221 protein-coding genes and 1 riboswitch (2 of these 222 running past the window's edge) are annotated in these 228,481 nt (G+C 56.1%); of the genes, 126 read left to right on the plus strand and 95 right to left on the minus strand.

Annotation, left to right across the window (positions count from 1 at the left end):
• A protein-coding gene (locus PH7735_RS05010; protein ID WP_058310191.1) for a hypothetical protein crosses the window boundary here: on the plus strand, window positions 1-308 show its 3' portion. Its footprint begins 241 nt before the window's first position; only the last 308 of its 549 coding nucleotides appear in the window; its start codon lies beyond the left edge, outside the window; its stop codon occupies window positions 306-308.
• A complete protein-coding gene (locus tag PH7735_RS05015; RefSeq protein WP_058310192.1) occupies window positions 298-2,343 on the plus strand; it encodes an acetyl-CoA carboxylase biotin carboxylase subunit in 2,046 nt (681 codons plus the stop codon). Before PH7735_RS05010 ends, PH7735_RS05015 begins: the two co-directional genes overlap by 11 nt.
• Window positions 2,344-2,418: 75 nt before the next feature.
• Here the strand turns inward: PH7735_RS05015 and PH7735_RS05020 are convergent, their stop codons facing one another.
• A complete protein-coding gene (locus tag PH7735_RS05020) occupies window positions 2,419-2,865 on the minus strand; it encodes a DUF4174 domain-containing protein (protein WP_058310193.1) in 447 nt (148 codons plus the stop codon).
• Between the two features lie 104 nt (window positions 2,866-2,969).
• On the opposite strand from PH7735_RS05020, the gene scpA reads away from it, so the two are divergent.
• Entirely contained in the window at window positions 2,970-5,096 is a 2,127-nt protein-coding gene (gene scpA, locus PH7735_RS05025; protein WP_058310194.1) for a methylmalonyl-CoA mutase, read from the plus strand.
• Between the two features lie 87 nt (window positions 5,097-5,183).
• On the opposite strand, the gene nhaA is transcribed toward scpA, so the two are convergent.
• On the minus strand, window positions 5,184-6,377 hold the full coding sequence (gene nhaA / locus PH7735_RS05030; protein WP_058310195.1) for a Na+/H+ antiporter NhaA: 1,194 nt from the start codon (window positions 6,375-6,377) through the stop codon (window positions 5,184-5,186).
• A gap of 81 nt (window positions 6,378-6,458) precedes the next feature.
• Here nhaA and PH7735_RS05035 point away from each other — a divergent pair, with 81 nt between their 5' ends.
• From PH7735_RS05035 to PH7735_RS05060, 6 genes are all read left to right on the plus strand, one after another.
• Window positions 6,459-7,064, plus strand: a complete 606-nt coding sequence (locus PH7735_RS05035) for a VOC family protein (protein ID WP_058310196.1) — start codon at window positions 6,459-6,461, stop codon at window positions 7,062-7,064.
• Complete coding sequence (locus tag PH7735_RS05040) at window positions 7,061-7,543, plus strand: GNAT family N-acetyltransferase (RefSeq protein ID WP_058310197.1); 483 nt, start codon at window positions 7,061-7,063, stop codon at window positions 7,541-7,543. Before PH7735_RS05035 ends, PH7735_RS05040 begins: the two co-directional genes overlap by 4 nt.
• Before the next feature lie 42 nt (window positions 7,544-7,585).
• Window positions 7,586-8,266, plus strand: a complete 681-nt coding sequence (locus PH7735_RS05045) for a molecular chaperone DjiA (protein WP_058310198.1) — start codon at window positions 7,586-7,588, stop codon at window positions 8,264-8,266.
• Window positions 8,266-9,291 (plus strand): endonuclease/exonuclease/phosphatase family protein, encoded by a 1,026-nt coding sequence (locus tag PH7735_RS05050; RefSeq protein WP_058310199.1) that lies wholly within the window; start codon window positions 8,266-8,268, stop codon window positions 9,289-9,291. Before PH7735_RS05045 ends, PH7735_RS05050 begins: the two co-directional genes overlap by 1 nt.
• Before the next feature lie 40 nt (window positions 9,292-9,331).
• Entirely contained in the window at window positions 9,332-9,703 is a 372-nt protein-coding gene (locus tag PH7735_RS05055) for a hypothetical protein (RefSeq protein ID WP_058311151.1), read from the plus strand.
• Between the two features lie 384 nt (window positions 9,704-10,087).
• Window positions 10,088-11,722, plus strand: a complete 1,635-nt coding sequence (locus PH7735_RS05060) for a BspA family leucine-rich repeat surface protein (protein ID WP_058310200.1) — start codon at window positions 10,088-10,090, stop codon at window positions 11,720-11,722.
• Window positions 11,723-11,949: 227 nt separating this feature from the next.
• On the opposite strand, the gene PH7735_RS05065 is transcribed toward PH7735_RS05060, so the two are convergent.
• From PH7735_RS05065 to PH7735_RS05080, 4 genes are all read right to left on the minus strand, one after another.
• Window positions 11,950-13,491, minus strand: coding sequence for a Ppx/GppA family phosphatase (locus PH7735_RS05065; protein WP_058310201.1), 1,542 nt, complete (start codon window positions 13,489-13,491; stop codon window positions 11,950-11,952).
• 51 nt (window positions 13,492-13,542) lie between these two features.
• Window positions 13,543-15,717: an RNA degradosome polyphosphate kinase gene (locus PH7735_RS05070; RefSeq protein WP_058310202.1), complete on the minus strand. Its 2,175-nt coding sequence runs from the start codon at window positions 15,715-15,717 to the stop codon at window positions 13,543-13,545.
• 79 nt (window positions 15,718-15,796) lie between these two features.
• On the minus strand, window positions 15,797-16,468 hold the full coding sequence (locus PH7735_RS05075; protein WP_058310203.1) for a P-loop NTPase family protein: 672 nt from the start codon (window positions 16,466-16,468) through the stop codon (window positions 15,797-15,799).
• A 7-nt stretch (window positions 16,469-16,475) separates the two neighbouring features.
• Window positions 16,476-17,540, minus strand: coding sequence for an AI-2E family transporter (locus PH7735_RS05080; protein WP_058310204.1), 1,065 nt, complete (start codon window positions 17,538-17,540; stop codon window positions 16,476-16,478).
• Window positions 17,541-17,684: 144 nt separating this feature from the next.
• On the opposite strand from PH7735_RS05080, the gene PH7735_RS05085 reads away from it, so the two are divergent.
• Window positions 17,685-18,218, plus strand: coding sequence for a cysteine dioxygenase family protein (locus PH7735_RS05085; protein ID WP_058310205.1), 534 nt, complete (start codon window positions 17,685-17,687; stop codon window positions 18,216-18,218).
• Window positions 18,219-18,318: 100 nt separating this feature from the next.
• Window positions 18,319-19,671, plus strand: coding sequence for a proline--tRNA ligase (gene proS / locus PH7735_RS05090; protein ID WP_058310206.1), 1,353 nt, complete (start codon window positions 18,319-18,321; stop codon window positions 19,669-19,671).
• A 76-nt stretch (window positions 19,672-19,747) separates the two neighbouring features.
• On the opposite strand, the gene PH7735_RS05095 is transcribed toward proS, so the two are convergent.
• Window positions 19,748-21,568, minus strand: coding sequence for a fasciclin domain-containing protein (locus tag PH7735_RS05095; RefSeq protein WP_058310207.1), 1,821 nt, complete (start codon window positions 21,566-21,568; stop codon window positions 19,748-19,750).
• Window positions 21,569-21,735: 167 nt separating this feature from the next.
• Here PH7735_RS05095 and PH7735_RS05100 point away from each other — a divergent pair, with 167 nt between their 5' ends.
• Together PH7735_RS05100 and PH7735_RS05105 are read left to right on the plus strand one after the other, a co-directional pair.
• Entirely contained in the window at window positions 21,736-23,022 is a 1,287-nt protein-coding gene (locus PH7735_RS05100; protein WP_058310208.1) for a lipoprotein-releasing ABC transporter permease subunit, read from the plus strand.
• Window positions 23,015-23,701 (plus strand): ABC transporter ATP-binding protein, encoded by a 687-nt coding sequence (locus tag PH7735_RS05105; RefSeq protein WP_058310209.1) that lies wholly within the window; start codon window positions 23,015-23,017, stop codon window positions 23,699-23,701. The genes PH7735_RS05100 and PH7735_RS05105 overlap by 8 nt, the downstream gene beginning before the upstream one ends.
• Before the next feature lie 114 nt (window positions 23,702-23,815).
• Here the strand turns inward: PH7735_RS05105 and PH7735_RS05110 are convergent, their stop codons facing one another.
• Window positions 23,816-24,262: a DMT family transporter gene (locus tag PH7735_RS05110; protein WP_058310210.1), complete on the minus strand. Its 447-nt coding sequence runs from the start codon at window positions 24,260-24,262 to the stop codon at window positions 23,816-23,818.
• Between the two features lie 10 nt (window positions 24,263-24,272).
• Window positions 24,273-24,683, minus strand: a complete 411-nt coding sequence (locus tag PH7735_RS05115) for a PaaI family thioesterase (protein ID WP_199534970.1) — start codon at window positions 24,681-24,683, stop codon at window positions 24,273-24,275.
• A gap of 131 nt (window positions 24,684-24,814) precedes the next feature.
• Here PH7735_RS05115 and PH7735_RS05120 point away from each other — a divergent pair, with 131 nt between their 5' ends.
• Entirely contained in the window at window positions 24,815-25,186 is a 372-nt protein-coding gene (locus PH7735_RS05120; RefSeq protein WP_158503184.1) for a c-type cytochrome, read from the plus strand.
• A 19-nt stretch (window positions 25,187-25,205) separates the two neighbouring features.
• A complete protein-coding gene (locus PH7735_RS05125; protein ID WP_058310212.1) occupies window positions 25,206-25,604 on the plus strand; it encodes a c-type cytochrome in 399 nt (132 codons plus the stop codon).
• Between the two features lie 3 nt (window positions 25,605-25,607).
• On the opposite strand, the gene PH7735_RS05130 is transcribed toward PH7735_RS05125, so the two are convergent.
• The 4 genes from PH7735_RS05130 to PH7735_RS05145 form a co-directional block, all read right to left on the minus strand.
• Window positions 25,608-26,264 (minus strand): DNA-3-methyladenine glycosylase I, encoded by a 657-nt coding sequence (locus tag PH7735_RS05130; RefSeq protein WP_058310213.1) that lies wholly within the window; start codon window positions 26,262-26,264, stop codon window positions 25,608-25,610.
• Between the two features lie 47 nt (window positions 26,265-26,311).
• The gene (locus PH7735_RS05135) at window positions 26,312-27,391 is read right to left on the minus strand and encodes a YeeE/YedE family protein (protein ID WP_145865263.1); all 1,080 of its coding nucleotides are present in this window, start codon (window positions 27,389-27,391) and stop codon (window positions 26,312-26,314) included.
• 66 nt (window positions 27,392-27,457) lie between these two features.
• A complete protein-coding gene (locus tag PH7735_RS05140; protein WP_058310214.1) occupies window positions 27,458-27,799 on the minus strand; it encodes an ArsR/SmtB family transcription factor in 342 nt (113 codons plus the stop codon).
• 190 nt (window positions 27,800-27,989) lie between these two features.
• Complete coding sequence (locus PH7735_RS05145) at window positions 27,990-28,358, minus strand: thioredoxin family protein (RefSeq protein ID WP_058310215.1); 369 nt, start codon at window positions 28,356-28,358, stop codon at window positions 27,990-27,992.
• A 71-nt stretch (window positions 28,359-28,429) separates the two neighbouring features.
• On the opposite strand from PH7735_RS05145, the gene PH7735_RS05150 reads away from it, so the two are divergent.
• From PH7735_RS05150 to PH7735_RS05225, 16 genes are all read left to right on the plus strand, one after another.
• Window positions 28,430-29,167 carry a cytochrome c biogenesis CcdA family protein gene (locus PH7735_RS05150; RefSeq protein WP_058310216.1) on the plus strand — a complete coding sequence of 246 codons (738 nt, stop codon included), beginning with the start codon at window positions 28,430-28,432 and terminating at the stop codon, window positions 29,165-29,167.
• Between the two features lie 29 nt (window positions 29,168-29,196).
• Window positions 29,197-29,775: a thioredoxin family protein gene (locus PH7735_RS05155; protein WP_058310217.1), complete on the plus strand. Its 579-nt coding sequence runs from the start codon at window positions 29,197-29,199 to the stop codon at window positions 29,773-29,775.
• A gap of 193 nt (window positions 29,776-29,968) precedes the next feature.
• Complete coding sequence (gene soxX / locus PH7735_RS05160; protein WP_058310218.1) at window positions 29,969-30,442, plus strand: sulfur oxidation c-type cytochrome SoxX; 474 nt, start codon at window positions 29,969-29,971, stop codon at window positions 30,440-30,442.
• Window positions 30,443-30,479: 37 nt separating this feature from the next.
• Window positions 30,480-30,896 (plus strand): thiosulfate oxidation carrier protein SoxY, encoded by a 417-nt coding sequence (gene soxY / locus PH7735_RS05165; RefSeq protein WP_058310219.1) that lies wholly within the window; start codon window positions 30,480-30,482, stop codon window positions 30,894-30,896.
• Between the two features lie 18 nt (window positions 30,897-30,914).
• Window positions 30,915-31,244 carry a thiosulfate oxidation carrier complex protein SoxZ gene (gene soxZ / locus PH7735_RS05170; RefSeq protein ID WP_058310220.1) on the plus strand — a complete coding sequence of 110 codons (330 nt, stop codon included), beginning with the start codon at window positions 30,915-30,917 and terminating at the stop codon, window positions 31,242-31,244.
• A 74-nt stretch (window positions 31,245-31,318) separates the two neighbouring features.
• Window positions 31,319-32,173 (plus strand): sulfur oxidation c-type cytochrome SoxA, encoded by an 855-nt coding sequence (soxA, locus tag PH7735_RS05175; protein WP_058310221.1) that lies wholly within the window; start codon window positions 31,319-31,321, stop codon window positions 32,171-32,173.
• 112 nt (window positions 32,174-32,285) lie between these two features.
• A complete protein-coding gene (soxB, locus tag PH7735_RS05180) occupies window positions 32,286-33,983 on the plus strand; it encodes a thiosulfohydrolase SoxB (protein WP_058310222.1) in 1,698 nt (565 codons plus the stop codon).
• A gap of 80 nt (window positions 33,984-34,063) precedes the next feature.
• A complete protein-coding gene (soxC, locus tag PH7735_RS05185) occupies window positions 34,064-35,341 on the plus strand; it encodes a sulfite dehydrogenase (protein WP_370737384.1) in 1,278 nt (425 codons plus the stop codon).
• The gene (locus PH7735_RS05190) at window positions 35,325-36,401 is read left to right on the plus strand and encodes a c-type cytochrome (protein WP_058310223.1); all 1,077 of its coding nucleotides are present in this window, start codon (window positions 35,325-35,327) and stop codon (window positions 36,399-36,401) included. Before soxC ends, PH7735_RS05190 begins: the two co-directional genes overlap by 17 nt.
• A gap of 3 nt (window positions 36,402-36,404) precedes the next feature.
• A complete protein-coding gene (locus PH7735_RS05195; protein ID WP_058310224.1) occupies window positions 36,405-37,115 on the plus strand; it encodes a c-type cytochrome in 711 nt (236 codons plus the stop codon).
• 32 nt (window positions 37,116-37,147) lie between these two features.
• Window positions 37,148-38,410: an NAD(P)/FAD-dependent oxidoreductase gene (locus tag PH7735_RS05200; RefSeq protein ID WP_058310225.1), complete on the plus strand. Its 1,263-nt coding sequence runs from the start codon at window positions 37,148-37,150 to the stop codon at window positions 38,408-38,410.
• Window positions 38,411-38,721: 311 nt separating this feature from the next.
• Entirely contained in the window at window positions 38,722-39,354 is a 633-nt protein-coding gene (locus PH7735_RS05205) for an ATP-dependent Clp protease proteolytic subunit (RefSeq protein ID WP_058310226.1), read from the plus strand.
• Window positions 39,355-39,493: 139 nt separating this feature from the next.
• A complete protein-coding gene (gene clpX, locus PH7735_RS05210; protein ID WP_058310227.1) occupies window positions 39,494-40,756 on the plus strand; it encodes an ATP-dependent Clp protease ATP-binding subunit ClpX in 1,263 nt (420 codons plus the stop codon).
• A 183-nt stretch (window positions 40,757-40,939) separates the two neighbouring features.
• Window positions 40,940-41,323, plus strand: coding sequence for an NADH:ubiquinone oxidoreductase subunit NDUFA12 (locus tag PH7735_RS05215; protein WP_058310228.1), 384 nt, complete (start codon window positions 40,940-40,942; stop codon window positions 41,321-41,323).
• Between the two features lie 15 nt (window positions 41,324-41,338).
• The gene (gene mlaD, locus PH7735_RS05220) at window positions 41,339-41,788 is read left to right on the plus strand and encodes an outer membrane lipid asymmetry maintenance protein MlaD (protein WP_058310229.1); all 450 of its coding nucleotides are present in this window, start codon (window positions 41,339-41,341) and stop codon (window positions 41,786-41,788) included.
• Window positions 41,785-42,288 (plus strand): DUF2155 domain-containing protein, encoded by a 504-nt coding sequence (locus PH7735_RS05225; RefSeq protein WP_082645133.1) that lies wholly within the window; start codon window positions 41,785-41,787, stop codon window positions 42,286-42,288. The genes mlaD and PH7735_RS05225 overlap by 4 nt, the downstream gene beginning before the upstream one ends.
• Here PH7735_RS05225 and aat read toward each other — a convergent pair.
• From aat to PH7735_RS05245, 4 genes are all read right to left on the minus strand, one after another.
• Window positions 42,234-42,896: a leucyl/phenylalanyl-tRNA--protein transferase gene (gene aat / locus PH7735_RS05230; protein ID WP_058310230.1), complete on the minus strand. Its 663-nt coding sequence runs from the start codon at window positions 42,894-42,896 to the stop codon at window positions 42,234-42,236. The genes PH7735_RS05225 and aat overlap by 55 nt on opposite strands.
• A complete protein-coding gene (gene accC / locus PH7735_RS05235; protein WP_058310231.1) occupies window positions 42,896-44,248 on the minus strand; it encodes an acetyl-CoA carboxylase biotin carboxylase subunit in 1,353 nt (450 codons plus the stop codon). Before accC ends, aat begins: the two co-directional genes overlap by 1 nt.
• Window positions 44,249-44,257: 9 nt before the next feature.
• Window positions 44,258-44,752, minus strand: coding sequence for an acetyl-CoA carboxylase biotin carboxyl carrier protein (gene accB / locus PH7735_RS05240; RefSeq protein ID WP_058310232.1), 495 nt, complete (start codon window positions 44,750-44,752; stop codon window positions 44,258-44,260).
• A 170-nt stretch (window positions 44,753-44,922) separates the two neighbouring features.
• Complete coding sequence (locus tag PH7735_RS05245; protein WP_058310233.1) at window positions 44,923-45,465, minus strand: helix-turn-helix domain-containing protein; 543 nt, start codon at window positions 45,463-45,465, stop codon at window positions 44,923-44,925.
• 113 nt (window positions 45,466-45,578) lie between these two features.
• Between PH7735_RS05245 and PH7735_RS05250 the strand changes: the two genes are divergently transcribed.
• Both PH7735_RS05250 and PH7735_RS05255 read left to right on the plus strand, forming a co-directional pair.
• On the plus strand, window positions 45,579-47,093 hold the full coding sequence (locus PH7735_RS05250) for a class I adenylate-forming enzyme family protein (RefSeq protein ID WP_058310234.1): 1,515 nt from the start codon (window positions 45,579-45,581) through the stop codon (window positions 47,091-47,093).
• The gene (locus tag PH7735_RS05255) at window positions 47,086-47,889 is read left to right on the plus strand and encodes a 3-hydroxybutyrate dehydrogenase (RefSeq protein ID WP_058310235.1); all 804 of its coding nucleotides are present in this window, start codon (window positions 47,086-47,088) and stop codon (window positions 47,887-47,889) included. The genes PH7735_RS05250 and PH7735_RS05255 overlap by 8 nt, the downstream gene beginning before the upstream one ends.
• A 72-nt stretch (window positions 47,890-47,961) precedes the next feature.
• Here PH7735_RS05255 and PH7735_RS05260 read toward each other — a convergent pair whose 3' ends face one another.
• The 5 genes from PH7735_RS05260 to tldD form a co-directional block, all read right to left on the minus strand.
• Window positions 47,962-48,591: a CoA transferase subunit B gene (locus PH7735_RS05260; RefSeq protein ID WP_058310236.1), complete on the minus strand. Its 630-nt coding sequence runs from the start codon at window positions 48,589-48,591 to the stop codon at window positions 47,962-47,964.
• Window positions 48,591-49,313: a CoA transferase subunit A gene (locus tag PH7735_RS05265; protein ID WP_058310237.1), complete on the minus strand. Its 723-nt coding sequence runs from the start codon at window positions 49,311-49,313 to the stop codon at window positions 48,591-48,593. Before PH7735_RS05265 ends, PH7735_RS05260 begins: the two co-directional genes overlap by 1 nt.
• Window positions 49,314-49,464: 151 nt before the next feature.
• Window positions 49,465-52,068 (minus strand): type I DNA topoisomerase, encoded by a 2,604-nt coding sequence (gene topA, locus PH7735_RS05270; RefSeq protein ID WP_058310238.1) that lies wholly within the window; start codon window positions 52,066-52,068, stop codon window positions 49,465-49,467.
• Window positions 52,069-52,332: 264 nt separating this feature from the next.
• On the minus strand, window positions 52,333-53,472 hold the full coding sequence (dprA, locus tag PH7735_RS05275; RefSeq protein ID WP_058310239.1) for a DNA-processing protein DprA: 1,140 nt from the start codon (window positions 53,470-53,472) through the stop codon (window positions 52,333-52,335).
• Between the two features lie 175 nt (window positions 53,473-53,647).
• Window positions 53,648-55,069: a metalloprotease TldD gene (tldD, locus tag PH7735_RS05280; RefSeq protein WP_058310240.1), complete on the minus strand. Its 1,422-nt coding sequence runs from the start codon at window positions 55,067-55,069 to the stop codon at window positions 53,648-53,650.
• A 181-nt stretch (window positions 55,070-55,250) separates the two neighbouring features.
• Here tldD and coxB point away from each other — a divergent pair, with 181 nt between their 5' ends.
• The 11 genes from coxB to PH7735_RS05330 all read left to right on the plus strand — a co-directional run bounded on the left by coxB (window position 55,251) and on the right by PH7735_RS05330 (window position 65,031).
• Window positions 55,251-56,102 (plus strand): cytochrome c oxidase subunit II, encoded by an 852-nt coding sequence (coxB, locus tag PH7735_RS05285; RefSeq protein ID WP_058310241.1) that lies wholly within the window; start codon window positions 55,251-55,253, stop codon window positions 56,100-56,102.
• Between the two features lie 51 nt (window positions 56,103-56,153).
• On the plus strand, window positions 56,154-57,092 hold the full coding sequence (gene cyoE / locus PH7735_RS05290) for a heme o synthase (RefSeq protein ID WP_058310242.1): 939 nt from the start codon (window positions 56,154-56,156) through the stop codon (window positions 57,090-57,092).
• Between the two features lies 1 nt (window position 57,093).
• Window positions 57,094-57,255, plus strand: coding sequence for a cytochrome c oxidase system small membrane protein (locus PH7735_RS20800; protein ID WP_199534971.1), 162 nt, complete (start codon window positions 57,094-57,096; stop codon window positions 57,253-57,255).
• Entirely contained in the window at window positions 57,255-57,830 is a 576-nt protein-coding gene (locus tag PH7735_RS05295; protein WP_058310243.1) for a cytochrome c oxidase assembly protein, read from the plus strand. The genes PH7735_RS20800 and PH7735_RS05295 overlap by 1 nt, the downstream gene beginning before the upstream one ends.
• A gap of 31 nt (window positions 57,831-57,861) precedes the next feature.
• Entirely contained in the window at window positions 57,862-58,665 is an 804-nt protein-coding gene (locus PH7735_RS05300; protein WP_058310244.1) for a cytochrome c oxidase subunit 3, read from the plus strand.
• A gap of 94 nt (window positions 58,666-58,759) precedes the next feature.
• Window positions 58,760-59,437 (plus strand): SURF1 family protein, encoded by a 678-nt coding sequence (locus PH7735_RS05305; RefSeq protein ID WP_058311156.1) that lies wholly within the window; start codon window positions 58,760-58,762, stop codon window positions 59,435-59,437.
• A 4-nt stretch (window positions 59,438-59,441) separates the two neighbouring features.
• Window positions 59,442-60,830 (plus strand): threonine synthase, encoded by a 1,389-nt coding sequence (gene thrC, locus PH7735_RS05310; RefSeq protein ID WP_058310245.1) that lies wholly within the window; start codon window positions 59,442-59,444, stop codon window positions 60,828-60,830.
• A complete protein-coding gene (locus tag PH7735_RS05315) occupies window positions 60,827-62,089 on the plus strand; it encodes a M16 family metallopeptidase (protein ID WP_058310246.1) in 1,263 nt (420 codons plus the stop codon). Before thrC ends, PH7735_RS05315 begins: the two co-directional genes overlap by 4 nt.
• The gene (locus PH7735_RS05320; RefSeq protein WP_058310247.1) at window positions 62,089-62,679 is read left to right on the plus strand and encodes a GNAT family N-acetyltransferase; all 591 of its coding nucleotides are present in this window, start codon (window positions 62,089-62,091) and stop codon (window positions 62,677-62,679) included. Before PH7735_RS05315 ends, PH7735_RS05320 begins: the two co-directional genes overlap by 1 nt.
• Window positions 62,680-62,763: 84 nt before the next feature.
• On the plus strand, window positions 62,764-63,576 hold the full coding sequence (locus tag PH7735_RS05325) for an MBL fold metallo-hydrolase (protein WP_058310248.1): 813 nt from the start codon (window positions 62,764-62,766) through the stop codon (window positions 63,574-63,576).
• A gap of 42 nt (window positions 63,577-63,618) precedes the next feature.
• Window positions 63,619-65,031 (plus strand): FAD-binding oxidoreductase, encoded by a 1,413-nt coding sequence (locus tag PH7735_RS05330; protein ID WP_058310249.1) that lies wholly within the window; start codon window positions 63,619-63,621, stop codon window positions 65,029-65,031.
• Between the two features lie 179 nt (window positions 65,032-65,210).
• Here the strand turns inward: PH7735_RS05330 and PH7735_RS05335 are convergent, their stop codons facing one another.
• A complete protein-coding gene (locus tag PH7735_RS05335) occupies window positions 65,211-65,750 on the minus strand; it encodes an adenine phosphoribosyltransferase (protein WP_058310250.1) in 540 nt (179 codons plus the stop codon).
• 32 nt (window positions 65,751-65,782) lie between these two features.
• Between PH7735_RS05335 and PH7735_RS05340 the strand changes: the two genes are divergently transcribed.
• Window positions 65,783-66,229: a hypothetical protein gene (locus PH7735_RS05340; protein ID WP_145865264.1), complete on the plus strand. Its 447-nt coding sequence runs from the start codon at window positions 65,783-65,785 to the stop codon at window positions 66,227-66,229.
• A gap of 41 nt (window positions 66,230-66,270) precedes the next feature.
• Here PH7735_RS05340 and PH7735_RS05345 read toward each other — a convergent pair whose 3' ends face one another.
• Together PH7735_RS05345 and PH7735_RS05350 are read right to left on the minus strand one after the other, a co-directional pair.
• A complete protein-coding gene (locus PH7735_RS05345; RefSeq protein ID WP_058310252.1) occupies window positions 66,271-66,900 on the minus strand; it encodes a LysE family translocator in 630 nt (209 codons plus the stop codon).
• A complete protein-coding gene (locus PH7735_RS05350) occupies window positions 66,897-67,772 on the minus strand; it encodes an S-methyl-5'-thioadenosine phosphorylase (RefSeq protein ID WP_058310253.1) in 876 nt (291 codons plus the stop codon). Before PH7735_RS05350 ends, PH7735_RS05345 begins: the two co-directional genes overlap by 4 nt.
• 275 nt (window positions 67,773-68,047) lie before the next feature.
• On the opposite strand from PH7735_RS05350, the gene PH7735_RS05355 reads away from it, so the two are divergent.
• The gene (locus PH7735_RS05355) at window positions 68,048-69,691 is read left to right on the plus strand and encodes a SulP family inorganic anion transporter (RefSeq protein WP_058310254.1); all 1,644 of its coding nucleotides are present in this window, start codon (window positions 68,048-68,050) and stop codon (window positions 69,689-69,691) included.
• Window positions 69,692-69,748: 57 nt separating this feature from the next.
• On the opposite strand, the gene PH7735_RS05360 is transcribed toward PH7735_RS05355, so the two are convergent.
• Both PH7735_RS05360 and PH7735_RS05365 read right to left on the minus strand, forming a co-directional pair.
• On the minus strand, window positions 69,749-70,525 hold the full coding sequence (locus PH7735_RS05360) for an EcsC family protein (protein ID WP_058310255.1): 777 nt from the start codon (window positions 70,523-70,525) through the stop codon (window positions 69,749-69,751).
• Between the two features lie 31 nt (window positions 70,526-70,556).
• Window positions 70,557-71,048 carry a GNAT family N-acetyltransferase gene (locus PH7735_RS05365; RefSeq protein WP_058310256.1) on the minus strand — a complete coding sequence of 164 codons (492 nt, stop codon included), beginning with the start codon at window positions 71,046-71,048 and terminating at the stop codon, window positions 70,557-70,559.
• Window positions 71,049-71,127: 79 nt separating this feature from the next.
• On the opposite strand from PH7735_RS05365, the gene PH7735_RS05370 reads away from it, so the two are divergent.
• Complete coding sequence (locus PH7735_RS05370) at window positions 71,128-71,733, plus strand: flavin reductase family protein (RefSeq protein WP_058310257.1); 606 nt, start codon at window positions 71,128-71,130, stop codon at window positions 71,731-71,733.
• Between the two features lie 140 nt (window positions 71,734-71,873).
• Entirely contained in the window at window positions 71,874-73,031 is a 1,158-nt protein-coding gene (locus tag PH7735_RS05375; RefSeq protein WP_058310258.1) for a polysaccharide pyruvyl transferase family protein, read from the plus strand.
• 7 nt (window positions 73,032-73,038) lie between these two features.
• On the opposite strand, the gene PH7735_RS05380 is transcribed toward PH7735_RS05375, so the two are convergent.
• The 8 genes from PH7735_RS05380 to PH7735_RS05415 all read right to left on the minus strand — a co-directional run bounded on the left by PH7735_RS05380 (window position 73,039) and on the right by PH7735_RS05415 (window position 81,860).
• Window positions 73,039-74,166, minus strand: a complete 1,128-nt coding sequence (locus PH7735_RS05380) for a glycosyltransferase family 61 protein (protein ID WP_058310259.1) — start codon at window positions 74,164-74,166, stop codon at window positions 73,039-73,041.
• A 139-nt stretch (window positions 74,167-74,305) separates the two neighbouring features.
• A complete protein-coding gene (ptsP, locus tag PH7735_RS05385; RefSeq protein WP_058310260.1) occupies window positions 74,306-76,552 on the minus strand; it encodes a phosphoenolpyruvate--protein phosphotransferase in 2,247 nt (748 codons plus the stop codon).
• A gap of 356 nt (window positions 76,553-76,908) precedes the next feature.
• Window positions 76,909-78,147: an aspartate kinase gene (locus PH7735_RS05390; RefSeq protein ID WP_058310261.1), complete on the minus strand. Its 1,239-nt coding sequence runs from the start codon at window positions 78,145-78,147 to the stop codon at window positions 76,909-76,911.
• Window positions 78,148-78,288: 141 nt separating this feature from the next.
• Window positions 78,289-78,933 carry an SDR family NAD(P)-dependent oxidoreductase gene (locus tag PH7735_RS05395; RefSeq protein WP_058310262.1) on the minus strand — a complete coding sequence of 215 codons (645 nt, stop codon included), beginning with the start codon at window positions 78,931-78,933 and terminating at the stop codon, window positions 78,289-78,291.
• A 25-nt stretch (window positions 78,934-78,958) separates the two neighbouring features.
• Complete coding sequence (locus tag PH7735_RS05400) at window positions 78,959-79,414, minus strand: DUF1178 family protein (RefSeq protein WP_058310263.1); 456 nt, start codon at window positions 79,412-79,414, stop codon at window positions 78,959-78,961.
• An 81-nt stretch (window positions 79,415-79,495) separates the two neighbouring features.
• The gene (locus PH7735_RS05405) at window positions 79,496-79,978 is read right to left on the minus strand and encodes an NUDIX hydrolase (protein ID WP_058310264.1); all 483 of its coding nucleotides are present in this window, start codon (window positions 79,976-79,978) and stop codon (window positions 79,496-79,498) included.
• A 179-nt stretch (window positions 79,979-80,157) separates the two neighbouring features.
• A complete protein-coding gene (locus PH7735_RS05410; protein ID WP_058310265.1) occupies window positions 80,158-81,279 on the minus strand; it encodes a mandelate racemase/muconate lactonizing enzyme family protein in 1,122 nt (373 codons plus the stop codon).
• Window positions 81,276-81,860 (minus strand): dimethylsulfonioproprionate lyase family protein, encoded by a 585-nt coding sequence (locus tag PH7735_RS05415; protein WP_058310266.1) that lies wholly within the window; start codon window positions 81,858-81,860, stop codon window positions 81,276-81,278. Before PH7735_RS05415 ends, PH7735_RS05410 begins: the two co-directional genes overlap by 4 nt.
• Before the next feature lie 282 nt (window positions 81,861-82,142).
• Between PH7735_RS05415 and PH7735_RS05420 the strand changes: the two genes are divergently transcribed.
• The 12 genes from PH7735_RS05420 (at window position 82,143) to PH7735_RS05475 (ending at window position 94,736) form a co-directional block, all read left to right on the plus strand.
• Complete coding sequence (locus PH7735_RS05420; RefSeq protein WP_058311157.1) at window positions 82,143-83,192, plus strand: alcohol dehydrogenase catalytic domain-containing protein; 1,050 nt, start codon at window positions 82,143-82,145, stop codon at window positions 83,190-83,192.
• Window positions 83,192-83,596: a GFA family protein gene (locus PH7735_RS05425; RefSeq protein ID WP_082645134.1), complete on the plus strand. Its 405-nt coding sequence runs from the start codon at window positions 83,192-83,194 to the stop codon at window positions 83,594-83,596. The genes PH7735_RS05420 and PH7735_RS05425 overlap by 1 nt, the downstream gene beginning before the upstream one ends.
• 151 nt (window positions 83,597-83,747) lie before the next feature.
• Window positions 83,748-84,137, plus strand: a complete 390-nt coding sequence (locus PH7735_RS05430; RefSeq protein ID WP_058310268.1) for a carboxymuconolactone decarboxylase family protein — start codon at window positions 83,748-83,750, stop codon at window positions 84,135-84,137.
• A 707-nt stretch (window positions 84,138-84,844) separates the two neighbouring features.
• Complete coding sequence (gene mraZ / locus PH7735_RS05435) at window positions 84,845-85,342, plus strand: division/cell wall cluster transcriptional repressor MraZ (protein ID WP_199534972.1); 498 nt, start codon at window positions 84,845-84,847, stop codon at window positions 85,340-85,342.
• Between the two features lie 3 nt (window positions 85,343-85,345).
• On the plus strand, window positions 85,346-86,338 hold the full coding sequence (rsmH, locus tag PH7735_RS05440) for a 16S rRNA (cytosine(1402)-N(4))-methyltransferase RsmH (RefSeq protein WP_058310270.1): 993 nt from the start codon (window positions 85,346-85,348) through the stop codon (window positions 86,336-86,338).
• Window positions 86,338-86,685, plus strand: a complete 348-nt coding sequence (gene ftsL / locus PH7735_RS05445; RefSeq protein ID WP_058310271.1) for a cell division protein FtsL — start codon at window positions 86,338-86,340, stop codon at window positions 86,683-86,685. Before rsmH ends, ftsL begins: the two co-directional genes overlap by 1 nt.
• On the plus strand, window positions 86,682-88,466 hold the full coding sequence (locus PH7735_RS05450; RefSeq protein ID WP_058310272.1) for a peptidoglycan D,D-transpeptidase FtsI family protein: 1,785 nt from the start codon (window positions 86,682-86,684) through the stop codon (window positions 88,464-88,466). The genes ftsL and PH7735_RS05450 overlap by 4 nt, the downstream gene beginning before the upstream one ends.
• 21 nt (window positions 88,467-88,487) lie before the next feature.
• The gene (locus PH7735_RS05455; protein WP_058310273.1) at window positions 88,488-89,969 is read left to right on the plus strand and encodes a UDP-N-acetylmuramoyl-L-alanyl-D-glutamate--2,6-diaminopimelate ligase; all 1,482 of its coding nucleotides are present in this window, start codon (window positions 88,488-88,490) and stop codon (window positions 89,967-89,969) included.
• Entirely contained in the window at window positions 89,966-91,408 is a 1,443-nt protein-coding gene (locus PH7735_RS05460) for a UDP-N-acetylmuramoyl-tripeptide--D-alanyl-D-alanine ligase (protein ID WP_058310274.1), read from the plus strand. The genes PH7735_RS05455 and PH7735_RS05460 overlap by 4 nt, the downstream gene beginning before the upstream one ends.
• Window positions 91,409-92,491 carry a phospho-N-acetylmuramoyl-pentapeptide-transferase gene (gene mraY / locus PH7735_RS05465; RefSeq protein ID WP_058310275.1) on the plus strand — a complete coding sequence of 361 codons (1,083 nt, stop codon included), beginning with the start codon at window positions 91,409-91,411 and terminating at the stop codon, window positions 92,489-92,491.
• Between the two features lie 169 nt (window positions 92,492-92,660).
• Complete coding sequence (murD, locus tag PH7735_RS05470; protein ID WP_058310276.1) at window positions 92,661-94,064, plus strand: UDP-N-acetylmuramoyl-L-alanine--D-glutamate ligase; 1,404 nt, start codon at window positions 92,661-92,663, stop codon at window positions 94,062-94,064.
• A gap of 255 nt (window positions 94,065-94,319) precedes the next feature.
• The gene (locus tag PH7735_RS05475; protein WP_145865265.1) at window positions 94,320-94,736 is read left to right on the plus strand and encodes a hypothetical protein; all 417 of its coding nucleotides are present in this window, start codon (window positions 94,320-94,322) and stop codon (window positions 94,734-94,736) included.
• Window positions 94,737-94,783: 47 nt separating this feature from the next.
• On the opposite strand, the gene PH7735_RS05480 is transcribed toward PH7735_RS05475, so the two are convergent.
• Window positions 94,784-95,965, minus strand: a complete 1,182-nt coding sequence (locus tag PH7735_RS05480) for a BaiN/RdsA family NAD(P)/FAD-dependent oxidoreductase (protein WP_058311158.1) — start codon at window positions 95,963-95,965, stop codon at window positions 94,784-94,786.
• A gap of 186 nt (window positions 95,966-96,151) precedes the next feature.
• Window positions 96,152-97,486 (minus strand): tetratricopeptide repeat protein, encoded by a 1,335-nt coding sequence (locus PH7735_RS05485; RefSeq protein ID WP_058310278.1) that lies wholly within the window; start codon window positions 97,484-97,486, stop codon window positions 96,152-96,154.
• Window positions 97,487-97,587: 101 nt separating this feature from the next.
• Here PH7735_RS05485 and PH7735_RS05490 point away from each other — a divergent pair, with 101 nt between their 5' ends.
• The 18 genes from PH7735_RS05490 (at window position 97,588) to PH7735_RS05575 (ending at window position 117,514) form a co-directional block, all read left to right on the plus strand.
• Window positions 97,588-97,809 carry a hypothetical protein gene (locus PH7735_RS05490; protein ID WP_058310279.1) on the plus strand — a complete coding sequence of 74 codons (222 nt, stop codon included), beginning with the start codon at window positions 97,588-97,590 and terminating at the stop codon, window positions 97,807-97,809.
• A gap of 11 nt (window positions 97,810-97,820) precedes the next feature.
• On the plus strand, window positions 97,821-98,510 hold the full coding sequence (locus tag PH7735_RS05495) for a DUF3299 domain-containing protein (protein WP_058310280.1): 690 nt from the start codon (window positions 97,821-97,823) through the stop codon (window positions 98,508-98,510).
• 51 nt (window positions 98,511-98,561) lie between these two features.
• The gene (gntH, locus tag PH7735_RS05500) at window positions 98,562-100,001 is read left to right on the plus strand and encodes a guanitoxin biosynthesis MBL fold metallo-hydrolase GntH (RefSeq protein ID WP_082645136.1); all 1,440 of its coding nucleotides are present in this window, start codon (window positions 98,562-98,564) and stop codon (window positions 99,999-100,001) included.
• Window positions 100,002-100,331: 330 nt separating this feature from the next.
• Window positions 100,332-101,498: a peptidoglycan glycosyltransferase FtsW gene (locus PH7735_RS05505; RefSeq protein WP_058310281.1), complete on the plus strand. Its 1,167-nt coding sequence runs from the start codon at window positions 100,332-100,334 to the stop codon at window positions 101,496-101,498.
• Window positions 101,495-102,592 carry a UDP-N-acetylglucosamine--N-acetylmuramyl-(pentapeptide) pyrophosphoryl-undecaprenol N-acetylglucosamine transferase gene (locus PH7735_RS05510; RefSeq protein WP_058310282.1) on the plus strand — a complete coding sequence of 366 codons (1,098 nt, stop codon included), beginning with the start codon at window positions 101,495-101,497 and terminating at the stop codon, window positions 102,590-102,592. Before PH7735_RS05505 ends, PH7735_RS05510 begins: the two co-directional genes overlap by 4 nt.
• Window positions 102,593-102,604: 12 nt before the next feature.
• Window positions 102,605-103,999, plus strand: coding sequence for a UDP-N-acetylmuramate--L-alanine ligase (gene murC / locus PH7735_RS05515; RefSeq protein WP_058310283.1), 1,395 nt, complete (start codon window positions 102,605-102,607; stop codon window positions 103,997-103,999).
• Between the two features lie 23 nt (window positions 104,000-104,022).
• Complete coding sequence (locus PH7735_RS05520) at window positions 104,023-105,210, plus strand: APC family permease (protein ID WP_058310284.1); 1,188 nt, start codon at window positions 104,023-104,025, stop codon at window positions 105,208-105,210.
• Complete coding sequence (locus PH7735_RS05525) at window positions 105,207-105,461, plus strand: DUF2484 family protein (protein ID WP_199534973.1); 255 nt, start codon at window positions 105,207-105,209, stop codon at window positions 105,459-105,461. Before PH7735_RS05520 ends, PH7735_RS05525 begins: the two co-directional genes overlap by 4 nt.
• A complete protein-coding gene (locus tag PH7735_RS05530; RefSeq protein WP_058310285.1) occupies window positions 105,458-105,715 on the plus strand; it encodes a DUF2484 family protein in 258 nt (85 codons plus the stop codon). Before PH7735_RS05525 ends, PH7735_RS05530 begins: the two co-directional genes overlap by 4 nt.
• 74 nt (window positions 105,716-105,789) lie before the next feature.
• Entirely contained in the window at window positions 105,790-106,716 is a 927-nt protein-coding gene (gene murB, locus PH7735_RS05535) for a UDP-N-acetylmuramate dehydrogenase (protein ID WP_058311161.1), read from the plus strand.
• An 85-nt stretch (window positions 106,717-106,801) separates the two neighbouring features.
• Window positions 106,802-107,716, plus strand: a complete 915-nt coding sequence (locus PH7735_RS05540) for a D-alanine--D-alanine ligase (protein ID WP_199534974.1) — start codon at window positions 106,802-106,804, stop codon at window positions 107,714-107,716.
• Window positions 107,704-108,582 carry a cell division protein FtsQ/DivIB gene (locus PH7735_RS05545; protein ID WP_233488268.1) on the plus strand — a complete coding sequence of 293 codons (879 nt, stop codon included), beginning with the start codon at window positions 107,704-107,706 and terminating at the stop codon, window positions 108,580-108,582. The genes PH7735_RS05540 and PH7735_RS05545 overlap by 13 nt, the downstream gene beginning before the upstream one ends.
• Window positions 108,579-109,913 carry a cell division protein FtsA gene (gene ftsA / locus PH7735_RS05550; RefSeq protein ID WP_058310288.1) on the plus strand — a complete coding sequence of 445 codons (1,335 nt, stop codon included), beginning with the start codon at window positions 108,579-108,581 and terminating at the stop codon, window positions 109,911-109,913. The genes PH7735_RS05545 and ftsA overlap by 4 nt, the downstream gene beginning before the upstream one ends.
• A 354-nt stretch (window positions 109,914-110,267) precedes the next feature.
• A complete protein-coding gene (gene ftsZ, locus PH7735_RS05555; protein ID WP_058310289.1) occupies window positions 110,268-111,920 on the plus strand; it encodes a cell division protein FtsZ in 1,653 nt (550 codons plus the stop codon).
• Window positions 111,921-112,125: 205 nt separating this feature from the next.
• On the plus strand, window positions 112,126-113,046 hold the full coding sequence (gene lpxC / locus PH7735_RS05560) for a UDP-3-O-acyl-N-acetylglucosamine deacetylase (protein WP_058310290.1): 921 nt from the start codon (window positions 112,126-112,128) through the stop codon (window positions 113,044-113,046).
• A gap of 110 nt (window positions 113,047-113,156) precedes the next feature.
• Window positions 113,157-114,011 (plus strand): outer membrane protein assembly factor BamD, encoded by an 855-nt coding sequence (locus tag PH7735_RS05565; protein ID WP_058310291.1) that lies wholly within the window; start codon window positions 113,157-113,159, stop codon window positions 114,009-114,011.
• Window positions 114,012-114,046: 35 nt separating this feature from the next.
• Complete coding sequence (gene recN, locus PH7735_RS05570) at window positions 114,047-115,693, plus strand: DNA repair protein RecN (protein WP_058310292.1); 1,647 nt, start codon at window positions 114,047-114,049, stop codon at window positions 115,691-115,693.
• A gap of 132 nt (window positions 115,694-115,825) precedes the next feature.
• Window positions 115,826-117,514 carry a chloride channel protein gene (locus PH7735_RS05575; protein ID WP_058310293.1) on the plus strand — a complete coding sequence of 563 codons (1,689 nt, stop codon included), beginning with the start codon at window positions 115,826-115,828 and terminating at the stop codon, window positions 117,512-117,514.
• A gap of 54 nt (window positions 117,515-117,568) precedes the next feature.
• On the opposite strand, the gene PH7735_RS05580 is transcribed toward PH7735_RS05575, so the two are convergent.
• The 5 genes from PH7735_RS05580 to cobS form a co-directional block, all read right to left on the minus strand.
• Window positions 117,569-117,913 carry a DUF427 domain-containing protein gene (locus tag PH7735_RS05580; RefSeq protein ID WP_058310294.1) on the minus strand — a complete coding sequence of 115 codons (345 nt, stop codon included), beginning with the start codon at window positions 117,911-117,913 and terminating at the stop codon, window positions 117,569-117,571.
• Window positions 117,914-117,997: 84 nt separating this feature from the next.
• A complete protein-coding gene (locus PH7735_RS05585) occupies window positions 117,998-119,800 on the minus strand; it encodes an aminopeptidase P family protein (protein ID WP_058310295.1) in 1,803 nt (600 codons plus the stop codon).
• 53 nt (window positions 119,801-119,853) lie between these two features.
• A complete protein-coding gene (cobT, locus tag PH7735_RS05590) occupies window positions 119,854-121,728 on the minus strand; it encodes a cobaltochelatase subunit CobT (protein ID WP_058310296.1) in 1,875 nt (624 codons plus the stop codon).
• Window positions 121,728-122,060 carry a hypothetical protein gene (locus PH7735_RS05595; RefSeq protein WP_145865266.1) on the minus strand — a complete coding sequence of 111 codons (333 nt, stop codon included), beginning with the start codon at window positions 122,058-122,060 and terminating at the stop codon, window positions 121,728-121,730. The genes cobT and PH7735_RS05595 overlap by 1 nt, the downstream gene beginning before the upstream one ends.
• A 67-nt stretch (window positions 122,061-122,127) precedes the next feature.
• Complete coding sequence (gene cobS, locus PH7735_RS05600; protein WP_058310298.1) at window positions 122,128-123,114, minus strand: cobaltochelatase subunit CobS; 987 nt, start codon at window positions 123,112-123,114, stop codon at window positions 122,128-122,130.
• A gap of 199 nt (window positions 123,115-123,313) precedes the next feature.
• Between cobS and msrB the strand changes: the two genes are divergently transcribed.
• On the plus strand, window positions 123,314-123,790 hold the full coding sequence (gene msrB / locus PH7735_RS05605; RefSeq protein WP_058310299.1) for a peptide-methionine (R)-S-oxide reductase MsrB: 477 nt from the start codon (window positions 123,314-123,316) through the stop codon (window positions 123,788-123,790).
• Window positions 123,791-124,239: 449 nt separating this feature from the next.
• Window positions 124,240-124,503, plus strand: a complete 264-nt coding sequence (locus PH7735_RS05610) for a hypothetical protein (RefSeq protein ID WP_058310300.1) — start codon at window positions 124,240-124,242, stop codon at window positions 124,501-124,503.
• Window positions 124,504-124,588: 85 nt separating this feature from the next.
• On the opposite strand, the gene PH7735_RS05615 is transcribed toward PH7735_RS05610, so the two are convergent.
• Window positions 124,589-125,236 carry a L,D-transpeptidase gene (locus PH7735_RS05615; protein ID WP_058310301.1) on the minus strand — a complete coding sequence of 216 codons (648 nt, stop codon included), beginning with the start codon at window positions 125,234-125,236 and terminating at the stop codon, window positions 124,589-124,591.
• A gap of 248 nt (window positions 125,237-125,484) precedes the next feature.
• On the minus strand, window positions 125,485-126,108 hold the full coding sequence (locus tag PH7735_RS05620; protein ID WP_058310302.1) for a DnaJ domain-containing protein: 624 nt from the start codon (window positions 126,106-126,108) through the stop codon (window positions 125,485-125,487).
• 74 nt (window positions 126,109-126,182) lie between these two features.
• On the opposite strand from PH7735_RS05620, the gene PH7735_RS05625 reads away from it, so the two are divergent.
• Complete coding sequence (locus tag PH7735_RS05625) at window positions 126,183-126,440, plus strand: BolA family protein (protein WP_058310303.1); 258 nt, start codon at window positions 126,183-126,185, stop codon at window positions 126,438-126,440.
• A 55-nt stretch (window positions 126,441-126,495) separates the two neighbouring features.
• On the opposite strand, the gene PH7735_RS05630 is transcribed toward PH7735_RS05625, so the two are convergent.
• The 3 genes from PH7735_RS05630 to PH7735_RS05640 all read right to left on the minus strand — a co-directional run bounded on the left by PH7735_RS05630 (window position 126,496) and on the right by PH7735_RS05640 (window position 128,281).
• Window positions 126,496-127,065, minus strand: a complete 570-nt coding sequence (locus PH7735_RS05630) for a DUF4177 domain-containing protein (RefSeq protein WP_058310304.1) — start codon at window positions 127,063-127,065, stop codon at window positions 126,496-126,498.
• Window positions 127,066-127,101: 36 nt separating this feature from the next.
• On the minus strand, window positions 127,102-127,695 hold the full coding sequence (locus tag PH7735_RS05635; protein ID WP_058310305.1) for a class I SAM-dependent methyltransferase: 594 nt from the start codon (window positions 127,693-127,695) through the stop codon (window positions 127,102-127,104).
• Window positions 127,696-127,792: 97 nt separating this feature from the next.
• Window positions 127,793-128,281, minus strand: a complete 489-nt coding sequence (locus tag PH7735_RS05640; RefSeq protein WP_058310306.1) for a thioesterase family protein — start codon at window positions 128,279-128,281, stop codon at window positions 127,793-127,795.
• A 109-nt stretch (window positions 128,282-128,390) separates the two neighbouring features.
• Here PH7735_RS05640 and PH7735_RS05645 point away from each other — a divergent pair, with 109 nt between their 5' ends.
• Window positions 128,391-128,966: an NAD(P)H-dependent oxidoreductase gene (locus PH7735_RS05645; RefSeq protein WP_058310307.1), complete on the plus strand. Its 576-nt coding sequence runs from the start codon at window positions 128,391-128,393 to the stop codon at window positions 128,964-128,966.
• Here PH7735_RS05645 and gatB read toward each other — a convergent pair.
• The 4 genes from gatB to pepN form a co-directional block, all read right to left on the minus strand.
• Window positions 128,963-130,474 carry an Asp-tRNA(Asn)/Glu-tRNA(Gln) amidotransferase subunit GatB gene (gene gatB / locus PH7735_RS05650; RefSeq protein WP_058310308.1) on the minus strand — a complete coding sequence of 504 codons (1,512 nt, stop codon included), beginning with the start codon at window positions 130,472-130,474 and terminating at the stop codon, window positions 128,963-128,965. The genes PH7735_RS05645 and gatB overlap by 4 nt on opposite strands.
• Before the next feature lie 75 nt (window positions 130,475-130,549).
• Window positions 130,550-131,860, minus strand: a complete 1,311-nt coding sequence (locus tag PH7735_RS05655; protein WP_058310309.1) for a hypothetical protein — start codon at window positions 131,858-131,860, stop codon at window positions 130,550-130,552.
• Window positions 131,861-131,968: 108 nt separating this feature from the next.
• Complete coding sequence (locus PH7735_RS05660; RefSeq protein ID WP_145865267.1) at window positions 131,969-132,385, minus strand: hypothetical protein; 417 nt, start codon at window positions 132,383-132,385, stop codon at window positions 131,969-131,971.
• Between the two features lie 18 nt (window positions 132,386-132,403).
• Window positions 132,404-134,956 (minus strand): aminopeptidase N, encoded by a 2,553-nt coding sequence (gene pepN, locus PH7735_RS05665; RefSeq protein WP_058310311.1) that lies wholly within the window; start codon window positions 134,954-134,956, stop codon window positions 132,404-132,406.
• Window positions 134,957-135,181: 225 nt separating this feature from the next.
• Between pepN and PH7735_RS05670 the strand changes: the two genes are divergently transcribed.
• The 3 genes from PH7735_RS05670 to PH7735_RS05680 all read left to right on the plus strand — a co-directional run bounded on the left by PH7735_RS05670 (window position 135,182) and on the right by PH7735_RS05680 (window position 138,792).
• On the plus strand, window positions 135,182-137,314 hold the full coding sequence (locus PH7735_RS05670) for a malate synthase G (protein ID WP_058310312.1): 2,133 nt from the start codon (window positions 135,182-135,184) through the stop codon (window positions 137,312-137,314).
• A 79-nt stretch (window positions 137,315-137,393) separates the two neighbouring features.
• Window positions 137,394-137,819 carry a GlcG/HbpS family heme-binding protein gene (locus PH7735_RS05675; RefSeq protein WP_058310313.1) on the plus strand — a complete coding sequence of 142 codons (426 nt, stop codon included), beginning with the start codon at window positions 137,394-137,396 and terminating at the stop codon, window positions 137,817-137,819.
• Between the two features lie 193 nt (window positions 137,820-138,012).
• Window positions 138,013-138,792, plus strand: coding sequence for a gamma-glutamyl-gamma-aminobutyrate hydrolase family protein (locus tag PH7735_RS05680; RefSeq protein WP_058310314.1), 780 nt, complete (start codon window positions 138,013-138,015; stop codon window positions 138,790-138,792).
• A gap of 22 nt (window positions 138,793-138,814) precedes the next feature.
• Here the strand turns inward: PH7735_RS05680 and PH7735_RS05685 are convergent, their stop codons facing one another.
• The 3 genes from PH7735_RS05685 to PH7735_RS05695 form a co-directional block, all read right to left on the minus strand.
• Window positions 138,815-140,992, minus strand: a complete 2,178-nt coding sequence (locus tag PH7735_RS05685) for a Hint domain-containing protein (protein WP_058310315.1) — start codon at window positions 140,990-140,992, stop codon at window positions 138,815-138,817.
• 372 nt (window positions 140,993-141,364) lie between these two features.
• A complete protein-coding gene (locus PH7735_RS05690; RefSeq protein WP_058310316.1) occupies window positions 141,365-141,736 on the minus strand; it encodes an MmcQ/YjbR family DNA-binding protein in 372 nt (123 codons plus the stop codon).
• A gap of 9 nt (window positions 141,737-141,745) precedes the next feature.
• Complete coding sequence (locus tag PH7735_RS05695; RefSeq protein WP_058310317.1) at window positions 141,746-142,498, minus strand: SDR family NAD(P)-dependent oxidoreductase; 753 nt, start codon at window positions 142,496-142,498, stop codon at window positions 141,746-141,748.
• Between the two features lie 139 nt (window positions 142,499-142,637).
• On the opposite strand from PH7735_RS05695, the gene PH7735_RS05700 reads away from it, so the two are divergent.
• From PH7735_RS05700 to PH7735_RS05720, 5 genes are all read left to right on the plus strand, one after another.
• A complete protein-coding gene (locus tag PH7735_RS05700) occupies window positions 142,638-143,594 on the plus strand; it encodes an MBL fold metallo-hydrolase (RefSeq protein ID WP_058310318.1) in 957 nt (318 codons plus the stop codon).
• A gap of 113 nt (window positions 143,595-143,707) precedes the next feature.
• Complete coding sequence (locus PH7735_RS05705) at window positions 143,708-144,124, plus strand: rhodanese-like domain-containing protein (protein ID WP_058310319.1); 417 nt, start codon at window positions 143,708-143,710, stop codon at window positions 144,122-144,124.
• Window positions 144,121-144,570, plus strand: coding sequence for a methyltransferase family protein (locus tag PH7735_RS05710; protein WP_058310320.1), 450 nt, complete (start codon window positions 144,121-144,123; stop codon window positions 144,568-144,570). The genes PH7735_RS05705 and PH7735_RS05710 overlap by 4 nt, the downstream gene beginning before the upstream one ends.
• 137 nt (window positions 144,571-144,707) lie before the next feature.
• The gene (locus tag PH7735_RS05715) at window positions 144,708-146,279 is read left to right on the plus strand and encodes a Re/Si-specific NAD(P)(+) transhydrogenase subunit alpha (protein WP_058310321.1); all 1,572 of its coding nucleotides are present in this window, start codon (window positions 144,708-144,710) and stop codon (window positions 146,277-146,279) included.
• A gap of 13 nt (window positions 146,280-146,292) precedes the next feature.
• Window positions 146,293-147,753, plus strand: coding sequence for an NAD(P)(+) transhydrogenase (Re/Si-specific) subunit beta (locus tag PH7735_RS05720; protein ID WP_058310322.1), 1,461 nt, complete (start codon window positions 146,293-146,295; stop codon window positions 147,751-147,753).
• Between the two features lie 52 nt (window positions 147,754-147,805).
• On the opposite strand, the gene PH7735_RS05725 is transcribed toward PH7735_RS05720, so the two are convergent.
• Window positions 147,806-149,335, minus strand: coding sequence for a calcium-binding protein (locus PH7735_RS05725; protein WP_082645137.1), 1,530 nt, complete (start codon window positions 149,333-149,335; stop codon window positions 147,806-147,808).
• A gap of 198 nt (window positions 149,336-149,533) precedes the next feature.
• Between PH7735_RS05725 and PH7735_RS05730 the strand changes: the two genes are divergently transcribed.
• The gene (locus PH7735_RS05730) at window positions 149,534-150,814 is read left to right on the plus strand and encodes a DUF3422 family protein (protein ID WP_058310324.1); all 1,281 of its coding nucleotides are present in this window, start codon (window positions 149,534-149,536) and stop codon (window positions 150,812-150,814) included.
• On the opposite strand, the gene PH7735_RS05735 is transcribed toward PH7735_RS05730, so the two are convergent.
• From PH7735_RS05735 to PH7735_RS05750, 4 genes are all read right to left on the minus strand, one after another.
• On the minus strand, window positions 150,750-151,811 hold the full coding sequence (locus tag PH7735_RS05735; protein WP_058310325.1) for a YeeE/YedE family protein: 1,062 nt from the start codon (window positions 151,809-151,811) through the stop codon (window positions 150,750-150,752). The two genes, PH7735_RS05730 and PH7735_RS05735, sit on opposite strands and share 65 nt — an antisense overlap.
• Before the next feature lie 205 nt (window positions 151,812-152,016).
• The gene (locus PH7735_RS05740; protein WP_058310326.1) at window positions 152,017-152,985 is read right to left on the minus strand and encodes an ABC transporter permease; all 969 of its coding nucleotides are present in this window, start codon (window positions 152,983-152,985) and stop codon (window positions 152,017-152,019) included.
• Entirely contained in the window at window positions 152,978-153,985 is a 1,008-nt protein-coding gene (locus PH7735_RS05745; RefSeq protein ID WP_058310327.1) for an ABC transporter permease, read from the minus strand. The genes PH7735_RS05740 and PH7735_RS05745 overlap by 8 nt, the downstream gene beginning before the upstream one ends.
• 127 nt (window positions 153,986-154,112) lie before the next feature.
• On the minus strand, window positions 154,113-155,813 hold the full coding sequence (locus PH7735_RS05750) for a peptide ABC transporter substrate-binding protein (protein WP_058310328.1): 1,701 nt from the start codon (window positions 155,811-155,813) through the stop codon (window positions 154,113-154,115).
• 293 nt (window positions 155,814-156,106) lie between these two features.
• On the opposite strand from PH7735_RS05750, the gene PH7735_RS05755 reads away from it, so the two are divergent.
• The 5 genes from PH7735_RS05755 to PH7735_RS05775 are packed head-to-tail and all read left to right on the plus strand — an operon-like array spanning window position 156,107 to window position 162,824.
• A complete protein-coding gene (locus PH7735_RS05755) occupies window positions 156,107-157,927 on the plus strand; it encodes an ABC transporter ATP-binding protein (RefSeq protein ID WP_058310329.1) in 1,821 nt (606 codons plus the stop codon).
• Window position 157,928: 1 nt separating this feature from the next.
• Window positions 157,929-159,092 carry an acetylornithine deacetylase gene (argE, locus tag PH7735_RS05760; protein WP_058310330.1) on the plus strand — a complete coding sequence of 388 codons (1,164 nt, stop codon included), beginning with the start codon at window positions 157,929-157,931 and terminating at the stop codon, window positions 159,090-159,092.
• 6 nt (window positions 159,093-159,098) lie between these two features.
• Entirely contained in the window at window positions 159,099-160,442 is a 1,344-nt protein-coding gene (locus tag PH7735_RS05765) for an NAD(P)/FAD-dependent oxidoreductase (RefSeq protein WP_058310331.1), read from the plus strand.
• A gap of 23 nt (window positions 160,443-160,465) precedes the next feature.
• Window positions 160,466-161,638 (plus strand): M20 aminoacylase family protein, encoded by a 1,173-nt coding sequence (locus PH7735_RS05770; RefSeq protein WP_058310332.1) that lies wholly within the window; start codon window positions 160,466-160,468, stop codon window positions 161,636-161,638.
• A 22-nt stretch (window positions 161,639-161,660) separates the two neighbouring features.
• On the plus strand, window positions 161,661-162,824 hold the full coding sequence (locus PH7735_RS05775; protein WP_058310333.1) for a M20 aminoacylase family protein: 1,164 nt from the start codon (window positions 161,661-161,663) through the stop codon (window positions 162,822-162,824).
• A gap of 60 nt (window positions 162,825-162,884) precedes the next feature.
• Here PH7735_RS05775 and arsC read toward each other — a convergent pair whose 3' ends face one another.
• The 3 genes from arsC to PH7735_RS05790 are packed head-to-tail and all read right to left on the minus strand — an operon-like array spanning window position 162,885 to window position 164,616.
• On the minus strand, window positions 162,885-163,223 hold the full coding sequence (gene arsC / locus PH7735_RS05780; RefSeq protein ID WP_058310334.1) for an arsenate reductase (glutaredoxin): 339 nt from the start codon (window positions 163,221-163,223) through the stop codon (window positions 162,885-162,887).
• The gene (locus tag PH7735_RS05785) at window positions 163,220-164,278 is read right to left on the minus strand and encodes a quinone-dependent dihydroorotate dehydrogenase (protein WP_058310335.1); all 1,059 of its coding nucleotides are present in this window, start codon (window positions 164,276-164,278) and stop codon (window positions 163,220-163,222) included. The genes arsC and PH7735_RS05785 overlap by 4 nt, the downstream gene beginning before the upstream one ends.
• Window positions 164,275-164,616 carry a DUF952 domain-containing protein gene (locus PH7735_RS05790; RefSeq protein WP_058311162.1) on the minus strand — a complete coding sequence of 114 codons (342 nt, stop codon included), beginning with the start codon at window positions 164,614-164,616 and terminating at the stop codon, window positions 164,275-164,277. Before PH7735_RS05790 ends, PH7735_RS05785 begins: the two co-directional genes overlap by 4 nt.
• 109 nt (window positions 164,617-164,725) lie before the next feature.
• On the opposite strand from PH7735_RS05790, the gene PH7735_RS05795 reads away from it, so the two are divergent.
• Window positions 164,726-166,300, plus strand: coding sequence for a bifunctional metallophosphatase/5'-nucleotidase (locus tag PH7735_RS05795; protein WP_058310336.1), 1,575 nt, complete (start codon window positions 164,726-164,728; stop codon window positions 166,298-166,300).
• Between the two features lie 61 nt (window positions 166,301-166,361).
• Window positions 166,362-166,667: a DnaJ family domain-containing protein gene (locus tag PH7735_RS05800; protein ID WP_058310337.1), complete on the plus strand. Its 306-nt coding sequence runs from the start codon at window positions 166,362-166,364 to the stop codon at window positions 166,665-166,667.
• A gap of 3 nt (window positions 166,668-166,670) precedes the next feature.
• Here PH7735_RS05800 and PH7735_RS05805 read toward each other — a convergent pair whose 3' ends face one another.
• Window positions 166,671-168,410: a tetratricopeptide repeat-containing sulfotransferase family protein gene (locus tag PH7735_RS05805; protein WP_058310338.1), complete on the minus strand. Its 1,740-nt coding sequence runs from the start codon at window positions 168,408-168,410 to the stop codon at window positions 166,671-166,673.
• A 4-nt stretch (window positions 168,411-168,414) separates the two neighbouring features.
• The gene (locus tag PH7735_RS05810; protein ID WP_058310339.1) at window positions 168,415-170,169 is read right to left on the minus strand and encodes a tetratricopeptide repeat-containing sulfotransferase family protein; all 1,755 of its coding nucleotides are present in this window, start codon (window positions 170,167-170,169) and stop codon (window positions 168,415-168,417) included.
• Window positions 170,170-170,250: 81 nt separating this feature from the next.
• Between PH7735_RS05810 and PH7735_RS05815 the strand changes: the two genes are divergently transcribed.
• The 3 genes from PH7735_RS05815 to PH7735_RS05825 all read left to right on the plus strand — a co-directional run bounded on the left by PH7735_RS05815 (window position 170,251) and on the right by PH7735_RS05825 (window position 172,963).
• On the plus strand, window positions 170,251-170,913 hold the full coding sequence (locus PH7735_RS05815) for an SOS response-associated peptidase (protein WP_058310340.1): 663 nt from the start codon (window positions 170,251-170,253) through the stop codon (window positions 170,911-170,913).
• Between the two features lie 109 nt (window positions 170,914-171,022).
• Complete coding sequence (locus PH7735_RS05820; protein WP_058310341.1) at window positions 171,023-171,844, plus strand: bifunctional allantoicase/(S)-ureidoglycine aminohydrolase; 822 nt, start codon at window positions 171,023-171,025, stop codon at window positions 171,842-171,844.
• A 120-nt stretch (window positions 171,845-171,964) separates the two neighbouring features.
• The gene (locus PH7735_RS05825; RefSeq protein ID WP_058310342.1) at window positions 171,965-172,963 is read left to right on the plus strand and encodes a type I glyceraldehyde-3-phosphate dehydrogenase; all 999 of its coding nucleotides are present in this window, start codon (window positions 171,965-171,967) and stop codon (window positions 172,961-172,963) included.
• Here PH7735_RS05825 and PH7735_RS05830 read toward each other — a convergent pair.
• Window positions 172,960-174,732, minus strand: a complete 1,773-nt coding sequence (locus PH7735_RS05830) for an SLC13 family permease (RefSeq protein ID WP_058310343.1) — start codon at window positions 174,730-174,732, stop codon at window positions 172,960-172,962. The genes PH7735_RS05825 and PH7735_RS05830 overlap by 4 nt on opposite strands.
• Before the next feature lie 196 nt (window positions 174,733-174,928).
• Here PH7735_RS05830 and PH7735_RS05835 point away from each other — a divergent pair, with 196 nt between their 5' ends.
• Window positions 174,929-175,669: a YebC/PmpR family DNA-binding transcriptional regulator gene (locus PH7735_RS05835; protein WP_058310344.1), complete on the plus strand. Its 741-nt coding sequence runs from the start codon at window positions 174,929-174,931 to the stop codon at window positions 175,667-175,669.
• A 53-nt stretch (window positions 175,670-175,722) separates the two neighbouring features.
• Here the strand turns inward: PH7735_RS05835 and PH7735_RS05840 are convergent, their stop codons facing one another.
• Entirely contained in the window at window positions 175,723-176,586 is an 864-nt protein-coding gene (locus PH7735_RS05840) for a COG3904 family protein (protein ID WP_145865268.1), read from the minus strand.
• 21 nt (window positions 176,587-176,607) lie between these two features.
• Window positions 176,608-177,492, minus strand: a complete 885-nt coding sequence (locus PH7735_RS05845; protein ID WP_058310346.1) for a LysR family transcriptional regulator ArgP — start codon at window positions 177,490-177,492, stop codon at window positions 176,608-176,610.
• Window positions 177,493-177,587: 95 nt separating this feature from the next.
• On the opposite strand from PH7735_RS05845, the gene PH7735_RS05850 reads away from it, so the two are divergent.
• The 4 genes from PH7735_RS05850 (at window position 177,588) to betC (ending at window position 181,414) form a co-directional block, all read left to right on the plus strand.
• Window positions 177,588-178,187, plus strand: coding sequence for a LysE/ArgO family amino acid transporter (locus PH7735_RS05850; RefSeq protein WP_058310347.1), 600 nt, complete (start codon window positions 177,588-177,590; stop codon window positions 178,185-178,187).
• Between the two features lie 131 nt (window positions 178,188-178,318).
• Complete coding sequence (locus PH7735_RS05855) at window positions 178,319-179,224, plus strand: DMT family transporter (RefSeq protein WP_058310348.1); 906 nt, start codon at window positions 178,319-178,321, stop codon at window positions 179,222-179,224.
• Between the two features lie 109 nt (window positions 179,225-179,333).
• Complete coding sequence (gene betI / locus PH7735_RS05860; protein ID WP_058310349.1) at window positions 179,334-179,909, plus strand: choline-binding transcriptional repressor BetI; 576 nt, start codon at window positions 179,334-179,336, stop codon at window positions 179,907-179,909.
• Window positions 179,906-181,414, plus strand: coding sequence for a choline-sulfatase (gene betC / locus PH7735_RS05865; RefSeq protein ID WP_058310350.1), 1,509 nt, complete (start codon window positions 179,906-179,908; stop codon window positions 181,412-181,414). Before betI ends, betC begins: the two co-directional genes overlap by 4 nt.
• Window positions 181,415-181,417: 3 nt before the next feature.
• On the opposite strand, the gene PH7735_RS05870 is transcribed toward betC, so the two are convergent.
• From PH7735_RS05870 to PH7735_RS05900, 7 genes are read right to left on the minus strand one after another with little or no spacing between them, the layout of a single operon-like run.
• The gene (locus PH7735_RS05870; protein WP_058310351.1) at window positions 181,418-182,149 is read right to left on the minus strand and encodes an SDR family NAD(P)-dependent oxidoreductase; all 732 of its coding nucleotides are present in this window, start codon (window positions 182,147-182,149) and stop codon (window positions 181,418-181,420) included.
• Window position 182,150: 1 nt separating this feature from the next.
• On the minus strand, window positions 182,151-182,699 hold the full coding sequence (locus PH7735_RS05875; protein WP_058310352.1) for a DUF3833 domain-containing protein: 549 nt from the start codon (window positions 182,697-182,699) through the stop codon (window positions 182,151-182,153).
• Window positions 182,696-183,910 carry an MFS transporter gene (locus tag PH7735_RS05880; RefSeq protein WP_058310353.1) on the minus strand — a complete coding sequence of 405 codons (1,215 nt, stop codon included), beginning with the start codon at window positions 183,908-183,910 and terminating at the stop codon, window positions 182,696-182,698. Before PH7735_RS05880 ends, PH7735_RS05875 begins: the two co-directional genes overlap by 4 nt.
• On the minus strand, window positions 183,910-184,425 hold the full coding sequence (locus PH7735_RS05885; RefSeq protein WP_058310354.1) for a hypothetical protein: 516 nt from the start codon (window positions 184,423-184,425) through the stop codon (window positions 183,910-183,912). The genes PH7735_RS05880 and PH7735_RS05885 overlap by 1 nt, the downstream gene beginning before the upstream one ends.
• Window positions 184,418-185,575, minus strand: coding sequence for an SAM-dependent methyltransferase (locus PH7735_RS05890; protein WP_058310355.1), 1,158 nt, complete (start codon window positions 185,573-185,575; stop codon window positions 184,418-184,420). The genes PH7735_RS05885 and PH7735_RS05890 overlap by 8 nt, the downstream gene beginning before the upstream one ends.
• A complete protein-coding gene (locus tag PH7735_RS05895) occupies window positions 185,572-186,330 on the minus strand; it encodes a DUF1365 domain-containing protein (protein ID WP_058310356.1) in 759 nt (252 codons plus the stop codon). Before PH7735_RS05895 ends, PH7735_RS05890 begins: the two co-directional genes overlap by 4 nt.
• Complete coding sequence (locus PH7735_RS05900) at window positions 186,327-187,616, minus strand: NAD(P)/FAD-dependent oxidoreductase (protein ID WP_058310357.1); 1,290 nt, start codon at window positions 187,614-187,616, stop codon at window positions 186,327-186,329. Before PH7735_RS05900 ends, PH7735_RS05895 begins: the two co-directional genes overlap by 4 nt.
• Before the next feature lie 159 nt (window positions 187,617-187,775).
• Between PH7735_RS05900 and PH7735_RS05905 the strand changes: the two genes are divergently transcribed.
• Both PH7735_RS05905 and PH7735_RS05910 read left to right on the plus strand, forming a co-directional pair.
• A complete protein-coding gene (locus tag PH7735_RS05905) occupies window positions 187,776-188,408 on the plus strand; it encodes a sigma-70 family RNA polymerase sigma factor (protein WP_058311163.1) in 633 nt (210 codons plus the stop codon).
• Window positions 188,405-189,040: a ChrR family anti-sigma-E factor gene (locus PH7735_RS05910; protein WP_058310358.1), complete on the plus strand. Its 636-nt coding sequence runs from the start codon at window positions 188,405-188,407 to the stop codon at window positions 189,038-189,040. The genes PH7735_RS05905 and PH7735_RS05910 overlap by 4 nt, the downstream gene beginning before the upstream one ends.
• On the opposite strand, the gene PH7735_RS05915 is transcribed toward PH7735_RS05910, so the two are convergent.
• On the minus strand, window positions 189,037-189,927 hold the full coding sequence (locus PH7735_RS05915) for a LysR family transcriptional regulator (RefSeq protein WP_058310359.1): 891 nt from the start codon (window positions 189,925-189,927) through the stop codon (window positions 189,037-189,039). The two genes, PH7735_RS05910 and PH7735_RS05915, sit on opposite strands and share 4 nt — an antisense overlap.
• Before the next feature lie 111 nt (window positions 189,928-190,038).
• On the opposite strand from PH7735_RS05915, the gene PH7735_RS05920 reads away from it, so the two are divergent.
• Window positions 190,039-191,004 (plus strand): NAD(P)-dependent oxidoreductase, encoded by a 966-nt coding sequence (locus PH7735_RS05920; RefSeq protein ID WP_058310360.1) that lies wholly within the window; start codon window positions 190,039-190,041, stop codon window positions 191,002-191,004.
• Here PH7735_RS05920 and PH7735_RS05925 read toward each other — a convergent pair.
• Window positions 190,974-191,891 carry a LysR family transcriptional regulator gene (locus tag PH7735_RS05925; protein ID WP_058310361.1) on the minus strand — a complete coding sequence of 306 codons (918 nt, stop codon included), beginning with the start codon at window positions 191,889-191,891 and terminating at the stop codon, window positions 190,974-190,976. The genes PH7735_RS05920 and PH7735_RS05925 overlap by 31 nt on opposite strands.
• Before the next feature lie 96 nt (window positions 191,892-191,987).
• Here PH7735_RS05925 and tmpA point away from each other — a divergent pair, with 96 nt between their 5' ends.
• Entirely contained in the window at window positions 191,988-193,136 is a 1,149-nt protein-coding gene (gene tmpA, locus PH7735_RS05930; RefSeq protein WP_058310362.1) for a 2-trimethylaminoethylphosphonate dioxygenase, read from the plus strand.
• Window positions 193,133-193,729: a (R)-1-hydroxy-2-trimethylaminoethylphosphonate oxygenase gene (gene tmpB / locus PH7735_RS05935; protein ID WP_058310363.1), complete on the plus strand. Its 597-nt coding sequence runs from the start codon at window positions 193,133-193,135 to the stop codon at window positions 193,727-193,729. Before tmpA ends, tmpB begins: the two co-directional genes overlap by 4 nt.
• Window positions 193,730-193,732: 3 nt before the next feature.
• Here tmpB and PH7735_RS05940 read toward each other — a convergent pair whose 3' ends face one another.
• Both PH7735_RS05940 and PH7735_RS05945 read right to left on the minus strand, forming a co-directional pair.
• Window positions 193,733-194,296, minus strand: coding sequence for a DUF4202 domain-containing protein (locus PH7735_RS05940; protein WP_058310364.1), 564 nt, complete (start codon window positions 194,294-194,296; stop codon window positions 193,733-193,735).
• Between the two features lie 114 nt (window positions 194,297-194,410).
• Complete coding sequence (locus PH7735_RS05945; RefSeq protein WP_145865269.1) at window positions 194,411-196,744, minus strand: Tex family protein; 2,334 nt, start codon at window positions 196,742-196,744, stop codon at window positions 194,411-194,413.
• A gap of 181 nt (window positions 196,745-196,925) precedes the next feature.
• Between PH7735_RS05945 and PH7735_RS05950 the strand changes: the two genes are divergently transcribed.
• On the plus strand, window positions 196,926-197,402 hold the full coding sequence (locus PH7735_RS05950) for a MarR family winged helix-turn-helix transcriptional regulator (RefSeq protein WP_058310366.1): 477 nt from the start codon (window positions 196,926-196,928) through the stop codon (window positions 197,400-197,402).
• On the plus strand, window positions 197,399-198,292 hold the full coding sequence (locus PH7735_RS05955; protein ID WP_058310367.1) for an alpha/beta hydrolase family protein: 894 nt from the start codon (window positions 197,399-197,401) through the stop codon (window positions 198,290-198,292). The genes PH7735_RS05950 and PH7735_RS05955 overlap by 4 nt, the downstream gene beginning before the upstream one ends.
• Window positions 198,293-198,368: 76 nt before the next feature.
• On the opposite strand, the gene PH7735_RS05960 is transcribed toward PH7735_RS05955, so the two are convergent.
• Complete coding sequence (locus PH7735_RS05960) at window positions 198,369-199,013, minus strand: helix-turn-helix domain-containing protein (protein ID WP_058310368.1); 645 nt, start codon at window positions 199,011-199,013, stop codon at window positions 198,369-198,371.
• Between PH7735_RS05960 and modA the strand changes: the two genes are divergently transcribed.
• From modA to PH7735_RS05990, 6 genes are all read left to right on the plus strand, one after another.
• Window positions 198,955-200,061: a molybdate ABC transporter substrate-binding protein gene (gene modA, locus PH7735_RS05965; RefSeq protein ID WP_233488269.1), complete on the plus strand. Its 1,107-nt coding sequence runs from the start codon at window positions 198,955-198,957 to the stop codon at window positions 200,059-200,061. The two genes, PH7735_RS05960 and modA, sit on opposite strands and share 59 nt — an antisense overlap.
• Window positions 200,054-200,749, plus strand: a complete 696-nt coding sequence (modB, locus tag PH7735_RS05970; protein ID WP_058311165.1) for a molybdate ABC transporter permease subunit — start codon at window positions 200,054-200,056, stop codon at window positions 200,747-200,749. Before modA ends, modB begins: the two co-directional genes overlap by 8 nt.
• Window positions 200,746-201,837 (plus strand): molybdenum ABC transporter ATP-binding protein, encoded by a 1,092-nt coding sequence (modC, locus tag PH7735_RS05975; protein ID WP_058310369.1) that lies wholly within the window; start codon window positions 200,746-200,748, stop codon window positions 201,835-201,837. The genes modB and modC overlap by 4 nt, the downstream gene beginning before the upstream one ends.
• 138 nt (window positions 201,838-201,975) lie before the next feature.
• Entirely contained in the window at window positions 201,976-202,470 is a 495-nt protein-coding gene (locus PH7735_RS05980; protein ID WP_099274701.1) for a MarR family winged helix-turn-helix transcriptional regulator, read from the plus strand.
• Window positions 202,457-203,497, plus strand: coding sequence for an efflux RND transporter periplasmic adaptor subunit (locus PH7735_RS05985; protein ID WP_306341224.1), 1,041 nt, complete (start codon window positions 202,457-202,459; stop codon window positions 203,495-203,497). Before PH7735_RS05980 ends, PH7735_RS05985 begins: the two co-directional genes overlap by 14 nt.
• 10 nt (window positions 203,498-203,507) lie before the next feature.
• Complete coding sequence (locus PH7735_RS05990) at window positions 203,508-206,573, plus strand: efflux RND transporter permease subunit (RefSeq protein ID WP_058310371.1); 3,066 nt, start codon at window positions 203,508-203,510, stop codon at window positions 206,571-206,573.
• Window positions 206,574-206,678: 105 nt separating this feature from the next.
• On the opposite strand, the gene PH7735_RS05995 is transcribed toward PH7735_RS05990, so the two are convergent.
• On the minus strand, window positions 206,679-206,981 hold the full coding sequence (locus PH7735_RS05995) for a hypothetical protein (RefSeq protein WP_058310372.1): 303 nt from the start codon (window positions 206,979-206,981) through the stop codon (window positions 206,679-206,681).
• A gap of 100 nt (window positions 206,982-207,081) precedes the next feature.
• Window positions 207,082-207,285: riboswitch (cobalamin riboswitch) on the minus strand.
• Window positions 207,286-207,509: 224 nt separating this feature from the next.
• Between PH7735_RS05995 and PH7735_RS06005 the strand changes: the two genes are divergently transcribed.
• Entirely contained in the window at window positions 207,510-209,486 is a 1,977-nt protein-coding gene (locus PH7735_RS06005) for a sensor histidine kinase (RefSeq protein WP_233488270.1), read from the plus strand.
• Between the two features lie 3 nt (window positions 209,487-209,489).
• On the opposite strand, the gene PH7735_RS06010 is transcribed toward PH7735_RS06005, so the two are convergent.
• The 10 genes from PH7735_RS06010 to PH7735_RS06050 form a co-directional block, all read right to left on the minus strand.
• Window positions 209,490-210,839 (minus strand): sigma-54-dependent transcriptional regulator, encoded by a 1,350-nt coding sequence (locus PH7735_RS06010; protein WP_058310374.1) that lies wholly within the window; start codon window positions 210,837-210,839, stop codon window positions 209,490-209,492.
• Entirely contained in the window at window positions 210,839-210,973 is a 135-nt protein-coding gene (locus PH7735_RS21140; RefSeq protein WP_267885800.1) for a hypothetical protein, read from the minus strand. The genes PH7735_RS06010 and PH7735_RS21140 overlap by 1 nt, the downstream gene beginning before the upstream one ends.
• A gap of 3 nt (window positions 210,974-210,976) precedes the next feature.
• Window positions 210,977-212,263 carry a c-type cytochrome gene (locus tag PH7735_RS06015; protein WP_082645139.1) on the minus strand — a complete coding sequence of 429 codons (1,287 nt, stop codon included), beginning with the start codon at window positions 212,261-212,263 and terminating at the stop codon, window positions 210,977-210,979.
• Window positions 212,264-212,271: 8 nt separating this feature from the next.
• On the minus strand, window positions 212,272-213,471 hold the full coding sequence (locus PH7735_RS06020; protein ID WP_058310376.1) for a formate dehydrogenase subunit gamma: 1,200 nt from the start codon (window positions 213,469-213,471) through the stop codon (window positions 212,272-212,274).
• 84 nt (window positions 213,472-213,555) lie between these two features.
• Window positions 213,556-214,149 (minus strand): formate dehydrogenase FDH3 subunit beta, encoded by a 594-nt coding sequence (gene fdh3B, locus PH7735_RS06025; RefSeq protein WP_058310377.1) that lies wholly within the window; start codon window positions 214,147-214,149, stop codon window positions 213,556-213,558.
• A gap of 12 nt (window positions 214,150-214,161) precedes the next feature.
• Window positions 214,162-217,059 (minus strand): formate dehydrogenase subunit alpha, encoded by a 2,898-nt coding sequence (locus PH7735_RS06030; RefSeq protein ID WP_058310378.1) that lies wholly within the window; start codon window positions 217,057-217,059, stop codon window positions 214,162-214,164.
• Between the two features lie 106 nt (window positions 217,060-217,165).
• On the minus strand, window positions 217,166-217,357 hold the full coding sequence (locus PH7735_RS06035) for a twin-arginine translocation signal domain-containing protein (RefSeq protein WP_058310379.1): 192 nt from the start codon (window positions 217,355-217,357) through the stop codon (window positions 217,166-217,168).
• A 49-nt stretch (window positions 217,358-217,406) separates the two neighbouring features.
• Complete coding sequence (locus PH7735_RS06040; RefSeq protein WP_058310380.1) at window positions 217,407-218,033, minus strand: TorD/DmsD family molecular chaperone; 627 nt, start codon at window positions 218,031-218,033, stop codon at window positions 217,407-217,409.
• On the minus strand, window positions 218,030-218,653 hold the full coding sequence (locus tag PH7735_RS06045) for a DUF3306 domain-containing protein (protein WP_058310381.1): 624 nt from the start codon (window positions 218,651-218,653) through the stop codon (window positions 218,030-218,032). The genes PH7735_RS06040 and PH7735_RS06045 overlap by 4 nt, the downstream gene beginning before the upstream one ends.
• Complete coding sequence (locus PH7735_RS06050; RefSeq protein ID WP_058311168.1) at window positions 218,650-219,240, minus strand: DUF3305 domain-containing protein; 591 nt, start codon at window positions 219,238-219,240, stop codon at window positions 218,650-218,652. Before PH7735_RS06050 ends, PH7735_RS06045 begins: the two co-directional genes overlap by 4 nt.
• Before the next feature lie 295 nt (window positions 219,241-219,535).
• Between PH7735_RS06050 and PH7735_RS06055 the strand changes: the two genes are divergently transcribed.
• Window positions 219,536-221,509, plus strand: coding sequence for a 4Fe-4S binding protein (locus tag PH7735_RS06055; RefSeq protein ID WP_058310382.1), 1,974 nt, complete (start codon window positions 219,536-219,538; stop codon window positions 221,507-221,509).
• Here PH7735_RS06055 and PH7735_RS06060 read toward each other — a convergent pair.
• Window positions 221,503-222,249, minus strand: a complete 747-nt coding sequence (locus PH7735_RS06060; protein WP_058311169.1) for a hypothetical protein — start codon at window positions 222,247-222,249, stop codon at window positions 221,503-221,505. The genes PH7735_RS06055 and PH7735_RS06060 overlap by 7 nt on opposite strands.
• 57 nt (window positions 222,250-222,306) lie before the next feature.
• Here PH7735_RS06060 and PH7735_RS06065 point away from each other — a divergent pair, with 57 nt between their 5' ends.
• Genes PH7735_RS06065 through PH7735_RS06080 form a run of 4 tightly spaced genes read left to right on the plus strand, consistent with a single transcriptional unit; the run spans window position 222,307 to window position 224,753 of the window.
• Window positions 222,307-222,498, plus strand: coding sequence for a DUF6494 family protein (locus PH7735_RS06065; protein ID WP_058310383.1), 192 nt, complete (start codon window positions 222,307-222,309; stop codon window positions 222,496-222,498).
• A 4-nt stretch (window positions 222,499-222,502) separates the two neighbouring features.
• Window positions 222,503-223,576, plus strand: coding sequence for an Mrp/NBP35 family ATP-binding protein (locus tag PH7735_RS06070; RefSeq protein WP_058310384.1), 1,074 nt, complete (start codon window positions 222,503-222,505; stop codon window positions 223,574-223,576).
• Entirely contained in the window at window positions 223,573-224,280 is a 708-nt protein-coding gene (locus PH7735_RS06075) for a biotin/lipoate--protein ligase family protein (protein ID WP_058310385.1), read from the plus strand. The genes PH7735_RS06070 and PH7735_RS06075 overlap by 4 nt, the downstream gene beginning before the upstream one ends.
• The gene (locus tag PH7735_RS06080; RefSeq protein WP_058310386.1) at window positions 224,277-224,753 is read left to right on the plus strand and encodes a DUF6505 family protein; all 477 of its coding nucleotides are present in this window, start codon (window positions 224,277-224,279) and stop codon (window positions 224,751-224,753) included. Before PH7735_RS06075 ends, PH7735_RS06080 begins: the two co-directional genes overlap by 4 nt.
• A 57-nt stretch (window positions 224,754-224,810) precedes the next feature.
• Here the strand turns inward: PH7735_RS06080 and PH7735_RS06085 are convergent, their stop codons facing one another.
• The 4 genes from PH7735_RS06085 to PH7735_RS06100 all read right to left on the minus strand — a co-directional run bounded on the left by PH7735_RS06085 (window position 224,811) and on the right by PH7735_RS06100 (window position 228,338).
• Window positions 224,811-225,614, minus strand: coding sequence for an ABC transporter substrate-binding protein (locus PH7735_RS06085; RefSeq protein WP_058310387.1), 804 nt, complete (start codon window positions 225,612-225,614; stop codon window positions 224,811-224,813).
• Window positions 225,611-226,321, minus strand: a complete 711-nt coding sequence (locus tag PH7735_RS06090; RefSeq protein WP_058310388.1) for an ATP-binding cassette domain-containing protein — start codon at window positions 226,319-226,321, stop codon at window positions 225,611-225,613. The genes PH7735_RS06085 and PH7735_RS06090 overlap by 4 nt, the downstream gene beginning before the upstream one ends.
• Window positions 226,321-227,025 (minus strand): ABC transporter permease, encoded by a 705-nt coding sequence (locus PH7735_RS06095; RefSeq protein ID WP_058310389.1) that lies wholly within the window; start codon window positions 227,023-227,025, stop codon window positions 226,321-226,323. Before PH7735_RS06095 ends, PH7735_RS06090 begins: the two co-directional genes overlap by 1 nt.
• A 194-nt stretch (window positions 227,026-227,219) precedes the next feature.
• On the minus strand, window positions 227,220-228,338 hold the full coding sequence (locus PH7735_RS06100; RefSeq protein WP_058310390.1) for a THUMP domain-containing class I SAM-dependent RNA methyltransferase: 1,119 nt from the start codon (window positions 228,336-228,338) through the stop codon (window positions 227,220-227,222).
• A 113-nt stretch (window positions 228,339-228,451) separates the two neighbouring features.
• Here PH7735_RS06100 and PH7735_RS06105 point away from each other — a divergent pair, with 113 nt between their 5' ends.
• Window positions 228,452-228,481, plus strand: the beginning of a protein-coding gene (locus PH7735_RS06105) for an efflux RND transporter periplasmic adaptor subunit (protein ID WP_158503186.1). The gene runs 801 nt beyond the window's last position; the window shows 30 of its 831 coding nt (coding positions 1-30); it begins with the start codon at window positions 228,452-228,454; its stop codon lies off the right edge, out of view.

The raw sequence follows: 228,481 nt of genomic DNA on the forward strand, positions 1-228,481 counted from the left end.
GGACCTGTGGTTCTCCGGATACATTGAAATCAGCGCGGACGGCCTTTGGTCCTGTGCCGCGTGGCACCTGCGCCGTGCCGTCCCCGGACGATTTCAAACTGGCCCGCTCGGTGCCGCCTTGTTTTGTGACCTACAGAACAGGTGCTGCCCGACCCGCCACCCCCCCAATTGCAGCGGACGCCCTGTTGGGCCCGCTCAGTCAAACAAGTGCTCGCCGCGCCCCCACGGCGTCTGCGGCGCTTTTCGTATCCACAGCCACGCGGGGCACCGCGGGCCAAGAACCAGAAGGGACATCCAATGTTCGATAAGATCCTGATTGCCAACCGTGGCGAGATTGCCTGCCGTGTGATCAAGACGGCCCGTAAAATGGGTATCAAAACTGTCGCTATCTATTCAGATGCCGACAAACAGGCGCTGCATGTGCAAATGGCAGACGAAGCTGTGCACATTGGACCGCCCCCTGCGAACCAGTCTTATATCGTCATCGACAAGGTGATGGACGCGATCCGTAAGACCGGCGCACAAGCCGTGCACCCCGGATATGGTTTCTTGTCCGAAAACTCGAAATTTGCCGAGGCTTTGGCCGCTGAAGGCGTTGCGTTTGTTGGCCCACCAGTAGGCGCAATCGAGAAAATGGGCGACAAAATCACGTCCAAGAAGATCGCAAAAGAAGCAGGCGTTTCGACTGTTCCGGGATACATGGGTCTGATCGAAGACGCAGACGAAGCCGTGAAGATTTCGAACGAAGTCGGATACCCCGTGATGCTGAAAGCCTCTGCCGGTGGCGGTGGTAAAGGGATGCGGATTGCGTGGAATGACGAAGAAGCCCGCGAAGGGTTCCAGTCTTCCAAAAACGAAGCAGCAAGCTCGTTTGGTGATGACCGTATCTTCATCGAGAAATTCGTGACCCAGCCGCGCCACATTGAAATTCAGGTTCTGTGCGACAGCCACGGCAACGGCATTTATCTGGGCGAGCGCGAATGTTCGATCCAGCGTCGCCAGCAAAAGGTTGTTGAAGAAGCCCCGTCGCCCTTCCTTGATGAAGCGACACGCAAAGCGATGGGTGAACAGGCTGTAGCCCTTGCCAAAGCGGTGGATTACTCGAGTGCAGGCACCGTGGAGTTCATCGTCGATGGCGATCGCAATTTCTATTTCCTCGAGATGAACACGCGTTTGCAGGTGGAACACCCTGTAACCGAGTTGATCACGGGCGTTGACCTTGTTGAGCAGATGATCCGCGTTGCCAATGGCGAGCCGCTTTCGATCTCGCAAGACGACATCAAGTTGAACGGCTGGGCGATTGAAAACCGTCTCTATGCCGAAGATCCATATCGTAACTTCCTGCCTTCGATCGGCCGTTTGACACGCTATCGTCCGCCAATGGAAACCGCTGCCGGTCCTCTGTTGGAAAACGACAAGTGGCAAGGTGATGCGCCCGCAGGTGCAATGGCCGTCCGCAATGATACCGGCGTCTATGAAGGCGGCGAAATCTCGATGTATTACGATCCGATGATTGCCAAGCTTTGCACATGGGCACCGACCCGTGATGAAGCCATCGAAGCAATGCGCAATGCGCTGGACGGTTTCGAAGTAGAAGGCATCGGCCACAACCTGCCTTTCCTTGCGGCCGTGATGGATCATCCGATCTTTATCTCGGGCGATATGACCACTGCCTTTATCGAAGAACAGTATCCAGAAGGCTTTGAAGGTGTTGAACTGCCCGAGGCAACACTGCGCAAGATCGCAGCCTCTGCCGCCGCAATGCACCGCGTCGCGGAAATCCGTCGTACCCGTGTTTCGGGTCGCATGGACAACCACGAACGCCGCGTCGGAAGCAAATGGGTTGTGTCGCTTCAGGGCGTCGACTTTGAAATGAAGGTCAAAGCCGACAAGAAGGGATCAACAGTCAAATTCGCAGATGGCACGAAAGTGCGCATCGCTTCCGACTGGACCCCGGGTGACAAGCTGGCCACTATTTCTGTGGACAAGGAAACTCTTGTTTTGAAGGTCGGCAAGATCTCGGGCGGGTTCCGCATCCGCAGCCGTGGCGCAGATCTCAACGTGCATGTGCGCACCCCGCGTCAGGCCGAGCTGGCAAAACTGATGCCGGAAAAAGTTGCCCCTGATACATCGAAGCTTTTGCTGTGCCCAATGCCCGGTTTGATCGTCAAGGTAGACGTCGAAGTAGGCGACACAGTTCAAGAAGGTCAGGCGCTGTGCAGTGTCGAGGCGATGAAAATGGAGAACATTTTGCGCGCCGAGAAAACAACAGTTGTGACCAAGATCAATGCCGCAGCGGGCGATAGCCTTGCCGTGGACGACGTGATCATGGAATTCGAATAAGCCAATGACTGCGCGCACCCATATGTCTTCGGATCCAAAAGGGCTTTGCCCTCGGACCGAAGGGGTGCGCGTATCCTACCGGATCGGATCAGACCGGCGGTCGCGTTCTTCTTGCTGTCGCAGGGGCATCTTGTCGATGGAACGCGTGATTTCACGCACGTTCCAAGGCGCGGGTTTGCGCAAATACACGATGCCGTCTTTGCCCACCAACACCATCATGAACCCGCGCGGGCGCAGCTTTTCGCGCAACGCGCTTTGGCCAGAGGGGTCCGTGTCCGTGAGAACCACGACATCCCGGTCCCTGAGCATGTCGGGCTCTGCTTCGAGCAAAGCCAACTGCTGTTGGAAACGCGGGTCATCGGAACTGTCGGCAAAAACGACAATTGGACGTTTAAGCCAATGGAACTGGTCCAATGTGACTGTCGTGCCATCAATGAACAAAGCATCCTCGGGCGCTTTGGCATCGGTTGCCATGGCGCCGCTTCCGAGAAAAGCAATCAAAACAAACACTAGACGGTGCATCGGGGTCACTCCTGTTACAGCTCAATATAGGGCTGCACCGCACAATTCATAGGAAAAACCGGATCTTTCCCCTTCAGGACAGATCACGATAAGAGGACAACGATATGACCAAGAAAGAGGACTGGTCGGAACTTGCGGAAAAAGAACTCCGTGGCCGCCCGCTAGAGGATCTGACCTGGAACACGCTCGAAGGCATTCCGGTCAAACCGCTTTATACCGCTGAAGACACTGATGGTCTTGACCACATGAACACGATGCCGGGATTTGGCCCGTTCACCCGTGGCGTCAAAGCGACCATGTATGCAGGCCGCCCTTGGACCATTCGTCAGTACGCAGGTTTCTCGACCGCCGAAGAATCCAACGCCTTTTACCGTCGCAACCTCGCTGCGGGTCAGCAGGGTGTGTCGGTGGCCTTCGACCTTGCCACTCACCGCGGATATGACTCGGATCACCCGCGCGTCGTCGGCGATGTCGGCAAGGCCGGTGTCGCCATCGACAGCGTCGAGGACATGAAAATCCTGTTCGATGGTATTCCGCTGGACAAGGTGTCTGTGTCGATGACCATGAACGGCGCCGTTGTGCCGATCCTCGCCAGCTTTATCGTTGCCGGTGAAGAGCAGGGGCATGACAAATCGGTGTTGGCCGGAACCATTCAGAACGACATTCTGAAAGAGTTCATGGTGCGTAACACCTATATCTATCCGCCCGAGCCTTCGATGAAGATCATCTCGGACATCATCGAATACACATCGAACGAGATGCCGAAATTCAACTCGATCTCGATTTCCGGCTATCACATGCAAGAGGCAGGCGCGAACCTCGTGCAGGAACTGGCCTACACGCTGGCCGATGGTCGTGAATACGTGCGTGCTGCTATGAATGCAGGCATGGACGTGGACAAGTTTGCTGGCCGTCTGTCGTTCTTCTTTGCGATTGGCATGAACTTCTTCATGGAAGCCTCCAAGCTGCGTGCCGCACGTACGCTCTGGCACCGCGTGATGACAGAATTCGGCGCCCAGAACGAGCGTTCGAAAATGCTGCGCACCCACTGTCAGACATCGGGTGTCTCGCTGCAGGAACAAGACCCCTATAACAACGTGATCCGTACAGCATACGAAGCCATGTCGGCTGTTCTGGGCGGGACACAATCGCTGCACACCAACGCATTGGACGAAGCGATTGCCCTGCCGACCGACTTCTCGGCCCGTATCGCGCGAAACACACAGTTGGTTCTGCAGGAAGAAACCGGCGTGACCAACGTGGTCGATCCATTGGCTGGCTCTTACTATGTCGAAAGCCTGACCAATGACCTCATCGAAAAAGCATGGGCTTTGATGGAAGAGGTCGAGGAAATGGGCGGCATGACCAAGGCGGTTGCCTCGGGGATGCCTAAACTGCGCATCGAAGAAAGTGCCGCAACCCGTCAGGCGATGATCGACAAAGGCGACGAAGTCATCGTTGGCGTCAACAAGTACCGCAAGGAAAAAGAAGACGTCATCGACATTCTGGATGTGGACAACGTTGCCGTGCGCGAAAGCCAGATTGCACGTCTCGAGAAGATCCGCGCAGAACGTGACAGCGCAGCTTGCGATGCGGCATTGGCAGAATTGACCCGTGTGGCCAAAGAAGGTGGCAACCTGTTGGCCGCCGCTGTTGAAGCTGCCCGTGCCCGTGCATCTGTTGGAGAAATCAGCATGGCAATGGAAGAAGAATTCGGACGTCACCGCGCCGAAGTTAAAACGCTGGCAGGTGTCTATGGCGCTGCTTACGAAGGTGACGAAGGCTTTGCCGCGATCCAGAAGTCGGTTGAAGACTTTGCCGAAGCCGAAGGGCGTCGTCCCCGGATGCTGGTTGTGAAAATGGGGCAGGACGGTCATGACCGTGGCGCCAAAGTAATCGCAACAGCCTTTGCCGATATCGGCTTTGACGTGGATGTGGGTCCTTTGTTCCAGACACCGGACGAGGCCGCGCAGGATGCCGTTGACAACGACGTACACGTTGTAGGCATCTCGTCACAAGCTGCCGGCCACAAGACATTGGCGCCTCAGCTGATCGAAGCGTTGAAGAACAAAGATGCCGAAGACATCATCGTGATCTGTGGCGGTGTGATCCCGCAGCAGGATTACGACTTCCTGAAAAACGCAGGCGTTAAGGCGATTTTTGGACCCGGGACAAACATTCCCGAGGCGGCGCAGGATATCCTGAATATTATCCGCGAAACACGCTCCTAAAACAAAAGCGCCGGAGGAAACCTCCGGCGCGTGATCGTTGTATCATCGCTTTGATGGAAACGCGGCCCTGAAAGGGGCCGCGTTTTCTTATGCCGCGGCTTCGGCTTTTTCGTCTTCTTCCTCTTGGGCATTGCCCGCCATGCGCAGCAAAACATACCCAAGGATGCCGGACACCGCAGATCCGCCCAGCACACCCAGACGTACCTGATTCATCAGCTCAGGGCTGGCAAAGCTCAGACCGCCGATAAAGAGCGACATCGTAAACCCGATCCCGGCAAGACAGGCGACGCCATAAATGTGCATCCAGTTGGCGCCATGCGGCAAACGGGCTGCGCCCACTTTCACCATGATCCAAGTCAGGCCAAACACACCGATCTGTTTGCCGAGGATCAGGCCAAGCATAATACCAAGCGGCAAAGGCTGGCTTAGCGCTTCGAGAGAAATATCCCCCAGAACAACCCCCGCGTTTGCAAAAGCAAAGACCGGCACGATGAAGAAGTAAACGTAAGGTTCAAGCCCGTGTTCGATCCGGTGCAAGGGCGATTTGCCCCAACGGTCATACAAGGGAATGAAGAACGCCAGAACAACGCCCGCAAGTGTGGCATGAACGCCGGACTTCAACACCAGCACCCAAAGCACAATACCGACAAGCACAAACGGCGCCGTGCGGTGGATGCGTGCGCGATTCATAAGGAACAAGATAATCAGCGGAACAATCGCCATGACCAGAAAGTTAACCTTCAGGTCTGCCGTATAGAACAGGGCGATGATGATGATGGCACCGATGTCATCCAGAATGGCCAGCGTCAGCAGGAAGACCTTGAGCGAAGCAGGGGCCCGCGTGCCAACAAGGGCAAGGATACCCAGCGCAAAAGCGATATCCGTCGCTGCGGGAATAGCCCAGCCAGACAGGGTTTCTGGGCTGTCCCAGTTGAGATAGGCAAAGATCATGGCCGGCACTGCCATGCCGCCAATGGCCGCTGCACCGGGCAAGATGACATCGCGCGGGTTCTTTAGCTTGCCCTCAAGAAACTCGCGCTTCAATTCGAGACCGATCAGGAAGAAAAACACGGCCATCAGACCGTCGTTGATCCAAAGCACCATTGGCTTTTCGATGCCTTTGCCATTCATGGTAATGGCACCCATCGTGTCGAGGATGAAATTGTAGGTCGAAGACATGGGAGAGTTGGCGACAATCATGGCCAACGCCGCGGCCAGCATCAACATGATGCCCCCCGCTGCTTCGTGTTTGAAAAATCGATCTATGGCGGCGCTGAGCATTTCAATTCCTGTAAACTAAGGTCATCATATGCAAGATGGGGTTCTTGCTCTGACTGACAATACCAATAATTGGGGATTTGTATGCAATTTGATCACCTTGCTGTGGCTGGCGAGACACTTCAGGCCGCAGTGTCACATGTTGAGGACGCACTTGGGGTCAAAATGGCCCCCGGAGGGGTGCATGACCACTTTGGCACGCATAATCAATTGATCGGTTTGGCGGATGGATTGTACCTTGAGGCCATCGCGATCAACCCGAGTGTGCCCGCGCTGTCGTATCCGCGGTGGTTCGATCTGGATCGATTCCATGGTCAGCCGCGTATTTCGAACTGGATTTGCCGCGTGCCCGACATGATTGCCGCACTTGCGGACCTTCCCGACGGGGCAGGGACACCTGTTTCCCTGAAGCGCGGGGATTTGCGTTGGCAGATGGCCGTGCCCGCCAGTGGTATCCTGCCCTGCGACGGGGCCTTTCCAGCAATCATCGAATGGCAGGTGCCGACACCCCCCGGAGAAACTCTCGCGGCCTCGGGATGCAGTCTGACCCGTCTGGAGATTTCGCATCCGGAGGCCCGTTGGCTCGAAAAGGTCGTGCCCCTAAAAGACGATCGCGTTGTCTTTGCTTCGGGTGATCCTGACATGCGCGCGACTTTTGATACCCCGCACGGGCGCAGGGAATTGTCATGATCACCGTACGCCCGGGCAGTCGCGACGATGCTGTGGCGGTGTCCGATATCTGGAACCGGGAAATTCGCGAAGGCGTCAGCACCTTCAATTCCATCGAGAAATCTCGTGCGGAAGTCGAAGACCTGATCGAGGCGGCAGGAGATACCTTTCTGGTCGCCTTTGAAGAGGACAGGCTTCTTGGATTTGTCACCTATGGCCAGTTTCGCGGCGGGGTTGGATATGCTCATAGCATGGAACACACCATCCATCTTGCTGGGGTGGCCCGTGGCAAAGGCGTGGGGCGCCTGCTGATGGAGCGTATAGAAGACGTTGCCCGCAAAAAGAATGTGCACAGCTTGATTGCCGGAATCGCGGGTGAGAACGAAGCCGGGGTCGCCTTTCATGGTGCGTTGGGTTTTGTTCACGTGGCACGGGTGCCCGAAGTCGGGCGAAAATTCGGGCGGTGGATGGATTTGATCCTGATGCAGAAAATTCTGTGATGCAGCACTGACATTGCTGCGGTTGCGCGATAGGATACCTTCATGTCGATCTGGACCCGTATAAGTGATGCTGTTTCCGCACTCGCCAGTGGCGAGAGCCTTGCAACCGTTTTCGATAAACTGCGCACGCCACCCGAGCGTTCCGTGGCCTTTGCCATCGCGGTGGTTGCTTTGGGTGCGAAAATGGCCAAGGCCGATGGTCTTGTGACTCGTGACGAGGTCACGGCATTTCGCGAAGTCTTTCAGATTGCGCGCGCTGACGAAGAAGGCGCCGCGCGTGTCTTTAACCTTGCCCGACAGGACGTTGCCGGATTTGAAGAATATGCGTGGCGCATCAAAGGTCTGTTTCAACAGGACCACATCAGCTTTTGTGATTTGATGGAAGGTCTGTTCCACATCGCACTGGCCGATGGAGAGTATCACGAAAACGAAGACGTTTTCCTTGCGCGTGTGGCCGAAATCTTCGGCATGACAGATATTGAGTTTAAAGCGCTGCGGTCTCGATTTGTGCCCGAGGCAGAGCATGATCCCTATACTATTCTGGGGGTCACACCGGACATGTCCATCGCTGAAATCCGCAAGGTCTGGCGCCGTCTGGTGCGCGAAACCCACCCCGACAGCATGATGGCACGGGGCGTGCCCGAGGAAGCCATCCGTCTTGCCGAAAAACGGCTGATCGACATCAATCAGGCGTGGGATGAAATCAACGAGGCCGCCGCCTGATGCGCATCGCCACGTATAACGTGGAGTGGTTTACAAACCTGTTTGACGAGCAAGATCATCTATTGATGGATGACGGATGGTCCGGCCGGCAGGATGTGACCCGCGCCCAACAGATCGAGGCCTTGGGCATCGTTTTCACGTCTCTCGATGCGGATGCGATCATGGTGATCGAGGCGCCGGATCAAAACAAGAAACGCTCTACCGTCAAGGCGCTCGAGGCGTTTGCCGCTGCATTTCGGTTGCGCACGCGAAAAGCGGTCATCGGTTTTGCCAATGACACGCAGCAGGAAATTGCGTTCCTTTACGACCCTGATGTGATGACCGTCGAGCATGATCCGCTTGGACACGAAACCGGCAAAAAGGGGGCGGGGGACTCTCCGCGCTTTGACGGTGTGTTCCGGATAGATCTGGACGTGGACGCGACCGAAGACATGGTGCGGTTTTCAAAACCTCCGCTAGAGCTTTCGGTGACGACATCTGATGGCAAGAAGCTGCGGTTGATCGGGGTACACCTGAAATCAAAGGCACCGCACGGGGCCCGCAACCGAGACGAAGTCATGCGCCTGTCGATTGCCAACCGCCGCAAGCAGTTGGCTCAGGCAATTTGGTTGCGACAGCGCATAGAAACACATCTTGAATCGGGTGATTCAGTTATCGTGCTTGGGGATTTGAACGACGGTCCCGGTCTTGATGAATACGAAAACCTGTTTGGGCGGTCTTCTGTGGAAATCGTGATGGGCGAGGACGGCGTCAATTGTCTTTATGACCCGCATGCCAGACGGGCCCTGCAAACTCGGTTGGGGGCCACGGTCACAACCTCGCGGTTTTTTCTGGCCTCCAAAAAACGGTACCTGCAGGCGCTTCTTGACTATGTGATGGTGTCTTCCGACCTGCGCCCCAAGGCCGATAGTTGGCGGATTTGGCATCCGTTCGACGATGTGGATTGCTGGTCGGTCCCTGAATTGCGCGAAGCTTTGCTCACCGCGTCCGATCATTTTCCGGTCTCTTTGGATATCGACCTTTAAATGTGGGTCAGGCCTTCCTAGATGAGGGGGCATGAAGAACATGAAGAACATATCCGTCCTACAGACATTCGCCCTTTTCGCTGCGTTGATCGTGGCCCTGTTTGCCGTGCCTGTGCGCGCCGAAGAGACCACGGAAGACGATGGCCTGAGCCTGATGGAAGAGGGCATGCTCTTGTTTTTCGAGGGGCTTCAACAAGAGATGGAGCCGGCAATGGATGGCCTGCGCAGCTGGATGGACGAGGCAGAGCCCGCATTGCGCGATTTTGCGTTGCAAATGGGGCCAGCTCTGAATGATCTGATGGATCAGGTCGACGATTGGAGCGCGTATCACCCTCCAGAAGTTCTTCCGAATGGCGACATCATTATCCGTCGCAAGGCTGATGAACCCGCCGCTGGTGAAACAGACATTTGATCCTGCACGAAAATGCATTGCATGCCTCTTTGCAGAGGTTTGCAGATCCAGTGTGTTGAGCAATGTTTGTTTTGAGCTCAAACTGACCAATGCTGCAATCAGCACGAACTGGTGGTAGGGGCGGAGAGCGGACCTTCGCTGCTGATAGCGGCAAGGGCGACTATGCGAGGCAAAGCTACCACTGGGTCATCGATACTAAAGTAGACCTTTCAGCCAATACCAGACATTGGTCCAAGCTGCATTTAGTGATCGTTTACAGGCATTTATGAATGCCTTTCAGGCTTGCAAAAGCCCATACTGGCAACTTTTGCTTCCCGTCAGGGGTGAATTTGATACTTTGGTGCATATTACATGTCTATTTTCGTTTTAGAGATTCGAGTGTCCATGCCCACAGCCCCTTCAACTGACCTGAGCTACTATTTTGGTACCACTGGCTACCAGAGTGTCTCTTTCAACATTCCTTCTGACCTGGGAGATTGGGATACCAGCAGCGTCACGACGCTGCAGGGATTTGCCAGATACAACCCTACATTCAACCATGATATCAGCAATTGGGATACGGGCAGCGTCACGGATATGAGCTTGATGTTCTATCGCACTGATGCCTTCAACCAGGATATCGGCGGGTGGGATACGGGCAGCGTCACGGATATGAGCAGGATGTTCTATCTCACTGAAGCCTTCAACCAGGATATCGGCGGTTGGGACACGGGCAGCGTCACGCATATGAATAGTATGTTCGCCCGCACTGATGCTTTCAACCAGGATATCGGCGGGTGGGATACGGGCAGCGTTACAGTTATGCGTGGTATGTTCTATCTTGCTGAAGCCTTCAACCAGGATATCGGCGGGTGGGACACGGGCAGCGTTACGGACATGAGTGAGATGTTCATTGGCGCAGATGCCTTCAACCAGGACATTGGCGCATGGGACACGGGTAACGTCACGGGGATGAGAGCAATGTTCCAATACACCCTTGCCTTCGATCAGGATTTGGGTGGATGGGATATCTCGGCATTGCAGGTTGCAAACTCGATGTTTGCAAATTCTGGCATGAGCATCGCCAATTTTGACGCAACGCTTGCGGGGTGGGCGCGGCTGGAGTCAGGTGAGACCGCCATTCCAACCGACATTTCTCTTGGCGACGCGCAAGGCATCTTTTACAGCAACGTAGAGGCCTATTCGACCCTGACCGAGACATATGGCTGGACGATCAATGCCACGCGCGTGGCCCCTGTGACCTCTCTGAGCGAAGGGGCTGATGTGGTCGATCTGTCCGCCGAAACCAGAAGTACACGCACCGCAGGAATGTCTGGTAACGACGACATAATTGGCAGCGCTCACGCGGATGCAGTCTTTGGCGAAACCGGCCACGACACGATCCAGGGTGGGCTGGGTAACGACACACTCAATGGCGGTTATGGCGACGACAATCTGTTCGGCGCGTTGAACGGCACTGATATTGAGGGAGACTTGGCAGATTTGATCTTTTCCGGGCGGGGCGACGATTATGTCGACGGCGGCCACGGTAATGACGAACTGCGAGGGGACGCAGGTCATGACACCATCCTGGGCGGTTTTGGTGCGGATACGCTCATTGGTGGTGAAGGCGTTGATGTCCTGGGCGGTGAGGCTTTGGGCGACTTGCTTTTCGGCGGGGCTGGCGCAGATTTCATTAATGGCGGCTTTGGTCATGACCGCATGAATGGTGGTGAGGGGGCGGATAGGTTCTTCCACCTTGGGATCGCTGACCATGGCTCTGATTGGGTTCAGGATTACAACGCAACCCAAGGCGATGTACTTCAGTTCGGCATTGCAATGGCAACAGCCAGCCAGTTCCAAGTGAACACCACCCACACCGCCAACGCATCTGGTGAGCGATCCGGTGACGACGACATAGAAGAAGCTTTCGTGATCTACCGCCCCACGGGCCAGATACTCTGGGCGCTTGTAGATGGCGCAGGGCAGTCCGAAATCACCTTGCAAATCGCAGGCGTGAATTACGACCTATTGGCCTGATTTATTCGGCGAAACTCGGAGGAGAGTTGGTGGATCTCTAAGCTTTGCAAAGCCTACTTCTATCGCTTTTCTGCCGTTTGTGGTCTTTACGGCGAAGGTCCGGTTTGGGCCGTTAGGTGAAAGGTCCGCAATGTCCGCATAGCCGCCGTTGAGAAACAAAACGTCTGTTACGCCGCGTGATGTGTTTTACTTTAAAACACTTCCGGCAAGAGGCTTGGTGGCGGTGCCTAGCCTTTTATTTTGACCATGACTTTGGCGTCCAGAGATCCTGCGAGGGACTGAAGCCGGGCTTGCGAGACTTCGCCAAACAAAGCATCTGCCGAGGTCGGAAGCGTCAGCGTGAGATGACGTTTCTTGGGGCGCCAGTCCAGTTTGCCCATTTCGGCACTTTTATCCATCCAAAGCATCGCACCGAACCGCATGGCCTTGCCAAGGATTTCGGCTTGTAGCTGGGTTTTGTCGTCGATCAGATCATAGAGGTTTTCAAACCGCGTGCCTTCGCGTTTGTTGCGATACCGGTGCAACAGGGCAAGGCCCAGAAACACCCGTTCTGAATGGCGCAAGCCCCCCAGATTGGCACGTGTGGCGTTGTCAAAGCAGACTTCGGCGCGATAGTCGGGATGCGCACGCCAACTCACGTCATGCAAAAGGCAGGCGGCCTTGACCAGCCGAAGACGATCTTCTTTCCAGCCGGAAAACAAAGGCAGGATAAACCCGTAGAGGGATTTCCCAAATCCGGGAAGGCGCGCGTCTTTGCTTTCCGCGAACCGCGCGGCCTCGATCAGAGGATCGCGTTTGCGCAGGGCATCGGGCATCTGTTCATACAAAAGCCCTTCGCGGATACCATAAGAGCTGACCGCGATATCATGAGGTTTAAAGCGGCGGATCACCCCTTTGAGAACATCGATCGCATAAGGCACCAAAGACATCCGGTTGGCGGATACGCCACAACGCTGGCGCAGCTCTTCAAGATCGTTGTCGGCAATGTATTTGGCGGTGGCCGTGATCGAACGGGCGGTCATGCGATATTCGTGCAAAACGTGCAGCGGATAGCCGCGGCGCTCCATGTCGATCCGCGCAATGGCACGCCATGATCCACCCACAAGAAACAGGCGGTTTCTCTGTCTGCCCATGGTTTCCTTCAACTCGTCCAGAACCGAGTTGATATAGGCCCGCCGGCCTTTTTTGCCGCCCTTGATGTCACGAAGCTTGAGCGGCCCCAGTGCAGACGTCACCCGTTTTCCCACGGTATCATTGTCGATCTCGGCCAGTTCCATCGAAGACCCACCGATGTCGCAGACAAGACCGTAAGAGCCCGGCCATCCCAACAAAACACCCTGTGCCGATAGGCGCGCCTCTTCCGCGCCATCGATCACGTGGATTTTTAAACCGGTTTCGCGCAGAACCTCTTCGCAGAAATCTGGCCCGTCATCGGCTTCGCGCACGGCAGCAGTGGCCACCGCGCTTAGCTCGGCATGACAAATCTGGCGGGCGATTTCCTGAAAGCGCCGGATGGCGTCCAGTGCGCGCGCACGACCTTCGGGGTTCAGGCGCCCCGTCTCGGAAAGACCGGCCCCCAGAGCGCACATGATTTTTTCGTTGTAGAAATACGCCGGACTGCGTGCGGCGCCATCAAACACCACAAGGCGAACCGAGTTCGACCCCACATCCACAACGCCAACACGTGACAAATCACGTGTGGAAGGATCTTCAAAAAGAGGCCGTTGAAACGGCCCCCAGTCCTGTGCGGGGTCAGTGTTCCCGTCCATGTCTCTTCCCAAGCTGATCTTGTCCCAATGTGCGACAGAGCGCAGTCCGGGTCAATCTTCGGTATGGGTCAGTTTCGGCACATCCGACGCGCCCGCCGATCCACGGCCAGACAGGGAAGGGTTCTCCATAAAGAACCTGTGGCAATTGAACGCAAATTCTCCTTCGGGAATCTGCGACCGGTCAAAGCTGCCATCTGCGTTCATCACCCAACTTTGTGCCACATCGGCAAGATTCGCGGCCATGACCTGACTGACGATCTGGGCTTTGACGGTCGGGTTTTTGATTTCGACCAGAGTTTCAACACGGCGATTGAGGTTGCGCCCCATCCAGTCCGCAGAAGAAATATAGACTTTGGCCTTTTTCGAGGGCAGCCCCTCTCCGTTGCCAAAGCAGACAATTCGCGAGTGCTCGAGGAAGCGGCCTACAATCGATTTGACACGAATATTCTCGGAGAAACCCTTGATCCCCGGCCGCAATCCGCAGATGCCCCGCACCACGAGGCTGATCTTCACGCCAGCCTGGCTGGCCGCATAAAGGGCATCGATGACCTCGGGTTCGACCAGAGAATTCATCTTGGCCCATATTTCCGCGGGCTTGCCCTCTTTGGCAAAGGCGATTTCTTTGTCGATCATCTCGATCAGACGCGCCTTGAGCGAATGCGGAGAGATCGCGAGGTTATCCAGTTTTTCAGGTTCGACATATCCGGACAGGTAATTGAACACCTTGGTGGCGTCGCGTCCAAGATTGGTGTCACAGGTGAAAAAGCTCAGATCGGTATAAATCTTTGCCGTGATCGGGTGATAGTTGCCTGTGCCATAGTGGGTATAGGTCACAAGCTGGTCACCTTCGCGGCGCACAACAGTAGAAATCTTGGCGTGGGTTTTCCAATCGGTAAACCCGTACACGACATGAGCGCCCGAACGCTCTAGACGACGCGATTGCTGGATGTTGGCGGCTTCGTCAAAACGGGCCTTCAGTTCAACCAGTGCGGTAACGGATTTCCCGTCTTCAGCCGCCTCGCAAAGCGCGTCGACAATCGGAGAGTTTTTCGACGTCCGGTAGAGGGTCTGCTTGATGGCCACGACATTTGGGTCCCGAGCAGCCTGATGCAGGAAGCGAACCACCATGTCGAAAGTTTCATAAGGATGGTGCAGCAACATGTCTTTCTGGCGAATGGCCGCGAACATGTCCCCGTCAAAATCCTGTACCCGTTCGGGAATACGCGGGGTAAAAGACGGCCAAAGCAAATCGGGTCGCTCATCCAGAACCAGTTCGCTCAGATCGGCGAGACCGATCATGCCCTCAATTTCCACGATTTCGTCGTCTGCTACGTGAAGTTCTTCAACGATCAGCTTCTTGAGCGCCTTTGGGGCACCAGCCGAGATTTTCATGCGCACAACTTCACCGCGTCGCCGGCGTTTGAGGGCAACTTCGAATTCCCGAACCAGATCTTCGGCTTCGTCTTCCACTTCGAGATCGCTGTCGCGCAACACACGGAAGGAACAATGCCCTTTGGCCTTGTACCCCGGGAACAGGCTGTCGAGATGCAACAAAAGCAGTTCTTCCAAAGGCAACACGCGGATCGTGCCGCTTTCCGAAGGCAGGAAGGTGAACCGGTCAATCTGATGCGGGATTGGCAGCAACGCCTTCAGTGTTGATTTGGTTTTGTTGCGTTCCAACTCAAGCGCGAGCGAATACCCAAGGTTCGGAATGAACGGGAAAGGGTGCGCCGGATCAATCGCCAACGGGGAAAGAACCGGAAAAACCTTGTTGAGGAAGACTTCTGACAGGAATTCCTTGTCCGCATCGGTAAGCGATTTGTGGTCAAGGATTACAATGCTGGCTTTTTCCATTTCCGCGCGCAAAGCACCAAACATTTGCTGTTGCTTTTGCAGAAGAGAGCGAGCGTCTTCGTTGATAAGGACAAGTTGTTCGGCAGGTGTCAGCCCGTCTTGGGCGGGGGATGTGATCCCCTCACGGACCAGTTCGCGCAGACCGGCAACCCGAACGGTATAAAACTCATCAAGGTTTGTCGCCGAGATGGACAGGAACCGCAGACGTTCAAGCAGCGGAACACGGGGGTTCTCGGTTTCTTCCAGAACACGCCAGTTGAAACCCAGCCAGCTGAGTTCGCGGTTAAAGAAACGGCCCGGACCTGTCAGATCAACAGTATCGAGTTCAACAGCGGCCGGGAAATCGGATTTGAGAAAGTCTGCGTAAGTCATTAAATGCACATGCCAGCCTGTAGTAACAGAAGAATGACAGTATCCGCCTGTTTTGGACGGAAGTCCAGAACGGCACCCGTCAAACGGTCGCGTCCAGAACCCGTTTGGCCAATGCCCGTGTTATGGGTCTTTGTTCCGCCAGCGACAGGCGATCCAGAGCTTCCACAAGACGACGCGCCCCTTCAAAAGACCGATCCATGTTTTTCACAAGATAAGGGATCGTATCTGGGTGCGGTGTAAGCTGACGGTCGGCAAATTGTTTGGCCATGATGACGCTCAAAAGGATGTCGTCTGGTTGCTCCAATGCCGCAACCGTTGTGCCCTGCATTCTGCTCAGCAGATCAGGCAGTTCCAACTGCCAGTGGTTCGGCTCGCCTGCGCCCGTCAAAAGCAGCGTGTTGCCTTCTGCCAAGGTCAGGTTGTGCAGATGGAACAGGGCCTTTTGCGCCGCGACATCGCCGGCGATGTCTGGCACGTTTTCCACTGCAACAGGACCTTTGGCAAGGTCAGGAATACGGTCTTCCGACAGGTCCCGCGCGTTCAGGATCACCGCGTTGCTCTGGGTTGCCCACACATGTGTCAGATGGGTTTTGCCCGACCCCTTGGGGCCAACAAGCAACAGCTTGCTGCCGGGCCAGTTCGGCCACATATCAATCAGGCCAAGCGCCATCACATTCGCAGGGCTGACAAAAAAGTCGTCACGCCCCAACGCAGGACGCACAGGCAGGGTCAGGCTCAATTGTTCGGGCATGGATGCGTCAGTCTTCTTGCGCTTCGATAGCTTTACCAGTGTAGAGGTAAGAGTTGGTGTATTGCCCGATGAAGAAACGTGCAAGTACCCCGATCACCGCGGCAATCGGAACGGCGACCAACATGCCAACAAATCCGAACAGTGCCCCGAAAACCGAAAGCGCAAACAAAAGCCAAACAGGATGAAGGCCCACGGATTTACCAACCAGTTTCGGTGTCAGGAAGTTGCCTTCGACAATCTGGCCAGCCACGAAAATTGCGCCGACAAGACCAAGAGAGAACCAGTCGCCCCAGAATTGGAAAAGACCCAAACCAATGGCCAACGTCCCGCCCAAAAGCGAACCGATATAAGGAATAAAGGTGATCGCACCGGCAAAGAAGCCCACCGCAAGACCAAAATTCAGGCCGACCAGCATCAGGGCAATTGCGTAATACGTCCCGAGGATCAGGCAGACAGACCCCATTCCGCGCACAAAGGACGCAAGCGTGTTGTCGATCTGTGAGGCAAGCGACCGGATCACGGTGATATGTTCACGCGGCAAGAGGTCATCCACCCGCGCCACCATCTTGTCCCAGTCCAGCAGCAAATAAAACGTCACGACCGGAACAACTACCATCAGCATAACCAGATTCACCACCGACGCGGCCGAGCTGAGCACACCTTGCAAGACCGCACCGCCCTTTTCCTTGATGACGTCGCCAATGGAAGACAGAGTTTGGTGCATGACCGAGTTTTCGTTCAGCAGTTCGGGGAAACGCTGAGAGATAAACAGGCGCAGGTCGCGCACCAGTTCGGGCATGGTTTCAAACAATGCAATCGTCTGTTCCACAAGAACCGGTAAAACGGCCAGAACCCCGACGAGGAAAATCAACACCCCGACGAGGGTGATGATCACGGTTGACACAACACGCGACAGGCCAAGCGCCTCTAGACGGTCGGCAACAGGGTCCAGAAAATAGGCGATTGCGCCCCCTAAAACATAAGGCAGCATGATATCGCCCAGAAACCACAGGGACAAAACGAAGACCAATGCGAAAATTCCCCAGTATTTCATCTGGTTGTTAATGGTCATGTCGAATGTCCTGTTTCGTTCCTGAAAATGATCGCCCAAGTCTTTGCCTATGGCGCGCGCGCTTGCAAGGGGAATGGACAGCCTATTGGATGCGTGATCTTCTGTTTGTTATGATTTCAGCCGGATTGCACGGGAAGACTGGAAATGAACGAACAATTTGATCTTGATGCCTTTGTTGACGATCTGCGCGACGCCGCAAAGACACCCGAGCGGACAAAAGCCGTGCGCCGTCTGATAGAAGTCGCGATGTCCGACAGCGATTTACTGGCCGCCAGCATTCCTGATTTCGGGGATGATGTCGTGTTGTTCGAAGATGAAACCGTCTCGATCTGGTATTGTCATTTCCACCCCGGCATGTCCGTACCGCCGCACGACCATCAAATGTCTGCGGTGATCGGTGTCTTTCGCGGCCAAGAACGGAATGACTTCTTTGAAAAAGACCCGGGCGGAACGCTGCGCAAAAGCTCGGAAGTTGTGCTTGGTGCAGGGGATGTTCTGTCGATTGGCCCCAGCGCCGTTCACTCCGTGTCGTGCATCAGTGCAACGCCCTGCAACGGGATACATGTCTATCTTGGTGAGCTGACACAGGTCGAACGCAGTTTGTTCGATCCTGAAACGGGTCAAAGGCTGCCTTTCGATGATGACAATTACAACGCCTTGATGCGGCCCGCCCCCTAATTCGTTAACTTTGGCTAAAACGACGTGCGCCCTTGTCTGGGGCGGCACAAAGCCATAAACGGAAGGCAAACCAAGACAATTTTCGCCAAAGAGAGCCAATATGCGCCTGTCCCGTTATTTCCTGCCCGTTCTGAAAGAAACGCCTGCCGAGGCGCAGATCGTGAGCCACCGCTATATGCTGCGTGCTGGTATGATCAAACAGCAATCCGCCGGAATCTATTCCTGGCTGCCGCTGGGTTTCAAAGTGCTGCGCAAAATCGAAAACATCGTGCACGAAGAACAGGCGCGTGCCGGTCACGTGCCAATCCAGATGCCCATCATGCAGGGCGCAGACCTGTGGCGCGAATCCGGTCGCTATGATGACTATGGCGCCGAGATGCTGCGGATGCAGGACCGCCATGGGCGTGACCTGTTGTTCACACCTACCGCCGAAGAAATGGTTACGGACATTTTCCGTAGCCATGTATCGTCTTACAAAGACCTTCCGCTGACGCTTTATCAGATCCAGTGGAAATTCCGCGACGAAATCCGCCCTCGGTTCGGGGTGATGCGGGGCCGCGAATTCTATATGAAAGACGGCTATAACTTTGACCTGACCAAAGAAGACGCGCTGCACGCCTATAACCGCCATCTGGTCAGCTATTTGCGCACATACGAACGTATGGGCCTTCAGGCGATCCCGATGCGCGCGGATTCCGGCCCGATTGGCGGTGATGACACGCACGAATTCCTCGTGTTGGCCGATACCGGCGAGTCCGAAGTGTTCTATGATAGCGCCGTGACCGATCTGACCTTCGGCGATCGCGAAATCGACTATGACAGCCATGACCAATGCAAAGCGATCCTTGAAGAGTTTACTTCAAAATACGCGCGCACTGACGAAACCCATGACGAAGCGTTGTTTAACGACGTTCCCGATGAACGTCGCCGTACCGCGCGCGGGATCGAAGTTGGCCAGATCTTCTATTTCGGCACCAAGTATTCTGAACCTCTGGGCGCAACAGTGCAGGGGCCCGATGGCAAACCTGTGCCGGTCCATATGGGCTCGCATGGTATTGGCGTGTCACGTCTTTTGGGCGCGATTATCGAAGCCAGTCATGATGACAAGGGCATTATCTGGCCCGAAGGCGTCACCCCGTTCCACTGCGGTATTGTCAACCTCAAGCAAGGTGATGAAGAGGCGGATGCGGCTTGTGAAGCTTTGTATAAATCGCTGTCTGCGCTGGGCCTTGAGCCGCTTTATGATGATCGCAAAGAACGCGCAGGCGGTAAGTTCGCGACGATGGACCTGATTGGTCTGCCTTGGCGCATCACCGTCGGGCCACGTGGTCTGAAAAATGGCGTTGTCGAAGTCACCTCGCGTCGGACCGGCGAAAGCGAAGAAATGACGCCGGAACTGGCCGTTGCCAAGATCGCAGGGATTTACGAAGGCCATATGGTGCGTGGTCTGTAATACCGACTACGCTTCGTTGATTTCAAAAGGAGCAGTGGAAACGCTGCTCCTTTTCCTTTTTTAGGGGCCCTTACAATCAGGCCATCAGGTCAAACATTCCGTCCATGGTGCGTACCATGATCGAGTCATTGCCCGCGCCGTCCACCAGAGCAAAGAGGATGTGGCCGTTGTAATCCACAAAGGCTTCTTGGACAGTATCATCCCCGGCAGTTTGGCCCGACATCGATACCGCATCATTGAAGTGAAGTACGAAATCGTCCGCCGTCACGCCTGACAACTGGAACTGCAGATAGTCCCCTTCGGCGTGGGAGAAATCCTGAATCCAGTCGGTTGCGTGATCCGCATGGGCCGTATGGTAAAACCGGTCTGCACCGTCGCCGCCATTCAGGCGGTCATAGCCCCAAGCACCATGGATAAAGTCTTCACCTGCGCCACCAAAGATCGCATCCGACAAAGCGCCACCGCTAAGGAAGTCATTTCCTGCTTGGCCGACCAATTGGTCTGACCCTGCGCCGCCGTTAAGGGTGTCATGCCCTGCTTCTCCGTAGACAAGATCATTACCTGCACCTGCGTCAACAAAGTCATTGCCCGAACCAGCATAGATGACATCCCTCACGTCTGCATCTGTTGCACCGGCATAGATCATATCGTCTTCGTCACCGCCTGCGATTGTGTCCGAGCCATCGCCTGAGCGTAACGTGTCCATGCCCTCGCGACCCAGTAGCAGGTCGTCACCATCGCCAGTCACACCGACATCGTTGCCTGCTCCGGCAAGCAGCGTGTTGTTGCCATTGCCCAGATCGGCCAGATCATTATCTTCGCCAAGGTTCAGCGCATTGTCTTCGTCTCCGCCGAAGACCAGGTCCACATCGTTTGATCCGTCGGACCCCAGAAGATCAGCCGGGATAAGAACACCGTCAATTACATGGACAACGCCATTATTTGCCTGAATATCGGTGGCGATGATGTTTGGATCTTGGAGATCTGGATCGGCATCTCCGAGAGATGCGCCATCCACCGACAATATGCCGGATTGCAAGGTTGTAATCATATCCGAGGACAGGACCTGGCTCGCCTGCAATGACTCTCCTGCAACGTGATACAGCAGGACTTGCGAAAGCAGGGGAAGCGGGTCACTTCCGCCACTGAACAGGGACAGGGCGCGCAGTATCACGTCTGTTGCGCCAGCCTCGTCCATTGCTTCGTTGCCAAGTGTCTGGGCCAGTGACAGGAAAGCATCATCATTGGGTGCAAATACGGTCAAATCGGCGTTTGTATCTGCCAATGCTGTTCCAAGACCTGCTGCATCTACAGCTGCGTGCAGGATGTCGAAATCGCCACCATTGTCATCGAAGCTGCCGGCTTCACCTGAGGCAGCAACGATCTCGACAATTGAAGGGGCATCATTGCCAGCTAGGTCGCTTGGAAGCAGAACACGGTCAATAACATGGATTGTGCCATTATCTGCGGAGATATCGGTCGCGATCAGTGAAGGATCGATCAGATCGGGTTCAGCATCTACCAAGGTTGGGTTGTCAAATGCGATGCTTCCCCCCCCAAGCGGGTTAACTGTTCCAGCCGAGGCGATGGCGGCGGCATCAAGAGACCCGGCAGCGACGTGATAAAGCAAAACGTCACGAATTGTTTCGGCGGGTAGGGCGCCCACGATGAAGCCTGTGACTGCATCCGCGTTTGCCGGATCGCCCTCAAAGCCAAGGCCCGACGCAAGTTGGCCAAAGGCCGCGTTTGTAGGGGCAAAAACCGTAAACGACCCTGTCTCGTCCGCAAGCGTGGTAACAAGGTTGGAGCCCGGAAGCTGCGTATCGACATATTGCAGGGCTGAGACCAGTATTGAGAAATTGCTATCGCCCACGGCGATGTCGGTGATGGTTTGCATAGGGGTACTCCTCCAATTGAACACGGTGGTTACGCTCCAGAGCGGAAATTGGTTCATCACGACAATTTCAACTTGCTGTGAACCTGTTGTGACCTCATACCGGAAGCCCGCTTGACGCTTTCAAGCCCGCCCAATAGGTTTGGCCAAAGCAACAAGCCGGAGCAGGCATGTCAGGCACACCTCCCCCCTTTGCCCCTTTTGAATGGATGATTGCGTGGCGATATCTGCGTGCGCGTCGGGCAGAAGGCGGCGTCAGCGTTATGACGTGGATCAGCTTGATCGGCATCACGCTCGCCGTTTTTGCGTTGATTGCGACCCTCGCGGTGCGATCCGGGTTTCGCGCGGAATTTGTCGATACCATTCTCGGAGCAAACGCCCACGTCACCGTTTATCAATCCGGTGTCGTCGACAGTGATGGTCGCCTAGATCGCACTATCCAGGATTATGATGCGATGGCCGCTGCTTTGCGGTCGGTCCCAAGCGTGACACGTGCCGCGCCGTTGATCAAAGGGCAGGTGATGTCCAACCTGCGCAGCCGCAATGCAGGGGTGCAGGTTTTTGGCATGAAGGCAGAAAACCTGAAAGAGCTTCCGCGCATTGCCGATCCGCAGAGCGGGCGAGGGGACATCGAGCGTTTCAACGAAGGCATCGCCATTGGATCGGGGGTGGCACAGTCTTTGGGGGCGACGGTCGGAGACAAAATCAAGATTATCTCTCCCAACGGGGTGCGCACGGCGTTCGGGACTTCCCCCCGAGTGAGCGCGTACGAGGTGGTCTACATCTTTTCTGCGGGTCGCTATGACATCGACAACACGCGGGTCTATCTGCCCTTCAAAGAGGCGCAGAACTTTTTCGATCGTGACGGTGTCGCCGATGAAATTGAGGTGATGGTGGAAGAGCCCGAAGCGGTAGAAGACATCGTGCTTGATTTGATCCGTGCCGCAGGCGAGCGGACATTGGTCTGGACATGGAGAGATGCCTCGGGCGGATTTTTGCGGGCGCTTGAGGTCGAGGACAACGTGATGTTCATCATCATGTCCATATTGGTTCTGATCGCCGCGATGAACATTGTGTCGGGTTTGATCATGCTGGTCAAAAACAAGGGCCGTGATATCGGTATTTTGCGCACGATGGGGCTGACCGAGGGCACCGTGTTGCGGGTCTTCTTTATTTGCGGTGCCTTTACGGGTTTGATTGGCACTGTCTTGGGCGTCACGCTGGGGTGTTTGTTTGCGATCTATATTGATCCGATTTTTTCGTTTGTGAATATGGCGATGGGCGGCGGAGTTTGGGATCCCTCCATTCGGGGTATCTATCATTTGCCAGCCAAGCTTGAGCCGGCAGATGTGCTGAGTGCGGTGGTCCTGTCTCTTGGATTGTCCTTTGTCGTGACAATTTTTCCGGCCCGCCGTGCGGCCCGTATGAATCCGGTCGAGGCTTTGCGTTATGAATGATGTCGTGTTGCGCCTGAGCGGGATTGAAAAATTATATAACAAGGGGTTAGCGGGAGAAGTTAACGTCTTGCGCGGGGCGGACCTGACCCTGCGAGCGGGAGAGGTCGTCGCTTTGGTGGCCCCTTCGGGCGCAGGAAAGTCGACGCTTTTGCACATCGCCGGACTTCTGGATGCGCCAGACACAGGATTGGTTGAAATCGGCGGTGAACGCATGGACACCAAATCGGACCGGCGCCGCACAATTGCGCGCCGTCAGGATATCGGTTTTGTCTATCAATTCCATCACTTGCTGCCCGAGTTTGATGCGCTTGAGAACATCGTCCTGCCACAACTGGCCAATGGCGTGTCCAAGTCCGACGCAAGGCATCATGCCCTCGAGTTGATGACCCGTGTCGGTGTCGCAGAGCGTGCAAAGCACCGTCCGGCCGCCTTGTCAGGCGGAGAACAGCAACGTGTGGCCTTCTGTCGGGCCTTGGCCAACAGTCCGCGCGTTCTTTTGGCCGACGAGCCCACGGGAAACCTTGATCCGGCCACATCGGATCAGGTTTTTGGCGCCTTGATGGACCTTGTCAGAGGGACGGGGCTTGCCGCATTGGTCGCCACCCATAACCTCGAGCTGGCCTCGCGAATGGATCGTGTGCTGCGCATGGAAAATGGGCTTCTGACCGACGTGAGTTGACGCGGTATCAACGAGCTTTCTGATTTTTAGTTGTCAAAAGCGAACCTAAATCCGCCCGGCATCTCCAAATCTCTGACGCAACTTGCCGTATGAAAACATTTCGTGGATTTCCCACTAGGCCTGCTGCGTCAACCATACGCCTGCAGCCATAAGACCTATTCCACCCGCGCGTGTCAGGGACAATGGGGATATCTGGGCACCGAAAAGCCCGAAATGATCAATGGCTGCGGCAGAAATCAATTGTCCCAGCAGCACAAAAAACACCGCGTTGCCCACGCCGAACTTTGGCGCCACGAAAGTGATCGACAGGACATAGAACGCCACAAGGAATCCCGCGAGGAACAAGTGCTTTGGTGCGTCCGCAGCCTTGGACAAATGCCCGACGCCGCCTGTTACAAACAACGCGATGACGGTTGTGCCGAGGGCCACACAAAACAGAATGGTTCCCGCAGCGATCGGGGCGCCAAGACGTTGTCCCAGCGCGGCATTCAGGGCAGCAAGCACAGGAATGCCGATGCCTGCAGCCAACATGATGGTTGCATAGGTGGTCGTGGGGCTCATGAACAAATCCTTAGGGTATGAAAAACGTTGCGGTGGCCGTCGCGGTGACTTTTTCCGACGGCAGCGCGGTGAGCGTTGCTTTGCAAAAGATCAGGGATTTTCCGGCACGCACGATTTCCGCCTCGCATCTGATGCTGTCCCCAAGGCCTGGGCGCAGGAATTGCGTGTCCAGATTTGTGGTCGCCACGGGCCGTGCCTCTTGCATTTGGCCGAATGTTGCGAAAACCATACTTGTGTCGGCAAGCGCTGCCAGTGCCTGTCCCGAGACGATACCACCAACGCGGGCAAGATCAGGGGTGATTGGCATGGTCAGCGTGGCGCCCGAGGGTGAAATTGCCTCGACCGTCAGATCCAGAGACTGAACCCAAGGGGCAAAAAGGTCTTTCAGAAACTGCTGAGCATCCTGTGGTGTCAGGCTCATGTGATCCTCCCTCAACGATCCATTTCGACAATGCCGTGCCGCTGCGGGAAAGTCATCACAATATGACCGAGGTCAAAGAGATACTCCGAGATTTTTGGCATGGTCGTTGGTATCAGGAGCGAGGGGGAAATATGCGTCTGATCTGGGGAACTGCGATTGTAGCTGTGGCATGCCTGTTGGTGGCATGTACGCAAATGAGTTTTACGGGCCGGTCTGTCTACGATCATCACTGCGCGTCGTGTCATGGAGCGACCGGAAAAGGGGACGGCGATTTTGCAGACATGCTGTTGATGTTGCCCCCTGACCTGACTGTTCTTGCCGCGCAAAACGGAGGGGAGTTTCCCCGCCTGCGTGTGACCGAGGCCATTCAGGGGAAGGGGCGCGAGGATCACTTTAGCGGGGCCATGCCCGAGTTTGCCGACGTTGCGGGAACCGGCGTTCTGGCGGACCAGCAGCTTGAAATACTGGTGGACTATCTCGAGTCGCTTCAAGTGGAAAACTGATGATCGGAAGGAGACCGACATGAAATGGGTATCCATCGGAATGGGTATCGCGGCGGGCATGGCAACAATGGCCCATGCAGCCGACGCAACGCATGGGCGTGATCTTTATCAAGAGCATTGTGCAACATGCCATGGCATTGATCTGGATGGTAACGGGCCGATGTCGGGTGTCATGATCATCAAACCTTCATCCTTGAACGATCTGACAACGCAGAACAGCGGCGTTTTTCCGGCGGAACGCGTGTCAAAGCGGATTGATGGCCGTGATCCACTTGTCGCGCATGGCAGCCCGATGCCTGTTTATGGCCACTTTTTCGAAGGGCCGAATGTCCGCTACAAAACGGGCTCTGGGGAAAAGCTCAAGTTAAGCCGGCCAGTGGCCGATTTGATGGCCTATCTTGAATCGGTTCAAAAGTGACGCTTAAACTGTGAAAGCGAGCACGCGGCTCACTTCGGTCAGGCCGCGCCCCGATTGCTGCATCCATGTGTTGAAGGCGCTCTGAATCGCCTTCATGGCTGTTTTGGATGTGGCCGGTTTATCAATGACACCTTCCGCGATTAGCCGCGCCGAAACATCCCTGCTCAGGATAAAGGCATCGCGTCCCGCAAAGCGCATGGCATATTGGCCGGTCATTCCGCCCAACCGCGATCCGTTTTTCTTGAGCATCTCGAGCAACCCGATGAAATCCTCGGACGGCCAGCCTCCGATGACCTTTCCCGCGCCGCCGTCCGCACGCAAGCCTTGAAGAAAGTGGGCGTTTTCGATCACTGTCCGGATTTTGGGGCCGTTTCGTACAATTGCGGCATTCGACATAAGCCGGTCCATGTCTTCGTCATGAAGAAAGGCGCAGCGGTCGACATCAAAGCCGTGAAAGGCCTCTTCAAAGCCCTCCCATTTGGCCTCGATGACTTTCCAGCTGAATCCGGCTTGAAAGACGCCTTTGGTAAAAAGGGAAAGCCAACGGTCTTCGGGCAATTGAGACACATTCGGATCCGGCTTCGGGATCATCGCCTCGAGCGCTTCAGGGTCGCCTTTGCGGTCGGCAGCGATATCATAGAGGTCTTGAAAAGAGCGCATGGGTTACCCTTTGAATGTTCAGGCTGAAAGCGGTGTGCGGTGATCGTTCACTCTGCGGGTTGAAAGCCTTCGATCAATTGACGCAGACCCAGTGCCGCGCCTGCAAATATGGAAAGAAAGGTCACAGGGGCGGAAATGGCCAGCAAGGAAAACGCCGTGATCCCCTGGCCAACGGTGCAGCCAATCGCAAGGATGGCACCCGCGCCCATGATGATGGCGCCCACAATCTGGCGTCGCAATTCGCGCGGATCTTCGCAGGCTTCCCAGCGGAAATGGCCCTTGAACATTGATCCGGCAAATGCCCCCAACCAGACGCCCGCAACCGACCCGACCGCAAAGGACAGCGGCCGTACAGATCCGTTCATGGCAAACAGAATGGTTTCGCCAACCGGTGCAGAGAAGCTGTGGGAAACCACCTGCAACCCGTCAAATCCGTTTGTGGCAACCCATTGGCTTCCTGCCCAGCCGGAAATCACGGCCACGGCAACCATGAGGGACCAGAACAAAGCGCCTTTGTCTTGTCGCAATTCCGACGACCAAAGCGCGCCGATCATCATCAAGACACCGATTGTGATGCCGATTGGCGCGACGGACATGCCTGTCCAGTTGCCAATATAGTGGGCAATCCCGGGGGGGACGGGGCTGGTGACGTCAATCTGGGGGAATATCCAGTTGCGAAAGGGGGCGAGGGGCCCAGCGAGGACCACATATGCGGACACGCCCATAACGAGAACGATCACAAAACTGCGCAGATCACCGCCACCAAGACGCGCAATCGCGCCATATCCACAGTTTCCCGAAAGGGCCATGCCATAGCCAAACATCAATCCGCCAAGGATTGATGCGACGGGCATCCACCGGATCGAGAAATAGAAAGAGGTCTCTGCCTCGAGCGCGCCGCCGCCAATCAGCGCAAAACTTCCGACGATGGAGGCGCCAATTGCCAAAATCCACATGCGCATGCGCAAATCGCTGCCGCCATACAAAAGATCTTCGATGGCTCCCAAGGTACAGAATCGTCCCACCCTTGCTGCCAGACCAAGGATGATTCCCCCCAGCAAACCGAAAAGGGCGACCAGATTGCTGTCGCCTAAAGAGTCCAAAAGTGTTTCTAGCAATGCCAGCATGGACCGGAGCCTCCCTCAATGCTCAACCGGTGCTGGTCACGACGTTCTGAGAGTCAGGAAGCGAAGTTATGCGTCTGTATCATTGCAGAAGAGGTCGTAGACCACTTCCAGTATACGCCGCGGACGGTGATCCGCCAATCGGTAATAAATGGTCTTGCCATCACGTCGCGGTACAACAAGCCCTTCAAGACGCAATCGGGAAAGCTGTTGAGAAACAGCGGCTTGGCGCGCTGACAGCAAATCTTCGAGTTCCGTCACGGATTTTTCGCCACTGACAAGGTGGCAAAGGATCATCAATCGACCTTCATGGCTGATTGCTTTCAGGAAATTGGAAGCATTTGTGGCGTTCACCACCATGCGGTCCATTTCTTCATCACTTATGTCATCCGAGAATACCGGAAGCGCCATGGTCTTTCCCCTCGTTAGTCTTCTCGCCTTTTGTTCACGTTAAGGCGTTGCCCACGGATCGCGCTGGCGAAAGGACCAAGCGGAACCGCGTTCCCTGTCCCGGCACATACGTCGATATTGACAGGTTCGGGGCCGGATACACCAAACCCTGCCGTATTGAAACCTGTTCAGGCTTCAAAAGGACGAAGCGTTACCTTGTTGCACCTTCAAAGCCTGCTTTTTCAGCAAGCAATGTTTCGAGGTGCCACCAGAAGAAATCTTCGCCGGGATATCCTTCGAGGCGGGCAATTTCCTTGCCTTCGTCAATCAGGATAAATGTCGGCGTATAGTTTACACGCCGCGCATAAGTCAGATCTTCAGGGGGATGACGCAGTTCTTCTCGCCGCAAGGGTGCGAACTGGCCCGCTTCGGTGTTTGGATACACCGGTGCAATCTCTTCGTTCCACTGCTTGCAGGTATAGCACCCGGTTTGTTCGACCATGACCAGCTCAACCGCCCAAACGGGCAGGGCGGTCGCAGAAGCGAGTGCGATTGCAGAAAGAAAAGAGCGAACTTGCATGAAGCACCTGAATGATGACAGTATTACAAACAACGTAATATGAATATGTGCATAAATCAAGGAAGCCACTGATGCTTGAGATTTCTTTTGCTGGCGCTGCGCTGGCCGGGCTGCTTTCTTTTTTGACACCCTGTGTCCTTCCTATGGTGCCCTTTTACCTATGCTATATGGCGGGAATTTCCATGTCCGAATTGCAGGGCGAAGGTGATATCGCGCCGGGGGCACAGCGCAGGCTGGTGTATTCCTCGGTGTTTTTTGCATTGGGCGTGACCACGATTTTTGTCCTTTTGGGGATGGGCGCCACGGCCCTTGGACAAGCGTTCGCGCAATGGCGCGACCCGTTGTCTTATGTGGCGGCTGCTCTTTTGGCGTTGTTTGGATTGCATTTCCTCGGGGTTTTGAAAATTCCGCTTTTGTACCGTGAAGCAAAACTGGAGAGCACGGCCGAGCCGACAACGATCATCGGGGCTTATGTCATGGGGCTGGCTTTCGGGTTCGGATGGACACCTTGCGTCGGCCCCGCCTTGGCCTCTATCCTGATGGTGGCAAGTGGGATGGGCGACATCTGGCGCGGGGCGTTGTTGTTGTTGGTCTATGGTTTGGGCATGACCGCGCCGTTTGTTTTGGCAGCTTTGTTCGCAAAACCGTTCCTGCGCTGGATGCAGCGGAACCGTAAATACATGTCCCATGTCGAAAAGATCATGGGGGCGATGTTGCTCATCTTTGCTCTTTTGATTGCGACAAACAGCGTGAACCGAATTGCGGACCTGATGCTGCGCTACGTGCCGGGCATGAGCGGCTTGGGATAGACGAATACTTTGAGAGGGAGGACGAACTTATGAAGAAAATGATTACAGCGCTCTGCGCAGTGTTTATAGCAGTCCCCGTTTGGGCGGCCGAGCTTGGGGATGACGGGCTGCACAAGACCGAATGGTTTCGAGACACGTTCAAGGATCTTCAGGAAGACTACGAAGAAGCCAAATCAGAGGGCAAACGTCTGCTGATCATCGTCGAGCAGCGTGGATGCATCTATTGCAAGGACATGCACGAACGCGCGTTTATGGACCCGCGCGTTCAAAAACACCTGACGGAGACCTACTATCCGGTCCAGCTCGATTTGCATGGCGCAAACGAGATGGTCGACACGGATGGAGAGACGCTGGAAGAGCGCGAAGCGGCCCGCAAATGGGGCGTCATGTTCACCCCGACCATGATCTTCATGCCGCCGGAAATCGACTTTGAAAAACCCGCCACCCGACAGGCCGTCGCGGTGATGCCGGGGGCGTTTATGTCTGGTACAACTTACGACATTATGACATGGGTTTCGGAGGAGCGGTATCTGGATCAGTCCGAAGAAGACTTTCAACGCTACCATGGTCGTATGATTCGAGAGCGTAACGATGGAAAGACCGACTAAAGGCTTCCTTCGACCCCTTTGAACAATTATTGCGTGTGGCTTTTCACTTGGAAAATAAGTGAAAAGCCTTTTCTTCTGCGGCAAAACATACTCAATCATTCATGAAAGTGAATTTGATGTTGCGTTCTTACCCAGCGGTAGCCTACGGTATACCGAGCTTACCTAAAAAAGATGGTAGCCTAAGGGAGGAAACATGAAGCTTTCGATACTGACACTGGCGGTTACGCTCACCGCTGGCGCCGCAATGGCAGGGCCCGTAGCGCCTGCGGATGTAGCTTATACCGAAGATGGAGCTGTAGAAGCTTCGCTGTCCGGAATGGCTGGAAACGTAGAAAATGGCTCCAAGGTCATGACGACCAAATCGCTTGGCAACTGCGTTGCTTGTCATCAGATATCGGCGCTGAGCCACGCACCGTTTCACGGTACCGTGGGTCCGTCCCTTGATGGCGTCGCTGACCGTTGGACCGAAGCCGAACTGCGTGGCATTCTGACCAATTCAAAGCTCACCTATGAGGGCACCGTGATGCCGGCATACTATGTTGTGGACGGGTTCACCCGCCCCGGCAACGGCTATACGGGCAAAGCCGCAGAGGGACCGCTTGATCCCCTGCTGAGCGCACAGCAAATCGAAGATGTGATCGCATTTCTGGCTACTCTGAAAGAGTAACAGGCGCGATTTAGGACAATACCCAAGGAGAACAGAGATGGACTTCACGAGACGTGAAACTCTGGCACTCGGTGCAGGGGCAGCGGTGATGACCGTACTTCCCTTCCGTGTGCTCGCTGCGGCCGACGAGGCAATTGCAGCATTTACCGGTGGTGCAGACGTCGCCGAAGGTGGCATCGAGCTGACCGCACCGGAAATCGCCGAGAACGGCAACACCGTTCCTGTGGGCGTTTCTGCGCCGGGCGCAGTATCGATCCTGCTGCTGGCAGCCGGCAACCCGACACCTGGCGTAGCACAGTTCAACTTCGGTGAACTGGCCGCAAGCCAGTCTGCGTCGACCCGTATTCGTCTGGCCGGCACGCAAGACGTTGTCGCTATCGCCCAAATGGCTGATGGCTCTTTCGCAAAAGCATCGTCGACGGTCAAAGTGACCATCGGCGGATGTGGCGGCTAATCAGAGGAGAACGATAACATGGCATCTGGTGTAAAACCCCGCGTCAAAGTCCCCAAAACAGCTGCTGCTGGCGAGGCGATCGTCATCAAAACACTGATTTCACACAAAATGGAGTCAGGTCAGCGCAAGGACAAACAAGGCAACGTTATCCCGCGTTCGATCATCAACCGCTTTACATGCGAATTTAACGGCAAGTCCGTTGTTGATGTGAAACTGGAAGCGGCGATTTCGACAAACCCGTATTTCGAGTTTGAAGCAACCGTTCCTGAAGCAGGTGAATTCAAGTTCACTTGGTATGACGATGATGGCTCGGTCTACGATACGGCCAAAAAAGTCGCGATCGGCTAATGAAGGTCGAATGACCAAGGCACACTCGCCTTGCCCCACCAATGGGGCAGGGCGGTTCCAAGGGAGGAAATGCGATGAAATTCAAGGCAATGACTGCAATTGCCGCTCTGGCGGTTTCGATGCCCGCTCTGGCATTTGCCGATGCGGATGACGATACTCTGGTCGTCAATGGCGAGATCGAGATGATCACCAAGGCGGCCGCACCGGCGCACTTGGCCGATACCCTCGACGAAGTCATTTCGGGATGGCACATGCGGTCGGATGAAACACAGATCATGCAAGCGGATGATTTTGACAATCCGGGTATGATTTTTGTTGAACAGGCAATGGACGACTGGAACACGGTTAACGGCGAAAAAGGCAAGTCCTGCGCGTCGTGTCACGGTGACGTCGAAGAAAGCATGACGGGCGTACGCGCTGTCTATCCAAAATGGAATGACAGCAAAGAAACCGTTTATACCATGGAGATGCAGATCAACGACTGTCTCACCGATGGTATGGGGGCTGAGGCTTGGAAAAAATCCGGCGCAAAAATGGCGCGCATGGAAGCTCTGATCTCGGTTCAGTCGCGCGGCATGCCGATGAACGTTGCGATTGACGGGCCAGCAGAAGCCACTTGGGAGTTGGGCAAAGAGCTCTACTACACCCGGACTGGTCAGCTTGATCTGAGCTGCGCGTCCTGTCACGAAGAAAACTATGGCAACCACATCCGTTCTGACCACCTTAGCCAAGGTCAAACCAACGGTTTCCCTGTTTACCGTTTGAAAAATGCCAAACTGACAACGGCCCATGGGCGTTTCAAAGGCTGCGTACGGGATACCCGTGCCGAAACCTACAAGCCCGGTTCGGACGAGTTTATTGCGCTCGAACTGTATGTCGCCTCACGCGGCAATGGTCTGTCGGTCGAAGCACCTTCGGTCCGCAACTAAACCAACAAGGCCTGCCTCGGAGCACCGGGGTGGGCCTTTGTTACATTCTACAAATTCACACATGCGAATATAATGCATTTGTGAGAAACATCTTTAGAAAGGCGCTTCGTCTATGATCTCTCGTCGCGATTTCCTCCAGGTCTCTATGGCGGCATCCGCCATGGTGGGCGCTTCGGGTTTCGGCAATTGGGCCCGTCTGGCTGCACAGCAGTCATTGACACAGGACGACTTGCTGCAATTTGATACCTTCGGAAATGTCTCGCTGATCCACGTCACGGACATTCACGCACAGCTCAAGCCGATCTATTTCCGCGAGCCAGAGATCAACCTTGGCGTCGGCGAAGCCTATGGTCAGGTACCACATGTAACCGGTGCGGACTTTCGCAAAATGTACGGTATCGCAGACGGGTCACCCAGCCATTATGCGTTGACTTACAATGACTTCACCTCACTAGCGCAGACCTATGGCAAGGTCGGCGGTATGGACCGCGTTTCGACAGTGATCAATGCGATCCGCGCCGACCGTCCGGATGCCCTGTTGCTGGATGGCGGGGATACATGGCACGGGTCGTACACATGTTATCACACCGAAGGCCAGGACATGGTCAACGTGATGAACGCCCTGAAACCCGATGCGATGACTTTCCACTGGGAATTTACGCTGGGCAGCGAGCGGGTCAATGAAATCGTCGAAGGGTTGCCTTTTGCCGCACTGGGTCAGAACATTTTTGACGCCGAGTGGGACGAACCTGCCGAACTGTTTAAGCCGTATAAGTTTTTTGAGCGGGGCGGCGTCAAAATCGCTGTGATCGGTCAGGCCTTCCCATACATGCCAATCGCCAACCCGCGCTGGATGTTCCCCGAGTATTCGTTCGGTATCCGTGACGAAAACATGCAGGCTATGGTCGATGAAGTGCGCGGCATGGGCGCAGAATGCGTTGTTCTGTTGTCTCACAACGGTTTCGACGTCGACAAGAAAATGGCAGGCCGCGTCAAAGGCATTGATGTCATCCTGTCAGGCCACACGCACGATGCTTTGCCAGAGCCGGTTCTGGTTGGTGAAACAATTGTTGTTGCTTCGGGGTCGAACGGAAAATTTGTCAGCCGTGTTGATCTCGACATTCGCGATGGCCGCATGATGGGCTTCCGTCACAAACTGATCCCGATTTTCGCAGATGTCATCACGCCGGACGCGACCATCACCAAGCTGATCGACGAGCAGCGCGCGCCTTACATCAACGAATTGACAGAAGTCATCGGACAGACAGACAGTCTGTTGTATCGCCGCGGCAACTTTAACGGCACGTGGGACGACCTGATCTGTCAGGCGCTGATTGAAGAGCGTGAAGCGGATATTTCTATGTCACCTGGCGTGCGTTGGGGCCCCTCGATCTTGCCGGGTCAGGACATCACACGTGAAGACATCTGGAATGCAACGTCTATGAGCTATGGCGAAGCGTATCGGACCGAAATGACGGGTGAATTCATCCATGTCATTCTGGAAGACGTTGCGGACAACCTGTTCAATGTCGATCCCTATTATCAGCAGGGCGGCGACATGGTGCGCATCGGTGGTATGGGTTACCGCATTGATGTGTCCAAACCACAGGGTGAACGCATCAGCGATATGACATTGCTGAAAACGGGCGAACAGATCGACCCGTCAAAAACCTATCAGGTTGCAGGCTGGGCATCGGTCAACGAAGGCACAGAAGGTCCACAAATCTGGGATGTAGTCGAAAGCTATATCCGTCGGAAAGGCACTGTGCATGTTGAACCTCACGATAACGTAAAAGTCGACGGCGTTTAAACTAACGCTTTGTAATTTAACAAAATACCGGCTGGCAATTGCGCCAGCCGAACAGAGAAATTAAGAGGAGGCATAGCCAGATGACAATGAGCTTCAAAGGCAAACCCTCGCGCCGCGCGTTCCTGAAGGGCGCTGCTGCCGCCGGAGGAACGCTTGCCAGTGCTAGCGTCGCAAAAGCAGCGGGAGATCCGCTGATTACCGAGGTTCAGGAATGGGCCTCTGCAACGGGCGAAGGGGTCGACGCGACCCCTTACGGTCTGCCGATCGAGTATGAATCGGACGTGGTGCGTCGCAACGTGGAATGGCTGACGGCGGACACAATTTCGTCGATCAACTTTACACCGATCCATGCGCTGGACGGGACCATCACGCCACAGGGCTGTGCGTTCGAACGTCACCACTCGGGTGCGATCGAGTTGAAAAAAGAAGACTATCGTCTGATGATCAACGGTCTGGTCGATCAGCCGCTGGTTTTCACTTACGAAGATCTCGAGCGGTTTCCACGCGAAAACCGTGTCTATTTCTGTGAATGTGCGGCCAACACCGGTATGGAATGGGCGGGCGCTCAGCTGAACGGTGCACAGTTCACCCATGGCATGATCCACAACATGGAATACTCGGGTATTTCGCTGCGTTCCCTGTTGGAAGAAGCAGGTCTTGGTGCCGCCGGTGATCTCAAGGACAAATGGGTCTATGTCGAAGGCGCCGATGCGTCATCGAACGGCCGTTCAATCCCGATGGAAAAAGCACTGGATGACGTTCTGGTTGCGTTCAAGGCCAACGGTGAAGCCCTGCGCAAAGAGCACGGATACCCCGTCCGTCTTGTCGTTCCGGGGTGGGAAGGCAACATGTGGATCAAATGGCTGCGTCGCATCGAAGTGACGGACCAAGCCATTGAAAGCCGAGAAGAAACGTCGAAGTACACAGATACGCTTGAAGACGGCACCAGCCGCAAATGGACATGGGTCATGGACGCCAAATCGGTTGTCACGTCGCCCAGCCCGCAATCGCCCATCAAACACGGCAAAGGCCCCTTGGTCATTACCGGTCTGGCATGGTCGGGGCGTGGCGCAATCACCGGCGTGGATGTGTCGGTTGATGGCGGCAAAAACTGGATGCCTGCGCGTCTTGGCGCACCGGGCACAGACAAGGCGCTGACCCGCTTCTATCTGGACTACAACTGGCAGGGCGAAGAGATGTTCCTGCAGGCGCGTGCCAAAGACTCGAGCGGCTATGTCCAGCCCTCCAAATCCGAACTGCGCGAAGTCCGTGGTTTGAACTCGATCTATCACAACAACTGCATCCAGACCTGGTGGGTCAAAGCAAACGGGGAGGCGGAAAATGTCGAAGTTTCTTAAGCTTATTGCGGGAACCGCTCTGGCGTCTTCACTGATCGCCGCACCTGCGCTGGCCGAAAAAATGGGCCTTGGCCGTACGGCGCTGCCTGAAGAGGTCGCAGCATGGGATCTGGATGTTGCCCCTGACGGAACCGGTCTTCCCGTTGGATCGGGTGATGCGCTGGTCGGTGAAGAAGTGTTCGCCGAAGCCTGTGCCATTTGCCACGGCGACTTTGCCGAAGGTGTGGACAACTGGCCCAAACTGGCTGGCGGTGCAGACACGTTGGATCATGACGATCCGTTGAAGACGGTTGGGTCTTATTGGCCCTATTTGTCGACCACTTGGGACTATGTAAACCGCTCGATGCCCTTCGGGAATGCCCAGTCGCTAACACCGGATGAAGTCTACGCAATTGTGGCTTACATCCTGTATTCCAATGACTTGATCGAAGATGATTTTGTTCTGTCGAATGAAACCTTCCTTGATGTGGAAATGCCGAATGCAGGCGGGTTTATCCTTGATGATCGTGAAACATCCGAGGCGCATTTCTGGAAAGCCGAGCCTTGCATGGCGGATTGTAAAGACACCGTTGAAATCACAATGCGTGCGGCGGTTCTTGATGTGACACCTGACGAAGAAGGGGCAGAAGAAGCCGCTGCTCCAGCAGCCGCAGAGGCTGCTGTGGTTGCAGAAGCTGCTGCTCCTGCTGAGGAAGCTGCTCCGGTCGTGGAAGAGCCTGTCGCTGTTGCAGCAATTGATGCGGATCTTGCCAAAAAGGGTGAAAAGGTCTTTAAAAAGTGCAAAGCCTGTCACCAGGTGGGCGAGAAGGCCAAAAACAAAACTGGTCCGGTATTGAATGGCATTATCAACCGCAACATCGCTTCGGTCGACGGGTTCAAATATTCCAAGCCCATGAAAGCGCTTGGGGAAGAGGGCAAAACTTGGACGCCAGAAGAAATGGCGGCGTTCCTGACCAAGCCCAAGAAATATTTGAAAGGCACCAAAATGTCCTTTGCCGGTCTGAAAAAGGAAAAGGACATTGCTGCCGTCACTGAATACCTGAAGACGTTTCAGGAATAAGTGATGCGGCTGGGAGGAGTTGTAATCGCGGTTTGGGCGGCACTTTCGGGTGCCGCCTTTGCCGAAGAAAGTGCCACCGCCATCGGGGACCCCGAGCGCGGTGCAAAAATGTTCAAACGCTGCCAGTCCTGCCATCAGGTGGGGCTGGGTGGTAAGCACAAAGTCGGTCCACATCTGAACGGAATCTTTTTTCGTCCAGCCGCCGCATTTGATGACTATAAGTATTCCAAGGGCATGTACGCTGCGAGAGAAGCAGGTCTTGTGTGGGATGTGGATGGTCTCGGCAATTTCCTTGAGGCCCCGAAAGCAACAGTGCCCGGCACGAAGATGAGCTTTCGCGGGATGAAAAAGGAACAGGATCGCAATGATCTTCTGGCCTATCTGCGGACCTTCTCGGACAATCCACAGGATATTCCGGAAGCGGCACCAACCGCCCGCAAGGTTGAGGTCGAGCTTGCGCCCGAGATTCTCGCGATTGTGGGGGATCCGGACTATGGCGAATACCTGTCGACGGAATGCACAACCTGTCACCAGACCGATGGTGCGTATGATGGTATTCCATCGATTGTGCAGTGGCCCACAGAAGATTTTGTGATCGCCATGCATGCTTATAAAATCAAGCAACGGGAGCATCCCGTAATGCAGATGATGGCCGGGCGTCTCTCTGATGAAGAGATTGCAGCGCTCGCGGCCTATTTTGGAAATTTGGAGTGAGGTCGGTAATTTAGATCAAGGGAGGAAGATCTATGAAATTGAACAGACGTGGATTTATTGGCGCAGGAGCCGCAGTTGCGGCCTCGTTGTCAGCGCCTATGGTGATGGGGGCTGGAAAGCCTCGTGTCGTTGTCATCGGTGGCGGTGCAGGAGGCGCGACCGCCGCGCGTTATATTGCAAAAGGGTCGAAAGGGGCCATTGATGTGACTTTGGTAGAGCCAAGTCGCACCTACTATACCTGTTTCTTCTCAAACCTTTACATTGCCGGGTTCCGGGAGCTGTCTTCGATTGCACACAGCTATGGCACACTGGCGTCGAAATACGGCGTGAATGTCGTGCATGACTGGGCCGTAGGCATCGATCGTGACGCAAAAACCGTATCGTTGGCAGGGGGGGCAAAGCTGTCTTATGACCGGTTGGTCCTGTCACCCGGCATCGATTTTGTCGACGGGGCGGTTCCGGGATGGGACGTGACCAGTCAAAACAAAATGCCCCATGCCTATAAGGCGGGTTCTCAAAGCGAGCTGTTGAAAGCCCAGATTGAGGCCATGCCTCAGGGGGGGACATTTGCTATGGTGGCCCCACCAAATCCCTATCGCTGTCCGCCCGGACCATACGAGCGGGTTTCGATGGTGGCGCATGTTCTGAAAGAGAAGAACCCGACTGCGAAAATCATCATCGCCGACCCCAAGCCGAAATTCTCGAAAATGGCGCTTTTCCAGGAAGGTTGGGGCAATCACTATGACGGGATGATCGACTGGGTCGGATCCGACTTTGGCGGTGACAACGTCGAGGTGAATCCGGATGAAATGACGGTGTCGATTGATGGCGAAGTGACCAAGGTCGATGTGTGTAACGTTATCCCCGCGATGAAGGCCGGCAAAATCTGCGAGATGGCCGGTATCACCGAAGGCAATTGGGCCCCTGTTTCGGGTCATACAATGCAGTCACGTATTGACGAGAACATTCATGTTCTGGGAGATGCCACCAATCAGGGCGACATGCCGAAGTCCGGTTTCTCGGCCAACAGCCAGGCCAAAGTTGCGGCTATGGCCATTCGCGGTGCATTGACCGGATCAAAAGTGTTCCCGGCGAAATTCTCGAACACCTGCTGGTCTCTGATCGATACCGAAGACGGCGTGAAAGTGGGCGCGACCTATGAAGCGACCGACGAAAAGATTGCCAAGGTTGACGGGTTTATCTCGAAAACCGGCGAGGGGGCTGAGCTTCGCAAAGCCACCTATGAAGAATCGGTGGGTTGGTATGCCGGAATTACGTCAGACATGTTCGGCTGACTAAGGCGTGATCTGAAAAAAAATGCGGGCGGCCCTTGTGTGGGGCTGCCCGTTTTCGTTCCGGACGTTGAATTGAACGCGCTAGCGTCCTTTGTGTCAGCTTCAGCGGGGGCGCTGCCCCCGGGACCCCCGGGATATTTCGGGCCAGAAGAAGAATTTGACGGGGCATTTGGGGGAAAGGCCTCGCAGAAGGTTTATCATCTGTTTCCCTGAAATTTGCCTGCTGCCCTTGCAGCCCCCTGAGGGCGACACTAAGACTCTGTAGGTGGGCTTTGGGCACACTTACGGATGCGAACAACAGGCAGGCGGATATGAACGACCCTTTAGAGACATATATGAATACTCTGGTGCCAATGGTGGTCGAACAGACCAGCCGTGGCGAACGCGCTTATGACATTTTCTCGCGCCTGTTGAAGGAGCGGATCATTTTCCTGAATGGACCTGTCCATGACGGCATGTCGAGCTTGATTGTCGCACAGTTGCTGCACCTTGAGGCGGAAAACCCGTCGAAAGAGATTTCGATGTATATCAACAGCCCCGGTGGCGTGGTGACGTCCGGTTTGTCGATTTACGACACCATGCAGTACATCCGTCCAAAGGTATCGACCCTTGTGATCGGGCAGGCTGCTTCGATGGGGTCGCTTTTGTTGACCGCTGGCGAAGCCGGAATGCGCTTTTCGCTGCCGAACAGCCGCGTGATGGTGCACCAGCCCTCGGGCGGGTATCAGGGGCAGGCGACGGATATCATGATCCACGCTGAAGAGACCTTGAAGCTGAAGCGTCGCTTGAACGAGATTTATGTCAAGCACACCGGCCGGACCTATGAAGAGGTCGAGCAGGGGCTTGAGCGGGACAACTTTATGTCACCGGAAGAAGCAAAAGATTGGGGTTTGATCGACGAGATCGTCGAAGCCCGGTCCAAAACGGACGAAGAAGACAGCTAAGACAAAGCGCCCCTGAGCCACGAACTTTGGGGCGCTTTGCACATTGTACTCGGATTGAGGCTGGCCTAAGCTGGATCAAATACGGGGCTTTGACGGACATTTTTCCCCCGGAATCACATTCGGGCCTGAAAGGTAGAATATGGCGAGTAACTCTAGCGACAGCAAAAACACCCTTTACTGCAGCTTCTGCGGCAAAAGCCAACATGAGGTGCGTAAACTGATTGCTGGTCCAACCGTGTTCATCTGTGATGAATGCGTCGAACTTTGCATGGACATTATTCGCGAAGAAACCAAAGCGTCGGGTTTGAAGGCCTCTGAAGGTGTGCCGACACCGTTGGAAATCTGCAATGTCCTTGACGATTACGTGATTGGTCAGGCTTTGGCCAAGCGGGTGCTGTCAGTGGCTGTGCACAACCACTACAAGCGCCTGAACCACGCTCAGAAGTCTGGCGATATCGAGTTGGCGAAGTCGAATATTCTTCTGATTGGGCCAACCGGTTGCGGTAAAACGCTTTTGGCACAGACACTTGCGCGTATTCTGGATGTGCCGTTCACAATGGCCGACGCGACGACGCTGACCGAGGCCGGTTATGTCGGGGAAGATGTTGAGAACATCATCCTGAAGCTGTTGCAGGCCTCTGAATACAATGTCGAGCGCGCGCAGCGTGGCATCGTCTATATCGATGAAGTCGACAAGATTACGCGTAAATCCGAAAACCCGTCGATCACGCGGGACGTGTCGGGCGAAGGTGTTCAGCAAGCGCTGCTAAAACTGATGGAAGGCACGGTTGCTTCGGTGCCGCCGCAAGGCGGACGCAAGCACCCGCAGCAGGAATTCCTGCAAGTGGACACAACCAATATCCTGTTCATTTGTGGCGGCGCCTTTGCGGGTCTGGACCGGATCATTGCGCAGCGTGGCAAAGGCTCTGCTATGGGCTTTGGCGCGGACGTGCGTGACAACGACAGCCGCGGTGTTGGCGAGATCTTTAAGGATCTCGAGCCGGAAGACCTGCTGAAGTTCGGTCTGATTCCCGAATTTGTCGGACGTTTGCCGGTTCTGGCGACCCTCGAAGATCTTGATGAAGACGCTCTGGTGACCATCCTCACACAGCCGAAAAACGCATTGATCAAGCAGTATCAACGCCTGTTCGAACTGGAAGACACCAAGCTGTCCTTTACCGATGACGCATTGAGTGCAATTGCCAAGCGCGCCATTGAACGCAAGACAGGGGCGCGTGGTCTGCGGTCTATTCTTGAGGATATCCTGTTGAACACGATGTTCGAACTTCCCGGTATGGACAGCGTGACCGAGGTGGTCGTGAACGAAGAGGCCGTGAATTCGGATGCGAATCCCCTGATGATTCACGGAGAAGCGGAAAAAGAGCCTGCAAACGTCGGCTAAACCGTTGTTCAAATCCTAAAAATTTGAGTGCCCATGGCTTTATGCTGTGGGCATTTTCTTTGCACATGTGCGTTTTGATACAGCAGAGGCTGGATTCCGCTGCGGGGATGGATGCGGCCAATGCGCCACTGGACCTTTGGTGCGGGGTAGGGCATACACACAGAAGCAATTGCGGAGGCATCCATGGGCATTCTGAGCGGTATCAACAGCTTGTTCACTTGGTGGAACGGCGGAACCCTGAACACACGGCTTTATACGAACCGTAAGGGGATCAAGGTCGGTGAAGATGACCAGGGCAACACCTATTATCACAACAAAGACGACAGCAAACGCTGGGTGATGTTCAACGGTGAAGCCGAGGCAAGCCGCGTGTCTGCAGACTGGCATGGCTGGCTGCACCGCACGTTTGACGAAATTCCCTCTGAAAAGCCGCTGGCCCACAAACCGTGGGAAAAGCCGCATCAGGAGAATCTGACCGGAACGGCATTGGCATATGCGCCGGCTGGTTCGTTGCGTCAGGCAGGTACAAAAGAACGCCAGGACTACGAAGCCTGGGTGCCTGAATAAAAGCGGAGTTCCATCATGTCGGCCGTTAAAACGGAAGTCGCCGTTGGCGCAGGCGTTGTCGCCATTGCTGTTGGTTTTCTCATTTATGCCGGACAGGTCACGGGTCTGTCCGCAAGCACCGCTGGATACCCTTTGACGGCCTCTTTCAGGTCGTTGGAAGGGGTGTCTGTCGGCACGGACGTCCGCTTGGCAGGTGTGAAAATCGGATCTGTGACGGGCATTTCCTTGAACCCGCAGACCTTTCGTGCCGATACTGAATTCACGGTTTTGTCCGGGATCGAGTTGCCAGATGACAGCGCAATCGTGGTGTCCTCTGAGGGGCTGTTGGGCGGGAATTTCGTAGAAATCCTGCCGGGTGGCTCTCCTTTCAATCTCGAGGCGGGCGCGGAAATTGAAGATACGCAAAGTTCGGTGAGCCTTGTTGGTTTGTTGATGAAGTTTGTCGCCGGCGGAGACAGCGAATGATCCGCGTTGCGCTGGCGCTTTGTTTGACAGCTTCGGTCGCCTTTGGGCAAACCATCACAGTCGAAACCTTGGATCCCGACTCGGCCCCTCAAATCGTCATCATGCAGCCTGATCCGGAACTTGAACTGTTTTCCCTTCAGCGGGAGCTGGGTACGGTTCAGTCTGAAGTGTTTGTGCCCGCCGTCAAAGGCACAGGGGCGATGCTGCGTGGATTGGACAAGCTGAACGGCGAAGTGGTCGATTTCGAACTCGACAACGGCTTTAGCATTATGTTCGGCGGCCTGCGTGTCGACCTTGGACAGTGCCGTCACCCCGAAGACAATTCAACCGGCGAGGCCTATGCCTTTCTGACGATCCAGGAAGGGCGTGAGAGCTCTGTTGATCCTGCATTCCAGGGGTGGATGATTGCCTCGTCCCCAGCGCTGAATGCGCTGGATCACGCGCGTTATGACGTTTGGGTCCTGCGTTGCAAAACGGCGTCTTCTGCCGAAGGCAACTGAATTCCTGTAATATTTGCAGTGCCACGCACAGCGTCTGCAAGCAGGGCGTGATACGACGCACGGCTGATCTCGATTGCCCCTAGCGAGGCAAGATGCGGCGTTATGAATTGCGTATCAAAAAGCGTGAACCCACAGTTACGCAGATGCGCACAGAGATAGGCCAGCGCGATTTTGGACGCATTGGTGCGCTTTGAGAACATGCTTTCCCCAAAGAACGCAGACCCGAGTGTGACGCCGTACACGCCTCCGACCAAGATTGTGTCTTCCCAAACCTCGAGGGAATGGGCGCAGCCGAGTTGATGCAGGCTTTGATAGAGGTCTCGGATTTCTGCGTTGATCCAAGTTTCTTCGCGATCCGCGCACCCGTCAACCACCTCCAGAAAGTTCTCGTTTAGCGAAATACGGAAGGGGCTTTTGCGCAGAGCTTTGGACAGCGATTTGGAAACATGAAACGCGTCTAGCGGGAAGACGCCACGCTGGTGCGGGTCGACCCAGAAGATTTCCGGATCGTCCCTGTGTTCCGACATGGGGAAGACCCCCACGGAATAGGCGTGCATCAACAGCGCGGGTGTAAGCCCTTCGTCATTGGGTTGCACGCCGTGGGGCATTAGCCCTCGGCCAGATTGGTTTCCAGCCAGTGCTCTAGCCAGTGAATGTTGTAATCCCCTGTCAGGACATCGTCCTCGGCCAGAAGCGCGTGGAACAGTGGTACCGTGGTATCCACGCCATCCACGATCAACTCACCCAAGGCACGGTTCAGCCGTGCCAGAGCCTCTGGGCGGTCCCGACCATGTACGATCAGTTTGCCAATCAGAGAATCATAGAAGGGCGGGATGGAGTACCCGTTATAAAGCGCCGAATCCATGCGCACGCCCAATCCGCCAGGGGCGTGATAGGCTGTGATCTTGCCGGGGCAGGGAGAGAAGTTCGGCAAGCGCTCTGCGTTGATCCGCACTTCAATCGCGTGTCCGTTGATTTCAAGGTCGTCTTGCCCGAATGACATCGGTTGACCCGCTGCGACAAGGATTTGTTCGCGGACAAGATCGACACCAAAGATGGCCTCGGTAACGGGGTGCTCAACCTGCAAACGTGTGTTCATTTCGATGAAATAGAACTCGCCGTTTTCGTAGAGGAATTCGATTGTTCCGGCGCCGATATAATTGATCGCAGCAACCGCATCGGAACAGACTTTTCCGATTTGGGCGCGCTCTTCGGGAGAAATACAGGGGCCTGGGGCTTCTTCAAAGACTTTCTGGTGACGGCGCTGCAACGAGCAGTCGCGTTCGCCCAGATGTACGGCATTGCCTTTGCCGTCGCCAAACACCTGAATCTCGATGTGCCGTGGCGTGGTCAGATACTTTTCAATATAGACCTCGTCATTGCCAAAGTTGGATTTCCCCTCGGCACGGGCGGTCATAAAGGCGCTTTCCATGTCGGCGGCTGTGGCGGCAACTTTCATGCCGCGCCCACCGCCACCGGCAGTGGCTTTGACGATGACAGGATAGCCCATCTCGTCACCCAGCCGCTTGGCCGCCTCAAGATCGGGAACCCCACCGTCAGATCCGGGCACACAAGGCACACCCAGTTTAATCATCGTATCTTTGGCGGTGATTTTATCACCCATCACCCGAATATGTTCGGCTGTAGGGCCAATAAAGGTCAGGCCGTGATCCTCGATGATCTGAACAAAGTTGGCATTTTCCGACAAAAATCCATAACCGGGATGGATCGCCTGGGCGCCAGTGATTTCACAAGCGGCAATGATTGCGGCCATGTTGAGATAGCTGTCCGTACCCGGAGGGGGGCCGATACAAACTGCTTCGTCTGCCATGCGGACGTGCATCGCATCTGCGTCGGCGGTCGAATGAACCGCGACAGACTTGATGCCCATTTCGCGACACGCGCGGATCACGCGCAGGGCGATTTCTCCACGGTTTGCGATGAGAATTTTATCAAACATGTCTGCGCCTTACTCGATGATGACCAGCGGTGCACCAAATTCTACCGTGTCGCCATCACCCACAAGAATGCGTTTCACCGTTCCCGATTTGGGCGCGGGAATGTGGTTCATGGTTTTCATGGCTTCCACGATCAACAGGGTGTCCCCTTCCGAGATGGATGCTCCAACGCTCACAAAAGATGGCGCGCCGGGTTCGGGCTGCAAATAGATTGTACCAACCATCGGGGATGTAACCGCACCGGGGTGGCTGGCGGGATCATCCGTTGCAGGTGCTTCAAAAGCCGAGGGTGTCGCAGCTTCTGGTGCAGCCACGGCAACAGGTGCGGCAGCAGCGGGGGCCATGACAGCGGCGGCAACTTGCGTCTGGCGGCTGACACGAACATTCAGGCTGTCGTCGTCACCATATTCACGCTTGACCTGAAGTTCGGTCAGGTCGTTTTCCCGCAGAAGTTCTGCCAATGCCTTGATGAAGGCAACATCGTTGTCGTGGTTCGTATTGCTCATGTGTTTTGTCCCCTGCAGCGCATCCCATGCGCGGTTGAGTCTTTTTGGGTTTCCCTTGCGTCGCCTTATAGGTCAAAGCGACGCCAGAGAAAAGCGCGTGCGCACCGGTTCATTTGGACATGACTAGTACAAATTACGAGGGGAATTTGTACAATTTGGTCACTTAATGCTTACAAAGGCATTCCGGACAGCTTTGCAACCAGTTCTGCCAATTTTCGTGCGCCGAATTTACGAAGTAGTCGCGCGCGATACTCTTCGACGGTCCGGTAAGACAGTTTCAGCTCTAGACCGATTTCCTTGCTGGTCAATCCGCGACAGGTCAATATTGCGACCTCGCGTTCACGTTGGGTCAGCTCGACAATCGGGCGTTCTTCCGAAAGATCCGCAAATGACCAGATGCCTCTTTGAAAAGGGTTTTCAGGGGTAAGGGACTGGCCTCGGACACGGCACCAGAACAGGGTGTCGTCCTTGCGTTTCATCACGCGTTCGTCGTTATAGCGTCCTGTTGCGCGCATGGCGGTCAATCCACGTTCCCCGATCGAATGAAAATCCTCTTCCGAGGCATAGAATTCGCCGAGCGACACCCCAACACATTTGGCAGGTTCCTGGTGAAACATATCGCCAAACGCATTGTTGCATCGTCGAATGATCCGGTTTTCAAGTACAGCCAGCCCGACAGGCGCAAATTCAAAGGCAATCGCATCAAGTTCCATGCGCACACCATGCACGTAAGCCGACCAAAGGCCAAGGCCGCAGTATTACTACGAATTGCCAGTGACAAAGACCCTAGATTACCTCTGCTACAAGTGAGTGAGGAGGGGACGCAATGAATTTGGCACTTTGGCTGGAACGCGTTGCGCAGGTGGCGCTAGAGCGGCCTGCAATTTTTCTGGGGCAAACCTGTACCGAGACGTATGGGTCTTTCTTTGAAAAGGCGTTGCGTGTGGCGGGGTGGCTGCACACCCAAGGGATCAAACCCGGAGATCGGGTTGGTTTGTTCATGAAAAATGTCCCTGAATACCTGATTGCCCAATATGGGGTTTGGGCCGCAGGGGGCGTGGTTGTTCCGATCAACGCCAAACTTCATGCCAGAGAAGCCGCCTGGATTCTTGAGAATGCCGAAGCGCATTTTTGCTTTACGTCCAAAGGGCTGCACGCCGCACTTGCCAAGGTCACAACGCTTTCCTGTCTGGATGTCACATCATCTGACTGGCGAAACGTCATTGCGCCCGCGCCGGTATTCGCACCTGTCCCCCGACAGGCAGATGACCTCAGCTGGTTGTTCTACACATCCGGCACAACCGGACGCCCCAAGGGGGTTATGATTACCAACCGCATGTTGCACGCGATGGCACTCAGCTATTTCGCGGATGTGGACGAGGTGACGGGCGAAGATACGGCCCTTTATGCCGCGCCAATGAGCCATGGTGCAGGCATCTACAATCTCATGCACGTCATGAAGGGCGCCCGCCATGTCCTGCCCGCGTCGGGTGGGTTTGACGAAGCCGAGATCTTTGCGCTGGCGCGTTATCACAAGCGCGTCCACATGTTTTGCGCACCGACCATGGTGAAACGCATGACCGAAGTCGCCAAGGAAACGGGTGAAACCGGAGAGGGGTTACGCACTATCGTTTATGGCGGTGGACCCATGTATGTGGCTGATATCGTTGAGGCCGTGGATCATTTTGGCCCGATCTTTGTTCAAATCTATGGGCAAGGCGAGTGTCCGATGTGCATTTCGGCGCTGTCGCGTTCTGACGTTTCGGATCGTTCACATGTAGATTGGCAAGCCCGCCTTGCGTCGGTGGGGCGGGCCCAAAGTGTTGTCGAACTTGCCATCGGAGACGAACAGGGCCGTCCGCTGCCAGCCGGAACCGTCGGCGAAATCATGGCCCGCGGGGATGCGGTGATGCCGGGGTATTGGAATAATCCGGAAGCCTCGGCCAAAACCATCGTCAATGGATGGTTGATGACCGGTGACATGGGCACCTTGAGCGACGACGGCTACCTGACCCTGAAAGATCGTTCAAAGGACCTGATCATTTCAGGGGGCACCAATATTTACCCGCGCGAAGTAGAAGAGGCGCTTCTTTTGCATCCGGACGTGGTCGAGGTCTCGGTGGTCGGGCGGCCCCATCCGGAATGGGGTGAAGACGTGGTTGCATTTGTCGTGTGTCGCGGGGCGCTCGACGAAGACCGACTTGACGCCCACTGCCTTGACCAGATCGCCCGTTTCAAGCGGCCCAAGGCGTACTATGAAATTCGTGAACTGCCCAAGAACAACTATGGCAAGGTTCTGAAAACCGAATTGCGCAAGCAACTGGAGACTTCAAATGACTGATTTGCATGGGAAAACTGCTTTTGTCACCGGCTCGGTTCAGGGGATCGGACTTGCCATCGCACAAGAGCTTGCCAAGGCGGGCGCGCGCATCGGTGTGCATGGTCTGGCAACCCGGGAAGAGGCCGAGGCGACCTGTGAGCTGTTGGAAAAGGCAGGTGCCCCCGAGGCCAGGTTTTTTGAGGGAGACCTGCGCGATGCCAACGCGATTGAGGCCATGATGCAGGGCGTCTCAGATTGGGGAGGCGCGGATATTCTGGTGAATAACGCGGGCATTCAACACACGGCACCGCTTGCCGAGATGCCCGCCGAAAAATGGGATGCGATCCTTGCAATCAACCTGTCGGCGGCGTTTCACACGATGCAAAAGGCGATGCCTTCGATGGCGCAACGGGGGTATGGCCGGGTGATTAACATCGCTTCGGTTCATGGCGTGGCGGCTTCAAAAGAAAAGGCGCCTTATTGCGCGGCAAAATTCGGGTTAGTAGGGCTCAGCAAAGTGGCCGCTCTGGAATACGCGAACGCCGGAAGTAAGGCCGCTGGCGGGATTACGGTGAACTGTATCTGTCCGGGATGGACGGAAACCGCGATCATCGAACCCCAGATCCAAGCCCGTGCCGCGGCCCATAATGGCGATAGGAACGCAGGTATCGCGGAATTGCGCTCGGAAAAACAGCCGTCGCAACGCACATCCGATCCATCTGAGATCGGCGCTTTGGCGCTTTGGCTTTGTAATCCGGTGGCGCACAACATCACGGGCACATCCATCCCTGTCGATGGGGGATGGACGGCGCAGTAAGTGCGTTAAGGACATTGCAAAAGCAAAAAGCCCGGCTTTTGAGCCGGGCTTTTCATCATTAATAACGGTCGTTTAGTTGACCAGAGTTGCCTCGGTTGCGGCGCGGAACTCTTCATCGGTAACGCCATCAGCCAATTCAACCAGCTTCAGACCGCCTTCGACCACGTCCATCACGCCAAGGTTGGTGATGATGCGGTCAACAACGCCTCTGCCAGTCAGAGGCAACGTGCATTCTTTGAGAACTTTGGAAACGCCGTGCTTGTTGGCATGATCCATGACCACAACAACACGGCCAACACCAGCCACAAGATCCATCGCGCCGCCCATGCCTTTGACCAGCTTGCCGGGGATCATCCAGTTGGCGAGATCACCGTTTTCGGCCACTTCCATCGCGCCAAGGATCGCCATAGCGATTTTGCCGCCACGGATCATGGCAAACGACGTTGCGCTGTCAAAATACGCGGTCTGCGGCAGCTCAGTGATGGTCTGTTTACCAGCGTTGATTAGGTCGGGGTCTTCTTCGCCTTCATAAGGGAAGGGGCCCATGCCCAACATACCGTTTTCCGATTGCAGGGTGACTTCGACGCCTTCGGGGATGTAATTGGACACCAGCGTTGGAATGCCGATTCCAAGGTTCACATACCAACCGTCTTGCAGTTCCTGAGCCGCGCGTGCAGCCATTTGGTTACGATCCCAAGGCATTATGCTTCCTCCCGCTTGCGTACGGTGCGCTGTTCGATGCGCTTTTCTGCGTCGCTTTTGATAATCCGGTTCACATAGATGCCCGGCAAGTGGATCATGTCCGGGTCAAGCGAGCCGGTCTCGACGATCTCTTCCACTTCGGCCACGCAAACCTTGCCACATGTCGCGGCAGGCAGGTTGAAGTTGCGTGCAGTCTTGCGGAACACGAGGTTGCCCGTTGCATCCGCTTTCCATGCTTTCACGATGGCGAGATCGGCAAAAATACCTTCTTCCATGATGTAGTCTTCCATGGCGGAGTCTTCGCCGGTGGGAAACTGCTTTTCGAACTTGCCGTCTGCAATCACGGTGCCAACGCCGGTCTTGGTAAAGAACCCGGGGATGCCTGCGCCACCGGCGCGCATACGCTCGGCCAGCGTGCCTTGAGGCGTGAACTCCAGCTCAAGCTCGCCCGACAGATACTGGCGCATGAATTCTGCGTTTTCGCCCACATAGGACGAGATCATTTTGCGCACCTGCTTGGTTTCCAACAGGATGCCGATGCCTGCGCCGTCAACGCCCGCGTTGTTGGAAGCAAAGGTCAGGTCCTTGACGCCCGAGTCCTTGATCGCGTTCAGCAACAGTTCGGGGATGCCGCAGAGACCGAAACCGCCAGACGCGATCAACATGTCATCCTTGAGCAGCCCGTCGAGTGCCTCGGTGGCATTCGCATAGACTTTATTCATGGAATTCTCCCTCTTATCCGGAATTGCCACCGTTTTGACGGGACGTCACTGCGGAGTCAATGAACAGGGAGCGGGGGTCGTATTACTACGGGCGGTTATACGTATTAAGGCCCTGCCGTCGGGCAGGGCCTTTTAGAAATCATGTCACCCGTCAGGCTTTTTTGGCTGCAGTCTTTTTTGCAGCTGGCTTTTTGGCGGCTGTCTTCTTCGCGGGGGCCTTTTTCTTGGCAGGCGCTTTTCGTTTTGTCCCCGACTTGCCGGCCTTCTCGGCGATCCATTCGACCGCCTGTTCCATCGTCACGTCTTCGGCCTTGACCTCTTTGGGGATGGTGGCGTTCACCTTTTCCCATTTGACATAAGGACCATAGCGGCCGTCCATGACATTGACCGCACCACCGCTTTCGGGATGTTCTCCCAACTCTTTCAACGCTTTTGCGGCCGCGCGTCGACCACGGCCCGGGTTGTTGCGCTTCTCGGTGATCATTTCCATCGCACGGTTCATGCCGATCTCGAACACATCGAGTGTCTCTTTGAGGTTGGCATAGACCGGTTTTTCCTCGTCCGGCAATTGGTGCATGACATAGGGGCCAAACCGCCCGAGGTTCGAGGAAATAACGCCACCATCAGGGTGAACGCCAATTTCACGAGGCAGGGTCAAAAGTGTCAGCGCCTGTTCCAGAGTGACGTCATTCGGACCCCAGCCGGGCAGGAATTCCTTGCCTTGTTTCGGCAAAGAAGAGCGTGGCGGTTTTTTGTTTTCAGGCGTGGGCTCACCGCGTTGGACGTAAGGGCCAAAGCGACCGGACTTCAGGTGGATTTCGTCACCGTCATCTTCGCCCAAGACACGCTCATAGCCTTCTGCACCTTCGCCGGAAATCGGGCGGGTATAGTTGCATTCGGGGTAGTTGCCACAGCCGACAAAGCCGCCGGTGCGCGAAGTTTTCAGGTGAAGCTGGCCAGCACCGCATTTCGGACAGACGCGGGGATCCGTGCCGTCTTCACGCGGTGGATACAGTTGCGGGGCAAGTGCATCGTCCAGCACATCCAGAACCTCGGTGATGCGCAGTTCCGAGGTTTCGGCGATCGCCACCGAGAAGTCTTTCCAGAAGCGGCCCAACACGGCCTTATAGTCGCGCTCGCCGGCGGAAACATCATCCAGTTCCTCTTCCAGATTGGCCGTGAACTCATACCCGACGTACTGGCGGAAAAAGTTCAGCAGGAAGATCGTGACGATCCGGCCTTTGTCCTCTGGGAACAGGCGGTTCTTGTCCTTGCGGACATATTCACGGTCCTGAATCGTGGTGATCACACTGGCGTAGGTCGACGGGCGGCCAATGCCCAATTCTTCCATACGCTTGACCAAAGTCGCTTCGGTATAACGCGGGGGGGGCTGGGTGAAGTGCTGTTCGGGCGAGATCGAGCGTTTCTCGGTTTTGTCGCCCTGCGAGATTTGTGGCAGGCGCTTGTCATCATCATCGACAACATCGTCTCGGCCTTCTTCGTAAACCCGCATAAATCCATCAAACAGAACGACTTGGCCGGTCGCACGCAGGCCGACCTGACCATCGTCGCTTGCAATGTCGACTGTGGTGCGCTCCATGCGGGCGCCTTCCATCTGACAGGCCAGTGTCCGCTTCCAGATCAGGTCATAGAGCTTGCGCTGGTCCTGTTCGGTGACTTTCAACGCGTCCGCGCTCAGCTTCATATCCGTGGGGCGGATACATTCGTGGGCTTCCTGCGCATTTTTGGCTTTGTTCTTGTAGATGCGCGGCTTGGACGGGACATATTCCGCGCCATAGCGTTCAGCAATGGCGTCACGCGCAGCAGCGACCGCTTCGGGCGCCATGTCGATGCCGTCTGTACGCATATAGGTGATGTATCCGGCCTCGTACAAACGCTGGGCGGTGCTCATACACTGGCGCGCACCCATGCCGAATTTACGGCTGGCTTCCTGTTGCAGAGTCGAGGTCATAAACGGTGCAGAAGGGTTGCGGCTTGCGGGCTTGGCTTCGACCTTGGCCACTTTGAGATCGCGCGAATTGATTGCCTGAACGGCCAATTCTGCGGCGGTGCTGTTCTCAAGATCGAATTTGTCGAGCTTTTGACCACCCATGATGGTCATGCGTGCTTCGAACTCCTGTCCGCGCGGTGTCGCAAGCAGGGCTTTGACACTCCAGTATTCGCGTGGATTGAAGGCTTCGATCTCCATTTCGCGTTCGACAATCAGGCGCAGGCACACAGATTGCACACGACCGGCCGATCGTGCGCCCGGCAGTTTGCGCCACAAAACGGGCGAAAGGTTAAAGCCGACAAGATAGTCCAGCGCGCGACGAGCCAGATAGGCATCCACAAGAGGCTGGTCCACCTGGCGCGGGTTTTGCATCGCTTCGGTCACGGCGGATTTCGTGATCGCGTTGAACACGACGCGGCTGACGGGCGTATCCTTTTTGATGGCACGACGTTTGCGTAGCGCTTCTTCAAGGTGCCAGCTGATGGCCTCTCCCTCGCGGTCGGGGTCGGTTGCGAGGATCAGGTTGTTGTCGTCTTTTAACGCGTCCGCAATGGCTTTGACATGCTTTCGAGAGTCGGCACCGATCTGCCAAGTCATGTCAAAATCGTGTTCGGTGTCCACGCTGCCGTCTTTCGCAGGCAGATCGCGCACGTGGCCATAGGAAGCCAGAACCGTGTAATCCGGCCCCAGATATTTATTGATCGTTTTGGCTTTTGCTGGAGACTCGACAACAACGACTGGCATTAAACTTCCTCTCGACTCGCTGGGCCGTATATGGCGGCGAAAAATGTGGTTTGGAAGGGGGCAATGTCAATGCGTGCCGTTTGGTCTCTTTAAATCCACAGCAAATTGATATGCGCAAAGTTGAATTGGTCGGGGTTTCCATTACGGTTTGGCCGCTTTCGCCAAGCGCCATGTTTTGTTGGGGATTGAAGGGGCAAACCGGGGCTTTTGCCGCTGTCAGCGGGGCAGGGCATACATTTCGCATCTGACCCGATAACGATTGGGTCAGATTTTTGACAACAAACCACCTGCCTGCCGCTGAATACGACCATCCAACTCCAAATCGATCAAAACCGGAGTGACACGATTCGCAGGCGCAGAAAGGTCACGGATCAATTGATCTTCGGCCAAAGGCGCCGGTCCCAAACGGTTGAGAATTTGCATGTGCAGATCCGAAGTGTCTCGCAGGCTGCGCTGTTGGGGCGAGGTCTGTGGCGGCGTGTCGGACGGGCCGGAAACATCTGACGTGCGCGGCGCGCCGACCATCTCGATCACATCCTTGGCGCCTCTGACAAGAGTGGCACCGTCACGGATCAACATGTTGCAACCAGAAGCGCGCGCATCAAACGGATGGCCCGGCACAGCAAGAACCTCTCGGCCCTGATCCAGCGCTTCACGTGCCGTGATCAGGCTGCCGGATCGTGCCGCGGCTTCGACCACGACAACCGCTTGGGACATTCCCGAAATAATGCGGTTGCGGGCAGGGAAGTGACGGGCCTGCGGGACGGTGCCCATAGGTTGTTCAGAAACGATCAGGCCGTTGTCCGCGATCTTTCGGGCCAATTCCCTGTTGTCTGCGGGATAGATCACATCCACACCGCCGCCAAATACGGCGATTGTGCCTGTTTTTAGCGATGCAGCATGGGCCGCCGTATCGACCCCGCGCGCCAGACCGGACGCCACGACAAAACCCGCTTCACCCAGCTCTCTGGCCAAGCCGCGCGCCATGCGCGTACCAAGAGAGGACGCATTTCGTGCCCCGACCAAAGCCAATGCCGGACGGGTGGCCAAAGTCACGTCGCCAAGTGTCCATAATAGAGGAGGGGCGTCGGCAGTGTCTTTGAGCGGCTGAGGATAGTCTTCATCCGAAATGGCCACCAAACGCGCGCCGGCCTTTCGACCTGCGGCCATCTCGCTTTCGATGACACCTGCCGGACACACAGAATAATTGTCGACACCTGCAGCCTGCGCCACAGAGGGCAAGGCCTCAAGTACGCGTTCGGCACAGCCATGTTCGGCCATCAGTTTATAGAAGGTAGATACCCCGACCCGACGCGAGCGCAAAAGACGGAGCCACGAATAACGGTGTTCTTCCGTGGTGGGTGGGAGTTGGGGGTGAGTGGAAGAAATGTTGTCCTCGGTCATCCGTAGCTCCGCCTGCTTGCAAAGTCAGGTTTAGCGTTCAAAGAGTTAACAGCAGGTGAATTGCCTCAAATCTTTTTCAACATTCTCTAAAATGCAATCTGGGGCGTCTCCGAAAGGAAACGCCCCAGAAGGTGTGTTCGTAGTGCAAAGCGGGTTTTGCTGCTGGCCTATTGGCTTAAGTGGCAGACCCACCGACGGTAAGACCATCCATGAGAACATGCGGCTGGCCTACGCCGACGGGCACCCATTGACCGGCTTTGCCGCAATTGCCCATGCCCGGATCGAGTTGCATGTCATTGCCCAGCCCCTTGATCTGTTTCATTGCGGTGGCCCCGTCACCGATCAGGGTGGCGCCATTGACGGGCGCGCCGATTTTGCCGTTTTCGACGCGATAGGCCTCGGTGCAAGAGAAGACAAACTTGCCGTTGGTGATATCTACCTGACCGCCGCCGAACCCGACGGCATAAATTCCGTCTTTCAAAGATGCGATCAGATCGGCCGGAGTGGCGTCTCCGCCCTGCATATAGGTGTTTGTCATGCGTGGCATCGGCGGATGGGCATAGCTTTCCCGCCGCCCGTTCCCTGTTGGATCCACCCCCATCAGACGGGCGTTTTGGCGATCCTGCATGTATCCGACCAGAACGCCATCTTCGATCAGGACATTGCGCCCGGAAGGAGTGCCTTCGTCGTCCACCGTGATGGAACCGCGGCGGTCAGGGATCGTGCCATCGTCCACAACAGTAACGCCTTTTGAGGCAACCTGCTGGCCGATGTGTCCGGCAAACTTCGAGCTGCCTTTGCGGTTGAAATCGCCTTCCAGCCCATGACCAACGGCTTCGTGCAACAAGATGCCAGGCCATCCGGGCCCCAGGACAACTTCCATGGCGCCTGCAGGGGCGGGGACCGCCTCGAGGTTGACCAAGGCCACGCGCAGTGCCTCGCGCGTTTTTGCCTGCCAGTCAGCCGGATCCATCAACCCGTCAAGCCCGATCCGACCGCCGCCTCCGGCGCTGCCGGTTTCTCGGCGGCCATTTTGCTCAACTATGACGGATACGTTCACGCGGGTCATGGGGCGCGTGTCAGAAACCTGAACACCATCGGGCCGCAAGATGATGACTTCCTGATGAGAGGCCGCCAGCGTTGCCGAGACCTGAACAACGCGCGAATCAAGATCGCGGGCAAAGCTGTCGATCTCGCGAAGTGTGTCGATTTTGACGGGGAATTCGGCACCGGCAATCGGGTCGGCATCGGTATACAGCCGTTTGTTTGTGGGAATCGGCGCCGCCGCAAGAGCACCGCCGCCTGCGCCCACCGCCAAACGCGCGGTTTCCACGGCACGCCGCAGCGCTGATTCTGAGATTTCAGAGGAATGGGCGTATCCGGACACCTCGCCACGCACGGCCCTTAATCCAAAGCCTTCAGAGGCATCATAAGACGCCGTTTTGAGTCGCCCGTCATCAAAGACCAAGGCCTCGGACCGACGTCTTTCGAGGAACAACTCGCCATCGTCAGCCCCATCGGTGGCCTGGCGCAACAGGTTCAGTGCCACTTCGGGATCGAGAGATGTCTCGAAGGGGCAGAATTTGATGTGAGTCATATGGATTTTCCCTTCGGAATTTGATCTAAGTCAAAAAAAGCGTCCGTTTGACGCGGGCTGGCTTCTTTATTTGGCAGATAGAATATGCATTCTAGCCGGAGCACAACAGCGGGATTCCGGGCACTGCCCGGTTTTTCGCGTAGAATTGAGACACGAACAACGCAACCTATCAGGGTGAACTATGAGAATTCTTTCGAAAGTCCTGGCACTCATGGCCGCATTCACAGCCCTTCCGGCGCTGGCTCAAGAGGTCGAGACAGTGGGCAAGCCCGTTGATGGCTTGATGGGCTTCCAACCACCAGCAACCGAATTGGCACGTCAGCTCCAGAGCTTGGATCACATGCTGCTGGTTATCATCACGATCATCGTTCTGTTTGTGGTGGCCCTTACGGCAGTCATCATCGTGCGCTACAACCGTCGCGCCAATCCAGAGCCTGCAACATTTACACACAACACGCCGATCGAGATCGCTTGGACACTGATCCCGATTTTGATCCTTGTTTTCATTGGTGCGTTTTCGCTTCCGGTTCTGTTCAACCAACAGGAAATCCCGGAAGGTGACATTCACATCAAAGTCACAGGATACCAGTGGTACTGGGGTTATGAGTATTCGGACCACGAGTTCGAATTCGACAGCTTCCTGCTTGGCAAAGACGAACTGGCTGACTATGGCTATGCGGATGATGAATATCTGCTGGCAACCGACACTCAGGTTGTTGTCCCTATCGGCAAGACCGTTGTGATGAACGTAACCGCAGCAGACGTGATCCACTCTTGGACCATCCCTGCATTTGGTGTGAAGCAAGATGCTGTTCCCGGTCGTATCGCCCAGCTTTGGTTCAACGCCGAGCGTGAAGGCATCTACTTTGGCCAGTGTTCCGAGCTTTGCGGCAAAGACCACGCCTATATGCCGATCACCGTCAAAGTGGTGTCGCAAGAGGCTTATGATGTTTGGCTGAAAGGCGCGATCGAAGAGTATGCGGGCGATCCGTCCACTCTGACGTCGCAACAGCAGCTGGCTTTGGCTGAATAAAAGACTGATGGTCAGGGGCGCCATACCGGTGCCCCGTCCAAGGGGAAGACTATGAGCGACGCAAGTATCAACACGCAGGTCCAGACGCAGGAAGCCGGTTTCGGCGACTATTTCGCATTGCTCAAGCCACGCGTCATGTCGCTGGTTGTGTTCACTGCGATGGTGGGCCTTCTGGCGGCCCCCGTAGATGTGCATCCGATGGTGGCTTTTGCCTCGATCCTGTTCATCGCAGTCGGTGGCGGAGCGTCAGGCGCATTGAATATGTGGTTTGACTCGGACATCGACGCCGTGATGAAGCGCACGCAAGGCCGTCCGATTCCTGCTGGCAAGGTCACGCGGGAAGAGGCGTTTGCAATCGGCATCACCCTGTCGGTGTTCTCTTGCGTGATGCTGGCTCTGGCGGCGAATATCTTTGCCGGTCTGCTGCTGGCTTTCACAATCTTCTTCTACGTGGTGATCTACACCATGTGGCTGAAGCGCTGGACGCCGCAGAACATCGTTATCGGTGGTGCCGCAGGTGCGTTCCCTCCGATGATTGGTTGGGCCGTGGCCACCGGGGGCGTTTCGATTGAATCGATCCTGATGTTCACCTTGACGTTTATGTGGACCCCACCTCATTTCTGGGCTTTGTGCCTGTTTATGAAGTCGGACTACAAAGACGCTGGCGTGCCCATGTTGCATGTCACCAACGGGCGTCGCTCGACGCGCAACCATATCCTTGTCTACACCCTGCTTCTGGCAGCCGTTGCAATCGGCATGGCCTTTACGGGTGTGGGTGGTCCGATCTACCTGACGGTTGCTCTGGTTCTGAATGGCCTGTTCGTAGCGGGTGCCATTTCTATCTGGCGTCGCGATGAAGAAACCTCCGAGGCGGATGGGTACAAGCGCGAGAAATCGTTCTTTGCCCTGTCTTTGATGTACCTCTTCCTGCACTACGGTGCGATCCTGGCAGAAGCCACTTTGGCACCATTTGGTTGGGGAGGTTGGTAATATGAGCTTTCGCGACGATCACGAACTTCACGGCCGCCGCTTTGGACGCAACCTTGGCGTTGCCCTGGTTCTGCTGGCCTTTATCGCCATCGTGTTTGGTTTGACTGTGGCCAAAGTAACCCGTGGCGACTACGAGCCCGAAAATGCAAGGATCCAGGACTGATGGCGATGGACCCGAAAACCAAGACAGTGGGACAAACCGTGGGCGTTGTTGTGCTCATGGGGGCTCTGGCTTGGGCGTCTGTGCCTTTTTATGACTGGTTCTGCCGTGTCACCGGATTTAGCGGTATCACCGGCGTTGCCGAGTCCGGCTCTGACGTCATTCTGGAAAAAACCATCAAAGTTCGTTTCGATGCGAGCAAAGAACGTGACTTCCCTTGGGAATTCAAACCTTTGCAGCGCGAGATGGAACTTCGCATCGGTGAGACAGGTTTGGCTTTCTATGAAGCCTACAATCCCACTGATCGCCCTGTAGCCGGTTCGGCCAGCTACAACGTCGCCCCTTACGAGGCGGGTGGGTTCTTTTCGAAAATCGACTGTTTCTGCTTTGAAGAGCAGATCCTGCAACCGGGGGAGCGGGCGTCGATGCCTGTAACCTTCTATGTAGACCCCGAGATCGTGTCAGACCGTGATGCCAAATATGTAAAGGTGATCACATTGTCTTACACGTTCCACGAAATCGACCTGCCCGAGGCAACCGCCTCACTGGTGCAGGAAACAGAAACTGATGTGAACTAAAGTAGCGTTCCAACGAGGGAAAAAGCAAAAAATGGCGCACGCTAAAAACCACGACTACCACATTCTGCCGCCCTCCCTATGGCCCTTGCTGGGCTCGGTCGGCGCATTCGTCATGCTGTTTGGAGCAGTTTTGTGGATGCACGAAAGCGGCCCTTGGGTCTTTTTGATCGGCCTTGTCGCTGTTCTTTATGTAATGTTTGGCTGGTGGGCTGAAGTTGTTGCCGAAGGCAACGGCGGCGTAGACCACACACCTGTTGTTCAGATTGGCCTGCGTTACGGCTTTATTCTGTTCATCATGTCAGAAGTCATGTTCTTCTCGGCATGGTTCTGGAGCTTCTTCAAGCACGCTATGTATCCAATGGGCCCTGAAAGCCCGATGGTTGACGGTGTTTGGCCTCCTGTAGGCATTGAAACGTTTGACCCTTGGCACCTGCCACTGATCAACACGCTGATCCTGCTGTGTTCGGGTATGGCCGCAACTTGGGCGCACCACGCTCTGGCACATGAAAACAACCGCGAAGACATGAAATGGGGTCTTGTGATCTCGATTGCTCTCGGCGTTCTGTTCACCGTTTTCCAGGTGTACGAATACAGCCACGCGGCCTTTGGTTTCTCGGGCAACATCTATGGCGCGAACTTCTTCATGGCGACCGGTTTCCACGGTTTCCACGTTGTTGTCGGCACCATCTTCCTGTTTGTTTGCTTGCTGCGCCTGATGCGCGGTCACTTCACACAGGAACAGCACGTCGGTTTTGAAGCCGCTGCTTGGTACTGGCACTTTGTGGACGTTGTCTGGTTGTTCCTGTTCGCAGCGGTCTACATTTGGGGCCAATAACCGATTAACGGTTGAACCCCGAACTATCAGACGCATAAAACAAGTCGCGGTGGGCAAAGCCTTCCGCGACTTTTCTTTGCAAGGACACTGTGCATTGCCCCGTTATCTTCTGCCCCTGATTTTCGGCATCGTTGGTACCGCGATACTGGTGTCTCTGGGCAATTGGCAGGTGCGCCGTCTGGCCGAGAAAGAAGCCTATCTTTCGGCGATAGACGCGCGGATTGCGGACGCCCCTGTTGAAGTGCCCGCCATTCCAGACCCTGTAGAAGATCGCTTTTTGCCGGTTTCAGCGACGGGTGTGCTGACAGCGGACGAGTTGCACGTTCTGGTCTCGGTCAAAAAGGTAGGGCCGGGATATCGCATCGTTTCGGCTTTCGAGATGGAAGATGGCCGTCGCATCATGGTGGACCGCGGCTTTGTGCGCACGCCCCAGAAAGAGGCGACGCGCTATACCGGTCCGGCAACCGTGATCGGGAACCTGCACTGGCCAGAGGAAATCGACAGCTTCACCCCCGAGAATGACATCACCGGCAATATCTGGTTTGCGCGTGATGTGCCTGCCATGGCGGCGGCTCTGGATACCGAACCCGTGCTGGTGATTTTGCGCGAGACGTCGGAAAACGACACAACCGTGACGCCCTTGCCCGTCGACTCATCCGGAATTCCAAACGACCATCTCCAATATATTGTCACTTGGTACGGACTAGCGATTGTCTGGGCGGCCATGACGCTTTATTACCTGCGCCGAATGCGCAAAACCAAAAAGGCCTGAGACCGTGAAATACATCTCGACCCGTGGCAACGCCCCGGAACTCACCTTTGAAGAAGCCATGTTGACTGGCCTCGCTCGTGATGGCGGACTCTACGTCCCCGAGACCATCCCCACCCTGTCAAAAGACGAGATCGCGGCGATGGCCGGATTGTCTTATGAAGAGGTGGCTTTTCGCGTGATGAAGCCCTTCATTGGCGACACATTCACGGATGAAGAGTTCAAAGGCATCATCGCACGCGCCTATGCAAATTTCCGCCATGATGCACGCGCCCCATTGGTGCAACTGGGGCCCAATCATTTCCTGATGGAGCTGTTCCACGGGCCGACCTTGGCGTTCAAGGACTTTGCGATGCAGCTGATTGGCCAGTTGTTCCAGTTCTCTTTGGCACGCCGCAACGAGCGTGTGACCATCGTTGGGGCCACATCCGGCGATACAGGCTCGGCTGCGATCGAAGCCTTCCGCGGGCTTGATAATGTCGATGTGTTTATTCTGTTTCCCGATGGCCGTGTATCGGACATCCAGCGTAAACAGATGACCACGCCAGCGGATGCCAACGTGCACGCCCTGGCGATGGAGGGCGACTTTGACGATTGTCAGGCCAAGCTTAAAGATATGTTCAACGATTTTGAATTCCGCGACGGGGTTAAACTCGCTGGCGTGAATTCAATCAACTGGGCCCGCGTTCTTGCCCAGGTCGTATACTATTTCACAACGGCGGTTTCGTTGGGTGCGCCTGCGCGCAACATCAGCTTTACCGTCCCGACCGGAAACTTTGGCGACATTTTTGCAGGCTATATCGCCAAGAAAATGGGGCTGCCCATTGACCGTCTGGTGATCGCCACCAACCAGAACGACATCTTGCACCGCACTATGGAAACGGCGGCCTATACCAAAGAAGGCGTAACGCCTTCGATCAGTCCGTCCATGGATATTCAGGTGTCGTCCAACTTTGAGCGTGCCTTGTTTTATGCCTATGGCGGCGACGGCAATGCCGTGGCGCAATTGATGGAAGAACTCAAAGAAGGGTCCTTCTCGATCAGCCAGGGCGCGATGGAGAGTTTGCGCGACCATTTCGATTCCGGCCGCACGTCCGAGGCTGAGACTGTCGAGACCATAAAGTGGGGTTTCACCCACACTGGAGAAGTGCTTTGCCCTCACTCCGCTTGTGGGGTAAAGGTTGCCAATCAACACCTGAATGAAACACCCATGATCACTTTGGCCACTGCCCATCCGGCAAAATTCCCTGACGCTGTAGAAAACGCCATTGGCGTGCGTCCGGCGTTGCCCCCGCACATGCAGGACATGATGGACAAACCCGAGCGTGTCACAAAGGTGCCCAATGAATTGGAGCATCTCAAAACCTTGATAAAAGATCGGATCGCTGCCCGTTGACCACTAAACTGCACACGCTGTCTAACGGCTTTCGTGTCGTAACCGAGCATATGCCCGGTCTCGAATCCGCAGCCCTTGGTATCTGGGTCGATGCCGGAGGGCGCCATGAGCGCTCTGCCCAAAACGGCATCGCCCACTTTCTCGAGCACATGGCCTTTAAAGGCACAACCCGTCGCAGCGCGCTGCAGATTGCCGAGGCGATTGAAGATGTGGGTGGGTATATCAATGCCTATACCAGCCGCGAAGTCACCGCGTTCTATGCGCGTGTCCTGAAGGGGGACGTGCCTCTGGCCATGGATGTGATCTCGGATATCGTTCTGAACCCCGTGTTTGATCCCGCCGAGATCGAGGTCGAGCGCGGCGTGATCCTGCAGGAAATCGGTCAGGCTCTGGACACACCGGATGACGTGATCTTTGACTGGTTGCAGGAACGTGCCTATCCGGATCAACCGATTGGCCGGACAATCCTTGGCGCAGAAGAGCGCGTCAAAGGCTTCAGCCGTGATGATCTTGCCGGATTTGTGTCCGAACATTACCGCCCCGACCAGATGGTTCTGTCTGCGGCAGGCGGGATCGACCACGATGAAATCGTGCGTTTGGCGGAAGACCTGTTTGGGCACATGTCACCGGGACAGGATACCGGCTACGAGCCTGCCAAGTTTCAGGGTGGTGAATACCGGACCGTCAAAAAGCTCGAACAGGCGCATTTTGCCCTTGGGTTCGAAGGCCCGTCCTATAGCGATCCGGATATCTATACCGCGCAGATTTACACGTCTGCCCTTGGAGGCGGAATGTCGTCGCGCCTGTTTCAGGAAGTCCGCGAAAAGCGTGGTCTGTGCTATACGATTTACGCACAGGCCGGGGCCTATGCCGATACCGGGATGACCACGATTTATGCGGGCACATCCGGTAGCCAGATTGGCGAGTTGGCCGAGATCACGATTGATGAGTTGAAGCGTGCCGCCGAAGACATGACATCCGAAGAAATCGCACGTGCTCGCATGCAGATGAAAGCCGGCCTTTTGATGGGGCTGGAAAGCCCGTCGAACCGCGCCGAACGTCAGGCGCGCATGTTGTCGATCTGGAAGCGTATCCCCGATTTGCATGAAACCGTCGAACGGATTCATGCCGTTTCCGACGCCGATGTGCGCGGATTTGCAGAACAAATGGCCTCGGTCGCACGATCTGCTTTGGCGCTTTACGGACCCGTGAGCGATGCACCGACCTTGGACGCACTGCAAGAGCGGCGCGCTGCTTGATGTTACTGGCGCGGCGGAAGGTTCGGATCGAGACCGAGCGTCTCACGCTGAGGCCGCCGGTCCACTCCGATTTTCGGGAATGGTCTGAGCTGCGCAATGACAGTGCGGATTTCCTCATTCCATGGGAGCCCGCGTGGTCTGCGGACCATCTGACGCGCAAAAGCTTTACCAATCGTGTGTATTGGGCGCAGCGCTCGATATCCGGCGGCACAGCGGTGCCGTTGTTTCTGATCCGGCGTCACGACAATGCCCTGCTCGGGGCGATCACGCTCGACAATATTCGCAGGGGCCCATCGCAATCGGGGACGCTGGGATATTGGATCGGAAAACAGCATACGCGCCACGGCTATATGCGCGAAACCATCGAAGCGGTTGTGCATCACGCCTTTAACCAGATGGATCTGAGCCGGATTGAGGCGGCATGCCTGCCCGAGAATATCGCGTCGCGGGGCGTCTTGGAAAAATCGGGTTTCAAGTACGAAGGGGTGGCGCAAAGCTATCTTCAGATCAACGGGCGCTGGCGGACGCATGTGCTCTATTCTGCGTTGCGCCATGACCGTCGCGGGCGCACGCTCGCGGGGCAAGTCTGAACCCGTTCAGCCCTATTTTATGGAAGATTTGGAGGAGACGCCTTTTGGCGGCTATAGTGCGTTCCATAACGATGGGAGACGCACATGTTCCGCTGGATTTTGGTTTTGCTCTTTCTGGCCTCGCCGGCCTTGTCCGAAGACAGGCGCCCCAGCCATTGTATTGCCTTGGCGCAGGCACCGGGTCTGGAATACCTGCACAAAGCGTCTTTTCGTGATCCGGTCGAACGTCACCATGTCAGGATCAGCTATATCGCGCATGCCTCGTTTCTGATCCAGTCAGATGACGGGACCTCGGCGATTACCGATTTTACCGGATTTTTCGGGAACGTTGCTTTTCTACCCGACGCGGTAACGATGAATCATGCACATGACACGCATTGGACCGCTTTCCCTGATCCGGCGATCCCGCATGTATTGCGTGGATGGGATGAATTGGGCGGTATTGCGGATCACCATCTTGATCTTGGCTCGATGCTGATCCGGAATGTGCCAACCGACATTCGCCGTTTTGACGGAGTTGAAGAAAACGGAAACTCGATCTTTGTGTTCGAGGTGGGCGGGTTGTGTGTGGCACATTTGGGGCACCTGCATCATGAACCCAATGCTGCGCAATATGCCGCTTTGGGGCGCATGGATGTGGTTATGGCCGCTGTTGACGGCGGGATGAGCCTTGATACCCCGACCATGATGCGTGTTCTGCGCAAGGTGAAAGCCCGTATCGTGATCCCGATGCACTGGTTCGAGGGATGGACGTTGAACGCGTTCCTCACCGGAATGTCCGACACCTATGATGTCATCAACACCGGAGAAAGCGCCTTGGAGGTGTCGTTGCGCAGTTTGCCCGCGCGCCCAACGATCCACGTCTTGGCGCCGCGCTATTTGCGTGAGGATCGCTAGACCCCACTGGACAGCCTCGTCCCGGATGGTAGGACTGGGATCATGACATTGAATCCTGCTTCCGACGCTTTTATCGCCGCCCTTCAGGCACAACTGCCCGAGGGCACAGTGCGCCCCGCCGACCCAAGGTTTCTCGAAGAGCCAAGAGGCCGTTTTTTCGGATCGCCGGACCAGCACGTTGCCTTGCCTCATACCACCGAACAGGTGTCGACGATTGTCAAAGCCTGCAATGCTGCGCGCGTTGGCATTGTGCCTTTTGGCGGTGGCACGGGGCTTGTTGGCGGGCAGGTGATGCAGGACGGTCCTACGCCGCTTATTCTGTCGCTGGAGCGTATGAACCGCATCCTTGGTGTCTATCCTTTGGAAAACGTGATCGAGGTTCAGGCCGGCGTTATTCTTTCCGAAGTGCAGGCCGCGTCAGAAGAGGTGGATCGTCTGTTTCCATTGTCGTTGGCATCCGAAGGATCTGCACGTATCGGAGGCAATCTTGCGTCAAACGCGGGTGGGGTGAATGTCTTGCGATATGGCAACACACGCGATCTGTGCCTCGGGATCGAAGCCGTTTTGCCAACCGGCGATATTTTGCAGGGGATGACCCGCCTGCGCAAAGACAACACAGGGTATGACTTGCGCGGGCTTATGGTGGGGTCCGAGGGCACATTGGGGATTATCACCGGTGCCGCATTGAAATTGTCGCCGCGTCCGTCCTCGGTCGGAACCGCCTTGATGGTTGTCGAAAACCCGGCCGCTGCCTTGCGTCTTTTGGCTCTTGCGCGTTCCCATGTGGGGGAGGCGGTCAGCGCCTTTGAACTGCTGCACCGTCAGGGGCTTGAGTTTGTCGCAGAGACCCTGCCAGACATTCGCCAGCCCTTTTCCGCGCCGTCCGATTGGACCGTCCTGATCGAATTGGGGATGGTCGCGCGCGCCGACGAAACGCTGGAAGAGATTTTTGTGCATGCTCTTGAAGAAGGTCTTGTCACCGATGGGGTGGTCGCCCAAAGCGCCCAGCAACGTACCGATTTCTGGTCATTGCGGGAACATATTCCCGTTGCCAACAAACGCATCGGTTCTGTCAGCAGCCATGATATTTCACTGCCACTTGAAACGCTGCCAGACTTTATTGCGCGGGCAGGGCAGGTGATTGCGTCACTGGGTGACTTCCGGATCAACTGCTTCGGGCACCTTGGGGACGGCAACCTGCACTATAACGTCTTTCCGGCCCAAGGGCGGGATCGGTCCGAATATGAAAACATGCGCGATCAGGTGAAATTCGCGGTGCATGATCTGGTGGCCGAGTATTCCGGATCGTTCAGCGCCGAGCACGGTGTCGGACGTCTGAAAACCGGTGATCTTATGCGCTATGGCGACCCTGCCAAGGTGGTTGCGATGAAGGCCATAAAGCAGGCTCTTGATCCTCTTGGTATCATGAACCCAGGGGTGGTTCTTCCGGCCTGATCAATGGGCGGTATCAGCGGGCAGGTCCCGTAGGGTAAATCTCAATGAAAACCGCCTCGCACCGAGAAAGTACGAGGCGGTGATCTTGAAGATCATGCAAGCGGCGTCGGCACCCAACCGACAGCATCTCAATTGCACGATTAGGTTACCAAAGCCTTTAGAGCTTTAAAAAGTCGGCTTTACAGCCCTTCGAATTCGCACAGGAGAGAGACATTCATCCCCATTTTTTCCAGTTTGGCGCGACCGCCAAGCTCGGGCAGGTCCACAATGAACGAACACGCCACGATTTCGCCACCCAGACGTTCGATCAGCTTGATACCGGCCTCGGCCGTGCCACCGGTCGCCAGAAGATCATCTACAACCAGAACTTTTTCACCCGGTTGGATGGCGTCGTCGTGGATTTCCACAATCGCTTCGCCGTATTCCAGTTTGTATTCTTCCGAGATCGTCGTGCCGGGCAGCTTGCCCTTTTTGCGGATGGGAACAAAACCCAACGACAGTTGGTGGGCAATGGCGCCACCGAGGATAAATCCGCGAGCTTCAAGGCCGACAACCTTGTCGATCCGCTCACCTGCAAAAGGGTGCAGCATCTGGTCAATCGCCATCCGAAATCCGCGTGGATCAGCAAACAAAGTTGTCACATCCCGAAACAGAATGCCTTCGTGCGGGAAGTCGACAATCGTGCGGATATAGTCTTTGACGTCTGTGCTTCTTTTCATGGCGAGGCCCTCTTGAAATCAACGGGTCTCATTTGGCGGGTATTCGCAAGCAGTGCAAGTGGCGGATTGGCACAGGATTATTGGCTTCGGTGGCGCAAAAACCGATAAACCTTGTTCGACATCCAGTTCAGGTGTGGTTTGTGCCAGTCCATGCGGTCCCGGACGAGTATGGTTTTTGCCGTCAACAAATTCATTTTGTCATTCCTTTCCCAGAATTTCTCGTTTATGTTTGTGCATCAAATGTATATTTTATGTATATACGTTTGGTGCACATTGCAACCTCTTATGAATGGTGCCGGGGCAGAATGACGAAATCGGACAAAAAGAAGTCCTCAAAGAAAGACAGTCAACTTGTCTTGCGGCTTGATAAAGCGGAGCGTGATGCGTTCGTCGACCTGTGCAAGGATCTTGATACAAGTGCAGCGCGCGAAATTCGCCGCTTTATCCGGAACTTTATGAAAGAAAACAGCGCCGAATGACCGGCGCTGTGTCTTGAGAATTTACCGTCGTCTTCTTTTGCCTAGCCAGCACGACGTAGAGTTGCCGTTAGAACACCCATCCCGATCAGAGTAATCCCCCCCAATTGCGTCAGGCCCTTAATGACCTGGGGCCTCGAAATCTGTGCGCGCAGCTTGTCTGCAGCCAGAGCAAAAATCATCGCATTTGTTGCCGCCAGACCCACAAAGGTCGCGATCAAAATGGCAAATTGGGGAAGCATCGCATGAGATGGATCGATGAACTGGGGCACAAAGGCAATGAAAAATCCGATGCTTTTGGGGTTCAGCGCGGTCACGGCTGCGGCATGGCCAAACACGCCGCGTGAGGGAAGATCACGCGTCTCGACCAACTCGGGCGTGTCGGTGCGTCCGGCACTGCGGAACATCCGAATGCCCAACCAGACCAGATAGAGCGCGCCAATCCACTTAAGCGCGGTAAACGCAGTCGCCGATGCCAGTACCACGGCACCCAACCCCATCAGTGAGGCGGACATGGCAATGAAATCCCCGACCGCCACGCCTGCGGCGGTGGCCACGGCCACCTTGCGCCCCTGTGACAGGGCATATGACAACACCAGCAAAATGGTCGGGCCCGGCAACATCAACAAAGCGGTGGAGGCTGCGACAAAGGCCAGCCAAATATCGAGGCTCATGTCAAAACCCGTCCGGCGACGACGGACAGTTTCTCGACCATCGCAGGGTCACGTTTTTCGGGCGCAGTAAGGATGGCAAACTCTAGTGCATGATCACACCCATGCGGACAGTCCTTGTGCTCGTTCCCCAAAAGCGCAGGCAGCCGTCGGACAAGATTGCGGCCTTTGTCGGCGTTGCCCATCAAAACGCGAATAATCTCAGAAACGTCGACCTCGCCGTGATCGGGGTGCCAGCTGTCATAGTCGGTAATCATCGCGACCGAGGCATAGCACAGCTCGGCCTCACGGGCGAGTTTCGCCTCGGGCATGTTTGTCATACCGATGACGTCACAGCCCCAGCTTTCACGGTACATTTTGGACTCGGCCAGTGTCGAAAACTGTGGCCCTTCCATTGCAAGGTACGTGCCGCCACGATGCACATTGATGCCTGCGGCCTTGGCGGCTGTTTCACACGCTTCGGACAGGTGACCGCATGTCGGATGCGCAACGCTGACGTGCGCGACAAGACCGGGACCAAAGAACGATTTCTCGCGTGCAAAGGTACGGTCGATGAACTGGTCCACAATCACAAAGTCTCCGGGAGCCATCTCTTCGCGAAAAGACCCCGTGGCCGAAACCGAAATCACATCCGTAACGCCGATCTGTTTGAGCGCGGCGATATTGGCCTGATAGGGGACGGTGCTGGGTGTGTGCACATGTCCACGACCATGACGCGGCAGAAAGGCCATTTTCACACCGTCGAGCGTTCCGGTGAGAATTTGGTCAGACGGCGCGCCCCAAGGGGTCTCGACGTCTATCCATTCGGCATTTTCCAAGCCGTCGATATCGTAAATGCCCGAGCCGCCGATCACGGCGATCATGGTTTCAGTCATGGGAGAGCTCCTGAAATGTGTTGTTCCTGCATTTTTGGCGTGTCGGTTGGTGCATTGCAATCGGTGTACCTGAAAACATGCAAAGAATTCTGAAGATCGGGTGGCTTGGTCTGCATCCTATTAAGGGTCGCATACCTGCGGCACATCTTTGAAACGCGTATTTATGCAGCATTCGGAGTGTTCAAGACACGCGCGATCCGCGCAGGCTTGCGATAAAGGCACAAACCGGATAGGGCCAGAGCAAGCAAAATCTCCTCCAAACTCGGGTTCTATCCATGAAACGCGCAGCATTGGCCTTGCTGGCCAAAAACATGTCCCCGCCCAACCTGTCCTTGATGCAGGATGAGGGCTTCTCGGTGGGACGTCTCAAAACCGAAATCCTTTCTGGATTGACCGTCGCTTTGGCCTTGGTGCCAGAAGCGGTCGCCTTTGCCTTTGTGGCTGGGGTGCATCCTTTGGTTGGTCTTTATGCCGCCTTTATGGTGGGCCTGATTACTGCGCTGATCGGGGGCCGTCCCGGCATGATCTCCGGGGCAACCGGCGCTCTGGCGGTGGTGATGGTGGCGCTTGTTGCAGAACACGGCGTTGAATACCTCTTTGCAACAGTGATCCTGATGGGGGTTCTTCAAATCATCGCAGGGGTCATGCATTGGGGGAAATTCATCCGTCTGGTGCCGCACCCCGTTATGCTCGGGTTTGTGAACGGTCTGGCGATCGTGATCTTTCTTGCCCAACTGACCCAGTTCAAGGATCCCACCGATCCCGAAGCGTGGCTGTCTGGCACACAGCTTTATGCCATGTTGGGCCTTGTGGGGCTAACGATGCTGACCATCTGGGGCCTGCCCAAGCTGACCAAAGCCATTCCTGCGCCCTTGGCCGGGATCGGGATCACGGCCTTTGTGGTCATCGCCTTTGGCATCAACGTGCCGACAGTGGGCGATATGGCCTCGATCAAAGGCGGGCTGCCCTCGTTCCACGTCCCGTTCGGTGAAGGAGAGGGGCTGTACCCACCGGCATTGCTGGCGCCTTTCAACCTCGAGACCTTCTATATCATTCTCCCGTATGCCGTCATTCTGGCTGCGATTGGTTTGATTGAATCGCTGCTGACGCTGAACCTTGTTGGTGAAATGACGGGCAAACGTGGCGGCGCATCTCAGGAGTGTATCGCGCAGGGCACCGCCAATGTTGTGACCGGTTTCTTCGGTGGCATGGGCGGTTGCGCGATGATTGGTCAGTCCATGATCAACGTCAAATCCGGTGGCCGTACACGTATCGCAGGTATCGCTGCGGCGGTGTTTTTGTTGCTCTTTATCGTCGCTGCGTCCCCCTTGATCGAGCGTATCCCGCTGGCCGCGCTTGTAGGGGTGATGTTCATGGTGGTGATCGGCACATTTGCATGGAATTCTTTTAAAATCATGCGCCGTGTGCCGCGTCTGGACGCCTTTGTGATTGTGCTGGTCACCGTGGTCACCGTCATGGAAGACCTTGCCGTAGCTGTTGTTGTTGGTGTGATCGTTTCGGCGCTGGCCTATGCATGGCAGAACGCCCGCCGTATTCACGCCGTGACACGCGAATCCGAAAGCGATCCGGGTGCCAAGGTTTACGAAATCGAAGGCCCGTTGTTCTTTGGTTCCGCAGAAGGCTTTACCGAGTTGTTCGACATCGCGCATGATCCCGATCACGTCATCGTGGATTTCCAGCGCAGCCGTGTTGCCGATCAATCAGCGTTGCAAGCCATCGAGGCGGTTGCCTCGAAATATGAAGCAGCCGGTAAAACCCTGATCCTGCGCCACCTGAGCCGTGATTGCCACGGTTTGCTGAGCCGTGCGGGACACCTTATCGTCGATAGTGATGATGATCCCGACTATGAAATTGCCGTGGATTATTCTGTTCGAACCGGCATTCTGGGCGGACACTAAACACAAAAGGGCCTTCCCAAACGGGAAGGCCCTTTTTGTATCGCCGGTCAAATACCTTCAGCGGCTTTTGATGTATTCCACGCGGTTTTTCAGATCAGCAACCAGAGTGTTATGGTCGGTGCCGCTGTCGATCGCCAGCTTTCGCAATCCGAAGTGCACATGCGAGATTTCACGGTAATAGGTGATATAGGCATAATTCACCGCCGCTCCGGCGACGGCGCCAAACACGGGAACAGCCTGAACCGCCAGTTTCTTGCCGAGAATGACAGACAGCTTGGGCACAACTTTACCCACGAGGGCCTGCATCGAACCACTGGTCAGGGCCATGCGGGCGCCTACAAAGGCCATGTCTGCCCCGTCATCCCGAGCGAGTGGACCGGCGGCGCCAAAAACCTGAACACAATCAAATTGCACGTTTTCCGAAGCCGGATCAAAGCCAAGCCGCGCGGCCTCGCTCTGGATCTCGCGCAGCAGGATCATAGTTGTGACGGGCAGTTCGGCCAGCGCCGTCGGCGTACCTCCGAAACCACCGGCGGCGCCCAAGGCGCCCGCGACAGCCGTATTCAGCCAGCCAACCCGATCACCGACAACCGAACGCGAACTCTGCGCGACTTTCATCGCCTGTCTCAGAGATTGGTCGGTGGCCCCTTCGATGTGCATCCGAACCTGTTCGGGCAACTTTTCAAAAAGACCTTCGGCGTGGCTTCCAAGAAGCCCAAGCAGTTCAATTCCGGCGCCGCCCGCAGCTTCATAGCGCAGGGCCAAGCGCATCAATTCTGCATCCACGTCGCGGGGCAAGTGGTCTTGCGACCAGATCAGTTCAGCATGTGACATGCCTAAGACATTGGGGTTCTTGGCGCTTGGATCAAGTCCCTGCTACAGAAACGACGTCACCTGTGACTCCGCTCCATGCATCTTTGGTCAGGTTATAGCCCAACACACGATCAGGGTTCGTGGGCGGGGGCATGCGCACGCCGTCTAGCTTGGAAAACCCGAAACGCGAATAGTAGGGCGCGTCCCCCACCAACAAAACACGTTCCCAGCCCAAGGGCGCAGCAACGGCAAGGCTTTCGCGGATCAAATATCCGCCCAGCCCTTCGCCCTGACGGGTCGGGTGCACCGCAACAGGTCCCAACAATAGAACATCATGGCCACCAACACGCACGGGCCAATACCGTATAGCACCAGCCAGAATATTGTCGCCGTCACGCGCTACAAGTGACAGGCCAGCCACCGACGGCACGCCATCGCGCAGCCGGTATGAGGACAACGCTTCGCGGCCCGGTGCAAAACACAGGTCGTAAAGTGCCTCGACTTCCCACCAGTCGTCGTCTGTTTCTGCTGAAAGTTGGAGCACCTGCGCGCCTCATTCATCTTTTTCGTGGAAACCGCCCTAACACGGCGTTACCTCTGGGGCAAACCTATAGGAGAACAGGATGTTTTATCGTCCAGAAGACGGGCACGGCCTTCCGCACAACCCGTTCAATGCGCTGATCACGCCGCGCCCCATCGCTTGGGTTTCGACCAAAGATGAGAAGGGTGTCGCAAACCTTGCCCCGTATTCCTTTTTCAATGGAACGGCCTATGTACCGCCGCAGGTGATGTTTGCCTCGACCGGGATCAAGGCGGATCAGGACGGCACCAAAGACACGGTTGCCAACATCAGAGCCTCTGGGGTCTTCTGTATCAACGTGGTCGAGGCGGCAATGATGGACGCCATGAATGTTTCGACGACCGGATTTGACAAGGGCGTTGATGAATTCGAGCGCGCAGGCCTTACAGCGGCAGAGTGTGAAACGATTGATTGCCCCCGCCTTGAGAACGCGCCTGCCAGCATGGAGTGCATAGTCACCCAGATCGTCCAGATCGAAGGAGAGGCGAATTTCGTTGTGCATGGGCGCGTAACCGGCATCCACATGCGCGAGGATTGCCTTAAGGACGGTATTTTCGACGTCACGACCTTCCGGCCATTGGCACGGCTGGGGTATCGCGATTATTCAATCGTGGACAACACCTTTACGCTGGCGCGGCCTGACGATTGATCCGGCATTCACCATCAGGAAACAGTTCTGCGCAAAGATAAAGACTGTACCCAGATTGGGGATTATGTTCTAGACTGACAAAAAAGAAAAAAGGGGGGGAATGCCCCCTCATCACGAGCAGTATTTGTTGAGGGTATCTCATGGCCAAGCTTATTCTTTTCGGCGCCTATGATCGGTTTAACTATGGCGACATGTTGATGCCGATGGTGATCCATCGCTATTTTGAACGCTATCACGACGATATGCTTGCCAAATACGATGTCCGGTTTGCCAGTCTGACAAAATCCGACATGCGCGACCGCGACTGCCTGCCGTCTGAAGCGATCATGGATATCGTCCCGCAAGAAGGCGATGACTCTGCTGTTATCGTTTGTGGAGGCGAGGTGATTGCCACCTCCGAGTCCGCACTGTTTCTGCATAACGCCTCAAGCCGGGAAGAGGCGATTGACATGCGGGCACAGGTCAAATCCGATCCGGATGCTTTTGCCAGCCATGCGCGCAAAGAACTGGGCGGCATCTGGTCTTGCCCCTATGTGCCGCCGCCCGAAATGTTCGGCAATGGCGTCTATTTTGTTGCTGCAGGCGGCAAGATTCCAAAGCGTGGTGAAGAAATGACACGCCGCCTTGCCGGAGCCACACATGTTTCCATTCGTGACCGACGCGCGCTTGAGCCGATCAGGGCCACAGGGCAGGACGTGCGCCTTGCGCCATGTGCCGTGTCGTTGATCGCGGATGGTCTGTTTTCCGATCTGGAAAACCACGATGTTGGCTGTGATGCGCCTTATTTCGTTTTCCAATGCGTGAACGACGACAACATGTCGCCCGAGGCCGTTGCCGCCCAACTGCGCCGGATTTGCCAGACCAGCGGCTGCAAGGTGTATCTGACGCCTTTGGGATATGCGGCGGATCATGACGACCAGCTTATTCTGGGCAAAATTGCTGACGAGTTGGGGGATCTGGCCCTGATTGACAAAGTTGGCAGCCTGTCCAGCATCCTGTCGATCTTTAAGGGCGCGAGTTTCTATATCGGTACAAGCCTGCATGGCACGATCACGTCGATGGCCTATGGCATCCCGTATTTCAACTTCAAGCAACGCATTGGCAAGCTGGGTGCCTATCTGAACAGCTGGACCAATGATCCGTTTTTTGAGCGGGTGTATACGCCAACAAATATGGGCAAAACCCCTTGGCCACAAGGATTGGCTCGCCGCCGGTCATTGTCGGCGAATGCGCCGCGTTTGGCCAAGAGGGCCGCTGAAAACCTCGATGTGATTGCTGCGAAATTGCGAGACCGCTAGGCGGGCCTTACCAGGCCTTGCCGTCGCGCGCCTTTCGCAGTGCGCGCAACCAGTCGCGCCGCTCTTGCCGGTTCAGCAGTTTTTCACCGGGCTCGAGCCCTGCCACCATGGATTTTTTCTCGGCGTCAAAGCTTGGGGCCTGCCATGGGGCGTCGAGATCAACCAGGTTCGCCGCGGCAAGCTGATCATGGACTTTTTTGAAATCGAGCAGTGAGATTGACAGGTGGTCGCTGCGCAGCGGTGGCCAAAAAATCCGCCGCAGGGCGTGAATTTCGGCAACGTCTGTTCCTGCGCGATCATTCATCTGGGTGCGGATCAGGACGGGCAACTCTTCCCGTCTTTTGATGACTGCGGCCGTCTGACCGGGGCGGCGGACCATACCATAAAGGTGCAGGGCGGAACTCTCCGAGAAAATCAGATGCTCTGCGTCTTGGTACAGTGCAATCTGCGGTAGCAACCCCAACTTTTCAGGGGCGACGATTTCGTATCCTTGCGCAGCCAGTTGTTTTTCAAGGTGATCTTCACAGGCAAAACGACCGATCTTGTCGCCAAGTCCGGTACGCGTCAGATACACTTTGCGCCCCTTGGTAACCGGCCCCGCCGCAGGAAGCCGCTGGTCCAGCCAGTCGAAAAACGGGACCGAGCCGCGCCCAAGATAGCGCTCTCCGAACAGGTCACTTGCCGTATAAAGCGTTTTGAAATGCATCGGCCCTTTGGTGATGATGAAATCGTTCGAAATTCCGAACATGTCTAAAATCATGCGCAAAAAGGGATAGTTCCGTGCCGCAGGGCGTCTTTTGGGAACGAACACCAAAGTCACATCCGATGGCAGCTTGTCCAGCGCCCAAAGTCGCCCCAGCGAATTCATAAGGACATGCCCGAATTGTTCCAGAACAAGACCTGCGAACAAGGCAGGGCCCTCGAATTCAGGAACATCTGTCGGGATGTCTGGATTTTCTGCGGGAAACGAGCTGAGCTCTTGTCCGCCAATATCACTATCAGGAAGCGCCACGCCGTCGACGCCGTAAATGCCAAACTCGCGCAGGAAGCGGGTTTTGTTCCCACCGGTTAGCAATGTCCCTTCAAAAGGGCCCTGAAGCCTTGGGGCGGCAAATTCTGGAGTGGTTTCGCTCATGGGGCCATCCGAATGGTCTTGTTACCTGCGCGCTATTTTGGGCACTTGGACCAAGGATTGCCAGAACAAAGGCATCTCGTACAACCGCTTCTTGCGAAAAAACAAACCCTTGAGTGGACGATGGCCCGCACGTGACGCGTCACCCTCCGTTTTTGCGCAGGAACTCCATCACGGCAGGGCGGACGGATTGATCGCCACGTTCGCGCGAGTCTACGATGATCTGGCGCAGCTGTGTCAGGTTTGTCCGTCTTATCAAGCTTTTAACAGGTCCGATCGAGGCGGGGCGCATCGACAAGGTGCGCAGACCCATGGCTGCAAGACACAAGGCTTCGATAGGACGCCCTGCATCCTCACCACAAAAGCTCAGCGGTGTTTTTGTGGTGTTACAGCGGTTGACGATGCCCTCTAGGAAGGACAGGAAACTGATGTTCAGCGTGTCATAGCGCCGGCGGACACGTTCGTTTTCGCGATCTGCCGCAAAGAAGAATTGCTTCAAATCGTTGCCGCCAATCGAGAGAAACCCAACTTCCTCGAAGAACTTCTGCGGTGCGAACCCGAGACTCGGCGTTTCGAGCATGGCACCAATCTCAATCCGCTCTGGCAGGGGGTGCCCCAAGATGCGTTCCCGTTCCTTGGCTTTTTCCAACTCTTCCGCGGCGCGGGTGTATTCTTCGTATTGCGCCACAAAAGGGAACATCACAGCCAGCGGACGGCCGTTCGCGCCACGCAAAAGCGCCTGCAACTGCATCCGCATGACACCGGGTTTATCAAGACCAACCCGAATGGCCCGCCAGCCCAATGCCGGGTTTGGCTCGTCTTCAGGGGTCATGTAGGGCAGAACTTTGTCCGAGCCGATATCGAGGGTTCTGAAGACCACGCGCTTGCCTTGGGCTGCGTCCATGACGCGGCTGTAAAGCGCAGAAAGCTCAGAACGTTTGGGCATCTGGTTGCGCACAAGGAACTGTAGTTCTGTCCGAAACAACCCCACACCTTCCGCGCCGGAATTTTCGAGGCTTGGCAGGTCAGCCATAAGGCCGGCATTCATTTGCAGCGATATGGTGATGCCATCAAGTGTTGTGGCGGTCTTGTCGCGGATCGAGGCATAGCGTTGTTGCGCCTGCGCCTGCATCGCGATCTTATCGCGAAATGCCGTGACGACGCTTTCGTCGGGGCGCAGATGGACCACGCCCTGATCCCCGTCGACCATGATGTGATCGCCGTTCAAGGCTTCTGTGGTGATGCGATCCGAATGGATCACCAAAGGAATGGCAAGGGCGCGGGCAACAATTGTCGCGTGGGATCCAACGGATCCTTCCTCGAGCACGATCCCTTTAAGGCCGCGACCGTATTCCAGCAATTCCGCAGGGCCGATGTTGCGCGCAATCAGGATCGGGTCCGGCGGCATTTCTGCGCCTGTTTGCGAACCTTGTCCCGTCAGGATGCGCAACAACCGGTTCGACAGATCGTCCAGATCATGCAAACGCTCGCGCAAGTATTGGTCGGTGACCTGCTCCATGCGGGTGCGTGCGGTGTTCTGTTCTTTTTCAACCGAGGCTTCGGCTGACAGGCCCTGTGCGATGTCCTGTTCCATCCGTCGCATCCAGCCTTTGGAATTGGCAAACATGCGATAGGCTTCGAGAACCTGAAGCTGTTCCTTGTCGCCGCCTGCCGCACCGTCCAGCATTTTGTCCACGCCAACGCGCAGCTGATCAACCGCATCATGCAGGCGTTTCAACTCAATATCGGGATCGTCGGCAATCGGGTTGGTGACGACAACGCGCGGTTCGTGCAGCCATACGCGGCCTTCTGCGGCACCCTCTTGGGCGCAGGCCCCACGGATGAGTACAGATTGGCGGTGGCGCGCCTGCATGGCGTCATTGTCGCCGATAAACGCGCCCAGCTCGGTCATTTCCGCAAGGACCATCGCCACAACTTCCAGCGCATAGATTTCGTCGGCAGAAAAATTGCGTGCTTCTTTGGATTGCACCACAAGCACACCGAGGTTTTCACCCAGCCGTTGAATGGGCACGCCGCTGAAGGAAGAATAAATTTCCTCACCGGTTTCCGGCATATAGCGGAAACCCTGTTCAGAAGGGGCATCAGGCGTATTCACAGTGCGCGACGTTTTTGCGACGCGGCCGACAAGCCCCTCACCAATGCGCAGGCGGGTCTGGTGGACCGCTTCCGGCTTAAGACCTTCGGTGGCGCACAGCTCGAGCGTTTCCTCGTCGCGGAACAGGTAGATCGAGCACACTTCGGTGCCCATGGAAGACGCGATCAGATGTGTGATCCGGTCAAGACGTTCCTGACCCGCCGAGTCCTCGGCGAGTGTGTCACGCAAGCGGCCAAGCAGCTTGCGACTTTCGAATTGCGGGTCTTGTGCCATCTTAAAGGGCATCCTTCACAGGGTCTTAGCTCTTGGAATAGAACACACCACGGGAGAAATCAAAACTCAAATCACACACACGCATTAGTTGAGTGGCGAAAAATGGCACATATGCAGGCGGAGTGATGGGGCGTAGGGGGCGTTTCAAGTCTTGGTAGCGTATTTATTGGTGATGTTCGCGCCGATCAGGCGCAGCAGAAATGGTACGAAATTGCCAAGCATACGCCGGCGCATAGTGTTTAAAGAAACAGAAATTAGTTGGAGTATCAGGGAGCGCCTTCAAAACGGGCGCCATGCTAACAAATGTCGTCAAATAAGAAAAAAAGGGCGACCCGTCAGGCCGCCCCCAATTAGTATCAGGCTGTCTTTTCAAGCTCGAATGCATCGTGCAGGGCTTGAACCGCCAGTTCCATATACTTCCGGTCGATCAGAACCGAGATCTTGATCTCGGAAGTCGTGATCACCTTGATGTTGATGCCGTCATCCGACAGCACTTTGAACATCTTCGCGGCCACGCCGGATTGCGAGCGCATGCCGATACCTACGACGGAAACCTTGGCGACATCGCCATCCACATCAAGTTCACCGAAGTTCAAACCGCCGGTGTCCTTCAGGGCGTCCAGCGCTTTTTCCGCGCGGCTGACCTGATCGGTTGGCAGTGAGAAGGTCATGTCGGTGCGACCTTCCTCGGAGATGTTTTGCACGATCATGTCGACGTTTACGCCTGCATCGGACAGGCAGCCAAAAATGATCGACGCGATGCCCGGACGGTCAGCAACCGAGATAAGGGTCATCTTGGCTTCGTCACGGCTGAAGGCGACACCGGCAACAACATTGGATTCCATGATTTCCTCCTCATCACAAACGAGCGTTCCTGCATCGTCGGATTGTTCTTCAAAAGAGCTAAGCACCCGCAGGCGCACTTTGTAGCGCATGGCCAGTTCGACCGAGCGGGTTTGTAGAACCTTGGCCCCAAGAGATGCCAGTTCCAGCATCTCTTCAAAGGCGATTTTATCCAGCTTGCGGGCCTTTTCAGACACGCGTGGATCTGTCGTGTAAACACCGTCGACATCCGTATAGATGTCGCAGCGTTCCGCATCGAATGCCGCGGCAAACGCCACCGCAGTCGTGTCAGACCCACCTCGGCCCAGTGTCGTGATGCGACCTTCGGGGCTGACGCCCTGGAAACCGGCAACCACCGCAACTTTCATGCCTTCGGCAAATTTGGCGGTGATGTTTTCGCTTGGAATTTCTTCGATGCGTGCCTGGCTGTGTGCAGAGGTGGTTTTGACCGGCACTTGCCAGCCTTGCCAGCTGCGCGCGGGAATGTTCATTTCCTGCAACGTCAGCGCCATCAAACCGGCGGTCACGTTTTCACCGGACGACACCACAGCATCGTATTCGCGCGCATCACACAGGGGTGACGTTTCGTTGACCCAGCCAACCAATTCGTTGGTTTTACCAGACATGGCCGAGACAATGACGATGACGTCATAGCCCTTTGCCACTTCAACGCCGATCCGCTTGGCGGCGCGTTTGATGCGATCCAGGTTGGCGACGGATGTGCCGCCGAATTTCATCACGAGAACGGGCATTGATCTTCCCTTGGCCTTAGATTGAAAGGCGGTTTACGCGGATGTGGGGCAGGAGGCAAGCACGGTTGGCTTGAAACGACACCGGATTGTGCGAAATGTCGCGGTAAATCTGTGTGCCGCCTTGTAGGCCTTGCTCTGGGATCAATACGGGTGGGGGCGTCCGTCCCAAGTGCGAAAACACCCGGTGTCGTCCATGCTCAGGTCCGCAAAACACGTAACAAGACCGTCTGCGCTTTGGTCGACGGTGATTTCTGCAGCATCTGTTCCCATGTCTGTCTTGACCCATCCGGGGTGATAAATGCCAACGGCGATACCGATATGGGCCAGATCCTTGGACAGGTTGCGGCCGAGATTGAGAACAGCGGCCTTGGAGGCGCGATAGATATAAGAACCGCCAGGCGCGCGTTCTTGCGACGCCATCTGGGACGAAATAATCGCGATCTTGGGATTTTGCGCCATTTGAAGGTTCGGCAGCAAGTTCTGGGTAGTCAAAAATACGCCGGTAACATTTGCGGACATCGTATCGGCCCACATTTGGGCGGGGTAGCCATCTGCAAGGTTTTCGTGTTTGTCCAAATACACTCCGGCATTACAAATCAACAGGTCAACGGGGCGGCTGTCCAGCGTTGTTGCCATGGCTTGATGGTCTTCCGGGCGTGTGACGTCCAGGCGCAAAAACTCGCCTCCGGCGCGTGACGTTCCGGACACATCGTGACCCGCTGCTTTATAACGGGCATCAAGAGCCTGTCCTATTCCTCGGTTTGCGCCGGTGATGACCACGTGCATGGAATGTATCCTGTCTGGGGAAGTCTCAGTTTGATTTACGTCCGGGACGGAAAGGCAACGGCGCCACCGATATACCTTCGTCAATCAGGGCCTTGGCCTCGTCCAGCTTGGCTTCTCCATAAATCGACCGCTCGGGGGTTTCGCCCGTGTGCATAGCGCGCGCTTCTTTGGCAAAGTCCTTGCCGACGTAATCCGAATTGGCCTCGATCTGTTTTTTCAGATCCGACACCGCTTTTTCCATCTCGTTTGCAGGCGCGCTCAGGGACGGGGCCGCCGGTTGTTCGGCTTGCGAGGCAGGGGCCGCCGCCGCATTTCGCGCAGGTCTCACGCGGGGGGCCATGATCGCTTTTTCGACATGCGGGTCACCACACACGGCACACGAGACCATGCCTGCAGATTTGAGCTTGTCAAAAGCATCAGCAGATTGAAACCAGCTATCGAACCGGTGGTCTTGTGCGCATTTCAAAGTGTATTGGATCATGACGTTCGATCTAAAAGTTTGCGTTGGGCCAGTCGTACAAAGATAGGCGCGCGCGCCAAAGCGATCAAGCTGGATGATAGACTAACGCAAAAGGCGTGCGTCGAATTTGCGCAAGATCTGTGCCAGTTCCGGTTCTTTCACGCGCAAGGCCGCCTTTTTGGGGCTCAACCATTTACGCCGCCGCTGTCCGGCTTCGGGGTATTTCGAGGCCAGCTTTCGGGCCTGCATGGGATAAACGATCGTCATCACGGGCATCGGCATGGGGCCGCCACGTGTCTTGATCGTTTTGGAATAGAAATAACTGCCCAAGGGCGCATCGTGTGTGATGCCTTTGACGCCTGCTTCTTCCCATGCTTCCTGAGCCGCGGCTTCAGAAGGTGTCAGGCCGGACATCGGCCATCCTTTTGGAATGATCCAGCGTCGCGTCTTGCGGCTGGTGATCAAAAGAACCTGCGTTTTGTCATTCTGGACGCGATACACAAGTGCAGCAAATTGTGCTCGTAAATCGGTCTTACGGGCGCTGTGCATCATGATCGGACGCGGTTTCGCGATATGCAGTGTCATCCGCCACTCCGGTCTTCGTGAAGTGCCATGCTAGGCTACTACTTTACACATAATGTACCTTGTGAGCCGCGCAAACGGGTTTTTTGAAAAATCGCAAAATATTGTAGAGCAGGCCGCCATTGCTACAACTGAGTGCGTTTTTGCAATCCCGCAGGTGCCTTTAATTTGCGCGAAGAATGCTATTGCCAGACCGCAACGGGATCGCCCATGACCTCCAAATCGGGGGTAATTCCCAAACCGGGCAAATTGGGGGCTTCTGCGCCGCCATTCACAAGCGGCGCCTCAAAGGTCGCGGTTGAACATGTCACCATCGCGCGAGGGTCCAATGCGTGTCGCAGCATATGGCGCGGTGTGGATTGTGCCATGTGGAGGATCGCAGCAAACGCAATCTCTGATCCGGTGGTGTCCTGGACCGAGGTCACCAGACCGCCCGCCCGTGCAATCTCGCGTTGGCGGCGGGTGCGCGTCAGCCCGCCTTGTTTGGTGATTTTGAGGCCAACCCCATCACAGGCATCCGTTTGGATCGCATGAACAAGATCCTCTTCCGTCTGTATCAACTCGTCCAGAAGCAAAGGCACAGAGCAACGTTGGCGCAGCGAAAGGGTTTCGCGCCATGACGGGCAGGGGGCTTCCAGCACAAAATCGAGCCCGTCCGGCAACAATGCCAGAAGGCGCAGCGCCTGTTCGGGGCTCATTCCGTTGTTGGCATCTGCCAGAAACCATTCGCCGGCCTGGCGGTCGGCCAGACATGCCCGAATACGTTCTGCATCGATCATTGGCCCGCCTTCTGCTTCGGTCGCACCAACCTTGATCGAATGCCCCATAAACCCAAGCGCACGATGGCGCGCCACGCTCGCGCGCATCGCCTCTGGCGTGTCGCTGCCGATGGACGAAATCACCGGTACGGGTCCGGCAATACGTCCGCCCAACAGATCACACACCGGCAGGCCCGTCGATTTGCCGAAAATATCCCAGCAGGCAATATCCAGAGGGGCCTTGGTATGATGGTGCCCTAAAAGGGCGAAATCCATCTGATCGTTGATCCGGTCACAAAGGCGCGGATCTGCCCCCAAAAGGGCTGGCACCAAATCCTCAAGACCGGCGCGAACGCCGCGGGCATGTGCGGCGATGTAATTGTTACCAAAAGGTGTGCTTTCGCCCCAGCCATCCAATCCGCAATCTGTCACGACGCGCACAAAGGTGGCATCAAACGATTGATATGTGCGTCCACCGGACAAACGATAGGTGCCTCCGGAATAAGGAAGGTCGACTTGATAGGCCTCGATACGAACGATTTTCATGCGTTATCCATTCTTGGCAAGCCAGCCAGCCCTGCGCCGCGCCATAATACAAGGGTCAGGATGGGCTGGTCAGTGGTCATCATGGCATGGCTTTGGTGGGATGCGTGAAACACGGCCTTTCCGGGGGACACCTTAACAGGGGCGCGGCCGTCTGCATAAAACGTCGCGCCCCCTGCAAGGCAAAGATAGATCTCTTCAGCTTCGTGATGGTGCCAGTCATACTTCAACCCAGCGCCCCAATAGGCCACGAAGGCACGCAAGTGGTTGCTGTGAAAATGACCCTTTGGACCAACCAGTTCAAAGTAGCCGTAATTGGCCAGAAAGTGCCGCCCGACCTGCTCTTCGGTATAGGTCTGGATCCAGTGACCCTCGTTTGCGGCCGCTTTTATACTTTGTACCAAAGGGCGGGTCAGTTCAGCGTCGGAGCAGGACAGTGTCTCGACCTGTGAAACAGCAGGAACCTTCAGGGGCGGGGTATCTGTCTCGGGTACTTCAACGGGCCATTCGGTAAAGGCCCGCATGTCTGGATGCCAGTTGCATACTGACCGTGCAGAGGCCAATGCGGAATGCATACAGGTCATGTCGTCACCATGACGTGCGAGTGTGGCTGAAACATGCGCGTGCCTCCTGTGCTGAATAGAGTGTCCCAATAGCAAAACCGTCTCATCGAAAACTGTGCTGTTCTGCATCAACAGCGACACGTGCAATGTCGGCTTTGGTCTTTGCGTATGAGAGCGGATGCTTGGTGTGATTGCCGCACGTTTTCCTTTGAAAGGGCGGGCAAGACGGGTCAAACTGGCCTTGGTGCAGATGACGTCGCGCCGGTTCCAGTCCTTCTTTCTATCCTGAATGCGAGTGTGTTGATGAAAGCTGCCCTTCTCGAAACCTATAGAGCAGAGCCGAAACTGGCGAATGTGCCTGATCCGGCATGTCCGCGTGACGGGGTGATTGTTGGCGTGCGCGCCTGTGGTGTGTGCAGGTCCGACCATCATGCCTGGCAAGGTGCGGATCCTGATGTGGAACTGCCGCATGTCATGGGGCATGAATTTTCAGGAGAAGTGATAGAAGTCGGGGCCGACTGTCATCGTTTTCAGGTGGGGGATCGCGTGACGGCCCCGTTTATTCTGGGCTGCGGGCATTGCCCTGATTGCCAAACGGGGCAGCCAACGGTGTGCAACAAACAGCAGGTCATCGGGTTTTCGTTTTGGGGGGCCTTTGCCGAGGCCGTGGCAATCCCGCATGCAGATTACAATCTTGTGCGGCTTCCCGAAGCTGTCAGCTTTGAAGATGCAGCCGGCATGGGCTGTCGTGTCACAACTGCGTGGCGTGCGCTGACGGATCGCGCGGGTTTGAAACCCGGCGAATGGGTGGTCGTGCATGGATGTGGCGGAGTCGGGCTTTCTGCGATTTTGATCGCGGCTGCCTTGGGCGCGCGTATTCTTGCCGTCGATGTGAGCGAGGACGCATTGACCCAAGCGCGGCTTATGGGGGCAAATGAAACGCTCAATGCCTCCGGAATTGGGGATGTCGGCGCGGTCGTGCGCGATATGACGGAGGGTGGCGCGCATGTTTCGTTAGACGCGCTGGGCGTGAGCGCCACGTTTGACAATACATTACGCTCCCTTCGAAAGCTTGGGCGACACATACAAGTTGGAATGCCCGTCGGAGATCACGCCGCTGTCACGCTTCCGCTTTTAGAGCTGGTTTATGCGCGACAGCTGAGTTTGCACGGAATGCGCGGTCTGGGCGCGACGGGGTTTCCGGCCTTGTTTGATATGATCTCGGCAGGGCGGCTGAACCTCGGTGGTTTGGTGACGCGCAGCTTGTCTTTGTCGCAATTGGGAAATGCGCTGCGGGAGATGGATGGGACGCAACCCGCTGGTGTTACGGTGATCAACAGGATGACAGTCTAATGGAAGAGTTAAACGGCCGCTGCCTGTGCGGGCAGGTCACATGGACCAGCGAGGGAACGGTGCTTTGGTCCGGTATCTGTCATTGTGAAAGTTGCAGACGCGCCAACGCGGCGCCAATGGTGCCGTTTTTCGGCGTGCCCCGCGCGGAATTGCGCATCAATGGACGCCTGTCGACATATGCCTCTTCCGTCGGGGTCGAGCGCGGGTTTTGCGCTGAGTGTGGTGCGCCGGTCTACTACAAAAATGAAAAATGGCCGGAAGAGACACATCTGATGTCTTTGACGCTGGATGATCCGAACCGTGTTCCACCGCGCGAGCATTATCATTGGGCCGAGCGTGTGGTCTGGGAAGGCGGCGCGGCGTTTCTTCCTAAACATGATGCTTCGGCCGAAACCACGAAATAACGTCCATTTTTCTGTAGGGGGGGGGCTGTAGATCAAATGGCGGTGCTCTCTTGCGTATGGTGCGTTTGCCAATCGACATTCACTCAAATCTACATTCATTTGTGAACGCCACACTGTGCTGCGCGCACGTTCAAAACCGGAGACAATATTAATGAGCCTTTTTGACGAAGACCTGTTCCTGCAGGGGCTAGAGCAACGCAAATCCACCTTGGGTGCAGAATATGTGGAAAAGAACCTTGCTGCGGCGGATGATTTTTCCCGCCCCTTCCAAGAGGCGATGACCGCGTGGTGCTGGGGGTTTGGATGGGGCGATGATGTCATCGATGCCAAAACCCGCAGCATGATGAACCTCGCCATGATTGGCGCGCTGGGCAAAATGCACGAGTGGGAGCTTCATTGTAAGGGTGCGCTGAACAACGGTGTCAGCAAAGAAGAGATCCGCGCGATCATTCATGTTGTCGCGATCTATTGCGGTGTGCCGCAAGCGCTTGAATGTTTCCGCGCCGCCCGCAAGGTTCTGGACGAGCGCGGGATGCTCTAGTTCAAGCCATCCAATGTACGAGTAATCCAAGGGGCGTCTCTGTTTGAGCGCCCCTTTGTCGTAGGGCCGGTATGGGAGAACGTCCCGCTTGTGGGAATTTATGGGATCAGGCGTCCATTTTGCTGTGATCTCTCCGAATCAAATCGCCGACTAGGACAGATTTCCAGCGAAAACAGCCGGTTTTCCCTGTGATCCCAAAGAGGCCATGTCCAAAAAAAAGGCATTGGCATGAAAAAATTGGGAAATTGCGGGAATTGCTTGTTTTGAGTGGTTGGTGGCATATGTCGTGTATCTTGGTCACGTGTCTGCATATATGTGGGGTGTTGTGGTTCGAATGGGACCCCATTATCTTGATTTCAGTGAATCTCAGAATCGATTTACAACGATAATTCCCAAAAATTTCTGTTGCTTCCCATGAATTCCCATGTCATTCCTTGATTACACGATGAGGACGGGAAATAAAAAAGGGGCGACTAAAGACCCCAAGAAAATCCCAAGTCAGGTTTCATACAGGCCCCGCTTTCATCGAACCAAGAGATCCGGCGCGCGGGCGAGCAGACATCCCCCCAGGTGGCGCGCGCAGCTGGACACCCCGCTAGACGGGACGAGGGCGGCGGTTTGATCAGTGGCAGCAGATCAAACCGCCGTTTCCCGTCTAAGGGACCATGAAACAGACACGGGGACAGGAGAGAAGGACCGGGCAGGCAGTGGCACGCAGGTTCAGAGGTGAAAGCCACCATAAGGTGGATGCTAAGGGTAGGGTCTCGATTCCTGCCTCATTTCGCCGTGTGCTCGAATCTGGTGATCCGAATTGGGAAAGTGGCGAAGCGCCAACCCTTGTGATCGTCTATGGCGGTCATACCCGTAATTATCTCGAATGCTTTACAATTAACGCGATGGACGAAGTCGAAGACCGCATCCTGAAAATGGGCCGCGGCGACAAACGCCGTCTCGCGTTGTCCCGCCTTTACCTTCAGCAATCGCTTGAAACCAACGTTGATGGCACCGGGCGGCTTGTGCTGCCCAAAGAGTTGCGCGACAAAATCGGTTTGGACGGCACTGCCTTCTTTGCTGGTAAGGGCGATACGTTCGAAGTCTGGAACCCCGAGACTTACGAAGAGAACTTTGCGGCTCAGCTTGAGCCTGATGATGATTTTGACCCGGATCTAGACCCTGCGGTCTATCTGGATGGATTTGGAGGGTAAGGCATGTCGGACCTGCCAACACCTTCTGACGATGCTCCTCATATTCCTGTACTGCTTGGCCCAATCCTTAAAACGTGCGGCCCGATTGCGGGAACATGGCTGGATGGCACATTTGGCGCGGGTGGGTATACACGTGGATTGTTGGATGCCGGCGCGGATCAGGTGATCGGCGTTGATCGCGATCCGCTGGCTTTTAAAATGGCAGAAAGCTGGCTTGGGGACTATGGCAATCGCATCCGCATGGTGCAGGGTGTCTTTTCCCGCATGGACGAATTCGCACAGGATCTGGACGGTGTGGTTCTGGACCTTGGCGTGAGCTCGATGCAGCTGGATCTTGCGGAGCGCGGCTTTTCCTTCTTGCGTGACGGTCCTTTGGACATGCGCATGTCACAGGACGGCATGAGCGCCGCAGACATCGTGAACACCGCATCGGAAACCGAGATCGCAGATATCCTGTTTCACTACGGAGAAGAACGTGCCAGTCGGCGCATCGCACGCGCGATCTTGCGGGAGCGCGAGATTGAGCCGATTACCTCTACGTTAAAATTGGCCGAAGTGGTCGAAGGGTGCCTTCCGCGTGCCAAACCGGGGCGTTCGCATCCCGCAACCCGCAGCTTTCAGGCCTTGCGCATTGCAGTGAACGACGAATATGGCGAATTGTTCCGTGGCCTTCAGGCCGCCGAACGCGCGTTAAAGCCGGGCGGATTGCTTGCGGTTGTGACGTTCCATTCGATCGAAGATCGCATGGTAAAGCGTTTCATGCAGACACGCGCTGGCAAGACCGGAAGCGTCAACCGGTACGCCCCCGAAATCGAACAGGAAAAACCCGCCTTTGAACTGGTGACGCGCAAAGCCGTCGGGCCGGATGATGATGAATTGGCCGTTAACCCGCGTTCGCGCTCGGCAAAGCTGCGCGTGGCGCGACGCACGGATGCGCCGTCAGGCGAGGTGGAAGGCAAGCAATTGGGAATGCCCATGGCTGGAGGTCGTCGCTGATGCGAAGCATTGTTTTGTTGATGACTGCTTTGGCCGTGATCGGGTTGGCTGTTTGGGCTTATCGTGAAAATTACCGCACACAAAACATGATCGGCCAAACCGCCCAAGTGCAACGCGAGATCGGCGCAGCCCGTGAAAGGTTGTCTGTTTTGCGTGCCGAATGGGCCTATCTCAACCGTCCGGATCGCTTGCGGGATCTGGCCGAGCTGAATTTTGACAGCCTGCAATTGCTGCCATTGCGCCCCGACCAGTTTGGCAAGGTGGATCAGGTGACCTATCCGCCTCTTGAATCCGATCTTGAAATTGATGGCATCGTAGATGTCTCGAGCGCGGAGTCTTACCCATGATCCGCACGCCACTGCGCCCGTTGGCCCGCATTTTGCCCGCACGTGACACCGGTGAAAATCCGGATGTGATCGAACGCGAAAATATCCGCCAGCGTCACGAGGACATGCGCGACAAGGCACGCGCTCGTGCAGAAAGCCGCCTGTTCTTTATGGCAGTGGTCTTTTTGGGCCTGTTTGTCACCGTTGGGGCAAGAATGGCCCTGCTGGCCGTTTCGGAACCGATGGAGCCCCGTGCCGCAACCAGTGGATCGTCCATCACGACCCAGCGTGCGGATATTGTGGATCGCAAGGGCCGCATTCTGGCGACCAACCTCGAAACGCATTCCTTGTATGCCCAGCCACAAGCGATGATCGATAAAGAACGGGTCGCGCAAGAGTTGGTTGCGATTTTCCCCGATCTTGATGAAGACCGTTTGGTGCGGGACTTTACCGGCAAGCGTAAGTTCCTTTGGGTGAAGAAGAAAATTAGCCCTGAGCAACGTCAGGCGGTCCATGATATTGGTGACCCCGGTTTGCTTTTCGGGCCACGCGAAATGCGTCTTTATCCCAATGGCCGCCTTGCGGCGCATGTTATGGGGGGTGCCAGCTTTGGCAAAGAAGACGTCCACGCAGCCGAGGTTATCGGTGTTGCTGGTGTAGAAAGCTATTTCGACGACGTGCTGCGCGATCCCGCAAATGGCGGTAAGGCGCTGACGCTTTCGTTGGATTTGACGGTGCAGGACGCGACAGAGCGGGTGCTCTATGGCGGTATGAAGCTGTTGAATGCCAAAGGGGCCGCCGCGGTTCTGATGGATGTGCACACCGGCGAGATCCTCGCGCTGGCCAGCTTGCCAGACTTTGACCCCAATGATCGTCCACGTCCGCCAACCGAAGGCAATCCGTCAGACAGCCCGCTGTTCAACCGTGCGGTTCAGGGCCTGTACGAGCTTGGCTCGACCTTTAAAATCTTTACGGCAGCTCAGGCAATGGAGCTTGGGCTTGCCAGTCCTTCAACCCTGATCAAAACGGCTGGCCCCTTGCGCTGGGGCAAGTTCAAGATTCGGGACTTTCACAACTATGGTCCGCAGTTGACGTTGACCAAGGTGATCGTGAAATCATCCAACATCGGCACCGCCCGTATGGCACAGGTGATTGGCGCAAAACGCCAGCAGGATTTCCTGCGTGATCTAGGCTTCTTTGATCCCACACCAGTCGAGATCGTCGAAGCCAAAGGTGCACAGCCGTTGTTGCCGAAAAACTGGTCGGAATTGTCTGCAATGACAGTGTCTTATGGCCATGGCTTGTCAAGCAGCCCGCTGCATCTGGCTGCGGGCTATGCCGCTGTTGCCAATGGCGGCAAGCGTGTGATCCCGACTTTGCTGAAGCGCGACACCCCCCAAGAAGGGCCGCGCGTCATGTCCGAGGCTTCGTCACGCGAAGCCCGGCAAATGCTGCGCAAGGTCGTGACCGAAGGCACCGCGAGTTTCGGTGAGGTGCCCGGCTATGCTGTGGGCGGTAAAACCGGCACGGCAGACAAGCCCAAAGAGCGCGGGGGCGGATATTACGAAGACAAGGTTATCGCGACCTTCGCGTCGATCTTTCCGGCCCATGATCCCAAATACGTTTTGATCGTTACACTCGACGAACCTGTCGAAACATCCGGTGCCAAGCCGCGCCGTACTGCGGGCTGGACTGCGGTGCCGGTTGCGGCAGAAATGATCGGACGTGTGGCACCGCTTCTTGGGCTGCGTCCAGAAGTTGAACCCGGCCGGCTTGCTGATATAACGCTGACCTCAAACTAACGCCAAAAAAGGGCAGGGCAGATGTCAGCACCAACACGACCTCTTCACGAACTGGGACTGACGGCAGCCGGAGGGAAAGATCCAGAGATCACGGGTCTCGCCGTAGACAGCCGACTGGTAAAAGACGGCTTCCTCTTCGTCGCCCTTCCCGGAACGCGGGTGCATGGTGGCGAATTCATCCAGTATGCCTTGCGTATGGGCGCATCTGCGATCCTCACGGATGCAGAAGGCGCAGACATTGCCAAAGCAGAACTGGCCACATCCGACGCGGCCCTGGTTATTGCAGAAGACCCGCGCCAGACCCTTGCCTATTCGGCGGCTCTTTGGTTCGGTGAACAGCCCGGCGTCATGGCAGCCGTGACCGGCACAAACGGCAAAACGTCGGTTTCGACCTTTTTGCGGATGATCTGGCAAGAGTTGGGTTTGTCGGCGATAAATCTTGGCACAACAGGTGTCGAAGGTGATTTTCAGGCGCCTTTGAACCACACCACCCCCGAACCCATCACATTGCACCGAACCTTGGCCGATGCTGCACAGGCGGGCGTCGAATGTGCGGCGATGGAAGCATCCTCCCATGGATTGGCACAGCGCCGTCTGGACGGGGTACAGCTGCGGGCGGCGGGGTTTACCAACTTCACCCAAGACCATCTTGATTATCACGAAACCTTTGAAGATTATTTTGACGCCAAAGCAGGCTTGTTTGCCCGTGTTTTGCCCGAAGACGGGGTTGCCGTGATCAATATTGATGATCCACGCGGCGTTGACATGGCCGCTATTGCCCGCGCCAGAGGTCAAGAGTTGATCACCGTCGGACGTGACGGGGCGGATTTGCTTCTGGAGGCACAGCGTTTTGATGCAACCGGTCAGGACATCCGGTTCTCCTTTCGCGGCAAGACCTACATGACGCGGTTGAACCTGATTGGCGGTTTTCAGGCGGAAAACGTGCTTTTGGCAGCTGGTCTGGCCATCGCCTGTGGCGCAGAACCTGAACGGGTGTTCGAAGTTTTACACGAACTGCAAACCGTGCGTGGACGGATGCAACTGGCTGCGACACGTGAAAACGGCGCTGCCGTGTTTGTGGACTATGCCCACACGCCTGACGCCGTCGAAACCGCGTTGCAGGCCATGCGTCCACACGTGATGGGGCGCCTGATTGCGATTGTCGGCGCTGGCGGCGACCGGGATGCGGGCAAGCGCCCCTTGATGGGACAGGCCGCCGCGCAAAATGCGGATGTCGTGTTTGTGACCGATGACAATCCGCGTAGCGAAGATCCGGCCGTGATCCGGCGTGCCGTGATGAACGGTGCCCCGGATGCGACCGAAGTCGGAGACCGCGCCGAGGCGATCTTGCGAGCGGTGGATGCGCTTCAGCCGGGGGATGCGTTGATGATTGCCGGAAAAGGCCATGAGACGGGGCAGATCGTCGGTGACGATATCCTGCCTTTCGATGATTGCGAGCAGGCCAGCGTTGCTGTTGCCGCACTGGACGGAGGAATGGCATGACCCTTTGGACCGCGGATGAGGCCAGCAAGGCCACAGGAGGGCGGGCAACGTCGGATTGGGCCGTTACCGGCGTCAGCATCGACACCCGCACCTTGCAACCGGGTGATTTGTTTGTCGCCCTGTCTGTGGCACGCGACGGGCATGATTTTGTGGCGCAGGCTTTGGCAAACGGTGCAAGCGCCGCGCTGGTGTCTCGTGTTCCCGACGATGTGGCACCGGATGCGCCTTTGTTGATTGTCGAGGATGTTCTGACAGCACTGGAAAACTTGGGCCGCGCGGCCCGTGCCCGCACAGATGCGCGTGTGGTTGCCGTCACAGGGTCGGTCGGCAAAACCTCCACCAAAGAAATGCTGCGGGCGATGCTCGAGACGCAAGGCAAAACCCACGCCAGTGTTGCAAGCTATAACAACCATTGGGGGGTACCCCTGACTCTCGCACGTATGCCGGCGGATACGGACTTTGCGGTGATCGAAATCGGGATGAACCATCCGGGTGAAATCGCCCCACTGGCAAAATTCGCGCGTCCGCATGTGGCCCTGATCACAACCGTAGCCGCCGTTCATCTCGAAGCTTTCGAGAATGTGGAAGGCATTGCCGAAGAGAAAGCTGCAATTCTGGAAGGTCTGGAGCCAAATGGCGTGGCCATCTTGCCCGCTGACATCAAGACCGCAGACATCTTGGCGCAAAAGGCAACCGCTCTGGGGGCTCGGATCGTTTCCTTTGGCGCCTCGGCCCCGGATTGGGTGCTTGGCAACGTCAATCTTGTCGAGGACACCACCGTCGCGCAGGCAAAAGCGGGCGGCGAGCCACTGTTGTTCAAGATCAACAGCGCGGGCCGCCACTTTGCGATGAATGCGCTCGGGGCGCTCGCAGCAGTCGAAGCGCTTGGGGCAAACCTTGCCATAGCCACCGGAGACCTCGGTCGCTGGGTGCCCTTCACCGGGCGAGGTGCGCGCGAAGTGATCTACCTTGATCCGGTCGAGGTCGAAATGACACTTGATCTGATTGACGACGCTTATAACGCAAATCCCACTTCTCTTGAGGCGGCGCTGGATGTTCTGGCGGCTGCACATCCCACTGACGGAATAGGGCGCATCGGCAAGGGCCGTCGGATTGCCTTTGTCGGTGACATGAAAGAACTCGGCCCAAATGAAGCAGAGATGCATGCCGCAATCGCCGATCTGGACGCGATGCATCATATCGATGTGGTGCATTGTGTGGGACCATTGATGCAGAATCTCTACCAAGCCCTGCCGCTGGAAAAGCGTGGTCTCTGGGCGGACACCAGCGCAGAAATCGTTCCGCAGGTGCACGGATTGATCGATGCAGGCGATTCTGTGCTCGCAAAGGGCTCATTGTCGATGGGATTGGCAAAGATTGTTGACGCCATCCGCAAACTGGGTCATCCCCCCCCGCAATCAAATGACGAGGACGCATAGATGTTCTACTGGCTGACCGCATTGTCGGATGGCGGGGACTTTTTCAACCTGTTCCGCTATATCACCTTCCGGGCCGGTGGGGCCTTTATGACCGCGCTGATTTTCGGCTTTTTGTTCGGGCGTCCCCTGATCAATGTGCTGCGCCGCAAACAGGGCAAGGGCCAACCGATCCGTGAAGACGGCCCCGAAGGCCACTTTGTCAAAGCGGGCACCCCAACCATGGGTGGCCTGCTGATCGTGGGCGCTTTGGGCACCTCAACCTTGTTGTGGGCGCGACTTGATAACGGCTTTGTCTGGCTGGTGCTGTTTGTAACGCTGTCTTACGGGCTGATCGGTTTTGCAGACGACTATGCCAAAGTGTCGAAACAGAACACCGCCGGTGTTTCGGGCAAGGTCCGTTTGGGCCTCGGCTTTCTGATCGCGGCCATTGCGGCGTGGTGGGCCACCTACCTCCAACCCGAAAGCATGCAACTGCAACTCGCACTGCCCTTTTTCAAAGACGCGCTGGTCAACCTCGGCTTTGTCTTTGTGCCCTTCGCGATGATTGTCATTGTTGGCGCCGCCAACGCGGTGAACCTGACCGATGGTCTGGATGGTCTCGCCATTATGCCGGTGATGATTGCAGCAGGCACGTTGGGCATCATCGCCTATGCTGTCGGACGGGTCGACTTTACCAACTATCTGGATCTGCACTATGTGCCCGGAACCGGCGAAATTCTGGTTTTTACCGCAGGGATTGCGGGCGGGGGGCTTGGTTTTTTGTGGTATAATGCGCCACCCGCTGCGGTCTTCATGGGTGACACTGGGTCTTTGGCTTTGGGTGGTGCGCTTGGTGCTATCGCCGTGTCGACCAAACACGAACTGGTCCTTGGCATCGTCGGTGGCTTGTTTGTGGTCGAAGCTATGTCGGTGATCATTCAGGTGCTCTATTTCAAACGCACCGGCAAACGCGTCTTCCTGATGGCACCTATCCATCACCACTACGAGAAAAAAGGCTGGTCCGAACCCCAGATTGTCATCCGGTTCTGGATCATATCGCTCATTCTCGCGATGATCGGTCTCGCCACTCTCAAAATTCGCTAAATCAAGGCGCGCCAGACATGGCGCGCTTTCTCCCCCAAAAGGGCTTCTTCTGGCCCGAAATATCCTGGGGTGAATTGGCCTGCACAGGCCAAGAGGGGCGAAGCCCCCGCTTGCACCGCCGCCATCGGGCAGGCAATCTCTCGATAATAGCATAGCAAAGGACGCGCGGATGATTCCGGTACTGGGGCTTACAGGGCAGAAAATTGCAGTTCTTGGATTGGGGCGTTCCGGTCTTGCGACGGCGCGTGCGCTGCGTGCGGGCGGGGCCGAGGCCATCTGTTGGGATGACAACGCCGCTGCGCGTGAACGGGCCGAGGAAGAAGGTTTCACCTGCCTCAAGCTTACCCGCCAAGGCGCCTTTGATGATATTGCGACGTTGATCGTCTCGCCCGGAATTCCGCATCTTTATCCGGCGCCAAACCCTGTTGTCGCCGCCGCCTTGAGCGCGGGCGTGCCTGTGGACAATGACATCAGCCTGTTTTTCCGGTCCTTCGCAACCCGCGATTGGGACAACTTCGAAACCATGCCAAAGGTGGTGGCGGTGACTGGGTCCAACGGAAAATCCACCACATCGGCCCTGATCCATCATGTTCTTGATCACTCGGGACGCCGCACGCAGCTGGCGGGGAACATCGGGCGCGGTGTTTTGGATATCGATCCGGCCGAAGACGGGGATGTTGTGGTTCTGGAACTGTCCAGCTATCAAACCGAACTTGCCCGAAGCCTGACTCCGGATATCGCGGTTTTCACCAATCTCTCGCCGGATCATCTGGATCGGCACGGCGGTCTTGGGGGCTATTTTGCGGCCAAGCGCCGGTTGTTTGCGGAAGGGGGGCCTGATCGCGCCGTAATTGGCGTGGACGAGGCCGAAGGGTCCTTTCTGGCCAATCAATTGTCGATGGGGCCATCGGATGACCGCGTCCTGAGGATTTCAGTAGATCAAAAGCTGTCTGGCCCGGGGTGGAATGTCTTCGCAAAGAAAGGATTCCTGTCAGAGTATCGCAAGGGGCGACAGGCAGGATCGATTGACCTGCGTAATATCAAGGGCCTGCCCGGTGCGCATAATCACCAAAACGCCTGTGCGGCCTATGCGGTATGCCGCTCACTTGGTCTTGCGCCACGTGTTATCGAGCAGGCCTTCCACAGTTTTGGCGGATTGCCGCATCGCTCTCAGATCATTGCGGAAACGGGCGGCGTCACTTTTGTGAATGACAGCAAAGCCACCAACGTGGACGCGGCGCAAAAGGCGCTTGGCGCTTTTAAACGCATTCGCTGGATCTGCGGTGGGTTAGAGAAAGAAGGCGGTCTCGGCGATCTCGCCAACCACGCAGGTGAAGTGGTTAAGGCTTATGTCATCGGTCGCGAAGCCGCCAATTTCGCAATGCAGCTCACTGGCGTCGACGCCGAAGTCTGTTCCACAATGGATGTGGCCGTGGCCAAGGCGGTGCAGGACGCCCAGGACGGAGAGGTTGTCCTTTTGGCGCCAGCTGCGGCAAGCTTTGATCAATATGACAGTTTTGAAAAGCGGGGCGAGGACTTCATTCAGCTGGTCCAAAACCACACCAAAAGGTAACGCGTGCACGGGGGCTGATCCATGTGTCTGCTTTTTCTCGCATAAAGAAGCATTTTTGATTAATGTTTTTCGCAGGCGTTTCCTTCCAAGCGTTGGAAGGGCCGTGTTTCGCCCTCTCTCTGGCGAACGCTGCAATGGAAAGGGCGAAAAATGCGTAACCTGTTATGTGCAATATTCGTACTGGTTTTTAGTTTTCAATTCACGGTCGTTCAGGCCCAACAATTTTCTGTGCCTGAAAAGCCAAACAAACAGGCGATGTTCAAAAAGAATGGGAAAATCAACAAACGAAGTCTCAAGGGATATCTTGGCATTCAATCTGTGATCCTCGCGCCGCTAGGTGATGACAGCTATGCGGTACTTTATGGAAGCTTGGCCGGCAAAAGAAACGGAGACTCGTTTCACTATTTTGAAAACGCGGATCTCGGGTTTGTGTGTGTCGGAACTGGTAAGCCAACACAGCAGGGAGGCGTTGTCTCGAATGAGTGCTTTCTAAACGGCGGATCAACCGGAAAGGAAAGCATAGTTGTTCCGGACTTTGGAAAGCTCTCGGGCAAAATGGTATTTGATGTTTACGACAACGGTCATTTGATTGGTCCCGCCGCGATGCAATGGGGCCTGACGTATCCGAGCCACAAGAAAATGTACAAATACCTCAAGAAAAACGGTGGGTAATCTGTGACACAGGCAGCACGTGGCATCCGAAACGGCGCCACGCCGCCCTATGATTTCTGTGAAATAGCGGTGCCCGCCGCCCATCCGGATGACCAAGCCCACTGGAAGTTGAACCCCCCAAGCCAGCCGGTCACATCAACGGCTTCTCCGATTGCATAAAGGCCGGGAACGGATTTCGCCTCCATGGTTTTCGAAGACAGGGCGTCTGTATCAATCCCGCCCAATGTGACCTCGGCCGTGCGATACCCTTCTGTACCCGAAGGCGTCAGCTCCCAATGGGTCAACCGGTCCGCCAGCTGTTGTAGCGCCTTGTCGGACTGATCCGCGAGATTACCCGTCAACGCCCACTCGTCCGCCAGAAAATCGGCCAATCGCCCCGGTAAGAGTTGCCTCAGAACGGTTGCCGTATTGCGCCGCCCTTCAGTCTTTCGCTTGTCTCTGAGCGCGGTAAACGGATCGGCGTCCGGCAACAGGTTTATTTGTATCGGCTGGCCTTCATTCCAATAAGAACTGATCTGAAGAATGGAAGGACCGGACAAACCGCGATGGGTAAATAGCATGGCTTCTTCAAACCGTGTTCCGTTCGCTGTCGCGTGAACGGGCAGGGCCGTGCCGGCAAGAGGTTTGAAACGTTCATCACGAAAGGTAAAGGGCACCAGTCCCGCGCGTGTGGGCAGGATATTCAGGCCAAAGTTTCGGGCAATGTCATAAGACAACCCCGTTGCGCCCATTTTGGGGATCGATTTGCCACCTGTCGCCAGAACCAGATTTTGGCTCTTCAGGGTTTGATGTTTGCCGTACTGTTCGGTTTCAACGACAAAACGCGCGCCATCATGTGACACCTTCTGGATCGATGTTTCCAGACGCAGCTCTGCACCGGCCTTTTGCATCTCTGACCGCAGCATAGAGATGATGTCTTTTGCGCTGTTGTCACAGAACAATTGGCCCAGTGTTTTTTCGTGATAGGCGATGCTATGGCGAGACACGAGATCGATAAAATCCCACTGTGTGTAACGGGACAACGCGGATTTGCAGAAATGCGGGTTTTCGGACAGGAAGTTTTCCGGCCCGGCATACATATTGGTAAAGTTGCAGCGCCCACCGCCGGAAATCCGTATTTTTTCACCGGGGGCTTTCGCATGGTCCAGCACCACCGTGCGCCCGCCCGTACGGGTCGCGCACATCATGCCAGCGGCACCCGCGCCAAGAATGATCGTCTCAAATTGCATAATGTCGGGGTGCCCGATGTCACAGGTCGGGTCAAGGGCGAAGCGGCGGCAAGGGGCGGGGTCAGGCATTGGTTGACACAATCACCTGATGCCATGCGATTGCCGTTGGTAAGGGCGCGAGATCAGGCGTAGGCAAAAATCCCAAAAGAGAATGATGTCAGACAGGCGCAATTATCCAGGGCATGTTCAAAAGTCCGTATTCCGCAGCAAGCTCATGACAGCTTGCTCGATTTCAGAGTCGTCTGCGAACATAGCGTCTACGATGAACGCGGCGGGAAAGCTTGGCCAGGTTTTTTTCAGCTCGGACATCAAAGTGTGCGCTTGTTCGGTTTCGGACATCTGATCCAGTGCGACCGCCTGAAACAAAAGAGAGGGCGCGCTTACTGGCGCACCTGCTGCGGCTGCGCCCTTAAAGGCCTCGACGGTCTCGAGGTAGTTTCCCAGCATAAGCTGCGAGACAGCCCAAATGTTGCGGGACCCAAATCTTCCAGAGCCTTCCCGAAGCGAGGCGGGATCACTGGCCTGCGCCGCAAGCATTGGTTCGTTTGCCAGTATCGCCGCCATTCCGACCAAGTCCAGCACATGACCATCTTGAGGTGATAGGTCCCACGCAATTTGCGCATGGGTAATCGCGGTTTCATGGTCTTCCAGCGCGGCCAGAACGAAAGCCATGGCACCATGTGCCCAAGGATCGGCAGGTGCGATTTCCAAGGCCCGGTTCGCTGACGCAAGCGCGTTTTGAAGACGCTCACGCGCCAACTCGTGATCTGGCGTAAACATCCCGATCACGGTCATTGTTTGTGCCGCGCCTGCGTGTCCGTCGGGCAGGGACTCGTCCAGATCGATGGCATGCTGGAACATCCCAAGCGCAAGCTCTTGGCGCTTGAGGTCAAAGATGGGGAACAGCATGCCGCGCGCCTGATCTGCGATGTTTTTGGCCTGTAAGGACAGGACAGAGTGCTCTCTCAACGCGACGCGTGCCGGATCATGTTGCAATGATGCCGGGGGCGGGGCAGGCTTTGGTTGCAACAGGAAAACCGACCCCGCAATCAGGGCCACGAGACCTCCGGCGGCGATCAACATGGTGGGCGTTGTCAATCGAAGTGGTTGTTTTGACGGCGCAGGGGGCTGATCCCTGACCGGTTCCGGCGCGACCCGAAAATCAAAGCGCGGACAGTACCCGCCGGGATCGATCACAATCATTACCGGATCGTCTTTGCCATCCGCTTCATAATGCTCGGTTAACAAGCGACGTAGGCGGCGGGCCTCAACGCGAACCAGATTCAGACCTGCATCGCCCTCAAGTTTGCGACTGTAGACATCAACCGCCACCGACTTGCCGCGAATGTCGTCACCACGACCCTCAAGGGTTTCCCCGACAACATAGCTGAGAAAAGCTTTCAGGCGTGGCGAACCGGCAAAAGGCGCGCTGGCGAGAACCCTTTGCAGGGCATCTTGGATTGCAGCTTTATGATCAGGACTAAATATCTGTTCAGCAACGCTTTTTGGGTCTTGTTTCACGCTCAACTCACCCTGAACTCACGGTGACTTACTTTCCGGATGGTTTGGTTTCACGCACGCTATGGGTGTTTTTGATGCTATTTCCTTACGGTGCAAAGTCAATGCCTAGTCTCGAAGAGGACTTGCCAGATCACGCTGCTGAAATTCGCCGGGCCCTGCCAGACAAAGGCGCCCTGCAAGAAGCATTTGCGGACTACGAGACGGCGTGCCGCAAAGAAGACGTCTTGGAAAGCAGCGAGGTCGAGCGTGCTGAATGGGCGCGCATTCGACAGGAATTGTTAGCTGAATTGATGCGGTTGAGTGGCCGCTCAACCGGTTCATAGCGGAGGTCACGATGCCCAAATTGAAACTTCTAGCCCGCGCCTGCCGGACACCCGTACTCGGCCGTGTGTGGGTTTTGTTCCTGGCGATCAGTTGCGCGACAACGGGTCAGGCAGGTGAGCCGCGCAATCTTGGATGGAGCGATCTGGTGCCGACAGTTGCGATGGGTGCCAATCCTTTTGAGGCGCTGGACTTCAGGCAGAAGAACGACCTCGCCAAACTCTATCGCATTGAAGTCAAAGAAGCGGACACGGCGAATGATTTTGCCCGCACACAAGCTTTGGAAATTCGCACGCGGCTCGAGGTTGGCGGTCTTGATCCGGATTGGCTTTTCTCGGAACGCGAACGGATGATGGATGAACATACACGCCAGTTTAGCGCCCCCAATCAAGAGGTGCTGGACACAACCGTCCGAATGCCGGGCTATATTCTACCGTTAGAGATGGAGGGCGCGCTGGCGGTCGAATTCCTGCTCGTCCCCACGGTGGGCGCATGTATCCACACGCCGCCACCTGCCGCCAATCAGTTGATCCACGTGCGCTATCCGCAGGGTTATCCCCTGCGTGGCATGTATGACCCCGTCTGGATAGTCGGCGAACTGCAGGCCGAGAGGCAGCTCGAACTTGTGACCTATTCCGATGGGCAACGCAGCGTAGAGAGCACCTACGTCATGACCGCCGCCACCGTTGAACAATACCGCTGAGGTTAGGGGAATCCGAAACTTTTATTTTGAGAAACTCTTGAGGAGGGAAGAATGAACGGAATAAAACTACTGAGTGCATCCGCACTTATGTCGCTGGCTTTGGCCGGGGGGGGCGTTGCACAACAAATTCCAGCCCCGGCCGAACCGTCCACGCAAGAAGACATTCAACGTGCGCTGCTTGGCGGTGTTCCAAACGGGCGCTGGAAAGAAGGTCTGATGTTTGAGGGGATTTCCCCTCAGCCTTGGCTTCAAAGTGCTGCCAACTGGTTCCCCGGCACAGAGGAAGTGCAGCCGGAAGAAATGCGGATCACCTTTATGGGCACGGCTCCGCTCTTGCGCCCCGGCCAGATGAACACGTCGGTGTTTGTAGAGCTTGGCAACGGAGACAATTTCATCTTTGACATCGGTGAAGGCTCTGTCGCGAACTATCAGGCCGCGCGCATTGCGCTCAACGAATTGACGGATGTGTTTATCACGCACCTTCATGTCGACCACTTTGGTGCCTTGCCTTATCTCTGGATGTTCCGGACGTGGAATGGGGGCTGGCACGAGCCGCTTCGCATTCATGGCCCGTCGGGACGCACGCCGGAATACGGCACTGCGTCCATGGTCGAGGGGATGAAGATGATGACCGCCTGGCACCGCGATGCCTTTAGCGTTTTCCCAACCGGCACGGGCTGGGACATCGAGGTGAACGAGTTTGATTTTGCCGACAACGGCGGCATCATTTATGACAAGAACGGTGTCACCGTTCGCCACTGGCAGCGCAGCCACGCCAAGGACGGGGCGACGGCGTATCGGCTGGATTGGAATGATCTCTGTTTTGTCTGGACAGGTGACGGGCGACCCAACCTGCTTGATGTTGAATACGCCGAGGGCTGCGATATCTACATCACCGAGCAACAGCAGGAAGTGGTCGAGATCAACTCTGGCGTACAAGGTGTGCCACCTTTCCTTGCGCGCTACACCATCGACACCCACCACACGCCCACCTATGCGGCTGGTTATATTGCAAACCTGATCCAGCCCCGTCTCTTCATGACTACGCATATGAGCTATGACAAATACCTGCTTGAAGAGTCCGTTGCAGAGATACGGGAACACTGGAAAGGGCCGTTCCACTTTGGGGCTCCGGACGGGATTGTTGTAAACGTCACCAAGGATCAGATCTGGGTACGCGAAGGTATTCTGCCAGAGTTCCCGAACGTGCGGGCACCTCAGTTTGACTTTACCAATGAGCAATTGGTTGTTCCCTTGCCGCCACATGCGCGCGAAGACATCCAGAATGCAGAAGTGCGGGCAACCGAGCTTGATCCGGATCTATATTATCCGGAAGGGTACAAGCCTGAACTGCTTCCGTTCTGGCCTGTGGAAAGTGATCTTGTTGTGCCGATGGAGATGATGCCGGAAGCCTTGAAAGACAGTATGGGCGCGGCTTGGCGCCATCGCGAAAAGAACCGTGCAATCTTGAAAGAGATGGGCAAGTTCTAAGACGTCATGTGGCAGAGCCGATAACCGGCTCTGCAATCTTTGCTTTGTTGATGTCGCTGACCTTCGTGGAATGCTTCGTCACAAAGCGTTGTCTATCCCGATGGTGCGCGACTTGCTTTTGACCATCAACAAATGTCACATTTCGAGCGGATCAGGGGCGCTGCCCCTCGCGCCCAGAAGGGCGCTCACCCCGGGATATTTCAGCCAGAAGAAGCCGGGGGCGGATTGTTGCCGTTTGCAACGTCATGCTTTGCAAGAGTCTGGCTTCGTGCTAGAATCATAAGCAGACCCGGAAAACGGGCGTTTTGAGGCAGAGATCGGCGGTTCCCGATGACAGAGATGGTTTATGGTTCGGTCCCCGTGCGGGATGGCGAACCGGTTCTTCCCAAGTGGTGGCGCACCTTGGACAAGTGGTCGATGGCGGCCATCCTTTCCCTGTTCGGGGTCGGGATATTGCTCGGCATGGCGGCGTCTCCGCCGCTTGCGGCCAAAAACGGGTTTCCCGCGTTTCACTATGTTCAGAAACAGGCGATTTTTGGCGGGATGGCCTTGGTGGCGATGCTCGTCACGTCGATGATGAGCCCGCAAACCGTGCGCCGTCTGGCGGTTCTGGCCTTTGCAGGGGCCTTTATCGCGTTGATCGGGTTGCCTTTTTTCGGAACTGACTTTGGAAAAGGGGCCACGCGCTGGTATTCCTTGGGATTTGCGTCGGTGCAACCATCCGAGTTTCTGAAGCCAGTATTTGTGGTCACGGCTGCGTGGCTTATGGCGGCTAATGAAGAGATAAACGGGCCTCCGGGGCGCATGTGGTCGTTCCTTTTGATGGTGACGATTGTTTTCGTCCTTGCGATGCAGCCCGACTTTGGACAGGCCAGCCTGATATTGTTTGCATGGTGCGTGATGTATTTTGTATCGGGCGCGCCGATGCTGCTGATCGGAGGGATCTTTTTGTCGATTATCCCGATTGCGCAGTTTGCCTATGCCAACTCGGAACACTTTGCCCGCCGTATTGACGGGTTCCTTGATCGGTCGGTCGATCCAACCACGCAGTTGGGCTATGCCACAAATGCCATTCAGGAAGGTGGTCTGTATGGTGTCGGTGTTGGCGAAGGGCAGGTCAAATGGTCTTTGCCGGATGCCCACACGGATTTTATCATTGCCGTGGCAGCCGAAGAATACGGGCTGATCCTGGTTCTGTTGGTGATCGCTCTTTATTCGATTGTTGTTTTGCGCTCGTACTTCCGTCTGATGCGCGAACGTGATCCTTTCATTCGTCTGGCGGGCACCGGTCTTGCCGCGATGTTTGGTGTGCAGGCGATTATCAATATGGGCGTGGCTGTGCGTCTTTTGCCTGCAAAAGGCATGACTCTGCCATTTGTCAGCTATGGTGGCTCATCTTTGATTGCGGGCGGTATTGCAGTCGGGATGCTTTTGGCGTTTACCCGCACCCGACCTCAGGGCGAGATCCGGGACATTCTGCGGGGACATGTAAGATGACAAACAAGCCATTGCTGGTGATTGCAGCAGGCGGCACCGGAGGGCATATGTTCCCGGCGCAGGCGCTGGCCGAAGTGATGTTGCGCAAAGGCTGGCGGGTCAAGCTGACCACGGATGCCCGCGGCGCGCGCTATACCGGCGGGTTTCCCCATACGATCGAGATCGAAGAGGTGTCGAGCGCAACCTTTGCCCGTGGCGGAGTTTTGGCGAAACTGGCTGTGCCCTTCAAAATTCTGGGAGGCGTGCTGTCGACAATGCGCCGGTTCCGCAAGGACAGGCCGGATGTGGTTGTCGGGTTTGGGGGATACCCAAGTATTCCCTCTGTTGGTGCTGCATTCTTGATGAAATTGCCGCGTATGATCCACGAACAGAACGGTGTTTTGGGGCGCGTAAACGAAAAATTTGCCTCGCGCGTTGACGTTGTGGCCTGTGGTACATGGCCAACCGCACTTCCCGAAGGGATCGAAGGCGTGCATACGGGCAATCCTGTGCGGGGCGCTGTGCTGGAACGCGCGGCATCCGGATATATCGCACCGGGCGATTACCCCATGTCGATACTGGTGATTGGCGGCTCGCAAGGCGCGCGCATCTTGTCTGATACCGTGCCGGGCGCCATCGCAGCACTTCCATCGGAAATTCTGCGGAACGTGCGGGTGAGCCATCAGGCACGTGACGAAGATTTTGACCGTGTGACGGCCTTTTATGCCGAACAGGGCATCAATGCGGATGTGCAGCCGTTTTTCCACGATGTGCCTGCGCGGATGAGTGAAGCACAGCTTGTAATTTCACGCTCTGGCGCCTCGTCGGTGGCAGACATCAGCGTGATTGGGCGGCCTTCAATCCTGATCCCCTTTGCAGCCGCAACCGGTGACCATCAAACTGCAAATGCGCGCGGGTTGGTGGATGCAGGGGCATCCATCCTTATCCCCGAAACAAAACTGACTGTGGAAGCGCTGTCAGAACAAATCACAAATGTACTTGCCAACCCCGAAGGCGCACAGCACATGGTGCGGGCCGCTTTGAGTGTCGCAAAGCCCGACGCAACCCAAGAGTTGTGCGCGCTGGTTGAGATGTTGGCGGGTCACGAACAGTAAGGAAAAGAGACGATGAACGCAGCAACCAAACTTCCCGGCGACGTTGGGCCGATCCATTTTGTCGGTATCGGCGGGATTGGCATGTCCGGGATTGCTGAGGTGTTGCTGAACCACGGGTATGTGGTGCAGGGCTCGGATCTCAAATCTTCGAAAATCACGGACCGTCTGGTTGAAAACGGCGCGACTTTGTTTGTCGGGCAGAATGCCGCCAACCTGAGAGACGCCGAAGTTGTGGTGATTTCATCCGCGATCAAACCGGGCAATCCAGAACTGGACGAAGCCCGCCGCCGGGGATTGCCGGTGGTGCGCCGCGCAGAAATGCTGGCTGAATTGATGCGCCTGAAGTCGAACATCGCGGTTGCCGGTACACACGGCAAGACCACAACGACAACGATGGTTGCCGCACTTTTGGATCACGGGAAATATGATCCGACGGTTGTAAACGGTGGTATCATCCACGCCTATGACTCGAACGCGCGTGTCGGGGATGGCGAGTGGATGGTTGTGGAAGCTGACGAAAGCGACGGCACCTTCAACCGCTTGCCTGCAACGATTGCGATCGTCACCAACATCGATCCCGAGCATATGGAGCATTGGGGCACGGAAGAGAACCTGCACCGCGGGTTCCTGGAGTTTGTCTCGAACATCCCCTTTTACGGGCTGGCGGTGTGTTGCACCGATGATCCGGACGTGCAGACACTTGTCGGCAAAATCACCGACCGCCGTGTTGTCACCTTCGGGTTCAACACGCAGGCGGATGTGCGTGCCATCAACCTGACGTACAAGGCGGGCATCGCCCACTTTGATATCCAGTTGCAGAACGAAGACGATGTGATCGAGGGGTGTACCTTGCCGATGCCCGGTGATCACAACGTGTCCAATGCCCTGAGTGCCGTCGCTGTTGCGCGTCATCTTGGTATGAAGAAAGAAGAAATCCGCGAGGCCTTGGCCCTGTTTGGTGGCGTGAACCGGCGCTTTACGCGGGTCGGGGAATGGCAGGGCATTCCGATTATTGACGACTATGGTCACCATCCCGTTGAAATTGCAGCGGTTCTGAAAGCCGCGCGTCAGGCCTGTGACGGACGGGTTATCGCGGTGCATCAGCCGCACCGCTTTACGCGCCTGTCTACGTTGTTTGAAGATTTTTGTTCCTGCTTCAACGAGGCGGATGTTGTTGGCATCGCCGAGGTTTTTGCAGCAGGCGAGGCCCCGATCGCGGGTGCATCGCGTGATGATCTTGTTGCCGGACTTGTGGCCCATGGGCACCGGTCGGCGGTTGCCGTGGACAGCGAAGATGATCTTGAAGCGCTGGTGCGGGCAGAGGCCAAACCCGGTGACATTGTGGTTTGTCTTGGGGCGGGTACAATCAGCGCATGGGCAAACAACCTCGCAAAGCGTCTTAACTAAGGTAATATCCCGATAAGGTAGGCATGACTGAGCATCTTAAACGGCGTATTGGACTGGGGCTTTTGACGGCATATGGCGTCGGGGTCATGGTGGGTGCGGGTATTTATGTGCTTGTCGGTGCCGTTGCAGGTGAAGCAGGGATCTGGGCACCGGTTGCGTTTTTGCTGGCTGGTTTGATCGCGGCCCCAACGGCGCTTAGCTATTCCGAGTTTTCGACACGTATTCCCGAGGCGGCAGGAGAGGCGGCCTATGTCGGCACCGCCCTCAAATCACAACTTTTGGCGGTGGTCATCGGATTGGCAATTGTCGCCGCAGGCACCATTTCAGCGGCAGCTGTTTTGCGTGGGGGTGTCGGATACCTGACGGTGGTTATCGATGTTCCCGCGTTTTGGGCGATGGTTTTGATCGGGGCAGCATTGACGGCCGTTGCCATTTTTGGCGTCATGGAGAGCCTTGCTTTGGCAGCGGTCTTTACTGTTGTCGAGCTGTTGGGGCTGGCGCTTGTGATCTGGGCCGGATGGCAGGCGCCGGAAACCGCAGACTGGAGCGCGATGCCTTCACCTGTTTGGGCGGGGATTGGCGCTGGGGCGGCCTTGGCCTTCTTTGCGTTCATCGGCTTTGAAGACATCGTCAATATGGCAGAAGAAGTGGCCCGACCCGAACATACCATGCCGCGCGCGATCCTGATTTCATTGGCTGTGACAACCGTGATTTATGCGCTTGTGACATGGGCGACTGTGCGCGCTGTGCCCTTGGGTGCCCTGTCTACGAGTGAAAAACCTCTGGCATTGGTTTGGCAGTCGGGCATGGGCGGGCAGGGCAAATTCCTGTCGACCATCGCTGTTTTTGCGGCCTTGAATGGTGTTTTGGCCCAGATCGTCATGGCCAGCCGTGTTTTGTATGGTTTGGGCAAGCGCAGTGCTGTGCTTGGGGTATTCCATCACGCAAACAAAAGAACAGGCACGCCAATCCTTGCGACGGGACTGGTTGGGGGCGCGGTTGTGGCTGGGGCCATTGTGCTGAATGTCGGGCTGTTGGCCGAAACGACATCGACCATATTGCTCGGGGTGTTTGTGATCGTGAACTTTTCCCTGATTGTCCTGAAAATGCGAGAGCCGGACGCGCCGTTTCGGGTGCCGATGTTTGTGCCCGTGTCAGGGCTTGTTCTGGCGGCGGCAGCACTGGCGCTCAATCTTGGAGTCCAGATATGAGTTTGTCCCTCGTTTTCGGGTGTTTGTGGGTGTTTGCTTCGGCGGTTGTCGCCATGCTGCCAATGCGCAAACAGTATGCACCCGGAATGGCGCTGCTGATCGCGGCCCCCGTTTTGATTGCCATCATCTGGTGGGAGCATGGCCCGTGGTACGGCGCGGCGGCGCTGTTTGCATTTGTTTCCATGTTCCGCAATCCTTTGCGGTACCTCTATGCGCGCGTCAAAGGCGAAAAACCGGAGTTGCCTAAATGACTTTGTCGATTACGTTGGCCTTGATCTGGCTGGTGGTTGTGAACCTGCGCGGCATGTTCCCGTCCAAAGATAACCATTGGCGGTTCGCCTATTTCATGATCGCACTGGGGGTGCCACTGATTGGTGTGATCTGGTATCAGCACGGATTTTGGCTGGCACTGGTGTTCTTGCTTATGGCCATGTGGGTCATGCGGTGGCCGGTCATCTATCTGGGCCGTTGGGTGCGCCGCAAGATCGGATACACACCGGAATAACCCTTGGGCTGCTTGTGTTTTGGCAAAGACTTTCGCAAAAGAGCGCGATCAACTCTCTTAGAATGGACCTTCCGATGACCCAGATGCCTGATGTCCGTGGCAAACTGACCCCGAACAAGGATTTGTCCGGATTGACATGGCTGCGCGTGGGCGGGGCGGCTGACTGGTTGTTTCAACCGGCAGACGTCGACGATCTTGCGGGTTTTCTGCGCAACCTTGATGCATCGGTCGATATCTTTCCCATGGGTGTCGGAAGCAATCTGATTGTGCGGGACGGTGGTCTTCGTGCGGTCGTGATCCGGATGGGGCGCGGTTTCAACGACATCACGGTTGAGGGCAATCGTGTGACTGCAGGCGTTGCCGCGCTGGACGCGCATGTTGCGAGGAAAGCAGCAGAGGCTGGCGTTGACCTGACCTTTTTGAGAACAATTCCCGGCGCCGTTGGGGGCGCTGTGCGGATGAATGCAGGCTGTTATGGCTCCTATGTGGCAGACGCCTTTATCAGCGCAAAGGCCGTCACCCGCGCGGGCGAAATTGTTGATCTCTCAGCTGGTGATTTGAATTTTCGCTATCGTCAGACCGATCTGCCCAAAGGATGGGTGATTGTCAGCGCAACCTTCGAAGGCCCTTCTGGTGATCCGGATGTTCTTGCAGCACGCATGGACGAGCAACTGGCCAAACGTGACGCAACCCAGCCCACCAAGGACCGGACAGCCGGCAGTACCTTTCGAAACCCTGCCGGTTTTTCCAGCACAGGCAAAGCAGATGATGTGCATGATCTGAAGGCATGGAAAGTCATTGATGATGCAGGAATGCGCGGCGCACGTGTCGGCGGCGCGCAGATGAGCGAGAAGCATTCGAACTTTATGATCAACACCGGTGGCGCATCCGCCGCTGATCTGGAAAATCTCGGTGAAGAAGTCAGAAAAAGGGTTTTCCAAAACAGCGGAATAACGCTAGAATGGGAAATCATGCGCGTCGGCGAACCGACGGCAAAATAACTTCCGGCCCACAGGCAAAAAATCGGGGCGGAATATCTAATAAAAACAAGACCGAAACGGTCTGGGACATTGAGGCACACAGGGTATGTCGAGCAGGGCAAACCCCAAAGTGGCGGTATTGATGGGTGGACCCTCGGCTGAGCGCGAGGTGTCACTGACGTCAGGGCGTGAATGCGCAGCTGCACTGAGGGACGCAGGGTATGAAGTGGTTGAGGTCGATGCAGGGCTTGACCTTGTTGCACGCCTGAATGAAATCAAACCGGATGTATGTTTCAACGCCCTTCATGGTCGATGGGGCGAAGACGGATGTGTGCAGGGCATTCTTGAATGGCTGGGCATCCCGTATACGCATTCCGGTGTTCTGGCCTCTGCCTTGGCGATGGACAAGCAACGCTCCAAAGACGTCTATAAATCTGCGGGCCTTCCTGTCGTCGAAAGTGTTATTGCGGCACGTGACACCGTGCGCCAGCAACACGTGATGACACCTCCTTATGTCGTGAAACCCAACAGCGAAGGCTCCTCTGTCGGGGTCTACCTTGTTAATGAGGCCGCAAATGGTCCCCCACAGCTTTCGGATGATATGCCCGAACATGTGATGGTCGAGACCTTTGCGCCGGGTCGGGAAATGACCACAACCGTGATGGGCGATCGGGCGCTGTCAGTCACTGATATTCTGACGGATGGCTGGTATGACTACGACGCCAAATACAAAGTTGGCGGATCACGCCATGTCATTCCGGCAGACATTCCCAAGCAGATTTTTGATGCCTGTCTCGACTATGCCCTGCGCGCCCACAATGTGCTGGGCTGTCGTGGTGTAAGCCGGACGGATTTCCGCTGGGATGAAACCCGTGGTCTTGACGGGTTGATCTTGCTCGAGACGAACACACAACCGGGGATGACTCCAACTTCTTTGGCGCCCGAACAGGCGACTGAAATCGGCATGAGTTTTTCCGAACTCTGCGCATGGATGGTGGAGGACGCCTCGTGCAACAGGTAGGCGTGAAATGTGATCCGGCCCCGTCAAAATGGGCTTATCGCTTTGAGCGTTTGATGCTGACCCCGCTGTTCCGTCTGGTACTGCGGGTCTTTCTGCCGTTTCTGCTGGTCTTCTTTGTTGCCGGCGTCTGGTTGTCGAACGAAGACCGCCGCGACCAGCTTCGTATGATTGCCAACGACTTCAAGTCCAGCATCCAGTCGCGCCCAGAGTTTATGGTAAATGTGATGGCCATTGATGGTGCCAGCACCGGGATTGCCGAAGATATCCTCGAGATCGTGCCAATCGATTTCCCGGCGAGTTCCTTTGACCTCGATCTGGATCATATTCGCGAACGGGTCGCCGAACTGCCTGCGGTGGCAAGTGCGACGGTGCGTATCCGTCCGGGCGGCATCATGCAGGTGACAGTCACCGAGCGCGACCCGGCGGTTTTGTGGCGTACCCGCGAAGGGCTGATGCTTGTTGATCGCGAAGGCTTTGTGATCTCGGTCGGGCGAACACGGAAGCTGCACGCCGAATTGCCGCTGATTGCGGGCGACGGTGCAGAAAACCACGTAGAAGAAGCACTTTCGATTTATGCGGCTGCGGGGCCTTTGTTGCCGCGCGTTCGCGGGTTGGTGCGCATGGGCGAGCGGCGCTGGGATCTGGTGCTGGACCGCGACCAGCGCATTTTGCTGCCCGAAACGGGGGCTGTGCAGGCGCTGGAACGCGTTATCGCCCTGAACCAGGCACAAGAAATGTTGGCGCGCGACCTGATGGTTGTGGACATGCGTCTGGACAATCGTCCGACGATCCGCATCGCAGAACGCGCAGTCGAAGAATGGTGGCGTATCCGACAGCTGTCATACGGGAATACGAGGGATAAATGATCGAGATCTACGAAACACAACGTGCCATGCGCAACATGCGCAAAGCGGCAATGCAACGCGGTGTCGTGGCGGTTCTGGATGTGGGAACATTCAAGATTTCCTGCCTCGTGCTTCGGTTTGACGGCACGGACAGCCAGAACGAAGTCGAAGGCGTCGGGTCGATGGCCGGGCAAACAGGATTTCGGGTCATCGGTGCGGCGACCACACGGTCACGCGGCGTGCGTTTCGGTGAAATCGACGCGATGCAGGAAACAGAGCGGGCCATCAGGACCGCCATTCAGGCAGCGCAAAAAATGGCGCGCATTCGTGTCGACCATGTCATCGCCTGTTTTTCTGGTGCGGCGCCGCGGTCCTATGGTCTTGCGGGCAAGATCGCACTTGAAGGACACGTGGTAACCGAACATGACGTCGCGCGTGTTCTGGCAGAGTGTGACGTGCCTGATTTCGGATTTGGCCGCGAAGTGCTGCATGCGCAGCCCGTGAACTTTGCGCTGGATCACCGCTCTGGTCTGAACGACCCAAGAGGTCAAATGGGGCAGGAGTTGTCAACGGACATGCATATGCTTACCGTTGATGCCACAGCGGTGCAGAACCTTGCTTACTGTGTAAAGCGATGTGATCTGGAACTGGCGGGCATTGCCTCTTCTGCCTATGTGGCGGGCATGGCGTCGCTTGTCGAAGACGAGCAAGAACTGGGTGCGGCGTGCATCGACATTGGTGGTGGTGCCACCGGTATTTCCATCTTTATGAAAAAGCATATGATCTATGCGGATACGGTTCGCATGGGGGGCGATCATGTCACAAGCGACATCTCGATGGGGCTTCAGGTGCCGACCGCGGTGGCCGAGCGTATCAAGACGCGCAATGGCGGCGTTGTAGCGACGGGAATGGATGACCGTGACCTGATCGAACTTGAAGGCGAGACGGGTGATTGGGAACACGACCGCCGCACAGTGAGCCGCGCCGAACTGATTGGCATTATGCGTCCGCGTGTTGAGGAAATCCTTGAAGAAGTCCGCGAACGTCTGGACGCCGCCGGGTTTGAGCATTTGCCCAGCCAGCAAATTGTCCTGACAGGCGGCAGCAGCCAGATTCCGGGACTGGACGGTCTGGCTTCGAAGATTTTGGGCCAGCAAGTGCGTCTGGGACGCCCGATGCGCGTTCACGGATTGCCGCAGGCCGCCACAGGCCCTGGTTTCTCGAGTGCTGTGGGCATGTGCCTTTATGCGACGCATCCACAGGACGAATGGTGGGACTTTGATCTTCCGATCGAAAGATCCTCGGTACGCACCATCCGCCGCGCGGTCCGCTGGCTGCGTGACAATTGGTAAAGACAGGCACGCTTTTTAGGGATGACGGCCATTTGTGAATGGGGTAACGTTATCCACAAGAGCCTGTGGATAGGTTCATTTGAAAGGCCGGGCAGTGGTCTTCTGATTTGATTTGTTAAAACGTTTTCGGCGCAGCGCGTCGAGGCGCACACCTTTGCGTTTGTGCCTCATCCGGCAAACACCGCTATATCTGCACAAATAGGCAAAATGCCGCGTGTTGTACCCATCATTTTGCCATATTTCGTGGCACTTCGTGCTTTTTCTAATGACGCTTCCCCTTGCTTTCGCTAATAATAAGAGGGAATAAGCAGAAAAAGCGCCCGTATCAGCGGGGAAAAAGACAGGCGGAACCTTATGACTTTGAATCTTATGATGCCCGATCAAGCGGACCTTAAGCCCAGCATCACCGTATTCGGTGTTGGCGGTGCAGGTGGCAACGCTGTGAACAACATGATTGCGAAAGAACTTGATGGGGTCGAGTTCGTTGTCGCGAACACAGACGCTCAAGCGCTTCAGCAAAGTGCCTCGAAACACCGCATCCAATTGGGTGTAAAAGTAACCGAAGGTCTCGGGGCAGGGGCACGCGCAAGCGTTGGTGCTGCAGCCGCCGAAGAAAGCATCGAACAAATTGTCGATCAGCTGGCTGGCTCGCACATGTGCTTTATCACCGCGGGTATGGGCGGCGGCACCGGTACAGGTGCCGCGCCGATCATCGCCCAAGCCGCGCGAGAGCTGGGTGTGCTGACCGTTGGTGTTGTGACCAAGCCGTTCCAGTTCGAAGGCGCCAAACGGATGCGCCAGGCGGAAGACGGTGTTGATGCGCTGCAAAAAGTTGTCGACACGCTGATCATCATTCCAAACCAGAACCTGTTCCGTCTTGCCAACGAAAAGACCACCTTTACCGAGGCGTTTTCGCTGGCGGATGATGTCCTGTATCAGGGCGTTAAAGGTGTGACCGATCTGATGGTCCGTCCCGGCCTGATCAACCTCGACTTTGCCGACGTGCGCGCCGTCATGGACGAGATGGGCAAAGCGATGATGGGCACAGGCGAAGCCGAAGGTGAAGATCGCGCAACACAGGCGGCCGAAAAGGCCATCGCCAACCCGTTGCTGGACGAGATTTCGCTGCGCGGCGCCAAAGGCGTTCTGATCAACATCACCGGTGGCAACGATCTGACCCTGTTCGAACTGGACGAGGCCGCCAACCGGATTCGCGAAGAAGTCGATCCAGAAGCCAACATCATTGTGGGTTCGACTTTGGATGAAAGCATCGAAGGCGGCATGCGCGTTTCGGTTGTTGCAACGGGCATCGACGCTCTTGCTGTTGATAACGAAATTCCGATCCCGCGCCGCCCAATGGCACGCCCTCTGGCGCCAACCATTGAAGCAGAGCCTGTAAACGAAGACATCGTTGAGCCTCAGGTCCAGATGACGGAAACACCGTCAATGGAAGCTGCGGCCGAGCCATCGCTGTTCGGTGAAATGGATGCCGAGCGTGCAGCCGCATCCGAGCAGATGGAAGATATCTTCGAAGAAGAACTGCTTGAGGATGAGCTTCCTGCACCGGTCTATCAGGCCCGCGTTGAAGAATTTGTTCCACAAGCCATCGAAGAAGATGAAGTCGAAGCTTTTGTCGCGCCCAAAGCGCCGGCGCCCGGCACGCCTTCTGCTGATGCGATGCGTCGTCTTCAGGCTGCGGTTTCCAAAGCACCGACAGGAGCACCTGCAGCGCCACGTCCGGCGGCCACCGAAGCTGCACCTCATGCCGAAAGCCATGCACAGCATGCGCAGGCGGATGATCGTGGTGGTCGGTTTGGCCTGAATTCTCTGATTGGTCGTATGACTGGCGGTCACGGAGCCGAGCAGCCAGCAGCGCGCCCCGCGGCGTCACCTGCACCTCAGGCGCGCCAGCAGCCCAGCATGCACGCGGTTCAGCCGGAGCCGGAAATGGACGAAGATCAGGAGCGGATCGAAATTCCCGCATTCCTGCGTCGTCAAGCAAACTAATTTCATAAAATCTGTCAACGAGAGGGCCGCTTTTTAAGCGGCCTTTTCTTTTGTTTTCAGATGCTTGTGCGGTTCTGAGCGGTATTTTGCCAAACTGTTACAGGGATGTTTCATACCGTTACAATGTTTGAATTGTGATGCGCAGGCAGAGCGTCTACCTCATGATTGCGGAAACCTCTATGGGCCGCGCCATCTGGGGAACATTGTGCAAAACACTCTGCGTACATCAGTCCGTTTCACGGGACAGGGCCTTCACTCGGGCGAAGCTGTCGAATTGACGATTCATCCTGCTTCGGCAGATTATGGCATCTGGTTCAAACGGACAGACATTCTCTTGGGGGACCGAATGGTGCCTGCACGTTGGGACGTCGTTGAACAAACGGCATTGTGTACGCGAATCGTTAACGCGGCGGGTGTTTCTGTTTCCACCATCGAACACATCATGGCAGCATTGGCCGGCACCGGGGTGCACAACGCCCTGATCGAAGTCGACGGTCCCGAAGTGCCGATTCTTGATGGCAGTGCGGCGGATTTTGTCCGCGGCATTCTCAAGGCAGGCCTGATCAAACAGCACCGTCCTGTGCGTGCCATCGAAATTCTCAAACCGGTGACGGTTACACGCGGCGACGCGAGCGCAACCCTGACGCCTGCCGACCACATGCAGATCGATTTTCACATCGATTTTGAAGACCGCGCAATCGGTGTTCAGGACAAATCTCTGGTCATGGCAAACGGCAGCTTTGTGCGCGAGCTGTGTGACAGCCGCACGTTCTGTCGTCAGGCCGACGTTGATGCCATGCACGCACAAGGCCTCGCCCTGGGTGGTAATCTGGAAAACGCAGTGGTTGTTGACGGCGACAAAGTGCTGAGCCCCGGTGGCCTGCGCCACAAGGATGAAGCCGTGCGCCACAAAATGCTGGACGCACTTGGCGATCTGTTTCTTGCGGGAGCGCCAATTCTTGGAAAATACACGGGCTGTCGTGCGGGGCACTCGCTGACAAACGAATTGTTGCGTCAGCTTTTTGCAACGCCCGGTGCCTTCCGCGTCGTTGAATGCGACAGCGAAACAGCTGCAATCCTGCCTGGGGCAGGGGTGCATTGGGCAGAAATCCCCGCTGTTGCATGAAACCTGTTACTGAAATTGCCTAAAGGCGTTTTGCACCGGAAAATTCTGTGCTAACAGCTTGTGATAAGAAAGGGCTTGTCCCTGAAAAGTCGAACAAGAGGTTGTGCAGCATGACGGGCAGCGGATCGCGTGCAAAGCTGATCGGTGCAGTGGCTTTGATTGCACTGCTTGGTGGCTGCGCCACAAGTACCGCTGAGAAAGCGCGACGTGGTGATATCGCCATGGAGCAGTTTACGGCTCAGCAGGTCTTTGAACGTGGCGAATACGAGCTAGCCCGCAATCGCGGCGAGGATGCTGCCTTCTATTTCGGGGAGGTCGAGCGCCTTTACCCCTATTCAGAGTGGGCCCAACGCGCCCTGATCATGCAGGCGTTTTCCTTCCATCAAGATGAAATGTATCCCGAAAGCCGATCCGCGGCGCAGCGTTACATTGATTTCTATCCTGCGGATGATGATGCGGCTTATGCCCAGTATCTTCTGGCGCTTAGCTATTATGACCAGATTGACGAAGTCGGTCGCGATCAGGGGCTGACCTTTCAGGCCCTGCAAGCCCTGCGCGGTGTGATCGAGAACTATCCCGACAGTGAATACGCCAATGCGGCGATGTTGAAATTCGATCTGGCGTTTGACCACCTTGCCGGAAAAGAAATGGAAGTTGGCCGCTATTACCTACGCCGCGAGCATTACTCGGCCGCGATCAGCCGTTTCCGCGTCGTGGTCGAAGACTTTCAGACGACGACACATACACCCGAAGCATTGCACCGTTTGGTCGAGGCCTATCTCGCACTGGGTCTGACAGCCGAGGCGCAGACCGCAGGGGCGATTCTGGGGTACAACTACCAATCGTCGGAATGGTACGAAGACAGCTACAAACTTTTGAATGGTCGGGGGCTTGAACTTGAGGCCGCGAGCGATGGATGGCTCAGAAGAGTCTATCGTCAGACCGTCCAAGGCAAGTGGCTGTAAAGGATGGCGGGTGAATTTCCCGCCAGCATCTGACTATGCTGCGTACACTTGATATTCGGGACATGCTTATCATTGATCAGCTGGAATTGAGTTTTCAGCCTGGTCTGAATGTGCTGACCGGGGAAACCGGTGCGGGTAAATCTATCCTTCTGGATTCGCTTGGATTTGTTCTGGGGTGGCGTGGCCGCGCAGAACTGGTGCGTTCCGGTGCCGCCCAAGGTGAAGTTGTGGCGGTTTTTGACCTTCCCGACGGACATCCCGCGCACGATATTCTGGAAGATGCGGGCTTGCCTGGCGGAGACGAGTTGATCCTGCGTCGTGTGAACGGGCGGGATGGCCGGAAAACCGCGTGGGTCAATGATCGCCGCTGTTCTGGTGAAGCCCTGCGCCGTTTGTCGGAAACCCTGATTGAATTGCATGGCCAGCACGATGATCGCGGGCTGTTGAATCCAAAGGGACACCGCGACCTTCTGGATGCTTTTGGGAACCTGTCGGGGCTGCGCAAAGATGTGCGTGGCGCATGGCAGGCGCTTGCCGCGCGCCGGAAAGATCTGGCGGCTGCGGAAACGGCACTGGCCGAGGTTCAGGCCGAAGAAGAGTTCTTGCGCCATGCCGTGGAAGAGTTGGACAAACTTGATCCTCAGGCAGGTGAAGAGGCCGAACTGGACCAGCGTCGCCGCATGATGCAAAACGCTGAGAAAGTTCGTGAGGGGATTTCGCGCGCGCACAGTGCTCTTGGCAATGAAGGTGCCGAAGGCGCGATGGGAGACGCGCTTCGGTGGCTCGAGGGCGCATTGGACGGGGCCGATGGCCATCTGGACGAACCGATGGGGGCGCTAGAGCGCGCCATGAATGAACTGTCCGATGCGGTGGACGGGGTCGAGCGCTGTCTCGAAGCGTTGGACTTCAATCCACACGAGCTGGAAGAGATTGAAGAGCGTTTGTTCGCCATTCGCGGTTTGGCCAGAAAACACAGCGTTGCCCCGGACGAGTTGGGCCCCTTTGCCGATGACCTGAGGGGAAAGCTGGCCGCCCTTGATGCGGGTGCCGGAAATATCGCGGCGTTGAAAGACGCTTTGACTGGCGCACAGGACACCTATTCACAGGCGGCGGCTGTCTTGAGTGCCGCGCGCAAGGAAGCAGCGCAGCGCCTAGATGCAGATGTTTCTGCCGAGCTTGCGCCCCTGAAGATGGAGCGCGCCGTATTTGCGACCGAGATACGCGAAGCCGACGCTTCGGCGGACGGGCAGGATCTTGTTGAGTTTACCGTTGCGACCAATCCGGGCGCCCCTTCGGGTCCCTTGGGCAAGATCGCCTCTGGCGGGGAACTGAGCCGGTTTTTGCTGGCTCTCAAGGTCTGTCTCACGGCGGATGTCAGCGGCCTGACCATGATTTTTGATGAGATCGACCGAGGGGTTGGTGGTGCAACCGCGGATGCCGTCGGGCGCAGATTGGCGTCGTTGGCTGCTGACGGTCAGGTGCTTGTCGTGACACATTCGCCGCAGGTTGCCGCGTTGGGCGCGCATCACTGGCGAGTGGCCAAACACGTCGAAAATGACCAAACCCTGTCGACCGTGACCCCGTTGGACAGCGATGAGAGGATTGATGAAATCGCGCGTATGTTGTCCGGCGATACCATCACGGATGAGGCCCGTGCGGCTGCGCGGGCGTTGTTGGTCTAGGGGCCTTTTCGGTTTCTATGCAAATCTCCCACACCTGTTAAGCGCTATGCGCGGCAAACGCTGTTTCCTGATGCACCGCTGTCATGTTTCAGTCTAAGTTTAAAGACAGAGCAATCTGGCGATCCTGCACTGATGAACAACTCATTCCGCACCTTCTTTGCCGACAGCCTGAGACAGGCGCGCAATACCTGCAAGGGCGGATGGCGGGTGCTTGTCGACAAGGGCCCAAGCCAGTTCCAGTTCTGGTTGATCAGCCTCGTGATCGGGATCGCGGCAGGGTTTTCCGCCCTGTTTTTCCGAAAAGGTATCAACTGGTTACAGTCCACCCTTTATGGCACCGATGACCTGACCACGTTGCACAGCTTTGCCGATACGCTGCCGTGGTACATGTTGCTGCTTATCCCGATTGCGGGCGGCTTAGTGGTTGGGGTGATCCTGCACAAATACACGCCGGACGGGCGTGTGCGTTCTGTGGCGGATGTGATTGAAGGGGCGGCTCTGAACGAAGGCCGCGTCGAAAAGCGAGAAGGACTGGCCTCTGCGCTGGCATCGCTCATCACGCTTAGTTCCGGCGGATCTTCGGGCCGGGAAGGGCCTGTGGTGCATATGGCCGCCGTGATCTCAAGCTGGGTCAGCAATCGGATCAAGGCAAACGGCATTACCGGACGCGATTTGCTGGGCTGCGCTGTCGCGGCAGCTGTTTCCGCCTCGTTTAATGCCCCCATCGCGGGGGCCCTTTTCGCACTAGAGGTGGTTTTGCGCCATTTCGCGGTGCATGCCTTTGCCCCGATTACCATCGCCAGCGTGGCGGGCACGGTCATCAACCGGTTGGAATTTGGGGACGTGACCGAATTTCACCTGCCGGATTCCGGCGCCCTGCAGTTCTATCAGGAACTTCCCGCGTTTTTGATGTTGGGCGGATTGTGCGGCTTTGTTGCCGTTGCATTGATGTGGACGATTTTCTGGGCCGAAGACATGGCAAATGTGATTCAGGCGCGGTCGCGCATCCCTCGTTGGTTGCGACCAGCGATCTCTGGGGCGTTGTTGGGGGGCTTGGCGATCTGGTTCCCGCATATCATCGGGGTTGGGTACGAGACCACATCGGCCGCACTGACGGGCAAATTGGTATTGCACGAGGCGATCGTGTTTGCGGTTCTCAAAGTTGTGGCCGTTTCGATCACAATGGCAGGGCGCATGGGCGGCGGCGTGTTTTCTCCGGCGTTGATGGTTGGGGCGCTGACGGGTCTTGCCTTTGGACTGATCGCGACAAGCGTGTTTCCCGAGGTGTCCGGAACGATCACGCTTTATGCCTTGGCGGGAATGGGGGCCGTTGCTGCGGCGGTTCTGGGCGCGCCAATTTCGACGACCCTGATCGTGTTCGAATTGACAGGCGACTGGCAAACGGGCCTTGCCGTGATGGTGAGCGTGTCCATCTCAACGGCGCTTGGTTCTCGTCTTGTGGACCGGTCTTTCTTCCTGTCACAGTTGGAAAGACGCAACGTGCATCTGGCGGCAGGACCACAGGCCTATCTGTTGTCGACCTTTAACGTGGGCGCAGTGATGCGGGACAAAAACCACAAACGCGCGGCCCCCGAAGATGTCTGCTGGAAGATGATTTCAGACGGCATTTATGTCGATGGCAACGCCACGCTGGAAGCGGCCATGCCCATATTCGACAAGGCGGGGGTGACCTTTATTCCCGTGGTGACCCTGTCCGGCGAAGGGCAGCCTCCGGAACTGTGGGGGGCACTGTTCCATGTTGATGCGCTCAAAGCCTATAACAGGGCCTTGGCTGCGACGGCTGCGGAAGAACACAGCTAGAGAAATGCAAAGGCGCGCCAATCCCTAACATCTTATCAATCCGAAAGCTCGGGCTTATACCCGTTCGACGGCGACCTCGTCGGTCGAGTAGAATGCGATATAGTCCTTGATCCGTTCAGCGCCCTCAACAGGGGCTTCATAGCTCCAACCGGCGTTCTTGATCGTTTTTGACTTGGTTACGATCGAAAAATAGGTGGCGTCGCCTTTGTGCGGGCAGTGGGTGCTGTGATCGCTGGCGTCGAGAAATGCCATGGCGATGTCAGCGCGAGGAAAATAGATCACAGGCGCCAGGTCACCTTCACTCAGCTCTAACGCATCTACGCTTTCGCCCAATGTTGCGCCGCCGGCGCGAACAACCCAGTTGCCGCCCGCTTTGCGGATGGTGATCTTTTTGTCCATGTCCAATTTCCCTCAAATTCAGTCTGGCGCATCTTCGCGGATGCATATGACACATTCGTGTCAGACGGCCGTGCCTCTGTACCCTTACAGTGGCGCCGTCGCGCGATCCAACCAGAAAGCGACGTCTTTGGCTAGTCTTGGCGTCAGGATATGACGACACGTCGCATGGTACGCATCGATCCAGGCGCGTTCGTCAGGTGTCAAAAGAGACGTTTCGATCAATTTTCGATCAATCGGCACCCAGGTCAGCGTTTTGAACTGAAGCATCTCGCGATGGGCATCACCGCTGGCAAGGGCAGGGGCCTTTTCTACAAGAACAAGGTTCTCGATGCGGATGCCAAAGGCGTCGGGCCGATAATAGCCGGGCTCATTTGACAGGATCATGCCTGCCTCAAGGGGCACGTCAGACATCCGGCTAAGACGTTGTGGTCCCTCGTGAACACAAAGATACACCCCAACACCATGGCCCAATCCATGATCAAAATCCTGACCCGCAGCCCAAAGCGGCACGCGCCCGACAGCTTCGAGGTGTTTGCCGGCCAAGCCCTGAGGCCAGCGCAGCTTGGAAATCGCGATGACACCTTGCAGGACACGGGTAAAGGCCGCGCGTTCCTCTGCGCCGACGTCCCCGACCGGCAAAGTGCGCGTGATATCGGTGGTGCCATCGCGGTATTGGCCGCCACTGTCCAGCACCAAAAGATCACCGTCTTGCAATGTCCGGTTGGTGTCATGGGTCACGCGATAGTGGATCACGGCGCCATTTGGACCCGTGCCCGCAATCGTGTCAAAGCTGATATCCAATAGCGCATTGGTGGTACGGCGGGCCTCTTCCAGCCGGGTCACAACGTCGATCTCGGTTATACCGGTCTGCGCATGGGCGTCGAACCACGCCAGAAAATCACACACGGCCGCCGCATCGCGCAGGTGGGCTTCGGTGGTGCCCTGAATCTCGGCTTCGTTTTTGCGCGCCTTGGGAAGTGCACAGGGATCATCGCCGCGCATCATGTCGATCCCGGCAGTTGCAAGAGCTTCCTGAACTGCGACAGGGGCGCTTGAGGCATCCAGCAATACAGGCCCCGAAAGGGTGCGCAGTGTCGTGAGAAACAGGTCGGGCACATGTTCGCGAATATCCGGCCCCAGGTGATCATCTTCCAGCGCTTCAAGTTTTACCGGATCAATGAACAGGTCCATGTGACCGGTGTCATGCAGGATCGCAAACCCGTGTGGCACGGGGTTTCGCGGAATATCCGCCCCGCGAATGTTCAGAAGCCATGCAATACTGTCGGGCAGGGTGATGACCGCCGCACGGCAACCCTTTTGGGACACCGTCTGCGCAAGTCTGGCACGTTTGTCCGCATGGCTTTCCCCTGCAAGGGCGCGGGGCTGTGCAACAACGGGTGCCTGTGGCGGATCGGGTTGGTCTTCCCAGATCCGATCAACCAAGTTTTGTACCGGCACGATCGAAATCTCGCTGCCCTTCAACGCCTTGGACAGGGCTTCGATCTGGTCGATGGTGTGCAGCCAGGGGTCAAAGCCGATCTTGGCACCCGCCGCTGCATGGCTGCGCAGCCACGGACCAAGTTGTGTTTCCGGCCAATCCACTGGCGTGAAAACATCCGCAACCTGCTGTTTGACCTGAACCCGATAGCGTCCATCAACAAACACGCCTGCCGTGTCCGTCAGAGCAGCGCAAAAGCCGGCGGACCCTGTGAAACCTGTCAGCCAAGCCAATCGGTCGTCGCGTGCGGCGACATATTCGCCTTGGTGGGCGTCTGCGCGTGGCACAAGGAACCCGTCTAGGCCCTCTGCAATCAGTTCCTGACGCAAAGCCGCAAGACGAGGAGGGCCCTGTTCCGGTGTGGATGTCGCGTTGAAATCCTGGAACATGGCTGCTCTCCTCAAATCTGTTTTTTGTTTATCCCGGTGCCGTTGAACCCGGCTTAGCCGACTTTACGCATGCCCAACACGCGCGCCCGTTTGCGCGGATCGCTGTCAAACAGGCTGGCGAGTTGCTCGGTCATGGCGCCGGCCAACTGTTCGACATCTGTGATGGTCACGGCACGTTCGTAATACCGTGTCACGTCATGCCCGATCCCGATGGCAAGAAGCTCTACCAATTTGCGGTTTTCGACCATGGCAATCACATCGCGCAGGTGCTTCTCGAGATAGTTGGCGGGGTTAACCGACAAGGTCGAGTCATCGACCGGTGCGCCATCCGAGATGACCATGAGAATCTTGCGTTGTTCGCGGCGCGCCAGCATCCGGCGGTGCGCCCATTCCAGAGCCTCGCCATCGATGTTTTCCTTCAACAGGCCTTCTTTCATCATCAGCCCAAGATTGGGGCGGGTCCGGCGCCACGGCGCATCGGCGGATTTATAGATGATGTGACGCAGATCATTCAGACGCCCGGGTTGTTGTGGACGGCCGTCATTCAGCCAGCCTTCGCGGCTCAGGCCGCCTTTCCATGCCCGCGTCGTAAATCCGAGGATCTCGACCTTGACATTGCAGCGTTCCAGCGTGCGCGCCAAAACATCCGCACAGATCGCCGCGATCGAAATCGGACGGCCACGCATAGACCCGGAGTTGTCCAAAAGCAGAGTCACAACCGTGTCGCGGAATTCGGTATCCTGTTCGACCTTGAACGACAAAGGCGTTGTCGGGTTTGCCACCACACGGGCAAGACGCCCGGCATCAAGAATGCCTTCTTCCTGATCAAAGGACCAGCTGCGGTTCTGTTGGGCCTGCAAACGGCGTTGCAGCTTATTAGCCAAACGGCTCACAGCGCCCTTGAGCGGTTCAAGCTGTTGATCGAGATAGGCGCGCAGGCGTTCAAGCTCGACGGGTTCGGCCAGATCTTCGGCGGCGATTTCCTCGTCAAAACTGGTATCAAATACCTTATAGTCCGGATCAGCGTCTGAAATGGGCTGCGGGGCCGGAGGCTCGAGGGGGGCTTCCCCCTCTGGCATTTCTGCGTCCTCGCCCAATTCATCTTCAGCCATCTCGTCCATCGAGACTTGGGCCTCCGACATGTCCTGTTGCTCTTCCTGCGATTGCTCGGGGCTGGCTTCGGACTCGTCATCCTGATTGTCATCCTGACCCGAGGAATCCGGATCTGGCTGCTCTTCTGCATCGTCTTCGGCGTCGTCTTGTTGATCATCTTCCTGATCGGGGTCATCCCCCAACTGATCGCCATAACCGAGATCGTCGATGATCTGACGGGCAAACTTGGCAAAGCTTTTCTGGTCGGACAGCAGGGAATCCAGATCGCTCAGCGTATCGCCGGTCTGTTGTTCGATATAGCCCTGCCACAGCTCCATCACGTTGCGTGCGGAATCGGGCAGGTCGCGCCCTGTTGCCAGATGGCGGATCAGATACCCTGCAGCAACGGCAAGAGGCGCCTCTGAGGCGCTTTTGATGTCACCAAAGCCACGGCCGCGGGCTTCGTGTTCGATCTTCGCATCAATGTTGCCGGCGGTGCCGGGCATGTCGCGCGCGCCCATGGCCTCGCAACGGGCGGTCTCCATGGATTCATAGAGATCGCGGGCCATCCCCTGTTGGGGGATGTATTTCGCATGTGTGCTGCCGTCGTGGTATTTGTAGCGCAATGCCAGAGCATCCGCCGTACCTCGTGCCAGCAAAACTTCGTCGCGTGTCATCCGGCGGCTGACTTGTGGCAGCCGCACCTGCTCTCCGGAAACACCCGACGGATCAACGGTATAGGTCACCGAAAGCTCGGGGTTGTCGGCCATCACCTTGGTGGCTTCCGCCAGCGCCTTTTTGAATGGATCGGCGGGGTTATCGGATGTTTTTTTCATCATTCATTTCCGAACCTGGATAAACACGTTGCTTTGTCGGACTTGTACAGCTCAAGTTCGCTGAAAGGCGTGGGAAGTTCAACCGCCTGAAAGGCCTCAAGGTAGTCTACTACAAAATCATTTTCATTCGTCGGGTGCAGTTCGATTGCCTGCTGAATCCGCTTTTGCAGCGATTTGTCGTGAACCCAGACATAAGGGTCTTTCCAAATCTCCGGCTGCGCTGATGATAGTGCAGCACGTTGCCTGAGAGCAGAACTGCGGATTGCGAGTGTGAAATCCGAACACCGCCACGCTACATAAGCCGGATCGCTGCTCCAGCCACTTTGCGCCATGGGGCGCAACCGCGCTTGCGCCGCACCTCCCAGAAGGGACAGTGCGAGCAAGGCAGTCAGGGCAACCTTAGCCAAGGCTCACGCTCGCCGCGCTTTCTGGCAGTTCCTCGTCAAACAGACGCTGATAGAACTCGGCTACGGTCTGGCGTTCCAACTCGTCACATTTGTTGAGGAAGGTCAGACGGAAGGCATACCCTATATCGCGGAAAATCTCTGCGTTTTCGGCCCATGTGATAACGGTCCGTGGCGACATCACTGTCGACAGATCGCCGTTCATGAACGCGGTACGGGTCAGGTCCGCAACGGTCACCATCTGTTTCACTGTCTTGCGGCCCGCTTCGGTGTTGAAATGCGGGTTCTTTGACAGAACAATGTTGGTTTCCGCGTCAATCGACAGATAGTTCAGCGTCGCGACCAAAGACCAACGGTCCATCTGGGCTTGGTTGATCTGCTGTGTGCCGTGGTACAAACCGGTTGTGTCACCCAGACCGACAGTGTTCGCGGTTGCGAACAGACGGAAATAGGGGTGCGGTTTGATGATTTCGTTCTGGTCCAGAAGGGTCAGCTTACCATCGGTTTCCAGAACACGCTGGATCACAAACATCACGTCGGCACGACCGGCATCGTATTCGTCGAACACGATCGCAACAGGGTTACGCAGCGCCCAAGGCAAAATGCCTTCGTGGAATTCCGTGACCTGCTTGCCGTCTTTCAATTTGATCGCGTCTTTACCGATCAGGTCGATCCGGCTGATGTGGCTATCAAGGTTCACACGAACCGAAGGCCAGTTCAGGCGCGCGGCAACCTGTTCGATGTGGGTAGATTTACCAGTGCCGTGGTAGCCTTGGATCATCACACGGCGGTTGCGGGCAAACCCTGCCAAAATCGCCAAAGTCGTGTCCGGGTCGAACTTGTAGGTGTGGTCAATGTCCGGCACACGATCCGTGTGATCCGCGAATCCTTTGACCGTCATGTCCGTGTCGATGCCGAATACTTCACGAACCGAAATGGCTTCGGTTGGTTTCGCATTGATATCGGTCAGCCCGTCCGCCATCTTTGTCGATCCTTCTCAATATCCGGTCTTTTTACCGGGGAATAAACTTTTGCAAACTCCTGCACCATATCGGCGCCAGCCACAAGGGGAAGAGCAAAGCGACGTCGCGATGTCACATTCCTCGCGTTCTTGTGCGGACCTTTGATTTGATGCTTGAGAAAGAAATGTCCAGTTTCTGTAAGGAAGAAGGAGAAAAACCATGCATAGACGCGCATTTCTGGCAGGTGCAACGGCACTTGTGGGCACCGGCCTGATGATCGGGCGACCGACCCTCGCTTCGGCAACCACGTTTGAGGTGACACATTCCGATTCTGAATGGCGGTCCATGCTGACATCGCTGGAATACAAGGTCATGCGCAAGCAGGGAACCGAGCGTGCCGGGTCATCCCCTTTGGACAAGGTCTATGACAAAGGGACCTACCACTGTCGCGGATGTGATTTGCCGCTTTATTCAAGCAAAACCAAATTCGACAGCGGAACAGGCTGGCCAAGTTTCTGGAAAGCCAAGAAAAACGCAATCGGTACACAACCAGACAGAACCATATGGGGCGTGCACACGGAATGCCATTGCCGTCGATGCGGGTCTCACCTTGGACATATCTTTGATGATGGGCCTAAACCAACCGGCAAACGCCACTGCATCAATGGGGTGTCTCTGGTGTTCAAGCCTGCCTAATTGGCGGGCGAAAGCTGCCGGATTGGGCGCACGGGTGTTGTTTAAATTTCTGCCGTGCAAGAAACCGCCCGCGTCTAAGAGTGCAGCGGATTTGATAGGCGCAATAGGCGCCGAACGGGGCCTTTTTCTTGTCAGATCACGTGTCCGACCGACGCATGTGCGCGTCTGGAACGTGTATGCGCCAAGCTTACTTATTCATAAGCTGCTTCAATCTCGGCGATGGTGTCATGGCGCGTGATCTGAGTCTCTTGTTGTCGCCCAAAGGCACTGCTCAAGCGTGAACATAGAAGCGATGGCGGCCCTTTGGACGGATTGAAACACGTTTGGGTGCCATCCGTTCACGCGTCCTCCCAGCGGCGTGGCATGAATATTTGATCGCTTGTGAAAATATCTGGTTTTCTGAACAAAAACAGATCATTCTGGCTTTGGAATTCTAGGAGATATCTCACATGAACAAGTCTTTTTGGCTCATCGGGAGTGCGGTTCTGTTGCTCTCGGCTTGCGAAGAGTTCGAAGGCGGCGCTTCTAGCCCATATCTAAGCGAGGTGCCCGAGGGGGTTCGGGAAATGGCAGCACCACATCAGGATTTGAGCGCGGTCAAAATTGATCCCGCTGATGGTTGTTACGTCTATCGCCATGTTGGCCCGGTCGAGACAACATTCCTGCCTTTGAGAACATCCGAAGGGCGCCCGATCTGTTCGCGGGCGTCTTAGGTTTCCTATCTGAGGTCAGGACAAACAAAAAGCGGTTGAGAAGTGCTTCTCAACCGCTTTTCTATTTGAGATAGGTTTGAGGCGCCTAGGCCTCTGGGGCGTGCAGGTGCACGGTCGACCCTGTTTCGACATGTTCATACAAATCGTTAATATGCGCCATAACCATGCGCACACAGCCGGAACTGGCGCGGCCACCGATAGAACGCGGGTGGGGCGAGCCGTGAATGCGCAGGTAGGTGTCGCGGTTGCCCGAGAACAGGTAAAGGGCGCGTGATCCCAAGGGATTGGTTGGTCCACCGTTCATACCATCTGCATATTTCGCGTAATCTTGTGGGTCCCGCTCGATCATCGCGGCGGTGGGTGTCCACGTGGGCCATTTTGCCTTGCGCCGGATGGTGTAGGTTCCGGGCTCGTACAGGTTGCCACGTGCAATCGCCACACCATAGCGCATCGCGGTGCCATCACCGCGAATGTGATAGAGATACCGCGCCACCGCATCAACGTGAATATCGCCTGGTGTCAGACCAGGGTTTGCCTTCACGGTCTGGGGCAAAAAGCGGGGATGGAAGCCCCAAGGGTTCGTTGTGCCCGGATCATAGTTCGCAGGCGTGACCTGCGCATCCCAAGCCGACCATTTGGAACTGTCCGAAACAGGTCCGGCCCAAGCCGCGCCGGTAATGGGCGCAGAAAACAAGGCGGCGGTGGAAATCATAAAATTGCGTCTGGTCAACATGGGGCCACTGGTCCTGGCTTGGAGAATTTGACCTATGATATGCTGTAAAAATGCAGCTAATCAATCTCGGAACCCATCACATAGGCGTGTTTAGGCTCAATCAAAATTGAAGGTGATAAATATGCCAAGGCGATGATCAAGGCCGAGAACCGGACAACCCCGACCTAAATCGCCATTTGTGATGACGACAGAAAGGCGGCATGCCCCGTGCGCCAGACAGCAAAAAGGCCCCGAAACGGGGCCTTTCATTACTTGAAGTTGCGGCTTTCTTTGATCTGATCCCAAGCCCAGACAACTTCTTGAAGCTGTTCTTCCTGACTACGATCACCGCCATTCATATCAGGGTGCAGAACCTTGATCAGTTTCTTATAGGCCTTGCGCACCTCGGCTTTGGTCCAATGATCCTTGGCCTCAAGGATTTCGACCGCACGGCGCTCTGTCGGAGGCAGGCGTTTGCCACCGCCGCCGCCCTTGCCGGGGTTCTGCGTGGCGTTGCCGCCAAGAACCTGATGCGGGTCTTCGATGCCCAGTCGCGCCCATGCACGGGCTTCTGGATCAACGAAAGATTTGGTTTCGCGCTCCCAGACTTTGTCCTTGGAGTTTTGCGCATTCATCTCGGCTTCGGTTTTGCCGTCGAAGAAGTTCCACTTGAGGTTATATTCCCTCACGTGGTCTTTGCAGAACCATTTGAACTCGTCCAAAACGTCTGGCGCTCTTGGTGCGCGGTATTGCCCTGCCTCGGTGCAGCCTTCATGTTCGCATTCACGTCTAGACGTTTCACTGGCCCCAGAAAGTCCACGTCGGCCACGCGGGTTTTTCTTCTTGGCCGAGGTCACGGACATATCAAAACCGAAGGGATCTGTTTTGCTCATGGTCTCACCTTTTCGAGTCGAGGCGCAGAGTTTAGTCTAACCACCAGAAGATTGAAGGGGCAGGAGCCAAAAAAATGACAGTGACACAAGAAATTCATGATCGCCTGACCGCGGCTTTTGCACCCAGTGCGCTCGAAGTCGTTGATGATAGCGAAAAACACAGGGGGCACGCCGGTTACAGCGAAGGCGGCGAAAGCCATTTCAATGTGCGGATTCGTGCCGAATCTTTTGGCGGCATGACCCGCATTGCCCGCCACCGTGCCGTGCACAAAGCGCTGGGGGCGGACCTTGTTGGTCGTATCCATGCGCTTGCCTTGGACATTGACGCCTGATTCATCTCGCGAGAACGTATGTCGTCCGCGCCATGCGGGCGACATAATACAAGACCTATGATTTTTGGGTGCTGCTTTCGTCGTCTTCCAGGGCACGAGCACGGTTGCGCAAAGCCAATGGCAGCGGGAAAGCATCCCCTTCTTCCGGCTCGGGGGCGGTGTCAGAAGGCGAGGCGTCCGCAGTGTCGCTTTCCACTGGTGTGTTCAAAACCAGTGGTTCGGGCTGTTCAGAAGTCGCCTCTTGCGCTGTGCCTTGATCCGCCGTTTCCACAACGTCTGTGACGGCATCTGTGCTTTCTGCCTCGGCGGAGGGAGCTTGCGGCGCGCTCTCTGTCAAAGAATGCGCGGCGGGGCTTTCGAGTAACCGAGGTTCGAACGCGCTGAGATCATCTTCTTTGGGGCGACGGAACACCAGCATTGTACGAAAACTGGTTTGGCTTCCGGTCAGGCCAACCCGTTCTTCGTTGGGCAAGGTTTCCGCACGCAGATACTGCCAGCCTTCAACCGCCATATCGTTCAATGCGGATTCCAGTGCAAAAGCAAAGCGACCCTCCGGTCCTTTGATGCCACGGGCCTTTTTGCCCTTGGTTGGCGAAGGTATCACTTTGTATTCATAGGTCGTCATGCAAAGAGTCTTTCGAAAATTTCGTGTTTGACCAGACTAACCGCGCAGCCGTTTTGGCAAGGATCGCAGGCTGTCTGGATATTCGGGCGCCTCGGCGCGTTCCTTGAACAACGCCCAAGACGGGAATTTGTCTTGCGGGTCCCGGTTTTTTGACATCGTCGTGCGCATGACCGGTTGGCCCAGTGCATCCGCCAGAGTGTTGACCGAGATTTTCACCAAGGGCCATTTTTTATGATAATCATGGCCGGCGATCATGCCGCCAACTTTCACCTTGTTATACCAGTCAAACATGGTTTTTCCACGTTCCTCACCGGTGTGCGCGTATCCGTCGATATAGACAAAGTCGAAGTATTCATCTGGAAAAACATCCAGTGCGTCTTCAAAGCTCATCCGCAGCAGCCAGTATTTTTCACGCAGGCCAACGTTGTGAAGCGCTTCGATGTATTCCTTGGTGTCATGGTGGTCGCCATAGAGGTCGACGCCGTAAAGTTCGGAAAACAGGCCACTTTCGTTCAGCCGTTTAGAATACCAGCCACCAGCGACGCCCAGTTCGATTCCCACCAGCCCGTCACGTTCCAGAAACAGGGGCAGTTCCTTGCGTTCCTGAAGGATATCAACAATCTCGGTCATGAAACCAACGTCTCATGCCCAAGTCGCGTGGTCCAGCTTTCGTTGTTCGCGAAAGCGAGATTTTCTCAATCGTGACAGGCGCGCACTGGCTTGGCGCTTAATTCCCGGCTTTGTGACGAATGGACATTTGCCTGCCGACACGTGCGGGGCGGGGCAAACTGCTGTGCGCCGCAAAAAGCGCTTTGACTCGTGCGTGGTTCTCCTCGGGCAGCTTGGCAACACGTGGCCCCGACATATCGATATGAAGGCCCAGCCCTTCTCCTGTGGCGGCAACCCAGCCATCTTCGTGGATCAGTTCCTGATAAAAGTGGAAACTGCGGTCGTTGTGATCCAGCAACTGGAACGACGCGCGCACCTTTGCGCCCATGTGCAATTCGCGCAGATAACAAACGTGGTATTCGGCAGAAAACGTCGAATGCCCTGTGCGCTTAATATATTCTGGTCCAAACCCCAATTGCTGCCAGATCGCGTCGACACCCCGATCAAACAACACATTATAAAATGCCATATTGAGGTGGCCGTTATAGTCCAGCCACTCTTCTTCAAGCTGCATCTCGTCGGAAATAAAGGGGGCGTCAAATTGCATGGGTGGCTCCGTGAGTCCTTGTCGAGGGCGTTATGCACGGTGACTTTGTTTGGGATCAAGGTGTTCACGGGTGTTTCGTCTACATTCGACGCAACGAAAGGAGGACGAGATGCGCATTCTGATCGTTCAAGGTCACCCCGACCCGTCAACAACGCACTTTTGTCATGCATTGGCCGAGGCTTACGAGCGCGGCGCCAGTCAGGCAGGGCACGACATTCGCAAGATAGATGTCGCGACATTGCCGCTGACGTTCCTGCGGTCACAGGCTGAATGGGAAACCGGAGAGGTGCCCGACTATGCGCGTGAGGCGCAAGACGCGGTTTTGTGGGCGGATCACATCGTGGTGCTGTTTCCGCTGTGGATGGGCGGGATGCCCGCCGTATTGCGTGCATGGTTCGAACAAAGCTTTCGCGCGAACTTTGCATTTGAAACAACCGAAATGGGCATGGTGCGCCATCTCAAGGGCAAGTCTGCAAGGCTTGTCGTGACGATGGGGATGCCAAGCATCTTTTACAGATGGTACTTTGGCCAGCCGGGAACAAAGTTGTTGCGTCGGTCCGTGCTCGGTTTTGCGGGCGTGTCGCCGATCCGTCAGACTTTGGTGGGGATGATCGAAAAAATGCCCGCCGAAAGGGCGGGCAAATTGATGTCTGAACTCGAGGCGCTGGGTCGAAAAGGGCGTTAGCCGCCCAGTTTCTGTGCAACCAGCTGGTTAACGGCCTTTGGATTGGCTTTGCCACCCGTGGCCTTCATAACCTGACCGACGAACCAGCCTGCAAGTTTCGGGTTCTCTTTTGCTTTTTCGACCTGTGCGGGGTTTGCCGCGATGATTTCGTCCAAAGCCGCCTCGATTGCGCCGGTGTCTGTGACCTGCTTCATGCCGCGTTCTTCAACGATCTGGGCGGGGTCGCCGCCCTCGTTATAAACGATTTCGAACAGGTCTTTGGCGATCTTGCCGGAAATGGCATCCGAAGAGATCAGATCGATAATGCCGCCCAACTGGGCAGGGGACACCGGGGATTCCGTGATGTCGTGATCTTCTTTCTTCAGGTGGCCAAACAATTCGTTGATGACCCAGTTCGCGGCCAGCTTTCCGTTGCGACCTTCTGCAACCGCTTCGAAATAGGCAGCACTTTCCGACTCGGCGGTCAAAACGCTGGCGTCGTAATCCGACAAGCCGAAGCTTTCGATGAAACGCGCCTTCTTTGCATCGGGCAGTTCTGGCAGACCCGAGGCGATGTCATCGACCCAGGCTTGTTCGATCTCTAGCGGCAACAGGTCGGGATCGGGGAAATAGCGGTAATCGTGCGCTTCTTCCTTGGACCGCATCGAACGGGTCTCGTTTTTGTCCGGATCATACAGGCGGGTTTCCTGATCCACGGACCCACCGCTTTCGACGATCGCAATCTGGCGGCGTGCTTCATACTCGATCGCGGCCTGAATAAAGCGCATCGAGTTCATGTTCTTGATTTCGCAGCGGGTGCCAAGGTAATCAAAGTCGCCTGTTTCGCGGTACTTTTCATAGGCTCCGGCCTGACAGATCGACACGTTTACATCGGCGCGCAGGTTGCCGTTTTGCATGTTGCCGTCACAGGTGCCGAGATAGCGCAGGATCTGGCGCAACTTGACGATATAGGCTGCAGCCTCTTCGGGGCCGCGAATGTCGGGGCGGCTCACGATTTCCATCAGGGCCACGCCGGTCCGGTTCAAGTCGACGAACGACATGTTCGGGTCCATGTCGTGGATCGATTTACCGGCATCCTGCTCAAGGTGGATACGTTCAACGCGTACCATGCGCGCGGTGCCGTCGCCCATTTCAACCAGAACTTCGCCTTCGCCCACGATGGGGTGATACAGCTGCGAAATCTGATAGCCTTGCGGCAGGTCAGGATAGAAATAGTTCTTGCGGTCAAAAGCAGAGAACAGGTTGATCTCGGCCTTTAGCCCAAGACCCGTGCGCACGGCCTGTGCCACGCATTCTTCGTTGATGACCGGAAGCATACCCGGCATGCCCGCGTCCACGAAGGCCACATTCGCATTCGGTTCTGCACCGAATTTGGTCGAGGCACCCGAGAACAGTTTGGCATTGGTGCTGACCTGCGCATGCACCTCCATACCGATGACCAGTTCCCAGTCATGTTTCGCGCCCGCAATGATTTTGGGCTTGGGGGCTTCATATGTCAGGTCGAGCATTTGCCGGACTCCAATCTAAACGTGATTGGATCGGGTTCTAGGACAGGCAGGGTGCAGGGGCAAGAGGGCAGGGCCTCAGGAATTGCTCTCAGAGATGCCATCAGGGCCAAAAGAGACGGTTTGCCCCTGTTGAAGCGTCGCAAGAAACGGCATTGCCACGGCGGTCAGTGCTGTTTCGCGTCCCTTTTCGGCAAGACGCTCGGTGGAAATCACACGGGCGGTGTTCTCAAATCCGATTTCGGCGTGTCCCCAGATCAGCGGATGCACTTCGCGCAGGTGGTTGTAAACCAACTCTTCGAACCCTCGACGCAGCGCTGGCGGCAGGTCAGGGCGCACCCCGTTTGCGTGATACCGTTCGCGGGCAATCTGCCAGCTTTGATACAAATGGGCCGCAATCAGGTTCACGACATGCTGATCTTCGCTGCGCTTCAGGATGTCACGAATGCCATCCATGAAATAGTCCATCTCGAGCGTGTCAAAGCCATTGGGATCGACCAACAGCGCATCAAACCAGACCCACGTATAGGCACCGGCACCCCAGATGTCATAAGTGCGGGCCGCTGTGCGGCGCGCTTCGAGGTCAAGCGCCTGATGGTTGCCATACCAACGGGGCAAAAGATAATTTCCCAGCGACCGCATATGACGCGGATTGAACGGGTCGAGATCAATCAGGGCCTCAAATTCACGTACCAGATGCGCGGCAGGATTTTCGCGACCGGGCAACAAGGCACAGCGCGCTGCAGACAGCGCAGGAGACTGAAGTTCGTGCGGGCAAAATTCGGACAGGATGTCATAGGCCCTGTCGAAATGCGCTTCAAACGCATCACGATTGACGTCTTGCACGGCATCGTTGGCTTTCGCCCCGCGCCATGCCCATCCGATATCGATGTGCATATGTGCGACGATCAAGGCGAGACCATAGTTTCTGGGATCGTCCATCAGCACCATTTCAAGCGCTTCGATCCCCGAGAAGAAATCCGCCCCGCGGGCCGGACGACCATAAAGCAGGCCATGTTCCGCTGCGCGCACCACGTCAGAACGGGCGCCAAAGGCCAAAAGATCGGCAATTGGCAGTCCGGACCGTGTTGAATCACGCGCATGGTCATGTGTCATGATCAGTTCGGACAGTTCGTCCCAGCGGTCCTGACGGGCAAGATACAGTCCCTTTTCGCGGTATTCGTCGCTTTGCATCTGGTCTGGGGTCGACAGGTTCACCGGGATATCGATGCGCTCGGTGAGGTCACGATAGGTGATGTTGCCGTCGTATTCGTCAAAATGAGGAACGTCGGCTTCGGTGCGCGGCAGAGGTAATTTCCGCGCAATTTTGTGCAACGAGGACGGGAGAAGTCCTGCAAGTTGCGATTTTTGATCTGAAAAACGGCTCATTCGTACATTTGCTCCTGCTCAACACTCAGGAGTTTGCACGCGCAATTTGGCCGAAACATGGCACCTTGTTGAAATCATCCGGAAAAAATGCGGCTAACTAGCGTCAGCTTAAATGACGCGGAAATGGTGCCGTTCGGTCTTGATATTTCGGTCTTTCAGGGCCTGTTCCAACGCCAGATGCGGCGGCATCGCGTCTTGGGGAACGCGCATTTTGCTTTTGTCTACAAGGGTTAAGGTAGCGCGCACCGAAAAATCCCATCGCGTATCAAAGCGTACGCTCTCTACCTGAGAAAGCGGCACGCGGGCATGCTGAGTGTTGCTTTTCCATTCGACATGACCGTCGTCGAGATCAAATGTCGAAACCGGATTGCGCAAAACATCAAAAGCGGCCGGGACCGCAAACAGCCCGAGCACAACAAGAACCCATGTGACGGTGCCGACGGAATGTAAAAAGGCCAATACCCCCACTGCCGCCAGCAGGGCGATGACCGTGCGCGTAGAGCGGCCGCGGGATGTATGGGTCAAGGTGGGCGGCATCCGACGTCAGGCACTCCGGATTCGCGTGATCATCTCGTTTGTATCGCGACTCAGGTCCTTGGTGTTGGCAATCCTGTCTAGCTCTGCCGACATCATCGTCTGACGTGCCGGATCATAACGTTTCCATGTCTGGAACGCGCTGCACATGCGGGCCGTTGTTTGTGGATTCACCGGATCAAGTTTGATCAGCCACTCTGCCAGAAGAGCATAGGCCGCGCCGTTTTTGTGGTGGAAGCCTGCATGATGCATCGACAGGGCGCCCATCACCGCGCGAAAGCGGTTGGGGTTCTTCATGTCGAAATCCGGATGCTGCGTCAGGCGCTTGGTCACTTCGGCAACCTGATCGGGTTTGGCCTGCATGATTTGCAAGCTGAACCATTTGTCCATAACCAGACGATCATCGTGCCACTGTTGTTCAAAGGCGGCCAACTGCTCTTTGCCAGCACCCGCATCCAGAAGACAGGATAGCGCGGCCAGCTGAAGCGTCATGTTATCCGCTTTGGCATATTGTTCCGCAGCCAAGGCGCCGCCATCTGTACGGCTTATGAGAGACAGGGCCGCATTGGCCAAAGACCGTTTGCCTGACCCGTCTGCATCGGGGGAATAGGGGCCGTCGATCTGGTTGTCTTGGTACAGAACAGGCAGCAGATCACCAAAAGCGGCGGCCTTTGCATTGCGCAGGTCTTCGCTGGCGGTGTGGATCGCCTCGGGGTCCGGGGTAATGCCCGCCTCGTGCAGCAAACCCGCCAGTTCCGACTGGGTGGGCTGACCCAACATCAACGCACGATAAGCGGCATCAAGCGTATCATCTCGCAGCACGGCGCCAAGCCCGTCGAGATAGGCAGCATCCGGTGCTGCACCGGTTGTGATCGACGCAAGAAGCGATTCACGCGCCAGCATCCGGCCCGCTTCCCAACGGTTGAACGGGTCTGTGTCATGGGCCAGCAGGAATGCACGGCGCGTTTTGTCGATGCCCTGTTCCAGAATGACCGGTGCCGAAAAATCACGCAGTATCGACGGGATCGGACGCGTGGCGTGCCCCTCAAAACGGAAACTTTGCTCGGCTTCGGTCAGTTCCAGAATTTGTGTCGCCATGACTTCATCCCCATTCGGGGACAACAGACCCACGGCAACGGGGATAACCTGTGGCAGTTTCTCGTCCTGACCGGGTGTTGGGGCCGTGGATTGCGACAGGTGCAGTGTAAATGTGTCGCCATCATAGTCTTCGCGCACCGTCAGGCGCGGGGTGCCAGATTGAGAATACCAGCGTTTGAACTGGCCAAGGTCACGGCCGGTGCTGTCTTCAAAAACCTGAAGCCAGTCTTCAATCGTGGCTGCGTCACCGTCATGCCGGTCGAAATAGAGATCAACCGCTTTGGAGTAGGCCGCATCTCCGACCAGCGTTTTCAGCATGCCGATAACTTCGGCGCCTTTTTCATACACTGTTGCGGTATAGAAGTTGTTTATCTCTTGAAAGCTTTCAGGGCGCACGGGATGGGACAAAGGTCCTTGATCCTCGGGGAACTGACGGCCACGCAACGCGAGTACATTCGATATGCGCGCAACAGGCGCCGATCGCAGATCTGCGGTGAATTGCTGATCCCGGTAAACGGTCAGGCCTTCTTTCAGGCAAAGCTGGAACCAATCGCGACAGGTGATGCGGTTGCCCGTCCAGTTGTGGAAATATTCATGGGCAATGATGGCTTCGATACGCTCGAAATTTCCGTCCGTGCTTGTTTCCGGACTTGCCAACACACAGGACGAGTTAAAGACGTTCAGGCCTTTGTTCTCCATTGCGCCCATGTTGAAGTCATCAACCGCGACGATGTTGAACAGGTCCAGATCGTATTCACGGCCATAGACGTCTTCGTCCCACTTCATCGAGTCCTTCAGGGCCTGCATCCCAAAGGCACATTTGTTTTCATCGCCGGGGCGCACCCAGATGTTCAGATCAACCTGTCGGCCGGATTTCGTCGTGAAGGTGCCGGGATGGTTCAGCAGGTCTCCGGCCACCAGTGCAAAGAGATAGGCTGGTTTTGGCCAAGGGTCTTGCCATTTTGCAAAGCCTTGGGATTGAGAGAGAGGGTTGCCGTTCGACAACAGGACCTTTTCATTCCCTTCAATCGTCACCTCGAATGCGGCCATCACATCGGGACGGTCCGGATAATAGGTGATCTTGCGAAACCCTTCGGCCTCGCATTGGGTGCAGTACATGCCATTGGACATATAAAGACCTTCAAGCGCGGTGTTGTCTTGCGGATTGATCTCAACCTCGGCCTCCCAGACAAACGGCGCGTCGGGCACGTCTGCTTCTATGCCACCGTCCACGTCACGCACATCGGCGCTTTTTCCATCAATGGCTGCGGAAATGAGGGTCAAACTTTCCCCGTGCAGGAAAAAACGCTTGTCCGTTGCATCCGGATTGGGGCGAAACTTGATGCGGCTCAATACCCGTGTGGCTTTCGGCGCAAGCCGGAATGTCAGTTCGACGCCATCAATGATGAAGCCAAAAGGGGTATAGTCTTTGAGAAAGATGGTCGTCGGGGCCGCGTCGCGCATGAATGACTCCTGTTGAAGGTTCGACGGGAACCCTAATCGAACCCAAGGCGGCTGCAAGACCGGAATGCATCGGTCCGGACCCAAGGTTTCATGAGGCGGGGATTATCTCGAAAATATTGTATCTGATATTGGTAAGGCAAAATAACCAATTTTGTTGCCTATAGGAAACTTCTGCTCTAAATCGAGACGAACAGCCGTAGTCGTTCTAGGAGGCAGACGTACATAATGTCGGATCGTATCGAAAAATTCGGATTGCAGGTGGACCCTGCTTTGGTGACATTCATCGAGCAAAGCGCGTTGCCTGGCACCGGCGTCTCTGCGGACACCTACTGGAAAGGTCTGAGCACGCTGGCCCATGATCTTGGCCCGGAAAACCGGCGTTTGCTGGAGGTGCGTGAAGACATGCAGCAACAGCTGGACGGCTGGCATCAGGCTCGCAAAGGGCAGGCCCATGATGCGGAGGCTTATAAGTCATTCTTGACGGACATCGGTTATCTGCTGCCCGAAGGCGAAAATTTTGCCATCGAGACGGCGAACGTCGATCCCGAAATCGCAGCTGTACCGGGACCACAGCTTGTTGTGCCGATAACCAACGCACGGTTTGCCCTGAACGCGGCCAATGCGCGTTGGGGATCATTGTATGATGGCCTTTATGGCACTGACGCAATGGGCGATCTTCCGTCGGGCAAAGGATACGACGCTGAACGCGGGGCACGTGTCATTGCATGGGGGCGTGGCTTTCTGGACAAAGCCGTGCCCTTGGCTGACGGATCATGGAAAGACGTGTCAGCCCTCACCGTTGTCGACGGGGCAATGGTGCCTGCGCTGAAAAACACGGCGCACTTCGCGGGCCATGCCGGAGATGCGGCTGCGCCGTCGCGTGTGCTTTTGAAAAACAACGGTCTGCACATCGTGATCGAAATCGACCCAAGCGGCAATATCGGCGCGACAGACGGGGCAGGTATCAACGACATCACCCTCGAATCCGCACTGTCCACAATCATGGACTGTGAAGACTCGGTTGCTTGCGTCGATGCAGAAGACAAGGTTCAGGCCTATGGCAACTGGCTGGGCCTCATGAAGCGTGACTTGGCCGAAGATGTCATCAAAGGCGGCAAAACCATCACCCGTATTTTGAATGATGACGTGTCCTATACGGATCCGGCGGGACAGACGGCGTCACTCAAAGGGCGTTCCTTGATGCTGATCCGTAATGTCGGGCATCTGATGACCAACCCTGCCGCGTTGGACAGGGACGGCAATGAAATTGGCGAAGGCCTGATGGACGGTTTGACCACGGTCATGATCGCCATGCACGACCTGCAGCGTGCAAGCGGCAATTCGGTACACGGTTCGGTTTATATCGTGAAACCCAAGATGCACGGCCCCGAAGAGGTTGCCTTTACCGACCGCATTTTTGATACGGTTGAAGACATTCTTGGGTTGCCGCGCCATACGGTCAAGATTGGCATCATGGACGAAGAACGCCGCACCAGTGCAAACCTGAAAGAGTGTATTCGCGCCGCGAAACACCGAGTTGCCTTTATCAACACAGGCTTCCTTGACCGGACGGGCGATGAAATCCACACCTCGATGGAGGCGGGACCTTTCTTGCGAAAAGGCGAGATGAAAACGACGCCCTGGATTTTGTCTTATGAAGATCGAAACGTCGATGTAGGGCTGGCCTGTGGATTGCAGGGCAAGGCACAGATCGGCAAAGGCATGTGGGCGATGCCTGATCTTATGGGCGCCATGCTGGAACAGAAAATCGGCCATCCGAAATCCGGCGCAAATTGCGCATGGGTGCCGTCGCCCACGGCTGCAACCCTGCATGCCACGCATTACCATGATGTCGATGTTCTGGCCCGCCAGAACGAGATCAAGGCTGGTGGTGCACGTGGATCGCTTGATGATCTGCTGACCATTCCGGTCATGAGCGGCGAAAACCTGTCTGACGAAGATATCCAGCAAGAGATCGAAAACAACGCGCAGGGTATTCTGGGATATGTCGTGCGCTGGGTGGATCAGGGCGTTGGATGCTCAAAGGTACCTGATATTCACGACGTTGGCCTGATGGAAGATCGCGCCACCTGCCGGATTTCATCACAGGCCCTGGCCAATTGGTTGCATCACGGTGTGGTGGACGAAGCACAGGTCATGGCCGCGTTGCAGAAGATGGCGGCTGTTGTCGACCGTCAGAACGCAAGCGATCCGACCTATCGGACGATGGCCCCGTCGTTTGACGGTATCGCGTTTCAGGCGGCATGTGATCTGGTTTTCCGCGGGCGTGTACAGCCTTCGGGCTATACCGAGCCAGTTTTGCACGCGAGACGTCTGGAACTGAAGGCGACATTGTGATCTTTTGTTCCCGAAGGTGAGGGGGCAATCCCCCTCAATCCTGTCTTGGAATTTTTCTGATAAGAATGAGGTAAAGAGCATGGCTATTTCGCTGCGCAAGGCACGCACAATCATGCGTAAGACGTTCGAAAAAGGACGTGAAATGGAACTGAAGCCCTTGTCGGTTGTTGTTCTGGATGCAGGCGGACACGTGCAAGCATTCGAACGCGAAGACGGTGCGGCTCCCGGTCGTTTCGCGATTGCACATGGTAAGGCTTACGGTGCTGTGATGCTGGGCATGGCGGGCAGTGCGCAAATGGCGCGCGCCGAACAGCAGGCCTATTTCATGGCAGCCGTCAACGGCGTCTATGGCGGTCAGGTCATTCCCGTGCCGGGCGGTGTGTTGCTGCGCGACAAAAAAGGCGCCGTTATCGGTGCTGTTGGGGTGACGGGTGATACGTCTGACAACGATGCTGTCGCCGCGCTGGCGGGGATCGAAGCGGCGGGCCTGATCGGCGAAGCCTGAAGAAAACCGGGGGCTGCGTCCGGATCTGGCGCAGCACCCCGCGTATTTCACGCGAGTTTGCGCCGCATAAATGCGCGTATGCTAGGGGCGGCGCCCCAAAACCCGACGGGTTTGACGCGATGTTACGACTTGGGGTGTTTCCAACAGGGCCCGAGCATATTATCTAATATGTGAGAGCAACAAAGGAATACACATGTCCCGTCCCGTCGTCGGAATTATCGGCAATTCATATCTTTTGAATGATCAATACCCTGCGCATGCAGGGGGCACGATGAACTCCGAAGCGATTTCCTGTGTGTCTGGATGTATGCCGCTGCTTGTGCCTGCGGACCCGAGATTTCTGTCTGTTGAAGAATTGCTGACCCATTGCGACGGCTTTCTGTTGACGGGCGGGCGCCCGAATGTGCACCCTGAACATTATGGCGAGGCCGCAACCGATGCCCACGGAGAGTTCGACCGCGCACGGGATGCCATCACTTTGCCTTTGGTGCGGGCCTGTGTCGAAAGCGGCCAACCCTTTCTCGGGATTTGCCGTGGCTTCCAAGAGGTGAACGTTGCGATGGGTGGGTCACTCTATCCCGAAATTCGCGACCTGCCGGGACGTGACAACCACCGTATGCCGCCCGATGGGACGCTCGAAGAGAAATTTGCCCTGCGCCACGTTGTCTCTTTCAAAGAGAGCGGCGTTTTCCAACGTCTTATGGGATCGCAGAAGGTTATGACCAACACGCTGCACGGACAGGGTGTCAAAGAACCCGGCGCGCGGGTTGTCGTGGATGGGCATGCACCTGATGGCACCCCCGAAGCGATCTATATTGAAGATGCGCCCGGATTTACGCTTTCGGTGCAATGGCATCCGGAATGGGACGCGGCAAACGATCCGGTGTCACGGCCATTGTTCGAAGCTTTCGGAGATGCGGTGCGTGCATGGGCCGACGGGCGCAAGACACAAGCTGTTCTCAAATCCGCATAACCGTCTGTTTCGTTTTGTGGGATTAAGCCGCTTTGAACCGCAGGGGCGGCGGCGTCTGCCTGTTGGATGATCTTAACAGGTCCACTTCGTGCCTGCGCAGGCACGGGCGGGCTGTCGCGCCATAGGCCGACAGGTCTTCTCTCAGATGCGGAAATGCACGGAACATTGCTTCTCGGGCTGTTGCGGTCATGGCGGCAACGCCCACGTCGCCCGCATAAAAACTCTCTGTTGCAACGCCTTCTGCGAAAACGACTTGATGCCGGTCCAGCATCATATGCACATAGGTGACCTTTTCGCAGGGCTCGCGACGCACAAGGTTTCCGTCTTCAAGATGCGTGGCCGAAGCAAAGACCTCGCGGTCTCCAAACAAAAGCTCGTTCATCCAGTTGTCCATCAGGAACCGGTGTTGCGGGGACACCAGAAGATCGCGCTGGGCCCCGTCCAGTGCCTCTTTTGACAAGCGAACAGGGGCAAAGTCGCCGGTGCCGTCTGTCTTGCTCGCGCCGATCCAGCGGATTGGTTGGAGACCGTCATCTTTGGTCAGCACCAGATCACCTGCTTTCAGGGTTTCAACGGGGCGTTCGCCGTGCTGTGTCAGAATACGAGTGCCGGGCGTAAAGCAGATGGGCGGCAGAAGGCTTTCGCCTTCGTCATCAAAAATGTCTTCGATTTCGGCAAAGTTGACGACGGTGCCATCAAACAACTGGAATGATCCGGTGTATCCGCCGTTTGCGTCATCCGTATTGGTAAAGACGATGGTGGACGGATCGCCGACCGTATCAAGATACAGAATATCACCGTCGGTTTCGGCGCCTTCGCCACCGACGATGTTGATGGTATCCGTGTTGTCTTCGCCAAGTTCGATGAGCAGAAAGATGTCGTCGCCGTCGCCACCTTCGGCGGTGTCACCATGTGATACATTGATCGAGTCGTTACCTATACCCCCGACAAGGCTGTCGGCATCGATCCCGCCATCCAGCGTGTCGTCCCCGTCACCGCCAAACAGAGTATCCAGGCCTTGTTGGCCATAAAGAAGATCATCGCCGTCTTCGCCGTCGATATAGTCATCACCACCCTGTACATAAACCGCATCAAAGTGGATGTTGGACACCCAGATGCCCTGTGAACCGCCGAGCCCGTTGGCATAGTCGATTACAATGCTGGCGACTGGCCCTTCGATCGAAACCAAAGCAGATCCGGTTGCATCGGAGGAGTCTTCCGAAACTTCGCCCGCTGTGATTGTGTTGTTGAGAACCGTGTCGTTTGCACCGGGCGTAATATCGACGTCGACCAGATTTCCTTGGGCATCATAGGCATTGATGGTCACGAGGTCTTCGTGGTTTCCCGCGGACCAGTCGATGTCCGAAATCCGGAAGAGGACGTTTTCGACTTCGTCTCCTGCGTCGCTTCCTGCGCTCGCCGCAAAATCGATGGTGGTGCGGGAAGTGTCCCCGTCGCCGGTGCCAAACAGCAAAAGCGACGAGGAGTCGTCAAAGGTTTCGCTGCCCGTTGTGTAAATCGTATCAGAGGTTTCGACGGTATAATCGGGTTGGTTGTTTCCAAGCGACGTGAATGAGACCGAAACGTTCATCTCGCCGGTGTTTTGCGTGAAGCCACCACTGAGATCCGTTCCGTCAGAACCTTCTTCACTCCAGTTCAGGATTTCGTCGGTCGTATCATTTTCCCGGTCGCCATAAAGCTCGTCGTTTCCGGTGCCGCCCAGGATACTGTCGTCACCCTTCTCACCATAAACGAGGTCATCGCCGAGACCGGACTCGATTGTATCGTCGCCGTTGTTGGCAAAAACGGTATCATTGTTGCCATCGGGACCACCGCCAAAGCCGTCGTCAATTGCGTCGCCTTGGTTGTCGACATACTGGTCATCAATCAGTTCACTTTGACCCGTGCCCCGAATGATGCCATCTCGTGTTGTAAAGCTCGGCGCGCTGGTTACCGTCGCTTCGGTGATCGAGGAAACCCGACCATAATCCGGAACGAAATAGACAGCCCCATCGGTTGAAAGATAATAAACACCGGGTTCGGTTTCATCAGTATATGTCGTACCAAAATAGGTTCCGGACCATTCCCATGTGCCGTTGCCGAGCACAGTATCCGTTGTGAAAAATGTGTATCCGCCACCGATGCCATCATCGTTGTCGAGGACAAAGTCGCCCAGACTGACAAGATAACCGCGTGGCATTGTTTTTCACTCCTGTTCGCAAAACCGCTCCAAAGTGGACGATCTCAATCGCAAGACGGTTTCCCGCCGTTCAGGTGTGTATGATGAGGGGGTTGGGCCTCAATTGGGTCAAATCGTGATCAATTGAGTGGTAAATGTGGTCATTGTTTCTGAATTGTGGCGATGCAGGAAACGATGCACGTAATTGGAAAGCGCCCCTAGATTTGGGTTTTCTGGCTGATTACTCCATTTAAACATTTGAAATATAAATATTTAAATGCGTTTGGAGGTGCCGGCGTTCGTGCACTAGGGCAAACCATAGTCGCGCAATCTGTTTTCAAAACGGAAACAGATCATTTGTCTGGTTTCCAAATGCGGCACAAAACGCGTGGTTTAGCTTTCGTCGTTCAGTGGAATGCCCAAGGCCAGGCGCTTCTTCTTGGACAGTCCTCTGGCCACAAGATCGTAGGAAATTCCGATATGGCGACGCAGTTCTGAATCGGACAGGCCGGGCAGGTCAAAGACCTGCAACCATTTCATGCCCCGCGAGGCAAGATAGGGGGCAGGGCGGATGCCGGGTGTTTCCGGCAGGACCTCAAAGGCGATTTCCGTGACTTTAAAAGTGAACGCATCGCGCCCGTCATTCCAGCCGCAGATCGCGAACACCTTGTCCGCGACCTTCCAGACGTCCGAGTTTCCCCACTGCACCACATGCGAGGTGGCGGGGAAGCTGCTGCAAAATGTGTTAAATTCGTCCCGATTCATGGGGCGACCTTACATCTCGCCTCCGGAGATTTGAATGGTCTGTCCATTCATGCTGCCGGAATTCGGTCCGCACAGGAACATTGCGGCTTCTGCAACCTCTTCCGAGGTGACCAGGCGACCGTGCGGATTGACGCCAACCATCATCTTGCGGGCCTCAGCTTCGCTCACGCCGGCGCGTTTGGAAATGCTGTCGACGTTGCGAGTGATAATGTCCGTGTCAACATAAGCGGGGCAGAGCGAATTGAAGGTGAAGGGCGTGGTGGCATAATCTGCGGAAAGTGCCTTGATCATGCCATTCAGTGCGTGTTTGGACGCCGAATAACACGGGGCCCCTTTGAGACCACGCAGTCCAGCGATCGAAGACACGCCGATAACACGGCCCCAATCCGTCGAAACCATGGTTTTCAGGCTCTCGCGGATGGTGAGGAACGCCCCGTCAACATTGATGCCCATCATATGGCGCCATTCTTCCAGCGAAGACTTGTGAAAAGCGCGCCCTTCGGCAATGCCCGCGTTCGCAACGCAAATCTGGATCGGCCCGCGTGCAGCGACGGCACTGGCGGTGCCTTCCACAACGGATGCTTCATCACTGACATCCATCGGTAGGGCAAAAAGACCATTACCCGCCGCGTCTTCCAAGACCTCGGCGCGGCGTCCGGTGATGGTCACTTGGGCGCCAGCCTCGGCCAAAGCGCGTGAAATAGCCAAGCCGATTCCAGTTCCGCCTCCGGTCACCAGAGCGTGTTTTCCTTTAAGATGCATATTGTCCTCCCTTATTGGAATTTACCCTACATACCGACGAGTATGTTGCAAGGTGCGCCGTTCCGTCACTTTCTTATCCATTCACATCTGTGAATTTGTCTATTATTGCTTTGGACAACAAACGTCAGGAGGAACGTTGATGACACGTATTGCTACTTTTGCAGTGGGCACATTTTTGGCCGCAACCGGATTTGCACAAGCAAGTGAAGATATCGCGGACCAGTATCCGCAGTCGGAACTGTATTCAAAACCGGTCGAAGTGATCCCGCATGTGTTTTCGGCCATTGGCGCGACGGCGCCTCCGACCTATGAAAACTCGGGCCACAACAACAACCTGTCTTTTGTTGTGACAGACGAAGGCGTCGTGGTCGTGAATGGTGGTGCCTCGGTGCGTCTTGCCAAGGCGCTTCATGACGAGATCAAAGCCGTGACGGACCAGCCGGTCAAACTGGTCATTAACGAAAACGGGCAGGGGCACGCCATGCTGGGCAACGCCTATTGGATGGATCAGGGCGTCGATATCCTTGCGCATGTGGATGCCATCGAAGCCTTCTCGTCAGAGGCGGACTTTATCCTTCAGAACATGGAACGGTACAATCGCGACAAAGCCGAAGGCACGCGCACCGTTACGCCAAACCTGTCGTTTGAAGACAGCTACAAAGTGACCCTCGGCGGGGTCGAGATTGAAGTGATGCACATGGGCCCCGCCCATGATCCGGGGGACACACAGGTTTGGTTGCCCCAGTGGGGGATGCTGATTGCGGGTGATATCGCTTTCCACGAGCGGATGTTGCCGATCTTTGAGGGGATTTGTACCTCGTGCTGGATTGAAACATGGGAAGAGAAGATGGATGTTCTCAACCCCACCTATGTCATTCCCGGACATGGCCATCCTACAAACCTGGCGCAGGTGCGCCGCTATACGCATGACTACCTTGTCGACCTGCGCGAAAAAATCGGCGCGCATATTGACGAGGGTGGTGATCTTGCAAGCGCCTATTACGTCGATCAAGAGCGTTGGAAGACCCTCGACACCTTTGACGAACTTGCCACAAAAAACGCAGGTCGTGTCTTTGAAGAGATGGAATGGGAGTAAAAGTGACGAACGCCTGTACCAATACCAAGGTATGGGCAGTCATTCTGTCCTATTTTCACTAAAAGACAAAATGCGGCGTTGCAGGAATTGAAAACGTCGTTAAAGGAGATCGTATGACTCGGTTTATCCCTGTATTGTGTGCCCTCTGCTTGGCGTCTTCTGCATTTGCGGACGAAGACCCCGTGGCAGAAGCAATTGTCGATTACATGGATTTTGCCACCTACGAGGCCGGCATCCTTTTGCCTGCCCAGTTGGAAAAAGACGTCTTTGAGGCCGCGATGTTCGTGGACACCCGGGATGCCGAGCAATTCCAAGCCGGGCATATTCCGGGGGCCGTTCATATCGAATGGCGCGAGGTGCCCGCGCGTTTGGATGAAATTCCCGAAACGGGCATGGTCGTCTTTTATTGCAATACCGGCACGCTGTCGTCGCAGGCCACCTTTGCGGCGCGCTTGTTGGGACGCGAAAACGTGGTCGTTTTACAAACCGGCCTGCGTGGCTGGCAGGAAACGGCGGCATATAAACCATGAAACGGATTGATTTTCCTCCTGTCTGGCTTTTCGCAGCGCTTGTCGTTGCTTGGGGGCAGGCGACCTATTACCCGATGGGCCTGTCCTTTGGGCCCGTTTGGGCCGACCTTCTGGGCGGCCTCTTTGTTGGGGGAGGTCTCGTTCTGATGGCTTTGGCCGTCTACGAGATGAACAGAAACAACACCACGATCATTCCTCATAAAGAGGCAGATCATCTGGTGACGACAGGCATATTCAGCCGCAGCCGAAACCCGATCTATGTCGGAGATGTTTTGGTTCTGGCCGGATTGATCCTGTACTGGGATGCGGTGCTGTCGCTGCCGTTAGTGCCCATATTCCTGTGGATCGTTGAGAAACGCTTTGTGATCCCCGAGGAAAACCGCTTGCGACGTAAGTTCAGAGCAGATTTTGCCCGCTATTGTGAAAAGGTGCGGCGATGGGTGTGATGACGTTACGGCGTAGAACTACGGGCGCTCTGTCCTTTTGCTTGTGCAGCAAAGAGTAGGGCGTTAAAACTTTTCGCAAGTGCAGCATAGCTTGCGTGAAATAATCTTACTCTTCGACCATAAGGGGGATAGGAAAGTTGAAAATAGGAACGCCAACTGAGGTGTTTGAAGGCGAGAACCGGGTCGCGATGACTCCGGACTCGGCAAAACAGCTTCAAAAACTGGGCTACGAATGTGCCATCGAAACAGGAGCAGGTGCAAAGGCCGGCTTCTCTGATGCAGACTACGAAGCCGCAGGTGTAGAAGTTCTCAAGACTGCCGCCGCATTGTGGAAGGCCGTCGACATCATTGCAAAGGTACGCCAACCTGACGCAACAGAACTGAAACGTCTTAACAAAGACAAAACATTGATTTCGTTCTTCAATCCGGCAGGAAATGAAGAAGGCATGGAGGCCGCAAAGGCCAAAGGTGCCAACGTGATCGCCATGGAAATGGTGCCACGCATCAGCCGTGCCCAGAAAATGGACGCGCTGTCTTCGATGGCAAACATCGCGGGTTATCGCGCTGTTATCGAAGCGGGCAACAACTTTGGCCGTTTCTTTACCGGCCAGATCACAGCTGCGGGTAAAGTGCCCCCGGCCAAGGTTCTGGTTGTGGGCGCCGGTGTTGCAGGTCTTGCCGCGATCGGGACATCCACATCGCTGGGTGCCATTACATATGCATTCGATGTGCGTCCGGAAGTTGCGGAACAAGTCGAATCAATGGGCGCCGAGTTCGTTTACCTTGATTTCGAAGAAGAACAGCAGGATGGCGCAGCCACCGGCGGTTATGCTTCGGTCTCAAGCCCCGAGTTCCGCGAAGCACAGCTGGCCAAGTTCCGTGAACTGGCCCCTGAAGTCGATATCGTGATCACCACGGCCCTTATTCCGAACCGCGAAGCGCCGGAACTGTGGACCGAGGACATGGTCGCCGCCATGAAGCCGGGTTCGGTCATTGTTGACCTTGCTGCGGAAAAAGGCGGCAACTGCAAAATGACCGTGATGGACGAGAAGATCGTGACCGAGAATGGCGTGACCATTATCGGCTACACAGATTTCCCGTCGCGCATGGCATCGCAGGCATCGACTTTGTATGCGACCAACATCCGTCACATGATGACAGACCTGACCCCTGAAAAAGACGGTCAGATCAATCACGACATGGAAGATGACGTGATCCGCGGCGCGACAGTCACCCATCAGGGCGAAATCACCTTCCCACCGCCCCCGCCAAAAGTTCAGGCGATTGCGGCCAAGCCGAAGGAAACCGTTCCCGAGCTGACGCCCGAAGAAAAGCGCGCCGCAGAAGTGGCCGCATTCAAGGCACAGACCAAACAGCAGGTGACCTTGCTGGCGGTTGGTGGCGCACTCTTGCTGGGTGTCGGTCTTGTTGCACCAGCCAGCTTCATGCAGCATTTTATCGTGTTTGTTCTGGCGGTCTTTGTTGGCTTCCAGGTGATCTGGAACGTCGCGCATTCGCTGCACACCCCGCTGATGGCTGTTACAAACGCCATTTCGTCGATCATCATTCTAGGCGCGCTGATGCAAATCGGTTCTGGCAGCTTCCTGGTGATCCTGTTGGCCGCGCTTTCCGTCTTTATGGCCGGGATCAACATCTTTGGCGGCTTCCTTGTGACACGGCGCATGCTCGCCATGTTCCAGAAATCGTAAGGGGGTCGGGATTATGGAATTCGGATTCACAACAGCAGCCTATGTGGTTGCAGCTGTTCTCTTTATCCTGTCGCTGGGCGGTCTGTCTGGTCAGGAAAGCGCAAAGCGCGCCGTCTGGTACGGCATTGTGGGCATGGGTCTGGCGGTGTTCGCCACGCTGATTGGTCCCGGTGCGGGCCTGTGGTGGCTGTCGATCATCCTGATCGCAGCAGGTGGCATGATCGGATACCAACTGGCCTCAAAGGTCGAAATGACCCAGATGCCCGAACTGGTGGCCGGCATGCACGCGCTGGTCGGTTTGGCGGCGGTGTTCGTGGGCTTTAACGCCCATTTCGAACTGGGCAATGTCATGTCGATGAGCCCGGACGGAACCTTGCCACTGTCAAAAGAACTGGCGGCAGGTCTCGACGGTTTTGCAGCCCTTTTGGCCAAGAAAGAAGGCGTTGAAATCAATATTCTGCGGGTTGAAGCCAGCTTGGGTATTTGGATCGGTGCCGTGACCTTCACAGGTTCAGTCATTGCCTACGGAAAACTGTCGGGCAAAGTGACCTCGGCCGCAACCAAACTGCCCGGCGGGCATATGCTGAACGCTGCAGCAGCAGGTATCTCGTTGCTCAGCCTGATCTGGTACCTTAACTCTGGTGGCTTCCTGCCGCTGCTGGTTCTGACAATTGCCGCGCTGTTCATCGGCTATCACCTGATCATGGGCATCGGCGGCGCCGACATGCCGGTGGTTGTGTCGATGCTGAACTCGTATTCGGGTTGGGCCGCGGCCGCGATTGGTTTCAGCCTTGGCAACGACCTGTTGATTGTTGTGGGTGCACTGGTTGGCTCATCAGGTGCGATCCTGTCCTACATCATGTGTAAGGCGATGAACCGCTCGTTCGTCAGTGTTATCCTTGGCGGCTTTGGCGGAGCAACCGGTGGTCCTGCGATGGAAGTTGAAGGCGAACAGATCGCCATTGACGCAGATGGAGTTGCCACTGCTTTGGAAGAAGCTGACAGCGTCATCATCATCCCGGGCTACGGTATGGCCGTTGCGCAAGCACAGCAAAACGTTGCCGAGCTGACCCGTCGTCTGCGTGCAAAGGGCAAGGAAGTGCGTTTCGCAATTCACCCCGTTGCAGGCCGTCTGCCAGGTCACATGAACGTTCTGCTTGCAGAAGCCAAAGTGCCTTACGACATCGTTATGGAAATGGACGAGATCAACGATGATTTCCCGGAAACGGACGTCGCGATTGTGATCGGCTCGAACGACATCGTGAACCCGGCTGCTCAGGAAGATCCAAACAGCCCCATCGCTGGGATGCCGGTTCTGGAATGCTGGAAAGCCAAGCAGGTTTTCGTGTCGAAACGTGGTCAGGGTACAGGTTACTCGGGCATCGAGAACCCGCTGTTCTTCAAAGAGAACACGCGCATGTTCTATGGCGACGCTAAAGCCTCGCTGGATCAACTGTTGACGATGATCCAGTAAACAGCTTCACATTACATTGAAAAGGGCGCTCGTTAAAAGCGCCCTTTTTGCTTTACACGAAATCAAAATCTGATTGGGCAAGACTCTCGACATTCAAAAGCCTTGCCAGGTGAACGACATCCACAATGCCATTTGAAAAATCGGCGGCCGTTTCATAGCGGACATGGAACAGGTGTCCGTTGTGAAAAGCAAAGGCCGCATCACTGGCGTCTTCAAGGCCCAGATCATCAATAGACTGGGTGTTGTATATGGCCCCCGAAAATTCGGCAGCGGTCATCTGCAAAAGGTCTTCGCCGGACGTGAAGTCCTTGATGATGTCAAAATCCGTGTTGCGAAAAGCCCCGATCGCCAGCGAGTCTGCGTCGTTTGTCGTAAGGTGGCCGTCGCGGGACACATATGCAAAATGGTCTGCCCCTGCGCCACCAACCAGAGTATCACGGCCATCGATACCTGTTAGTGTGTCGTTGCCCGCGCTTCCGCGCAGCCTGTTGTCAAGAATGCTGCCTGCGATGTTGTCGTCAAAAGACGAACCGCTGATGTTTTCAATCCAGCTTAACGTGTCACCGGTTGCATGGCCTCCGGTCGCGCTGCCAGTTTGAAGGTTTACCGAAATGCCGGCATCAGACGCGGCATATCCGGCGGTATCGCTGCCGACACTCCCGTGCAGAAAATCGGCCCCGACTCCGCCGATCAGGGTGTCATCGCCGCGACCGGCGTCGATGAAATCGTTGCCATCATGCCCGAACACACGATTGTCTTCATCACCCAGAACAAAGCTGTCCCCGACGGTTGTTCCGACAAACCCCTCAATCGAGGTGAACTGGTCGCCTGCGGCAGCGCCACTCGAGGTTTCAAGGCGCACATCAATGATGGCGCCGTACCGGAATATCGTCGCATGCTTGTAGGTGACGACGTCAAACCCCTCTCCACCGTCGAACCAATCCGCGCCGGCACCACCGTCCAGAGTGTCATTACCGGACAGTCCATAGAGAGAGTCATCTCCAGCACCACCAATAATTCGATTGTTGATACTGCTGCCTGTCAGGTGATCAGCATTGTCGGACCCGCGAAGATGTTCGAAGCCATGAAAAATGTCGCCCGTGGCGGCCCCACCCGAAGCGAATTGCGTTTCCAGATGGACAGTGACGCCAGCTGAAGATCCGCTGTAAGATAACAGATCGAGACCTACTCCCCCGACAAGGGAATCCGCGCCATCCCCGCCACGAATTGTGTCGTTCCCATCGCGACCTTCAAGGGTGTCATTGCCCCCTTTTCCTACCAGTCGATTGGTCAGATCATCACCGCGAATAACATCCTCAAGGTTGCTGCCCGTGACGTGTTCGATGGAAACGAGCGTATCGCCCTGAGCTTCGCCGCCGGACGCGGTTGCAGTCAAAAGGTCAATTTGGACACCAAGCTCTGACAAAGAATACCGGACTGTGTCCCGACCGGTACCGCCATCAATATAGTCGCCACCAAGGTCACCAACCAAAACGTCGTTTCCTTCAAGCCCGTTCAGCGTGTCAGCGCCAATCGTGCCAGTCAAAGTGTCGTTAAGAGCTGTTCCATTAAAGACGGGCATGATCTGCGTACCCCATAAAGTGAAAAATTATGCGACACCTTGTACCATAAATCCCTGTAAAGTTTGAGGAACACTTGGATTTTGACGGCCAGACTAAAAACTGTATACCGTAGTATTCCGCTAACCAATTGAAAAATAACATTTTTCTTTACAAGTGTGTCGAAATGGGTAGTCTCGCGAAATGTCTGGAGACCGAAAATGCCCCCAATAAGCGACCATCCGCTTCGTTACAAACTGGCCAACGAGCTGCATGCGCGGCCGTTCCCATCCTTGGAAGCACCGTGCACAGCCGTGTTTTTGGCCGTTAAACAACCGGTCAATGCCGTGGGGCGAGACAGGTTGAAAGATCTGGAACATTTGTGTGATCTGTTGGATCGCCATGGGGCACCTCATCCGCAACCGGGGGCAACGCATTACTCTGGGCAGATCGGGCGTCATTGTCTGAAATGGGAACAACACACGGAATTTGTGACCTATACCGTGTTTACACCGGGGCTGAGCGCGCGTGCCTTTGATCCGGCCGAGTTCGAAGTGTTTCCCGAAGATTGGCTTGAGGCCATTCCGGGCGTGCGCGTGACGTCGACATTGATACGGGTCGAGGAACGCCCGACAGACAAGGTGATGCAAGGTCACCTCAAGGACTGGTTCGTGCCCGAGAGCCTTGCAGTGTCTGATGTTCTGGATGGGGCCGCAGTGATCGCAACGGATTTCCGGATCAATCCAGCGGGTCACATGCGTATGGCGGCTTTTGTGACCAAAGGGACGGGGGCGCGACGTATCGGTCGGATCGTGCAACGGATGTGCGAGATCGAGACCTACAAGGCAATGTCCATGTTGGGGCTGAGCCGTGTGAAGGCGATGTCCGAACCACTTGGTGCGCTAGAGCGCGATCTCACGGGGTTGATGGGCCAGATAAGCCGCGGGGATGCTGCGCCAGAGGTGACGTTGGAGCCGCTTTTGCAGATCTCGGCCGAACTCGAGAGCATGATTGCCGAAAGTGCGTTCCGTTTCGGTGCGACGGGGGCGTATGAAACGATTGTGCATCAACGCATCAAGGTCATGCGGGAAGAGCGCTATAACGGGCGTCAGACGTTTTCTGAATTTATGATGCGACGTTATGATCCGGCCATGCGCACGGTGGCATCGACGCAAACAAGGCTGGGGGATCTTTCCCAGCGGTCGACCCGTGCGGGCGAATTGCTGAGAACCAAGGTGGATGTTGCGCGGTCTGCGCAAAATCAGGCGTTGCTGGAAAGCATGGACCGGCGCGCGGATCAGGCGCTGCGCCTGCAGGAAACTGTGGAAGGGCTGTCTGTGGTCGCTATCAGCTATTATGCGGTATCGCTGGTGTCCTACGCGGCCTATCCCCTTGCCAAAGCATCGGGGCTTGGCAAGGGAGAGCTTACAGCGCTTGTCACTCTGCCGGTTGTAGCGGCGGTGTGGTGGATGGTGCGCCGGATCCGCGCAAAGATGCACTAAGCACGCTGTTTGTGGCCAGGGCACCCGCTGCGATGGCGGCAACCGCAAGCACGGCAGAGATCGAGAGTGTGGGCAGGCCAGACAGACCCGCGCCCACGGTGCAGCCGCCCGCCAAGACGCCACCAAACCCCATCAGCACAGCGCCAAACATATAGCGGCCTGTCTGCCTCGGGGTTTCAAAGCTCCGCCATTGAAAGCTCTTGAACAGGAGAGAGGCCAGAAGGCTGCCCGCGATCACGCCGCCGATCAGACCGACACCAAAGTTTGCGCTGACGGCGGTTGAGGCCACGGTGAAGAACAGCGAGTCCGCTGCGGGGGCTGTGAAAGACAGGCTTTCAAATGCAACGGGATCGAAATCGTCATAAAGCACGAACCCTGTTCCAACCCACGCCAAGGGCACCAAGGCCCCGATGGCGACCGCACCTAAAAGGCGCAGTAGTGTGTTCCCGGAACGTACCGCAACAAGCAGGGCCACAAGTACGACAACAGCAACCCAAAGACCTGCGGGACCGGGCAGGGCGGCGTTTTCAAGGGAAACCGTGATACCGCCCAAGCCAACCCGCAACGGCGACAAAAGACCCTTCAACGTGGCATGTGCAACAAATGCAAAGATGAAAAGAACCATCAACGCACGAAGATTTCCGGTTCCGCTAAGAACCGTGAGCCGAGATGCACAGCCTCGGGTCAAAACCATGCCTGCGCCAAACAGGGCGCCGCCCAGCAAAATGGCCACGACCGGAAGGTCAGATGTCATAAAGCGGTGATCCCCGAACGAGATCAGCTCGGCGAACACGGCCACCTGTGTGCCGATCATCGCAACTGCCAAAGCGAGCAACCAGACGCCTGCCGCGGCGCGCCGGTCATGACCGACCAAGGCACGTCGAAAACAGAATTGAGTGCGCTCTGCAAAGAAACCAAACAGGACGCCAACAGCCAGTGCAAAGAACACTGTGACTTGCGGGGCGGTCAGGTTTTCAAATCCGAAGGTCTCGAACATGGTTTTGTCTCGCACTGAGGAATTTTTTCCCACATGAAGACAAATTCAGATTCTTTCAAGTGTTATGAAAAGGCTCTGGTTGCGCTGTGTTGGGATAATTTCCCAATTGGGTGCGTTGGCAGGTCATTTTGTTCTGTAGCCAAAAAGAAAGGCCGGACACTGTGGTCCGGCCTGTTCAACTAAGTTTGGATTTGTCCTTTTTGGACTAGCGACCACGAATTCGCGGGTCCAGCGCGTCGCGCAGACCATCCCCAAGGTAATTCACACTCAGCACAGTCAGCGAGATCGCCATACCGGGCAGAACCACACGCTCTGGGTATTGGTCCATGCGTGGCACAGCGTCCGCAAGCATCTTACCCCAAGTCGGGAAATCTGGTGGAAAGCCGACACCAAGGAAGGACAGGGCGCTTTCCGTGATGATTGCTGTCGCAAGACCCAAGGTGGCCGAAACCATGATGGGGGAAATAACATTCGGCAGAAGGTGCCGGCGGATGATCGCCCCGGGTCTTGTGCCGATCGAGCGCGCCGCCAGAATGAACTCTCTTTCTTTCAGAGCCAGCACTTCAGAACGCACAATCCGTGCGGTCTGCATCCAACTGGTCACGCCGACAACGCCAACGATGAGGATAAACATACCGGTTTCCGGCCCCAGCGCGCCGCGCAGCTGTTCACGAAACAGGGTCACAGCCACCAACAGAAGGGGCAGGATAGGCAAAGACAACACAAGGTCGGTCAAGCGCATCAGCGGGCCGTCCAGCTTGCGGAAATACCCGGCAAGAACACCAATCGTGGTGCCAATGGACAGGGCGATGATCATCGCGACCCAGCCAACAGCCATCGAAGTGCGGCCCCCGACAATCATATTGGCCAGCGCATCGCGCCCAAGGTTGTCTGTTCCCAAGGGATGCGCCCACTGCACCTTGGCATCACTGTTCCAAAGCACGGTATAGATCGGGCGCACATCCTTGTTCCGGATGTCGAGTTTTTGCGGATCAAGCGTCCAGATGTATTCGCCAAACAAAACACCCAGCGTGATCAACAGAAGGAAGGTGCCCCCCATTAATGCGCCTTTGTGTTTGCGGAACTGGTCCCACACATCGCGCCATTGGCTGTGGGGTGGTTCCATCTCGATTTCGTCGCGCAGGGCTTCGATTTTTTGCACGGGCTCAGTCATAACGAATCCTTGGGTCCAGAACGCCGTAAAGCACATCGGCAATCAGGTTGAAGAACACAATCAACACGGCGATCATGAAGGTCAGCGTTTGAACGCTGGGAAGGTCATTGGCAAATAGCGCATTCAAAAGCTGGTCTCCGATACCATTCACTTTGAACACCACCTCGGTGATGATGGCACCGCCGAAAATGCCGGGGACACCCAGAGCAATCGCGGTAATGACGGGGATCATCGAGTTGCGCAGAACGTGCACCATGACAACCATCTTTTCAGGCAGACCTTTGGCACGGGCCGTGCGGACATAATCCTGGTTCAGGTTATCGAGCATCGACGCGCGCATGAAGCGGCTGATTTGTGCGGTTGTTTGCAGGGCAAGCACCATGACGGGCATGATCATCTGGCGCAGCTGGACCACAAAACTGTCCCAGTCATTCACGACATGCGTGGTGTCATAGACAGACGGGAACCAGCCAAGGCTTACGGCGAACACCATGATCAGAAGGGGGCCGGTAAAGAAAGGCGGGATCGAAAAGCCGATCATCGTGACAAAGGTACCGGCTTGATCAAAGATCGAATACTGGCGATAGGCTGAGTAAATCCCGATAGGCAGCGCGATCAGCACACCCACGATATAGGACATGCCAACAACCCAAAGGGTCTGTGGCAGACGCTGGGCGACCATGTCCATAACGGGTGAGCGTGTCTGCCATGACAGGATGCGTTGTTTGCCTTCGGCAAAGGTCGTGCCGAACATATTGTCGAACAGGACCTGCGGTTCGACCCAGAAAAACTGGACCAGCCATTTCCAATACCGGATGTGAAGTGGTTCACCGAGGCCGAGGGCCTCGCGCATTTTCTCTTTTACTTCTGGCGGCACGGTCAATGGCACCTGTGCCATTGGATCACCCGGAGCCAGTTCCAGAAGCAAGAAGATAACAAGGCTGATGAACAAAAGCGTCGGGACTGCAAGGATCAGTCGTCGGATCGTGAAAGTCAGCATTAAGGGCGCCCTTGTTGATCAGTCTTTTTTTGATGAGGCGGAAGTGCGTCGCATTTGGCAAGCGGACGCGTGCATAAATTGAGAGGCGCCCCGATGCAATGCTCAGGGCGCCTCTTTTTGCGTCAAATTACTTGATGCGATGCCAGTCTGCGATGTTCCACAGTTCGGAATCCCAAGTATTCAGAACCACGCCACCAAGGCTGTTTGCATGTGCCGATACACGACCACGGTCCACGAGAGGAACGATTGTGTAGCTGTCTTTGGTCAGCATTTCGTTCATCTTCTTGGAAAGTGCATAGCGTGTTTCCAAATCGGAAGTGCGGCCCAGTTCGTCGATCAAAGCGTCATATGCCGGATCACAGAAACGGTTGATGTTCTCACCCTGCCACTGCGAAGAAGGCTTGGGCTCGTTGCCACAACGGTACATCGACAGGTAAGCCTGAGGATCGGTGCCGTCAAAGTTGTTGGCGTACATTTCAACGTCTGCATAGAACTTCTGGAAGGTGTCAGGCGAACCTGGGTCACCACCGAAGAAGACCGATGCGTTCAGGTTGCGCAGTTCGGTTTCTACACCGATTTCGCTCCACCACTGTTTGATCAGCGCTTGGAAATCCTGACGCACGGCGTTTGTCGAGGTTTGGTACAGGATCGAAATACGAACGCCGTCCTTGGCACGGATGCCGTCAGATCCTTTGACCCAGCCAGCGTCGTCCAGCAGCTTGTTCGCGCCAGCGATGTCTTGTGTCAGACAGTCAGTGTTGTCTGATGCATAAACCGCAGGTCCGGGAACAAGGTTACAGGTCGGGCGACCGGCCTGACCATAGCCAATTTCAACCAGCAGGTTGCGGTCGATGGCCATCGACAGTGCTTTACGCACGTTGATGTCTGACAGGAACGGGTGCGGTGCAGCAACCGTTGCGCGCGTGTCGGCATCAAGCGATGGCGACGGGTCTGTCATGTTCATTTCGAGACGCTCAACCAGCGAACCAAAGGCCGCGATTGGCTTGCCTTTGCCGCCTTCGGCCATTTTGGCCAGAACGTCGGGTGCCAGCTGCATGTTCCATGCATAGTCAAACTCGCCGGTTTCCATAACCGCACGACCAGCAGAGGTCGCGTCGCCGCCGCCTTTGAAGGTCAGCGTGGCAAATGCAGGCTTGGCAGGATCACGATAGTTCGGGTTCGCCGACATCGAGATCACGTCATTTGGCTTGAATTCGTCAACTTTGAAAGGGCCGGTGCCGATCGGGCCAAAGTTTGCGCTTGTGCACTCTGGTGCTTTTGCACCCAGACAATCAGCAAACTGTGCCGCTTGAAGGATAGGACCCTGACCGCCCATGAAAGGACCATAGGGGTTTGGCTTGGCTTCAGAGAAGCTGACCTTAACAGTCAGGTCATCGATAACTTCGACGTTCTCGACACCTTCGTATTTGGCAAGCTGCGCACAGCCGCCTTCGGGGTGCATGCAGTAGTCAGCGGTGAACTTGACGTCGGCCGCGGTGACATCAGAACCGTCTGACCATTTCAGGCCAGATTTGAGTTTCCATGTGATCGACTTCAGATCTTCGCTCACGCCGCCATTGGCAACCGAGGGAATTTCTTCTGCGAGGTAAGGAACCAGAGCGCCATTCGGATCATAGCGACCCAGCGGTTCGATAACCAGCGAAGCCGATTCTATATCTTTGGTGCCGCTGGACAGATAAGGGTTCAAGATTGAGGGCGCTTGCCAGTAAATGATATTTACGTGGCCGTCCGAGCCGCGTTCTGCCATAGCCGCAGGGGCCATTACAAACGCCGCTGCAGCGCCGAGCATGAGGGATTTAGCCTTCATTTTACACTCCATGTTGCGCACTTGCGTGCTTTGTGCGGTGACTTAAGTCATCACTCGCGATTTAAATTCATTAAGAGAAACAACGCAGCGAAACGCACAATTTGTGCGCATTCGCCCGAAACATCCCCTCTCAACTGGAACCATCACAGACCAAGGTTCACAAAATTGCAACCCTTCGTGAGGGGGTGACGCGACGCAACGTAAGCTTCGGACGTCACCTGTTTGACACTTGGGCAGACCTGTCGTTAGCGTCTTGCCAGAGCGATTAACATTGGAAGTGGGGTGTCAGCGGCATGTTGGATAACGCAATTGCGTCCATAGAAAACCTGCGGGTCGAGTTCGAAACAAAGAGCGGCACCGTCGTAGGTGTCGAAGATGTTTCGTTCAAAGTGAACTCTGGTGAAACTGTTTGTATTGTTGGGGAATCCGGCTCTGGAAAGTCCGTTTCCAGCCTTTCTTTGATGCGTCTGGTCGAGTTTGGCGGCGGTAAAATTGCGGGCGGCACGCTCATTTTTGATCGCAAGGAAGGCGAGGATATCGACCTTGCCGCAACCGATCAGGAGTTGATGCGCACGATTCGCGGCAACGAGATCGGGATGATCTTTCAGGAACCGATGACCGCCCTGAACCCGGTATTCACTGTCGGAAGACAGTTGACCGAAGGGTTGCGGTTGCACAAAAAACTATCAAAGGCCGAGGCAGAGGCCCGCGCGCTGGAATTGTTGCGCGAAGTTCGCATCCCTGAACCGGAACGCCGTCTTGTTCAGTACCCTCACGAATTGTCCGGCGGTATGCGCCAGCGCGTCGTGATTGCCATGGCGATGGCGTGCGAGCCACGGTTGCTGATTGCGGACGAGCCGACAACGGCGCTGGATGTAACCATTCAGGCCGAAATTCTGGCCTTGATGGACCGCCTCAAGCGCGAAACCGGAACCGCAGTCATGTTCATTACCCATGACATGGCTGTCGTGGCGCAAATGGCGGACCGCGTGATCGTTATGTTCCGAGGCAAAAAGGTCGAAGAAGGCACCGTCGAAGAGATTTTCGAAAACCCACAGCACAATTATACCAAGGCGCTTTTGGCGGCAGTTCCGAAGCTGGGCGAAATGAAAGGCACGGATGTGCCAAGCCCGATGAAGCTGTTCGGCCACGAGAACCAGAAGATCGAGGAAATCCCCGGCACAAACGAGCCGATCCTGACCGTGAGCAATCTGACCACGCGTTTTCCTGTTCAGGGGGGATTGCTGCGCCGGACCGTGGCGCATGTGCATGCGGTCGAAGACCTGTCGTTTACTGTGAACAAGGGGCAAACCCTGTCGCTGGTAGGAGAGTCGGGCTGTGGTAAATCCACGGCGGGTCGTTCGATCCTGCGTCTGGTCGAGCCGCAATCGGGGCATGTCGAGTTTGATTGCTGTGATGTTATGTCCTTGAACCAAAAGGATCTGCACCGTGTGCGTCAGGACATGCAGATGATCTTTCAAGATCCGTTTGCATCCCTGAATCCCCAGATGGTTCTCATGGATCAGGTCGCGGAACCCATGCGCAACTATGGCACTCACAAAGGCAGCGAATTGCAGGATCGTGTTGCGATGTTGTTCGATCGCGTGGAACTGCCCCGCAGCTTTATGAAGCGTTTTCCGCACGAGCTGTCCGGCGGACAGCGTCAGCGGATCGCGATTGCGCGCGCTTTGGCCTTGAACCCGAAACTGATCGTCGCGGACGAGGCCGTTTCTGCCTTGGATGTTTCGGTGCAGGCACAGGTTTTGAACCTGATGATGGAATTACAGGCAGAACTGGATCTGTCTTACCTGTTTATTTCACATGATATGGCCGTGGTCGAACGCGTAAGCCACCACGTGGGTGTTATGTATCTGGGACGGATTGTTGAAATCGGTCCACGTCGCGAGGTGTTTGAAAACCCGCAACACCCATATACCCAAGCATTGATGAAAGCCGTGCCCATTGCGGACCCGCGTCAGCGCAAGTCGGAAAAGGATTTGAACTTCAAACCGATTCCGTCGCCGATTCATCCCATTGGATACGAGCCGGCCCCTAGCGAATACCGAGAAATTTCACCGGGTCACAAGATCCTGATCACCGATAGCGGATACTGATATGCCCGAAAAATTGAGCCCGAGGGCGATCCTCGAAAAACTGGTGTCCATTCCAACGGTCAGCCGGGACAGTAACCTTCCGCTGATTGAATGGGTGGAAACCTATTTGAACAGCCATGGCATCACTGCCCATCGTCACTATGACGAGACCAATGAAAAAGCGGCGTTGTTTGCTCATGTCGGACCAGAGACAGAAGGTGCCGTGGTTTTGTCGGGGCACACGGATGTAGTGCCCGTGGACGGTCAGCCTTGGGGAACGAACCCGTTTGAGGTGGTCGAAAAAGACGGCAAGCTTTACGGGCGCGGCACGTGCGACATGAAGGGGTTCGATGCCTTGGCGATCTGGACCCTGATCGAAGGCCATTACGCGGACTTGAAGCGGCCTTTGCAATTGGCGCTGAGCTATGACGAAGAAATCGGATGTTTGGGCGCGCCGCCTATGATCGAGGCGATGCAACCGATTGTGCCTAAAGCGTCGGCAGTCATCGTTGGTGAGCCTTCCATGATGCAGGCCGTGAGCGGACACAAAGGCGGTTTTGGCTATCACGTGCACATGCAGGGCTTTGAAGTGCATTCGTCGATTCTACATACGGGTGTAAATGCGATCCTGTACGGCGCAAAAATCATCGAATGGGTCAACCAGATGAATTCGGAAAGCATGGCAAAAGAACCGGGCGAGGTTGCTGCCAAATTCGATCCTCCGTTTACCACAGTGCACGTCGGAACCATCAAAGGTGGAACCGCGCACAACATCACGGCTAAGGATTGCTGGTTTGGCGTCGACTTTCGGGTGGTGCCCGGCGACGACGCCGAAGACTGGCGGGACCTGTTTCTGGCCAAAGTGGCCGAGGTCGAAGCCGAGATGCAAGCGGTTGTTCCAGAAACAAAAATTGTTCTGGAAGAGCGTTTTCAATTGCCCGGATTGGTGCCCGAAGAAAATGGCGAGGCCGAAGCGATTGTGCGTCGTCTGACCGGAGACAACGGAAGCCATGTCGTGTCCTACGGCACCGAAGGCGGACAGTTTCAAGAGGCGGGATACTCGGCCGTGATTTGTGGTCCGGGTGACATCGCCCAAGCACACCAGCCCAATGAATACCTGACCGTCGCGCAGTTCGACGCGGGCAAGGCATTCATGGAACGATTATTGGTCATGTTAAAAGGCTAAGACGTGATGTCGGTATTTCCCATTTCTCTCACGAACCCCATTGAACACAACGCGCCGCTTCCCGAACAGGCGGATGCAGTTATCATCGGCGGCGGCATCATCGGCATCGCATCCGCGTACTATCTCGCCCAAAAGGGCCTCAAGCCTGTTGTGCTGGAAAAAGGCCGCGTTGCGGGCGAACAATCCTCGCGCAATTGGGGCTGGATCCGGCAGATGGGCCGTGATCTGGATGAACTGCCTATTGTTATGGAGTCCACGCAGCTCTGGAAAGAGATGGCGAAGGATCTGGATACCGACATTGGCCTAACCCAATGCGGGCTGACCTATTTTGCGCAAAACCAGACACAGACCGAAGGGTACGAAGACTGGCTGTCAAAGGCACGCGAGATCGGTGTGGACAGTGTCATGTTGTCTGCCAAAGAGGTCGATGCCAAATTTCCGGGCATGACGCGTCAGTATACGGGGGCCTTGCACACACCTTCGGATATGCGGGCCGAACCCTGGGTCACCGTGCCAGCGATTGCGCGGGCAGCGGTCAAGATGGGGGCGGTGATCGTCGAAAATTGCGCGGCCCGCGTACTGGAAACATCCGGCGGCAAGGCCAGCGGCGTCGTCACCGAAAAAGGCACCATCCAAACCTCGGAGGTGATTGTTGCAGGTGGATCATGGTCCACCGTGTTCCTGCGCAATGAGGGGACCAACATTCCCCAATTGTCGGTACGGGCAACCGTTGTTGCGACCAATGCCCTGCCGGATGTGCATCAGGGCGGCGCAAACGGATCGGATTTTGCGTTCCGGCGACGGCAGGATGGCGGCTATACCTTGGCGGCTTCGGGGTTTCACGAAACCTTTGTGGGGCCGGATTCTTTCCGGCATTTCATGACCTACCTACCACAACTCATCAACCAGCCATTTTCACGCAATTACCTGCCCATGTCGCCCAAAGGATATCCGGACGGATGGGGCACCCGCCGGCGCTGGAAGGGCAGTGACGTTTCTCCGTTCGAGAACATGCGCATGCTTGATCCCAAACCCAACATGCGCAAAGTCGAGGAAATCCGCAGCACGTTCCAAGGGTTGTTTCCGGCGTTGGGACCTGTTGAAGTGTCCACGGCCTGGGCCGGTATGATTGATGCCATGCCCGATATCGTTCCCGTCGTGGACCGTGCCCCTGTTCAGGGGCTGTCGATATGTACAGGCATGTGTGGTCATGGCTTTGGCATCGGTCCCGCGTTTGGACGTATCATGGCGGATATGGTGACAGGTGATGACATCGGGCATGACCTGAGTCGGTTCCGTCTGTCTCGGTTCAGCGACGGCTCGAAACTGGTCATGGGGCCGGATCTGTAGCAACAAAAAGAGAGGGGTACATCATGCCGATCAAGAATAGCTTTGCAGAAATGCATGAGGAAATCACCGGCTGGCGGCATCACCTGCATGCCAACCCCGAACTGATGTTTGACGTGCACGAAACTGCTGCCTTTGTTCAGGAGCGCCTGAAAGAGTTCGGCGTGGATGAGATCACGCCGGGTATCGGGCGCACAGGCGTGGTGGCTGTTATCAAAGGGCGCAGCAATACTTCGGGCCGTGTGATCGGATTGCGCGCAGATATGGATGCTTTGCCCATTCACGAGGTCACGGGGTTGGATTATGCGTCGACCGTATCGGGCAAGATGCACGCTTGCGGCCATGACGGGCATACGTCGATGCTGCTCGGAGCGGCCAAGTATCTTGCAGAGACGCGGAACTTTGACGGGACGGCGGTTCTGATTTTCCAGCCCGCCGAAGAAGGCGGCGGCGGCGGCAAAGAGATGTGCGACGACGGCATGATGGACCGTTGGGGCATCCAAGAGGTCTATGGCCTGCACAACACACCCGGATTGCCGGTTGGTGAATTTGCGATCCGGCCCGGCGCCCTGATGGCTTCGGCAGATGAATTTGAAATTGTTGTCACAGGACGCGGCGGACACGCAGCGGCCCCGCATGAAGCCGTGGATACAACCTTGGTTGCCTCGCAAATTGTGGTTTCTTTACAAAGCATTGTTGCGCGTACCGTGAATCCGGTGAAGCGGGTGGTTGTCACGGTTGGCACGTTTGAAACCGACAGCGCCGCCTCGAATGTTATTGCCCACACCGCGCGCCTCACGGGCACAGTGCGTGTTCTCGACCCCGATTACCGCGCCATTGCAGAAGAGCGTATCCGCGCCATTGCCGAACACACGGCACTGGCGTTTGGTGCCAAGGCCGAAGTCACATGGGAAGACGGCTATCCGGTCACGGTCAATTCGACCGACCATACCGATTTTGCAGCAGATGCGGCACGTGCAGTCGCGGGCGCGGAAAAGGTCGACGTCGACACCGATCCGATCATGCCTGCAGAGGACTTTTCCTTCATGTTGCAAGAGCGCCCCGGCGCCTACATCTTCCTCGGGAATGGCGATACGGAAATGTGTCACCATCCCGCCTATCAATTTGACGACGACGCGATTCCGGCTGGGTGTAGCTGGTTCGCAGAAATGGTCGAGCGGCGCATGCCGCTGGGCTGATCACTACGAGGAGCGAGACCCAATGCCAGTAAAGAACCGTTTTGCAGAGTTGCAGGCAGAAATCACAGAATGGCGCCGTGATATTCACGCGCATCCCGAAATCCTGTTCGAAACGCATCGAACATCCGCGCTGGTCGCGGAAAAGCTCGAGGCGTTCGGGTGTGACGAGATCGTCACCGGAATTGGCCGCACAGGTGTGGTCGGGGTCATCAAGGGCAAAACTGATACGTCGGGCAAGGTGATTGGATTGCGCGCCGATATGGATGCGCTTCCCATTCTCGAGGCAACAGGTCTGGACTATGCCTCACAAACCGATGGGGCCATGCATGCCTGCGGTCACGACGGGCACACTGCGATGCTTTTGGGGGCTGCAAAGTACCTGAGCGAGACGCGGAATTTTGATGGCACTGTCGTTGTGATTTTCCAACCCGCAGAAGAAGGCGGCGGCGGCGGCAAGGAAATGTGTGATGACGGTATGATGGACCGCTGGAACATTCAGGAAGTTTACGGGATGCACAACTGGCCGGGCAAACCTGTTGGCGCATTTGCCATCCGTCCGGGGGCATTCTTTGCGGCCACCGACACCTTTGACATTGCGTTCGAGGGCAAGGGCGGCCATGCGGCCAAACCGCAGGAAACCGTCGACACCACTGTCATGACGGCGCAGGCGGTTTTGGCATTGCAAACCATTGCGAGCCGGAATGCCGATCCTGTGGATCAAATCGTTGTGTCGGTCACATCGTTCGAGACATCGTCAAACGCCTTCAACGTGATCCCGCAATCCGTCCATCTTCGTGGAACCGTGCGCACCATGAGCCCCGAAATGCGCGACCTTGCGGAAAAGCGTATTCAGGAAATCTGTGACGGGATCGCCGTGACGTTTGGTGGAACGGTGAATGTGGATTACCACCGCGGTTATCCGGTGATGGTCAACTCGGAAGCACAAACCGAATTTGCGGCGGACGTGGCCCGTTCGATCAGTGGCCAGTGTGACGATGCCCCGCTTGTGATGGGCGGCGAAGACTTTGCCTTTATGCTGGAAGAGCGTCCGGGCGCTTATATTCTGGTGGGTAATGGCGATACAGCCATGGTTCATCACCCCGAATACAACTTCAACGATGAAGCGATCCCTGCGGGCTGTAGCTGGTGGGCCGAAATCGTCGAACAGCGTATGCCTGCGGCGTGACAAAACAAAACCCAAGAGTGGCGGTGCCTCTCTTGGGTTGCTAAGCGTGTTGGGCGGATATCAGAGAATATCCAACACTTGTTCGGGTGGCCGCCCCAAAGCAGCTTTGCCATTTGCAAACACAATTGGGCGTTCGATCAGCTTTGGACATTTCGCCATTGCTTCGATCAGCGTCGCGTCGTCATCGTCCTTGTTCAGACCAAGTTCGCGGAAGGCGCTTTCTTTCGGGCGCATCATTTCGATCGCCTTCAGCCCTAAAAGATCCAAGGCCTCGCGAATTTCATCGGCTGTTGGGCTGTCCTCAAGGTATTTGCGCACGGTGACAGCGCCCTTGTCTTCGATCAGGGCAAGCGTCTGGCGTGATTTTGAACAGCGCGGGTTGTGCCACATCGTGATCATCGCCAATCCTTTCGTTTGCTTCCGACAGCATCGGCCAAATTGGCAAAGCCATCCCGTTCCAAAAGGGCATCAAGGCCGCGAACGACCTCTTCCGCAAGGGACAGGCCGCCGTAAACCAATGCCGTATAGAGTTGCACCGCCGAAGCACCTGCGCAAATTTTCGCATAGGCCTGTTCCGCGTTAGAGATGCCGCCAACCCCGATCAGGGGCAGCTTTCCGTCTGTCAGTTCAGACATGCGCGCAAGAACCCGCGTGGATTTTTCAAACAGAGGAGCACCTGACAGCCCACCGGCCTCGGCCTTGTGTTCCGAGCGCAGGCCGCTGCGGTCCAATGTCGTATTGGTGGTGATCACGGCGTCCAGTTGGGCCTCTGTGGCCACTTCGGCAATTTCTTCCAGTTCCGCGTCGCTCAGATCCGGGGCGATTTTCAGGAAGACGGGGATTTTTCTGTCCAGACCGTTACGTGTCTCCATGACCCCGGCGAGCAGAGCCGAAAGTGCGGCTTTGCCTTGTAGGTCGCGCAGTTTCTCTGTGTTGGGAGAGCTGACATTGACCGTTGCGAAATCAAGATATGCACCACAATGGCCCAACACCTTGGCGAAATCGCTGGCGCGATCCGTGCTGTCTTTGTTCGCCCCGAGATTGAGACCGATGACAGCATCCTTGGGACGTTGCGCCAAACGTGTGGCGATGGCTTCCATGCCGTCGTTGTTAAATCCGAACCGGTTGATTGCGGCTTGATCCTCTGTCAGGCGGAACAAACGGGGCTTGGGGTTGCCCGGTTGGGATTTGGGTGTCGCGGCGCCCACTTCGAAAAAACCAAAGCCCGCTTTGGCCAGCCCGTTCAGGGCCGTTGCATCCTTGTCAAAACCAGCGGCAAGACCGACGGGATTGGCAATCTCAATTCCCGCGATGCTGGTTCTGAGACGGTCTGACGTGATTGTTCCGGGGGCAGGGGCCACGCCCATCTGCAAGGCTTTGATTGCAAAGCCGTGCGCGGCTTCGGGGTCAATGCTGCGCAAGGCGCGCATGCCCAGGCTCTCGAGAAGTTTCATATGCCAAGCCCCGCAGGAAATTGATGTGTGCCATCTTCAAGCGGCAAAGGTTGGGCCCAAGCCACATCCTCAAGCCGCAATGTGCGATAGAGATGCGGAAACAATGCCCCCCCGCGAGAGGGTTCCCACTTCAATGCATCGCCCAGCTCGTCAGCTTCGAGACCCAGCAGGAACAGGTTCTCTTCGCCTGAAAAGTGTTTCGCAGCGGTTTCGGCCGCTTGGTCTGCGGTCGAGAAATGAACAAACCCATCCGCAATGTCGACAGGAGCGCCGGCGGTTTCGCCTTTTGCTCGCAATGCCGCCCATTCGTCGGCCCGGAATATCTTGAAAATCAGCATATCAGGGACATGCAACGCTGTAAGCCCAACGTCAAGCGACAGAAGTTTTGACTCGGAGGTAAAAACAAGGGAACCATAGCGTTATCGTCTGACATGAGGGGGAAGACCAATGATTAAAAAAATCCTTTCCGGCGCGGCTGCAATGGCCTTGATGGCTGGGGCTGCTCAAGCTGATTACAATTTGACTGTTTTACACACCAACGATTTCCATGCGCGGTTTGAACCCATAAGCAAATATGACTCGGGCTGTTCAGAAGACAGCAATGCCGAGGGCAAATGCTTTGGCGGATCAGCGCGCTTGATCACGGCAGTAGAAGCGGCCCGGGGACGTGCCGAAAACAGCATCCTTGTGGATGGCGGAGACCAGTTTCAGGGGACGCTGTTTTATACCTATTACAAAGGCAAAGTTGCCGCCGAGATGATGAACAAACTCGGATATGACGGCATGACCGTTGGCAACCACGAATTTGACGATGGTCCCGAGGTGCTGCGCGGGTTCATGGACGCAGTTGGCTTTCCGGTTCTCATGTCCAATGCGGATGTCACCAAAGAAGAGCTTTTGGCAGACGTTTTGCAAAAATCGACCGTGATTGAAAAAGGCGGCGAAAAGATCGGGCTTATTGGCCTGACGCCTCAAGATACGGATGAACTGGCCAGCCCGGGGCAAAACGTGACCTTTTCTGATCCTGTCGCGGCGGTTCAGGGCGAAGTGGACAAACTCACCGCGATGGGTGTGAACAAGATCATCGTTCTCAGCCACTCGGGTTATGGCGTTGATCAACATGTTGCGGCCAATACCACGGGTGTCGATGTGATCGTTGGCGGGCATGACAATACCTACCTGTCCAATACCAGCGACAAGGCCAAAGGCCCGTATCCCACAATGGTTGGCGGCACGGCCATCGTTCAGGCCTATGCCTATGGCAAGTTTCTGGGCGAGCTGAACATTGTGTTCAACGATGCCGGCGAAATCAAATCGGCCACAGGTGAGCCGATCATCATGGACGCTTCGGTTTCCGAGGACGCAGGCACAAAGGCCCGTATTAGCGAGCTGGCTGCGCCGCTTGAAGAAATCCGCCAAAAAGTGGTGGCCGCGTCCAGTGCGGCGATCATGGGGGATCGCAGCGTGTGCCGTGTCGAAGAATGCGCAATGGGCAATCTGGTTGCTGATGCCATGCTGGCCCGTGTTGCGGATCAAGGCGTGACAATCGCGATCACCAACTCGGGCGGGCTGCGTGCCAGCATTGATGAAGGCGACGTCACAATGGGTGAAGTGCTCACGGTGCTGCCTTTCCAGAACACGCTGTCGACCTTTGAAGTCTCGGGACAAGTGGTGATCGATGCGTTGGAAAATGGCGTGAGCCAGGTCGAAGACGTCAAAGGCCGGTTCCCGCAGGTGGCCGGACTGAAATTCACGTGGGATTCAACCAAGGCGCCGAACGAGGGACGTATCACCGAAGTTCTGGTTCAAAAGGGGGACGGCTGGATGCCGATTGATCCGGCAGCAACCTATACGTTGGTCTCTAACAACTATGTGCGCAACGGCGGCGACGGCTATAAAATGTTCCGTGACGCGGCAAATGCATATGACTATGGGCCTGACCTTGCGGATGTTACGGCCGAATTCATGGCGCAGAACATTCCCTATAGCCCCTATACGGATGGGCGCATTACACGCAAATAAGGCGACTTGCCGCCTGAGGCCCCTGCTGGAAAACTGGCGGGGGCTTTTTTATGGGGCACTCATGGACCATCCGCTTTTCGATCTGATCAACCAGAAAATCCTTGCGGCGCAGGAAGCTGGCGACTTTGACAATCTCGAAGGCGCGGGAAAACCCTTGCCGAAAGAAGACGATCCTGAAAACGCGATGCTGAATCGTCTTGTGCGTGAAAGCGGGGGCGCGCCCGAGTTTGTGTTGCTTAGCCGCGAAATGGCGCGTTTGCGCGCCGAATTGCGTGAAACCGATGACCGCACCCGCCGTCAGGACCTGTTGAAGGAAATGTCGATGATGGATGCGCGTCTTGAACTGGCCCGCAAAGGGTACCGCTAACCCCTAGTCGAGGTCCGGCCAAAGGGCTGGATCAAGTTGCGCGCAAAACGGTTCAAGCGCCTTTTCCATACGTTTCCAGCCGCCAACGGATTTGGTGTGCACCCCTTCCCGGACTTGGGCCGAGGATGCGGTCCGCACCAGCCCCGTGTTCTTTTCAGGTGCTGCCATCTCGGGAATCCAGTCCAGCCCACAGAAGGTTGCCATTTTGCGGCTGGCACTGTCTACGTCGGCCACAACCTCGGCATAGTCCATCGTCAGGATGTGATCGGGGAACAGTGTGCCCCAATGCGTCATATAGCTTTTGTAAAGATTGGCTTGATGCGCGATTGCGGTCAGATCAAACGAGAAACGCAGGCCCGTTGCCGGAAAATATGTGCGCCAGATCGACAACGCCACGTCTCTTGGATCCCGCGACAGGTGTAAGAAACGGGCTGTCGGAAACGCCTCGAGAAGAGGCCCGACATAGCGATAGTTTGACGGCATCTTGTCGATGAAAACCTGAGACTGCCGCGCATCATCTGGCAACTCTTTTCGATAGCTTTCTGCAAGGTGGGCGGGATCAGCGCCAGTGATCAGGGTCTCGGGTGTCAGAACCTTGCTTGTGCTTAACATCTCACCACAATTGGCGATATCAGGATGCGCAGACAAGATCATCTCGCTGAGTGTTGTGCCGGACCGTGGCAGGCCGATGACAAACAACGGGCGCGGTGTGTCATGGTCGCCTTGATCCATATTGACGGCGAAACCTTGCGGGTAGGCGGCCAAGATGGCGGACAGTTCGGCATCAGCGCCTTTGCGGTCATAAGGGTGTTCTTTGGCCAGCATCGCATTGCCACGTGCCAATGAAGGCGCGGCTTTTTCAAAATCCTTTGCCTGAAAAAACGTGTTGCCCAATGCCAGATGCAAAAAGGCCTGCCGTTCGTCTTTGGTGGGTAATTTGTTCATGGCCGCTTTGATGGCGGGCACCATGGCCAGGTTTTCTTCTGCTGTCTGGCTGTCGACCAGCCCCCGATAGGTCGGCCCGTCCAGCGGATCCATCTCGAGCACCCGTTTGTAGATGGCGTTAGAGTTGGCCAGACGCCCCATTTGCGACAGTTGGATCGCGAGGTATTTTTGCGCCCGCAGGTCACTGGGCGCCATTTCGACCGCCTTTTCCAAAGCGGCGAGCGCCTCCTCTGGCCGGTGGCGGCGGGTCAGGGGATCTGCGAGATTTACAAGCGCGGACGAATCTTGGGTCAGTTCGAAAAACCGTTCAAAATCTGCAATCGCGTCATCATCATTTTTTAGTTCGTCATGTGAGGTTCCACGCAGGCTCAACGCTTCTGCATGGTTAGGCACGGTTTCAAGAATGCGCGTTGTCGTTTCAATAACGTTTTGCGGTTGTCCGAGATGCATTTGCGCATTTGCTTTGAGTATCAAAAGCTGTGTTTTCTCGGCGCGTTTGGGTTCGAGTTTGGCAATCAGTTCCAGCGCCTTTTCACCTCGACCCGCCTGTATCAGAGCGCGCAACAGGTTGTCTTGCGTCGCGGGATCCCCCGGCGCCAGACCGAGGGCTTTGTTAAAGAAACTCACCGCCTGCGCAAAATTTCCGGCACGGGCATGGGCGGCACCTGCCGCATTTGCGAACCCGGGTTCTTTGGGGAATTTTTTCGCTGCAGCCATCGCGGTTTTGGCCGCCCCTGCAAATTGTCCGGCCTGCATCTGGCTGTTGATTTTTTCGAGGTGTTTCTGTGCCGGATTCATCTGGTTATCCCTTGTCCGCTATTTCTGGCCAGAGATCGGGGTCCAGTGCATCTGTGAAAGGTTGCAGATGTTTCTCCATCACGCGCCATCCGCCGACAGATTTTGTATGGACGCCTTCGCGTACCTGAACCACAGAAGCCGTGCGCACGCGCGCGGTGTTGCGTTCAGGCGATGCCATGTCTTCGACCCAATCAAGGGCACAAGCGGATGCCAGCGTATGGCTTGCGGCGTCCACGTCGGACACGATATCGCGATAATCAAGCGTGACAATGCGATCGCCGTAAACGGTTTTCCAATGATTCATATAGTGTTTATAGAGGTTTGCGCTGTGCGCCATGGATTTGAGCCCAAAAGTGAAATTCATCCAGCCACTTGGAAAGAAGCTGCGCCACATCGACAGGGCAACGTCGCGGGGGTCACGTTCGATGTGAATGATCGGCGCCTCTGGAAAGGCGTGCAGCAGGAACCCGACATAGCGATAGTTCGCGGGCATCTTGTCCACGAATGCTTGGGTGCCATCGGGCAGGGCAGGAAGACGCCCACGGAAGTCTTTTGCGTATTGCGCGGCTTCAAAGGGGGCGTCGGATTGCAGAACATCCGGCGACAATCGACCTGCAATCGGCAACTCGCCACAAGACGTGACATCGGGATGTGCCGACAGGATCATCTCTGTCAGGGTTGTTCCCGATCGGGGTTGGCCAACCACAAAAATGGGCCGTGGCAGAGCGGTATCACCCACTGCCGGAATTTCATCGCCCACGGGAAACAAGGATTTGATCTGTTCAAACTCGTCTTCGGCTTTGGCCGCATCATAGGGGCGGCTTTGCGCGGCGAGCGTGTTTGACGTCGCCAGAAACTTTGCAGCCTTTTCGAATTCTTTTTGCTGATACAGCAGATTGCCCATGCCAAGGTTCAGGAAAATCTGGGAAGGTGATTTCTTTGGAACCTTGGCAATCGCCGAACGCAATTGAGGTTCAAGCTTGGCATTGTCCGCTGCGGGCTGGGTTTTGATCAGCTCCGAATAGGCCTCTCCATGAAGAGGATCGGTGCGCAGCAAGGCATTGTATTGTGCAATGGATTCTTCAACGCGACCAAGTTCTGCCAAAAGCACCGCATGTCGATGCAAGGCGTTGATGTGGCCGGGGTGCAAGGCAAGCGCCTTTTCTACCACTTCCATCGCTTCTTCGTTACGATCTAGACGCGACAGGGGCAGACCCGCATTTGCCAAAGGATCGGGGTCTTTGGGGTTCAGGGCATGGGATTTTTCGAAATCCGCAACAGCGTCGAGGTCATTTCCAAGATCGGAATTGGCGATGCCACGCATGTTAAAGGCCAAAGCCATTTTTGGGTCAGCCTCGATGGCGTTGCTGGCATATTCCAGAACTTTTTCGGGCTGGGCCAACTGCGCATAGGATACCGCCTTGAAGTGCCACAAAATCGCGGAAGACCCGCGTTTGACCAAAAGTTTGTCAATCAAGCTGTTGGCTTTTGCGGTCTGGCCACAGCTCACCAGAGACTGGATCAGGTTGTTTTGAATATCCGCATCGCCGGGCTTTAGTTTGAGGGCTTTGGTGAAGAAGCCGACAGCGTCGCGGGGATTGCCGCTTTGGGCCAGAGCCATGCCAACCATATTTGCAAAATGGCCTTCTCGCGGAAACTTGCGGGTGGCTGTTTTCGCAGCTTTGGCGGCTGCCGCAAATTGCCCTGCATTCATGAGTTGCATGATTTTCTGGGCGAGGTGCTGCGGATTGTCTGCCATCGACGGCCCTTTTTGTATCTGTCTGGCCAAAGGCCTGTAATTTCGTCTTGGCCCGATTGGGCCTGCTGATAGGGTGTAACCATGTGTGGAAGATTTGCAATCACCTTACCCAATGACGCAATGGCGCAGCTGTTTTCCGCGGCGCCGGCAAATGATTTGCCTGACGTGCCGAATTACAACGTCTGTCCAACAACCCGGATTCACACGGTCCTTGGAGGAGAGAGCGGACGCCGTTTGGTATCTATGCGCTGGGGATTCTTGCCGCATTGGTACAAGGCAACGGATGATGGTCCCCTGTTGATCAACGCACGGGCCGAAACCATCGCAACAAAGCCGGCGTTTCGCGAAGCCTGTCGCCAACGGCGCTGTTTGATTCCGGTGACCGGTTTTTACGAATGGACCAAAGACGAGGACGGGGTGCGCTGGCCATGGTACATCCGTGCCGAAGGGCCGCTGGCCTTTGCCGGCGTCTGGCAGAGCTGGAAGTCCGAGGGTGAGACGATCGACTCTTGCGCCATCGTGACCACGGGTGCCAATCGCAACATGTCTGCAATTCATCACCGGATGCCTGTCATTGTCGGGCACGAAGACTGGTCTTTGTGGTTGGGTGAAGCGGGACATGGGGCTGCTGCCCTGATGACCGCGGCGCCCGAGGACCTTTTGTCATACTATCAGGTAGATCGTGCCGTGAATTCGAACCGCGCATCAGGGCCGGAATTGATCGACCCGTTGGACAGCAAGTGATTGTCAAATAATCCAAGTCATTGTTTCAGGCGTTCAAGTTGCGGAAGATAATGGACCCTTGCAGCGACGCTTGCCATGATGGACTCATCCCGATTTCCGGAAAAAAACGATGACAAAACCCAGCTATTACGCCCCGACCGGTGGTTTGCCTCCTCAAACACAAATCCTCACGGATCGTGCGATGTTCACCGATGCCTATGCGGTAATACCCAAAGGCACGATGAGCGATATCGTGACGTCCTTCTTACCGTTCTGGGAGGGCGCCAGATTCTGGGTGATTGCACGGCCCTTGTCGGGGTTTGCGGAAACCTTCTCGCAATACATTGCCGAAGTGTCACCGGGTGGGGGGAGTGATCGTCCCGAACTTGATCCCGATGCGCAGGCAGTGCTTTTTGTTGTGGAAGGCGAGATTGAACTGTCCATTAATGACGTTGTGCACAGGATGGGCGAAGGCGGATATGCCTATCTTCCTAGCGGGTGCAACTGGACACTCAAAAACAACGGCACGACGCCTGCACGGTTCCACTGGATCCGCAAGGCGTATGAAGCGGTGGAAGGCCTTGAAAAACCCGAAGCCTTTGTGACCAACGAACAGGACATCGAACCTTCGTGGATGCCTGATACCAACGAAACATGGGGCACAACCCGCTTTGTCGATCCTGCGGATTTGCGCCATGACATGCACGTGACCATTGTGACCTTTAAACCGGGGGGCGTGATCCCGTTTGCCGAAACACATGTTATGGAACACGGTCTTTATGTGCTTGAAGGCAAAGCCGTCTATCGGCTCAATCAGGATTGGGTCGAGGTCGAAGCCGGAGATTACATGTGGCTGCGCGCCTTCTGCCCCCAAGCCTGCTATGCGGGGGGGCCTTCGAATTTCCGCTACCTTTTGTACAAAGACGTCAACCGGCACGTCAAACTGCGCTGAGGCTGTGCATCAGAGGGCAAGCGCCCCGTCGGCCAAGACTTCTGATATGACACATCACAAAAATGCGCTGGCCTTTCCCGGATAAACTGGCTGAATACAGGTTCAGGACCGGAGGCGCAGATGACAGACCGCAAGATTCGTATCTTTCTCAACGGCTTTGGCCGGATTGGCCGCACCCTTTTGCGCATTCTTGCACAGGGGCGCCATACCGATATCGAGATCGTTGGGATCAATGATATCGAGCCACTGGAAACATGCGCCTATCTCTTTGAATACGATAGCGTTTTTGGCACTTATCCCGGACAGGTCGAGGCCGGCGATGGCGCGATTGTTATCGATGGGCTGCGGATACCCTTCCATGATGTGCGCGACCTTCGAGAATTGGATCTTGCGGGTGTTGATGTTGTTCTGGAGTGTACCGGAATGGCAGGCGCGCGCGCTGTGGCCGAGCGGGGATTGCAGGCCGGTGCAGAGGCCGTTTTGATCTCGGGACCGGCCGAGGAAGCGGACAAAACCCTTGTCATGGGGGCGAACGAAGACCTTCTGGGATCGCACAAGATCATTTCGAACGCGTCGTGCACAACGAACGCTTTGGCCCCGTTGCTCAAACTGCTCGACGCCGAATACGGGTTGATCAGCGGGCATATGACAACGGTGCATTGTTATACCGGCAGCCAGCCGACCGTGGACAAACCGCGCGGGGATCTGGCGCGTTCGCGGGCTGCGGCGCTGTCCATGGTGCCCACCACAACCAGCGCTGGCCGGTTGATCGACAAGGTGCTGCCGGACATTGCCGGACGGGTTCTGGCGCGCGCGATCCGCGTGCCCACGGCCAGTGTTTCGGCCATTGATCTTACAATTCAGACGGACGGGCCGACCACGGTTGACGGTGTGAACACCCTGTTGAAATCCGAAGCGGCCAAGGCCCACTTGCTGGGATGGACCGAGAAACCCTTGGTCTCGACCGACCTGCGGGCCCGACCGGAGTCTCTGATCGTGTCGGGGCGGGAGACCTCGGTCTCGGTGGGTGGGCTTTTGCGCGTCTTTGGCTGGTATGACAACGAATGGGGGTTTTCAAATCGCATGCTGGACATGGCCCGCCTGATGGGACGCCGCTAAAGCGGCCAGAACACCAGGATGGCAGGGACGGATACGGCAACGACCAGAACCTCCAACGGTAATCCGATCCGCCAGTAGTCACCAAAGTGGTATCCCCCCGGCCCAAGGATCAGCGTGTTGTTCTTGTGTCCGATCGGGGTCAGGAAGGCCGACGATGCGGCCACAGCCACAGCCATCAGGAACGGGTCAGGGGACACACCCAACGACGATGCCATCTGGATGCCGACGGGGGCTGCCACAATTGTTGTGGCGGTATTATTCAACACATCCGACAGCGTCATGGTAACAAGCATCAAAACAGTCAGAACCGCCCATGCCGGCATTCCGCTTGTCAAACTGACCAGCGAATTGGCGATCAACTCGGTGCCACCGGCGTCTTCCAAGGCAGCCCCAAGCGGAATCATGGATCCCAACAAGACAACCACCGGCCATTCAATGTGATCATAGAGTTCGGATATGGGAACAATCTTGGTGAGGACATAAGCGACGACCACCATGCCCAAGGCGATTGGCAGATAAATTAGGCCAATCGAGGCCGCAGCAACCGCAGCCACAAACAGGCCAATCGCAAGCCAGACCTTTTTGTTGTCGGTTACAACATATCCCTTGTCGGCAAGCGGCAGACATCCCAGCCATTCCGTCACGTCCTGACCGCGGTCTTTTGGCACCAGCAACAAGAGGATGTCACCCGTGCGAATTTCGGTACGTCTGACATGACCTGTCAGCCGTTCACCCCCGCGGGATATCCCCATGAGAATCGAGTTGCGACGCCATGCCAGCCCAACCCCTTGGGCCGTCTTGCCTGTGATACGGGCATTTTCCGGCACCACGACCTCAATCATATCAAGGCCTTCGCCGGCGGCCTTTAGGTGTTCTTCGCGTTTTTCATCCGAGAAGTTCAGCTTCAACGCCTGCCGGAATTCGTCCAAGGCATCAGGGGCGCCGTCAATAATCAGCGTATCATTCGCTTCAAGGCGCACATGACGCGCGGCGCCATACCGACGCTGGCCGTTTCGGATCAGACCCAACAGGGCGACATCGGCATCGTCTGCCTCGGGTTGTAATTCCGCCAGACGCTTTCCGATTTGTTTGCTTTCGCTCGGGATGGTCAGCTCTGCAACATAGCTGTCGCCTTCGGACACCGATTTGCCCGCATCTTCGCGCGCTGGGATCAACCGCCAGCCGATCAGGGCGACAAAAGCCAGCCCTGCAATGGCCGTGATGCCCCCGACCGGCGCAAAGTCGAACATCTTGTATGGCTCGCCGATCGATTTCTCACGAATGGACGCAATGATGATATTCGGCGGTGTGCCTATCAAGGTCGCCATCCCGCCAAGAATGGTGGCAAAGGACAAAGGCATCAGGGACAAAGACGGAGAGCGACCCGCCTTGCGGGCGGTCTGGATATCGACCGGCATAAGAAGCGCAAGCGCAGCCACGTTGTTCATAAAGGCCGAAAGAATGGCACCCACGGCCCCCATCAAGGCAATATGGCTGCCAAGGCTGCGGGCGCTGTCGACCAAGGTTCGCGTGATCAGGAAAACCGCGCCCGACCGCATCAATCCGGCAGAGACAACAAGGACCAGCGCCACAATGATCGTGGCGGGGTGGCCGAAACCGCTAAAGGCATCGTCCACTTTGACGACCCCCAGAACCACCCCCAAAAGAAGTGCCGAGAACGCCACAAGATCATACCGGAACCGCCCCCACAACAAGAGGGCGAAAACGCCACCGAACAGAGAAAACAGAATGATTTGGTCAGTTGTCATAAGGCACCTTTTACGCTTGGACCTACACAAACCCATAAGTCGGGGCAGGGCAAGAAGTGTCCGAAGGCAATATTTTTCCCTGAAATTGATATGTCACCGGATTTTCCCCCAAGACATGATGTCCGGCTTGGTTGCAGCCAACCGTTGCCTTGCGCTATACGAGGCGAAATATTCTTAACAGATGGGGCGCGTACACATGGCCGGCCACAGTAAATGGGCAAATATTCAGCACCGCAAAGGGCGTCAGGACGCCGCGCGGTCAAAACTGTTCTCGAAGTTGTCGAAAGAGATCACCGTGGCCGCCAAGATGGGCGACCCGGATCCGGAAAAGAACCCGCGTTTGCGCTTGGCCGTAAAAGAAGCCAAATCGCAGTCTGTCCCAAAGGACGTGATTGATCGCGCCATCAAGAAATCGACGGCTGGTGAAGGCGACGATTACGAAGAAATCCGTTACGAAGGTTACGGCCCCAACGGTGTTGCCGTGATTGTCGAAACAATGACCGACAACCGCAACCGTACCGCATCGACAGTGCGTTCTACCTTTGCAAAGACCGGTGGCAATCTGGGTGAAACCGGGTCTGTGGGGTTCATGTTCGAACGCAAGGGCGAAGTGACCTATCCCGCTACCGTCGGCGATGCGGACACCGTTTTCGAAGCTGCAATTGAAGCAGGTGCCGAGGATGTTGAAAGCTCTGAAGAGGGGCACATCATCTGGTGCCTTGATACCGATCTGAACGATGTGTCTAACGCTTTGGAAGCGGCTTTGGGTGAATCCGAGTCAACCAAGCTGGTCTGGAAGCCGACCACCACAACAGAAATGGATCTGGAAGGTATGCAAAAGCTGATGAAGCTGATTGATGCCTTGGAAGATGATGACGACGTCCAGCGCGTCACCGCAAACTTTGAAGCATCTGACGAGGTTATGGAGCAACTCTAACCTTCGAAAAGAGCGCCGAGACATCAAGCCCTGACCTATTGGTCGGGGCTTTTTTATGGTGCAGAGATCACGCCTGCCGATATCAAAAGGTCATTTGGCGGATACCACAGGCCGTCACTGGATTGCTCAAACATCCGGCCCAGAAAAACGGGGCTTACGCCCTGATTTCGGAAAAACTCCACATCCTTTGCCTGCTCGCGTGCGATATCAACCGAGGGCAGAGTGTTTCCAAACAGGACCGCATATTGGTGAAAGCCCAAGCGGGCATCGGGGGAAAGGGCGCGCGGTGTGCCCGCAATGAAAATAAGCGTGCAGGCCGAACTGCAATCCGAAACCACCCGCGTTCCCAAACCGGCCTTCAGGATCAGCCGGGCAACGCCGCGCGCCTCGTAAATATGTCCTCCGGGGCTTGTGAGGACAAGCGTTTCGATTGAGGGCGTTTCGTCCAGAAGCGCGCGAATACGTTTGGTCAGGCCAAATGTAATCTCACCTGCAAAGACAAGGTCCCTGCCGTTCTCCGCAACGGTCAATGAATAGGTTTCGCGGCGAAGGCGTTCTTCCTGATCTGCATAGGATTCCAGCTCGGGTGGTGTCAGCGCGGCAAGTATCACCCCCCACCAGAGGGTGAAAGAGAAGCCCGCGATAAACAGAAGCGCGAGATACCCGCCCCAGACTGCGCTCATGCTGCCGTGGCTGCGCAAGTGCGTCTCCGTCGCGCGGTTGAACCCCGTCAGTTGCAAGAGAAAGACAACAAGGTCGGCAGCCAAAAAGGGAAGCAACGCCCATATCAAGGGATAAGGCCAAAACCCAACCAGCCACAGCCCAAGCCAGATCACCCCGCGCGGCGCGACGATAAAGACAAACATAGACTGGGCAAGGGGTAATTTGCCCTCAAGAAACGCGCGTATCCGAGACATGCCTTAACACATGGCAGGTCTTTAGCTGCGAGGCAAATGAACCCGCGCTGTTTTGCGAACGGCTCGGGTCAGAGGGTCTATCGCGGTGCGCAACAGGCGGCTGCTTTGCCAGAAAAGCGGCGTGTCAAAGGGGGTGTCAGGGATCAAGGGAACCAGACGTCCGGTTTCAATATGCGCCTTTACCAAGGGCTCTGGGTTCATGCCCCACCCAAGGCCCAGAAGGCTGGCGTCAACAAACCCCTGCGATGACGGAAGACCGTGGCTGGGCGGGGTGATCTTGCGTCCCAATTGCCTTTGCATCCAGCTGGCTTGCAATTCGTCCTTTTGATCGAACCGCAGCATGGGGGCCTGCTTTAGGGCGTCTATCGTGACCCCCTGCGGGAAGAATTGTGCGTGGAAATCAGGGCTGCATGTCGCCACATAGCGCAAAACCCCAAGAGGAACGCTGTCGCAGCCAGAGACCGGGCGGGCATGGGATGTGATGGCGGCCACCACCTCTCCACGGCGCAACCACTCGGCGGAAAAATCCTGATCATCTACGATCAGGTCAAACAAAAGGCCGGGCACTTCGGCCAGTGCGGCCAAGACCCAAGTGGCAAGGCTGTCTGCTGTCACGGCAATCCGTAAACGGCTTTCGGCGGTGGGCACCATCGCCCCCAGATCTTTGGCAAGTTGCCCCTCAAGAAGGCCGACATGCTCTATATGGGCCGCAAGACGGCGTCCCGCATCAGTACCGGTACAGGGCTGACCACGGTTTACTAGCAAGGTTCCAGCCTGGTCTTCCAGTGCCTTCAGACGTTGAGATATAGCAGAGGGGGTGACGCCCAATTCCGTTGCCGCTGCTTCGAACGAGCCGTTGCGTAAAATCGCGGCCAAGGCGTGCATCTGAGCATAATCCAGTTTCATTAGAAAAATTAATCCAAGGTAAGATTGATTAATTTGTGTAACCTTGTGCAGCTTTGTATGCAAGGCCGTGACACCTAAGCTGGAAAGTACAATTCATGACACAAGCCTTTACCGCCGGATTTTTGTTGGGGTTTTCTCTGATCATGGCAATCGGAGCGCAGAATGCGTTTATCTTGCGTCAGGGGCTGCGTGGTGAATATGTGCTGCCGTTGGTTTTGACCTGTGCCATGTCCGATGCGCTGTTGATCACCGCGGGTGTCTTGGGGTTTGGCGTTCTTGTGGAAGCTTATCCGGACGCGGTGAATTATGCGCGTTGGGGTGGCGCAGCCTTTCTGATTGTCTACGGAGCCATGAGTTTTCGGGCCGCTTCGGCCGGTGGTGAAGCTCTTGAAGATACAGGAAAAACCGTGCCGAGTGTTTGGGCCGCGTTGGCCACCTGTTTGCTGCTGACATGGGCCAATCCGCATGTGTATCTGGACACTGTGGTTTTGTTGGGCGGGATTTCCTCGCAGTATGCGCCGGCATGGGGCTTTGGGCTTGGGGCTGTTCTGTCGAGCTTTGTTTTCTTTTTCTGCCTTGGCTATGGCGCGCGCCTTTTGCGGCCGTTTTTCACAAGCCCGCGTGCCTGGCAGGTTCTCGATGTTGCAGTCGGCCTGACGATGTGGGCCATTGCGCTCAAGCTGATCTGGATGTGATCGCCGCTTTTCGTCGCGTTTGCCCGCGCCGTGCGTTTGTCGGGAACAGACCAACACGTTTTTCGATCTTCCGTGATCTTTAACCTGTTGTGTATCTCGACAACCCGTGCCCAAGCGGTGTTAATGCCTGCATGAACCAGAGCGATACAACACGGCCCGTCATGGGTGTTTTTTGGATGCTGATCACAGGCCTTTGTTTTGTGGCTGTGACGGCGCTCGTCAAATATCTTGGGCCCCGTGTACCCGCCGCAGAGGCCGCTTTTCTGAGGTATCTTCTGGGGTTGGTGTTTTTGCTGCCCATGATCCGGCCCATTCTGAATGCCCGCCTCACACGTCGTCAGGTGGGATTGTTCGGCCTTCGGGGCGTCGTTCATACGCTTGGTGTGATTTGCTGGTTCTATGCCATGACCCAAATCCCGATCGCGGAAGTCACTGCAATGAACTATCTGTCTCCGGTCTATGTGACCATCGGGGCGGCCCTGTTTTTAGGGGAAAAGCTGGCCACACGCCGTATCCTTGCGGTGGTTGTGGCTTTGGTGGGGGCATTGATCATCCTGCGCCCCGGTTTTCGCGAAGTGAATTCGGGTCATATGGCGATGTTGTTCACGGCGGTTATGTTCGCCGTCGGTTATCTCATTGCAAAGGTTATGAGCGATGAAGTGAGCCCTGTGGTCGTTGTGGGGATGTTGTCGATCACGGTGACAATCGGGCTGGCGCCTGTTGCTGCTGCGGTCTGGGTCACGCCAACCTTGGGGGATCTGCTGATCCTGTTTGGTGTGGCCTGTTTCGCCACTGCGGGGCATTTCACGATGACGCTTGCTTTTGCCGCGGCTCCGATCACTGTGACCCAGCCCGTGACCTTTCTGCAATTGGTCTGGGCGGTGCTTCTTGGGTGGCTGGTCTTTGCTGAAAGTGTCGACATCTACGTTGTGGCCGGCGGATTGATTATCATCGGCTCGATCAGCTTTATCACGTGGCGAGAGGCGGTTCTGAAACGCCGGCAGGTCACGCCAACTGTCAACGCCACCAAAGTTTAAACGCTGAGCCTGCGCTGCGGGGGTATGAATTTTCGGTCTGGTATTTTTATTGATTGACTGATCAATCAATAAAAAATTATCCTGTCGAAAATGGACCTGGGACGGATCAATGCCAAAAACCGGAATGGAACCCTTGCGCCGCGCCGCGCTTGTTGATGCTGCGATTATTGAGATCGGGGCCGCACGGTCTCTGGACGTGACCGTAGCGCAAATTGCGCGCCGCGCAGGGATGAGCAGCGGTTTGGCTCATCACTATTTCGGCGGCAAAGACCAGATGCTTCTGGCGGCCATGAAACAAATCCTGTCAGAGTTTTCGCAGAAGATGTGCGCGGGCTTACATCAAGCGAAAACGCCACGTGAACGGCTTGAGGCGGTGGTGCATGCGAACTTTGCCGATCATGTTTTTGATCGCAGCAAGACAAGTGCATGGCTCAGCTTTTACGGGTTGGCCCAAAGCAATGATCAGGCGGCGTATTTGATGCGCATATACCAACGCCGGTTGCGATCAAATTTGCTGTTTGACCTGAAAACCCTGACCCCGTGCGCCGACGAAATCGCGGCCGCGCTGGGCGCGCTGATTGACGGGGTTTACCTCAGAGCGGCGCTTACAGGAGCCGGCCCTGATCCCAAAGCGTCAGAAACTGTTTTGATGACCCTGAATGCCCTGCTTGGAGACACGCAATGAACAAACCGAATATTCTGATTTTTATGGTGGATCAGCTAAACGGCACCTTGTTTCCCGATGGGCCGGCAGATTGGTTACATGCGCCGAACCTCAAAAAACTGGCCGCGCAATCCACGCGGTTTCAAAATGCCTATACGGCAAGCCCCCTGTGTGCACCGGGACGGGCCAGCTTCATGTCAGGGCAATTGCCCAGTGCCACCCGTGTCTATGACAATGCGGCCGAGTTTGCGTCGTCGATCCCGACATATGCACACCACTTGCGGCGGGCCGGTTACCAGACCTGTTTGTCAGGAAAGATGCATTTCGTCGGGCCGGATCAGTTGCATGGTTTCGAAGAACGCCTGACCACTGATATTTACCCGCCAGATTTTGGCTGGACGCCGGACTATCGCAAACCGGGCGAGCGGATCGAATGGTGGTATCACAATATGGGCTCTGTAACGGGCGCCGGTGTTGCCGAGATTTCCAACCAGATGGAGTTCGATGACGAAGTGGCCTATCACGCGACGCGCAAGGTTTATGATCTGGCGCGCGGGAAAGATGAACGCCCGTGGTGTCTCACGGTGAGTTTTACCCATCCCCATGATCCTTATGTGGCGCGGCGCAAATACTGGGATCTTTATGAAGAGTGTGAACATCTTCAGCCAACGGTCCCCGCCATTCCTTATGAAGATCAGGACACGCATTCAAAGCGGATTTTTGACGCCAACGACTGGCGCTCTTTTGAGATTACAAACGACGATATCCGTAAATCCCGACAGGCCTATTTCGCGAATATCTCGTATCTTGATGACAAGATCGGCGAGGTGCTGGAAGCATTGGAAAGCACACGGCAGGAAGCCATCATTCTTTTCGTCAGCGATCATGGCGACATGTTGGGGGAACGAGGTCTGTGGTTCAAAATGTCTTTCTATGAGGGATCTGCGCGTGTGCCCTTGATGGTGTGTGCCCCGCAAATGGCACCGGGTCTTGTCACGACGCCGGTCAGTAACATCGATGTCTGTCCAACACTGTGCGATCTGGCGGGGGTGAGCATGGAAGAGGTGATGCCGTGGACCAGCGGCGAAAGCCTTGTGCATTTGGGGCAGGGAGGCGAACGCACCAGCCCTGTCGCGATGGAATACGCCGCCGAAGCCTCTTACGCGCCGATGGTGTCGCTGCGCTATGGAAAATGGAAATACAATCGCTGTCTTCTGGATGAGGAGCAATTATTCGACCTTGAAAACGACCCTCACGAGCTGACCAACCTCGCGACCGTGGACGCGCATCAAGGCACGTTGCAAACGCTTCGCGCAAAATCAGAGGCACGGTGGGACCTTGAACGGTTCGATGCCGACGTCCGTGAAAGTCAGGCGCGCCGGTGGGTGGTCTACGAAGCCTTGCGGCAGGGCGGATATTTTCCTTGGGATTATCAACCCTTGCAACAGGCGTCCGAGCGGTACATGCGCAATCACATGGACCTCAACGATGTTGAAGAAAACCAGAGGTTCCCGCGCGGTGAGTGACGCTTAGGTCTTGGGCGAAACGATGCGCAGAAAAAGGCGGCGCGGCAGATAGCGTCCAAAGCGAAACAGCCACGAAAACGGGGCAGGGAAAGCCGTAGAAACCCTGCGCCTGCGTATGGCTTTGACGACATGTTCTGCGGCCTGTTCGGGTGATTGCAGAAAGGGCATGTCAAACGTGTTCTTTTCCGTCAGCCGCGTCTTGATGAAGCCGGGGTTTACGACACGGACCCGCAAGTTGGTTTTGCGAAAATCGGCCTCGAGGTTTTCCCCAAGGTGCATCAACGCGGCCTTGGATGCGCCATACCCGATGGCACCGGGCAACCCCGAATAGCCCGCCAAAGACCCGATAAGCACGATCGTGCCAGAGTCTCGCCGCTTCATGTTGGGAACAAGGCGGCCCAGAACCCTGAGCGCGCCCATGAAGTTGCTGTCGGCCATGGCTTCAGCGCTGTCTGCGTTCCAGTTCAGCGCCGACATCGGATCATACTGACCCACGCAATAAATCATGCCGTCGACCTCGCCCAGCTGGGTAGTGGCCGTGGCGACGTCTTTAGACGAGGACACATCCATTACAACGGCGGTTGCATTTGAAAGGTCTTGCGTCAAGGTTTCAAGGCGTTGGGCATTTCGGGCAGACACAATGAGTTCGGCCCCCAACCCGTCGAGGTGAAGCGCCAAAGCCCGCCCCAAACCTTCGCTTGCGCCAACAATCCACCAGGTTTTGCCTTCGAACATATCAGTTTCCAGCAGGGCGCATTGTGGCGGTCAATTCGGCCACTTTGATGCCGAATTTGCGTAATTCCGAACGGTTGAGCAACGTGCCGTTCTCCATCAGATACAACCAGTCGGTCACGTCCAGAACATGACCGCCTGCATTTTCGGGAAGCCGGATGCGATAGGTCATCGATAGGGTTGCGCCGGAAACCTGTCCTTTGGCAAGGCCGATAATATCATCGGCGGTGGCCGTAAAATGGCCGTCTTCTTTCAAGGTCAGGTTCCACAATCGTTGTTGGGTGCCCCCATTGGCATAGGTGAAGTTTTCGGCCAGCGTGCCCGTGTTTCCATCCCAGGTTCCATGCATCTCGGCCACAAATCTCGAGACCATGCGCCCGCGCAGATCATGGATCATACCCTCAGAGATGATCGGGCCGCTAAGATGGGTTTTCATGTCAAATTCCGGCGCGGTCCCACCATAGTGAGACGGGCGTTGGCTTTTAAAGCCGAACCCCGGGCGCAGGATGGATAATGCCAGCAGAACCAATAGGATAATAAGAAACAGTTTCATGGGTACGAGACCTCTTTGGGCATACGAAGAACAAGGGCAATGGCGACAAATTTCACAAGGCAGGGCACCACGGCATAGGCGAAGCCAAGCGCATTGAGCGCTTGAACCGAGTTGTTTGAGCCGGGTTGAAATCCGGCCAGATCAAGCAGCGGCAACAAGGTTGCAGCGGCCAAAGCAAGGGCGAGCTTGCCAGCGAAAAACCAAAGACCAAATGCCTGTCCCGCCTGAAGACCCGCGCGTTCCAGCGTGGATGAAAACAGGACGGGCAGGATGACCATATCGGCCCCGAGTGCGGCACCTGATCCGATGCACACCAAAGCAAACGCAAAAGCATCCCCTGATTGAAGCAGGGCCGCCCAGAAAAAGCACAGGATTGCCAACGCCATCGCAGGCAAAAGAACCTGCCGCACACCAAATCGACCACACAGATGTGTCCAGACCGGAACAGACAGGCCCGCCGACACAAAAAACAGCACCAGAAACGCGCCTGACATTCCGGTCAGGTTCAGTCGGTCTTCAACAAAGAACAGGAACAGGGTCGACGTCATCGCAACCGGCAAGGCGTTCACCAGCGCGAGAAGCAAAAGATAGCTGCTGCCCGATTGGCGCAGGCCCGAAAACGTCAGCTTGCCTGCCTTGGTGCTGGCACTGGTCCAAAGCGGGCGTGCCATGTGCCAGACGATCATGCAAAGCACCGCAAGGGAAACGCCAAATGCAGCATATCCGCTGGTGCCGGTGAGCGCCGCAAAGATGATCGGGGCCAGCGCCGCCAGAATAACGCCGATCAAAGCGCCAGCCTCGCGAAACCCTGCAAGCCGGATCATCGATCCATCGTTTTGCGCCAGGGCGGTGCTTTGGCTGTAAAACAGGATCGCGCCAAGACTGTAGGAGGTGAAAAGTAAGATCAGGGTGAGGCTGACCCAAAGCACAGGCTGGATCAGCGGAGGCACCGAGAACAACAACAAGAAGCCCGTTCCCATGCCCAATGTCGCGAGGGCTGCAAACGTCGCATTTGCAGAAGGAAACCGGTCTACAAACCACCCGAGCAGCGGGTCCTGCACGAAATCCATCACGCGCAAACCAATGAGCAACGTGCCCACAACCGAAAGGCTCAGACCCAGTTCTGTTGTGGCAAATCGCGGCAAGTGGATATAGAGCGGCAGGCTGGCCGCAGCCAACATCATCGAAAAAAGGGCGACGCGCGGGTACATTACTGTCCCTTCAACCTCGGTCCAAGGCGGGCAATCCGGCTGTCGCCGGACAACCAGATTCCAAGGAACCTTTTCTGGATGTTCTGAAAGCCGAGATCACACAGCCTGATGCTGTTTTGATAGAGGCTCAGCCTGTTCGGAGAAGTCGACACCGCGACCACGCGATCACCGGGTTTGACCTCGCGGTAACAGTCAGCCAGCGCGGTTTGAAGTGCCGGCGTGTCATTGCGCGTGCCTTCGACGCGGATGATCTCTTTCATCGTGGCCTCTAACAGTTGGCCCTTTGCAAAACCACGGCGGTACGTCAGTTCAAGCGCCATCGGCGCGTTCCATTCAAAAGCCTGCGCTTTGGGCGTGAATACAGCCGCCTCGTAAATGGGCACGCCGAGCCAACGAATGGTCGCCTCGCCCAGACGTTCAGCTTCCCCCAGACCGGCCCGCTCGAGATCGGGCCGCGCATGTCCCAGCGTGGGAAGTGCGAGTGCAAGCGCTGCGATCAGGAGCCCTTTACGCATGAGCCAATTCCACTTGCACCACATCGGTCTGGCCGACGGCAAATGTGCCCGCACAGAGCTCAAGATAGTATTTCCAGTTTCGCTGAAAGGACGAGTCATGCCCCAAGCCCGCGATTTTCGGGGCCATGGCATTCAGCCGTTCGGCCCAAATCCGGCAGGTCCGCGCATAGTCCTGGCCAAATGCAAAGTTGTCTTTGACCACCAGCCCCGATTTTGCAGCCTGATCCCGTATTTGTTGCGAGGACAGAAGCATCCCACCGGGGAAGGTGTATTGGCGTATATAGTCAGAGTTGCGCCGGTAAGTCTCGAAGTAGGAATCTTCAACGGTGATCGCCTGAATGACGGCGCGCCCGTTTTGAGCAAGGCGTTCTTTCAGCATGCCGAAATAGGTGGGCCAGTACTTCTCGCCGACCGCTTCGATCATTTCGATGCTGACGATGTTGTCGAACGTGCCATCGGTTTTGCGATAGTCTTGCAAACGGATGTCGGCCCGCCCGTCAAGGCGTGCATCCGCGTAACCTTTCTGGCTTGGCGAAATTGTAATACCTGTCACATGACGGCCCTGTTCGGCAGCGCGTTCCGCGAACCCGCCCCAGCCGCATCCGATTTCAAGAACGCCTTCGCCGTCGCCCAAGCGATCCAGAATACGGTCGTATTTGCGGTTTTGTGCCCGTTCGAGATCATTGTCCCCTTTTGCAAACAGGGCTGACGAATAGGTCATGCCCGAGTCGAGCCAAAGTTGGTAAAACTCGTTGCCCACATCGTAATGGGACCGGATATTGCGCGATGATCCACGTACCGAGTTGCCTCGCAGGATACGGTCAACCGCGCGGAATTTCAGAGTGTTAAGCAGGCCGGGACGTGCGAAGGTGCCCAATGCATCGCGGTTCTTGAGCGCCACAGTGATCAGGGTTTCGATCGATGGGGAATCCCAGAGACCGGCCACATAGGTCTCGCCAAAGCCGACATCTCCACGGGCCGCGATGGCCGTGATCGCGGACCAGTCGTTGATCTGCAACTCGGCTTGCGGCGATCCGGTGCCAAAGTCGTGAATTTCGCCTTCCGGTGTCAGCACCCGCAAGCTTCCATGGCGCAACCCTTCACACGTGTTAAGGAAATCGTGCTTCAAGTGTTTGGTAATGAATTTCATGAGCTGACCTCTTGCTTTGGCGGGGTGGGGCGGGGCGTAAACGGCGCGCCTTTCAGTTTCAGGATAAGAGCTTGCCAGTGGATCAGGGCAAGAATGCGAATGGCCCATGCGGGGCGACGTATTCCGGACCACAGCAGCCCGAGATTTCCAAGGCGCGTCCGCTTGCCCGAAAGGGTTGCAATGACCCCTTCCGACCCGTTTCCGTGTTTGATGTGGATCGCGATTTTTGAGGGTCGGATATCAAAACGAAAGCTGTAGGTGCCCGCAACCTTCTGGAAGGGCGAGACGTGAAACACCTTTTGTGCCTCGATCTGGTCCTCTGGTGTGAGGGGGGCAAAATCGGGCAAGTGACAAAGATAGCTGTGCCTGTCTCCAAAGGTGTTGTTCACTTCGGCAATCACGGCCAGAACGTCTTGGTTCTGCATCGCGATCCAGAAGCTGACCGGATTGAAAACATGCCCGAGGACCGTGGGTTGTGTCAGCAGCAAAACCTGCTTGTCACCGTCTATGGCAAGGCCTGCCTTGGTGAACACCTCGACGGCCCAGGCAAGGCCTCTGCCGTCGCCTCGGGTTCCGCCGTGGTTGCGGTCATGAACAGAGGCAAGGTTGAACCGGTTGCGCGAAAACAGGGCGGGGCCCTGACGCTCGGTCGGGTCGATCAGCACATAGTCGATGCCATAGGTGAACCGATGCCCGACCGCGCCCTTGCGAATGTGGGTTGTCGTACCCGCGATATGTTCCGGCCAGAAAGTCATGCGGCGATGCGGGTTTTGAGGGCATCCATTCCGCGTGCCACACGGGCGGCGCTGGCAAATCCATCTTCGTGAAAGCCGTTGCGCAACCAAGCGCCGGTGAACCATGTGGCGTTGGCGCCTTGCATGCTGGCGATTTTGGTCTGGGCGCGCATCGCGGCCCGATCAAATATCGGATGACGGAAGGTGTTCACGTCATAAATCATGTCATCCCGAACGGTTTTCGTCGGGTTCAGGGAAATGAACATCGGATCGCTTTCCGGGATATTCTGAAGGCGGTTCATCCAGTAGGTCACGCCAACGGCAGGGTTCTGGGGGCTGCCGGACGTGCGATAGACCCAGCTGCTCCAACAGGCGCGGCGTGCCGGCATCTGGTCCATGTCGCGGTGCAGGATGACTTCGTTGTCCTGAAAGCGAACATCGCCCAAGGCCTGTTTCTCGTCAGCGGTCGGCTGGGCCAAAAGGCGCAACGCCTGATCCGGATGACAGCCAAAGATAACCTGATCAAACCGCTCGGCCCCAAACCGTTCTGTCTGGATCGTGGCCCCGAACCCGTCACGGATCACCGTCTGAACCGGCGTATCGTCGCGCATCCGGCACCCCAAGGTTTCAAGACGCGCTGTGAGGCGGCGAACGTACTCGATGCTGCCCCCTTTAACGGTCCACCATTGGTGCTGTTTGCGCGACAAAAGAGAATGGTTGGCAAAGAAACGCACCAGCGTGCGGGCGGGAAAATCGCGAACGCCCTCGGTCGGGGTCGACCAGATCGCGCCACAGATGGGCAGCAGATAAAACCGTTCGAACCAGTCCCCCAGGCGCAGTTCTTTGACCAGATCTGCGATGGTCACATCATCGGATTTGGCCACTTCCTCTGCGCGCGCATTGAACGTCATGATATCGCGTACCATCCGGTAAAATTCCGGCCGCATCAGATTGCGCCGCTGCGCGGTCAGCGCGTTGATGCTGTAAAGGGCATACTCCAGAGCTCCGTCATCTGCCGAGACGCCAAAGGTCATGTCACTTTTCGCGAGGGGTACATCAAGGTCGCGAAACATCGATGTTAAGTGCGGATAGTTGACGTAGTTGAAAACGATAAATCCGGTATCAACAGGCCTGTTTCCATCAAGCCCCGCGTGCACAGTGCGTGCGTGTCCACCAAAGCGCGGCTCTGCCTCGAACACAGTTACATCATGCTGTGGTGACAGCAGATAGGCTGAAGCAAGGCCCGAAATTCCGCCGCCGATAATGGCGATCTTTTGTCGGGTCGGGAACGGGGCATCAAACGACATGGAAACTCCTTCTGTTTTGAAAGGGATACGCGCCCTCGTCGAAAACGGATCACTTGCGGCGGGAATAATTTCGCAATTATTTTTTCGGCTGTTTTGATTGCCATGAAAAAAGCCGAAGATTTTTGTGATCCAATGTGTGCTGGCCTGCGTAAAAGAAGCATGTTGACCACAACGACACACCCAACTGAGGCGCGAACCGTGCCCGCCGCGCGACGCAGCCCGCTTAAGCCAGAGACGGGTCTGGACGCAGTGTCCGAGCAGACGCTCTGGCTCATGGCCGTGCGCGATAGGCAGGACCGTCAGGCATTTGTAAACCTGTTTGACTATTTTGCGCCGCGTCTGAAGGGCATGTTCATCAAATCCGGCCTGTCGGCGGCACGTGCGGAAGATATCATTCAAGACACCATGCTGAATGTCTGGCGCAAGGCGCATCTATTTGATCCGCACCGTGCCCAAGCGACGTCATGGATCTATCGCATCGCGCGCAACCGGCACATTGATGTGTTGCGCCGTGAAAACAGACCCCTTCCCGAAGAGTTGAAGATAGAAGATCAGCCTGCCGAGGATGCCAGCCAGATTGTTGCGCTGGAAATGGAAACAGAAAAACTGCGCAGCGCCTTGATGCGTCTGCGTCCGGAACAAAGAGAATTGGTCGAAAAGGCCTACCTTGGGGAACTTAGCCACAGCGATATTCAAGCTGAGACAGGTTTGCCACTCGGGACAATCAAATCACGTATTCGGTTGGGGATGGAACGTCTCCGCCATGAAATGAAAGCCAACACCGCATCATGACTTCAATTCGTCATCATATCCCCGAAGACATTCTCGCGTCTTATGTGTCAGGGTCCCTGAGCTATGCGTTTTCTCTGATCGTGGCCAGTCACATATCCCTGTGCAAAGACTGTCGCGCCCGTCTTGAAACGCACGAAGCCGTTGGCGGAGGCCTTCTTGAGGCGACCAAGCCGGCGCCTGTGTCTGCCGATCTTCTGGACAATGTGCTCGGCGCTTTGGATGCACCGTTCGAGGCACCCCGAACCTTTGCGCGTCAGGGACCATTGCCGGGACCCGTTGTCGAAGCCCTCGGAGGCAAGCCACCGGTCTGGCGCAGTCTTGGCATGGGGATTGGTCAATGCGTGTTGCAACGCAGCAAAAACCAATCCGTGCGGCTTTTGTCGATCCCCCCGGGACAGGCTGTGCCCGACCACGGTCACCGTGGTCTGGAACTCACGCTTGTTTTAAAAGGTGCCTTTTCGGACGAGACGGGTCATTTTGGTGTGGGCGATCTTGAGGTCGCGGACGAGCATCTCGAGCACACTCCCATGGCTCTGGAAGGTGAAACCTGTATTTGTCTTGCTGCAACGGATGCAAGGCTGAAGTTTAACGCCTTTGTTCCGCGTATGTTGCAACCGGTTTTGGGAATTTAACCATCCACCGCGTCATTGCCAAAGATCTCTTCGAGCCACGCTTCGAAAACTTCTTTGGCTTTGGCGCTGCTGGGTTTGCCTGGATGCCCCAGAATATAGTGGGCTTGATCCAGGGGCACCGCGTCGCCCACGATCTCAATCGGTTGCCCATCTTTGATGGCGCGCCTTGCAAACCGTTCAAGGATCACGGCATGGCCGCCCCCACCCGCGACGATACCAACGGCGGCCACGGTTGTGTCTACAGCATAGGCCAAAGCCGCGGGGGCAGCCGTTTTTCCAAAGGCGCCAAGATAGCTGCCCCACATGTCCTCGTACCCCAGAATTTGGATGAGCGGCCCGTTGTGCAACGTTTGTGCGCTTAGGTCTACGGGTTGCCGGGACGAGGCAATCGGCACCATGGCCTCTTGGGAAATACGGCGCGAGGCGCTGTTTTGCCAATGGCCTTTGCCCAGCCGCAATTCCACATCGACATCATCCTGACCTGCGGATTCCGCCCAGATATTTGATACCAACCGGATGGAAATGCCGGGATGCCGCGCCTTGAATTCCGGAAGCCGTTGCACCAGCCAGAGCGCCGCCGTCGAGATCGGAACACGCACCGTCAACCCTTGGGTTGCACCCGCTCCGAACAGGCTGTTTGTCGAAAGAGCGATGTCCGCAAGCGCACGCCGCAATGTCATGGAATAGGCCTGTCCCATTTCTGTTAATGTCAGCTTGCGTGCGGCACGCGTGAACAACTGGCACCTCAAATCCGCCTCGAGCGAGCGGATATGCAGACTCACAGCGGTTTGCGTGATGCCCAGCTCATCCGCCGCGGCAGTGAAGTTGAGATGTCGAGCCGCAGCATCAAAGGATCGTATCCAGACCAGATTGGGAAGTTTTTCCACAGTAGCACCAAAATTATTTGGGTATGACGGTCAATATTACTCGTTTTACTTTTGGCTGCCAACATTTCCTAATTCGCGCATGAAAAGGATGCCAATTTCAGGAGAACAGGCATGAAAGTAGGCTTTATCGGATTGGGCAATGTCGGCGGCAAACTGTCGGGATCGCTTTTGCGGAACGGGATTGACCTCACGGTTCACGATCTGAATGCAGATCTTGTTGCGGCATGTGTCGAAAAAGGCGCCAAGGCCGCCGAAGGACCGGCTCAGCTGATGCGGGATTGCGATGCCGTAATCACCTGTCTGCCATCCCCTGCGGCGTCGGACGCCGTGATGCAGGAGATGATCGGCGAAGTGACAGAAGGCAAAATCTGGATGGAGATGTCGACGACCGACGAGGCCGAGGTTAAACGGCTTGGGGCGATGGTCATCGAAAAGGGGGGGGCGGCCGTTGATTGTCCGGTATCGGGCGGGTGTCACCGCGCGGATACGGGCAACATCTCGATCTTTGCGGGGTGTGATCGCGCCACGTTCGCGCGGATTTTGCCCTTCTTGACCACAATGGGCCGTCGTGTCCTGCACACGGGCGAGTTGGGGTCGGCATCCGTACTCAAGGTGCTGACCAACTATCTGGCGACAGCCAACCTGATCACCTGTAGCGAGGCGCTTGTGGTGGCCAAAGCTGCGGGTATGGACCTCAACACGGCCTATGAGGCGATGAAGATCAGTTCTGGCACGTCTTTTGTGCATGAAACCGAAAGTCAGGTGATTTTGAACGGATCGCGCGACATCTCTTTCACGATGGATTTGGTCCTGAAGGACATCGGGCTGTTTCAAGAGGTCGCCGATCGCGCAGGCGTTCCTTTGGAAATCAACCCGTTGATGATCGAAATCTTCAAAGACGGGATCGAAAAATATGGTCCTCGAGAGCTGTCACCCAACATCATCAAACGTCTGGAGGACAAAACCGGTCTCGACATCACTGCGCCGGGGTTTCCTGCCGAAATGGTGGACGATGAGCCCGAAGAGCCAGGTTATGAGGTGCATCCTCAGGGCAAAGGGGCTGTTGCTGCAGAATGATCCGCATCTGATACGGGCTGGCTCAGCGCATCGCGCAGGGCCAGTACCAGCGCCCGTGATTTCTTGGATGTCAGTTTGTCTTCTGGCCACGTCAGCCAATAGCCGTCTTTCGTCGCAAGCGCTGGTAGATCCAGTTTGACCAACTGACCACTGTTCAGCATGGGCGCGGCAAGCGCCTGCGATCCAAGGACAAGCCCCAAGCCATTTGCAGCCGCAACAAGCGCATGCTCCATCGAGTCAACGCTGATGGAGGCGGCCCTTGGAGCAGGCATATCGTTCTTGCGACCCCATCTGCGCCATCCCGGGCGCTCTCCTCGCAGTTCAATCAAAGCCATGTCTTGCCAGCGCATATGCATGAGGCTCGGGCTTGTCATTAGACAGAGCGTTTCGGTGCAGATCAGCGCCATTTCACGCCCCGCCCATTTTCCAGGGCCATAACGCAGATGCAGCCATGTTTTTTCATCGTCAAAGTTGCTGCGTTGTGGCACCGAATCCGTTGTGAACCGAACGTCCGGATGTTTGTGTTGCAACTCTGACAAACAGGGCATGACCAAGGTTGTCAGATGCGAAGACAAAGCCGCAATTCGAAGTTCGCGGGGCGCTTTGCCAAACAGATCTTCCGTACCCCGTTCAAGGGCTTCCAAAGATTCCTGTACGATTGGTAAATAGCTTTCACCGGCATAGGTCAGGGTGACACCGCGGGCTGAGCGTACGAACAACTCTCGTGCCAGCCAGGTTTCCAGACTTCGAATGCGTTGGCTCACGGCGGCCTGCGTTAGTCCAAATTCTCGCGCGGCCGCGCTAAACCCGCCCAATCGGGCGGCGGCTTCGAAGATACGAAGCCAATCCAGCGGCGGCAGGCCTTTGTTACGAAGATTGTCAGACATAAGAAATTCTAAGCCTAAGGTGTCATTTGTATCATCTGGTTTTATGCAGCCCCTTTCGTCATGCTTCAAGCCAATGATATTTGCGGAGACAGTCAGATGCGTGACACAGCTGATTTGGAAAACAACGGAACGGTTCTCAGGATCGCATTGCCGGATGGGGGATCAGCGCGGTTTCATGCGATCTGGTTGCGCGATAATGCGCTGGATCCCGAAACACGCGATCCCGGCAATGGGCAACGGCTGGTGACCTTGGCGGATATTCCGGCCAACACGACAATGTCAGACGCGACCACAGTGGGCGAGGGGGTGTCAGTCACCTTTCAACCCGAAAGAAAGACGGTTGTGTATCCTGTCGACTGGTTGGCCCGCCACGCCTATGACCGTGATCTCGCCACGCGGCAACAGGGATGGGTTCGAGACGGGGTGAGCGTCTGGGATGCCTCCAATGGGCAGATCACCCGACAGCCTTTGCATGATTTGCAGAACGATCCGGGGGCTTTGGCGGGGTGGCTTGCAGCGGCGTCTGAGTTCGGGTTCGCCATTGCCACCGAAGGACCGGTGGCCAGCGGCGCTCTGTTGGATGTTGTGAAACTGTTCGGTTTCGTGCGGGAAACAAACTATGGCACATGGTTTGAAGTGCGCACCGAGGTAAATCCTACCAATTTGGCCTATACGGGGTTGGGATTGCAGGGACATACGGACAACCCGTACCGCGATCCCGTGCCGACGCTGCAATTGCTCTATTGTCTGGAAAACTCTGCAGAAGGTGGCGACTCGATCCTTGTCGACGGCTTCCGCGTGGCCCAAGCGCTGCGCGATGAAAACCCTGATGGTTTTGCGTTGCTAACGCAGTATTGCGCACGATTTGAATATGCAGGATCTGAAGGCGTCTGCTTGCGCGCCCGCAAACCCATGATCGAGCTGACCCCAGACGGGGAACTTGTTGCGATCCGGTTTAACAATCGATCCTCTGCCCCCATTGTGGATGTTCCGTTTGACAAAATGGAAGCCTATTATGCGGCCTACCGACGGTTTGGAGAGTTGGTGGATGATGCGTCGATGGAGGTCGCCTTCAAAATGGTCCCCGGAGAATGCGTACTGTTTGACAACACGCGTTTGCTGCATGCACGCCACGGGTATTCGGGGGAAGGGTCCCGATGGCTTCAGGGGTGTTATGCGGACAAAGACGGCCTGTTATCGACACTTGCCGCTGCAACATATCAAAGCAAAGGAGCCGCAGAATGAGCGCGCCTGATCCATCATCACTTGATGCCAGCAATATCGTCGCCTTTCTCGATGATATTTTTACCCGCCGCGGCGGCGAAGAATATCTGGGCGAGCCGGTCACAATGGCCGAACACATGCTGCAAGGCGCGACAATCGCGGAACAGAACGGGCAGCCTGACGAGATTATCGTCGGCGCTTTGCTGCATGATATCGGGCATTTCACCAGCGAATTCGGCACCTTCACCATGGATGATACCGAAGACCGGTTTCACGAAGATGCAGGGGCCGAGGTTCTGGACCGGTTTTTCCCGCCGGTCATCACGGAATGTGTTCGCCAGCATGTCGCGGCCAAGCGGTTTTTATGCGCCACCAAACCAGAGTATTTGAAACGGCTGTCAGATGCGTCTGTTCATTCGCTGAACCTTCAGGGCGGCCCCATGTCGCCTCAAGAAGTTGCCGAATTTGAGCAGAACCCTTTTCTGAAAGAAATCATTCAGGTGCGGTATCTGGACGAGGCAGGCAAACGCGACGACATGGAAACACCGCCGTTTTCGCATTTTGCCCCACGTGTTCAAAAGCTGGTGGATGCCCATATGGGCAGCGCCAGCTAGAGGTTAGGCGCGAAAGGCCTCGGCAAGGTTTTCGGGAAGATCAAATTCGCTCAGAACCCGTTCACGCGCCTCGGCTGACATCTTGCGCGCGGTCTTGGTCACAATATCGAGCACTTTTTCAGGCGTGTGCTTTGCGGCGAAAGGCGCAAAGTACCACGTGATAAACGTGAAACAAATCACATCTTCAAGGGCTTGGACCTTGTCATCGCGTTTGATGCCTTGCTTGCGCAGCATGCGACCGGCCTGTTCGATGTCCGCGGTTTCATAGCCTGCTTCAGCCATGATCTCTGCCAAGCGGTTGGCATGGTGGTCCGCCAGATCACGCCGCCAGGACAGGTATCCAATGCGCCCTTCGGGATAGTCTTTGCGCAAGAGAACCCAACGCTCGATGTGTTGAGCACGCGCGGTGAGTTTCAAGACGTCCGAGGCATCCGGAAACAAGCGGTCACATTGTTCACTCATGCGTTGCCCGTAAAGCAAGGCTTCGGGATGGTCTTCGTCAAGGCGTGGATCGGCGGAGTTCGCAGCATCAATAGCTGCAACAGCACTGTTGTAACGGTCAGACATAATAAGTCTCTTGCTTTCCTGTTCGCGTTAAAAGCAGGGCCATTGTCAGCCAGCCTGCGTTGTTTTTCAACGCAAGAGGCCACATTGCGACGACACGTCCGACGCGAAAGAGGGTCAGGTCTTGCGACGCATTGCATCCAGAAGGGCTGCACCCAGCGCACCATTGTCGGCTTGTGCGGGCTTTTGCGAGGCCTGTTTGGCAGGGGGACCGGACCGTCTGGCAGGCGCTTTTCCCCGATTTTGACGTTCGGGTTTTGGCGAAGCGGATTTTGCGCCCGCGCCGCCATCTTTGCGCATGCTCAGACCAATACGTTTGCGCGGGATGTCGACTTCTGTAACCCGCACTTTGACAACATCACCCGCCTTGACCACTTCATGCGGGTCGCTGACATATTTGTCGGCAAGTTGGCTGATATGGACAAGCCCGTCCTGATGTACGCCGACATCAACAAAGGCCCCAAAGGCCGCAACGTTTGTCACCGTGCCTTCCAGCAACATACCGGATTTCAGATCCGAAATTTGCTCGACACCATCTGTGAAACTGGCAGTCTTAAAACTTGGGCGCGGGTCACGGCCGGGCTTTTCCAGCTCTGAAAGAATATCGCGCACGGTGGGCAAACCAAAGCTGTCGTCGACAAAGTCTTCGGCACGCAGACGTTTGAGCGCGCCTTCATCGCCCATAATATCACGCAGATCACGGCCACATGCGTCGACGATGCGACGTGCAACGCCGTACGCTTCGGGGTGGACAGAAGATGCATCAAGCGCCTCTTCCCCATCGCGAATGCGCAGGAAGCCCGCGCATTGCTCAAACGCTTTTGGCCCAAGGCCTGACACTTTGAGCAGGGACTTGCGAGACCCGAATGCCCCGTGGATATCGCGGTGGGTGACAATCGCCTGTGCCAGCGACGGGCCAAGCCCCGCGACATGCGACAGCAAAGGCGCAGAGGCCATATTGAGATCAACCCCGACGGCGTTCACGGCATCTTCGACGACTGCTTCCAACGTCTGCGAGAGGCGGCGCTGATCCACATCATGCTGGTATTGTCCAACGCCAATGGATTTCGGTTCGATTTTCACAAGTTCTGCAAGAGGATCCTGAAGGCGGCGGGCGATCGAGACAGCACCGCGCAACGACACGTCGAGGTCGGGGAACTCTGCCGCGGCCAGTTCCGACGCCGAATAGACAGATGCGCCGGCTTCCGAAACGATCACCTTTGTGGGGCGTTTGATGGCTGCAGGCAGCAACTTGAGAATGTCACCCACCATACGTTCGGTTTCACGGCTGGCGGTGCCGTTTCCAATCGCAATCAGATCGACATCGTGTTTTTTCATCAGCGCGATAAGGGTCGCTTCGGCACCGCGCAGGTCATTCTTTGGCTGAAACGGATAAATCGTGGCGGTGTCGACGACCTTGCCTGTCGCTTCTACCACGGCGACCTTCACGCCGGTCCGGATGCCGGGGTCAAGTCCAATGGTCGCCTTGTTGCCTGCCGGTGCGGCCAAAAGCAGGTCTTTGAGATTGCGTGAAAAGACGGAAATCGCTTCTTCGTGGGCGCGTCGGCGCAGCTCGGTCATCAGATCAAGATACATGCTGAGGCTCAGCTTGACCCGCCACGTCCAAGAGGCCGCCTTGCGCAGCCATTGATCGCCGGGGGCGTCGCCCTGAATGCCAATCACAAGCGCGATCATGCCTTCGGCGCGGGCAACGCCTGTTTCCGGATCCGGGGCAATATCAATCGAAACGATTTCTTCCTTGGATGCGCGCAAAATGGCCAAGGCGCGGTGCGAGGGGATTGTGGCCCATTTTTCGCGGTGGTCGAAATAGTCAGAGAATTTGCTGCCAACCTGTTCCTTGTCCGGAAGAACCCGAGACCCGATAAAGGCCTCTTTGCGCATGAAGTCGCGCAAATTACCAAGCAAGGTCGCATTTTCACTCAGCTCTTCAACAAGGATATCACGTGCGCCATTCAGCGCATCCTTGGATGTGGCGACCGCCTCGGTGACATAGGTTTCAGCAAGGGTTTCAGGGGCCGTATTCCGATTGTCCAGAATGGCCCGAAGCAGCGGTTCCAACCCGTTTTCACGGGCAATCATCGCCTTGGTGCGCCGCTTGGGCTTATAGGGCAGATAGATGTCTTCCAGTGTTGATTTCGTGTCGGCGGCCGTGATGGCGCGGGCAAGAGCATCCGTCATCTTGCCCTGATCCTTGATCGACTGGGTGATCGCTTCGCGGCGCGTTTCCAGTTCGCGCAGATAGGACAGCCGGTCTGCCAATGTGCGCAATTGGGTATCGTCCAGCCCGCCCGTGGCTTCTTTGCGGTACCGCGCCACAAAAGGCACTGTGGCGCCACCATCCAGCAACGTAACGGCAGACGAAACCTGCGTTGGTGCAGCCGAAATTTCAGAGGCGATGATACGGGCGATACGGGCAGAGGTGTCGGTCAAGGCGCGGTCCTTTGATGTGCGGACTATCTTGATAGCGAGCCGTAGCATTGAGGCCAAGAGGGTGTTTTGCTTTTAACGGCCGGAAGCGCCAGGAGGCTGACGCCAAGTCAGGGTTGTAAGGTGACGTGTTTCCGAATTAGTACGTAAGCGAACAGTACGCAAGCGAACCAATGGGGCGGAAATGAAGACACAACCAAAAGTCTTTCTGCATTTGAGCAGGGCGCACAGCGCATTGTTTCGGGCCGCTGACAGGCGGTCCAAAACCGATATCGGGCTGTCCACCAGCCAGCAGGCCGTCCTGTTCACCTTGGCGCGTCAGGACGGCATGTCCCAAAGGGAAATCGGCGCATTGCTTTCACTTGGTAAGTCCGGATTATCCGGAATGGTCGACCGTCTGGTTGCCAAAGGGTTGATCCGGAAAGAAGCCACTGAGGAAGATGCGCGCGTAACACGTGTGTTTCTCGAGCCTTCCGGTCTTGAACTGGTCCGACGCAGCCAATCTGTGGTCAAGCGGTTCAATGAGGCCCTTCTGGCGCCCTTTGATGAAGCGGAACAAGACGTCATTGCGAGGTTCCTGCACCACATCACAGAAAACGCAGAGCAGATCATCAATCCCGAAGGTGCCAAGAACACATCCGGAAAAGGATCATTGGAATGAATGCCCTTGCAAGCGACTTGGCCGTGATCGTCAAAGAAAACCAGCGTATCGAAACCTCTGATGGGGTTACGCTTGCCGGTGATCTCTTTGTCGGGCGCGATCCCCGGATTGCGGTCATGATCTCGGCAGGCACCGGGTTTCCGCGTAGCTTTTACCGTTCCTTTGCCGAATGGCTTGCCGGGCAGGGGGCGATCGTTCTGACCTATGACTATCGCGGGATTGCCGACTCGCGTCAGGGCAGCCTTTCAGGATCCGAAATCGAATATTGGGATTGGGGGCGATTGGATCAGACGGCCGTTCTTGATCATCTGGCAGAGGCCGCTCCGGGATTGCCATTGACGCATGTCGCGCACAGTGTCGGAGGGCACTTTCTGGGCCTGATGCCAAACCAGGATCGCATCGTGCGACATGCTTTTGTTGCGATTGGCAGCGGGTATTGGGGGGCGCATCCCCCGAAACGCTGGCCGCTCGAGTGGTATTTCTGGTGGGGCATGGGGGGGTATTCCCTTGCACGCTGGGGGTATATCCGCTCGGCAGGTGGCTGGACGGGGGAACCTTTGCCGCCGCGTGTCTTTCGCACATGGCGCCGCTGGGCGCACCGCAAAGACTATTTCTTGGGTGATCTGGACGGGGATTTGCGGCCACACCATTACGAAGAGGTCACGTCTTCGATCCGGTCCTGGCTGTTTACAGACGACGGGATCGCGACACCAAAAGCAGCCGAGTTTATTCGCAAGCTTTACGCGAATGCCGATTATAGTGAAGTTCTGCGTTCACCCGAGGACGTTGGCGTCAAACGTATCGACCACGAAGCGGCGTTTCGCATCGGTCGCGAGGCGCTGTGGCAAGAGTGGTGGCAGTGGTTGAGCCAAGCGCAGGAACCAGCATAAAGGGCGCGTCCCCTTCTACGGCTTTCGACTGCGCGTGCCTGCTTGGGCAACCATCTTTTCGTCAGAGGTAGTGGGGTTAGCTAGCTACGGCTGTGCTATCTTGTGAGCCGTCAAACAGATCTTGGGTCAGTTTGGAGACCGGCGCAGATACGATCCCGGCAAAGGCATCCGCAACATTGTCGGGCGCCCAAGGCGCGTTCCAGTAAGGATCGTAGTTGTCACCATGTTGCAACGCCTGTTCGCGCGCAGAACCGGACATAAGCAGGAACTTCATGGCAAGCCTGATCCGTTGTTCCAGAATTTCCGAGGGCATTTCCGGCGCAAGGCGGCGGATGTGATCCAGACATCTCTCAAGTCCCGGCCGGTTTTCCAGAGCATCCATCATCATGTCGCGATGGCTGAGCATGGCCATGTGCAGGAACCGAAGAGAGTGCGTGCAGGTCGTGATGTCATCCGAAATCTCGGAGAGGGGACGCACAAGGATACTGGCAACTTCGCGGACATCCTTGGGGCCTGATTGCGCCTCGAGTTCATCAAGACGCGCCGCATGGTCCGCATCCAGAATTTTTCCCACATCCAACATGATTTCGCGAATAAGATCATCGCGCGACGAAAAGTGATAGTTGATCGATCCCGCATTTCGTTGACCGGATGCTTTGTTGATGTCCCGCACGGACACAGCTTCAAGCCCGCGTTGTGCAAAAAGCTTCATCGCGGCCATTTTGATTTTCTGGCGGGTCACTTCCCCTTTGGAGGGCGAGCAATCTAGTCGGATCAAAGTTGGTACCTGCATTTCATTTCGGAATTTCAAGAACTCTAGAACAGGTTTTTACAAAAAAGAAGGTTTTCCCGAGGTATCGCCACGTAAATCTACTTTTTTGCCTGTAGGTAAACACTGGTCGAGGCGTCAAAAGTGGAATTATCGCTTGCATGGTTGCGAATGGCGCGGATACTTCCGAGCGAACATGTCAATGATAGCACACCTCTTCCGCTTTTACCTAACCAAAGCTCAAGTCGCATTGGTTATATTTCTGTTATGTTTGGGAAATATTGCAAATGCTGCATCGCTCACAGTGTTTGCCGCGGCGAGTTTGAAAGAGGCGTTGGAAGACGTCGCCGGTAGATATCAGGCCCAGAGCGGCACCAAAGTGGTGCTGTCATTTGCGGGATCTTCCATACTGGCGCGACAAATTGAACTGGGTGCGCCAGCCGACATATTTTTTTCCGCAAATGTGGCATGGATGGATGTTTTGGGGCAAAAACAGCTTCTCGTCGCGGAGGGGCCTGTAAGCCTGCTGTCCAACCGCTTGGTGCTGGTGTCCAATCGTGATGCGGCTGCGGTTGATCTGACTTCCGAAACTGACTTGGTCGGACTGCTGGAAGGGGGGCGTCTGGCAATGGCCTTGGTCGATGCGGTGCCCGCCGGCATCTATGGCAAGGCGGCATTGCAGTCATTGAAGCTGTGGCAGGATGTGGCGCCTTATGTTGCCCAGACCGACAACGTGAGGGCGGCTCTTGCGCTGGTGACGCGCGGAGAAGTCCCGTTGGGCATCGTTTATGCCACCGATGTGGTGGATGGCATGGATGTGTCTATCGTCGCGACCTTCCCGCCCGAAACGCACCCCGAGATCGTTTATCCCGTTGCAGCAATCGCCGAAGGCAACGTTGCCGAAGCGCGCGCCTTTTTATCCTTTCTTCAGACCGACGATGCCCAAGACGTTTTCAGAGCCCATGGTTTTCAAGTGATTGAAAGGGCTGATGATGGCTGATTGGCTGGGCCCGAATGAATGGCAGGCGGTGTTTCTGTCGCTCAAGGTGGCCATATGGGCCACGATCTGGACTCTGCCGCTGGGTATTTTTACGGCTTTTGCTTTGGCGCGCTGGAACTTTCCGGGCAAACAGTTGCTGAACGGGTTGGTGCATCTTCCCTTGATCCTGCCGCCTGTCGTGACGGGGTATCTGTTGTTGATGACCTTTGGAACGCGCGGGGCGGTGGGCGCGATGCTCGAAGAGATCGGGATTGTCTTTGCCTTCCGCTGGACCGGCGCGGCATTGGCTGCAGGTATCATGGCGTTCCCGTTGATGGTGCGTGCCATTCGTCTTTCGATTGAAGCTGTTGATCCAAAACTGGAACAGGCCGCCGCGACACTCGGGGCCTCTAAGATCTGGGTCTTTTTGACAGTGACGCTGCCTTTGATCCTGCCGGGTGTTCTGGCGGGTACGATATTGGCCTTTGCCAAGGCGATGGGAGAATTTGGCGCCACCATCACCTTTGCGTCCAATATTCCGGGGCAGACGCAAACCTTGCCGTCTGCGATCTATGCTTTCCTGCAAGTGCCCGGTGGTGAGAGTTCTGCGCTGAAGCTGGTGATCGTCTCCGTCGTCATTGCAATGACTGCCCTGTTGGCGTCTGAAGTCATTGCGCAAAGGATGGCCAAAAGGGTGTCTGGCACATGACTCTTTCGGTTTCGATAAAGCACCAGCTTGACGGCTTTGAACTTGATGTTGCCTTTGATGCGCCTGCTGGGCTGACAGCGCTGTTTGGCCATTCGGGATCGGGAAAGACAAGCGTCATCAATGGCGTGGCCGGGTTGCTGAAACCGGACGCGGGAAAGATCAGTGTTGACGATGACGTCTTGTTCGACAGCGGGGCAGGTCGCTGGGTGCCGCCGCACAAACGCCGAATTGGATATATCTTTCAAGAGGCCCGCCTGTTTCCCCATTTGAACGTTCTGAAAAACCTTGTGTTCGGACAGCGGTTTGCTGGCAAGGCTGAACCAAAGGCAGATTTTGACCGTGTGGTTGGTATGCTCGGGCTTGAGGGTATGCTGACGCGCCGCGTGCATCACCTGTCAGGCGGTGAAAAACAGCGTGTTGCGATCGGGCGGGCTCTTTTGGCGAGACCACGCTTGATTTTGGCCGATGAACCCTTGGCCGCATTGGATGATGCCCGCAAGGATGAAATCCTTCCGTATTTCGAACGGCTTCGAGATGAAATGGCGGTTCCGATCCTCTATGTCAGCCATTCTTTGGCAGAAGTTGCGCGGCTGGCGACCACGGTTGTGGTTCTGGACAAGGGGCACGTCAGCCATCAAGGCGACACCGCAGCCCTGTTTAGCGATCCAAGCTTTCGACCTGCTGGTGTGCGTTGGGTGGGGGCCTTGCTTGAGGCCAAAGTGCGCAAACATCATACGGATGGGTTGACCGAACTATCCGCAGGTCAAGAGGCGTTGTTTCTGCCCCGCGTCTCTGCAGATGAGGGAAGCCTGTTGCGCGTCCGTATTTCTGCTCAGGATGTGATCCTGTCCAAGGATCGCCCGACGGGATTGTCGGCGTTGAATATCCTGCCTGGCGTTGTTGAAAACCTTCAGGCAGGGGACGGGCCGGGCGCCATTGCCTCGGTGCGAACCTCGGCGGGACTGGTGCTCGCACGTATCACGCGCCGCTCGGTTCAGGCATTGGGAATCAGTGTCGGAACACCATGTTATGTGGTGGTTAAAACCGTCTCAATCGCGCGCGATGACATCGGTGGAACCCTTCGCTAACGCAGGCTGTGCGCGGAATTCAGACAGGTGTAATGCATTATTTTAAAATGTTTTCAGGCGATTAGCAGATAATTCAATTCGGTGTTGAAAGCTTCATTTTCTGAAGTATATTTCCTGCAAACGTCACGGGTTTAAAACATGACTTCAAAATTTTCCGAAGTATCTGACTTTTTGGGCGAGAATTATCCGCCCGAAATCCGGTCTATGATGGGCATCCACGTCATGTTCTGGCGGCTGGAAGAGTTGATGGAAACCTTGAGTGAGGGCATGCCGCTCACCAAACAGGAACGTCATATGCTCGTGCGTTTGGACGAACCCAAACGCATGGGGGTTCTGGCCCAGCAAATGGCAGCACTTCCTTCAACCGTAACGGCCGTGGCCGATGCATTGGAAGAGCGCGGTCTGGTGCTGCGTGAACGGGACCCGACAGACCGGCGGGCGTGGTGCGTGACACTGACCAAGACCGGTGACCGCGTGCGTACCGATTTACTGGAAGAGGCAGGGACCGCTTTTGCCGAGCTGTCTGGCCTGACCAAAACTGAAATAGAACGCTTTGCCGAATTGGTTTCAAAAGCGAGCATCAAAATCCTGGAACATGGAATACCGGAGGGTATGAAAAGTGCAGATTGTTAAACTAGTAAGCCTGATCACAATGGTCGCCGCTGCAACGCCTGTGTTGGCAGCAGACCCCTTGAAGCCGGTAAAGCTCATGTCGGTATCGACCCAGCCCGTGACGATGGAGCGCCAGTTTATTGGCCGCGTCGCCGCAAAACAGTCAGTTGATCTCGCGTTTCAGGTCGGGGGGCAGATCCTCGAATTTCCAATCATCGAAGGCAACATGCTGGGCCAAGGAGAGCTGATCGCCAAGCTGGATCAGGAAACCTTCGAGATCCAGTTGGAACAGGCCCGTTTGCAGCAGGAACAGGCCGAGCGTACGCTTGAGCGCATGTCGAAACTGTCCGGCAATACGGTCAGTGAAGCCGCCGTGGATGATGCCGAAACGCAGGTGGGTCTTACAGGGGCCGCGGTGCGCAACGCAGAATGGTCTCTTGAACATGCGACCTTGCTGGCCCCGTTTGACGGGTTGGTTTCAAGCCGGAATGTCGAAGTGTTTTCGACCGTGTCTGCGGGAACACCGGTTGTCCGCATCCATGATATGTCTGAATTGCATATCGAGGTCGACGTGCCGGAAGTTCTGTTCCAACGGTCCGGTGAAAACCGCGACAATGAAATTCGCGCACGCTTTCCGATCTCGGATCAAGAGTTTCCGCTCCAGATCCGTGAATTCGACGCCGAAACATCAACAGTGGGGCAAACTTTCCGCGCCACATTTGGCATGGCACCGCCCGAGGGCATGATGGTGCTGCCCGGATCTTCGGTCACGGTAGTGATCCGCGCCACACTTCCCGAGGACGGGATGACTGTGCCGACAACGGCGCTGGTCATGAGCGATCAGGGAGAACCGGGCGTGATGCGGTTTGACAAAACCAATGAAACCGATGGCATGGTCGTGTGGACGCCGGTCAAGATTTCCCCGACCCAATCAGGGGATGCGCGCGTGACAGAGGGCCTTGAAGACGGTGACGAGATCGTCGTCGTTGGCGGAAGCGCTCTGGAAAACGGCCAGATGGTGCGCCGGTTTTCCGGATTTGCGAACTGAGGGCTGAGACATGAACATCGCCCGCAACTCAATTGAAAAGCCACTCTATACGTGGTTGATTATCGTTGTTTTCCTGTTCGGCGGGATATGGGGGTTCTTCTCCCTTGGCCGTTTGGAAGACCCTGCTTTTACCATCAAACAGGCCGTCATTATCACCACCTATTCCGGCGCAACGGCCGAACAGGTGGCCAATGAGGTCTCCGAACCTCTGGAATCCGCCATCCAGAAGATGGGAGAGGTCGACTATATCACGTCAACCAACCGTCCCGGTTACAGCCGGATCGATGTTCACATCGAGTCGACCTATGACGGGGATGAATTGACGGCCATCTGGACCGATCTGAGGGCGCGTATACGTGATGCGTCACGGTCATTGCCGTCCGGCGTGTCGCAACCCTATGTGAATGACACATTCGGCGATGTGTTCGGGATTTTCTTTGCCGTTACCGCCCAAGGGTATTCCGACGCTGAAAAGCATGATTTGGCAACGTTTCTAAGGCGCGAGTTGCTGACCGTGGACGGTGTCGCGGATGTCGAAGTGGCCGGCCTGCCGGAAGAGGCCATCTTTGTCGAGCCCGACATGACGTTGTCTGTGAACACCGGTATTCCTATCGATGCGATTGTGAATGCCATCTCGACCGCCGACTCTGTTGCGCCAGCGGGGGCCGTCGACAACGGCGTGACCAAAACCCAGATTTTGACACCCGACGGGTCGGATTCCGTATCGGCCATTGCCGGTTTGTCCGTGGGTGTCGGGGGCTCGGTGCTGAACCTCTTTGATATCGCGGATGTCTATCGGGGGCGTCAGGATGATCCGGACCTAATCGTCCGCTTCAACGGCACCGAAGCCTTCACGCTTGGCGTGGCGGGGCTTGCAGATGAAAACATCGTCGAAGTCGGCAAACGCGTGGATGCCAAGCTGGCCGAGCTGGACAGCAATATTCCCTACGGTGTCGAACTTTTGCCGATCTATCAGCAACACGTTGTTGTCGAGAAAGCTTCGAACGATTTCCTTGTGAACCTTGCGATGTCGGTGGCCATTGTTGTGGTTGTTCTGGCCGTCTTTATGGGGTGGCGGGCCGCTGTTGTGGTGGGGGTGACCCTGTTGCTGACGGTTGTGGGCACCTTGTTGTTCATGAACCTCTGGTCGATCGAGATGGAGCGTATTTCTCTTGGGGCATTGATCATCGCAATGGGGATGTTGGTGGACAACGCAATCGTTGTGGCCGAAGGGATGCAAATCTCGATGTTGCACGGGCGCACCTCGCGCGAGGCCGCAGATGATGCCGCTGCCAAAACCCAGATACCGCTTCTTGGGGCGACCGTGATCGGGATCATGGCCTTTGCAGGTATCGGGCTTTCGCCGGATGCGACGGGCGAATTTCTATTCTCGCTTTTTGCTGTGATCGCGATCTCGTTGCTGCTGAGCTGGTTGCTTGCGCTGACGGTGACGCCGTTGCTTGGTCACTATCTGTTCAAACAGGGCAAAGAAGGCGGAGAAGACGCCTATGGTGGCTTGTTCTTCCGCCTTTACGGAAGCAGCCTGCGTCTGGCGCTCAAGTTTCGCTGGTTTGTGATCGTGGGACTTGTCGCGGTGACAGCGGTTTGTTTCGCGGGTTTTGCGCAGGTCAAACAACAGTTCTTCCCGGATTCGAACACGCCGTTGTTCTTCGTCCACTACAAGTTGCCACAAGGGACATCCATCTCAACCACGTCCAAGCATATGGCCGAGATGGAAAAATGGCTGGCCGAGCGCGAAGAAGTGGTGTCTGTCGCAACCTTTGTCGGGCAGGGGGCTACACGCTTCATGCTGACTTACAATTCGGAACCCATCAATCCAAGCTATGGGCATCTGATCGTGCGCACGCATGACCTGAGCGAAATTCCTGAGTTGCAAAAAGATCTTGAGGACTTTGGCAACAGTGCCTTCCCCGAAGGCGAATTCCGCACCAAACGCTTGGTCTTCGGGCCGGGTGGGAACGACCCTATTCAGGTTCGTGTCTCTGGCAGCGATCCGGTTGTTTTGCGTGAACTGGCCTCGGAAGTGGCGTCTTTGCTGGGAGCAAACTCTGACAATTTGCATGGCATTCGCACCGATTGGCGCGAGCAGGAAGTGATGATCCGACCCATTTACGCAACCGAGCGTGCACAGAACGCGGGCGTCAATCGTGACGACATTGCAGATATGTTGCTGTTCTCGCTGGACGGGTTTACCGGGGGCGTGTTCCGTGAACGCGAACGGTTGATCCCGATCATCGTCAGACGCGAAGCCGAGTCTGAATACAACCTCATGGATCAGGTGGTCTATTCCTCTACTGCGAACCAGGCCTTGCCTGTCGAACAGATGGTGGATGGGTTTGCGTATGAGGTGCAGAATACCTTGCTGCAACGACGTGACCGCGTTCTGACCATCACTGTCGGGGCCGACATTTCCCGCGATGTGACCGCGGCGTCAGTTCAGGCCGAGATTCAGGAGGCTGTCGAAGCGATGGAGCTGCCTCCGGGTTACAAAATCACTTGGGGTGGCGAAAAAGAAAGCTCGGCCGAAGCGCAGGCCGCGCTTGGCTCGCAGCTTCCGTTGAGTGCGCTGATCATGGTCTTGATCTCGATCCTGTTGTTCAACGCCATTCGCCAACCGATCATCATTTGGTTGCTGGTGCCCATGTCGGTAAACGGCGTCGTGATTGGTTTGCTGGGCACAGGACTGCCGTTCAGCTTTACCGCCTTGCTGGGTCTGCTCAGCCTGTCGGGGATGCTGATCAAAAACGGGATCGTGCTTGTGGAAGAGATTGACCATGTGCGCGGGACGGGTCTGCCGCTTCGTGAAAGCATCATCAAGGCAAGCGTCTCGCGTTTGCGCCCCGTGATGCTGGCTGCGGTGACCACCATTCTTGGAATGGCGCCGCTTCTTAGCGATGCCTTCTTTGTGTCGATGTCGGTCACCATCATGGGCGGGTTGGCCTTTGCAACGGTCCTGACGCTGATCGCTGCGCCCGTGTTCTATCTGGTCTTTTTCCGAGCTGACGAAAAACGCGAACAAGCAGTCGCGGCCAAAGGCGCGCCTGTTCCGGCGTAAAATCAAAACAAGCGGCCCACAGGATGGTGGGCCGCTTGTCAAACCTGTTTGGTTTCGCGATTGGCAGAACCTCAAAACCCCGCCAAATCTGTATCCCTAGAAAACCTAAAGCGCGTCACGCCTGCGCTTTGCTCCGCCTTTGCGACGGGGCTTGGGCAGGCTCAGGTCAAGCGGGACCAATGGCCGGCGCAGTGATTTCCGGATCAGATCACAAAAAACCGCCACCGCGGGGTCCGTATCAACAAAATCCATTGCCACCAAATAGGCTTTGACGGCTTCAGCCTCATAGCTGGTGTGGCCCGGAAGCCATCCCAACCATTGGATATATCCCATCCGGCCCAGTTCTTGGGCTCGTTCGGTTGTGGTTGCTTCGACCTGTAACTGGGTCAGAGTTCTTTCTACTAGCATCGCGCCCTCCGCGCTTTGGGAAGGGGGCAGAAAAGGCGATCAAGAAAGAGGGTACAACAGACCCCGTTGATACGCGCCTTTCCGGAGCACCCCGCCCGGGTTACGTTCATATGCGATGGCAGGTCTCCTGACTTGCGGGTCACAGCTTGCCGTCCCTTCCCGGCCAATTGGCCAGTGGTGTTGACGGGTCGCTCGCCGCTTACAGTTGCGGGGGCAGTCGCGGCATTGGATCAAAAGATCCGCACCGTGTTCCCAATTATGCGAAGATTTTGAGGTCTCCAGCACCATCACCCCTAGATATGCCCAAGACCTGTGATGTGGCAACAGAAATTTTTACGGTGTTTCGAGGGTGCGCAAAAAGCGGTGTGTTGCCGCCTATGAGCGGGATTTCACCGTTTGTGGATGCGATGGATGTCGCCGGATCATCAACGGGCCCCTCCCGCCGGTGTGACGATGCTTGCCCTTGGTTGACAATGGGTGACACAATGCCCGTGATGCACCAGGGGCCCACCGGTTAAGGACAAGAAAATGATGGGAAAATTGCTTGGATCGGTACGCCTGCGTCTTTTGGTGCTGGCCTTGCTGCCCTTGATTGTCCTGATGCCTTTGTTGCTTTTGATGGCGATGACGCGATGGACGTCGGATTATGACAAGGTGCTGATCGCAAACGTCGAAAGCGATTTGCGCATTGCAGAGCAGTATCTGGGCCAGATCATTCTAGCGACAGGTACCAATGTGCGCAGTTTAGCAGGATCGGTACAGTTTGAAGAGGTCATTGCGGGAAACGAAACCGAATTTCAGCATTTTCTGGCACAGGCGCAGTGGGATCTCAGCCTCGACTTTTTGTATTTTCTGCCGCTCGAAGACGCCGCCTCGGCCGGAGAAGACTGGCCCGTTATCGGGCGCGCGGCCCGTGGCGAACTGGCCACCAATATCGACATCTTTTCCGGAGAGGACCTGCGCAAGATTTCAGTGGACCTGCTGAAACAGGCACGGCTGCCGTTGATTGATACCGAAGCCGCGGTGCCCACAACCCGCAAGGTCGAAGATCGGGGCATGGTGGTGCACACGGCCAGCCCGGTTCGGATTTCCGGTCATGAAGGCGTTTTGATTGGGGGTATTCTTCTTAATCGCAACTTGCAGTTTATCGATACCATTAACGCGCTTGTGTACCGCGACGATGGCACGGGCGAAGCCCGACAGGGGACGGCCACCCTGTTTCTGGATGACGTGCGCATTTCCACCAATGTTCGCCTGTTCGAAGACGTGCGTGCGCTGGGCACACGAGTATCTGCGGCGGTGCGCTCCAATGTTCTTGGCAAAGGCCAAACATGGCTGAACCGCGCCTTCGTGGTGAACGATTGGTATATTTCGGGATATTTACCGCTGACCGACAGCTTCGGTGAACGGGTCGGGATGCTGTATGTCGGCTTTCTGGAAGCCCCTTTTGCGACCGCCAAACGCTCGGCCTATTGGACGGTGCTCGGGGCGTTTATCGCAGTTCTGACGCTATCTGTGCCGGTGTTCCTTTTGTTGGCCAAGGGCATTTTTTCGCCTCTGGAACGCATGACCCAGACGATGAAGAAGGTGGAGGCCGGTGATCTGAACGCCCGCAACGGGGACGTAGGTACGGGCGATGAAATCGGTCAGGTGGCCGCGCACCTTGATACACTTCTCAACCAGATTCAGGAGCGCGATCAGGCGTTGCGATCCTGGGCGGATGAGTTGAACGACCGTGTTGAGCGGCGCACGGGTGAATTGCGTGATGCAAACATCAAGCTTGAAGAAACCTTCAAACAGCTGGTGATGTCGGAAAAGCTGGCATCAATTGGCGAAATCACGGCTGGCGTCGCCCATGAGATCAATAATCCCGTGGCGGTCATTCAGGGCAACGTCGACGTCATGCGCCAGACACTGCCACTGGATGTGGCGCGAGAGGTCGAAACCGAGATGGATCTGATCGACCAACAAGTACAGCGGATTGACGTGATCGTTGGCAAGCTGCTTCAGTTTGCGCGCCCCAGCGAATTTGGCTCACAAGAAGAAAGCGTCGATCTGTCGGTTTTGATCCGCGATTGTCTGGTGCTGGTCGATCACGTTCTTTCCAAGCAGGACATTACCGTTCAATTGCAGATCGACACGGCCCCCTTGGTCTGTGTGGCACCGGGGGAAATGCAGCAGGTGATCATCAACCTTATCATCAATGCCACGCAAGCGATGGAGGGACGGGGCACTTTGATGTTGTATCTAGATACAGAAACACGCGGTGACAAAATCGGGGCACGTCTGCGTGTGGCCGACACTGGCCCGGGTCTTCCCGGAAATGATATGCGGTCGGTCTTTGACCCGTTTTACACCACGAAACTGGGTGAAGGCACCGGTTTGGGATTGTCGATCAGCCAGACCCTTGTTCAGCGCGCCAAAGGGTTGATCTCGGTGGAAAACCGCCCCGAAGGAGGGGCAGAGTTCACGGTCTGGCTGCCGCCTTGCGAAAGCGCACTCTAGGGCCTAAAGGCCCCAGCCTGCACATTTCCGGTCGATGGTCTTGCGGGACACACCCAACCGGCGCGCCGCTTCTGCGCGGTTGCCGTCGCAGGTGTCCAGCACATGCATGATGTGGCGCTGGGTCACCAGATCAAGGGTTTCAATCGCGCGCACTCCGCTGATGTTGCCGCTTCCGGAAAACTCTTCCGGAAACTCTCCAAGGATCACCGAGCGTTCGATCAGGTTGCGCAGTTCGCGCACATTTCCGGGCCAGTCATAGCGACAAAACTTGAGCAACGTCTCTTCGTTGAGGTCCAGAGCCGGCATGCCAAGCGAGACCGAGAATTGTTCCATAAACAGAGCCGCCAGTTCGACGATGTCTTCTGAGCGGTCGCTGAGGTTCGGCATGTCCAGCTGAAACACATTGATGCGGTGATACAGATCTGCCCGAAAACGGCCTTCCTGAACGGCCTGTTCAAGATTGGCATTGGTGGCAAACAGAAACCGCAGGTTCAAAGGGATTTCGCGTTCGGCGCCTACGGGGCGAATGCGTTTTTCCTCGAGCACACGAAGCAGAGCGGCCTGAACCTGATCCGGCATCTGGGCAACTTCATCAAGAAACAAAGTGCCGCCGTCCGCATGCAGAAACAGCCCGTCCTTGCGAATGTTCTGGTCGTCGATCAAACCAAACAACTCTTGCCCGACGCGGTCAGGCGCCACAGCGGCGCAGTTTACCGCGACAAAGGGTTGCTCGGCGCGATCCGACATTGAATGCAGCGTGCGTGCGGCGATCTCTTTGCCAGTGCCACTTGCGCCAGTAAACAGAACGGGCGTGGGCAAGGGCGCAAGACGATGCAGTATCTCGCGTGTTTTCTCGATGGCAACCGATTTCCCCAAAAGGCGCCCGCGCATAGCGCTGCCTTCGGCAGACAGCTCGTGCTTCAACAGATAGTTTTCACGCCGCAGGTATTTACGATCCAGTGCGCGCGCCACAGCGTTTAAAATCTGGTTCGCCCGAAAGGGTTTCAGCACAAAGTCGGCAACACCGGTTCGAAGCGCAGTGATTGCGGTTTCCAGATCAGCATAAGCCGTGATCAGAATGGTATCGGCAAAAAAACCGACCTTGCCCTGTTCCCGCAACCATTCAAGACCTGTGCGGCCGGGCATGATGTTGTCCAGAATCACAAGGTCAAAATGGGCCTGATCCAGAATGCGGGTGGCCTCGTCGGGGGATGCGGCCTGTTCCACACGTTTGCATCGCGGGGTCAGGATTTTTGTCAGAAAATTACGCATACCGGGTTCGTCATCGATCACGAGTATCGACGCACCAGCAAGGTTTTCCCCGTATTCGTCTTTGGCTGCGGCCTGCATCATCACTTCATAGTGTCCAGTCGTACATCTGCGCCGCTATACCGGTCCTGAGACGAAAATCCAATTTGGTCGAGCACCAGATTGGCGCCGATTGCGATGATAACGATGGCGGCAAATCCTGCCAGCATGGCTTGCATGTCTTAGTTCTCCGAACTTGTTGCGTGTTTTAAAAAGTCGATCAGGTCCGCACGATCCTGTTGGCCCGTAATCCGTTGTTGGGGCATCTTCGAGCCGGGAATATAGTGATCCGGCCCCAGATCGAACAGCTGGTCAATAGTTTCTTCCGACCAAATGATATCCAGATCCAGCAATGTGGATGAATAGCGGTAATCGGGCAGGGTGCCCGCCTTGCGGCCGAACACACCAAAAAGGGTTGGGCCCGCTTTGCGAGATGGGGGCGGCGTGATGGCATGGCAAATGGCGCATTTGCGCGTGTATTGGCGCTCGCCATTGGGCATGGTGTCTGCGGCTCGCAAAAAGGCGCGTTCGCCGGTGATGGCTGGGTCAAATTCGCTGAGCAACGTGACCGGCCAGCGGTACGCGGCGTCATCCAGACCGCCCGCATAGATCATCGCGCCGTCGGGTGAAAAGGCCAGTGCCCAGACAGGCCCTTTGCGGGTCGCCCGAAAATCGCGTGCAATTGACCATGTGTCGGTGTCGACAACCATGATGAACCCGTGCCCGTCGCCCACTGCCATTTGGCGGCTTTGTGGGCTGTAATCCATCGACAGGATCGGGCGACGTTCCAGCGTCAGATCGGCAATGTTTTGCCCCTCGTGGGTGATAACCCGCGTGCCGCCATCAACAGCGCCATAGGCAATCCAGTCCGGTGTTGTGATCAGGCGGTTTATGCCAAACCCGTGCGACACAAGAAGGCGCATCTCGAAGGGGGCGCTCATGTCATAGGCCACCAACTGACCTGTCATGGTCGCCACATACAAGGTCAACCCATCGGCAGAGAAAGCAACGTCATTGGCGCCGCCCTGATGCGATGAAAGAAAGATGGGGGGCACATCCGCGCCCCAGATCCCGACGGTACCGTCCCAGCTTGCCGAAGCAAGCCGTGTGCCATCAGGAGAAAAGGCCAGTCCGTTGATCTTGCCCTTGTGAGAGCCGATTTTTTCGGCCTGCTTGCCGGTCCAGCGATAAAGGACATAGTCATCACCAGCCGAAGCAATCGTGCCGTCAGGGGCCGAGGCCAAGGCGGTGACCGCTGCATCATGGGCTTCCAGCCACGACGGGGTCACATCGGTCCAAAGACCAACTGAATTGTCAAAACTGGCTGTGGCCACCTGACCCTGGTCCGTCACTGCAATATCCATAATCGGACCACCATGCCCTTTGAGGGTGGCAAATTCTTCGGTCTGGGCAGGCATTGCACCTGCCCAGAGGCTCACCGTGAAACTGAGGATAAAACGGCGAGCCATACCTTGGTTTACTCTGCGGGGGTTGCGCTGCCCGATTTGGCTTTGGCGGCGCTCTTTTCGTCTTCGAGGACTTCATCCAGCCAGATCGAGTGGTGCTGATGTGCCCAAGCTTCGTCAACTTCCCCTGATCCCATCGCGTCATAGGCACCTTCCATGCCAACCGATCCGATATAGATGTGGGCCAGAACAATCGCCGTCAGAACGAACGCCATGATCGCGTGCCAAAGCTGTGCGAATTGCATCTCTTCCTGAGGCGACATGGTTTCCGGCAGAACACCAAAGCCCAACAGTTCGGGCAGGCCGGTCCAGTTCAGCATCGCAAAGGTTTTCGCAAACAGCGGCAGTTCGAATGGGAACAGCAACGAAACACCGGAAACCGCAATCGATGTGCCAAACAGGATCACCGACCAGAAGATCATTTTCTGACCCGCGTTGAATTTTTTCGCAGGAGGATGGGCTTTGCCGATGATGCCGCCGAACTGACGCAACCAGGTGATGTCGGTCTTATTGGGGATATTGTGTACGACCCACATCACAAAGACCATCACGAGCCCCAGAATAAAGGCCCAGGCGACATTGTTGTGAACGAACTTTGACCAGATCAACAGGTTCGAATTGAAGCTTTTCCCCAGATAGGGCGCGATGAAACTGCGGCCGAACAAAACAAACAGACCGGTGAAGCCCAGCAAAACAAAGGAACCCGCCAAAAGCCAGTGGCCAAAGCGTTCAATCGCCTTGAAGCGGGTCACGGTGCGCCCTGTCATCGGCTCGTCGATGCCGATTTTGCCACGCAGCAGGAAGAACAGAAGCAGTGCGCCAATTGTTCCGAGCAACAGCCATCCACCATAGATACGAACAGGGCCGTCGCGGAACGTCAGCCACCACATGCCGCCGTCCTGCATCAGAACGTCTGCGGCCTCGCTCTGGTTCGATACGCGGGTGTCTGCCGATCCATATCTGACAGCCCGCCACAGTTCAGGGTCCGAGACGCCGCCAAGCGTTCCCAATTGCTCGCGCATGTCTTTTGCCCGAGCATCATCGCCAGTGTTGCCACTGCGAAAGGTGCTGTCCACATTTTGGCCCGACTGGCGTGCCATGATATCTTCAAGTGTTTGTGCACCACCGGTCGAGGTGCGGTCGGATTCCTGTGCGAGTGCCGGAATGGCAACAATCAGCGACAGGACAAGTGCGAGTGCCATGCGAAGCATCGGCAACCCTCCTTGGATAAGAATTCTAATAAAGAGGAACAGGGCGGCCCCATCACAGGGCCGCCCGTTTAACGGTTGCCGAAGTTAGCCGCCTTTTTGGTCGTAGGCAGTGCCCCAACCCCAGGCGCCCGAGCCAAAGCCGCGGGCCACAACACGTTCGCGATAGATCGCCGACACCACATCGCCGTCACCGGCAAGCAGGGCTTTTGTCGAACACATCTCGGCGCAGATTGGCAATTTGCCTTCTGCAATCCGGTTGCGGCCGTACTTGGCGAACTCAGCATTCGAGTGGTTTTCTTCGGGGCCACCGGCGCAGAAGGTACATTTGTCCATCTTGCCGCGGCTTCCAAAGTTGCCAGCCTGTGGATACTGCGGCGCGCCGAATGGGCACGCGTAGAAGCAATAACCACACCCGATGCACAGGTCCTTGGAGTGCAGCACCACACCGTCATCGGTCTGATAGAAGCAATCCACCGGACAAACGGCCATACATGGCGCGTCGGAACAGTGCATACAGGCCACCGACAGCGAACGCTCGCCCGGTTTACCGTCATTCAGGGTTACCACGCGACGGCGGTTGATCCCCCACGGCACCTCGTGCTCGTTCTTACAGGCGGTGACACAGGCGTTGCATTCGATGCAGCGTTCGGCGTCACAGAGGAACTTTGCTCTTGCCATATCTCTCTCTCCTTACGCTGACCAGATTTTGCAGAGCGTGGTCTTCGTCTCTTGCATCTGGGTTACCGAGTCATAGCCATAGGTCTGGGCGGTGTTTGTTGATTCACCCAGCACATAGGGATCGGCGCCGTCGGGGTATTTGTCCCGCAGGTCCTGTCCCTGGAAATGGCCGCCAAAGTGGAACGGCATAAAGGCGACGCCTTCACCGACACGCTCCGTGACCAGTGCCATGACCTTGACCTTGCCGCCTTCAGGGCCTTCGACCCAGACTTGCGCGCCGTCCCGCACACCAAGGTTATTGGCGTCACGCGGGTTCATTTCGACAAACATGTCTTGCTGAAGTTCGGCCAGCCATGGGTTCGAACGGGTCTCGTCACCGCCACCTTCATATTCGACCAGACGGCCGGATGTGAGGATGATCGGATAGTCTTTCGAGAAGTCGTTCTTCTGGATCGATGCATACAAGGTCGGCAGACGATAGGACTGACGGTCCTCGTATGTTGGATAATCCTCGACCAGATCGCGCCGCGGCGTATAGAGAGGCTCGCGGTGCAGCGGCACCGGATCGGGGAATGTCCAGACAACAGCACGGGCTTTTGCGTTCCCGAAGGGTGCGCATTCGTGCTTGATCGCAACCCGCTGGATGCCGCCGGACAGGTCGGTTTTCCAGTTGGTCTTGGGACCTGCAACAGCATCAATGCTGGCACGTTCCTCGTCTGTCAGGTCGCCATCCCATCCAAGATCCATCAGCATCTGCATGGTGAATTCCGGATAGCCGTCCTGAATTTCCGAATTCGCCGAATAGACGCCTTCGGCCAGAAGGTTGTCACCATCACGTTCCACACCAAAACGGGCACGGAATGTCAGGCCACCTTCAGACACAGGTTTGGACATGTCATAGAGGTTTGGCGTCCCCGGGTGGTTCATCTCGGGTGTGCCCCAGCACGGCCATGGCAGACCATAATAGTCCCCATCAGCCGGTCCACCGATCGCTTGCAGCGTTGTACGGTCAAACGTGTGCTGGTTCGCCATGTGCTTTTTCAAACGCTCGGGCGACTGGCCGGTATAACCGATTGTCCAGAGACCTTTGTTGAACTCGCGGGTGACGCTTTCGATGTTCGGGGTGTTCTCGTCTTCCATTTCGATATTGCGGAAGAAACGATCGGCCCAGCCGAACTTGTTGGCGAACATACCCATGATTTCATGGTCTGGTTTGGATTCGAACAACGGATCGACAACCTGATCGCGCCACTGGAACGACCGGTTCGAAGCGGTGACAGAGCCACGTGTTTCGAACTGGGTACAGGCGGGCAACAGGTAAACGCCATCGGTGCGGTCCTGCATAACGGCGGAAACGGTGGGATACGGGTCAACCACGACCAGCATGTCCAACTTTTCCATCGCCGTTTTCATTTCCGTACCACGGGTTTGCGAGTTGGGCGCGTGGCCCCACAGAACCATGGCGCGCACATTGTTGGGCTGATCGATATTGTCCTTGTCTTCAAGAACACCGTCGATCCAACGTGACACGGGAATACCTTTCAGGTTCTGAAGGCTTTTCTCTTTGCCATCTTTCCCTTTGAGCATGTCGAACTGAGAAGTCAGCCAGTCGCCTTCTTCTTCCCAAACACGTGCCCAGTGTGCCCATGCGCCTTTTGACAGGCCATAATAGCCGGGCAGGGTGTGGGACAGAACGCCAAGGTCGGTTGCACCCTGTACGTTGTCGTGGCCGCGGAAGATGTTGGTGCCGCCGCCGCTTGTGCCCATGTTGCCCAAGGCAAGCTGGAGAACACAATATGCACGGGTGTTGTTGTTACCGTTGGTGTGCTGTGTTCCACCCATACACCAGATTACGGTGCCAGGACGGTTGTTGACCATGGTACGTGCAACGCGGCGCAGCTGAGACCCCGGCGCGCCAGTGACGCGTTCGACTTCTTCAGGTGTCCATTTGCGCACTTCTTCACGGATCTGGTCCATGCCCCAAACACGGGTGCGGATGAACTCTTTGTCTTCCCAACCGTTTTCGAAGATGTGGTAGAGAATGCCCCAAACCAGCGCAACGTCGGTGCCGGGACGGAAGCGCACATATTCATCCGCATGTGCCGCAGTCCGCGTAAAGCGCGGATCGCAAACGATGACGGGCGCATTGTTCTGCTCTTTGGCTTTCAACAGGTGCAACAGCGAAACAGGGTGTGCTTCGGCCGGGTTGCCACCAATGATGAAGATAGCCTTGGAGTTGTGGATGTCATTGTACGAGTTTGTCATCGCACCATAGCCCCAGGTGTTCGCAACACCGGCAACTGTAGTCGAGTGACAAATACGGGCCTGGTGATCCACGTTGTTTGTGCCCCAATAGGCGGCAAACTTGCGGAACAGATAGGCCTGCTCGTTGTTGTGTTTGGCCGAGCCGAGCCAGTAGACGCTGTCAGGTCCGCTTTCTTCGCGGATCTGCATCATCTGGTCGCCGACTTCGTTGATCGCCTGCTCCCATGAAATGCGCTTCCATTCACCACCCTCTTTTTTCATCGGGTACTTGAGGCGGCGCTCACCATGGGCGTGCTCGCGAACCGAGGCACCTTTGGCGCAGTGCGCTCCAAGGTTGAACGGGCTGTCCCAGCCGGGCTCTTGCCCGATCCAGACGCCGCTTTGCACTTCGGCTACGACGGTACAGCCCACAGAACAGTGGGTACAGACCGACTTGATGGTTTCTACAGTGCCCGCAGCAGCAGATGCCGCTGCATTGGCTTGCGTCACCGTACCACCGGTGGCGCTGATCGCGGCAAGACCACCAATGGCCAGACCGCTGCCACGCAGGAATGCGCGGCGGTCGACAGATTTCTCTGCGACGTCAGACAGGATACTTGTCCGCTGGGGGCGTCTCGCTACCCCGTTGGTCTTTTTCCTAAGCATTTAAACCTCCCTTGCTGTCCCAATCGGAACTTAGCTGGGTTAACGAAAACCGCAGGCAGTCGGGCCAATCGCAACCAGTCGCCTGTGGCAGAAAACCTCGTCCGCTTTAGAAGCGGGCGCTGTCAAAGTATGCGCGGGTGTGCGCGGTATCCTGCATCTTGTCTGATGACAGGTCGGGTTCTGCGGCTTCTGCTGCGCCCCCTGTGGTCGCAACGACCACTGCCGCAGCAGGGGCAGCGGTTGCAGCCATTTTCAGAAAATCGCGACGGCTTGCACCATCTTCGGTTTTCTTGGTCATGAGAGTCCTCCTCTCTTGGGTTGTGGCGGTTGCCCGCCGGTATTGCGGATTACTCCGCGCTCATCCGAAAGCCTTCGGTTTCGATATCCACGAACACGCGCCCGACAGCGCCGACCGCCGCGTAAAACACCGAATTCTTGGCAGCTTCCAAATCTGAATAAAAATGTCCCGCCCACGGAGAGATGTGGCGGTTAAAGAACGTTTTCTGGTCTGCCAGCGTGGCAGGTGTTCCAAAACGTCCCACAATCAACGCGCCCATCATTTCCATCAGCGAGGCGATGTTGTCTTCGGGCTCGTACACATTGTCGGCACGGCTCAGACCCCGGGCCGCCATGTCCTGACGCAGGGTGGCCAGCGGCTTTTCGTTCAAGAAGCCCGTCATATAGTAGCTGGCATAGGGCAAAAGTTCGCCGCGACCCAAGCCGATGAACAACTTGTTGAACTCACGTTCGACAGTCGGGGGCTTGCTCAGGCTCGCGATCTTGGCCAGCGCATTTATCGCCGTGCCCAGATCGCTGTCGTCGCCGCTCAGACCCGCGGTCTGGCTCAACAGCATGTCGTCCGGAGGGCCAGCCAACAGAGCGCCAAGGAAGTTATAGAGGTCTGCACGCAAACGGTCCTCTTGCGAGACGGCCGGAAGTTCTGCGGTTGCGGTCATATTTGTGTCCTGTGTCATGCGGAGGCTCCTGCGTCATCAAATGCAAAGCGCATCCGACGCGGGGGCAGGGGGGCGTCATCATGTGTCTCTTCAAACTCAGGTGGCTCATGGGCCACGGCAGTTTCAGAGTGCGCAATCATCGGGTCGGGTTCTGTTGCGGGAGCAGGCTGCTCATCGACATCATCGGCTGGAAGGGCTTCGGGCTCTTCCGTTGCGGCCTCGGCGGCGGCTTCCGCTTCTGCCTGACGCGCCAGTTCGTCGACATGCGCGGTCATCCCTTTGCCAACCTGATAGGCCGTCTGAAGGTTTTCGATCACACAGGACGCATCGGTGAAATCTTCGCCGTAATCGACAAGACCATCAACATTGGCCAGAACGGGATTGGTTAGCCAAAGGCGGCGCAAGGCACGGTTTCGGATACGGGCGGGCACTGTCTCGGTCAGGAAGACCTTGAAATCATCACCTGCGCACAACTCATCCGGATCAGGCAGCCCAAGTTCTTGAAGGATTTCTGCATCGCTTTGCTCTTCCAGCGACGCATCGCGCTCGGCCAGGGCCTGCGCTTCGACCTTGCGCAGGTCTTCCGCTTGTTCTGCTTCAACGGCGGCTTTGCGGCGGGACCAGAAATCTCGGCTCATTGCAAACGCTCCTTACGGGCGGCACTTGGGGACCTATACACATCAGCAACCTGCTTGATACGCGCATCCCCGATGCCATCTTCCCTCAGCGTAACATCTTTTTTGTCACGGCGGCGTTTTTTGAAAACTTCTTCGACATGGTGCGCATCCACGAAATCCTGAACCCAGCGTTCAAGGCCTGCGGGCATGGCGACCTTTTCGACAATTTCTTCACCGCTGTCAGAATAATCCTGCGCCTCGTAGGGCGAGGCGGTGGCCAGAACCACATCAAAGGGATGCGGCCCATCGCATTCGCGCATCACAACATAGATGCAGGGGACCTGAGCGTTCAAACCGTGCAGATATGCATCCGTTTCCGCACCATGAAGTTCCAGCGTAACAGTGGCGGCATGAAAGTCGGTTTGATCCGCGTCTTCCCGCAAGATCCGCCAATCGCCGTCTCCGGCGCCCGGTAAAACGCCAATCGCTTTCCACGACCATTTGGCCCAACGAGTGACCCCCGGTGCGCGACGCAAAACGATACCCAGTGGCAGCGTCTGGTATTTTTCAGGATTATGGATCACTCCTCCCGAGTCCCCCTTTGGCATTTCTAGGTCCCAGCATTGCCCTTGCGGAAGCGACAGGCAAAGACCGATTTTCGACATTCGCGAATTAACTTGTGAGGTTGGACATTTTGGGTAGGCCTGTGTGCCACGGTATGCCGACGGGGACGTATTGTCTAAACCGACAGAAAAAGTTGGTTTATGGCCGAAGCTGCAAATTGCCGAATCTTGCGTTGTTCGAGGCAGTGATTCGCCACCCGCCTCTGCAAGAAAATCGGTTGTCGGCAGCTGGGAATCATGCCTAGTTTGTCCGAGTTTTTCGACCGAAAAGGGGAGTTTCATGGGCGAGACATCGACTCGAGAGGATGCTTTTAAGTCCTTGATTTTATGCAATTGTGAGGCGAGTCTTGAGGTCGATGCAGAGGCGTTGTCCGAGGTCACTGGATTGGGCTGTTCAAAAGTGCATTCAGGGCTGTGTCAGGGGCAATCCGAGGACGCGGCACGGGCCATTGCAGGGGGTGACGCAATTATTTGTTGCACCCAGGAACAGGCCTTTTTCGAGGAGCTCGCAGCCGATATCGATGCCCCCGCACCAGCGGTTCTTGACCTGAGAGATCGGGCAGGATGGAGCACGGACCAACGGTCAAAACTACCCAAAATGGCCGCATTGGCCGCCGAAGCTTTGATGCCTGCGCCCGACATGAAGACCGCAGATGTGCTTTCCGAGGGGCTTTGTCTGGTCGTGGGGCCCGCAGAAACGGCGCTCGCTGCGGCGGCGCAACTGGCCCCGCATCTGAGTGTAACGGCCCTCCTGACCGATGACGGTGACCTTTCTGACACCCGTGATTTTGATATCGTGCGCGGCAAGCTGCGGCGCGCCACCGGCGCGTTTGGTCAGTTCGAAGTGACGATAGATGCTTTGCAGCAGGTGTCGCCGGGGGGGCGCGGTGAACGTGTTCTGTCCGAACCGCGCGATGGCGGTCGGTCGCAATGCGATCTCATTCTGGATTTGACGGGGGGAACGCCCCTGTTTCCGGCCCATGAAAAACGCGACGGGTATTTGCGCCCTGATCCCAAAAGCACAGGCGAAGTGGCTGCGGCCGTTCTGGAAGCGTCACACATGGTTGGGACGTTTGAAAAACCTCTTTATGTGCGGGTGGAACCTTTGTTCTGTGCGCATTCCCGCGCCAATCAGACCGGATGCACCAACTGTCTTGATGTGTGCCCCACAGGTGCAATTGTACCGGGCGGCGACCACGTGGTGATTGATCCGATGGTCTGTGCGGGCTGCGGATCTTGTGCCGCGCTGTGCCCTTCCGGTGCGATTTCCTATGATGCACCTTCGCACGATCACACCATCCGGCGCGTTCAAACGCTTGCAAGTGCCTATCTTGCGGCTTCGGGAACGGCGCCCCGGCTTTTGGTGGTGAATGAACATGGATCAGAGATGATCCGTTTGGCGGCGCGTTATGGGCATGGGTTGCCCGCAGATGTTATTCCGCTTGAAGTGACCTCGCTCAACGCATTTGGCCATGCCGAGGCTCTTGCTGCATTGGCGGCGGGTTTTGTGGATGTCCGGATTGTTCCGGGCCCAACAACAGAGCGCCCGCCACTGGAGCAAGAGATCGCGTTGGCCGTGGCCATAGCTGGCGACAAGATTACCTTGTTGGACGAGCAGGATCCGGATCTGATGGTGGCGCGCCTTTATGATGCGTCGGTTGGGACATCTATTGATGACCCGATCCGCCCCATGGGAACACGTCGCCAGATCACACGTCAGGCCGCGCGCAGCTTGCTTCCCGAGGATGAAATTGTACCGCTGCCCGAGAATGCGCCTTATGGGGCGGTGGTGGTCAACAGCGACTCTTGCACATTGTGCCTCAGCTGTGTGTCGCTTTGCCCGTCAGGGGCCTTGGGCGACAATCCCGATCAGCCGCAACTGCGTTTCCAAGAGGATGCCTGTCTGCAATGCGGGTTGTGTTCGAATATTTGTCCCGAAAACGCAATTAGTTACGAGCCGCGCCTTAACCTGACGCCGTCCGCACTCGAGCAGGTTGTCCTGCAAGAGGAAGAGCCCTTCGCTTGTGTTGATTGTGGCGCGTTGTTTGGTGTGAAGTCGACAATCGAACGTATCACCGAGAAGCTTACCGGATCGCCGATGTATCAAAATCCCGAGGCTTTGCGCATGATCCAGATGTGCGACAATTGCCGTGTCAGCGCCCAGTATCATGCCGAAAACAGTCCCCTCGCAGGGGGCGAGCGTCCGCGGGTGCGTACCACCGAGGATTACCTCAGCAAGCGACGTGATCACTGATGCTGCAACGGCGCCCCAAGGTCGGCTGCATCCAGCAAGGCCACATACGAGAGGATCGCTTCGAGGTCCTCCAGTGTCATTTGGATTGGCACAATGGGCGGCGGGCGGTTGTGGGGAAAGGGCGGCGTGACCTCGGCAATCTGCGTGAACGCAGGGTGCGGGTTCAGGGCGTAGAAAGATTCAAACCGTTCATCCCAGTTCTCCAAACTGCGCAGCACAAAGAAGGATGGCGTCGAACCGATGCCGTTCATCCTGTGGTCGGGGTCAACCACATGACAGCGGCCACACATGGTCATCGACACACGGCGTCCTTCTTCGGCGTCCCCGTCATAGTCATAAGTGATCTCCACCACATCGGCGGGTTGCGGCGACGAAAAGAGCGCGGTTCCTTCGGGCGCAAAACCTGTCACCGTGCGCATACCAATGTCCGAGGTCAGCCATGCGGCAAGTTTCTGCGTGCCCGCATGATCATTGCTTTCGATCGCCATGTACCAGGTTTGCTGAGGACCGGTGAAAATGGCTGTTCCGGTGCTGCCAAACCGCATATCCGCCGGCGCGCCTTCTTGAACCAGCTCGACCCGCACTTGGGTTTTGAGCGAGAAACGCGGCAAAATGTGCTTAATCAATCCGCTGTCGATCAGCGTTTGAGGCACCTCAAGGCGCACAAGACGATCCTCGGCGATGGCCGGAAAGCCAAGACAAATCAGAACGATACCAAGTTTCAACTTACGTAACAGCATATGGGATGGTAGAAACTCTCTGGCCGTCACGTCAAGTTCGCAAAAAAGGAAAGACATATGGACGACGATTTCAACATGTCGATGCGCAAGTTTCTGAAGCAGGTTGGTGTGACCTCTCAGCAAGCCATCGAGCAAGCAATGCGAGATGCAGACACAAAGGGTAAAACCTTTGAAGCAAAGGCCGTCATTACGATTGATGGGCTCGAGATCGAGCACGTCGTGACCGGTTCCATCAAAGGGCAGGAGTAAGACTGTGGCAGTGACTCGTGAGGTGGTTCTGGCCGCCCTGAAAGACATCGCAGACCCTGTTGGCCAGGGTGATATCGTATCGTCCGGCGTGATGCGTGCCCTCAATGTGGATGGCAGCAGCGTGCGCTTTGTCCTCGAAATCGATCCCGCCAAGGCAAAACTATATGAGCCTGTGCGGGCACAAGCCGAAGAACGGGTCAAGGCGATTGCAGGTGTCGAGACCGCGTCGGTTGTCCTGACAGGGCACAGCGCCAAGGCGCCGCCGCCGGATCTTAAATCGGGACAGCACAAGGCGGCCCAGCCGGAAGGCCCGCAAAAGGTGCCGGGTGTGGCGCGGATCATCGCCGTTGCCTCGGGCAAGGGCGGTGTCGGGAAATCCACGGTTTCTGCCAACCTTGCCTGCGCTTTGGCGGCCGAAGGCAAACGCGTCGGTCTGTTGGACGCCGACGTTTATGGGCCGTCGCAACCGCGCATGCTGGGCGTGTCGGGACGTCCGGCCAGCCCGGATGGAAAGACCATTTTGCCCATGCGCAACCATGGCGTCACGATGATGTCTATTGGTCTCATGACAAACGAGGATCAGGCGGTTGTTTGGCGTGGTCCGATGCTCATGGGCGCGTTGCAGCAAATGCTGATGCAGGTGCAATGGGGCGCCTTGGATGTGCTGATCGTGGATTTGCCACCGGGTACGGGCGATGTTCAGCTGACCTTGAGCCAGAAGTTCGCTCTGGATGGTGCGTTGGTGGTTTCCACGCCTCAGGACGTGGCGCTGCTGGATGCCCGCAAAGGCATCGACATGTTCCGCCAGCTCAACATCCCGATTATTGGCATGATCGAAAACATGTCGACCCACATCTGTTCCAGTTGCGGCCATGAAGAGCATGTGTTTGGCCATGGTGGTGTCGCCGCAGAAGCTGCAAAACTTGACGTGCCTTTGCTGGCCGAGATTCCGTTGCATCTGGATATCCGGCTGGCCTCTGACGGTGGGGCCCCGATTGTGACCTCAAAACCGGACAGTGCGCAGGCGCAGTCGTTCCGAAATGTGGCTAAAACGCTTATTGCGGACGGGGTGGTATGACAGGCGTCACATTTCCCCCATTGATGTCCGGAGTTGCGGTTCAGGGTCCTGAAGATCCGTTTGAAACGGCCTGTATGCGGGCCGCGCTTGGCTGTGATGCCGGGTTGGTCGTGTATAATCTGGGCTCGGACACCGTGCGTGCCGCTTTGGTTTTTGCCCCCGAAGTGCCGTTGCAACAGGCCATGGCGATGTTGCCTCTTTGCGGTGTCGGTCTTCAGAATGCCTTGGGCGCGCTTGCCCCGCCAGAGGTTGCTGTTCACCTCGAGTGGTCTGGTGGTTTGCGTGTGAATGGTGCGAAATGTGGACGGTTGCAGGTCGCGGCCAGCACAGATGATCCCTCATCTGTGCCGGACTGGCTTGTTGTCGGGCTTGAACTGCCTCTGTGGCCAGCCTCTGATGAAACGGGCGACACACCGGATGAGACAGCCCTTTATGCCGAGGGCTGCGCAGATGTTGCGGCCGATGCGCTGCTGGAAAGCTGGGCGCGCCATACGCTGAACTGGATCACACGTTGGGAAGACGAAGGAACGCGGCCCCTGCATGCAGAGTGGCGCGGTCTTGCTCAGGACATGGGCGAGGATATCGTCTTTGGTGATGTGAAAGGCAGCTTTTTGGGGGTGGATGAAGACTTTGGAATGCTCTTGCGCACCGGAGACACCACCCAGATGATCCCATTAACAACACTTCTGGAGAGCCAGCGATGAATCTTGCCCGCGCCATCCACTTTGACGAAAGCGACCAGCATGTTTTCCACTCACCGGCGCGTACGGGTGAATGGTGCGTGTCTGGCGGGTTCGAGTTTTCGAACTGGACCGAAGCCGACCTGACCGGCAAAGGGCGACAGGCCTTTGCCAATGGGTGGTTCGGTCTGGAAACGGCGGGGCGGGTGACCTTTGTTGCCGTGACACAGATCGAGCCGGACGAGCTGGAAACACTGACCACGCTGCTGGCCCAGCATTTTGTCGACTTCTACGGGGCGCCATCGCCCGAAGTTGCACGTCCCGTGGCCGAGCAGGAACTGTCTCATATGGTTGATCTGTGTGACGAACACGCGGCAAACACCTTGTTGACGGTCGCGCGTGAATTGTCCGAGGCGGGGGTGCGTGAGGCATACCGCGTTATTGAGCCCCAAGACGCAGAGCTTGAAGCGTTTGCTGTGCATGGATCGCCTGACTAAGGGTATGAAAAAGGCGCCTCATGGGGCGCCTTTTTGCAGTCTGCCATGGTCGAGACCTTATTGTTCCGCGTTGAAAACAAACAAGGTTTCTCCGTTGATCTTATAGGTGTTGATCAGGTCTTTGGCTTTGTCCGACACCAGCCAGTTTTCCAGCTTGAGCGCCAGATCAGCTTTGACATGGGCGTGCTTTTCCGGGTTCACCGGAATATAGGCGTATTGGTTGAACAAAACCGGGTCACCCGAATACAGCAGGGCCAGATCGCCCTTGTTCTGGAAGTTGAGCCAGCTGGCACGGTCCGCCATGATATAGGCATTCATACCTGACGCGGTGTTCAACGCGGCGCCCATTCCCGCACCAACGGCACGATACCAGTCTCCAAAGGTTTCGGGATCAAGTCCCGCAGCACTCCAAAGGCTCAGTTCTTTTTTGTGGGTGCCGCTGTCATCACCTCGGCTGACGAACAAGGCGCTTGTGTCTGCGATCTTGTTCAGGGCATCCGTGGCAGCCGTCGCAACTGCGATGCTGGCGCTGTCGTCCTTAGGGCCAATGAAAACAAAGTCGTTATACATGATTTCGCGGCGATGCGTGCCGCTGCCATTTGCGAGAAACTTTTCTTCGGCTTTGCGCGAATGAACAAGAATGGCATCCACATCACCCGCCGCGCCAAGGCGCAATGCCTGGCCCGTTCCGACGATCAGAAGGTGAACATCGATCCCGAGGTCGTTCTTGATTTCGGGCAGTAGAATGTCCGAAAGACCAGAGTTATGGAACGATGTTGTCACCGCCATTTTCATTTCATCAGCCAAGGTTGAGGTGGTCAGAACCGCTGTTGCGACGACCCCCATCAAAAAGCGTTTCATTCGACAATATCTCCTCTGAGAAAGGCATGTGCCTGTGGTGTGCTCGGCGTTTCAAAAAATGTGGCTGCAGGGGCGCATTCGTGGATTTTGCCGTTCAACATGAACACCACTTCAGTGGCCAGCCTGCGGGCCTGTCCCATGTTATGCGTGGACATGACCAGCCGTGTGCCGCCCTTTGCGGCAGTTTGCAGGATTTCCTCGACTTCCCGCATCGCGCGCCCGTCCAGCGCTGCGCAGGGTTCGTCTAGAAAAAGAACCTCGGGGTCGCGGATCAGGGCGCGGGCAATCGCCAGTTTCTGACGTTCTCCACCTGACAGGACCGTGGCCTGACGGGTCAGGAAATTGCCAAGGCCGACTTTCTCGGCCCAATGTTCGGCTTTGTTGCGGGCTTCTTGTTTGGGGGTGCCCCCCAAGAGAAGAGGATAGGCCAGATTGTCCCGCACCGAACGGCGCATCATCACCGGCGTCTGGAATACAAAGGCCTGTTTTTCGCGGGCTTCTTCCAGTGGGCAGGCCCAGTCGATCGTTCCCGCGTTAAGACGCGCAATCCCGTGCAGCATCCGCAGCAAAGATGTCTTGCCCGACCCGTTGGGGCCAATCACAATCGTGACGCCTTCTGGGGTCAGCGTAAGATCGACAGGTCCAACAAGAACCTGTCCGCGTCTGCGAGAAACGGCTTGTTTGACGGTCAGCGGCATCAATGGCATCACCAGCGCCCCTCTTGTTCGGTGCGGGTCAACCAGTGGATCGCGATGTTGACCGCGATGGCCATGGCGATCAGCACAAAGCCAAGCGACAGCGCCAAGGCAAAATCACCTTTGCCTGTCTCGAGCGCGATGGCAGTGGTCAGCACGCGCGTTACGTGATCGATATTGCCGCCGACGACCATAATGGCCCCGACCTCTCCTATCGCGCGTCCAAATCCGGCAAGGGCCGCCGTTAACAAGGCGCGACGCCCGTCCCAGAGGATGGCACGCACACGTTGGGATTGGGTGGCGTTCATGGAAATCAGAAGGTCGTGATAGTCCGACCACAATTCACGCAAGGATTGATGTGCAATCGAGGCAATCAGGGGAACGATAATGATCACCTGAGCGATGATCATCGCTGTGGGCGTAAACAACAGGCCAAAGACGCCGAAGGGACCGGATCGCGACAACACGATATAGACGAGCAGGCCAACCACCACCGGCGGCAACCCCATCAAGGCGTTCATCACAGCAATGGTGGCACGGCGAAACCGGAACCGGCGCACAGACAGAAATGCGGCAAGGGGCAGGGCAATCAACGAGGCGATTAGCAATGCCGACAGTGTGACGCGCAAGGACCGAAGCGTGATTTCGACAAGGTCCGCGTCCAGTGTCACCACCATCCAGAACGCCTGACACAGTCCATTCCATAAATCGGACATTTAGGGGCGTGCTCCGTGTTTCTGGGTCGTTGGGGGCGGTCTGTCCGCGTGAGATACCTGTTCAAATCACATGAAAGGAAACGGGAAAACCCACAATGTCCCATGTTACCGGAAATTGGTCAAAATGACCCTGATGAAATCCTCACCTTTTGGAAAACGGCGCGCTGGCGGAAAAATTGTCCCAATGCGTCGGATCAGGGCAAGGGGTCAGTCTGGTAGAGTTTGATTTTGAGTCCCCCGTGCGGCACGGGCGGGCCGGGTTTCTTGAACCGCAGTTTTGTGGCGCTGGCCAAACTCGCATCAGTGGTGATGATCCCCACGCGCCAGCCGCCAAAGGCCTCGCGCAAACGATCCCCGAAAGCGGCGTGAAGCGCATAGAGCAACTTCTTGTTGCCGATCCGCGCACCATACGGCGGGTTCACGATTACTATTCCGGGTGGGCCGTCAGGGCGCTGCATCTCGCTCACGGCTTTACAGTCGAACTGGACACGCTCCTGCACACCCGAGCGGGCGGCATTGGCGCGGCTGGCCGAGATCGCGCCTTCGTTCCGGTCGCTGCCGTAAAAACGCGCGTCTGACAGAACAGGGCCGGTCTGTGCCCGCATGTCTTTCCACATGTCTGGATCAAACGGGACAAGGTGTTCAAAGGCAAAGCTGCGGCTGCGTCCGGGATAAAGGCCCATCGCCATCTCTGCCGCTTCGATCACAAACGTGCCCGATCCGCACATGGGGTCCATGACCGTTTGCGTGCCGTCATACCCGCACTGGCGCAGGAACAAAGAGGCAAGGGTCTCGCGCATCGGAGCCTTGGCAACCGCTTCTTTGTGGCCGCGCTTGTGAAGGGTTTCCCCTGAGGTGTCGACGCTGAACACACAGTTGTTGTCATCTATGCGCAACTTGATCTGGATCTCGGCCTCGTTCGAGATGATGGCGCCGTGTTCTTCGTGCAGTGCCTTTTCCACACGCTGTTTCGCAGCGCCGGCATGATAGATTTTTGAGCGTTTCGATGTGGTTGCTTCGACACGCACCGGCACACCTTTGGGCAGGACATCTCCCCAAGGGAATTTGCGCGACCGTTTGTCGAGCTGCGCAAGGTGAAACGCCCGAAAAGACCCGAACCGCGCCAGAACACGCGTGGCCCCGCGCAAGACAAGGTTGGCGCGCCAGACGTCGGGCCAGTGCCCATCAAACGTGACGCCACCGGGCACCTGTTTGGGGTCGGGGAAACCTGCGGCGCGGGTTTCGGCGCAAAGCACATCCTCGAGGCCGGGAGGGGCGACCAGAAAGATTTCAAATTTGTCCTGAGTATCCATTCCGCCTTGTATGGTGAAATGGGCGAAGGATCGACCCATAATCAGAAATAATGGTCGCAAAACGGTCCTGTGGTGCTATCGTTTTGAAAGACAGCGACTATTTGGAGAAAGCCGTGCGAGTTCTAACGATGGGAGCCTTCATT

Origin of the sequence: Shimia thalassica, from assembly GCF_001458215.1 — a bacterium.
GTDB classification, from domain to species: Bacteria; Pseudomonadota; Alphaproteobacteria; order Rhodobacterales; family Rhodobacteraceae; genus Shimia; species Shimia thalassica.

Coding starts and splice junctions, on each gene's coding strand:
- mlaD (WP_058310229.1), top strand. CDS start 41,339: ATGTCGGCCGTTAAAACGGAAGTCGCCGTTGGCGCAGGCGTTGTCGCC.
- mraY (WP_058310275.1), top strand. CDS start 91,409: ATGTTCTACTGGCTGACCGCATTGTCGGATGGCGGGGACTTTTTCAAC.
- PH7735_RS05130 (WP_058310213.1), bottom strand. CDS start 26,264: ATGCGCTCTTTTCAAGACCTCTATGATATCGCTGCCGACCGCAAAGGC.
- PH7735_RS05630 (WP_058310304.1), bottom strand. CDS start 127,065: ATGACGACCTATGAATACAAAGTGATACCTTCGCCAACCAAGGGCAAA.
- PH7735_RS06005 (WP_233488270.1), top strand. CDS start 207,510: ATGATGGGAAAATTGCTTGGATCGGTACGCCTGCGTCTTTTGGTGCTG.
- PH7735_RS05460 (WP_058310274.1), top strand. CDS start 89,966: ATGACCCTTTGGACCGCGGATGAGGCCAGCAAGGCCACAGGAGGGCGG.
- PH7735_RS05520 (WP_058310284.1), top strand. CDS start 104,023: ATGACTGAGCATCTTAAACGGCGTATTGGACTGGGGCTTTTGACGGCA.
- PH7735_RS05680 (WP_058310314.1), top strand. CDS start 138,013: ATGTCCCGTCCCGTCGTCGGAATTATCGGCAATTCATATCTTTTGAAT.
- PH7735_RS05960 (WP_058310368.1), bottom strand. CDS start 199,013: ATGGCCGCGATGAAGCTTTTTGCACAACGCGGGCTTGAAGCTGTGTCC.
- PH7735_RS05150 (WP_058310216.1), top strand. CDS start 28,430: ATGCTTGAGATTTCTTTTGCTGGCGCTGCGCTGGCCGGGCTGCTTTCT.
- PH7735_RS05990 (WP_058310371.1), top strand. CDS start 203,508: ATGAACATCGCCCGCAACTCAATTGAAAAGCCACTCTATACGTGGTTG.
- PH7735_RS06045 (WP_058310381.1), bottom strand. CDS start 218,653: ATGAGCCGAGATTTCTGGTCCCGCCGCAAAGCCGCCGTTGAAGCAGAA.
- PH7735_RS05920 (WP_058310360.1), top strand. CDS start 190,039: ATGAAAGTAGGCTTTATCGGATTGGGCAATGTCGGCGGCAAACTGTCG.
- PH7735_RS05575 (WP_058310293.1), top strand. CDS start 115,826: ATGAACAACTCATTCCGCACCTTCTTTGCCGACAGCCTGAGACAGGCG.
- PH7735_RS05495 (WP_058310280.1), top strand. CDS start 97,821: ATGCCCAAATTGAAACTTCTAGCCCGCGCCTGCCGGACACCCGTACTC.
- PH7735_RS05405 (WP_058310264.1), bottom strand. CDS start 79,978: ATGACACTGCATATCGCGAAACCGCGTCCGATCATGATGCACAGCGCC.
- cyoE (WP_058310242.1), top strand. CDS start 56,154: ATGAGCGACGCAAGTATCAACACGCAGGTCCAGACGCAGGAAGCCGGT.
- PH7735_RS05565 (WP_058310291.1), top strand. CDS start 113,157: ATGACGGGCAGCGGATCGCGTGCAAAGCTGATCGGTGCAGTGGCTTTG.
- modB (WP_058311165.1), top strand. CDS start 200,054: ATGGCTGATTGGCTGGGCCCGAATGAATGGCAGGCGGTGTTTCTGTCG.
- PH7735_RS05635 (WP_058310305.1), bottom strand. CDS start 127,695: ATGACCGAGATTGTTGATATCCTTCAGGAACGCAAGGAACTGCCCCTG.
- murC (WP_058310283.1), top strand. CDS start 102,605: ATGAACGCAGCAACCAAACTTCCCGGCGACGTTGGGCCGATCCATTTT.
- PH7735_RS06055 (WP_058310382.1), top strand. CDS start 219,536: ATGGGCGAGACATCGACTCGAGAGGATGCTTTTAAGTCCTTGATTTTA.
- PH7735_RS05455 (WP_058310273.1), top strand. CDS start 88,488: ATGTCAGCACCAACACGACCTCTTCACGAACTGGGACTGACGGCAGCC.
- PH7735_RS05670 (WP_058310312.1), top strand. CDS start 135,182: ATGTCGGATCGTATCGAAAAATTCGGATTGCAGGTGGACCCTGCTTTG.
- fdh3B (WP_058310377.1), bottom strand. CDS start 214,149: ATGGCAAGAGCAAAGTTCCTCTGTGACGCCGAACGCTGCATCGAATGC.
- PH7735_RS05730 (WP_058310324.1), top strand. CDS start 149,534: ATGCCCCCAATAAGCGACCATCCGCTTCGTTACAAACTGGCCAACGAG.
- PH7735_RS05040 (WP_058310197.1), top strand. CDS start 7,061: ATGATCACCGTACGCCCGGGCAGTCGCGACGATGCTGTGGCGGTGTCC.
- PH7735_RS06015 (WP_082645139.1), bottom strand. CDS start 212,263: ATGGCTCGCCGTTTTATCCTCAGTTTCACGGTGAGCCTCTGGGCAGGT.
- PH7735_RS05655 (WP_058310309.1), bottom strand. CDS start 131,860: ATGAGCCGTTTTTCAGATCAAAAATCGCAACTTGCAGGACTTCTCCCG.
- PH7735_RS05420 (WP_058311157.1), top strand. CDS start 82,143: ATGAAAGCTGCCCTTCTCGAAACCTATAGAGCAGAGCCGAAACTGGCG.
- PH7735_RS05115 (WP_199534970.1), bottom strand. CDS start 24,683: ATGAGCCTGACACCACAGGATGCTCAGCAGTTTCTGAAAGACCTTTTT.
- PH7735_RS05620 (WP_058310302.1), bottom strand. CDS start 126,108: ATGAGCAAAACAGATCCCTTCGGTTTTGATATGTCCGTGACCTCGGCC.
- ftsA (WP_058310288.1), top strand. CDS start 108,579: ATGATCGAGATCTACGAAACACAACGTGCCATGCGCAACATGCGCAAA.
- soxZ (WP_058310220.1), top strand. CDS start 30,915: ATGGCATCTGGTGTAAAACCCCGCGTCAAAGTCCCCAAAACAGCTGCT.
- modA (WP_233488269.1), top strand. CDS start 198,955: ATGTCCCGCACGGACACAGCTTCAAGCCCGCGTTGTGCAAAAAGCTTC.
- PH7735_RS05925 (WP_058310361.1), bottom strand. CDS start 191,891: ATGTCTGACAATCTTCGTAACAAAGGCCTGCCGCCGCTGGATTGGCTT.
- PH7735_RS05215 (WP_058310228.1), top strand. CDS start 40,940: ATGGGCATTCTGAGCGGTATCAACAGCTTGTTCACTTGGTGGAACGGC.
- murB (WP_058311161.1), top strand. CDS start 105,790: ATGACCCAGATGCCTGATGTCCGTGGCAAACTGACCCCGAACAAGGAT.
- PH7735_RS05595 (WP_145865266.1), bottom strand. CDS start 122,060: ATGGCGCAAAGTGGCTGGAGCAGCGATCCGGCTTATGTAGCGTGGCGG.
- PH7735_RS05690 (WP_058310316.1), bottom strand. CDS start 141,736: ATGAATCGGGACGAATTTAACACATTTTGCAGCAGCTTCCCCGCCACC.
- PH7735_RS05905 (WP_058311163.1), top strand. CDS start 187,776: ATGTTGACCACAACGACACACCCAACTGAGGCGCGAACCGTGCCCGCC.
- PH7735_RS05740 (WP_058310326.1), bottom strand. CDS start 152,985: ATGACTGAGCCCGTGCAAAAAATCGAAGCCCTGCGCGACGAAATCGAG.
- PH7735_RS05745 (WP_058310327.1), bottom strand. CDS start 153,985: ATGCTGACTTTCACGATCCGACGACTGATCCTTGCAGTCCCGACGCTT.
- PH7735_RS05625 (WP_058310303.1), top strand. CDS start 126,183: ATGACAGTGACACAAGAAATTCATGATCGCCTGACCGCGGCTTTTGCA.
- PH7735_RS05300 (WP_058310244.1), top strand. CDS start 57,862: ATGGCGCACGCTAAAAACCACGACTACCACATTCTGCCGCCCTCCCTA.
- PH7735_RS05225 (WP_082645133.1), top strand. CDS start 41,785: ATGATCCGCGTTGCGCTGGCGCTTTGTTTGACAGCTTCGGTCGCCTTT.
- PH7735_RS05735 (WP_058310325.1), bottom strand. CDS start 151,811: ATGTTCGAGACCTTCGGATTTGAAAACCTGACCGCCCCGCAAGTCACA.
- soxX (WP_058310218.1), top strand. CDS start 29,969: ATGAAGCTTTCGATACTGACACTGGCGGTTACGCTCACCGCTGGCGCC.
- aat (WP_058310230.1), bottom strand. CDS start 42,896: ATGCCCCACGGCGTGCAACCCAATGACGAAGGGCTTACACCCGCGCTG.
- PH7735_RS05370 (WP_058310257.1), top strand. CDS start 71,128: ATGTTTTATCGTCCAGAAGACGGGCACGGCCTTCCGCACAACCCGTTC.
- PH7735_RS05355 (WP_058310254.1), top strand. CDS start 68,048: ATGAAACGCGCAGCATTGGCCTTGCTGGCCAAAAACATGTCCCCGCCC.
- PH7735_RS05060 (WP_058310200.1), top strand. CDS start 10,088: ATGCCCACAGCCCCTTCAACTGACCTGAGCTACTATTTTGGTACCACT.
- PH7735_RS05480 (WP_058311158.1), bottom strand. CDS start 95,965: ATGCAATTTGAGACGATCATTCTTGGCGCGGGTGCCGCTGGCATGATG.
- PH7735_RS05490 (WP_058310279.1), top strand. CDS start 97,588: ATGCCTAGTCTCGAAGAGGACTTGCCAGATCACGCTGCTGAAATTCGC.
- PH7735_RS05195 (WP_058310224.1), top strand. CDS start 36,405: ATGCGGCTGGGAGGAGTTGTAATCGCGGTTTGGGCGGCACTTTCGGGT.
- PH7735_RS05895 (WP_058310356.1), bottom strand. CDS start 186,330: ATGACTTTCTGGCCGGAACATATCGCGGGTACGACAACCCACATTCGC.
- tldD (WP_058310240.1), bottom strand. CDS start 55,069: ATGACTCACATCAAATTCTGCCCCTTCGAGACATCTCTCGATCCCGAA.
- PH7735_RS05475 (WP_145865265.1), top strand. CDS start 94,320: ATGTTCAAAAAGAATGGGAAAATCAACAAACGAAGTCTCAAGGGATAT.
- PH7735_RS05505 (WP_058310281.1), top strand. CDS start 100,332: ATGACAGAGATGGTTTATGGTTCGGTCCCCGTGCGGGATGGCGAACCG.
- PH7735_RS05685 (WP_058310315.1), bottom strand. CDS start 140,992: ATGCCACGCGGTTATCTTGTCAGTCTGGGCGACTTTGTCCTCGACAAC.
- PH7735_RS05805 (WP_058310338.1), bottom strand. CDS start 168,410: ATGAATCCGGCACAGAAACACCTCGAAAAAATCAACAGCCAGATGCAG.
- ftsZ (WP_058310289.1), top strand. CDS start 110,268: ATGACTTTGAATCTTATGATGCCCGATCAAGCGGACCTTAAGCCCAGC.
- PH7735_RS05675 (WP_058310313.1), top strand. CDS start 137,394: ATGGCTATTTCGCTGCGCAAGGCACGCACAATCATGCGTAAGACGTTC.
- PH7735_RS05400 (WP_058310263.1), bottom strand. CDS start 79,414: ATGATCCAATACACTTTGAAATGCGCACAAGACCACCGGTTCGATAGC.
- PH7735_RS05750 (WP_058310328.1), bottom strand. CDS start 155,813: ATGAAGGCTAAATCCCTCATGCTCGGCGCTGCAGCGGCGTTTGTAATG.
- scpA (WP_058310194.1), top strand. CDS start 2,970: ATGACCAAGAAAGAGGACTGGTCGGAACTTGCGGAAAAAGAACTCCGT.
- PH7735_RS06090 (WP_058310388.1), bottom strand. CDS start 226,321: ATGCCATTGATGCCGCTGACCGTCAAACAAGCCGTTTCTCGCAGACGC.
- PH7735_RS06010 (WP_058310374.1), bottom strand. CDS start 210,839: ATGATGCAGGCCGCAGCCAAAGACGAATACGGGGAAAACCTTGCTGGT.
- cobS (WP_058310298.1), bottom strand. CDS start 123,114: ATGGCGGACGGGCTGACCGATATCAATGCGAAACCAACCGAAGCCATT.
- soxA (WP_058310221.1), top strand. CDS start 31,319: ATGAAATTCAAGGCAATGACTGCAATTGCCGCTCTGGCGGTTTCGATG.
- PH7735_RS05825 (WP_058310342.1), top strand. CDS start 171,965: ATGACAGACCGCAAGATTCGTATCTTTCTCAACGGCTTTGGCCGGATT.
- PH7735_RS05390 (WP_058310261.1), bottom strand. CDS start 78,147: ATGCCCGTTCTCGTGATGAAATTCGGCGGCACATCCGTCGCCAACCTG.
- PH7735_RS05835 (WP_058310344.1), top strand. CDS start 174,929: ATGGCCGGCCACAGTAAATGGGCAAATATTCAGCACCGCAAAGGGCGT.
- PH7735_RS05070 (WP_058310202.1), bottom strand. CDS start 15,717: ATGACTTACGCAGACTTTCTCAAATCCGATTTCCCGGCCGCTGTTGAA.
- PH7735_RS05850 (WP_058310347.1), top strand. CDS start 177,588: ATGACACAAGCCTTTACCGCCGGATTTTTGTTGGGGTTTTCTCTGATC.
- PH7735_RS05775 (WP_058310333.1), top strand. CDS start 161,661: ATGCCAGTAAAGAACCGTTTTGCAGAGTTGCAGGCAGAAATCACAGAA.
- PH7735_RS06020 (WP_058310376.1), bottom strand. CDS start 213,471: ATGCTTCGCATGGCACTCGCACTTGTCCTGTCGCTGATTGTTGCCATT.
- PH7735_RS05330 (WP_058310249.1), top strand. CDS start 63,619: ATGACATTGAATCCTGCTTCCGACGCTTTTATCGCCGCCCTTCAGGCA.
- tmpB (WP_058310363.1), top strand. CDS start 193,133: ATGAGCGCGCCTGATCCATCATCACTTGATGCCAGCAATATCGTCGCC.
- msrB (WP_058310299.1), top strand. CDS start 123,314: ATGCATAGACGCGCATTTCTGGCAGGTGCAACGGCACTTGTGGGCACC.
- PH7735_RS05065 (WP_058310201.1), bottom strand. CDS start 13,491: ATGGACGGGAACACTGACCCCGCACAGGACTGGGGGCCGTTTCAACGG.
- PH7735_RS05510 (WP_058310282.1), top strand. CDS start 101,495: ATGACAAACAAGCCATTGCTGGTGATTGCAGCAGGCGGCACCGGAGGG.
- PH7735_RS05205 (WP_058310226.1), top strand. CDS start 38,722: ATGAACGACCCTTTAGAGACATATATGAATACTCTGGTGCCAATGGTG.
- PH7735_RS05765 (WP_058310331.1), top strand. CDS start 159,099: ATGTCGGTATTTCCCATTTCTCTCACGAACCCCATTGAACACAACGCG.
- PH7735_RS05125 (WP_058310212.1), top strand. CDS start 25,206: ATGAAATGGGTATCCATCGGAATGGGTATCGCGGCGGGCATGGCAACA.
- PH7735_RS05700 (WP_058310318.1), top strand. CDS start 142,638: ATGACACGTATTGCTACTTTTGCAGTGGGCACATTTTTGGCCGCAACC.
- PH7735_RS05610 (WP_058310300.1), top strand. CDS start 124,240: ATGAACAAGTCTTTTTGGCTCATCGGGAGTGCGGTTCTGTTGCTCTCG.
- PH7735_RS05645 (WP_058310307.1), top strand. CDS start 128,391: ATGCGCATTCTGATCGTTCAAGGTCACCCCGACCCGTCAACAACGCAC.
- PH7735_RS05035 (WP_058310196.1), top strand. CDS start 6,459: ATGCAATTTGATCACCTTGCTGTGGCTGGCGAGACACTTCAGGCCGCA.
- PH7735_RS05375 (WP_058310258.1), top strand. CDS start 71,874: ATGGCCAAGCTTATTCTTTTCGGCGCCTATGATCGGTTTAACTATGGC.
- arsC (WP_058310334.1), bottom strand. CDS start 163,223: ATGATCACGATGTGGCACAACCCGCGCTGTTCAAAATCACGCCAGACG.
- PH7735_RS06095 (WP_058310389.1), bottom strand. CDS start 227,025: ATGTCCGATTTATGGAATGGACTGTGTCAGGCGTTCTGGATGGTGGTG.
- topA (WP_058310238.1), bottom strand. CDS start 52,068: ATGCCAGTCGTTGTTGTCGAGTCTCCAGCAAAAGCCAAAACGATCAAT.
- PH7735_RS05350 (WP_058310253.1), bottom strand. CDS start 67,772: ATGACTGAAACCATGATCGCCGTGATCGGCGGCTCGGGCATTTACGAT.
- PH7735_RS05450 (WP_058310272.1), top strand. CDS start 86,682: ATGATCCGCACGCCACTGCGCCCGTTGGCCCGCATTTTGCCCGCACGT.
- PH7735_RS05325 (WP_058310248.1), top strand. CDS start 62,764: ATGTTCCGCTGGATTTTGGTTTTGCTCTTTCTGGCCTCGCCGGCCTTG.
- PH7735_RS05110 (WP_058310210.1), bottom strand. CDS start 24,262: ATGAGCCCCACGACCACCTATGCAACCATCATGTTGGCTGCAGGCATC.
- PH7735_RS05345 (WP_058310252.1), bottom strand. CDS start 66,900: ATGAGCCTCGATATTTGGCTGGCCTTTGTCGCAGCCTCCACCGCTTTG.
- PH7735_RS05085 (WP_058310205.1), top strand. CDS start 17,685: ATGAACGAACAATTTGATCTTGATGCCTTTGTTGACGATCTGCGCGAC.
- PH7735_RS05980 (WP_099274701.1), top strand. CDS start 201,976: ATGACTTCAAAATTTTCCGAAGTATCTGACTTTTTGGGCGAGAATTAT.
- PH7735_RS05155 (WP_058310217.1), top strand. CDS start 29,197: ATGAAGAAAATGATTACAGCGCTCTGCGCAGTGTTTATAGCAGTCCCC.
- PH7735_RS05415 (WP_058310266.1), bottom strand. CDS start 81,860: ATGACCTGTATGCATTCCGCATTGGCCTCTGCACGGTCAGTATGCAAC.
- cobT (WP_058310296.1), bottom strand. CDS start 121,728: ATGAAAAAAACATCCGATAACCCCGCCGATCCATTCAAAAAGGCGCTG.
- PH7735_RS06060 (WP_058311169.1), bottom strand. CDS start 222,249: ATGCTGTTACGTAAGTTGAAACTTGGTATCGTTCTGATTTGTCTTGGC.
- PH7735_RS05790 (WP_058311162.1), bottom strand. CDS start 164,616: ATGCTGATTTTCAAGATATTCCGGGCCGACGAATGGGCGGCATTGCGA.
- PH7735_RS05615 (WP_058310301.1), bottom strand. CDS start 125,236: ATGTTGACCAGACGCAATTTTATGATTTCCACCGCCGCCTTGTTTTCT.
- PH7735_RS05785 (WP_058310335.1), bottom strand. CDS start 164,278: ATGAAACTTCTCGAGAGCCTGGGCATGCGCGCCTTGCGCAGCATTGAC.
- PH7735_RS21140 (WP_267885800.1), bottom strand. CDS start 210,973: ATGCAAGCCATGCTGGCAGGATTTGCCGCCATCGTTATCATCGCAATC.
- PH7735_RS05360 (WP_058310255.1), bottom strand. CDS start 70,525: ATGTCACATGCTGAACTGATCTGGTCGCAAGACCACTTGCCCCGCGAC.
- PH7735_RS06075 (WP_058310385.1), top strand. CDS start 223,573: ATGACAGGCGTCACATTTCCCCCATTGATGTCCGGAGTTGCGGTTCAG.
- modC (WP_058310369.1), top strand. CDS start 200,746: ATGACTCTTTCGGTTTCGATAAAGCACCAGCTTGACGGCTTTGAACTT.
- PH7735_RS06030 (WP_058310378.1), bottom strand. CDS start 217,059: ATGCTTAGGAAAAAGACCAACGGGGTAGCGAGACGCCCCCAGCGGACA.
- PH7735_RS05335 (WP_058310250.1), bottom strand. CDS start 65,750: ATGAAAAGAAGCACAGACGTCAAAGACTATATCCGCACGATTGTCGAC.
- betI (WP_058310349.1), top strand. CDS start 179,334: ATGCCAAAAACCGGAATGGAACCCTTGCGCCGCGCCGCGCTTGTTGAT.
- PH7735_RS05885 (WP_058310354.1), bottom strand. CDS start 184,425: ATGCGTAAAGGGCTCCTGATCGCAGCGCTTGCACTCGCACTTCCCACG.
- PH7735_RS05830 (WP_058310343.1), bottom strand. CDS start 174,732: ATGACAACTGACCAAATCATTCTGTTTTCTCTGTTCGGTGGCGTTTTC.
- PH7735_RS05320 (WP_058310247.1), top strand. CDS start 62,089: ATGTTACTGGCGCGGCGGAAGGTTCGGATCGAGACCGAGCGTCTCACG.
- PH7735_RS05260 (WP_058310236.1), bottom strand. CDS start 48,591: ATGCCTTGGGATCGTAACCAAATGGCTGCACGCGCGGCTCAGGAACTG.
- PH7735_RS05890 (WP_058310355.1), bottom strand. CDS start 185,575: ATGAAATTCATTACCAAACACTTGAAGCACGATTTCCTTAACACGTGT.
- PH7735_RS05695 (WP_058310317.1), bottom strand. CDS start 142,498: ATGCATCTTAAAGGAAAACACGCTCTGGTGACCGGAGGCGGAACTGGA.
- PH7735_RS05050 (WP_058310199.1), top strand. CDS start 8,266: ATGCGCATCGCCACGTATAACGTGGAGTGGTTTACAAACCTGTTTGAC.
- PH7735_RS05265 (WP_058310237.1), bottom strand. CDS start 49,313: ATGAATAAAGTCTATGCGAATGCCACCGAGGCACTCGACGGGCTGCTC.
- PH7735_RS05800 (WP_058310337.1), top strand. CDS start 166,362: ATGGACCATCCGCTTTTCGATCTGATCAACCAGAAAATCCTTGCGGCG.
- PH7735_RS05145 (WP_058310215.1), bottom strand. CDS start 28,358: ATGCAAGTTCGCTCTTTTCTTTCTGCAATCGCACTCGCTTCTGCGACC.
- rsmH (WP_058310270.1), top strand. CDS start 85,346: ATGTCGGACCTGCCAACACCTTCTGACGATGCTCCTCATATTCCTGTA.
- PH7735_RS05755 (WP_058310329.1), top strand. CDS start 156,107: ATGTTGGATAACGCAATTGCGTCCATAGAAAACCTGCGGGTCGAGTTC.
- PH7735_RS05705 (WP_058310319.1), top strand. CDS start 143,708: ATGACTCGGTTTATCCCTGTATTGTGTGCCCTCTGCTTGGCGTCTTCT.
- PH7735_RS05135 (WP_145865263.1), bottom strand. CDS start 27,391: ATGCTGGCATTGCTAGAAACACTTTTGGACTCTTTAGGCGACAGCAAT.
- proS (WP_058310206.1), top strand. CDS start 18,319: ATGCGCCTGTCCCGTTATTTCCTGCCCGTTCTGAAAGAAACGCCTGCC.
- PH7735_RS05075 (WP_058310203.1), bottom strand. CDS start 16,468: ATGCCCGAACAATTGAGCCTGACCCTGCCTGTGCGTCCTGCGTTGGGG.
- PH7735_RS05250 (WP_058310234.1), top strand. CDS start 45,579: ATGAATTTGGCACTTTGGCTGGAACGCGTTGCGCAGGTGGCGCTAGAG.
- PH7735_RS06100 (WP_058310390.1), bottom strand. CDS start 228,338: ATGGATACTCAGGACAAATTTGAAATCTTTCTGGTCGCCCCTCCCGGC.
- recN (WP_058310292.1), top strand. CDS start 114,047: ATGCTGCGTACACTTGATATTCGGGACATGCTTATCATTGATCAGCTG.
- PH7735_RS05720 (WP_058310322.1), top strand. CDS start 146,293: ATGGAATTCGGATTCACAACAGCAGCCTATGTGGTTGCAGCTGTTCTC.
- PH7735_RS05820 (WP_058310341.1), top strand. CDS start 171,023: ATGACAAAACCCAGCTATTACGCCCCGACCGGTGGTTTGCCTCCTCAA.
- gatB (WP_058310308.1), bottom strand. CDS start 130,474: ATGCTCGACCTGACATATGAAGCCCCCAAGCCCAAAATCATTGCGGGC.
- clpX (WP_058310227.1), top strand. CDS start 39,494: ATGGCGAGTAACTCTAGCGACAGCAAAAACACCCTTTACTGCAGCTTC.
- PH7735_RS05430 (WP_058310268.1), top strand. CDS start 83,748: ATGAGCCTTTTTGACGAAGACCTGTTCCTGCAGGGGCTAGAGCAACGC.
- PH7735_RS06080 (WP_058310386.1), top strand. CDS start 224,277: ATGAATCTTGCCCGCGCCATCCACTTTGACGAAAGCGACCAGCATGTT.
- PH7735_RS05255 (WP_058310235.1), top strand. CDS start 47,086: ATGACTGATTTGCATGGGAAAACTGCTTTTGTCACCGGCTCGGTTCAG.
- soxY (WP_058310219.1), top strand. CDS start 30,480: ATGGACTTCACGAGACGTGAAACTCTGGCACTCGGTGCAGGGGCAGCG.
- PH7735_RS05795 (WP_058310336.1), top strand. CDS start 164,726: ATGATTAAAAAAATCCTTTCCGGCGCGGCTGCAATGGCCTTGATGGCT.
- PH7735_RS05395 (WP_058310262.1), bottom strand. CDS start 78,933: ATGCACGTGGTCATCACCGGCGCAAACCGAGGAATAGGACAGGCTCTT.
- PH7735_RS05770 (WP_058310332.1), top strand. CDS start 160,466: ATGCCGATCAAGAATAGCTTTGCAGAAATGCATGAGGAAATCACCGGC.
- PH7735_RS05245 (WP_058310233.1), bottom strand. CDS start 45,465: ATGGAACTTGATGCGATTGCCTTTGAATTTGCGCCTGTCGGGCTGGCT.
- pepN (WP_058310311.1), bottom strand. CDS start 134,956: ATGCGCGACGCGGCCCCGACGACCATCTTTCTCAAAGACTATACCCCT.
- PH7735_RS05530 (WP_058310285.1), top strand. CDS start 105,458: ATGACTTTGTCGATTACGTTGGCCTTGATCTGGCTGGTGGTTGTGAAC.
- PH7735_RS05100 (WP_058310208.1), top strand. CDS start 21,736: ATGTCAGGCACACCTCCCCCCTTTGCCCCTTTTGAATGGATGATTGCG.
- PH7735_RS05640 (WP_058310306.1), bottom strand. CDS start 128,281: ATGCAATTTGACGCCCCCTTTATTTCCGACGAGATGCAGCTTGAAGAA.
- PH7735_RS05580 (WP_058310294.1), bottom strand. CDS start 117,913: ATGGACAAAAAGATCACCATCCGCAAAGCGGGCGGCAACTGGGTTGTT.
- PH7735_RS05995 (WP_058310372.1), bottom strand. CDS start 206,981: ATGCTAGTAGAAAGAACTCTGACCCAGTTACAGGTCGAAGCAACCACA.
- PH7735_RS05870 (WP_058310351.1), bottom strand. CDS start 182,149: ATGTTCGAAGGCAAAACCTGGTGGATTGTTGGCGCAAGCGAAGGTTTG.
- PH7735_RS05020 (WP_058310193.1), bottom strand. CDS start 2,865: ATGCACCGTCTAGTGTTTGTTTTGATTGCTTTTCTCGGAAGCGGCGCC.
- PH7735_RS06085 (WP_058310387.1), bottom strand. CDS start 225,614: ATGAAACGCTTTTTGATGGGGGTCGTCGCAACAGCGGTTCTGACCACC.
- PH7735_RS05950 (WP_058310366.1), top strand. CDS start 196,926: ATGAAGACACAACCAAAAGTCTTTCTGCATTTGAGCAGGGCGCACAGC.
- PH7735_RS06050 (WP_058311168.1), bottom strand. CDS start 219,240: ATGCCAAAGGGGGACTCGGGAGGAGTGATCCATAATCCTGAAAAATAC.
- PH7735_RS05190 (WP_058310223.1), top strand. CDS start 35,325: ATGTCGAAGTTTCTTAAGCTTATTGCGGGAACCGCTCTGGCGTCTTCA.
- PH7735_RS20800 (WP_199534971.1), top strand. CDS start 57,094: ATGAGCTTTCGCGACGATCACGAACTTCACGGCCGCCGCTTTGGACGC.
- PH7735_RS05840 (WP_145865268.1), bottom strand. CDS start 176,586: ATGTCTCGGATACGCGCGTTTCTTGAGGGCAAATTACCCCTTGCCCAG.
- PH7735_RS05955 (WP_058310367.1), top strand. CDS start 197,399: ATGAATGCCCTTGCAAGCGACTTGGCCGTGATCGTCAAAGAAAACCAG.
- PH7735_RS05425 (WP_082645134.1), top strand. CDS start 83,192: ATGGAAGAGTTAAACGGCCGCTGCCTGTGCGGGCAGGTCACATGGACC.
- PH7735_RS05875 (WP_058310352.1), bottom strand. CDS start 182,699: ATGAAACTGTTTCTTATTATCCTATTGGTTCTGCTGGCATTATCCATC.
- PH7735_RS05080 (WP_058310204.1), bottom strand. CDS start 17,540: ATGACCATTAACAACCAGATGAAATACTGGGGAATTTTCGCATTGGTC.
- PH7735_RS05900 (WP_058310357.1), bottom strand. CDS start 187,616: ATGTCGTTTGATGCCCCGTTCCCGACCCGACAAAAGATCGCCATTATC.
- PH7735_RS05725 (WP_082645137.1), bottom strand. CDS start 149,335: ATGCCCGTCTTTAATGGAACAGCTCTTAACGACACTTTGACTGGCACG.
- murD (WP_058310276.1), top strand. CDS start 92,661: ATGATTCCGGTACTGGGGCTTACAGGGCAGAAAATTGCAGTTCTTGGA.
- PH7735_RS06040 (WP_058310380.1), bottom strand. CDS start 218,033: ATGACACAGGACACAAATATGACCGCAACCGCAGAACTTCCGGCCGTC.
- PH7735_RS05815 (WP_058310340.1), top strand. CDS start 170,251: ATGTGTGGAAGATTTGCAATCACCTTACCCAATGACGCAATGGCGCAG.
- soxC (WP_370737384.1), top strand. CDS start 34,064: ATGACAATGAGCTTCAAAGGCAAACCCTCGCGCCGCGCGTTCCTGAAG.
- PH7735_RS05940 (WP_058310364.1), bottom strand. CDS start 194,296: ATGTCTGACCGTTACAACAGTGCTGTTGCAGCTATTGATGCTGCGAAC.
- argE (WP_058310330.1), top strand. CDS start 157,929: ATGCCCGAAAAATTGAGCCCGAGGGCGATCCTCGAAAAACTGGTGTCC.
- PH7735_RS05105 (WP_058310209.1), top strand. CDS start 23,015: ATGAATGATGTCGTGTTGCGCCTGAGCGGGATTGAAAAATTATATAAC.
- PH7735_RS05585 (WP_058310295.1), bottom strand. CDS start 119,800: ATGTTCCAGGATTTCAACGCGACATCCACACCGGAACAGGGCCCTCCT.
- PH7735_RS05055 (WP_058311151.1), top strand. CDS start 9,332: ATGAAGAACATATCCGTCCTACAGACATTCGCCCTTTTCGCTGCGTTG.
- PH7735_RS05810 (WP_058310339.1), bottom strand. CDS start 170,169: ATGGCAGACAATCCGCAGCACCTCGCCCAGAAAATCATGCAACTCATG.
- PH7735_RS05200 (WP_058310225.1), top strand. CDS start 37,148: ATGAAATTGAACAGACGTGGATTTATTGGCGCAGGAGCCGCAGTTGCG.
- PH7735_RS05845 (WP_058310346.1), bottom strand. CDS start 177,492: ATGAAACTGGATTATGCTCAGATGCACGCCTTGGCCGCGATTTTACGC.
- PH7735_RS05525 (WP_199534973.1), top strand. CDS start 105,207: ATGAGTTTGTCCCTCGTTTTCGGGTGTTTGTGGGTGTTTGCTTCGGCG.
- PH7735_RS05015 (WP_058310192.1), top strand. CDS start 298: ATGTTCGATAAGATCCTGATTGCCAACCGTGGCGAGATTGCCTGCCGT.
- PH7735_RS05045 (WP_058310198.1), top strand. CDS start 7,586: ATGTCGATCTGGACCCGTATAAGTGATGCTGTTTCCGCACTCGCCAGT.
- accB (WP_058310232.1), bottom strand. CDS start 44,752: ATGAGCAATACGAACCACGACAACGATGTTGCCTTCATCAAGGCATTG.
- ftsL (WP_058310271.1), top strand. CDS start 86,338: ATGCGAAGCATTGTTTTGTTGATGACTGCTTTGGCCGTGATCGGGTTG.
- PH7735_RS05855 (WP_058310348.1), top strand. CDS start 178,319: ATGAACCAGAGCGATACAACACGGCCCGTCATGGGTGTTTTTTGGATG.
- nhaA (WP_058310195.1), bottom strand. CDS start 6,377: ATGCTCAGCGCCGCCATAGATCGATTTTTCAAACACGAAGCAGCGGGG.
- PH7735_RS06035 (WP_058310379.1), bottom strand. CDS start 217,357: ATGACCAAGAAAACCGAAGATGGTGCAAGCCGTCGCGATTTTCTGAAA.
- PH7735_RS05140 (WP_058310214.1), bottom strand. CDS start 27,799: ATGGCGCTTCCGGTATTCTCGGATGACATAAGTGATGAAGAAATGGAC.
- PH7735_RS05410 (WP_058310265.1), bottom strand. CDS start 81,279: ATGAAAATCGTTCGTATCGAGGCCTATCAAGTCGACCTTCCTTATTCC.
- soxB (WP_058310222.1), top strand. CDS start 32,286: ATGATCTCTCGTCGCGATTTCCTCCAGGTCTCTATGGCGGCATCCGCC.
- PH7735_RS05880 (WP_058310353.1), bottom strand. CDS start 183,910: ATGTACCCGCGCGTCGCCCTTTTTTCGATGATGTTGGCTGCGGCCAGC.
- PH7735_RS05295 (WP_058310243.1), top strand. CDS start 57,255: ATGGCGATGGACCCGAAAACCAAGACAGTGGGACAAACCGTGGGCGTT.
- accC (WP_058310231.1), bottom strand. CDS start 44,248: ATGTTTGATAAAATTCTCATCGCAAACCGTGGAGAAATCGCCCTGCGC.
- PH7735_RS05710 (WP_058310320.1), top strand. CDS start 144,121: ATGAAACGGATTGATTTTCCTCCTGTCTGGCTTTTCGCAGCGCTTGTC.
- PH7735_RS05540 (WP_199534974.1), top strand. CDS start 106,802: ATGTCGAGCAGGGCAAACCCCAAAGTGGCGGTATTGATGGGTGGACCC.
- PH7735_RS05380 (WP_058310259.1), bottom strand. CDS start 74,166: ATGAGCGAAACCACTCCAGAATTTGCCGCCCCAAGGCTTCAGGGCCCT.
- gntH (WP_082645136.1), top strand. CDS start 98,562: ATGAACGGAATAAAACTACTGAGTGCATCCGCACTTATGTCGCTGGCT.
- PH7735_RS05120 (WP_158503184.1), top strand. CDS start 24,815: ATGCGTCTGATCTGGGGAACTGCGATTGTAGCTGTGGCATGCCTGTTG.
- coxB (WP_058310241.1), top strand. CDS start 55,251: ATGAGAATTCTTTCGAAAGTCCTGGCACTCATGGCCGCATTCACAGCC.
- PH7735_RS05095 (WP_058310207.1), bottom strand. CDS start 21,568: ATGCAAACCATCACCGACATCGCCGTGGGCGATAGCAATTTCTCAATA.
- dprA (WP_058310239.1), bottom strand. CDS start 53,472: ATGACCGAGGACAACATTTCTTCCACTCACCCCCAACTCCCACCCACC.
- PH7735_RS05910 (WP_058310358.1), top strand. CDS start 188,405: ATGACTTCAATTCGTCATCATATCCCCGAAGACATTCTCGCGTCTTAT.
- tmpA (WP_058310362.1), top strand. CDS start 191,988: ATGCGTGACACAGCTGATTTGGAAAACAACGGAACGGTTCTCAGGATC.
- betC (WP_058310350.1), top strand. CDS start 179,906: ATGAACAAACCGAATATTCTGATTTTTATGGTGGATCAGCTAAACGGC.
- PH7735_RS06065 (WP_058310383.1), top strand. CDS start 222,307: ATGGACGACGATTTCAACATGTCGATGCGCAAGTTTCTGAAGCAGGTT.
- ptsP (WP_058310260.1), bottom strand. CDS start 76,552: ATGGCACAAGACCCGCAATTCGAAAGTCGCAAGCTGCTTGGCCGCTTG.